Origin of the sequence: Pedobacter sp. Hv1 (assembly GCF_001412215.1) — a bacterium.
Classification (GTDB): domain Bacteria; phylum Bacteroidota; class Bacteroidia; order Sphingobacteriales; family Sphingobacteriaceae; genus Pedobacter.
On sequence record NZ_LLWP01000005.1, the window covers coordinates 1 to 230,686 of the forward strand.

Sequence of the window (230,686 nt, forward strand, 5' to 3'; positions counted from 1 at the left end):
GAAGTTTTTTTCTGCTTTCCTGTAAATCGCTGATGTTCAGCTAATCTATCCTTTTTGCCCCTTTTCAATATCCTAAACTCACTTTCCGACTGCCCCCATACTTCCTCCGAAGCGGGATGCAAAGGTAGCAATCATTCCCACAATCACAAACACTAACCACCTTTTTTATACAACATAATCCATAACTCTATGATCATCAATAAGAAAAAGTTTAAAGCACTGTTATTAATAGTTGCAAATAGGAACTTTTAACCCAGATTAGAGAGCTATCGATAAACATTTTGGACCTTTTGATATCCTACTCTTATATATATGTATACACTCCTCACATCGTGTTATTATGTATTAACCCTAGAAACATCAAAATCAGGCTTTCTCGTTTCAAACCACTACATATATATAAGGCAACTAATAATTATTAAAATGGTGATCAAGCTATGCCTTACACTTATTATATATACAAGAGATCTCGTTAATGATAAAAACCGTATGAACTCTCATACCCTATAATTGAAGGCTGAGTATTACGAAATACTTTTAAAATAGCATTTATAAAACCAGAGTGCATCAACAGTAGACTTACAGCTATTAATTATTCAACTTAGATATGGAACAGGTATACTATATATAATAGGTGAGTGATTGAAGATAATAGTCTATCAAACAATTGACCTTGGCTATTTTTATATGAAATGACCAAATGGTTTGACTTCATCTCATTTATATTGCATCCAGACCTTTAGATCAATTGAGACTTCCATTAAATCGGTTATATTTAAAACCATAAATTTGTACATACATGCCATCAAAATAAAACGTGAAATAGAACTATTGCCTAATTTATGTTAAAAATTGTTAAGTGTTTGATAGGGCGAAAGGCTTTATCTAGCTTAGCGCTAATTATTTTTAATTGACGTTATCGTATTATTACCTTATCTTTGCACAATGTTTAAAATTAAACACCTACTCATTTTAAGTTTTACCGTCGTTCTACTGGGCTTGGCTGGTTGTAAGAGCCGTTTTGAAAAATTGCGTTTAAGCAACGATTCGGGCAAAAAGTATCAAGAAGCCATCAGACTTTATAATAAAAAGGACTATAGTAAAGCATTGGTTTTATTTGAAGGCTTGGCACAACGCTATAGAGGTTTAGAGGATGCAGAAGATTTGAACTACTATTATGCTTTTACTCTTTACCGTTTAAAAGATTATACTACGGCTAGATATAAGTTTAAGGAATTTGCAGATACTTACCCTAACAGTAAAAATGCAGAAGAATGTAGATATTATGGTGCTTACTGTTATTATTTAGATTCTCCTAAATCTTCATTAGACCAGGAAAACACTTATAAAGCAATTGATGCATTGCAATTGTTCATTAACTTTTACCCTAAAAGTGAAAGGGCTGTACAAGCGGCACAATACATTGCCAACTTGCGTGATAAGCTAGAAACTAAAGCTTTTGACAATGCAAAATTGTATTACACCTTGGGTGGATATGATGTGAGTTATTATAAATCTGCAGTAGTTGCATTAAAGAATGCACAAATTGAGTTTCCAGATATCAAGTATGCAGAGGAAATGGATTTGTTGATCGTTAAGTCTCAATATATGTATGCTAAAAACAGTTATACATACAGACAAGAAGATCGTTTTAACGAAGCCATTGTATATTACAACGAATTTACAGAAGCACATCCAAACAGCAAATTGGCTAAAGATGCCAAACAGCTAAAAGATGATAGTGAGAGTGGAATTAAAGCTGCACAAAAGCTAATGGCAGAAGAAGCAGCTTATATTGCTAAATTCAATGCGCTAAATAAAAAGAGCGAAAAACAAAAAGATAGTACTAAAAAAGAAGAGATTAAAACCCCAATAAAATAATGAATACACCAAAACCCGCCATACCAAATACAACGGTAACGAGAAATGTACATGATTTAGATCAATCTACTGGTAACATTTATGAGTCTTTAGTGATAATTTCAAAAAGGGCAAATCAGATTTCTAACAATATGAAAGAAGAGCTTCATGGCAAATTAGCCGAGTTCGCTTCATCTAACGATAACTTGGAAGAGATTTTTGAGAACAGAGAGCAAATTGAAATCAGCAAGCATTACGAGCGTATGCCTAAGCCTAGCTTAATTGCCATTGATGAGTTTTTGAATGATAAAGTTTATCACAGAAATCCATCAAAAGAGCAAAAATAAGCGAAAGCTTTGCTTAACTTGCACCTTGTAATTATACAAAGGTAAATGCTTAGCAAAAAAAACATTATTCTTGGCGTTTGCGGCAGTATTGCGGCATATAAATCGGCCTTATTGGTAAGATCATTGATCAAGGCTGGCGCAAACGTTAAGGTTATTCTAACCGCTGATGCCAGTAATTTCATTACGCCCTTAACATTAGCCACCCTTTCTAAAAATCCTGTTTATACCCAATATTTCGAAGCCGAAACCGGCGTTTGGAGTAACCATGTAGAACTTGGTCTATGGGCCGATTACATGATCATTGCCCCTGCCTCTGCAAATACAATTGGCAAAATGGCAAATGGCCTTTGTGACAACCTGCTTACCGCGGTTTATCTTTCGGCCAAATGCCCTGTATTTTTTGCGCCTGCAATGGACTTGGATATGTGGAAACACGAAAGTACCCAAGAGAACATTGAACGCTTAAAGAGTTTTGGCAATACAATTATTGCCCCAAACAAAGGGGAACTGGCCAGTGGTTTATTTGGCGAAGGCCGTATGGCTGAACCCGATGAGATTGTTGCTTTTCTAACGCAAGAATTAAAAAAAGGCCTTCCCCTACTGGGTAAAAAAGTATTGGTTACTGCCGGCCCTACCTATGAGGCAATTGATCCGGTTCGTTTTATTGGCAACCACTCTTCTGGTAAAATGGGTTTTGCTATAGCCGAAGAATTTGTTGCCTTAGGTGCTGAAGTAACCTTAATTACTGGTCCTACTGCCGAAAAAACTACGGCTGATTTATTACGTATTGATGTGATCAGTGCCAATGACATGCTAGTGGCCTGTACCGAAAAATTTGCAAATAGCGATATTACGGTAATGAGTGCAGCAGTTGCTGATTATACGCCAGTTGAAGTTGCCGACCAGAAAATTAAAAAGAAGGCCGAAGACTTCAGTATTCAACTCAAAAAAACCACCGATATCTTAGCGAGCTTAGGCAAGGTTAAAAAAGAAGGACAGCTATTAATTGGCTTTGCATTGGAAACCGAGCAGGAAGAAACTTATGCCAAGGAGAAACTCCTGAAAAAAAACCTAGACCTTATTGTATTAAATTCATTAAATGATAAAGGAGCAGGCTTTAAAACAGATACCAATAAAATAACTATATTTAACAGTGCTTTTGCAAAAACAAGTTTTGAAACTAAATCTAAAACAGCTGTAGCTAAAGATATTTGCGCAGAAATAATCAAGCTTTTGAATTGATGCACACACTGGTTAAAAAATAAGATCTATACTTCAATGAAAAAAATTACAGGCCTTCTCTTCTTATTGGTATGCAGCTATTTTGTAAATGCGCAAGAATTAAATGCTCGTGTACAAATCTTAGCGCCAAATATTTCAAATATCAACAAGAAAAACCTAGAGGTATTACAAGGTACCGTTAGAGATTTCCTGAATAACAACAAGTGGACTAACGAAACTTATTTACCGCAAGAACGGATTGAATGCAATTTTGTAATTACCGTTACCGGTTGGGATGGTAGTTCTGTATATAGTGCCGAGGCGCAGATCCAATCTAGCAGACCAGTTTATGGCAGCTCTTATTACAGCACTTTACTTAACATTAGCGACAAAGACTTCAACTTTAATTACAATGATGGTCAATCTTTAGATTTTTCTGACCAGAACTTCATTACAAACCTTAGTTCTTTACTCGGCTATTATGCGTATACCATTATTGGCTTAGATAAAGACAGCTTTAGCAAATTAGGTGGAACTCCATTTTATGCCAGGGCGCAAAATGTTTTAAATGTTGCTCAAACTGCTGGTAATAAAGGCTGGAAAGCATTTGATGGTTTACGCAACCGCTATTGGTTAAATGAAAATCTGCTCAACAACAGCTTTAAAGAACTAAGGGTTTTTATTTACGATTACCATTTGAATGGACTTGACTTATTGCAAGACAATGTGACCAATGGCACTAAAAAGATCATTGCCATGTTGCCTGCGCTACAGCAAATGGATAAACAAAAGTTAGGGTCTATCTTTCCGAATGTTTATTTCGCCAGCAAAGCAGAAGAAATTACCAATGTATTGGCTGCCGCCACCGACCCACAGGATAGAATTAAAGCTTATAACCTCTTAAGCGAGATTGATCCGGCCAATATCAACAAATACGAAGGGCTGAAGAAAAAATAGCTGTTATGTTTTAAGCTAAAGGCATAAGGCCCAAAGCTGAAAGCATTAGATATAAAGCTTAAAGCGTAAGGCATAAAGCTATATGTGTTGGAGCCTCTGAGCACTAAAAAACCACTTTTTTTTTATTTTTTGTTAAATATTTGTTAAAATATTTTGATTATACGAATAGATTCGTACATTTGAATACGAAAAAATTCGTAGTGTAACAAAATGAGCAATCCCAACATCAAACCAACAGAAGGCGAAATGGAAATTTTACAGGTGCTTTGGCAACAAGGCCATTGTACTGTTCGCGAGGTTCATGAAGCTTTGAACAAAAAAGATGCAGGCTATACCACAACACTTAAATTAATGCAGATTATGCATGAGAAAGGATTAGTTGACCGTGATACCAGTGCCAAAACGCATATTTACAGAGCATTAATTAACCAAGAAAAAACCCAACAACAGTTGGTCAATAAAATGATCGACAATGTATTTAATGGTTCTGCGGCCAGATTGGTAATGCAGGCCTTAGGCAATAAAAGTGCGAGCAAAGAAGAGATTGATTTAATTAAGGAATATTTAAACAAACTTGAAAAAAAATAAGCAATGGAAGCCATGGTAAACAATTTGATTAAAGCTATTGGATGGAGCATTCTTCATTCATTGTGGCAAGGTGCAATCATTTATGCAATTTTATTTATTGTATTAATGGCCTGGCCAAAAATGAGTGCCAGGTTAAAACATAATCTTGCATTTGGCTCATTGTTTTTAATATTTACCAGCTTCTGCTTTACTTTTTTATCGGTTTTCAAAATACCAGTCTCCTCGACTTCAGCATCAACATTGATCATCAATAAGGAAGCTTTTTTAGAATTAGCTAACCTAGGTAACAGTATTAACTTTAAAACAGAAGCGTATTTTCCATTGGTTGTTTCTATTTATAGTGTGGGTATTATGATCCAATTGATCATCCTGTTATCAGGCTATTTGAAGCTAAAGAAATTAAAAAGTGCCAGTATTATTGCTGTTCCGGCAGAATGGAAAGCAATTTTTGAATTGACAGTTTCTCAACTAAAGATTAACAAAACAGTTAAATTTTACCTTTCGCCAAAAGTTAACGTGCCTTTAGTGATCGGTTTCTTTAAACCTGTAGTGTTATTCCCAATTGCCTTAGCTACGCAATTGGACTCCAAACAAGTTGAAGCAATCTTGATACACGAATTATCACACATTCGTCGCAACGATTATTTAATCAACCTTGTTAAAACGTGTATAGAAACATTATTGTTCTTCAATCCATTTGTATGGCTAACCACCAAGTTTATACATATAGAAAGAGAACATGCCTGCGATGACTTGGTGGTTAATTTCACAGGTACACCTGTTACCTATGCACACGCGCTATTAAAATTAGAATTATTAAAAGACAAACAATCACCAGTACTGTCTCTAGCAGCTACAGGTAACAATCAACATTTGTACCAACGCATTAAAAGAATCACAGATATGAAAACGAATTATATCAATGCTAAGCAGCAATTCTTTATCTTAAGCTTAGCTATTGCCACTGTTATTTCATTGGCATGGATGAACCCAGAAAAAAAACCAGTTGTTAAGCCTAAAAAAGCAAGTTCTTTAGCTACCGTTAAGCCGCTTGCCAACGAAACAAAAGGGCTTGATGAGCATTTGCTTGCTAAAGCAGATACCGATAGCACCAAGAGGAAGAAACAATATATCAGTAGAAGTAATGGTAAAGAAATTATCTATCATTCTATAGATGAAATGCCAGATAGCTTAAGAAAACATTTCTTAGCAATGGAAAAGAAATTCAATTCTCCAGAATGGAAAAACAAAATGGCTAGAATTGAAAAAAACAGCCAAGAATTAGAAAAGAGATTCAACTCTCCAGAATGGAAAGATAAAATGGCCAAAATTGAAAAAAACAGCCAAGAATTGGAAAGAAAATTCAACTCTCCAGAGTGGAAAGACAAAATGGCTGCTATTGAAAAAAACAGCGTAGAGCTAGAAAAGAAATTCAATTCTCCGGAGTGGAAAGACAAGATGGCTAGTATTGAGAAAAACAGTGCAGAGCTTGAACGAAAATTCAACTCTCCTGAATGGAAAGATAAGATGGCCAAAGCTGAATTCAATAGCAAAGAGCTAGAGAAAAGATTCAATTCTCCGGAGTGGAAAGCCAAAATGGCTAAAATTGAAAAAAACAGCCAAGAATTAGAAAAGAGATTCAACTCTCCAGAGTGGAAAGATAAAATGGCCAAAATTGAATTCAACAGCAAAGAGCTAGAGAAAAAATTCAATTCTCCAGAGTGGAAAGACAAAATGGCTGCTATTGAAAAAAATGGCCGAGAACTGGAAAGGAAATTCAACTCTGCTGAATGGAAAGATAAAATGGAAAGAATCGAATTCAATAGCAAAGAATTAGAAAGAAAATTCAATTCTAAAGAGTGGAAAGACAAAGTTGAAGAAATGAAAAAACTTCAAGATTCTCCTGAATACAAAGAACTCAGAAAGAAATATGAAGATGATATAGAAGAGTTAAAAAAGAAAAAAGGCATTAAAAGCGATAAATCTTTCTTGCTCTATAACGGAAACAAAGAAATGTTAAAAGCTTTTGTACCATCGAATACTCCCTTAAAAGTTTTTAAAACTAATGGTGAGGAAATTCACGGTATTAATCTTCTGAATAAATCTGAAGCTGCAAATGCACTATACCAAAACCTAAATGGCCCTGGTGTATTGATGAATAAATAATAAACCACACAGATAAACAATTAAGGGTAAGACTTCATTTTCTTACCCTTTTTTATTCCTTCTAAACTCACATCCTAAATAGCATTGCCTATAAATCTTCATTGATTATTGATAGGTGTTTGTTCCTGCCTATTTCAAAAATGCTGCAATTTTCAATGCAGAGCGAAAACCCTATTCACGAAGTCTATTTCTTAAACCAAACAACCTAATGATAAAAAAAATAATTTTGCTCAACCTTATGCTGATGGCAACTTTAATTGGTAAAGCCTATGCACAAAAGGATTATACATTTAGCGCCAAAGATTTTGAAAATGAAATTTTAAAATACAAACCCGAAAAAAGAGAAAATGTAACCAAAGAGAAGTTTGACTATGGTGTAATGATCTTGAATGAAACTGCTAAAAGCGTAAAAAATAACCCGCTCAATTTTAACCTCGCAGATTATTTTAACGTTTTAACAGCCTTTACCAACTTAAAAGAAAGCAATGCGAACATCCAATTGGCATTTGAAAAATTTAAAAATGCCCCAGGTAGTTGTGAATATTTTATCGCGTTTGAAAAAAATATCAATAATAATAGTGCTTATGAAGCTATCAGAGATCGGTTCAATGCACAACTGGCACTCTGTAAATCTGGAACAATGACAATGTTATTTGATTTGGAAGACTACGCCAGAAAAAACAGATTGGATTTGAATTTGGTAAAGCTCATCAGAGCGATTGAATTAGCCGACCAAAAATTTAGAACCACAGATCAGGCTAAACAAAAATCGCTTGATCTTAAAAATCAACAACAAATCGACTCGCTCTATGGCAGTTACCATACGTATATCGGCAAAACGTTAGTAGGCGAAAAACTAGCAGGAACCATGTTTTTGGTCATCCAGCATTCTAATTTGAGCATGATGGAAAAATATTTACCGATTGTGCACAAAGCAGTTCAACAAGAAGAAATTCCATTGAGTACTTTAAAAATGTTGATCGACAGGGTATATGGATTAAAGTATGGCTACCAAATCTTTGGCAGTCAGAGTGGCTTCGGTTTCAGTACTGCCGATGAAAAAACAAGTCAGGAAGTTAAAAAGAAATACGGAATTGATTGATATCTTTAAAACCAACAAATTAGTTTATCCAAACAATATTTACATGATCAGGAATACCTTAATTCTACTCCTCCTCTTAATTACTTCGAAAAGTTTTGCTCAAAATAGGGTCTTTTCCAATTCATTTTACTTTTTAAGTGAACTACCCATTGAAAAAAATGTGGGCAAGAAGTTTCGCTATATGGTAGACTTAAAAGCTGTACCTAATGATTCTGTAAGCAATGTCTATATTCAATCCCTACAGATTGGAAAAGACAATTACGATTTTATCCAATCAAATGTTTACAAGAAAAAAAGACCAGATACCTTATGGCACACCGCTAGTATTGAATCCAGCATCAATGCCAAAACAAAAAAAATATGGCTATATGTAATTCAAGAAGGTAATGGGAGTTTTTATATAGACAATATGAAACTTGAAGTGCAAGAAGCTGATGGTTCTTGGTCTCCCCTACCGGTTAAGAATGGAAATTTTGAAATGAATGACAAAAATCCGTTTAAAGATTTTATTAAAACTAAACAGCTCCCATCGGGCACAACCGCAACGCTCATTCAAACTGCTACAACAAATGGAAAAGTCCTTTTGCTTAAAGCTACTGAAGGAAAAGTCTCTTGGCAAACCCTATATGGAAGTAATGCTAAAACAGGCCGTTTTTGTACTTTAAATGGGGTTAAGCTTTATTACGAGACCTATGGAAGTGGAGAACCATTGTTATTATTACATGGTAATGGGCAATCTATTTCGGCCTTTGCTAAACAAATTCCGGCATTAGCAGAAAAGTACAAAGTTATTGCAGTAGACACCAGAGCACAGGGCAAAAGCACAGATCACACTACAGAAAAATTCAGCTACGATCTGTTTGCAGATGATATGAAAATATTGTTAGACTCGCTTCATTTAAAAAATGTAAATGTATTGGGTTGGAGCGATGGTGGAAATACCGCCCTGATCATGTCTATCAAATATCCTGAATATGTAAACAAGGTAATGGTGATGGGTGCAAATCTCAATCCAACTATAGCCGCTGTTGAAGAAAGTATTTTAAAACAGACCAGTCGCGACATCAAAAAATTGGAAAAAGATAACAGTGCAGCCACAAAAACAATGGTAAAATTACTAACGATGGTTTTAACCGAGCCAAATATCAATGTTAGCGATCTGGATAAAATCAGCTCAAAAGTACTGGTAATGGCTGGCGAAAAGGACCTGATCAAAGAAGCCCACACGCAATTGATTGCTAAACACATTAAAGGGGCCAAACTTGTAATTTTCAAAGGGGCTACACATTTCATTCCACAAGAAAATCCCTCAGCATTTAATGAAGCCATCCTTCAGTTTTTGCAGGAATAGTAATAAAAATTGATTTGACCAGTAGTATAGAGGACTATCGGTTCTTTCAATTAAAAGCACATTGTTTCTTGAAATCGATGTGCTTTTATGTTAATTTAGCATCTGGATATGCTACAAAAACTTTCTATACGCAACTATGCTTTAATTGATAGCCTGGACATTGAATTTGACCAAGGTTTGAATATCATTACTGGTGAAACTGGTGCAGGAAAATCTATTATTTTAGGGGCGCTTTCGCTCATCCTTGGCCAAAGGGCAGAGAGCAAGTACTTTTTTAACCAAGATAAAAAATGTGTAATAGAAGGCACTTTTTTATTGGCCGACGAACAGTTAAAAACTGCTTTTGAAGCCAATGACCTAGATTTTTATAAGGAAAGTATTTTACGCAGAGAAATTTCGATGGATGGCAAATCTCGATCGTTTGTAAATGATACGCCAGTAAATCTGGCCAGTTTAAAACTCATTGGAGAGCAGTTAATTGATATCCATTCGCAACATGCTACCAGAGAAATCAACGATGCCGATTTTCAATTGCTCATTGTAGATTCTTTAGCTGATCATGGTCAGCTGCTTACTGATTATAGAACAGGTTTTAAACAATTGAAACAAGACCAGCAACAACTCAAAGAATTGACAAACAAAGCCAATGAGGCCCGTAGCAAACAAGATTATGAGCAGTTTTTATTTAACGAATTAGAACAGGCTTCATTAAAGGCAGGCGAACAAGAAGAATTAGAACAGGAGCTAGAAAAATTGACCCATGCCGAAACCATCAAGAGGAATCTACTTGTAGCAACGGGTTTATTAGAAGAAAATGAAACTTCTGCTCTTGCGATGCTCAAAGAAGCCGGCATTCAACTCCAAGGTATTGAAAAATTTGATCCTGCAGTTGCAGCACTCCATATAAGATTGCGTTCCAGCATTATCGAAATTAAAGATATTGCACAAGAAATAATTTCAATAGAAGAAGGCACCTTACACCATGCAGAACGTTTATCATTTATAGAAGAACGTTTGGCTATTTTTTATAACCTCCAACAAAAACATCGCGTTGCTACGAATACCGACTTATTGGCCATACAAGAACAGTTAGAAACCAATTTAAATCAGTTACTTTCTTCTGATGAACATATTGAGCAGCTCACAAAAGCAATCAGCTTACTTCAAACCTCATTAACCAAACAGGCTGAAAAATTAAGTTCAAATAGAAAAAAGGCCATTCAATTGGTAGAAACCGAAACGGGTAAAACCCTACAACAAGTTGGAATGTCAAATGCTAAAATTGTTTTAACCCAGCAAGCTTTAACACAACTCCATAAAGATGGTTTAGATGAAATTGGTTTGTTATTTACAGCCAATGCAGGTCAAGCACCTGCACCAGTAAGCAAAGTTGCTTCTGGTGGCGAATTATCTAGATTAATGCTGGCTATTAAGGCTTTATTGGCCAAACATACTTCCTTACCAACTTTGATATTTGATGAGATAGACACTGGAATTTCTGGTGAGACTGCTTTAAAAGTTGGGAAAGTTATTGCCGAATTAGGCAAAAACATGCAGATTTTATCCATTACACACTTGCCACAAATTGCTGCCAAAGGTCATTCTCATTATTTTGTTCATAAAAAGGAGACAAACGACAAAACAACTACTGGTATTCGCAAATTGACCCAAGAAGAGCGGGTCCATGCCATTGCAGAGATGTTAAGCGGAAAAAACCCAGGTGCTTCTGCCCTACAAAATGCAAAAGAATTGTTAGGTTAAGTATGGAAATATTCCTTTTTTTCATCATTACGATATGAAAAAACTATACCCACTTCTCTTATTTACCCTAATACCATTATTTGCACTTTCCCAAAAAAGTAATGATAGCGTGGAAGTTGATATTGACACCATACATGTCCGTGGATTTGTTTATGATAAATTAGGAAAACCTATCAAGGATGTGAAGATATCTACTAATTTGTTAAGTACCATGACCACCGAAAATGGGTATTTTGAACTTAAAGGCATTCAGAAAGGCAGGCCTATAGCATTTGTTAAAGATTCTTTATCAAGCTTTTTATATAGTAACAGTAGTAGATTTATTATTTATAATTTAGTCCCCTTACCTACTCGTTTGCTTATGGCTTATGATCACAAAATGAGTATTGAAGCAAAGCGGATTACCCCTAGAAGACTCATCAAAAAGAAAACAATAGATCACGCCATATTCATTACCTACGAAACGCTTGAGAGTTATCCGGGTGGCATACAAACATTTTACAACTACATTCAAAATAATTTAAGATATCCCGAAAAGGCGATAATTAACAACATTGAGGGAATGGTTGTTATAGAGTTTGATGTTACTACAACTGGAACAATCAATAATATTAAAATTATTAAAGATATTGGATATGGTTGTGCCGATGAAGTAGTAAAAGTATTAAAAACTTCAAAAAAGTGGAACCCTGCTCTAATAAACGCTATACCACTTAAAAGGAAAATCTCAATAGAAATTCCTTTTAAACTGATAGACTAGGAAACCATTAATTGATACTATCCAACGTAGTTGTACTCATTAATTTTCCGTTTTTATTGGATGCTTCAGATTTCACGTACAGTCCTAATTTCGCCGAATACCATTCTGTTATTTTCATGTTGATTGGTATCGAAATGCCAAAAGTTGTGGTTTTAATTTCTGCACTGTAACTGATCTTAAAACAATCGTAAGTACCTGCTGGTGTGGTTACACTTTCTGTGCCTTCTACTTTTCTATTGATAATTTTAAAACCAATATCGGCCATCTTTTGCGAGTCGTTATACATCTGCATGTTAAAATTTCCGTCTGGCAAATCTTGACCTGTTTGCATTTTGGTGGGATAATTCAGGTAAGAGGCATCGGCCTTTGCTGTCATTCCTTTAAATTGTGAGGCATTAGCACTTGGCATAAAATTTCGCATATCAATTTTTAGGCTATTGCCATCACAGATCATTTCTGCATCCGCAGCGCTCACTTCTTTTCCCTTATCGTCAAAAACCTGCGAACTTACCGTTGCTTTATTACCAGATTTGGCCTTTACGCTATAGACCATTTTAGTCATTAATTTACCCTTTGGATTGGTAGAACTATATTTTACTACTTTACCGCTGGTCATGTAAATAAAGTTTTTGCAGTCTTGAGCCAAGGCCGAAGAAAAAAACGCAAAACAAGTAAATAAAATTAAAATAATTTTTTTCATAGGTACTTAGATTAGTTGTCAGTATAAAATGTGTACATAAATATAATATTTAAAAAACTATCTATCAACACTTTATATTAAGCTTAGTTTAAAGTTTGATAAATTCTACTCTTCTGTTATTGGCTTTGCCTGCAGCAGTAGTATTCACATCACTTGGCTGTGTTTCTCCCTTTCCTTCTGCTGTTAAACGGTCTTCATTTACATTAAAATCATTAACTAAAGCTGTTTTAATGGCCATTGCTCTCTGCTCTGATAATTGCAGGTTTTTGGCATTGTCACCATCACTATCTGTATGGCCTACAATTTTTACTTTTAATTGTGGATTTTCGTTTAAAACCGCAGCAATTTCTTTTAACACTCCGGCAGATTGAGGTTGAATTACCGCCGATCCCGAGTCGAACAAAATGCCTCTGGTTACCAATTTACCTTCGGTAAGTAGTTTGTTGCGCATATCGGGTTTGCCTACCGCATAACGCAGATTGCTCACGTACATTTTTGTTGTTTCCGAATCGCCTTCATCTTGCACAAAAGATCCGAAACGCAAGTAATAATTTGGTTCAAGCGCTAATCCCTGCGGAAGGTCAAATACCTTTTTCTCATCGAAATATATTTTAACCCTTTGTTGTTGTCGCATGATAGAAACATGGATGGGTTTTCTAGTATTTAGTTTTGCATACTGTGCAGCCGATTCCATCAAGGTTTCACCTTTTAGGTAACTCCGGGCCATGATCTCTCTACTTCTCGGCGTCACTTCAAAAGATATCCCACTGTTAGACGGCATATAAGCTTTTTCTGATGTGGCCGCTAATTTTGCTGAAGAAAGTATCTCGATATAAAACCTTTGGTACCAATTTGATTCTTGATTAAAAGTAACAATCATATCAAAATCTACAGTACAATTGTCGGGCATCTTAGCTGTATATTGAGGAGAGAAAAATGCATCTGCACCGGTAAGTTGTACCCAATTGAACTCAGAACCATTTACTTTTGCAATTTCTGCACCTCCAGTGCTGTTCCATTTGGCAGGCAGATCGCCCATGGCATCTTGTTTAAAGTCATCAAATGCCAGAATTTTATCACCAGGTACAAAATCAAATTTATTGTAGGTTGAAAAAGAAGGTTCGTCTTGCCCTTTAACCGTAACCTCTCCATCTTTGGTCTTTTTATTTTTATCCTTCTCAGCTGTTTCTGTCGATTTATCTTTTTTCTTGAAGAGACCACCAATTCCTTTTTCTAACTTATCTAAACCTTTATCAATAGTTTCGTCAACCTTTCTATCGGCTTTATTGGTTGCCGCAGTTTTGGCTTTTTCTTTTACATCTATTTTTTGGGCGTAAAGGTTAGCAACACCTATTAAGCAACATAAAACAAAAGTAAGCATTGCAATTTTTTGAGGTTTGGTTATTGTTTTCATGATCCAATTTTTGATAAGTGAATATACCTTGGTTAATAAGTTGACCGAGGTTATTATCGATGAACGTTATTAAATAATCGATAGAAGTTATATTGTAGTGATTACCTACAAGCGCTTATATTCGAAATTTGAGACATTAAAGCCATCACTTTGTTTGATAGGGTAGCCATCTACATTGTACTCATACGTATAACTATAGGATACAGCTCCGCTATTGCCATAGGCTACATTCAAATTATTAACAGCAGAATTAGGAAAGAAAAATTCTTTAGGCATCGTACTTTTATAACTTGGTTTATCATCGTACTTATAGGTAGAAGATCCAGAAAAAGTACCTATTAGATCGCTTGAGGTAGTGGTGTAATATTTAATTTCAATCAGATTCCCCTTTGTGTCATAAGTATGTAGATATCGCCAGCCATTTCCTGTTGAGGCAAAAATATACTGTTCTGTAACTACTCCAGCAGCATAGGTATATAAATAGGTATTGATCAGTGTTGCCGATGCCCCGGTTCCATTATATTCCAATTTCTTGCTGATTGTACCATCAGCATTATAAGAAAAAATAGTTCTATTGAAATTGTTGTTGGTCATTTCTGCCAAACTACCATTACTGTTGTATATAAATGTAAAACTCTGCGCAGGGTTTGCGGCATTCGAAGTTCTGGTATAACTGGTTAATCTATTGTTAGCATCGTAGGTATAATTGAAAACAAGCCCATCGTTATCTACTCTTTTGAGCAAAAGGTTTTTATGGGTAGGTTCTATCTTAACCACTTCTTCTATCGCTTCTTTTTTGCAAGCATTCAGTACAATACTGATGGTAAGCATCGCCAATATTAATTTTTTCATGATTTTTAATTTGATAGGTAAATCGTAGTCTCTTATTGTTTATGCAATTAAAATTTAATTCCCTTAAACTCGTGTTTGATCCTAAACTTGCCTTTAACCACATAATCTTTAATGGCAGGATCATTTTGTTTGTTCTCTCCTCCCCTTACAATTACATTAATGGTTCCGGTTAAAATTCTGGCAACCTCTCCAACTTTTTCGCTCTTGGTAATTACAATCGCATCTGGTATTACAGCTGGTTTTGGGTTTAACAAAAAATCATAACTGTTGAATGTAAAACCCTTTGTAGGATAATTTTGTAGGGATACACTTCCTTGACTGATCTTATCTCCTGCTGTAGCAGAACCGTTTGCAGTAGATGAAGGTTGAGATAAATCGGCTGTAAGTGTCAATACCAGATTTGGTCCGCCATCTTTACCTGCAAAAATTTTAAACTCTCTATCTGTTGCACTGAACTCATTATAAGAGGTTAAGATATCCGTAGTATCTAAACTGATCTCTTTTCCGTCAATACTGTAGTCAAAATATAATCCATTCTTCTCCGCATTTGTATGTTGGTCTTTTGAATTGGCCGAGTCTGTACCACTGTTACAACCAAATAAAATGGATAACGAGAGTAATAAGACTAATGAATAGGTTCTTTTCATGATGAGTGATTGATTGTTTATCAAATAGAAATCTCTTCCAAATAGAGGCTGAATGTTTTTCATAGGTTTTAATTTTATATTGAAATGAAGGTAAAACCTATATTGAAACGTCTCGTTTTTAAATCGATGAACGGCAAAAAATAATCGATGAAGGATAGAAAGTGATTAAAATTCGGGGTTATAGAGATCTGGATAATAAATTACCCTAAACTTACCCCCTGTTAAAACGCTTGTTCTTTTGGGATTGCTTTGGTGTAGTGCATATAAGGTTGAAGAGAAATTTCCCTCTATGACATAAGCCTTTCTATCTGTTTTATCTAGTTTAGTGAGCTGAACCGTATTTTCCTGCACAGGTATATCATACGTAACACTCGACATTTCTTTACCTCCAGTTTTACGTTCTGGGGCATAAAATATCCCACTTTGAACACCTTCATCATTAATAGTAGATGGATAATTGCCAACTTTTAATGCCCCTACATCGTGAAATGAAATTTCTATTCTAGTGCCATCTTTAGCTTCGGCCAAAATAGAGAGTTGATGGCTTAGGGCCTTATAACTTACATTGTACTTTTTAAATGTTTGAGCTGGCACAGATTGCCAAAGTTGATCATCAATTTTGGCCAAGAAATATTCATTTGATTCGATCGCTTTTTCTGTTTGACAAGATCCTAATAAGAGGAGCAGAAAAGCGAAACTCAAAATAAATAAATGTTGCCTTTCTTTTTTACAAATGATATTCATTCCGGTTGTGTTATGCCTAAAACTAGGTTTAAACACAAAAAACTGACAATGCTAATCTATCAAATAGCTTAAATAATCGTCGAATGGAGTGACAACAAGAAATTAACCTAAGAAAACAACTGTCATCTGGGTTCCTTTTTCATCACTTTTAATGTCAAGTGATGCATTAATTTTGCCCAACAGTTCTTTAACAATCAGCAAGCCATAACCAGACGATTTACTTTTAACGTTATTGCCTGTCATCAGTTCGTTTATCTTTTCGATTGAAATAACATCGCCCTGATTTAAAATAGAGAGATAAGGTTTACCCGCTTCATTTATGGCTGCATTTAAATAAATGCTGGTGTTAGGGTAAGCATGGTTAATTGCATTTTGCAATAGGTTTCGCAAAACAATAATGAGTAGATTTTGATCGCTTTGCAAATTGGCTAGGCTTACATTTCCGGTAGCAATTACCAGTTCTTTTGCTTCAGCCTGGTTCTGCATCAACAAAGTTGCCTCTTCAAATAATTGTGCTATTGCTATGGTTTCAATATCCAATTCGAAATGTTCCATCTGACTTTTAGACCATAACAACAAATCTTCCATGGTAGCCAATAAACTGGAAGAAGATTGCATTAATTTTTTTTGATGTTGGCTTTTCTCTTCTTCCGAAATATAGTTGGGATTTGCTTGCTGCAATTTTAAAAATGTAAACAATTGACTAACTGGGCTACGCAGGTCGTGCGAAATGATACTAAACAATTTGGCCTTGGTCTGGTTTGCGCCTGTTAATTGTTCATTTAAGAGATCTAATTGTTTGTTCTTTTGATTGAGTAATAAATTTGCTTTTTGTTTATTTCTAAAGTTTAAATAAATAGATAACAAGGCCACAAATAATAAAAATGCACCTCCAATTAGTAACCATCTGGTGTTACGTTCTTGTTTAAGTTGAAGGTTTTTTGCTTCATTTTCTCTGTTTAAAACCCCTATCTCTCGTTTTTTAGATTCGTTCTGAAATTTAGCCTCCATTTCTGCTAAATTCAATGATATTTTTCTTTGGCTAAGCGAATCTGATAGGACCACATATTTACTAAAATAATCAGCAGAAACTTGCGAATTACCTGATGCCATTTCCAATTGGGTAAGCGCTTTTAACAGATCAGAATATTGTTCTTTGTTGTACAATGCCGCACCATGTTCGGCCATTTTATAATACTTAATGGCTAAAGGTTTGTTATCCATTGCCTTATAGTAATCGCCATAGGCTTGATTAACGCCACAGGTTAAAACTTCATTGTTATCAATTTTCGATTGTTTGTCTGCTTTATCTATATAAGTTTTGGCAAGTTTAAAATCTTTTTCTTTAACCGCCAACAACCCCATTTCTAAACTCGAAGAAACAAGTTCCGACCATCGGCCTGGTTTATCGCCAACCACTTTATGCAAAAGATTATAGTACTTCAAAGCCTCTGTTTTATTATTTAACAAGGCATAACTTCTAATCAACTTGCCATAGGCAGCTACATCAATTACAACAGACGAATTTAAATAAGGCTTAACCTGGTTTAAATATTCTAATGCTTTATTGGGCTGTTTAAGATACAAATAGATTTCAGCTACCATCATTAATTTTGAGCCGTAATCTAATTTGAGCTTTAAAATTTTAGTAGTATCTACAATTGGTTTATGGAGTTCTACGCTTTTCAAGAAATTGCTCAGAGCGATACCATAATAAAACTTTTGCTGCTGATTGTACATGCCCAAGTTAAAATAGATATCTGTTTTACTTTTCAAGGTATCGGTAGTTTCTACTATTTGCTTTAGCCTTTGGGCTGCTGAATCTGCTTTTCCTTGCATCCCTACATAATGGTAGATAGAAATGAGGTTACCCAGCACTTTAGCCCCTTTTGATACCATGTTGCCTTCTTTGGCTGTTTCGTAGGCTAGCTCAAAATATTGCTTGGCCAGTTTAAAATTTTGTTTGTAATAATACCCAGTTCCTACGGCACTACTGAATAAAAATTTGTAGTTGTACTCTTTAGGTTTCACAATCTTTAAGCCTGCTTCTCCTTCTTTAATCAGCAAATCGATGGTCTCGGTTTTACCATTAAAAGAGGCCATAATTGTTTCGCAAGCTTTTCTCTTTTCGGTAAGCATTTGAAGATGTTTGTCCTGTTGCGCAACACACAATGTTGACCACACAGTTAAACAAATTGTAGAAAGCGTTCTGATATATTTCATTACTTAAATGCTTGTTTAGCTTCTTTAAGGTAAGTTTTCCCTATGGGTAAGGTATTTAGTCCTATTACAATTTGTTTAGTACCAAAACTGTCTATTTTATTTGTTGCCACCACATAACTTCTATGTATACGCATAAACTTTCCAACAGGTAGCGATTCTAAGAAATTTGAAAGTGTAGCTAATGTTAAATGTTCTTTTTTGTCGGTCACTATCTTTGTGTAATCGCCATAGGCCTCTAAATAAAGTATTTCATTTGAATTTAAGGTTACCATTTGATGACCTTCTTTAAAGATGATCTTTTCATTTTCAAAAAGAACATCGTAAGCTTCGGCTTTGTCTTTTAATTGGGTAAAATCAAATACTCTTTTAATGGTACTCTCAAAACGCACACTTTCCAATGGTTTTAAAATAAAATCGAACACTTTTAACTGGAAACCTTGCAAAGCATATTCTGGATGAGAAGAAATGATGATGTTAATGGTATCAAGTGCAGTAATCGACTTGATAAAGTCAAGACCGTTTAGCTCAGGCATATCAATATCTAAGAATAAGATATCTGGCCTTTGTATTTTGATGAAATCTAGAGCTTCTATAGGGTTGCTAAAACTACCTAGTACATTCAATTTTTGATGCTCCTTGGCTTCAGCTTCAACAGCCATTCTGTCGAGGTCATCATCATCAATAATCAGGCAAGTCAAAGTGTTTTTCATAGAAACAGATCAGATATAGATACTTAAATATACACAAAAAATAGACTTAAAAGCGAATGATCAAGTTGAACAATATTTCGAGATTTTATTTCAAAATAACTAATATATTAGTTAAATTAGCCGAATGAGGGATAAAATCTGCATACATTTTATAATTTTAATGTGCATCAGCTTTGCTTCATTTGCTCAAAGCACATTGACCATTAATGGTACTGTTAGAGATGAGAAGGGCTTGTTGCCAGGCGCTACCATTTATGTAAGTGGTTATCAAATGGCCACCAGTACAGATCATCTGGGCAAATTTATCTTGCCCAAGCTTGTGCCAGGCAGTTATGACATTCTTGTTCAGATGATAGGTTACAAAGCCTATAAAAAGAGAATTGTGATTTCTGATAAATCTGTAACAATTGACGTAACGTTACAAGAAGATCCCACCTCGCTGAATGAAATTGTAGTAAAGCTAGATCCAAAAAGGGCAGCATATGTTAAACTCTTTTTAGAAGTGTTTATTGGCAAAACACCTAACGCATCGCAATGTAAGCTTTTAAATCCCAATGCACTCATTTTCAATTATGATAAAGAAAATGATATCCTTTCTGGCAGTGCTAACGAATTGCTAACCATAGAGAATAAAGCATTGGGTTATACCATTAAATATATGTTAGAGGGTTTTGAATTTAATAAAAAAGCAAAAGTCTTTTATTTTGATGGTCAAGCCTATTTCCAAGAAATGGAGGGCAGTAAGGCAGGGCAAAGGAGATGGTTAAGGGCTAGAGAAATTGCTTACCATGGCTCTAGAGAACATTTTTTTAGATCGTTGTACAACAATACCATCACCCAAGAAGGTTACATTATTAACAAAATGTACAAAACGCCGCACCCTAAAGATAGCCTTATCAATGCAAATATCAAGCGGCTAACCGAGCAATCACGCAAGGTAACACAAATGTATAGCCCAGGTGTAGACTCTATAGCTTATTGGATTAAACAGCGTAATATATTTCAACCAGAAAATAATTTTGATACGGCTAAAGTAAATGTAGATACATTGGTTAAAGTATATGATAAGGATATGAAAATGATGAGTTTTAAAGATGCCCTTTTTATCATTTACACCCGCGAAAGAGAAACAGATCATTATTTCTCTTCTGGAAACTGGCAAGCCCGACCAGAAGATATGCCCAACTACCAAGTATCCATCATCAACAGACTAGAGCCTCAAATTCTTTTTTATGCCAATGGTACCATTCCTGAGCCAAAAAGTATACTTTACCAAGGTTTTTTTGCCTACGAAAAAATAGCCGATATGTTGCCCATAGATTATGTACCTCAACAAAAACCTAAACCATAACCCTTTCCAAAATTATAAGCCAGATGCTAAAACAACTATTTCTTTTATTATTTATTTCCGTTTCTGCCAGCAGTGCTGCTTTTGCGCAAAACACCTTGACTATTAGTGGTACCATTAAAGATAAAGATGGCGCATTGCCAGGGGCGGTAGTTTATGTGAGTGGTTACAAAATGACTGCGGTAGCAAATAACGATGGCAAATTTGTGTTGTTAAATCTTGCTCCCGGTAATTACGATCTCTTGATCCAAATGGTTGGTTTTGCACCCTATAAAAAGAACATTGTGATCTCCGATAAATCAATAGACATTGACGTATTGTTAAAGGAAAGCACCACCACTTTAAACGAGATTGTGGTTAAGCCAGATCCGAAAAGAGCAGGTTACCTATTACTATTCAAAGAGCTTTTTATTGGGCTTTCTCCCAATGCTAAAACCTGCGAGCTCTTAAATCCAGAAGAACTTATTTTCAATTTTGACAAAGAAAGCAACGTACTTAGCGGCAAAAGTTTGGAGTTTTTAGTGATAGAAAATAAAGCATTGGGCTATCGGGTAAAGTATTTGGTAGATTATTTTGAGTATGCTTTTAAAACCAGAACCTTTTATTACGAAGGTCAACCCTTTTTTGAAGAAATGAAAGGGAGCAATAGCAAACAAAGAAAATGGGCCAAAGCTAGAGAGATTGCCTATAATGGTTCGACCCAACATTTTTTCAAGGCTTTATACGAAAACAGGGTGAAGGAAGAAGGTTTTGTGATTAACAAATTGATTGAGATGCCAAATATGATGAGAAAGCCAGATAGCTTAATCAATGCAAATATCAAAAGACTTACTGCTGGCAATAAAGGTCTGGTTAGGACATTGACTTTTAATGGTTCGGATTCTTTATCTTATTGGATTAGGCAACGTGGGGAACCAAAAGTAGTAAATACCATCAATAGGGCCGATGTATTAGTTGATACATTGGTAAAAACATTTAATAAGGATATCAAAATGATCAATTATCAAGATGCCCTGTATGTGATCTATAAAAACGAATATGAGCCTAATGGTTTTTCTTTTACAGGTCATAGACAATCAAGACCTATGGATATGCCAGAATACCAGATCTCTTTGATCCATAAGTTAGAGCAGAAGGCTTATTTTTATGCCAATGGTGGGATTTTTGATCCGAGAAGCCTTTTATTTCAAGGTTATTGGGCTTATGAAAAAGTTGGCGACATGGTACCTATGGATTATGTGCCTATTGTAAAAGCAAAAAAATAGCTTATCGATTGTGGAAAAGTCAAGTCTAAAATTACTAATATTTTTAGTAATTTTAGTTTATGAGTACCGCTGAAGAAAACCAAGACAATTACCTTAACGGCCGTGGCGCACAATTGAATACAGCCAATAGATTTCTTAAAAATGCTTTAACCAAAGCGCATGTAGAAGGAATAGACGATTGGGAAGAGCCCAATGAAAAGACCAGTTTCATTATAGGCACCTCAAAATCTGTGGTAAACAAGGTTGATAGTCCAGATGTAAGAATGGGCTATTCCCTTAACCCCTATCAGGGCTGCGAGCATGGTTGTATTTATTGTTATGCTCGTAATTCTCACGAGTATTGGGGCTTTAGTGCAGGCTTAGATTTTGAAAGAAAAATCATCGTTAAAAAAGATGCGCCAGAGCTCTTCAAAAAATTTCTCGAAAGAAAATCTTGGAACGCCTATCCTATTTCTTTATCAGGCAATACAGACTGTTACCAACCTGCCGAACGGAAATTTAAACTGACCAGACAGTTATTAGAAATTGCATTGGCCTACAAACAGCCTATTGCCATGATTACTAAAAATGCCTTAATTCTAAGAGATCTAGACATTTTACAGGAAATGGCTAAATTAAAACTGGCCATGGTGTATGTTTCGATAACCAGTTTAGACGAAAAATTACGTTTAAAGCTAGAACCCCGAACAACCACTGCTAAACAGCGATTGAAAATTATTGAAGAACTAAGCAAGGTTAACCTACCAACTGGGGTAATGGCCGCACCAATGATTCCCGGTTTAAACAACCACGAACTGCCTGCAATTTTAAAAGCAAGCGCCAATAACGGTGCTAAAAGTGCGGGTTATACCGTGGTACGGTTAAATGGTGCCATCAATAAAATATTTGAAGACTGGCTTCGTAAAAATTTCCCAGATCGATTTGATAAGGTATGGCACATGATCCAAAGCTGCCACAATGGAAATGTAAACGATAGTAGGTTTGGCACCAGAATGTGTGGAGAAGGTAATTTTGCAGAATTGATTAGAAATACATTTAAGCTACATTGCCGATTAAATGGATTAAATGTTGAAAATATAGAATTGGACACCAGCTTGTTCAAAATTCCAACGGCGCAAACTAGCCTATTCTAAAAAAAAGCCTGACCCCAAAAAGGGGCCAAGCGCTCATTATTAAAAGTAAAAGAAGGAAATATTTGTTAATAGACGCCAATCTCCGCCAGTGCGGCATATTTGTCACCGTCGTGGGCAGATTTTGCAATTATTTTAAAGTATCTGATGGTTTGTTTGGTGGGCAAGTTAAAATATTGCACCGAACTACTGTTAGCCAACACATAGTTACCAGCTGAGCTGAAGTTTTGTCCATCGGTACTTACTAAGATCTCAAAATCTTTAACCGAACGAGATAGAGTATTCCTTTGAGCAAGGGCAATTCCATCTATTGATTTTGCACTTCCCATGTCAATCGTAACCTGATGTGGGTAATTTGCAGCAGTACCGGTCCATTTAGAATGCCAATAGCTATTCAAATCTCCATCAATCAACTTGTCGGCACGACCATCAGTTGCGCCTTCGCCCGAAGTTTCTTCAGAACTAAAAGAGCTTACAGACCAACCTTGTTTGCTTAATTCGTTACGGGTACCAAATTCTAATACTGGAATATTATTGACAAATTTATAGAGGTAACTAAAACTCTTAACCGTACCATTTTCATGAACTAGCCCAATTCTGAGTTCGTATTCGGTATTGCCTTTAAACTCGAGGTCTGCCAATGGTATTTCTATTTTAAATTCATTGGTTCCAAACGGTTTCGATTCCCAGGTTACTGCATTGTAATCTTTATTTACACCTAGGCCTTCGTTATTTACATTTGGATCGTTATAATAGACAATGCTATTTACTTTGTTATTGGTAGCGTATTTACCTGAAATAAGTATACTAGCCTTAGCCGCATCATAATTGGCGCTAATGGTACTGATGCTAGCATTTACCGCTCCATAATAGGTTTTATCGTCTATATTAAATATTTGATTTGCATTTAAAACAGCAGCATCTGTTGCCGTTAAACTCGTTTTAGAAAGACTTAGTGTATAATTACCCGCCCCCATTAAAGCAGTACCTAAGCTTGCTTTTTCGGTCATTTTTACACAGTTATGTGGCAAGTTTAAGCCATGGCCCAATTCATGCATCATCCCACCATACCATTTGGTAAACTTACTTGTACCAATATATTTGGGTTCAAGCCCTTCGTAGTCCATTGCATAACACCATTTACCTGTACCGTAAAATGGACCATCAATTGGTGTTCCATCAGCATTATAGCCATAAGGTGGTAATAAGATTAAACTGTGTACACTCGTTTGGTCTTTAGGATTGGCTGCAAAATAGGCATTAATTTCTGCTGCTATAGCCCCAGAACCGCCCTCTCTTGGGTATTCGCTTTTGGTTTTAGTACCAAAAATGGTTACAATCTTTACCCTATTTTTATCGTTAACCCATAATCCGAAAGTTTTGTCGGTATAACCCAGTCGGGTCATTTCCTCTTTGTAAAACTTTTGCCCCATCAATAAAATTTCACTCAAACGTTTTTTATAACCAGGCACAGTATCCAAATCTTTTGGAACAAAATAAATAATATTCAAATTGTGGGCTCGGTCACTTCCAAAACCATCAGCGGTATTGTAAGCATAAGTTACTTTTGGGGTAGTGGGCGTAGTAGGGGTTGGTGTAGGCGTTGTTTCGGTCTTTTTACAAGCCAATACCATAAGACCGAGCAACATGGTAAGTAGCATTTTATTAATTATATTTTTCATAGGTAGCTATAGGATAGGGAATGACAATTAAAGTTAACTACCCTAACATTAAAATAACATTAGGGCAGTTAATTCTTCTATTTAACAGCGAAAACGTCTATTTCGCCCAAAAAAGTATGGTTTGTACCTACTCTTTGAGGTTCTAAAGCGGTTAGCTTTAAATAGCGGTAACCTTTTGCAGATGATACCGGAAAATTTTGAAGATCGTTAGAAATCGCAAAATTGAATTCGCCTAAACTGGTAAATGTGGTCCCATCATTGCTTCCTTCTAATTTAAATTTTTTCATCCCAACCGCATTAGGTGTAGCAGCATATCTATTGGTTACCCCAACAGAAATCATCTTCACCTCTTTTTTCATATCAATTAGTACCCAGTGCGGATATGGGGTTACTACTGAATAATCGGTATGCCAATAAGTTTTCGAATCATTGTCAATTAATTTATCTGGTGTACCGTTAGGTGCCTCGTCTGCAGAAAAGCTAGAAGCAGAAATGGTCCAATCTTTCTTCGACACTGTTAAAGCGGTAGATTCATCTTTAAAAATAACCGAATCAGCTTTATCACAGCCCATCACAAACATTAACATGCTTGCCATTAGTAAATATTTAATTTTTTTCATCTGTTTAATCTTATTTATTATGGATTTTGCACCAAATTTTTGTTCTTGTCAATTTCGTTTTGAGGAATAAAGGAAACAATCTTACTGTCGCCCGGTTGTACGGTCTGATTGGTAGAAGTTCCTGTACCTGGGTAATTTCTGGTTAATGCCCTATTGTTACGGAACAGATCGTAAGCACGGTGGCCTTCAAAAGAAAGTTCGTACCAACGTTCGTCTAGTACTGCATCTAAAACAGATTTACCACTTGTAGCTAAACCAGCTAGGGTTAATGTTGGAATTCCAGCTCTTGTTCTAATTCTGTTCACATCATCTAAGGCCAATTGCTCCTTACCCGCACCTAATTTGGCATTTGCTTCTGCCCTATTCAAATACATTTCTGCCAAACGAATGTAAACTGGAGAACTCAAGTTCACGATACCTTCTTGCAAGCTGTACTTATTGATGTAGTACATCGGCACATTTGGCGTAATTTTATTGTTCAATTTTACTACCCCATTTTCTGTTAATGGACTGATGAATTTTAACCTAAGGTCTTGTGGATTTGCACTTAAAGCGTCGTACAATTTTTTTGAGGCATAAATTTCGCCCCAACCACTTGCTGCTTGGTTTAAAGGATTGCCACTTGCATCGCCACTAAAATACATCGAACCAATAGAAGAAAAACCACGGTCTTCTGTTTTGATGTGTCTGATACAGAAAATGGTTTCTTTATTCCCATCAGGTACTCCTCTAAAATAGGTAGGATATTCGCCTGATGACAATAAACTATAACGTCCAGAGTTGATTACCTTATCAGCATATTCTACTGCTTTTTCGTTATTTTCCATGTACAAATACACACGAGACAATAAAGCGTAAGCTACTTCTCTAGAAGCAAAAGAATTGGTTTTAGCCTGTGTCATTAAATCAGCAGCTTTTAACAAATCGGCTACAACTGCATCATATACTTCTTTGACATTACTTCTGCTTAAGGTTAATTTTTGATCTTCTGTTAAACCATCTTTCAAAATAGGCACCCCAAGATTGGTAGTTGGATTTTGTGAATAAGGTCTGCCAAAAATACGTACCAGATTGAAGTGAAGCATTCCCCTGATATACAGGTTTTCGCCTTTTAATTGTTTAAGTGGTGTACTGGCATTGTCGTTAATGGCCTCAATTACTCTATTGGCTGCACTAATTGACCGATATGCACTTAACCAAAAATTGGCTGCATGCCCAGAAGTTTTGATCGGGGTATACTTATAGATGTTACTCAAGTCGTCTGATGAGTTCTGACCTTGCGCAATTTCATCAGTTGGATACTCGGTAAAAAAGTACCCACTTCTTACATAAGCTTCAGCTTTAAAAAGAGCATACGTTCCAATAGTAGCAGTTTCGATATCGGCCTCACTTGTGAGTGCAGAGTTTTCATCAATTGCAGTTGATGGATTAAATGTTTTCTTACATGCGATACTACTTATGGCAACTAAACCAGTAAGCAACAACACTTTCAAATATTTTATTTTCATAACAAAAATGTTCTAATTTTTTAAATAAATGGTCGTTTACACAACCGTTTCAGGTATTACAAGGTGATGTTTACGCCAACTAACAGCTTTTTACTAATTGGATATTTAATAGAAGATTCTCCATTACCCAATTCAACCTCCGGATCTGTACCACTAAACTTGGTCAATGTCCATAAGTTGTCACCACTCACAAAAATTCTTGCTTTGCTAATTTTTGCTCTATTTAACCAAGTTGCTGGCAAATTGTAACCTAAGGTTACGTTGCGCAAACGGAGATAACTTCCATCTTCTAAATACCTGGTAGAAGTTGCATTTGAATTGTCTGCTCTACCATGGACAGGCTTAGGGTGTGTGGCTAAATCGCCTGGTTTTTCCCATCTGCTCCAACCTTTGGCCAATTGCATCTGGTTGTAGCTTTCATATAATCCATCACTGTCAAAAAAGAAACGGCTATCATTGTATACATAATTGCCATAAACAAAGTTAAAGAAGGTAGAAAGCGTAAAGTTTTTGTATTCAAAATCGTTGGTTATACCGCCTGTAAATTTCGGCGCTGATGATTTACCTGTATACAATCTGCTTGCTGCATTGTAATTACTGGTATAAGTTAAAAACTCTTTTCCATCTGCATCTTTCACTCTGTTCTCCCATAATGGCGAGCCCGTAGCTGGATCAACTCCAGACCATACCGGCATAAACCATTCGTCCATGTTGTGGCCAACGGCTATTGGTTGTCTAGCGCCGGTACTTACCTCTGTACGACCTTGGTTTACTTCTAATACCTTGTTTCTGTTAAAGGCCATGTTTAAATTGGTTTCCCATTTAAATGCGCCTACAAAGTTTTTGGTCGTTAAATTAAACTCAATCCCTCTGTTTCTTACGTTACCAACATTTTCGTAAACACCACTATAACCAGTTGTTGCAGGTAATGGTCTAAAGAACAATAAAGAGGCTGCTTCTTTATGGTAAGCATCAATACTTAAATCAACTCTTTTAAATAAAGTAATGTCTATCCCAATATTTGCCGATTTTGATTTTTCCCAGGTTAAATCTGGATTTGCTTTTTGACTTGGCGCAGCTCCCGGCAAACCCGCATAACTTGCACCAGAAGAAATAGAATACAAACCTAATGCAGCATAATAACCTATACCATAAGCATTACCTGTAGTACCGTAACTGCTACGTAACTTTAAGAAAGTAATGGCTTTATTGTTTTTTAAGAAATCTTCGTTACTTGCAATCCACGAAGCACCCAATTGGTAAAAATTACCGTTTGGTTTATTGCTGCCAAATCTCGACGAATATTCACTTACATAAGAGGCTACCGCAAAATACTTGTTATTGTAACTGTAATCTACTTGGCCCAAGTATTTACTAAATTGATAGGTATCATTACCACCCGATGGATTGGTTACAATGTCTGTTGCTGTACTAAAAGCATCTCTACCGGCAGGTAAGTTCTTTACGTTAGCATTAAGCGACTCAGAATAGCCCTGCTCAATTTCTCCAACTGCCAATACCGCTAAAGTGTGTTTGCCAAAAGTATTGCTATATCTTAAACGATTTGAAGTTAAGAGTGTATTGTTATAAGAAGTTGATGCATAAGCAGTACCATTGTTAGTTGCTCCAGATTTAGTTCTTTTATCGTTGAAACTATCACTGCGGTAGTTCACCAATCTAGCTCTGTTATAAGAAGATAAGGTTAGATTTTTAACAATATTGTAATCTAAGTTCACATCTGCACTTACGTTAAAGCTTTTAGCCCTAGAAGTGTTGTATTGTAACGTATGTAAAAAGTTATCTCTATCTCGGCCATACCAAGTGCCATATCTGGCATCAACAGGGGTACCATCTGCATTGTAGGCAGGGTCAAATGGCATGTTTACATAGGCATCATATAAAGTTCCGCCAGCATTGTAATCGTCTCTTATAAAAATACCATTTAAAAAGGCGGATACCTTAAACTTGTCGGATAGTTTTTGCGTAAAATTACCACGAAGATTGTATCCAGTTTTATCATTATTGATTAAGGTTCCTTCTTCTTTGTAATAGTTACCAGAAAGGTAAAAGGTTGATTTCTCTGTACCTCCTGAAGCTGATAAGGTATGGGTGTTCACCAAACCTCTTCTGAAAGCCAAATCCCACCAATTGGTATTGTTATTTAAGCGTTCTGGGGTTAAACCCGCATAAAACTTACTTTGATAATCATACAATTGCTGAGAATCCATCAATTTAAAATTACCTGTAGAAGCCTCGCTATAACCAACTGTAGTACTAAAATTTACCACTGCTTTTCCTGCTTTACCTTGTTTGGTAGTAATAATGATTACCCCGTTTGCTGCTCTTGATCCGTACAAACCTGTGGCCGCAGCATCTTTTAAAACCGTAATGGTTTCTACATCTGTAGGATTGTAGTTTCCGCCAATGTTACCATCTACCACAATTAAGGGATCTGTACTGGCATTAATTGAACCCGCACCACGAATAACAATATTAGAGCCACTAGTAGGCGAACCAGAAGCTGTAGATACCACTACCCCCGGTGCTCTTCCTTGCAAAAGGCTACTTACCTCATTTGAAGTTACATCTCTTAATTTATCTCCACTTACTACTGATACTGAACTTGAAAGCTCACTTTGTTTTTTACTCGAATAACCAACAATCACCACTTCGCCCAAATTGGTAGCACTATCTTCTAAAACAACATCAATAGCCGTTTGGTTATTTACAGTTATTTCTTTAGTTAGATAACCTGTAAATGAAAAAACAAGCACATCTGCCTTTTCTACATTAATGCTGTAATTACCATTTGCGTCTGTTAACACACCATTTTTTGTTCCTTTTACTACAACAGAAACTCCCGGAATCGGTAAGCCATCTTTATCTGTAATTTTTCCTTTAATAATGGCTTTCTGTAAACCATTTACAGTTTTACTTAAGGATGCATTTTTGTTAAATGCCATTGATTGGCTGTGGGCCGTAAGCTGTATTGCGGTTGCAAGCAGCAATACCTTACCCACATTGCAATAATGTTTTGCTTTGTTTGGTATCATTCTTTTCATTTAGGTTTAAAGTTTTATTTGGTTATCAATTCTCTGTTTTAGTCACCATTATAAAGCTGTATCAGAAACTTTACATGTGACAGATAATAAATCCAAACTAAATACTTTACAGATGATTACGATAGACAAACACAACGCAAACGTTTGATTTTCAAGATAAGGAGCCTGTTAACTACGGATTAAATTTAAAATATGGCCGAGTTGCTAAAATATGGCCCAGATTAGTCTGAAAAATCGATTAAAAGCAGTCAAAACTTGGTAATAAAACAAAAAATTAATCTTCAATTAATATTTTAGACTTCATAATGGTGGTATTGATAAAAATTCAGAAAATGAAATCAAACGTTTGCATTATAATTTAATGGGGCTAGAAATTATCCTTATTTTAGGCCACAAAAAGACATGAATATTGCCCTCGTAACCTATCAAGATAAAGGTGCTTATGCTTCTCCTACTGTAGCAAATGAAGATGATCAACTGTTAAGTTTTTTAAAAGCCAAAGGACTGGCGATTGAAAAAGTGATCTGGAATGACCCCACTGTAGATTGGGAAACCTATGACTTAGCAATATTAAAATCTCCTTGGGATTATTTTGACCTGGTTGAAGATTTTTACAACTGGTTGGCAAAGCTGAAAAGTAAAAAGATCAAGCTCCTTAATCCAATTGATATTGTAAAATGGAATGCCGACAAGCATTACTTACACGATATTGAAAAGGCAGGCCTAAAAGTAACTCCAAGTATTTTTATCAATCAAGGCACCAAAATTGACCTAGCCTTGTACCTTGGTCAGTTTAACAGCAACAAGATCATTATTAAACCTTGTGTAAGTGGGGGTTCAAAAAATACATTTAAAGTTAGCGCAGCCAATGTAGAGGAAGTGAATGCGAAACTCAATCTCTTATTGGAGCAAGAAGACTTCATTATTCAACCTTTCTTAACCGAAATTGAAGTTGAAGGGGAATGGTCTTTTCTCTTTTTTGGAGGAAAATTTAGCCATGCGTTATTAAAGAAGGCAAAAGCTGGCGATTTTAGGGTACAGCATTCTTTGGGAGGAACCATTCATCCGCAAGAACCACCGCAGCACTTATTGGCTAGTGCACAACAATATGTTGATCAATTTGCACAAGGTTGTTTATATGCTCGTGTAGACGGTGCTGTGGTTGACCAAGAATTTTTATTGATGGAACTAGAATTGATAGAGCCCTTTTTATTTTTAGCAACACTAGAAAACAGCTATCAAAACTACTATGAAGCTTTGTTGTGGCTTCAAAAGAAATTGATTTAACGATTACGAAGTGGTAAGAAAATATTTTAGATTGCCAGATTAATTAGCTTAGAACAGCTCATAAAAAAGCCCGAAGTAAATTTTACTTCGGGCTTTTTTATTATTCGTGAAGCATTTAAGCTCCTTCTTCTTTTTTCTTTTTCTTACCATTGCTTTTGTTTACAACAGTAATTTCTTCTTTCTCTTTATCGTAATCAATTTCTAAAGTATCTCCATCATGGATTTCTCCCTTCAAGATCTCTTCAGCAATTGGATCTTCTAAATATTTCTGGATGGCACGTTTTAACGGACGGGCACCAAAATTACTATCAAACCCTTTTTCGGCAATGAAGTCTTTAGCTACTTCGGTCAGTTTCACTTCATAACCTAGGTTGTGTACACGACCAAATAAAGATTTCAATTCGATATCAATAATTTTGAAGATTTCGTCTTTGCCCAAGCTGTTAAACACCACCACATCATCAACCCTGTTTAAAAACTCAGGAGCAAAAGCACGTTTCAAAGCATTTTCAATTACACCACGGCTGTGCGCATCGTTCTGATTAACTTTTGCCGAGGTAGAGAAACCAACACCTGCACCAAAATCTTTCAATTGGCGTGCACCAATATTAGAAGTCATGATGATGATTGTATTTCTGAAATCTACTTTTCTGCCTAAACTATCAGTCAATTGCCCCTCATCTAATACTTGCAATAAGATATTAAATACATCTGGATGCGCTTTTTCAATCTCATCTAACAAAATTACCGCATAAGGTTTTCTACGTACTTTTTCAGTCAGCTGTCCACCTTCTTCGTATCCTACGTATCCTGGAGGCGCACCAACCAAACGAGAAACCGCAAATTTCTCCATGTACTCACTCATGTCGATTTGAATCAGCGAATCATCACTATCAAACATGAAACGAGCTAATTCTTTGGCCAATTCTGTTTTACCTACCCCTGTTGGGCCTAAGAAAATAAATGAACCAATTGGTTTTTTAGGATCTTTCAATCCAGCTCTGGTACGTTGTATCGCTTTGGTTAATTTTTTAATCGCATCGTCCTGTCCAATAATTTTCTCTGCAACGGTTTCGTACATATTTAATAGCTTAACGCTATCAGTTTGCCCTACACGTTGTAAAGGAATACCAGTCATCATCGAAACTACTTCTGCTACATTATCTTCAGTAACTTCGTAACGTTTGGTTTTGGTTTCAGCTTCCCACTCTGCTTTGGCACGCTCTAATTCTTCTAACAGGTTTTTCTCTGTATCGCGTAATTTAGCGGCCTCTTCATATTTTTGGCTTTTAACCACTTTGTTCTTTTCAATTTTAATATCCTCTATTTTACTTTCAATAGTGATGATATTTTCTGGAACATGGATATTGGTTAAATGCACTCTAGAACCTGCCTCGTCTAAAGCATCAATGGCTTTATCTGGTAAAAAACGATCAGTAATATATCTAGAAGTTAAAGCCACACAAGCATTAATTGCTTCATCGGTATAAGTTACACCGTGGTGTTCTTCGTATTTTTCTTTGATACGATTTAAGATCTCAACCGTTTCATCAGGTGTAGCTGGCTCGATCATTACTTTTTGGAAACGACGGTCTAAAGCTCCATCTTTTTCAATGTACTGACGGTATTCATCTAAAGTAGTAGCTCCAATACATTGAATTTCGCCCCTTGCCAAAGCTGGTTTAAACATGTTCGATGCATCTAAAGAACCCGATGCGCCACCTGCCCCAACAATGGTATGGATTTCGTCAATAAACAGAATTACATCTGTAGATTTTTCCAACTCGTTCATTACAGCTTTCATTCGCTCTTCAAACTGTCCGCGGTATTTGGTACCAGCAACCAGCGAAGCTAAATCTAACGTAACCACACGTTTGTTAAATAAAACCCTCGACACCTTACGTTGTACAATTCTTAAAGCCAAACCTTCGGCAATGGCAGATTTACCAACACCAGGCTCACCAATTAAAATTGGATTGTTCTTTTTTCTACGCGATAAGATTTGAGAAACACGCTCAATCTCTTTCTCACGCCCAACAATTGGATCTAAACGACCTTCTTCTGCTGCACGTGTTAAATCACGACCAAAGTTGTCTAATACCGGAGTTTTAGATTTAATGTCTGATACTTTTTTAGGAGTACTGAAACTTTCTTCTTCCTGAAAATCATCATCACCACCACCCGCAGTACCACCACCTTGTGCTTCGTCTCTAAAACCATTTTTATTTACTTCAACCTCTTGTTTAAAGATTTCGTAAGTAATATTGTATTGTAACAAGATCTGTGAAGCAATATTGTCGTCGTCTCTTAAAATAGACAATAACAAATGCTCAGTACCAATCAAATCGCTTTTAAATATTTTTGCTTCCAGATAGGTAATTTTCAATACCTTTTCTGCTTGTTTAGTTAATGGGATGTTGCCCAAATTAACAGTTACACTTGAAGTACCGCGAACGGCCTCTTCAATTGAACGGCGAAGCTTTGATGTATCAACTCCTAATGATTTTAAAATCTTTATAGCCATGCCATCGCCTTCGCGAATAAGGCCCAACAACAAATGCTCTGCGCCTATATAATCGTGTCCTAACCTCAGGGCCTCTTCCCTGCTGAAAGAAATCACGTCTTTTACCTGTGGAGAAAATTTAGCTTCCATAATATGTGTGTAAACCAGATGACTCTAAACTATAAATTTGTTTTATAAATACGGTCCCCGATTTTTTATATTTTATCAACAATTACGCCATTTTGGTGGATAAGGTTGTTATTTATGATGCTAATAAACAAAAAATAGCTGCTTATCCAAAAATGTTTCTGCTTTTATCATTTACGTAAATGATATATAAATAGGTTTTTAGCTTTATAAAACTCATTTTAAAGCCCATTTAAGTCGAATTGTCTCTCTATTGTAAGCTTTTATAGCTGATCTAAAACTGATAAATTGTCACCTCATTTTTGCATAAAATAGAAGTTTTGACAGCTATTGTAAATGAGCTAAAAGCATTTGACCTACACCTGTTCAATAACTGCCAATCGTTTGTATATTTTCGTTATACATTTAAACTTTTAATTATCAGTTATCTTCATTTTCTGTTAAATGCTTATATTTGATTATGAATAACCTTTACATTGTATTAACTGTTGTATTTATTATTTTGATATTGCTCTATAAGCGCAGAAGAGAAAATAAAGGAATCTTGTTCCCCATTTTATTCATTGTTGTAGCTATTGTTCTATTGTACTTATTTAGAAATACATTGCACATAGGCCAATACTTTATCCTATTTTAAGCAATCTCAGATCTTCGGTTTACAGAAATTAGGTTTTATAACGAATCTTATTAATCTTTATATAAATTAAATGATACGGTTATGCCTAAACTAGATATTGAAAAAAAAATCGCAAAAGAGATTGAAGCCATCAAAGCCGAAATCAGCAAATTAGAAAGCAGACTACAAGAGTGGGAAAAAATTTCTAATGATTACCAGATCAATAAAGTAACCATCGAAAGTATTCTATCGCTCCACGCCGCACCCGATTTAAGTGGAAGTAGTGTTGGAACAAAAAGTGGAATAAAGGTTAAAAGTACAAGCAACAGCAAGAAAAAATAGCTGAACTCCTTCTAAACAATTGTTACTTACAAATTTCTATTGGCTTGCTGAATATGCCTTTCATTATGTGTGATCATAAACTGAAACACATCTCCCAATTTTAAATGGATCAATTTGGCAATTGATACAGGAATTTTGATAGCATTGAGGTCTACTTTAGCTGCCAATTTTAAATAACCAAGTAACGCTTCTTGTTGTAGTATAAATTCTGTCACTACTGCATGTGCATCAACCATCGGAGTTGGAACATGTAAGCGGGCAGCTTTATATTTTTTTGAGCTTTTTGTAGGGTCCATCATATTTGTAAAATAAGACCCGAGCCAACTACTTTTAAATGTGTTTGTAGGTTGGCCTGAAAAATTGCGTAGTCCATGTTCAATCTTTGGCAGGTAATAATTGCCATAAGTATTTAAATGCGCCAGACATTGTACAATGCTCCATCCTCCACTTGCTGAAGGTGCTGCTAAAATAGCCATTGTACTTTGTTGAAATTTGACTTTCGCTTCATCCAAATGGCGTTCAACCATTAACTCCAATCTGGCTAATAACGCACTTTTATCTACAGTTTTCATTTGATATTATTTCAAGCAAAAGTAAGGCTATAGGTAAGTAGTATTGTTGGTATTTACCATGATTTTAAATGACAATGGTGTTGATGAACTTGCTAAAATTTGTGACATCAATACCTATATAATTAGCCAAATACTTGTGTGGAACTAATTGCAGCAAATGTGGACTACGTTTAAGCAATGTTCTAAATTTTTCTTCTGATGAATAACTTTGCAACTCTACCAATCGGGTCAATGTACCACTTAAAGCACCTGCCAATCCATTTCTTACAAATGCAGCAATAGCCAAATTACCATCCATTAATACTTTAAGATCTGCGTAATGTGCCCGCAAAAAAGAAGAAGTGTTTAAGGTTTCATAAGTATATTGCGCAGGTGTTTGTAGCATTAACGAGTCCAATACCCCACCAAAAGATGGCCCATAGGTAAATAAAATAGTGGTTTCGCCCTCATTTAGATTTAAATGATAAATACGTTGCACTCCATTAGCTACAAAGTACAAGTACTTTTCTGTTTGCCCGGTAGCCGTGAGTATCGTTTTGCGTTTGGCATCAAAGGGCTTCCATATTTTTGCAAAGGCATTCCAATCTTCGTTTGATAATGAACCCAGACTATCAACAAGTTGTTTCAATTGGAGGAGTGCTACCATCAGCTTATTTATTGATCGGCTCCAAATTTATAAATTGTATGGGCAAGGCCAAACATGTTAATGCTAAAAGAGATTAAATTTAGTTTTTTACAAAGATGCATTTTGTTACTATCATCCCTTGTTTATCTTTGTAACCGGTTCTTTTAATAAGTAGCAATAAAAATTATGGCAGACGAAAAAATAATCTTTTCAATGGCTGGTGTAAATAAAATTTACCCACCACAAAAACAGGTCCTCAAAAACATTTATTTATCATTCTTTTACGGCGCCAAAATTGGGGTTATCGGATTAAATGGTTCAGGTAAATCATCTTTATTAAAAATTATTGCTGGTTTAGATAAATCTTTTCAGGGCGAAGTTGTTTTTAATGCCGGTTACAGCGTTGGCTATTTGGCGCAAGAACCAATTTTAGATGATAGCAAAACCGTTAGAGAAATTGTAGAAGAAGGTGTAGCAGAAGTTACTGCTATTTTAAAGGAATACGAAGAGATTAACGAAATGTTCGGCTTAGAAGAGAATTATTCTGATGCCGATAAAATGGATAAATTGATGCAGCGCCAAGGCGAACTGCAAGATAAAATTGACGCAGTTAATGCATGGGAACTTGACAATAAACTAGAAAGAGCCATGGACGCTTTGCGTTGTCCAGATCCTGACACTAAAATTGGGGTACTTTCTGGAGGCGAGCGCCGCCGTGTGGCCATGTGCCGTTTGTTATTGCAAGAACCAGATGTTTTATTGTTAGATGAGCCTACCAACCACTTGGATGCTGAAAGTATCGATTGGTTAGAGCAATTTTTACAGAACTATAAAGGAACTGTTATTGCGGTTACCCACGATAGGTATTTCTTAGACAATGTAGCTGGTTGGATTTTAGAACTTGACCGTGGCGAAGGTATTCCATGGAAAGGAAACTACTCTTCGTGGTTAGACCAAAAAGCGAAACGTTTGGCACAAGAAGATAAAACAGAAAGCAAGCGTCAGAAAACTTTAGAACGCGAGTTAGAATGGGTACGTATGGCACCAAAAGCACGTCATGCCAAATCTAAAGCACGTTTAGCCAACTACGATAAATTGGCCTCTGAAGATGGAAAAGAACGCGAAGATAAATTGGAATTGTTTATCCCTGCTGGTCCACGTTTGGGTAATGTGGTAATTGAAGCTACTGATGTAACCAAAGCGTATGGCGATAAAATTCTTTTCGAAAACCTGAACTTCTCTTTACCTCCGGCGGGTATTGTAGGCATTATTGGCCCAAATGGTGCAGGTAAAACAACCCTATTCCGTTTAATTACAGGACAAGAGCAACCAGATGCAGGTACTTTTAGGGTTGGAGAAACTGTTGAATTGGGCTATGTAGATCAGATGCACAATGATTTAGATGCAGAGAAAACGGTTTATGAAAATATTACCGATGGTTTAGACAATATTCAACTGGGCAATAAAGCGGTAAATGGACGTGCCTATGTTTCTAAGTTCAACTTTAACGGTGGCGATCAACAGAAAAAAGTTGGTGTACTTTCTGGAGGAGAAAGAAACCGTGTACACTTAGCCATTACCTTAAAAAAAGGAGCCAATGTATTGTTACTCGATGAGCCTACTAACGATATTGACGTAAATACTTTACGTGCATTAGAAGAAGCCTTAGAAAACTTTGGTGGTTGCGCCGTAGTGATCAGTCACGATAGATGGTTTTTAGATAGAATTTGTACACACATTTTGGCTTTTGAAGGTAACTCTGAGGTTTATTTCTTTGAAGGTAACTATTCAGATTACGAAGAAAACCGTAAGAAAAGATTGGGAGATGTAACTCCACATCGTATTCGCTATAAAAAATTAGGATAATAGAAAGGGCTCCAAATTGGAGCCCTTTTTTGTTTAACCTTTGTTTAAAATATCAGCCAATGCGATATTAATGCTTTGATATTTAAAATCGTAACCTGCCTTCAGGAGTTTTTCAGGAACAACCCACCTACTTTTTAAAATTAACTCTGTTTCTGTCCTTATCATAATTGCTCCAATTTTTAGCAGCCATACAGGAGCAGGTAGGCCAATTTTTACACCAAGCGTTTGCCTTAGGCATTTCATTAACGTTTTGTTATCAATGGGATTTGGAGCAGCACAATTAAAAACTCCGTTTAAGTCTTCATGTAATTGCAAAAACAGAATGATACCGAGCAGATCTTCTATATGTATCCAACTAAACATCTGATCCCCACTTCCCTGTTTGCCTCCCAACCCAAAACATACAAGATTTGTAAAGGGTTTCATTACGCCTCCATTTTTGCCCAATACAATTGCGATTCTCAATGCAACCTGTCTCGTATCCGGGAGCTCGAAGCTAAAGAACTCTTGTTCCCAACTTTTGGCAACATCAACAGAAAAGCCATTTCCAATTTCACCAGTACTTTCTGTCATTGGTTGATCGGTAGCATGCCTGTATATAGTAGCAGTACTTGAATTGATCCAAAGTTTCGGAGGATTTTTACATTTCAAAATTGCGTTACCAAGTAGCTTTGTTGTTTCTGTTCTTGATCTTATAATCTCTTCTTTGTTCTTTTTATTATAACGACAATCAACTGATTTTCCTGCAAGATTGATTAGCAGATCAGCACTTTCAAGACCATTGACCATTTCTTTTTCATTGTTCCAATGAATATGTTCATTCTGCCTAGAGATAATTAGCACTTGATAATTTAGCTTACAAAACTCTTCTGCCAAATACTTGCCAATAAAACCAGTTCCTCCGGCAATAACTACCTTCTTATACATATGATTTATTTTAAATGGTTAAGTTATTTTAATTATTTAAGCCACAATTCTTGGTGGAAATGGAGGTTGTTGTGGCTGGTGTGGTTGACTTGCTTTTCTTTTACCCCTGAAAAAGAAATAGAGGTTGATAAACAGCATCAAGCCAAGGTAAATTGAAAAGCTACCAATCTTATAACTCAACGCTTCTACCAGATTCTGGTAATCATTTGTGTACAGATCGAGTTTTAAGATCATTAACGCAAAGCCAATGTTTAAAAGGTAAAAACCCGTTTCAAACAATTTATTGGTGGCATTGGCAATTTCTTCGCGTCCCTTAAAAATATCCAACATATAAACTTTACTATTTCTAAATAATGTTCTAGATACATAAAATGTTAAAAACAGTGCTACTGGAACATAAACTGCATATCCGATTAAAATTTTTGTAGTTTCCATAATTGAAGTATTAAAATGATTTAATTAATTTTTGAATGCTAGTGGTGAGTATAATGATATTGAGGTAATGCAAAATGGAAAGGATAGAGATAATGATCGAAATCTTGATGGCAATCACTTCTACCAGTTGAAGCAAGGAAGTAATGGTTTCCCAGTCGGCCAATGTCATGGCACAATAGCCGATATTTACTAAATAATACCCAACCAAAAGGCTTTTATTGATCTGCTGGCAAAGTTCCAAGTGATTGGGAATAAGCTCAGCCACAAAGATATTTCCATTCCGATAGCAAATTTTACCTACCACCACAATGATCAAAATAATGATGGTAATGAAAATGCCGTATCCTATCATATTGTAGTTCATAATTTTAATTATTAAACTTTCAGAAAATATTGAAATTTTATATTAATTTTTTTTTAGCTCATCATCTTCAAAATCAACTTCGTTAACCAATTGTCTTTATGTTCGGTTACTTTATCAATCATGTTGTCGGCTCTCAACACAAAATCATATAATTTTTTAGTCTGCTCCACAAAATGTTTGGCTTCGCTAGAATTGGCATCTTCAATGGTCGAAACTTCTTTCAAAACCTTTAAAGCTGGCTTAATTTCTCGTTTGCTTCTTTCTCTCGCAATTTTCACTGCCAGTTCATCTAAATCCTTTTCTGCTGTAAAAAATTCGCGTCTTTCACCCTGCTTATACTCTTTGTAAACAATCCCCCAGTCCATTAGTGCCCGCAAATTCATACTGGCATTTCCCCTCGAAATCTGTAACTCCTGCATAATTTCTTCCATAGAAAGCGGCTCTGCAGCAACCATTAAAGAGGCATGAATTTGCGCCATGGTTTTATTGATCCCCCACTGTGAGCCCAATGCCCCCCAGGTTTGAATAAATTTATTTTTGCCTTCACTGAAATTCATGATCAAATGTAATCAATGTTTTTAAACTTTCAAATATATTTGAAAGTTTATTTTTCTACCCCTATTTATTTCCTTTTTGGCGACATCTTACCTTAAATTAATTTAGTTGTGAACTAAATTAAACTCAATTGGATTTCTATTGTTATATATTTAATCTTACAATCTTATATATTTGCCATTATGAAGAAAATACTTGTTGTAGACGACGATGATGATGTTTTAGAAACCATCCAACTGATCTTAGAAATTGGCGGATACGATGTTGAACCCCTCAACGAAGCCGAATTTATTTTCGAACGGATAGCCGAATTCAATCCAGACTTGATCGTACTGGATGTAGTGTTAGGAAAAATTGATGGCAGGGTCATCTGCAGTCAGATCAAATCTCATGAAGACACCAAACAGGTACCGATTTTGATGATGTCTGGTTTGTACGACCTCAAAGAAGTACAAGATATGGAATGTGCACCTGATGATTTTGTATCAAAGCCATTTAAAATGGATGTACTGCTAGAAAAGATAGAAAAGTTGGTGAGTAAAAAGAGCCCTAATTATAATGTAAATTAAGCTCATAACTCTGTTTACTTTTTCTCTTCTTTTGGTCCACGTTTATAAATCACCAAACCGTTTAAAAAATTACGTAAAATCTGGTCGCCACATTTCTTAAAATTTGGGTGTTCATCATTTCTAAAAATATCGCCCAGTTCACTTTTTGTTACCGTAAAGTTAACCAGTTTACAAATCTCTATAATTTGATCGCTATTTAAGGATAAAGCTACCCTTAGTTTTTTCATGATATCGTTATTGCTCATTTCTTTTAGTATTTAGTATCGGGTAGAAAGTATAGAGTATCAAGTAGTAAGTATCAAGTATCAAGACTGTTTTTGAAAGCGTTATCTTTCTTTCTCTCAACTCCCTAACCATGGTCAATGGACTATAGACTATGGTCCATGGACTATAAACTTTCGAACTTCCCAACTACATTGCCGTTTCTATTTTAACTTTTTTGTTTTTTATTTTTTCGTTGGCCAACGTTCTGATCACTTGTGGTACCAGCTTTCTTTTAATGGCCACATAAGAAGCTTGATCTTTTACTTCTATCAAACCTACGTCGTCTTTTTGTAACCCTCCCTTTTTCAATAAGAGGCCTACAATATCGATTTTATTTACCTTATCTTTTTTGCCGGCACTGATGTACAAAGTTTGCCAAATGCTGTCTTGTGGTAATTTATAAGGTCCTTTTAAGGTTTCTGTTTCGATATCCGATTTTAAGAAAGGATACTTTTCATCATCTGCTAATATCAGGTAGGCTGTGCCTTTTGCATGCATTCTTGCTGTACGCCCATTTCGGTGCAAAAATGCATCTTCTGTATAAGGCAGTTGGTAGTGGATGATGTATTCCACTTCTGGAATGTCTAATCCTCTTGCCGCCAAATCTGTGGTGATTAAAATTTTGATGCTTCCGTTTCTAAACTTTAACAATGCCCTTTCTCTTTCGTCTTGCTCCATTCCACCATGGAAAATGTCATGCGCCAGGTCTTTATCAATTAACAGATCACTAATTCGATCTACCGTTTCTCTATGGTTGCAGAAAATTAAGGTTGTTTTATTACCAATTTTACAGATCAGTTCAAATAACGTATCTAATTTATCTTCGGCTGTGGTTTGTACTTTTTTAAGCTTTAAGTCTGGGGCAATTTGTACATCTTTTAAAAAATCAATGTTCACCTGATTCTTAAGTCCTGTAAAAGCTGGAATTTCTTCCATGGCAGTTGCCGATGTTAAAATTCTTTGTTTCAACGACAACAATTGACCTATGATGTACGACATGTCTTCGGTAAAACCAAATTCTAGCGCTTTATCAAACTCATCCAACACCAAAGTAGTAATAATGGATTCATCAAAGTTCTGATGGCGCAAGTGATAAGCAATTCGGCCAGGGGTACCAATTAAAACCGCTGGTGGTTGTTCTAGGTTGTTTCTTTCGGTTTTAATCGGGTGACCGCCATAACAGCAGTTTACCTTAAAACCTGTACCCATTTGTTTAAAAACCTGCTCTATTTGCAAGGCCAACTCACGCGATGGCACCAATACAAGACATTGCACTCCTTTTTTATCTTTCGATAGGTTATTCAATACCGGAAGTAAAAATGCCAATGTTTTGCCCGAACCAGTTGGAGCCAAAACCAAAATGTCATTTCCTTTTTTTGTTGCAGCAACTGCTGCTTCTTGCATTTGGTTAAGTGCAGTAATTTTTAGGTTATCAAGTACGGGTTGTAGCATCATTGTACAAAGGTAATTATAAGTTGGCAGTTTCTGCTTCACAGTTTCCAGTAATCCATTGATGTAAACGAAAATCTATATGTTACCCAACATTTTCCATCTTCCATTTCCCCTCTTCCATTTATAAATCGTATCTTGTTGATAACCAATAAAATGTTGACAAATAAACAACATAGATTTAAAGCAACTTTAACATTAAGCACCTAATTTTAGGAAACCTGATTACGGGTTGTTAACCTTAACACCAATACGTATGACCTGGAAGAAATTTAGTGGCGAAGTTATTCATTCGTCAATCTTAGAAGAAGTTGAACAAGCAATTATCCGCGAAACCGGAAACGGTTACAAATTAAAAGTATGCATTGGTACCGATTCTCAGGTAAAAGGTGCGCTTACAGATTTTGCAACTGTTATTGTGCTCTTAAGAGAACATCATGGTGGTTTCATGTACATTGCTCAAGACAAAACTGCCCAAAAGATGGGAATTAAAGAAAGAATGCTGGTTGAGGTTCAAAAATCTATTGAAACTGCTTATTCTATCTGCGATTTACTTGACATTTATGACGTAGATTTAGAGGTACATGCAGACATCAATACCAATCCGATGTTTAAATCTAACAAAGCGTTAAATGAGGCAATGGGTTATATTTTAAGCATGGGCTTTATTTTTAAAGCAAAACCAGAAGCCTTCGCCAGCTCTACCTGTGCCGATAAAATGGTACACTAGTTTGTAGTCAATGTAGATTTTGGTGTATATTCGGTCCATAATTGAACTGATGAAAAAGATCGTATTACTACTGGCTGTACTTGCCTATACGCTAACAGCAACTGCCCAAGATATAGATAAGGACAACATTACAAAAGTTGGCGATTCTATTCCAGTATTTAATTTTGAAATTGAAAAAGGCAAAACCGTAAGTATCTCTGCTTATAAAGGCAAATTGATTTTAATTAATCTTTTTGCTACTTGGTGTCCGCCATGCAATGCAGAATTACCAGAAATGCAAAGCAAAATTTGGGATCAATACAAAGACAATAAAAACTTTGCCCTCTTTGTTTTCGGCCGTGAAGAAGGCTGGGATAAATTGATACCATACAAGGCAAAGAAAGGTTTCACCTTCCCTATTTTGCCAGATCTTGATCGAAGCATTTTTAGCAAATTTGCCAAACAGGCCATCCCCAGAAACATTCTAATTGATCAGCATGGTAAAATTATTTACCAGTCTTTAGGTTATGATGAGAATGAATTTAAAGTGCTCTTAGCCATAATAGCAAAAGAATTAAAATAGTTAACGGTTAAGCTACCAGTTTTTACGCACTACTTTTTGTACAGGTATTGGTATTGTAATAGGGGCTTTATTGGCCATGTATTGTTTAAAGCTAACAGCAAATGCTTTGGCAAATGTAGTGGCCAGCAGCTGATATTCTTTCCATTGCGACATGTTCAATTTGCCCGGATCTTTTTCTAATGGTGTTCCGATAGGTGTACTTGGAACAAAATTGCCATAACGATCGCGTTGATAAGGAATAAAGTTAAAATCGCTGATCCAAAAACGGTATTTTTGATCCTTAACTTCCACATAAAAACGATATAAAATTTCGCCAGAAGGATGAGACATCACCAACAAGGTTTTATCCACTACCATTTTTCCTTCGGCAACCCACAAACTATCTCCAATAGCCGAATTAGACTTTAAACTTTTGTTGCCCTTAAAATAATTAAATACCCTCAATTGAAGACTATCTTTAGGTTGATCTTTTAACGCTACAACCTCATAGTAGATCAGTTTCCCTTTTTCATCAAGTGGCAATAAAGCTTCCTCTTGTGCTCTTACCTGCACAACACCCATGGCGAATAAAAAAAGAAAACTGATCAGCTTCATTGTTAAATTAAAAAAAGGCCAGCTTGTACTGACGTCTAGTATGCTTTTAAAAAGTATATACCGCAGCTAAAGAAAATTGAGAGGCCGATTTGGCACCAATTATCCCATTCTTATTGGCAAAACCTTGACTAAAGTCTTTATCACTATCAAAACGGATTTCTGGAATAAAGGTTAACCCACCAGATTTGATATTGCCCGAAAAAGTGAAAGAAGACACACTCGCATTTGCAGCTGTACCCACTCCTTTGTAATTAAAAAATTCGGCACGCAAACCTAGGGCCACAGCAGGTGTAAATGCATATTGCGGATAGAGTGCAACACCAGAATAGCCTCCGTTATCGTTAGATACCGTATAATCTGCCGCATTTAAGCCCAATTTAAATTGACCTGTAATTTGGTATGCAGTGGTCAAATCGAAGATGGTTCCCGTTCCTGCAGCACCAGCAGCACGACCTGAAAGTACATTTAAATAAGCTGTCCAACCTGTAGCCGGAACAATGGTCAATTGCGCTCCGATATGAGACACCCCATTAAAATCTTGATAAACGTTCCAATCGTTAAATAAGCCCGCCATTAAGCTTACTTTATCAGAAAAGGCATAACTGGCTTTGATCCCTGCATTTTGAAAAGGTCCAGAACCAAATAAATAAGAAGTAGAATAGTTAAAGTTAGCCGCTGGCGATATCACTTCGTACCCAATAAAAGTTCCCATATAGCCTGCTGTTACATTGAATTTGTCACTAAAAGCATAATTCACATATAAATTTTGGATATTAAAACTATTAGTGGTTTCATCATAAGCACCCAAAGCATTTGGAATAGATTGCGACTGTCCACGTGGTCCAAAAGACAGTTCGCCCACAAATGATGCCTTCCCAGTAGTTTTCTTTAAAGCAAGATCTATCATGCCTAACGAAACTGAATTTTGTTCATTAGCGAAATAGGTTTTGATATTTCCAGCTTTGTTAAAATCATATTTATAATAGGTATCTACAGAACCCGAGATCTGTAAAGGACTTGGCGTAGTTACTTGTGCAAAAGCGACAGTACCACAACCTAAAACAAGTGCAGAAAGCATGAATTTCTTTTTCATCATTTAAAGTTTGATAGCATTAAAATTAGACCGGTTAATAAGGATAGCAGGCTGTTTAGGCTTCATCTGAAAACCTAAACAGCTTTGCATTATAAGTTTGGTACTTCTTGACCTGCAACAATCAAAGTACCCTGACTGTATTTTTCGTCGTGCTGACTTGCATCTAAACCTTCTTCCTCTTCTTCGGCACTTACACGAATAGGCTGCACCAGATTGATGATCTTGAAAATTGCAAAGGATACTACAAAACTGAATACAATTACAATAAATGCGCCTTTCAATTGTGTAAAGAAAAACTCTGGATTACCATATAATAAACCATCTGCACCAGCTGCATTTACCGTTTTTGTAGCGAATACACCTGTTAGCAACATACCTACAATACCACCAACACCATGGCAAGGAAATACATCTAAAGTATCGTCAAGGCTAGTTTTTTGTTTCCATGAAACGACTAGGTTAGAAACTACCGCAGCAAAAACACCGATAAATATACTGGAAGGAATACTTACAAAACCAGCACCAGGTGTAATGGCTACCAAACCAACTACAGCACCGATACAGAAACCTAAAACCGAAGGTTTTTTACCTCTTGCCACATCAAAAAACATCCACGATAAACCTGCAGCACCTGCAGCAGTATTGGTGGTAATAAAAGCAGAAACTGCTAAAGCATTTGCACCCAAGGCAGAGCCTGCGTTAAAGCCAAACCAACCAAACCATAATAAACCGGTACCAATTAATACATAAGGAATATTGGCCGGCGGAACTTCTTTATGCTCAAGATGTGATTTCCGACGTTTCAACACCAAAGCTCCTGCCAATGCAGCCATCCCAGCAGAAATATGAACCACGGTACCTCCAGCAAAATCAAGAACTCCCATTTTAAACAACATCCCTTCTGGATGCCAGGTCCAATGGGCCAATGGCGAATACACGAAGATGGCAAACAATACAATAAATAAGATATAAGAAGTAAACTTGATTCGCTCGGCTACTGCCCCAACTACCAAACCGGGTGTAATGATGGCAAACATCAATTGGAACACAGCAAATAAAGACAAAGGAATTGTTCCCCAAGCTGGTCCAGAATTTACCCCTTGAAAAAACAGAAAGGTTTTTGGGTTGCCGATTAAACCATGAATTGACTGTCCAAAGGCTAGGCTAAATCCAACAACTGTCCAAAGCACAGTAATTACCCCTGCAGCAACCATACTTTTGATCATCGTTGACAATACATTTTTACGATGAACCATTCCACCATAAAAAAAGGCAAGTCCCGGTGTCATTAAAAATACCAATGCAGCAGCAATTAAAACGAAGGCAATGTCTGGCGCACTGTATTTTCCTTCATCAAAATTTGGAAGCAGAGGAATAAAAAGAGCTAAAATTGCCAGTATCAATAAAACTGCAAAAGGAGCATACTGTTTAAATAAAATTTTACTCATGAATTTTAGTATTTAGCGGTTGATTTTTGATTAATTAACTAAAACTAAATATAAAAATTCAAAATTTTACTAAAAAATGATTAAAAAAGTCAAATATTTTAACTAAAAAATAAAAAATAACTAAAATATCATAAATAAAAACATAATTTTATTTAAAATAAAACAAATCGAAACAATAATTATTAAATAAATAGATTAAATAATTAAAAACTAAACTAATAAGCACAAATAATGATCAAAAAAACATATGAATTTCTTAAAATATTCAAAAAATAACATGAATTAGCAAAAAAAATCATCAAAAACCGAGAAAAAACTTAATTCGTATCTTTATCAACATGAAATCGTATCATTTAACTTTCAAGCAATGCTTTCCCATTTCTTTAGCAGCTGCTTGGGATTTTTTTTCTTCTCCAAACAATTTGGTAAAAATTACCCCAGACGACATGGCCTTTAAGGTTACTTCAGCTTTCGACCCTCAACAACAGATGTATCCAGGTATGATCATTACTTACAAAGTATCACCAATACTGGGCATCAATCTAAACTGGATGACAGAGATTACCCAAGTTGAACACGAAAAATATTTTATTGATGAGCAGCGTTTTGGCCCATTTCAATTTTGGCACCACCAACATCATTTTAAAGCGATACCTAATGGAGTAGAAATGACCGATATTTTAACTTATGGTTTACCAATGGGCATTTTAGGCCAAATGGCACATGGCCTGATGGTTGGCAACAAGATCAAATCCATTTTTGACTTTCGAGAAAAGAAAACAATTGAACTACTTGGCAATTACGCCAATAAGCTTTAGTGAAAAAACAAGGAAGGATCAACAGCCTTTAATTGCCCATTAGGTTGCTTACACTGTAACTGCAAGGTATAACCCCCACCTCCTTCAACAAACAATAACTCGAAAGGATGATAACCTTTTTCTAATGCAATTTCTGCCGATTTCTCTATAGAAAAATGCATCCCATCATTATCGATCAATACTTTATCGCCGATTTTCAATAGACTGCCATCATCAGACCGAAGTGCAAAGGTGTATATACCTGTTGTTGGGGCATAAAAATATCCGACATGACGTGTAGCAAAACTTGGTGCTGTCTCTGTTAATGGAATTTCTACAGCCTTTGTTATTTTTTCTGCCTTCAGATCTTTTTCATTGATTGATTTTGCATTTTTATAATAAACAGGGTAATAATAAAATTTCAACCCACTCTCCAACTTCTTTCCTGTTACAGCCTTTAAATAAGCTTGTTTTTCGTAATCGATGGTATATACATCGCTCTTGTTCCCATTACTGATAAACCCAGCCATTTTCAACTGAACTGGTGCTTTAATCAGTAATTTGCTTGGAAGTATTTTAGCACTTAGACCAGGTATAGTCCCATTTGTGGTATAACGCACCACCATTTCCTTAAACGGCTTTTTAATTGTTAAGTAAGCACTGTCAACAAACACACTTTTTTCGGCAAAACCCTTAATATCTGGCATCCTATAATTGATATTCATTGCACCCATTAGCTGAGTATGCACTTGTAAACGACGATCAAAATCTGGCCAATTTTCTTCATTTTTATTCCAGGCCACTTCTGCTAATGCCAACAACCTAGGAAAGACCATATACTCCAACCTTCTTTCTGAGGGGATATATTCCGTCCAGATATTGGCTTGTACACCCTTCACTTTTTTTCGCTCTGCTGTAGTAAGGTTATAGTTATAAGGATCAAAGCCATATACTTTTTGCAAGCTACCCCCATCCTGTTGCGCATCAAAATAACAGTACTCCCCTGGGGTCATGAGCATTTCTATGCCTTTTTCTGCTGCAATTTTTGGCGCTTTTGGCACCCATGTTCGCCAGTACATCATGGTGGCCGTTGGCGAAACCCCACCATCTAAAATTTCATCCCAACCGATCAGTTTTTTTCCTTTGCTGTTGAAGAATTTTTCCATCCTTCGTACAAAATAGCTTTGTAACTCATCTACGGTTTTCAAGCCTTCTTTCTTCATCAGTTCTTCGCATTGTGGAATGTTTTTCCAACTGCTTTTCTCTACCTCATCTGCACCTAAGTGGATGTATTTACTTGGAAAAAGTGCCGCAATTTCTGAGAATACATTTTCAGCAAACTCATAGGTAGTTTCCTTACAAGGACATAAAGGCTCTGTAAAATCTTTAGCCAAACCACTTTTGCCTTTGGCAGTTAACCAAGGCATGAGATGGGTTGCTGCCATCATATGTCCAGGCATATCAATTTCAGGAATAATTTCTACTCCTTTATTTGTTGCATAGGCAATTAAGCCTCGCATTTCTTCTTGCGTATAAAAACCACCATATTTAAGCTCCCCATCAACCATTTTGAAATGTTTTTGAGGCAATGTATAATCTGGATTGGTTTTGGCCAATTCCATACATACCGTATCTTGGTTGTTCAACTTTCGCCAAGCACCTTTTGAGGTTAATTCAGGATATTTTTTAATCTCTAAACGCCAACCCTGATCGTCTGTCAAATGCAAATGAAACTTATTGAATTTATAATAAGCCATCCTATCAATCATTGTACGCAAGTAAGCTAAATCAAAAAAGTGTCTCGATACATCTAGATGAACCCCTCTCCAGGCAAAACGTGGATGATCTTCAATTGCTACACAGGGTACTGCAATTGTTTTAATCCCTACTTGACCTGTAGCTAAAACCTTAACCCCCATTAACTGTTTTAAAGTAGCAATTGCCCAAAAAGCAGCGGCTGTACTTTTCACCTTAATTTCGATCAAGTTCTTTTTAATGATCAAATGATAACCTTCATCAGCGTTAATAGATGGATCGTATTTTAATACAACTTTGTTTGCAGGCACACTTTGAGCACTGCACTTTAAAGAAAATGCTTTTAACTCATCAACCGCAGGACTAAATTCTTTTCCTCCATTGATCAGTACAATTTTAGTTGAATTGCTCCAAGTGAAGCTACCGGTGCCAGCGATTATTTTTACTGGGCGTGGAATAATGGCATACTTATCCTGTTGCTGTGCAAACGCAAAGATGGGACATAACACTAAAATTATTCTTAATGTTACTTTTCCTAAAATATTCATAAAAACCTTAATTAAGCTATATACGCTGAGCCTTGAATAACACCCCTGCGTTCAATTTCTTTATCGATATAAGTTTGTATAGCAGATTTGTTAAGCCCCCAATTGGGTGCAATCAGTAAATCCCAATCTGAAATACCAAACAAACGTTGAATTACAATATCTGGGCGCAATAAAGGAATCAATTCACAAAGCAAATCTGTGTATTCCTCTAAAGTAAAGAGTTTAAATGGATTTTTCTTGTATTTGGCACCCATAATAGAGCCCTCTACAATGTGTAAATGATGGAATTTCACAAATTTGATCTGTGGAAAACGATTGATCTCGTGAATATAACCATACATCATCTCTCTGGTTTCCCATGGAAAGCCAAAAATGGTATGCACACAAAGATCTAACTTGGTATTGTCTAAAAGTTTTACCGCTTCAACAAATTCTGCATGACTACAGCCTCTGTTAATTTGATCAAGGGTTTCATCGTAGATCGACTCCATCCCCATTTCTAAATCTACATCAAAACGATCGGTATAACTTTCTAACAAAGCCACTTTCTCCGCATCTATACAATCAGGTCTTGTACCTACCGCAAAACCAACCACATCTTCGGTATTGATGGCCAAAGCTTCGTCGTACATCATTTTTAGGTAATGTACCGGTGCGTAAGTATTGGTATTGGGTTGAAAATAAACAATAAATTTATCGGCTTTATAAGAAGTTTTAGCCCTTCTCATTCCTTCTTCGAGCTGCTCCTTAATGGTAGGTAGCTTTCTTGAGGGTTCTGGTGTAAAAGAGTCTACATTACAATAGGTACAACCCCCATAGCCTTTACTGCCATCGCGATTGGGACAGGTAAATCCACCATCTACAATAACTTTAAATACACGTTGTCCATTGTACTTTTCACGTAAATGTATACCGTAGTTCTTATAACCTTTTACTCCCGAATCTAATGCTGTTCCCATCGACTGCAAAAATACAAAATTAGTTTGGAATAGTCTCTTAACCCGCAGCCACAAGATTTAGATGGAGGCAATTAGCACTATCATTTCATTTTAAGCTCTGATCTAGGCATCAATATATCTGTTCATCGATTTTAAAGATACATCTATCGATAATAATCTTACGGCCACTATTTAGTAAGCTAACTTCATCCTACTTATTAAAAACAATATAAAACCTCATTGACATGAAAAGAAATCATCTTTTTAACCCTGTACTTATTTTAGCCATAGGTGCGGCATTATTTTTTACCAGTTGTAAAAAAGAAAAAACTACAGTAGATACGCCTACTCCACCAGTAGTTGCTGATATTAAAATTGAAGCTGGTGGCGGACATAGTTTTCTGTTGAAACCAGATGGCGTACTCTGGGCAGTAGGCTATAATGACTTTGGTCAGTTGGGTACTGGTAATACCGCCAATTCAAATAGCTGGATCAAGGCTGCAGAAAATGTAAAATCAGTTTCTGCAGGCTATCAGCATAGTTTGATCCTTAAAAATGACAATACCGTTTGGTCTGCAGGATTGAATACCTCCGGACAGTTGGGCGATGGCACCAAAGTCAATAAAAGCATTTATACACAAGTAGCCACTGGCGTAAAAGAAGTTTATGCAGGCTATTATTATTCATTTATCCTTAAAACCGACAATACACTTTGGGCCGCAGGCGACAATGCTTTTGGAGAATTAGGAGAAACCCCTGCTGGCGTCTCAAAAAGCACTTTCTTTCAGGTGGCAACAGATATCAAAAGTGTAGCTATTGGTGGGAACCATACCCTTTTCTTAAAAACAGACAACACGGTTTGGGCTGCAGGCGCAAATAATTCCGGACAATTAGGAATTGGGAGTATTGGTGGCGACAGCAACAATAAACTGGTTAAAGTTACCGATAACGCAAAGTCAGTTGCAGCGGGTATCCTACATAGTGTGATCTTAAAAAACGACAATACACTTTGGAGCTGCGGATTAAATGACAGTGGTCAGTTGGGCAATGGCACAACAACATCAAGCGGAACCTTAACTCAAATTGCTACTAATGTAAAATCTGTTGAAGTGGGGATTAGAGGCTATAATATCTTTCTGCTAAAAAATGACAATACATTTTGGGCTTGTGGCTGGAATAATTATGGGCAATTGGCCAATGGAAACAATACTAATCAATCTAATCTGATCAAAATTTCAGACGATGTAATCGATTTTAGCGCTGGCTTTGCCCATGTTCTATTTATGAAGAGCGACAAAACCATTTGGGGATCTGGTGCAGATGATATTGGGCAGATAGGCAATGGCACAGTAGGCGCCCATAAAAACACCTTGGTTAAGGTGGTTATCCCTTAACCACTCATTCAACAAACACATCAACCTTTAAATCTATTTCACATGAAAAAAACAAACATTTTTAAAATCGCATTTATCTTAACAATTGGATTAGCCAGTATTTTTAGTAGTTGCAAAAAGGACGCTGGCCCTGCAGGACCACAAGGTGCACAAGGAGCCCAAGGACCACAAGGTTTACAGGGCACACCGGGTCCAGCTGGTAGTACAGTACTAAGTGGCAATGGCACTCCAACTTCAACTACGGGTGCTAATGGCGATTTTTATCTTGATTTAACCAGCAGTTTATTTTATGGCCCCAAAACTGCGGCTGGCTGGGGTACGGGCTTTGCCATGAAAGGCGCCAATGGCGCAGCAGGCACTAATGGCAATAAGATCATTAACGGAACCACCATACCTGGTGCAACCGACGGCAGTATTGGCGATTATTATTTAAACACCACCAATTATTTACTTTATGGGCCAAAAATAGCAAGTGGCTGGGGTGTTGGCACCTCATTAATTGGCACTGCCAATGTGAAATATTCTGGCTGGGCAACTAGTACAGACCCAATTAATGTGGGCTATGGCAAAACCAGTATAAGGTCTGCCCGTATTAACACAACTGCCATCACACCTGCAATTATAAACTCGGGCGTAGTATTGGTTTATGCTAGAAGAAATTCTGATTTGATTTTACCAGGAGGAACTACTCCGCTACCTTTTAGTTACGATTTGAGCGTTGTAGAAAATATTAAGGCAACAGTAAATTTTAGCTTAGGCACTTCAGTTATTTATATCAATACGACTACTAGCAACAATAGCCTTTATGCTGAAGCTACATTAGAATACAGATATGTTGTCATTCCTGGTGGTGTAGCAATTGCTGCTGCAAAAAACATTAATTTAAATGATTTGCAAGCAGTTGAAAAATACTTCAATATTGAGAAATAAACCAAATGAGTAAATATCATTTTAATCAAAAGGCCAGTCTTCATTTGAAAACTGGCCTTTATCTATTAATTATATAACAGTAGTAAATTTAGTCTTTTGCTGGTTTGGTCATGTAATACACCGGGATACCAATTAACATGATCAATACACCCCAACCACAAGTGGCTGTTTTTGTAATTAACAAGCCAACAGAAATTGCCGAAGCCACAATAATGTACAAGAAAGGTAACACTGGGTAACCAAATGCTTTATAAGGACGTTCTGCATTTGGCATTTTTCTTCTTAAAATAAAAATACCGTAGATAGTTAAAATATAGAAGATCAATACAATGATGATTACAAAATCAAGCAAGTCATTATACCTTCCGGTTAAACAAAGTAGAGATGCCCAAACACCTTGCGCCCATAAAGCCCAAGCGGGTACATCAAACCTATTGAGGTGGCTTGCTTTTTTAAAGAACAACCCATCTTTTGCCATGGTGTAATAAACCCTAGCTCCCGCCATAATCAAACCATTGTTACAAGCAAACGTAGAAATCATGATCATTACCGCAATGATAATGGTACCCGTATTGCCAAAAATATATTGAGCAGCAGCAACTGCAACCCGATCTGATGGTGCACTTGCAATTTCATTCAATGGTAAAACTGCCACATACATTACGTTAGCTAAAATATAGATCACACTTACGATCAATGTTCCTAAAAACAAACTTAAACCTACATTACGTTGAGGATTTTTAATCTCACCAGCAATAAAGGTTACACCATTCCAAGCATCACTACTAAATAATGAGCCCACCATTGCGGCAGCAATACCAGACAATAAGGCGGTACCACTAATGCTCACCCAAGAAGAAGAACCTGTATCGAACATTTTAGAATCCCAAGCATTTGTCCAGTTGGCATTCCAAACTTCAGCTTTTGCCGCAAGGGTTAAACCAAAAATAATCAATCCAAAAAGTGATAATATTTTAATAATAGTTAAGAAAGTCTGCAACATCTTCCCATTTTTCACACCCCTACTATTGATATAGGTTAATAAGATAATGGTCACAATAGAAACAAGCTGTGCTGCATTCAATTGAAATGAGCCTACCTCATACAAGATGTTTTTGTCGCTAACCGGTTCGTAGAGATAGGCAGCAAATTTTGAAAAAGCCACACCTACTGCAGCAATGGTACCTGTTTGAATTACCGCAAAGAAACTCCAACCATATAAAAAGGCAATCAATTTGTTATAGGCTTCTTTTAGGTAAACATATTGCCCGCCTGCTTTTGGAAACATGGCACTCAATTCGCCATAACTTACTGCTGCAACCATGGTAATTATTGCTGTAAGCACCCAAATCAAAATCAACCAGCCAGCAGAACCTACTTGCCTGGTAATATCTGCACTTACAATAAATATCCCCGACCCGATCATTGAGCCTACTACGAGCATTGTGCCATCAAACAGGCCGAGTTCTCTTTTAAAAGAACCTTCTTCTTTTTGGTTTTCCATTTTAGTTTGTGTTGTTTGGTTTTTTTAGTTTTATATTAGGCTAATATATATGAAAAAACTGTAAAAAAAATAGAGACAAACGTTAACACAACCAGATTATTACCTAAAAAGAAAAAATGTTAACAATCATTTTCATAAAAATTTGGTTATTAGCTAAACACACTTATTTTTGCAACCCTTGTATTATTTTTATTTCACAACTAAACAACCAAAAACATAAAATTAAACTATGGATTTTCTACAAGACAATTTAATCTATTCCATCCCTCTATTGGGCCTAATCGGTATTCTGGTTATGGCTGTGAAAAGTGCGTGGGTAAACAAACAAGATGCAGGTGATGCTAATATGCAGCAGCTTGCAGGCTATATTGCCGATGGTGCTATGGCCTTTTTAAAAGCAGAATGGAAAGTACTCAGTATTTTTGCTGTTTTTGCAGCAGCCTTATTGGCCTATTCAGGAACAATTCACGAAATTAATGGTAAAGCAATCCACTCAAGTTGGATCATTTCCATTGCCTTTGTTATTGGCGCCTTTTTCTCAGCACTTGCTGGATATATTGGCATGAAAGCAGCAACAAAAGCAAACGTACGTACTACACAAGCTGCAAGAACCAGCTTAAAACAAGCTTTAAAAGTAAGTTTTACTGGCGGAACAGTAATGGGCCTAGGTGTTGCAGGTTTAGCTGTATTAGGTTTAGGTGGATTATTTATCGTTTTCCTTTCTTATTTTAAGGTAATTGGTGCAGATGGTGCTGTAAGTGTAATTAACATGAAAACAGCTATTGAAGTACTGACCGGATTTTCTTTAGGTGCCGAATCTATTGCTTTATTTGCACGTGTAGGTGGCGGTATCTATACCAAAGCTGCCGATGTTGGTGCAGATTTAGTTGGTAAGGTTGAAGCAGGTATCCCAGAAGATGATGTACGTAACCCTGCAACCATTGCAGATAACGTAGGTGATAACGTGGGTGATGTTGCAGGTATGGGTGCCGATTTATTTGGTTCTTACGTAGCAACAATCTTGGCAACCATGGTTTTAGGTCAAGAAATTAGTGTAACTGATAAATTTGGCGGAATGTCTCCAATCTTATTACCAATGGTGATTTGTGGTTTGGGAATTATCTTCTCTATTATCGGAACATGGTTTGTAACCATTAAAGATGAGAAATCTAATGTGCAAAATGCATTGAACCTAGGTAACTGGTCGTCAATTGTAATTACAGCTATTTCTTCTTTCTTTATTGTGAAATGGATGTTGCCAGAAACGCTAAGCCTTCGTGGTTATGAGTTTTCGAGCATGAATGTATTTTATGCCATTATTGTAGGTTTAGTGGTAGGTACCATTATGAGTATTGTTACCGAATATTATACCGCAATGGGAAAAGGCCCCGTTAATTCAATCATTCAACAATCTTCAACAGGTCATGCTACCAACATCATTGCTGGTTTATCAGTAGGGATGAAATCGACAGTTATTCCAATCTTGGTTTTGGCTGGAGGAATTATGGCTTCTTATTACTTTGCAGGTCTATATGGTGTTGCCATTGCAGCAGCAGGTATGATGGCTACCACAGCCATGCAGTTAGCTATTGATGCTTTTGGTCCTATTGCCGATAATGCAGGTGGTATTGCAGAAATGAGCCAATTACCTCCAGAAGTTCGTGAACGTACAGATAATTTAGATGCTGTAGGAAATACAACTGCGGCTACTGGTAAAGGATTTGCCATTGCCTCTGCAGCCTTAACTTCATTGGCTTTATTTGCAGCATTTGTAGGTATTGCAGGTATTTCTGCTATCGATATCTACAAAGCACCAGTTTTGGCAGGTCTATTTGTAGGTGGAATGATCCCTTTTGTATTTTCTGCACTTTGTATTCAAGCAGTAGGTAAAGCAGCAATGGATATGGTTCAAGAAGTTCGTCGCCAGTTCCGCGAAATTCCTGGAATTATGGAATACAAAGCTAAACCTGAATATGAAAAATGTGTAGCAATCTCTACTAAAGCTTCTATCCGCGAAATGATGTTACCTGGAGCCATCGCGCTAATTACACCTGTAATTGTAGGTTTTGTTTTTGGTCCAGAGGTATTGGGTGGTTTATTAGCTGGTGTTACTGTATCTGGTGTATTAATGGGTATTTTCCAATCTAACGCAGGTGGTGCATGGGACAATGCTAAAAAATCATTCGAAAAAGGTGTAGAAATTAATGGAGAAATGTATTACAAAAAATCAGAACCACACAAAGCTTCTGTAACTGGCGATACTGTCGGTGATCCATTCAAAGATACTTCAGGTCCTTCAATGAATATTTTGATCAAGTTGATGTCTATCGTTTCATTGGTAATTGCACCATATATTGCCATTAGCGCAACTGATATGAAACCTGCAACCGAGGTGATCAAAGAGGTTCGCATTCAAAAAACTGTTGATTCTTTAGGTAATGAAAAGGTCGACACCATCAAAAATGAGATTGACACCGTTATTAAACGTTAGTTAAATCATAAATGTTACTAAATAAAAGGGATTTTGCAAAAAATCCCTTTTTCAATTGTAGATATTTTTTTTAGGTTTGGGGTATTAAAAAATCTACAGATACACTAACCAACTAACTTAATTAATTTATGAATTTAAAAAAGCCTATTGATGTACTTCTTGCCGAATCAGCAGAAAGTGGCGAAGGCACCCTTAAACGCACCTTAAACAACAAAAGTCTTGTTGCTTTAGGGATCGGAGCAATTATTGGCGCCGGTTTATTCTCATTAACTGGTATCGCTGCTGCCGACCACGCTGGACCCGCAGTAACACTATCATTTGTATTAGCCGCTGTAGGTTGTGCTTTTGCTGGATTGTGTTATGCTGAATTTGCATCTATGATCCCAGTAGCAGGTAGTGCTTACACTTATTCTTACGCTACTATGGGCGAGTTTATGGCCTGGATTATTGGATGGGATTTGGTTTTAGAATATGCCCTAGGGGCAGCCACAGTGGGCGTATCCTGGTCTGGATATTTTAATAAATTACTACACGAATTTGGTGTAGAGATGCCACTTTATTTAACAAAATCATTTGCAGAAGTTGATGGTGGAGGTATCAATTTACCTGCCATCGTTATTGTTTCGTTGCTTTCTTTATTGTTGCTACGTGGAACAAAAGAGTCTGCAAACCTTAATAATTTCTTGGTAGTGATCAAAGTGGCTGTTGTTATATTGTTCATCGCTTTAGGATGGAAATTTATCAATCCTGCAAACCACACTCCATATATCCCTGCCAACACAGGTGTTTATGGCGAATTTGGTATTTCTGGTATTGCATCTGGTGCAGCGCTAGTATTCTTTGCATTTATTGGTTTCGATGCCGTTTCTACTGCAGCTCAAGAAGCTAAAAACCCACAAAAAGGGATGCCAATTGGGATCTTAGGATCTTTAGCGGTGTGTACAATATTATATGTTCTATTTGCACATGTAATGACTGGCCTAGTACCTTTCGAAATCTTTAAAGGTGATGCTTCTCCTGCAGCTACAGCATTTAAGGTAACAGGATATGGCTGGTTACAAATGGGATTGATCATCGCTATTTTAGCAGGTTATACCTCAGTAATTCTAGTGATGTTAATGGGACAATCAAGAGTATTCTATACCATGTCTAAAGATGGCTTACTTCCTAAGTTTTTTGGTAGCATCCATGCTAAATACAGAACGCCATGGAAAACCAACTTATTCTTCATGGTATTCGTAAGTTTATTTGCAGGTTTTGTTCCGGTTACAGATTTAGGTCACATGGTGTCTATTGGTACCTTACTTGCCTTCTCATTGGTTTGTATTGGTGTAATGATTTTACGCAAAACAGATCCTAACAGAGATCGTCCTTTTAAAACTCCATTTGTACCATTTGTACCCATTTTAGGTATCATTGTATGTTTTTACTTAATGTATTCTCTACCTATTGAAGCTTGGGTTAGGTTAGCAATTTGGATGGCACTTGGGGTTGCCATCTACTTCTTCTACGGAAAGAAAAACTCGGTACTTGGAAGAAAAAATCAACAACAATAAAAACATAGATTGTTGCAAATAAAATTGACGTTGTTATTAAACGTTAGTTAAATCATAAATGTTACTAAATAAAGGGGGTTTTGAGCAAAAATCCCCTTTATTTTTACATTATTTTTAATTAGGTTTGAACTTGTATATTTTAATAAATTCCAAAACTTATCGAAACATTTAAACTAAACCTTAAACTATGAATTTTAGAAAGTCGATTGACTTACTTACAAAGGAAGCAGAAGAGAGCGGAGAAGGTACACTGAAGAGAACCCTTGGCCCAGTAAATCTGGTAGCTTTGGGTATTGGTGCCATTATTGGTGCTGGTTTATTCTCTATTACAGGCTCTGCGGCAGCAAACAATGCCGGACCTGCTATCACAATTTCATTCATTATCGCAGCTGTTGGTTGTGCTTTTGCTGGCTTATGCTATGCAGAGTTTGCATCCATGATTCCTGTTGCTGGTAGTGCCTATACTTATTCTTATGCCACCATGGGCGAATTTGTTGCCTGGATTATTGGCTGGGATTTGGTATTGGAATACGCAGTTGGTGCGGCCACAGTTTCCATTAGCTGGAGTCGATACCTAGTCAAGTTTCTTCAATACTTCGACATCCACCTCCCTGCCCAAGTAGTAATGTCTCCATTCGACACTGCAACTTTAGCCGATGGAACAATTGTATCGGGTATGTTTAACTTACCTGCTGTATTTATTGTAGTGTTAATGTCGTTGATTTTAATTAAAGGCACTAAAGAATCTGCCGTAATCAACGGTATCATTGTAGCTGTTAAAGTGGTAATTGTAATGATTTTCATCTTCTTGGGATGGAAATATATCAATTCAGAAAACTACACTCCATATATCCCTAACAACACAGGTAAATTTGGCGAGTACGGTATTTCTGGTATCATTAGAGCTGCTGGTATTGTTTTCTTTGCTTACATTGGTTTTGATGCTGTTTCTACTGCTGCGCAGGAAGCAAAAAACCCTAAGAAAGATATGCCAATTGGTATCTTAGTTTCGCTATTTATCTGTACTATTCTATATATCTTATTTGCCCACGTAATGACAGGTGTTGCAAATTATGAATTATTTAAAGGTCAAGATGGTATTGCTCCAGTTGCTGTAGCAATTGATAACATGGGTCTTAAAGATGCTACTACTGGCATTGTAGCTCCTGCTTATCCTTGGTTAAATAAAGCCATTATCTTAGCTATTTTAGGTGGTTATGCTTCTGTAATTTTGGTAATGTTAATGGGCCAATCAAGAGTATTCTTCTCTATGAGTAAAGATGGTTTATTGCCTAAAGTATTCTCAAGCGTACACTCAAAATACAGCACACCAGCAAAAAGCAATTTATTGTTTATGGTGTTTGTAAGTTTATTTGCTGCATTTGTACCTGCACGTGTAGTGGGCGAGATGACCAGTATTGGAACATTATTCGCCTTCATTTTGGTGTGTATTGGTATCATGATCTTAAGAAAACGCATGCCAGACTTGCCTAGAGCATTTAAAGTGCCTTTGGTACCTTTAATCCCAATTTTGGGCGTATTGGTTTGTTTGGGTATGATGGTGTTCTTGCCACTTGATACTTGGGTTCGTTTATTGGTATGGATGATTATCGGTATTAACGTTTATCTATTCTACGGAATTAGAAACAGTTTACTTTCTGATAATGTAAAAGCTACGATGGTAAAAAGCACCAAAACCGTATCATACATTGGTTTGGCATTGGCAGCTTTATTAATTGTGGTTGCCATTTTACACCACCACTTATCTTTAGAAGCAACTGCACTTGATGCAACTGTACAAGCTGATTTTGGCCTATATTATTTCTCATTAGGCTTTGCTGTACTCCACTTGATTATATATGGTTATAAAATTGCTACGGCAAATAATGTTGAACCAAAATAGTTAATTACATATTTTAAGAAGCCGTCAGTTTAGAAACTGGCGGCTTTTTTGTTTACATACAATTCATCTATTATCACATTGAAACTCTTACCTTTGCGGTATCATTTTAAATTACACGCTATGGAATTCAGTTTTAGCCAAATTCTCTCTACTACAATGGTATTATTTGCCATTATTGATATTTTAGGTTCTATACCTATTGTAATTGAATTACGCAAAAAAGCGGGTCATATCCAATCAGAAAAGGCGGCCATTGTAGCTACTGCACTCATGATTATCTTTCTTTTTGCAGGTAAAACACTTTTGGGTGTAATTGGGGTTGATGTGGCTTCTTTTGCCATAGCAGGCTCATTTGTAATTTTCGCCATAGCCATGGAAATGGTTTTAGGGCTTACCTTATTTAGGGATGAAGCGCCAGAAACAGTTTCAATTGTTCCCTTAGCCTTTCCTTTAATTGCGGGTGCTGGCACCATGACCACCTTACTGTCTCTAAAAACAGAATACGCCACACAAAACATCATTGTGGGTATTATTTTAAATATGCTGTTTGTTTATTTTGTATTGAAAAATACAAATCGTTTAGAAAAGCTTTTCGGTAAAACCGGATTGAACATTTTAAGAAAGGCCTTTGGGATTATCTTATTAGCAATTGCCATTAAACTATTCCGCACAAACACAGGCTTGTAAGCTTAGTTTTTAAAAAGCTGTTCTTACTACATTTTTGCTTGCTTTAACTACCTATTAATTAGGATTTGTAACAATTTTTAAGTAAATTGGTCTTATAGTTAGTAAAGCTTTGTTATGAACAATTTTGAGCAATTTACTTTAATTATTGGCGTACTCGCCATTCTCTTCGAAGCCATTAGGCATTTGAAAGAGAAGATTAGGCATTGGCTTCATCATTAGCCCCACTTTGCTTAATTAAACGGGCTACAAACATGCTGTCTGCCTTATCACCGTAACCTTTAATCAATTCCATTTTTTCTAACTTCAAGTCGAAATTTGAGGTCAAATAAGCTACTACATCCTCATTTTCTGCTTTAAATACAGAACAGGTCATATAAATTAATGGTTTATCTTTTTTAAGGTATTTCACTACATTTTGGGCAATGGCCTTTTGCAGTTTGACATAATTCTCTATTTTATGTTTCTCGAAGTAATATAACATTTCAGGCGTACGTCCCCATGTACCAGAACCTGAACATGGTGCATCCAATAAAATGCCATCAAACTCATAATGGTGCAAAATCTGATCATTATTCTGCAAGAGATCAATCACTTTCTGATGGTATTTCTTAATTCCAGCCAACTGGAAACGCTCCTGCAAATTCATCAGGCTATTTTCCCTTACATCGCTTACCAGCAATTCTATATTTGGCTCTAAGTCATGTAACAACAGCGATTTTCCGCCAGATGCAGCACAACAGTCCCACCAATAATCGTATTTGTTCGGTTTAAAATAAGCGCCAGTTTTTTGAGAAGATAGATCTTGTACCTGATACAGCCTAGGATCGTTGATGACTTGCTCCAATTTTGTTCCATTAGGCAAGGCTAAAGTCGTATCTGAGACTTCTTTAACAGTTACATTATTGGCTTGCAATTGATTAATTACCGCTTGGATATGAGTTGATTTTACCCTGATAAATAAATCGGGTTGACTAAAAGAAGCACTGTAAAAATCTGTGGCATTGATACTTTCAGAAAGCGGCGCACTGAACGAAAAAACATCTTCCAATTTAAAAGCTGGAAAAGCTTTCTTAATCAGGTCTATTTTTTCTTGGGCTGGGAGACCAATTTTTTCAACTAGATCTGGTAGGTATTGTGCAACAATCAAGCTTGAAGTATCATTACATAAAAAATCAGCTATAGCCAATCTTTTTAAAGGATCTAATTTAGCAAGTGCCTTTCCTAATCTAAAAAAGCTATAGATGTATCTTGTAGCCCATCTCCGATCAGAAGACCCCATTTGTTTGTGTTGCTTAAAATAACCAACCAAATGCCTATGCAAAGGCAAAACGCCATTGTAACTTGCAAATAATTGTTCAAACGCACGGATCTGGTGTTCTACTCTCATACCTCAGCCTTAAAGGGAATTTAAATTTTTAATTAATCAACTAGATTTAAGGTAAGGTTTTTATACTGCAACAGCATTAAATCTTTGTTAAAATAGCCGTATTTGGGGTCGAATCCAAAATCAAAAGAATTATGCAGCCCCTTGTATTTATCCTTGGTTAAATAATCAAGGTATTTTTCGCCATGTTTAGCTAGCAATTTGCCAAAATAAAAACCAATATCAAAACCTTTGAAAGAGTATTCGCTAGGCTCAAAATTAAACTCCGATCGGTATTTTTTAATAAAGTTAATTACAGCTTGGCTTTTATAGTCAATCCTATAAGAAGTACTTATAATGGTATTAAGATCTTGCAATTGATCTACATTATAGTTTTGTTTCATCCAATTCGGATGTCCGAAAAGACTAATGTCATACCCGCCAGTTTTTAGATTTTTAAGCTTAAATATTTTATCTATGCTAGGGATTACAAAACCTGTTTCCGACGAACAGATCACCAAGGCATACTTTTTACCCTTGATCATTCTGGTTTCAAAGGCATACGTAGAGGTAAACTCTTGCACAATGAAAGCAGGATGATTTTGCTTAAATCGAGCTCTTAAAGGCGCAGCAAATTGCTCATCGGTAGCTTTCCGTGGATTGATCAACACCACAATTGCATTATTGCTTTGGTAGTGTTGGGCAATATAATCGGCTATTTTAATGGCATGTTGATCAATGTTATTAACTACAGAGATCAAATTAGGATTATCGAAATCGCTGGGTTTTGATGCCGCTAAAGGCGACACAATGGTCAAATTGTTTTCAATAGCATAATTGGTCATGTACTTCACACCATCAGGAAAAACCGGACCAATAATTAAGTTACTGTTCTTTAACGCTTCCTTTTTAAATAGCACCGCTAATTGGCTATTCTCATCTTTGCTATCAAATACATTGAGTTTAAAATTCAAGCCAAAACTTGCGGCAGAGTCTATCCCCAATTTTACGCCTTGATAAAAATCGATGGCCATATCTGCACGTTCTAATTGTGCTTTATTGGCCGTATTTAAATTAAGTTGGTTTAATTTAAAAGGAACTAACAAAGAAATTCCTGCTTCGGTAAATCTCTTGGCAGGTTTTTCTTCTTTGGTTTCTTTTTTCACTTCCTTAACAGGTTTATTTACTGGCGGAACCACCTTTGGGCTACAACTAGCAAAAAAACCTATCAAGCAAGCAATTATCCAATATTTATTCCCACTCAATAGTTGCTGGTGGTTTTGAACTGATATCATACACAACTCGGTTAATTCCTTTTACTTTATTGATAATTTCATTAGAAATTTTTGCGAGCACGTTATAAGGTAAATGGCACCAGTCTGCAGTCATTCCATCTACAGATTCTACTGCACGTAAGCAGATTACATTTTCGTAGGTACGCTCATCGCCCATTACCCCTACAGATTGAACTGGAAGGAAAATAGCGCCAGCTTGCCATACTTGATCGTATAAACCAGCTTCTTTTAGGTTATTGATATAAATGGCATCTGCCTCTTGTAAAATGGCTACTTTCTCTGGTGTTACATCGCCCAAAATTCTGATGGCCAAACCTGGACCAGGAAAAGGGTGGCGACCTAAAATAAATCCTTCAATACCTAAAGATTTGCCTACTCTTCTTACTTCATCTTTAAATAAGGTATTTAGTGGTTCTACGATTTTAAGCTTCATAAAATCTGGTAAACCACCAACGTTATGGTGCGACTTAATCGTTGCCGATGGTCCTTTAACAGAAACCGATTCAATAATATCAGGGTAGATGGTACCTTGAGCCAACCACACTACATCTTTAACATCGTGGGCAGCATCATCAAAAACTTCGATAAAAACCCTACCAATGGCTTTACGTTTCAACTCAGGGTCTTTAACGCCTGCTAATTGGCTTAAGAAACGTTCTTTGGCATCAACACCTCTAATGTTTAAGCCCATGTGTTTGTATTGCTCTAAAACGCTTTCAAACTCATCTTTTCTCAACAAACCATTGTCTACAAAAATACAATGTAGGTTTGCACCAATTGCTTTATGCAATAGAATAGCTGCAACGCTCGAATCTACACCACCTGATAGGCCTAAAACCACTTTATCGTTACCTAATTTTTCTTTTAGGGCAGCAATAGTCGTTTCTACAAATGCATCAGCAGTCCAATCTTGAGCACAGTTACAAATGTCTACCAAAAAGTTCTGCAATAATTGCTTACCATCTGTACTGTGTGTTACTTCTGGGTGAAACTGAATGGCATAGGTATTGGTATCTTTAACTTGGTACCCTGCTACTTTAACTTCTGCCGTGCTGGCAATAATTTCAAAGTTGCTTGGCACTTGGGTAATGGTATCTCCGTGGCTCATCCATACTTGAGAATCGATATTGATTCCTTTAAATAATGGATTTGCGTTATTTACAAAGTTCAGGTTTGCTCTACCATACTCTCTAGTTGACGATGCTTGCACATCTCCCCCACTTTGTTGTGCAATAAATTGTGCACCATAACAAACCGCCAATAGTGGATAAGCTTTAAACAAGCCTAAGTCTACATAAGGCGCATCTTCCTGACGAACAGAATAAGGACTACCTGATAAAATAATTCCTTTTACAGTTGAATCTAATTCGGGAATGTGATTAAATGGATGGATTTCGCAGTAAACATTAAGTTCGCGAACGCGACGGGCAATAAGCTGTGTAAACTGCGAACCAAAATCGAGAATGATGATTTTTTCTAGCATGGGCAAAGATAGCTATTTGATATGAGATGTGCAATGAACAAAGTTGAAACTCTGAAGTTCAAAGTCAAGAGTCCGAAGTCGAAGGAGGAAATAGCTTCTGCCATTAATTATTTACAAAAACCATTTCCTACTTACCAATGAACTATTGAACTATTTACTATTCTCTATTTCCTATTCCCCATTTACTATTCACAAATGAACCAATGAACTGACAAGCTATTTCCTATTCCCCATTCCCCATTTCCTACTCGCCACCATGCTGTAAAACCTTCACGCCAAAGCGCACTAAAAAATCTACCCCTTCATCACTTGCCAAACCTTTATAAGCCGCATAAGAATCCTTAAAATAGACTTTTTTAATCCCCGACGACAGAATTAATCTGGCACAGGCAATACAGGGTGAGAGTGTGGTATACAATGTTGAGCCTTCAATTTTAGATCCGTTTTTAATGGCATATAAAATCGCATTCTCTTCTGCATGTAAAGCCAACGAACAGCTTCCCTTACTATCTCTTGCACAGCCCACTTCTGGCCATTCTTCATCGCAATTGTGTGTACCCGCTGGAGGGCCATTGTAACCAATGGAGATGATACGGGTATCTTTTGTCAATACGGCACCAACATGTGCACGTACGCAATGCGAACGACCAGCTAAATCTGAAGCCAGATTCATGAAAATTTTATTAAAAGATGGTTTCATTATTTTTTTAGTCCTGCTTTATAACCTGCCATGGCATAATACAAAATATAAGCATAACATGGCAGCATACATATTAAAAAAGCAAGGTTATTGGCCATACCAAATTGTGATTTCAATTGCGCATAGATTTGTGGCAAAATAGCTCCACCTGCAATACCCATTACCAATAAGGCCGAACCAATTTTAGTAAATCTACCCAGTTTATTAATGGCTAAAGGAAATATAGCCGGCCACATTGGCGCATTGGCCAACCCTAACAAGGCAATAAAAGTTACCGCAGTATAGCCTTCTGTAAAATAAGCCCCTAAAGTAAATACCAGACCCAATATTGCGGCTAGTTTTAAACTTGTTTGCTGACTAATGTATTTAGGAATGGCAAAAATACCTATCACATAACCCACCAACATGGAGATCAACGTGAAAGTGGTAAAATATTTGGTGGTATCTAGGCTCATGCCCATTGCTCTTCCATAATTACCAATTACATCTCCTGCCATTACTTCTACACCAACATATAAGAATAAACAAATAACACCCAATACCAAATGCGGATGACTTAATACTGAAGATTTATGTGCAGTTTCAGCTCCAGATCCTTCATCTTCTTTATCTGTATCAATTTCTGGAAGTGATGATTTTTTTATTAAGAAAGCTAACACCATCAATACCACAGCCATAATTACATAAGGCGTAATTACTTTGCTTGCCAACTCGTCTAACAATTGTATTTTATCTGCTTCTGAGACAGCTACCTTGATCTTTTCTTCAATGGCTGTTGCATTTTTTAATACAATGGCACTTAAGATTAAAGGACTGATGGCACCTGCAATTTTATTACAGATCCCTAGAATACTGATGCGTTGTGCGGCACTTTCTATGGGGCCAATAATTGCCGCATAAGGATTTGAAGCTGTTTGCAATAAAGCTAAGCCTGCACCTTGCACAAATAAACCTGTTAAAAATAAACCAAAAGCACGTTGTTGTGCGGCTGGGATAAAAATTAAAGACCCAAGAGCCATTACAAACAAGCCAAGCGCCATTCCATTTTTAAACCCTGTTTTTTTAAGGATGGCCGATGATGGAATTGCCAAAAAGAAATAAGCCATGTAAAAGGCAAATGTGACTAATAGTGCTTGGGTTTCTTTTAAATCGCAAGCAATTTGAAGGAATGGGATCAGTGTACCATTGAGCCAGGTTACAAATCCGAAAACAAAAAACAGCATGCTAATGATTGCCATTTGGCGAAAAAAGCTGCTTTTTTGGTTAGGTGTTGATTCAGTCATTGAGTTTGGTTTTATTTTCAGTTGCTAAATATGCAAAATAAATATTGTTTGAACCACTACTAAAAAAATGTCTATACACAAAAAAGCCTCCCTTTAAAAAAGGAAGGCTTTTGAAATGTTATTTTAATTAATGACCACCAGATACTTTGGTATCAAAATTAATTCCTTGTTTTCTAAGTATTCCGCTTACTTTCCAAGCATAATAAGCTAGGTAGGCAAAACACAAAATACCTATGATATAACTGTATTGGATGCCTGTAAATTCAGAAACATAACCTTGGATCCAGCTGATGATACCACCACCCATGATCATCATGATCAAGAAACTACTACCTTGACTTGTATTTTTACCTAATCCGCTTACTGCTAAAGTAAAGATACAAGGCCATAATGTACTACAGAACAAACCTACACTTGTAAAGGCATATACACTTACCATTCCAGTGGTAAACATTCCAATCATTAATGCCAAAATACCGATACCAGAGAAGATCAACAACATTCTGGCAGGATTACCTTTACTCATTACATCGGCAATAATTAATACCAAAATGATCAGGGCATAGATATAAAATGGTGCTAAATCATGTTTTGCAATGGCATTTACACCCAAAAAGATGGCAAAAGCTAAATATGGAGCTACCCATCTTAATATTTTTTGTAGGTTAATCTTATCTGTAAATGCTTCAACCGCACCTGTCCATCTACCAATCATCATACTGGCCCAATACAACGAAATATAAGGCGCAACATCTTTAATCGCAAAACCTAGATCTTTTTCCATGTAGGCTGGTAAATTACTTGCAGTAGAAACTTCAACACCCACATACACAAAGATGGCGATCATACCCAATACCAATTGTGGGTATTTTAAAGCTGTCCATGCACTTGATGGCTTATCATCTTCGGCCGATGCCTCAACCAATGCTGGTCGATCTGGTAGCGGAGATAACTTTAAGAAAATGGCAACCAATAAAAAGGCTGCTCCTAAGATTAAATAAGGAATTTTAACACTCTCAATACTAATGCTTCCGGTGCTGCTTGTGCTTGCACCAAAAATGGCAAAACTCACAATCAGCGGGCCAATGGTTGTACCGAAGTTATTGATACCACCAGCTAAGGTTAAACGTTGCGAACCCGTACTGATAGGTCCTAAAGCAATTGCCAATGGGTTTGCTACCGTTTGTTGGAGCGAAAAGCCTAAAGCAACAATAAATAAACCAGACAACATTAATGGAAACGATCCGGAATTAGCTGCTGGATAAAACAATAAAGTACCCACTGCAGAAACTACCAAACCTAAGGCTAATCCATTTTTATAACCAATTTTATTAATTAGATCTTTTCCCATTAATAATGATATGCCCATATAGATTAATGAACCTACAGTATAGGCTACATAAAATGCAATAGATACCAATTGGCTTTCACTTTGAGTTAAATGAAATGCCTCTTTAAATACAGGGATGAGGATGTCATTACTTGCAGCTACGAATCCCCAAAAGAAGAATACCGTAACTAAGGGAATAAACTGCCCCCATTTGGTTTGTGTTTGTTGTTCCATTTTTGGATTTAGAGTTTAAGGTTTAGGCTATTTAATATTTAGTTTGTTAAACATAAATAAAATTTATTGCTTACTAAAGTGTAATTTATACACAATTGAAAAGAATTGTTTTGAATATGTTAACATCATATTATAATTAATGTTGGAATGAATTCTAATCAAAATTCGAAACAAAAAAGCTCAGATTTTAGCTTTAAAAATCGCATATTAGCATAAAATATATGATAGGCTAATGTTTGAAGCGATTTTATTGGGTATGGGCGCTGGGCTAATTTCCTCATTTTTAACTGGTCCTGTTTTTTTTGCAATGATAAAGACCAGTATTGAGAAAGGATTTAAGGCCGGTTTTTCATTAGCAGTTGGCGTCATTATCAGCGATGTTGTTTTAATTGGACTGGTACTTTATGGAAGTCAATTTTTAGTTTATCAAGAAAGTTTTGATAAATATGTAGGCATTATTGGAGGCTTATTTCTCTTTGCCGTGGGCGTCTATTACCTCTACTCGAAAGTGTCTATCAAATACGAAGAGAATGCCATTATCAAAGTGAGCAAAAGAGGCTATCTGCTCAAAGGTTTTCTGATGTGTATTTTAACTCCTTCTACCTTGATGTTTTGGATCATTGTAAGTGGGATCATCTCTGCAAAGCTCAATTCATTGGATGAAAAACTCTTTTGCTTTTTCATTGCCATGGCTACCCAATTAACCATAGACGGATTAAAAAGTTATTATTCTAGCAAATTGCGCTATCGGATTAAAGAAGACGCCCTCAAGAAGCTGAATAAGATTGCAGGCGTAATTATTATTGCTTTCGCCATCTGGTTGATCTATAAAACCTATCACCAATTTTATTAGTCTTTTTTTTCTTAAAATATAAAAGGGGTGAAAACTTAAGTCTTCACCCCTTTGTTATATCCAATAAATATTGTTGGACAGAAAAAACCTACTTAGTAAGCTCTTTGGTTATTTCCTTCTTTCCAGTTTACAAAAGCTTTATTTACTACTTTATTGCCACCTGGGGTTGGGTAGTTTCCAGAGAAATACCAATCGCCTGTATGATCTGGGCAGGCCAAGTGCAGGTTATCTAAAGTTTGATAAATGACCTCAACTTCTGCCTTCGTGCCAGCTGGTGTAATAATTTTTGCAATCTGATCTGAGATTTCTTGTTGTTTAAATGGTTTGTAAATCTCTTTCACATGGTTAACAATTTCTTCTTTTGGCAGTAATAGAGAAGCTTTACATTTTTGGTAAACTTCTTCTATAATGTGCTCCAAGCCTCTTTCTTTTAGCAACTGAACGGCTGCATCAAAAGCCACAAATTGTCCCATTTTAGACATATCGATACCATAACAATCTGGATAACGAATTTGAGGTGCAGAAGAAACGATAATGATTTTTTTAGGATGTAACCTGTCAATAATCTTAATGATACTTTGTTTCAATGTTGTTCCACGAACAATAGAATCATCCACTGCAATTAAGGTATCGGTATGGTTTTTAATTACACCATAAGTGGTATCGTAAACGTGGGCTACCATTTCGCCCCTATCGGCATCTTGTGTAATAAAGGTACGCAGTTTTACATCTTTAATCGCTAGTTTTTCTACTCTAGGCGACATCGAAAGCAATTCGTCCAGTTCTTCATCACTTAACTTTTCCTTACGGTTAAGCAAAGTATCTTTCTGCACTTCACGTACGTGTTGATGCAAACCTTCAACCATTCCATAAAATGAAACTTCGGCAGTATTAGGAATAAATGAAAAAACAGTATTCTTTAAATCTTTATTTACAGCAGATAAAACCTGCGGAATTAATAAGTGACCAAGTTTTTTACGTTCTTTATAAATATCTGCGTCGCTACCTCTAGAAAAATAGATTCGTTCAAAAGAACATGCTCTTTTCTCTGTTGGCTCGCGGTACATTTCTTGAGTTACCGTACCATCTTTTTTAACAATTAAAGCGTGGCCTGGTTCAATCTCTTTAACTTGTTTGATCTGTACGTTGAAAGCAGTTTGGATAGCTGGTCTTTCTGATGCGGCAACTACAATCTCATCATCTGCATAATAAAATGCCGGACGAATGCCTGAAGGATCGCGAAGTACAAATGCATCTCCATTACCTACAATACCAGAAATGGTATAACCACCATCCCAATTTTTTGCAGAACGGCGAAGAATGTTTGCAATGTTTAAGTTGTCAGAAATTTTATGGGTGATATCGACATTATTTAATCCTTCTTTTTTGTAGGTATCAAATAACTCTTGATTTTCATCATCTAAAAAGTGACCAATTTTTTCCAAAACAGTAACCGTATCTGCTTTTTCCTTTGGATGTTGACCAAGCTCGTACAATTGCTCTAACAGCTCATCAACATTAGTCATGTTAAAATTACCCGCAATTACCAAGTTTCTCGTCATCCAGTTATTTTGGCGTAAGAAAGGGTGGCAATTTTCGATGCTATTTTTACCGTGGGTACCATAACGCAAATGCCCTAATAAAACCTCGCCGATAAAGCTTACGTTTTGTTTTAGGAATTCGGTATCTTTCATTAACTCTGGCGTTTCATTCTGAATATCTACAAACTTGTTTTGTACATATCCAAAAATATCTGCAACCGCATTCTGAGCCATAGAACGGTAACGGCTAATGTAGCGGCTACCTGGTTTCATGTCTAATTTAATGGTTGCAATACCTGCACCGTCCTGTCCACGGTTGTGCTGCTTTTCCATCAACAAATACAATTTGTTGAGGCCGTAAAGTGCAGTACCGTATTTTTCTTGGTAATATGACAGAGGTTTTAACAATCGGATAAAGGCTATCCCGCATTCGTGTTTGATCTGATCACTCATTGATTATGATTGAGCCGCAAATTTACCGTTTTATCTCACTACTACCTAACAGAAAATGCAAGTTTTATCATCAAATTACCATAACTTGATAAATGCCTTGTTAATGATGGTTTTAAATAGCTGTAACCACTTAAGTCTAATAGGTTTGCAACAATAGATAGCGCTAGATATCAACTCTAGCGTTGTTACATTTTGGAAGAATTGAGCTCTTGCCCTAAAAATACGGAGGCATGTGCATCAAAAGTAGTCACATCTCCAGAAGTGTAAAAAGCTCTTTTCGAGTTTTTGGCCAACTGTCCTTCCATCTCAGGATGTCTTTTCAGATAATCGACTAAACTATTTGCAACAATATCGCCCTGCGCCAACAACTGGATATTTTTAGGCAGGTATTGTTCAATTTTTGGAATGAGCAATGGATAATGTGTACAAGCCAGTAAAATACAATCTATCTCTGCCGATTGCTGAAGAAGTTCTTGAAGATATTTGTTTACAAAATAATCTGCCCCTTCATTTTCATGCTCTCCATTTTCAATAATAGGCACCCACATTGGACAACTCTGCTGATGCACCTTTACCTCTGGAAAAAAGTGGTTGATTTCTATGGGATAGGAGTTTGAATTTACCGTACCTCTGGTACCCATTACACCTACTTGTTGAGTTTGGGTATAATTGCCAATAATTTCGGCCGTAGGCCTAATTACACCCAACACCCTATGGTTAGGATATTTTTTGGGCAGATCTAATTGCTGAATATTCCTTAATGCTTTAGCAGAGGCCGTATTACAGGCTAAAATAACCAAAGGGCAACCTTTCTCAAACAACCATTCTACACATTCTAAAGTATATTGATAGACGGTTTCAAAAGAATGATCGCCATAAGGAGAACGGGCATTATCGCCTAAATAAATATAATCGTACTGTGGAAGTTTTTCGGTGATAGATTTAAATACCGTTAAACCGCCAAAGCCAGAATCGAAAACACCTATTGAAAATTGATTATTCATTGCAAAAAAAAGCGGAATTAAGTTGAACACTTAATTCCGCAAGATATTAATTATTTATCTAATTATTGTTTAGGCTTAGCAGCACCTGCACCTGGTTTTGCAGCAGGAGCTGGAGTGGTTGCAGAGATACCCAATTTAGTTTTAACCGCAGCAGTAATATCTTCGCCACCATCAAAATAAAGTAAGTTATTGAAACCTTGAGATCCAGAGATATCAAAAACATAAGCCAATCCTTTTTCTTTAGCTACTGCATTCACTGCACCACTTAATTTTTGACCAACTGGAGGAAACAATTCGTTTCTTTTAGCTTCTACAGCTTCGTTACCTTTAGTTTGCGCATCTTGAATTCTTTTTTGAAGATCTTGTAATTCAATTTCTGCTGCTTGCAATTCTTTGCCTACTACATCTTTGTTGGCTTCACTTAATGTTTTTTGTTTGTCTTGCGCTGCTTTGTATTTTGTAGCCAATTCTTGACTCATTTTTTCTAGATCACCTTGCAATTTTTTTGCAAATGTTTCTAGTGCAGTCTGTGCCGTTTTTGCTTCTGGCATAGTTGCATAAATTTCATCGGTATTTAAATGACCGAATTTTTGTTGAGCATTGGCAACATTTGTTATTAGCATTAATCCTGCTGCAACAAAAAATACGTTAATTAACTTTCTCATTTTTCTATTTACTTAATAATTGTTTTATATTTTACTCTCTATTTTGTTTTATTTAACAAGTGTACCAGGTTTATAACCCAATTTAATAATCACATCATTACTAATGTCATAATTGCTACTTGCGTAAATCATCATTGTAGATTCACTACTTTTATCAAACACAAAATCAATGAATTTACCTTTTGCAGTTTCTGCAATAGTTGTTGCTATTTTCTCTTGTATTGGTTTTAACAACTTGGTACGCATTTGGAAAAGTTCTCCTTCTGGTCCAAATTTTAAACGTTGCAATTCTTTTGCTTTTCTTTCTTTTTCAATGATATCGTTTTCTCTACGTTTACGCATATCGTCTGTTAACAATACTTGATCTGCTTGATAAGCTTTATACATTTTATCTATTTCAGAAAAGCTATCATCAATTTGTTTTTGGTATTGTTGAGACATTCCATCTATTTGTGTTAATGATGATTTGTACTCTGGCAAATGCTTTAAGATATATTCTGTATCAACATAAGCAAATTTTTGTGCTGATGCACCTAATCCAATTAAGAGCAAAAAGCTAGCTAATATATATTTTTTCATTGACCTAACATTGTTTTTTAATGCTATAAAGTTAATTAAATCCTCCGAGTTGTTGTGCAATACTAAAGTGGAATTGACCTTTATTGGCATCTGGAATACCTGGTATTTTATCAAATCCGTAACCATAATCAATGCCTAACAAACCAAATATCGGTAAAAATATTTTTGCGCCAATACCTAATGAACGTCTTACGTTAAACGGATTGTAATCGCTAAACTTATTCCAAGTATTACCACCTTCGGCAAATGCAGTTACAAACGCTGTTGCTTGTTGTGAGTTGATTACTGGATATCTTAATTCAAGAACATATTTGGTGAAAATTGGGCTACCAGAAGTTTGCGCATTATTGATATTAGCACCTACCGGAACAACAGAGTTGTTAGAGTAACCACGCATTGCAATCAATTCAGAACCTTGTAAGAAATCAAATCCCTGCATACCATCACCACCTAATTTAAAACGTTCGAAAGCAGATTGACCTACGGCTTTATTATATGAACCTAAGAAACCAAATTGTGCTTGCGCTTTTAATACCAATTTACCCGTTACTGTTTGGAACCACTGCGATTCAAATTTCCACTTATGGTACTCAGTAAACCTATAACGTTGTTTATCTGAAGCTATTGCATAGTTTACATTATTTAGCAATGAGTAAGGTGGTGTTGCCTGTATGGTAAACTTAATGTACGAACCACCAGTTGGGAAAATATTATGGTTTCTTGAGTCTCTTGCAATTTCTTGTGTTAAGTTTAAGTTGTAAGAGGTACCTGTTTTAAATAAATAACCTTGGTAGTTATTTAAGATATACTGGTTCAAGTTAATAGAGTGAACTAATGAGAACCAGTTATCTGGCCATTTTAGTTTTCTACCTAAACTAAATGAAACTCCATTTAAACGAATTTTGTATGCATTTGCATCAGACAATGCCAAACCATTAGATTGCAAAGAGGTAAATGCACTTACACCAAAACTTACAGGTTTTTTACCACCAAACCATGGCTCAGAGAAAGAGAAGCTATATGATTGGTAATATTTACCATTGGTCTGTCCACGTAAGCTTAGTTTTTGTCCATCGCCTTTTGGCAATGGTTTATAAGCATTACCATTAAATATGTTTCTTAACGAGAAGTTATTAAAGGTTAATCCTAATGTACCAATTACACGGCCACCACCAAAACCACCTGATAGCTCAATTTGATCTGAAGGCTTTTCTTCCACATGGTATTCAATATCTACTGTACCATCTGCTGTGTTAGGTTTAGGAATAGGATTTGTTTTCGATTCATCAAAATTTCCTAATTGACCAATTTCACGCACTGTTCTAATCAAATCGGCTTTAGAGAATTTCTCTCCTGGCTTGGTACGTACCTCACGCAATACAACACGATCATTGGTAATGGTGTTACCCACGATACTGATTTTGTTGTTTGTATATTGAGGACCTTCGTAAATACGCATTTCTATATCAACGGTATCGTTTTGGATTTTGGTTTGGATGGGATCAATATTAAATGTCAAATACCCATCATTTAGGTAAAGACTTGATACATCATCTCCATTTGCACTTCCACGTAATTTTGCCTCTAATTTCTCTTCGCTAAAGATCTCTCCTTTTTCTATCCCGAAGATCTTTTTTAAAGTTTGTGTATCATATTTTGCATTCCCAACCCAGGTTACATTACCAAAGTAATATTTAGGGCCTTCGTGCACCTTCAATTTAATGCCAATGGCCTTATCACTATATTGATAAATGCTATCTTTTAATACAGCAGCATCTCTATAGCCCTTTTCTTGCATTTTGGCTACAAGTTTCAGTTTATCTTCTTCGTATTTTTCTTTGCTGAATTTACCACTACCAAAAATTTTATAAAAAGCCTGCTGTTTAGTCTTTTTAAGGTATTTTCTCAGTTTTGAAGATCTGAAGTCTTTGTTTCCTTCAAAGTTGATCTCGTGTACTTTTACACGTTTCCCTTTGTTGATATTCACTTGCAAGATCACGTTGTTCTCGCCGTTAGGATCTGGTTTTGATACGTAATCGATTTTGGTGAAGAAATATCCTTTATCTAAAAGGTATTTTCTAACAATAGCACTAGTAGTATTATATAAGTTGTCGTTTACAATTGTTTTCCCTGCTTTATCAGCTAATTTTTCGTTGAGGTCTGTTTTTTGTGATTTGCTAATACCTGTAATATCAAAAGAAGTTAAACGTGGACGTTCTACCACTTCAATATCAAAAAACACCGTATCACCTACCAATTTTGACACGTTTAATTGTACATCATCAAACAAACCCTGTGCCCAAAGGTTTTTAATTGCACTTGCAGTTACCTCACCTGGTAGGGTTACTCTTTCCCCTTTTGTTAATTTAGATAAAATGATAATTGTTTCTTTATCAAGGTATTTGGTACCGGTTAAAGTTGTTCCACCAATTACATATTCTTTTGGACTAAAATAATCTAGGTCTAAGCCGTTTACTTTTAAGCTTGCTGTAGCAGGCTGCTGACGAATCTGAGCTATTGTTGGCAAGCCAATTAACAGCAGAAATATAAGTTGGTATATTCTTTTCATTTACAATTTAAAAAACGTTGCTAAGTTAATTTAAACACCTGTTAAAAAGTGTTAAAAGTAAAATTAGTTCAGTTGTTCACTAATTTTTCCAAAGCGACGTTCGCGTTTTTGGTAATCTACAATGGCTTCAAAAAGATCTTCTCTTCTAAAGTCTGGCCATAAAGTTTCGGTAAAATACAATTCGGTATAAGCAATTTGCCACAAGAGGAAATTACTTACTCTGTGCTCGCCACTGGTGCGGATCATTAACTCTGGATCTGGCATCTGAGCAGTTGTGAGTTGGGCAGCAAAAGCATCTTCATTAATTTCTTCTAATGTAATTTCTTCTGCTTGTACTTGTTGGGCCAGCCTTTTGGCAGCTTCCAATATTTCCCATTTGGCGCTGTAACTTAAGGCCAATGTTAAGGTGCATTTGGTGTTTTTGCTAGTAATTTCCATCACATTAGCCAAATCATCAATGCATTTTTGAGGTAAAGATTTTAAATCGCCAATGGCGTTTAATCTTACGTTATTCTTGTTCAGTGTTTCTGCTTCTTGGTTAATGGTCGAAATTAACAGTTCCATTAAAGCATTTACTTCTTCAATAGGTCTGTTCCAATTTTCTGTAGAAAAGGCATAAACGGTTAAATATTTTATCCCAATATCTACACAACCTTCTACAATATCTTTTACAGAAAGTACGCCACTCTCGTGACCAAAAACCCGAAATTTACCTTGATTTTTAGCCCATCTGCCATTGCCATCCATAATAATTGCGATGTGCTCTGGTAAGCGTGTAATGTCTATTTGTTCTTTAAATCCCATTAATATTTTAAGCAACGCTTTAAAAAGTAAAGCATTTTTGGCTCACAAAGGTATAAGATATCCCAATACTTACAAACATGTAGGTATCTCTTTTTCTAAAATCGCCTCTTTGTTCTCCTGCATTACGTAATCCTGTAGGGTCTGATAGAAACATACTTTGCGCTCTTTCATTGGGCGGATCTCCATTCCAAGAGTTTTTCGAGGGATAAACTCCGCTCACATCATCTAGGTAGTCTGTAAAAGCTACCCGATAACCAATTTGAGAAAATGCCGTTAAATTGTCTGTTAATTTATATTTTGCCCCTGCACCAAAAGGCATGGTAATGGCATAGTTGCGATAAAGGTTTTCTGGGCCCTCTGTTCTATACAACCTTAAGGTTACATCGCCCCCACCCGTAGTTGCTTTTCTTTTGGGCTCATAAAGGAAACCGCCTATCCCAGCAAAGATATATGGAGAAAACCTGCGTTTGCTGATCGGAGAATAGATATCGAAAAAGTTGAAATTTCCGATAAAGCTGATTTCATTAATTGAGGTATAAAAATTGAGCTGTCTATTGTTTCTAAACTCTGCATTCGATGAAGTTAAATCGTTAGCCTTGATTTGACCATGGGTAAAATGTAAACCAAGCCCCCAATATGGATCGAAGTTAATCCGAGCAAATGCACCAGCAGCAATACCACTAATTTTTATCGGATTGTTTACATTAAGATCACCCATGTATCCTGCACCTCCAAGATCAATGCCTATTTCGGCTCTTTGCGCAAAAGCAGTTGAAAACAGGCAGAAAAATAAAAGAAAGGATAAAACTAGTTTTTTGTATCGCATTTTAATAGTTACGGGTATCTATACCCCAAAGTAATTTATTCCTTAACGTAGTTAAATAACTTTCATTGTTAAGGCGAAGTAGATTAACATTAAAACTGGCTTTATTGATGTTGATTTTAACAGACCGGTCTACCGTTTCCGTTCTCGAATCGCAAGAAACCAAAAATTTGGTGCTTCTTGCCTCAATTTCAAAAGTCAACTTCACATCGTCGGGAACAATAATTGGTCTCACATTTAAATTATGTGGTGCAATTGGTGTAATGACAAAATTTTGTGCGTTGGGCAATATAATTGGTCCTCCGCAACTTAATGAGTAAGCCGTTGAACCTGTTGGAGTGGCAATAATCAATCCATCTGCCCAATAAGAATTGATAAATTCTCCATTCATATAGGCATGAATGATCATCATCGCAGAGTTATCTCTTCTGTGGATAGTGATATCGTTCAAGGCAAAATTCTCATCTCCAAATAAGGAGTTCTGCGATTCGAAGTTTAAAATGCTTCTTTTATCTAAAGAATATTCGCCTTTTACCAAAGCTTCAATTGCTGTTTTAATTTCGGTTTTGTTGATACTGGCCAAAAAGCCTAATCGGCCAAAATTGATCCCTATTACTGGAATTTGAGAATCGCGAATTAAAGATAAAGTATCTAATAGTGTGCCATCGCCTCCCAAACTTAATAACACATCAACTTCGGTTAATAGTTCTTTATGGGTAGAAAATGTGATGACATTTGCAGGCAGCTTCACCTTAGGTTTGATAAAGTTGTAAAACTTTAGATAAACCAAGATCGTAACTTGTTGTTGGGCCAATGCATCGAACACTTCTTGTACAAAAGGCAAAACACTATCATTAAAATCTCTACCGTAGATTGCTATTCTCATGTAGGCTTTATACGTTTAAATAGTTCATGAAAGAATTGAATCGATCTGCTGAACCATCATCGTTTTGTGAATTGTTAAAAACAGCTTTAACTTCGTAGTTGTAACGCTCAAAAGAGGCAATGATACTCGATAGTTCTGTTTTATTGATCTTTAAGGTCACTTCTAATTTTGTAGAATCGGCAAAAGAGCTCACATATGAAGAAAGAATCTGTGCATTATCTGCCTCTACAATCTGGGCCATATGTGCCAACGAATTATTTCTATTGCTAATTTCTAAAACAATAATTCCTCCAGGTTCTTTCAAGGCATACATATCAGCCGTATAGGCCAAAAGATTATGGATAGAAACTACACCTAAGTAATTTTTGTTCATATCTAAAACTGGCACCAACGACAATTGTAATTGGTTAAACAGTCGCACTACATCATATATATGTGCATTTTCGAAAACAAAGGGATTTAAGATTGAAAGGGATAAACCACCAATAGGTGTTTCTTGATCTCTAATTTCAATCAGTTCGTCTTCGGCTACCAGCCCTAAAAACTGAGCTTCGTTTACAATTGGTAAATGGTAAAGTTTAAACTCACTCATCCTATCTAAAGCTTTCTGTACACTATCAGAAGTCTTTAGTGGTGGAATTATATTTGATATGAGTTCGCCTGCTAACATTTATTTTAATAGAATTCTGTTTAAAAATTTATCTAAATATGCATTAAATTCTGTTGGTCTTTCCATCATGGGTGCATGTCCACATTTATCTACCCAATTTAATTCTGAATTAGGCAAAAGCTCATGGAATTCTATAGCAACATCTGGAGGCGTAATTTTATCTTGTTTACCCCAAATTAAAGAAACCGGAATAGTTATTCTAGACAGTTCCTTATTCATATTATGGCGTATGGCCGATTTTGCCAAAGCTAAAATGCGAATTACCCTCGAGCGGTCATTTACAGATTTAAAAACTTCGTCAACAAGTTCTTTAGTTGCTGTTGCCGGATCATAAAATGTAAATTCTACCTTCTCTCTAATGTAATCGTAACTTTCTCTTCTAGGAAACGAACCACCAAAAGCATTTTCGTATAAACCAGAACTGCCTGTTAATACCAATGCCTTTACAAACTCTTGATGTGCTACCGTAAAAACCAAACCTACATGTCCACCCAAAGAGTTTCCAATTAAAACCGCTTGACTCAGTTTTTTGAACTTCATAAAACGGTGCAGGTATTTTGATAAACTTTTAACACCTAAAGTTAAGATAGGCAACTCATAAATTGGCAATATTGGTACTACAACGTGATAACTGGCTTTAAAGTGATCAAGTACTGGTTCCCAATTACTTAACTCGCCCATTAATCCATGAAGTAATATTAACGTCTCGCCTTCGCCCGCCTCTATAAATTTAAACCCCTCTTCTTCAATTACTTCGTATTCCATATATGGTATTAGTTGTATAGTAAGTGCTACTAAGTTAATAGAGTAAAATTAAATTATGGTAAATAATCTAAATATTTTTCTAAAAACCGCATTACTGATGCAATACTAATTTTAGGCCAATTGCGCTTTTACAATTTCCCCTATTAATTTTCCATCAGCTTTGCCTGCTAATTCTTTATTAGCTAAGCCCATTATTTTTCCCATTTCTTTAACACTTGTTGCACCAGATTCGGCAATAATTTTGGCAATAATTTGCTCAATAGCTGCTCTATCCAATTGTTGTGGTAAAAATTGGCTAATTACATCTATTTCCTCTTGCTCTACATTGTATAAATCTTCACGACCTTGCTCTTTATAAATGGTTGCAGACTCTTTGCGTTGTTTAACCAATCTCTGTAGAATTTTAATTTCTGCATCTGCATTGATCTCTTCTGCATGTCCTTTTTCTGTTTTTGCCAATAACAAAGCTGCTTTAATGGCCCTTAAACCTCTTAGTTTGGCCTGATCTTTAGCCAACATGGCTTGTTTTATTTCTTGATCTATTGTAGTTGATATCATTTTCTTCTTGTTTAATCGATTAATTGTTTCAACTGGTTAACTGCATCAGGCAATTTCTCAATTTAAACAGTTAACCTGTTAGTCTCTTTTTACTGTTGTTGCTGTTGCCTGTGCAGTTGGCATAATTAGCATGTCGTTGATATTTACATGGGCTGGTCTACTTACCGCAAACCAAATGGCTTCTGCAATATCTTGTGCAATTAAGGGTTCAAAGCCATCATAAACTTTTTTCGCTCTACCTTCATCACCTTTAAAACGGACGATAGAAAATTCGGTTTCTACCATTCCTGGGTGTATGCCCGTTACTTTTATCCCGTAAGGTAAAAGATCTATACGCATACCTTGGTTTAAAGCCTCTACCGCATGTTTGGTTGCACAATACACATTGCCATTGGCATACACTTCTTTACCAGCAATAGAACCAATGTTAATGATATGACCTTTCTTTTGGGCTACCATCCATCCACTTACTACCTTAGAAACATACAATAGGCCTTTGATGTTTGTATCAATCATGGTATCCCAATCGTCGGTATTGCCTTTATCTATTGGATCTAGTCCTTGACTTAGGCCTGCATTGTTGATCAACACATCCACATTTTTCCATTGGGCAGGCAATGTTTCTAATACATAGTTGATATTCTCTTTGTCTCTAACATCAGCCTGGATCTTTTTAACCTCTACTGCGTATTTGTCGGCCAAATGATGTGCTATTTTTTCTAGCAGGTTTTCTCTTCTACCCAATAAAATCAAATTGTAACCTTGTTGGGCGAAAAGATGTGCGCAAGCCTCGCCAATACCTGAGCTTGCACCTGTAATTAATGCAATTTTAGCCATTTGTTAATTTATTTGATTTAACAAAGGTATAAATTTTTGAACGGGGAACTTACTGGAAAAATAAACTGAAAGTAAAATGTCTGAGCTTTGCTTTTTCAATAGGACTATCAAAGGCATTGCCTTCATGTTTAACGACATCTTTTAGAGAATAAGACAATTTGAATTCGGGCGACATTTTAAACCATTCAAAATAGAGGTCAAAACCAATGCCTGCTTCGTACGAAAGATAGCTCCGGTTGTTGCGCAGGTTTTTTTCCATCTCGTCAGTAACGTTAGCATTGCTATTTTTTTTACTGGAAGCCATATCGATCGAATACTTAAAACCACCTAACATGTATGCCCTGAAATTCATCAAACGATCAGATTTAACTTTTATGCCAATGGGCAATTCTATCATGGTTGCTTTAGTAGTCTTTAACTTTTCGTTAGTTGAAGCATCATTCATTAATGGCTTATTATAGGCATACAACATTTTACGATCGCTAAAAACCAATGTAGGCGTAAAACGCAGATCTAGATTATTGTTAAGTTGGCTATTTACAACAAAACCAATCCCAAAGCCAGGAGACACTGGAGAAGAAACGGCCGTAAGCGAATCTGTAATCTGTCTATAACCAGTAGCACTTGAAGGATCGGCAATAATAAAGGGTTGTCGCCAATTCTGTTTCTTCAAAATTTTATATTCTGCAGCCACATATTGAAAAGTAAAACCAAAGCTCAGTTTATCATCGTCGATACCGCCACCCCAGTTTTGGGCTTTTGTAGCACCAAAAACAAATAATAAACAAATTAGTAAAGTAAGTTTTATCTTCATTTAATACCTGTATAAATGGCACTTATACCAAACGTTAAAGAGTGGTGTTTGGTATTTTTATACCCAACTTTTTCCATTAACTGTGTAAACGCCTGTCCATCTGGAAAAGCAATTACCGATTCGTTTAAATAAGTATAGGCTCTTTTATCTTTTGAGAATAATTTGCCGAAAAATGGGGTAACGTATTTAAAATAGAAATGATAGAGTTGTTTTACAGGGAAAACACGGGGCTTTGAAAATTCGAGAATTACAATTTTACCTCCTGGTTTTAACACTCTCAACATATCTGCCAAACCTTTTTCCAAGTGTTCGTAGTTGCGCACCCCAAAAGCTACTGTAATGGCGTCAAAGGTATGATCTTCAAAATTCAAACCTTCTGAATCACCAAGTTGAACTGAAAAAATATGTCCTAGGTTACGCTCTTTAATTTTTTTTTGAGCCACTTCTAACATCCCCTCAGAAATGTCTACCCCAATAATTTGCGCTGGCTTAAGAATTTTGATCGATTCGAAAGCAAAATCTCCAGTTCCAGTTGCCACATCTAATATCGTTTTGGGTTGGATAGCTGCCAGTTCTTTGATCGCCATTTTACGCCAAATAATATCAATACCAAGGGAAAGAAAGTGATTTAAAAAATCGTAAGTATTCGAAATATTATTGAACATGGTGGTTACCTGTTCTTTTTTAGTTGCGTTACCTGCGTATGGAGTTATTTCTGGATTCATAATTCGTGGTCAAAGATAGAGAAAATGGTTAATTGTTTAATTGCTAAAATGTCTAATTGTTAGCGGTAAGTCTGTTATCTAGTTATTACAATTAAACAGTTAACCTCACATCCCTAAATTTCTTACCTTTGTACCATGATTATAAAATCTGCCACATTTGTTGTAAGCAACACCAAGGTTTCGGCTTTACCAGCACCAGACATGCCAGAATATGCCTTTATTGGCCGTTCTAATGTCGGAAAATCTTCATTAATTAACATGCTGGTTAACCAACAGGGTTTAGCAAAAACATCGCAAAAACCTGGAAAAACCCAACTGATTAACCATTTTTTGGTTAACGAGAAATGGTATATCGTAGATTTACCTGGCTATGGCTATGCAAAGGTTTCAAAAAGCAGTAGAGAGAAATGGGAAAAATTTATCAGGAACTACCTTACCAAAAGAGAGAGCCTACAATGTGTTTTTGTATTGATAGATAGCCGTTTAGAGCCTCAGAAAATTGACCTCGAATTTTGTTCATGGTTGGGCGAATGCCAGATTCCTTTTGCATTGGTTTATACCAAGGCCGATAAACAATCTGGGCCTAAAACCGATCAGAATGTTGCAAAATTTAATAAAGCATTATTGGGCTGGTTTGAAGAAGTACCTCCATTTTTTGTAACCTCTGCAGAAAAAGCACAGGGCAGAGATCAGGTTTTACAATTTATTCATGAAGTAAATGAAGATTTTGTAATGCCAATAGTAGACCCACAATTTTTCAACAAAGATTAATCAATAACACCACAATAGCCTATCAATTGTTTCAAATTCAAGCATGAAAAAATACTTTTCACTCGTTTTATTTGCACATTCTATATTTGCGATGCCATTTGCTTTAATTGGCTTCTTTTTAGGGGTAACCACTACTCAAAATCCATTTAATTGGTATTTACTGGCTTTGGTTATTTTATGTATGGTATTTGCTAGAAATGCAGCTATGGCTTTTAACCGTTACTTAGATAGAAATATCGATGCCAAAAACCCACGTACGGTAATGCGTGATATCCCGGCAGGTAAAGTTTCTGCAAGTGAGGCCCTCACTTTCGTTATTGTTAACTGTATCCTATTTGTGGTAACTACTGCATTTATTAACCATTTATGCCTTTATTTATCGCCAATTGCCTTGTTTGTGGTATTATTTTATAGTTATACCAAAAGGTTTACAGCGTTATGCCACCTGGTGCTTGGATTAGGATTAGCCCTTGCCCCAATTGGTGCTTACATTGCCGTAACCGGCGTTTTTAACATTGTTCCTTTATTTTATTCTTTCGCTGTTCTTTTCTGGGTAAGTGGTTTCGACATTATCTATGCCTTACAAGATGAGGGCTTTGATAGAGCAGAAAAACTACATTCAATTCCTGCTGCACTGGGCATCAAAAATGCGTTGCGCTTATCGGTAGTATTACATATATTTTCGGCACTCTGTGTGATTATGCCTTTATTCTTTACCGAATTTAGTTGGGTATATTATATTGGCATTGCCTTTTTCTGTGCTATGCTTACCTATCAGCACTTATTGGTTAAACCCACAGACATTAGCAAGGTAGATAGGGCCTTTGCCACTACCAATGGATTTGCATCAGTCATATTTGCACTTTGCTTTTTAGTAGATGCTTTTTTAAGAACACATCATTTCTAATCTCATGAATAACTTGATCATCAATAAAAAACCAAGAACATACATTCCACAAGATCTTAAAATAGAGTGGGAAAATCTAGCTCCAATTTTGGATGAGTTGCAAAAAAGAGCGATCAATTCTGCACAAGAACTAGAACAATGGTTAAAAGACAAAAGCGAACTGGAAGCTGCATTGGAAGAAGATTTTGCTTGGCGCTATATTAAAATGAGCTGCGATACGGCAAATGAAGATTTAGTAAAAAGTTTTCAGTACTTCGCAACTGAGATTGAGCCTAAAATTTCGCCTATTGCAAATGAGCTGAACAAGAAATTTAGCGAAAGCCCATTTATTGATCAATTGGATCAAGATAAGTACTTTGTATATATCCGAGCGGTAAAAAAGGCTTTAGAGCTCTATAGAGAAGAAAACATTGAGCTGTTTACCCAATTACAGGTGGCTCAACAAAAGTATCAAGGCATTACAGGTGCCATGAGTGTTAAAATTAATGATCAAGAATTTACATTAGAGCAAGCCGCTAATTTTTTAAAAGACACCAACCGTAGCGTAAGACAAAATGCCTGGGAAACCATTCAGCAACGTCGTTTAGTTGCTAAAGACGATTTAAACATCTTGTTTGATGAATTGGTAGCCATGCGCCATCAAGTTGCGCTCAATGCCGGTTTTGAAAATTACCGTGATTATATGTTTCAGGCCTTGGGACGTTTTGATTACACCCCAAAAGACTGTTACGATTTTGCAGAAGCCATAGAAAAGGAAGTAGTACCTGTATTAAAAGAACAGGCAGAAAAAAGACAAGTTGCCTTGGGTTTAACCACACTTAAACCATGGGATATGGAAGTAAGTACAACTGGCAAACCTGCTTTAAAACCATTTAACAATGGACAAGAACTGATTGACAAAAGCATTGCATGTTTTACGGCCATTAACCCTTCTTTAGGAGAGAAATTGGCCATTATGAAAGCCAATCATCTTTTTGATGTAGAAAGTAGAATGGGTAAAGCTCCAGGTGGTTACAACTATCCTTTGGCAGAAACCGGTGCTCCTTTTATCTTTATGAATTCGGCCAATTCGTTAAGAGATTTAACCACCATGGTTCACGAAGGTGGACATGCTATCCACACTTTTTTAACGGCAGATCTGGCATTAAACGATTTCAAGCACTGCCCTTCTGAAGTTGCAGAATTGGCTTCGATGAGTATGGAATTGATTTCGATGGACAATTGGGATGTGTATTTCGATAATGAAGAAGAATTAAACAGAGCCAAAAAAGAGCAATTGGCCGATGTGCTCAAAACCTTACCTTGGGTAGCGGTAATTGATCAATTTCAACACTGGATCTATACCAATCCGGGGCACAATGCCGCAGATAGAGAAGCTGCCTTTAAACAAATTTATACCCGTTTCGGGGCCGGATTTGCAGACTGGACAGATTTTGAACAACAGTTTGGCAATCTTTGGCAAAAACAACTACACTTGTTCGAAGTTCCGTTTTACTATATTGAATATGCCATTGCTCAATTAGGAGCTATTGCCGTTTGGAAAAACTACAAAGAAAACCCAAGCAAAGCGCTAGATCAATACTTAGCTGCCTTGGCATTAGGTTATACCAAACCTATGAATGAGATTTATGAAACCGCTGGAATTAAATTCGACTTCAGTGCGGCCTATATTAAAGAGTTGGCCGAATTTGTAAAAGACGAATTGAATAAATTGAGTTAAGCTTTCAGTTAAAAGCTTTTTACTATATAGGCAACAAAAGGGAATCTAGCTCATAGATTTCCTTTTGTTGTTTTTCGTTTTAAGGGTTCAGATTTTCTTCAGAATTAGAATCTAATTTTGCACATTCGTGCAACCTAATATTAAGCCTCATGTTTAAAAAACTCTTGGCCACTCGCTTTAAGCTATTGGCAATTGTCTATATATTCATCATTGCTGTTTCTTTTTTAACCAGATTAACACTCTTTATAAATTCGTTTGACCAACTAGACGGTAATATTTTTCAGTTTTTGGGCATATTTCTCATCGGCTTGTTCAATGATACGTTAATGAGTACTTTCTTTTTGATTCCATTTGTACTGTATTTATGGTTAGTCCCTAATCGAATATATACCAAAAAATGGCATCGTTTTTTTCTTTATGGATTGGTACTGTTAACCATTACCTTACTGATATTCAATGCGGTTTCTGAATGGTTTTTCTGGGATGAATTTTCTACCCGTTACAACTTCATTGCTGTAGATTATCTCATTTATACCACCGAAGTGGTGGGCAACATTTGGCAGTCATATCCTATTGTTAAATTATTGATTGGCATTTTTATATTGAGCATCTTCGCTTTGTTGCTTACAAAAAAATACATCAAAGCACCAATAACCAATCCCCTAACTTTTAAATGGAGAACCTTAATTGCATTGCCGCTTTTGCTTTTACCTGTACTTGTTTTTTTATTTGGCAGTAACAAAGCAAAACAGTTTAGCCGCAACCAATATGCTTCAGAACTAGCTGGAAATGGAATGTATGATTTTGGTGCTGCCTTTTTCAATAACCAACTAGATTACGATAAATTTTACAAAACAGAAGCCGTAGCTGATATTTTTAATACCGTTAAAAAAGATTTTGCAGGTGCAGAATTCCAAAGTGATTCGATCGCCTCCATTACCCGAACGATTACTTATCCCGGTCCTCAGAAAAATTACAATCTGGTATTAATTAGTGTAGAGAGCCTAAGTGGCGAATTTCTTACTAGGTTTGGAAATACCCAACACATTACTCCTCATTTAGACAGCCTGGCCAACCAAGGTTTGTTCTTTTCTAATCTGTTTGCTACGGGTACCAGAACAGTTAGGGGACTTGAGGCCTTATCGTTAAGCTTACCACCTACCCCAGGGCAATCTGAAGTAAAAAGACCCAACAACGAGGGCCGCTTTTCATTAGGCAATGTTTTAAAAAGCAAAGGTTATACCACCCAGTACTTATATGGCGGCTATGGTTATTTCGACAACATGAACTACTTTTTTAGCAACAATGGTTACGAGGTGATTGATCGCTCGGCCATAACCGATGAAAAAGATATCCATTACGAGAACATTTGGGGCGTAGCAGACGAGGATCTTTTTACCTTGGCCATTAAAACATTCGATGCAAATTACAAGCTCGACAAACCATTTTTTAGTCAGGTAATGACCACCTCTAACCATCGTCCATTTACCTACCCAGAGGGAAGGATAGATATCCCCTCACATACCAATCGTGCTGGTGCGGTAAAATATACCGATTATGCCATTGGAAAGTTCATTAACGACTGTAAAGACAAACCTTGGTTTAACAACACCATTTTTGTAATTGTGGCCGACCATTGTGCCTCAAGTGCCGGAAAAACCGAGTTACCGATCAAAAACTACCGCATTCCGATGATTATTTATGCACCGTCTATTGTTAAACCAGGTAATTTTAATGGCCTAACTTCTCAAATTGATGTGGTTCCAACTTTGTTGGGCATGCTCAATGTAAGTTACACCTCTAAGTTTTTCGGATTCGATATTTTTAATACTCCAGCAAGTCAACGAAGAGCTTTTATTAGCACCTACCAAAATCTGGGCTATCTCAAAGACAATAAACTGATTATTTTATCTCCTCAACAAAAGGTAGAAGCATTTGCTGTAGACAGTACCAGTTTTGCTACTACCCTTTTAAAATCTGCACCAGTTTTAGAAAAAGAAGCAATTGCCTATTATCAATCGGCCAGCTATTTATTGCGCCACCGACTTTATCAATTTAAAAAGTAAAAATCGTAACAAAACGGAATACGAAACCTGAGTTTTAAACTTATTTTTTTAAGTTTGAGCAAACTAACCAATTTATGTTCGAAAAACTATTTAGAAAAAAGTCCATTAGTAAAATTTTAGAAGATGCGGCAAAGGGATATGGAGAGCACGGAGATTCACTTCATAAAACCCTAGGCGTAAGAGATTTAACCGCTTTTGGTATTGCTGCAATTATAGGTGCTGGTATTTTTAGCACCATTGGTAAAGCCAGCGCAGATGGTGGTCCGGCAGTAATTTTCTTATTCATATTCACAGCAGTTGCCTGTAGTTTTGCTGCTTTTGCCTATGCAGAATTTGCTTCTATGGTACCTGTTTCTGGTAGTGCCTATACTTATTCTTATGTAGCTTTTGGAGAATTGGTGGCTTGGATTATTGGTTGGTCGTTAATTATGGAATATGCCATTGGGAATATTACGGTGGCCATTTCTTGGTCGGATTATTTTACTGGGCTGCTCTCCTCCATTCGAATACCTGCATTAGGCATTGATGGAATACATGTGCCAGATTGGGCAACAATGGATTATTTAACCGCTTTTAATGGCCATAAACATGCCGAAGCCTTATTAAATGCAGGCAAAAGCATGGCTAATTTAGATGATGCAACACGTATTGCCAACAATGCTTGGACAAGTGCTCCACAAATTGGCAATTTCCATATCGTAGCAGATTTACCAGCTTTGGGCATTATTATCTTTATTACCTGGTTAGTTTATCGCGGAATGAAGGAATCAAGAAATGCCAGTAACGCAATGGTAGTGGTTAAACTTGCGGTTATTCTATTGGTTTTAGCAGTTGGTGTGTTTTATATTGATACTAAAAACTGGAATCCTTTTGCGCCAAATGGTGTATCGGGTGTATTAAAAGGAGTATCTGCAGTGTTTTTTGCTTATATCGGTTTCGATGCCATCTCTACCACGGCTGAAGAATGTAAAAACCCACAAAAAGACTTACCAAGAGGTATGATGTGGGCAATTATCATTTGTACCGTTTTATATGTTGCCATTGCATTGGTATTAACAGGAATTGTAAAATCAGATACATTAGCAGTTGGCGATCCACTGGCCTTTGTTTTTGATCAGATTGACCTTAAATTAATGAGTGGAATTATTGCGGTAAGTGCAGTATTTGCAATGGCCAGTGTATTGTTGGTGTTCCAAATGGGGCAACCACGTATCTGGATGAGCATGAGCCGTGATGGTCTTTTACCAAAATCTTTTTCTAAAATACACCCTAAATATAAAACGCCATCTTTTGCAACTATTGTGGTTGGTTTTGTAGTAGCTGTACCTTCCCTATTCATGAACCTTACCATCGTAACAGATTTATGTTCTATTGGTACTTTGTTTGCCTTTGTATTGGTTTGTGCCGGAGTTTTGGTATTGCAAAATAGACCTGGGGTACAAAGAGGAAAGTTCAAAATTCCTTATGTAAACTCTAAATTTATTATTCCAATTATTTTAATAGCTTCAATTGCAGTGGCCTTTACAAGCTTTAAAACGGAGACAATGGCTTTCATTAGCAATGAGACCAAAGTAAATGGACCGGTAACTTTCATTACCTCACTTACAGATCAAGAGCTGGCTACCGTTAAAAATGAGATCAGCGCAAGCCCAGTTGTATTACAAGGCAAACAGATAGATGCTGAAGCTTATTTGAATAGCCTTACACCTGTGCAGTACAATGAATTTATGAGCAAATCTGCCATTCAGTACGATAAAAAATACGAAAGTGGTTGGTCGTTATTTAAGCATAAAATCCCGATGTGGATCTTCTTGTTTATTTGTTTGATCATCACTTATTATTGTATCACCAAAAACCTATCATTGATCCCTGTATTGGGTTTAATCAGTTGTTTGTACATGATGTGCGAGTTGGGTATTTCTAACTGGATTGGCTTTGGAATATGGTTGGTGGTTGGCTTAATCGTTTACTTCGCCTACGGCTTTAAACATAGCAAATTGGGGCAACAGCAATTGAGTTAAAGGTTGCGAGTTATGGGTTACGAGTTGGGGGTTGCAGATTGAGAGTTATCAGTTAAACGAATAAATAATTAACTATCTTACATTTAACCTGCACATTGGGTTCTCAGTTAAGCAATTAAACAATTAACCAGTTAACCTTCTTACATTTAACCAGCATAAGAAAAACTTACCATGCCATGGACAACAATGAGTTTGCGGCAAGTATATTTAATAAGCTTGCAAAAGAATATCAGGATAAGTTTATGGATGTAGCGCTATATGGTGATACATTTGATTTCTTTTGCGACCATGTTGAGGTACAAGATGCCCAGATCTTAGAGATCGCCTGTGGCCCAGGAAATATTACCAAATACTTATTAAGCAAAAGGCCAGAGCTAAAAATTTTAGGTATTGATTTAGCTCCAAACATGATTGCTCTTGCCGAGATTAACAATCCACAAGCTCAATTTCAGGTAATGGATTGTAGAAATATAGCCAGTATCGATCAAAAATTTGATGGTATAATGTGTGGCTTCTGTTTACCTTATCTCTCTAAAGCAGAAACCGTTCAGTTAATTGCCGATGCTTCTAGTTTATTAAAAACCAATGGCTTGCTGTATTTAAGTACAATGGAAGACGATTACAGTACATCGGGCCTTAGAAAAGGTAGTGCAGGCGATGAAGTGTACATGCATTATTACCGGGCTGATGATTTGATCCCTATGCTCCAACAACATTATTTTGAGGTGTTGAATTTAACCCGAAAAGACTTCCCCACAACAGATGGGAGCCAAGTAACTGACTTGATCATTATTGCACAAAAAAAGCCCTTAACTTAAAAGATAAGGGCTTTTGATCAATGCTTTTTAGGTTAAATAGCTAACCTATTCAGCTCAATATCATCTGGAGTAACAAAGATCAATGGTACTTTTTCTACTTCCACATAACTCGAGTCGAGGCCAAAACTGCTTACCTCCGATAAACTTAAACGTTTCAGTACAAAGTAATAATCCATAATGCTCTGTTCGTAAAAACTTAGGTTGGTAAACTTAGAAAGATGTTTTTCTAAAAGTACAAAACGGAAATCGCCTGTAATTTTATGTTTGTTCAATGAAGTATATTGACTGGTAATGTCAACCTCTCCATTTTTAACCAATTCTTCAACTACCTTACGATAAAGCAGATTAACCCTTTGTTCGATTCTAAAACCAAGTTTAAAATCGATCCTGATCAATTTCCCTGGAATTAAGAATTCAACTTTATAATCCATTGTATAAGGTTCGTCCATTACATCTACGTGAACCAACCAATAAACATCGGCACGTTTAGGCTCTTTCTGTATAATGGAATAGATAATCTTTGATTCGATCTCTGTTTTAAAGTTGGCACTTGTTAAATACACCAATTGTGATGAATATTTTGGAACAGACTCATCATTGCTCAGCTCATTTAAAATGGCATAATAGTCTTCTATTTCTACATATTTTACAAAACGGTTTTTGATTTTTCTTGAGTTATACCAAGTCCACATTACACTTAATAAAGCCGAACTGATCAATAACGTTACCCATCCACCATGTATAAATTTGGCCATATTACCTACCAAGAAAGCAAGTTCTATCACACCGTATAAAATCACAAATAAAACAATGAGGTATTTTGGAAACTTCTTCCTCAACATAAATACCGCTACCAATATAGTGGTCATTAAGAAAGTTAAGTTAATGGCCAAACCATAGGCTCCCTCCATGTTGTCTGATTTTTTAAAGATCAGTACAATGATGATACAACCTACCCATAACAGCCAATTGATAGAAGGTACATACAACTGTCCCTTTTGTACACTTGGATAATTGATCCTTACTTTAGGCCATAAGTTTAAACGAACAGCCTCAGATATCAAGGTAAATGAACCAGAAATCATTGCTTGCGATGCAATTACAGCTGCCATTGTAGCCAGTGCAACCATGTATAAAACTAGGCCTTGTGGCACCAATTCAAAGAAAGGATTAACAATATGTGGATCATAATTAGGGTTTTTCAATACCCATACCCCTTGTCCAAGGTAATTGAAAATCAACATCAATTTAACGAAGATCCAACTTACCCTAATATTGTCCTTACCACAATGTCCAAGGTCGCTATAAAGTGCTTCTGCCCCTGTAGTACATAAGAAAACACCCCCTAAAATAACCAATGCACCTGGGTTGGTCACCAACAAGTGGATTGCATAATAAGGATTTAAGGCTTTAAAAATGGTTGGATCGTGCATAATTTGGCCCAAACCAGATACGCCCAATGCAGCAAACCACAAGAACATAATTGGCCCAAATAAACGCCCAACTAAGTTGGTTCCAAATTGCTGTATCACAAACAGCAATGTAATAATGGCCAGTACAATTGGCAATACAGAAACTGTTGGGAATTTTAACTTCAAACCTTCAATAGCAGAAGTTACCGTAATACTCGGGGTAATAATGCCATCGGCCAACAGTGCCGCCCCCCCAATAATGGCCGGAATAACCAACCACTTTGCTTTTTTCCTCACCAAAGAGTAGAGTGAAAATATACCTCCCTCACCTTTGTTATCGGCTCTTAGCGTAATAATTACATACTTGATGGTGGTTTGCAGGGTTAAAGTCCAAATCACACAGGAAAGTGCCCCTAAAACCAGATCTGGGTTGATAAATTGACCCGTTTCTTTTACAGTTTTAAAGATTGCTTTTAAGGTATACAATGGAGAGGTACCGATATCTCCAAAAACAATACCCAAACTTACTAACACACCGCCCGCAGTTAGGGCGTTAACGTTTTTATGATTTGACACTTCTATAAAATTTGGTTGCAAAATTAGTTAAATAATAATTTATTAAAGTCCATTATGATTTTTATCTGAAATTAATCTCAATGAAGTGTAAAATTTCACCAAAAAACGCTGTGTTAAATATTGTTAAATAATGTTTTATAGTATCAAATGTTTGATTTTTTTGTTTTATTATTTATATTTTTGCCAGCATTAAATGGGTTTTAAGTCTAAAATATCGCTCTCATGGAATATCCTATGCATTACTTGTATGGCGGTATTGGTAGGCCCATCGGTTTTTGCCCAACACATTGATACTGCAAAGCTATCCATCAAGCCAAAAGCAAAAGTGGTGAGTAAAGTACCTCAGATTAAAGCAAACATCTCAAACTATAAACCCTCTGCTATCAATTATAATCCATCTGCTTCAACTACCAGCGTTAACAATAGCAAACCAGTTAAAATGTTAACCGTGTTAAAAGTTTACCCAAATCCGGTTAGCGATCAGATCAATATCAATTTACGTTTAGAAAAAGAAGCACAGCTTTCGGTAACCATTACCGATTTGTTAGGCAATACAGTAGTAACCCTAGCAAACGAAAAAAGTGCTGCAGGCGAACTCACTAAAACCTATACCGTTCCTAATAAGCTAAACGCAGGAATGTATTTTCTGAAAATTGTTGCCGGTGGAGCACTTAAGGTTTGGAAGATTTCCGTTCTATAGATTACTTTTTTACTTTTGTTTTATGAAGATAATTGCCATTGGTCGCAACTATGCTGCGCATGCTAAAGAATTGAACAATGCTGTTCCAACTAAACCTATTATATTTTTAAAGCCAGATACTGCTGTTTTAAAAGACAACAAGCCCTTTTATATTCCCGATTTCTCTTCAGATATCCATTACGAATTGGAAGTGGTTTTAAAAGTATGCAAAGAGGGAAAACACATCTCAGAAAAGTTTGCCAGTAATTATTACGATGAAATTGGCTTGGGAATTGACTTTACAGCTAGGGATATTCAGAGCGAACATAAAGAAAAAGGCTTGCCTTGGGAATTGGCCAAAGCTTTTGACCACTCTGCAGCAATCAGCAATTTTTTGCCAAAATCTGAATATGCAGACCTATACCAATTGCAATTCGAACTACAGATCAATAAAGAAATACGTCAGAGTGGACATACTGCTAACCTTTTGTTTTCGTTTGAAAAGATAATTGCTTTTGTTTCTCAATACATTACGCTTAAAAAAGGCGATCTTATTTTTACAGGAACACCAGAAGGTGTGGGTCAGGTAAAACAAGGCGATCAATTAGAAGCATGGCTTGAAGGCAAACAACTACTCAACTTTAACATTAAATAATTAGCATGCCCTGTCTAAAAATCTATCTCAACCACCAGATGGTTAAATCTTTCTATTTTTTATTTTTAATACTTTCCGTAGCTGCAACAGGTAATGCTCAAGAGATTTTCAGTACCAACACTTACCCATTAACAGATTTTAGACCTCCGCTTGATATCGTTCCACCTGCACTTGCAGGCTCGTTCGGAGAGTTAAGGTCAAATCACTTCCATTCTGGCATTGACTTTAGAACCAACCAAACTACAGGTTATCCAGTTTATGCTACTGCAGACGGTTATGTAGCAAGATTACGCGTTCAGAATAGTGGTTTTGGCCTAGCTTTATACATCAACCATCCCAATGGCTATACTTCCGTTTACGGGCATTTATCAAGGTTTAACCCAAAAATTGCCCAACAGGTAAAAAACATCCAATACAAGAACAAATCTTACGAGATAGATGAATTTCCAAATGCAGACCTTATTCCAGTTCGCAAAGGTGATATCATTGCCTATTCTGGCAATACTGGAAGTTCTGGCGGACCGCATCTGCACTTCGAAATAAGAGATACCAAAACTGAAGCTACCATCAACCCTCAATTATTGGGCATTCAGATTCCAGACAATGTCCCTCCTGTAATCTATTCGATGTATGTGTATCGCCTAAATGGCAAACCTTTTAACGAATTTACACCCAAACAATATTTTCAGGTTGTAGGTGGTAATGGCAAATACAACTTAAATAAAGTAACTACCATTCATTTAAACGGTGAAGTTGGTTTTGGAATCATCGCAACAGATAAACATAGTGGAAACTCTGGCTTAAATGGTGTTTACTCAATTGAGCTAGAATTAGATGGCAAAAAGATATTTACCTCTGCCCTAGAAAGATTCAGTTTCGAGAACAGCAAAGCGATCAATTCTCATATCGATTATCCTGCATTTTTAAATTTAAAAAGAAGTATCCAAAAAAGTTTTGTAGATCCGGGTAATCCATTACAGATTTACAGTAGTTTGGTTAACAGTGGGCGCATCAATTTTAATGATGGTAATTTGCACGATGTAAAATACACCGTTACCGACTCTAAAGGCAACAAAAGCACCATGGCATTTAAGGTACTGGCCGATGCAAAGGCTATCATCAATACACCAACCCAAGCTGCTGGCATTGCTTTTCCCTACAATAAAACAAACGAATACAATGCTGAAGATGTAAAAGTAATTCTGCCGAAGGGCACTTTGTACAATGATCTTAACTTCGTGTATAAGAAATTACCTAAACCACAACAAAATGCATTTTCGTCAATCCATCAGATCCAAAACAACCTTACACCATTGCATACCGGATTTGAAATATGGATCAAAGCAGATACTGCTTTAACTAAATATCAAAGTAAGGCACTAATTGTCAATACAAATCGATCATCGCAAGGTGGCTATTTTGAAAATGGGTATGTAAAAGCAAACCCAAGAACTTTTGGAAGTTTCTTTATCGCAATTGATACTATCCCTCCTAACATTATACCCGTTAATATTGCCGATGGTAAAAATATGGCTGGCTTAAGCAAAATGAGTTTTAGAATTAGCGATGGGCTTTCTGGAATTAAAAGTTTTAATGGCTATATTGATGGCAAATGGATTTTAATGGAATTCGATACCAAAACAGCCAGTTTATGGCATAGCTTTGATGAAAGAACTTTACCAGGAAAACATAGTTTTGAATTATTGGTTACCGATATGAAAGACAATGTGAAACGTTATGCGATAGATTTTTATAGATAGTAATAAGTATTAAGTAGAAAGTATCAAGATGTGAGAGGTGAGATATGAGACAAGAGATTTGAGTAACTAGTATCAAGATATGAGTATCAAGTATCAAGACAGGAATTATAAGATATGAGATTTGAGATAAGAGATACCGTTCAGTTAACCAATGACCCATTCCCTACTTACTATTTCCTATTCCCTATTTACTATTTACTACTAACTATTACCCAAATAAACTTTAATACAATTTAACATATGACTACATTACAACAAGGCGATAAAGCCCCAGCATTTACTTCAAAAGACCAAAATGGAAATACCATTTCTTTAGCTCAATTTAAAGGTAAAAAAGTAGTTTTATATTTTTACCCGAAAGACAATACACCTGGCTGTACTGCTGAAGCTTGCGATTTTCGCGACAATTATCAGGGTTTAAAATCAAAAGGAATTGAAGTGCTAGGGGTAAGTGTTGATGATGAAAAATCGCATCAAAAATTTGTAGATAAATTTAGTTTGCCATTTACGCTATTGGCCGATACCGATAAAGCTATTGTAGAAGCTTATGGGGTTTGGGGTGAGAAAAACATGTATGGTAAAAAATATATGGGTACCAACCGTACTACTTTCATTATCGACGAAGAAGGGAACATTGCGCATGTGATCAATAAAGTAGATACCAAAAGTCCTACAGCCCAAGTTTTAGACCTAATTAAGTAAAATACAGTGTAATTAAGCGCCAAATTTTAGCTTGAACATTATTACTTAAAATTTTATAATTACATTACCTTTGTTTAGTTACAACAATCCTATTTTTAATGAAACATACAATTAGTGAATTAGAAGACATTGCCTCACAAGTTAGAAGAGACGTGCTTAGAATGGTACACGCCGTGCAATCAGGTCACCCTGGTGCATCTTTAGGTTGCGCAGACTTTTTTACAGCGTTATACTTCGAAGTATTGAACCACAATCCAAAGTTTACGATGGATGGAGCAGGAGAAGATTTATTTTTCCTTTCAAACGGCCATATCTCTCCAGTTTGGTACAGTGTATTGGCCAGATCTGGTTATTTTGCAGTAAGCGAATTGGCAACTTTCAGAAAACTTGATTCAAGATTACAAGGTCACCCAACTACCCACGAAGGTCTACCAGGTGTACGTGTAGCTTCAGGTTCACTTGGCCAAGGTTTATCTGTTGCCATTGGCGCAGCTTTAACTAAGAAATTGAACGGTGATAAATCTTTGATTTATACCCTACAAGGTGATGGCGAGTTACAAGAAGGTCAAAACTGGGAAGCCTTTATGTTTGCTCCTTTCCACAAGGTTGACAATATCATTGCAAGTATCGATTATAACGGTCAGCAAATTGATGGTCCAACAGAAAAAGTATTATCATTAGAAAACCTACAAGCCAAATTCGAAGCATTCGGATGGCATGTAATCACTTCTGATGGCAATGACATGGCAGAAATAACCAAAGCCTTACACTATGCCAAATCATTAACAGGCAAAGGAAAACCTATTTTAAACTTAATGAGTACACAAATGGGTTATGGTGTTGATTTTATGGTAGGCACCCACAAATGGCATGGATCTGCACCTAGCGACGCTCAATTAGAAGTTGCACTAAGTCAAATTAAAGAAACTGCAGGGGATTATTAAACTCGATTTGAGACACTAGATATTAGATTTGAGAATTAAATAGCTCAATCTCATATCTCTAATCTCACTTCTCATATCTAAACAAGAATGAAAAAATATACATATACAGAAAAGAAAGATACACGTTCAGGTTTCGGAGCTGGCCTACATGAGGCTGGTAAACGCAATGAAAATGTAGTTGCTCTTTGTGCTGATTTAGTAGGTTCACTAAAAATGGATGCCTTTATCAAAGATTTTCCCGACAGATTTGTACAAGTTGGTATTGCTGAGGCAAACATGATGGGAATTGCTGCTGGAATGACAATTGGTGGTAAAATTCCTTTCACTGGAACTTTTGCCAACTTCTCTACAGGAAGGGTTTACGACCAAATCCGTCAATCTATTGCTTATTCTGGCAAAAATGTAAAGATCTGTGCTTCACATGCGGGTTTAACATTAGGAGAAGATGGTGCAACCCACCAAATTTTAGAAGATATCGGCCTAATGAAAATGTTACCTGGTATGGTGGTCATCAATCCTTGCGATTATAACCAAACCAAAGCGGCAACATTGGCCATTATGGATTATGAAGGCCCTGTTTACTTACGTTTTGGCCGTCCGGTTATTCCTGTATTTACACCAGAAGATCAAAAATTTGAAATTGGTAAAGCTTGGATGGTAAATGAAGGTACCGATGTAACCATTGTTGCTACAGGCCATATGGTTTGGAGAGCGATTGAAGCTGGAGAAAAATTGGCAGAATTGGGTATCGATGCTGAGATTATAAATATCCACACCATTAAACCTCTAGACGAAGAAGCTATTCTAAAATCTGTTAAAAAAACTGGTTGCATTGTAACTTGCGAAGAACACAACAAATATGGTGGACTTGGCGAAAGTGTTGCTCGTTTGTTAACCACCGAGTACGTTGCTCCACAAGAATTTGTAGCTGTAAACGATAGTTTCGGCGAAAGTGCTACTCCAGATCAGTTAATGACCAAATACAAATTGGATCCATCTGACATTGTTGCAGCTGCTCAAAAAGTAATGAAAAGAAAGTTATAAAAAGTTATGAAGCAGGTTGAAGATGTAGAAATATTACAAAAATTTAGTGTTGAAAAAACACGAAATGAGGCCTTCAACCTGCTTTTAACTAAATATCAACAAAAAATATATTGGCACATCCGTAGATTGGTGATAGACCACGATGATACGGATGATCTAGTGCAGGAAACTTTTGTAAAGGTTTGGAAAAACCTAGCCAATTTCCGTAGCGACTCTCAACTCTATACTTGGATTTATAGAATTGCTACCAACGAATCCATCACATTTCTAAATAAGAAAAAGCTAAAAAATAACATCTCATTGGATGATGTAAGTGGAGAATTGGCCGAAAGCCTTACCGCTTCTTCTTATTTTGATGGTGATAAAATTCAGAAAAAACTACAAGAGGCCATTTTAACCCTACCAGAAAAACAACGCATTATTTTTAACATGAAATATTTCGACGATATGAAATATGATGAAATTTCGGAGGTTTTGGGCACAAGTGTAGGTGCATTAAAGGCCTCATTTCATATCGCAGTTAAAAAAATTGAAAGTATTTTACTAAATGAAGATTAGGTATTAAACCTTTTACAATAAAATCTATCAATAGTACGTGATGAATATAAAAGATGAAAATATGGAATGGGAAAGGGAAGCACCACATTTAGCGAGCTTACCAAGAACTATGCCTTATAGTGTGCCAGATAAGTATTTCAATGATTTACAAACCCGCATTAACCAATCTGTTTTTGTAGCAGATTTAATGCAAAAAGAAAATCAAGGTTTTACCGTACCTCAAAATTATTTCGAGGATTTAGGTAAACAGATAGAAAGTAGAATTGCAATAGACCAAATCAATACCTTGGTTAAAAATGATGGTTTTAAAACGCCTGCAAACTATTTTGACAAGCTACAAGCCGATATCTTAAGTAAAACAACAGCTACTAAAGCTCCGAAAACAAAAGTATTCCGCTTATGGCAAACCGATTTAATGAAATATGCCTCTGCAGCATGCTTTATTTTATTGGCAGCTTCGGGTCTGTATTTAAATGAACAACATTCATTAAAACAAATTCAAAAAACAGAATTTGCTGATGAACAAATGTTATATGACATAGATGAAAATGTAATTTTTGAACATTTAGAAGAAAATCAAACCGTTACCAACAACAGTTCTGCTTCAGAAACAGAAATGGAAAACTACATTTTAGATAACTTCTCTTCAAACGATTTATCTAATAATTTATAAGAATGATACTGACCATCGGTAGTTACTGGATTACATTAACGATGATTGCTCAATAACCATTAAAAAATAAAAAACTAATGAAAAATCTATTTATTGCACTGTTTATTTTATTACCTGGCTTAACCATAGCACAAGGTCCAAGAATGGGTGGAGAGAAAATGGAGGCTTTAAAAATTGCATTTCTAACTCAAAAGCTTGATCTTTCTGCTGAAGAAGCTAAAATATTCTGGCCAATTTACAACGACTTTACGAGAGAACAATCTGCTTTACGTAAAGACAGGATGCAAAAAATGATCAGCTTTAGAAAAACAAAAGAAATTGACGACTTAACAGATGCAGAAGTGCAAACTTTGATCTATAATGACTTCGATTTTAAACAACAGGATTTAAACATTGAAAAGAAATATTACAGCCGATTGAAATCAAGCAGCTTATCTATTAAAATTGTTGGCAAATTCTATAGAGCGCAAGAAGCCTTTAAAACAGAATTGCTTAAACAATATAGAGGTGGCGGCGGTGGACCGGAAAGACATTAACTAAATAATAATTAATTTTTTTGAAGTCCTGTATGTTCATCACATATGGGACTTTTTGTTTTAAAGGTTAGTTGTTTATCCTATTCAAACGAAGAGAGAAGTACAGTCCACCTGGGGCATTGCCCATTCCTGGAGAAAATTGTGGCATAAAATTAATCGAATAATTTTTCTTCTTTCTTTCAGGAGTGCCATATCTAATCTTCCAACTACTTTTCACAATAGATCTTCCGATAATTGTACCAATAATACCCCCTACAGCCATATCGCTAACCCAATGGTTATGCCCTTTTACATCTGCTAAAAATACAATCGACATCAAACCATAAGGAATCCAATAATTATCATATTCCATCTGAAAAACTTTGGCAATGGCAAAATATGCCGTGGCATGTAAAGACGGAAAAGAAGAACCTTCTATATCAGAAAATAAATACGCATCCCTTTTATTAAAGAAATCAAAGTTATCTGTAGTCCAAGGCTTAACATTTTGAGCTGTAGTATTTAAAGGTCTATTGGGTCTGTTCCTTCCAAAAATTGTTTTTAAAGTCAATTGCGAAATGATAATTGAATGTGTAACAGCTTTAAAGGCATTCAATGCTACATATTGACCTTTTTCATTATTAGTAATCAATGAGCCTAGGTACAATCCAATGATTGGATAAGACATATAAGCATCATTTCCACTTAACCAGTCTGTATTTTTAACTAACGAAATATTTGGCAGGCTGTAATTTACATTGGGTTCAATATGTTCATGTAAAAACTTGGTCGTAATCTTGTCTGTTAAGATTAAGTTCAATATCCCTGCTGTATACCAGCCAGTTTTTGCCCAATCTTGACCTACCTCTTTGCCCATAAAAGCAAAATCGCGAGGCACAGCAAACATGCTATTTTTAAGTACTTTACCAGAGGTTTTAAAAAAACTATCTTTCTTATAGCTTACACTATCTTGGCCATGCGCAAATGTGGCACTTAATAAAAATAAGAGGAGGAAGACGTTTTTCATATCAAGAGCATATCGATTAAAAATAATAAAAATCTCGTAAAGATGCTTATGATTTCTTTATAAAAGAAGTTTAAAATACGCTCAACCATCAAAAGCATTAAACTATTAAAAAGCTTACTTTTGTAACATGTTAACACAACGCCAATTATTTTTAAAACACAACGCCCAAACCTCTACTACTCCGCTTTTATTAGAATTTGTAAAAGCTAAGGGAATATACATGTATGATCAAAGTGGCAAAAAATACATGGATCTAATTGCAGGTATTGGCGTAAGTAACATTGGACATTGCCACCAAGCTGTAGTTAATGCAGTAAAAGAACAGGTAGAAACCTATATGCATTTAATGGTATATGGAGAATTTGTTCAAAGCCCACAGGTAAATTTTGCAACAGCATTGGCAGCTGTATTACCAGCTAGCTTAAACTGTACCTACTTTGTAAATTCTGGAACCGAAGCTGTTGAAGGTGCCATGAAGCTAGCCAAAAGATATACCGGAAGAAAAGGTTTCATCGCCTGTAAAAATGCTTATCACGGTAGTACCCAAGGTGCAGAAAGTTTAATGGAAAGCGATTGTTATTCTTCTGGTTATGGTCCATTTCTGCCCCATGTAAGTTTCATTAACCATAATAACTTAGCAGACTTAGCTCAAATTACAAATGAAACCGCAGCCGTATTTATCGAGCCGATACAAGGTGAGGCTGGCATTAGAGTTGCCGATCAGGTATATATGCAAGCATTAAAAGACAGATGTACAGCAACGGGCACTTTATTGATTTTTGATGAAATCCAATCGGGCTTTGGCAGAACTGGAAAAATGTTTGCCTTTGAACATTATCACATTATCCCAGACGTGCTTCTTTTGGCCAAAGGCATTGGTGGCGGAATGCCAATTGGTGCTTTTATCAGTTCTATTGAAATTATGTCTGTGCTATCGCACAGTCCAATTCTGGGACACATGACAACCTTTGGTGGTCATCCGGTGTGTTGCGCTGCAGGTTTGGCTACTCTACGTACCTTAATAGATGATGGTATTGTGAACGAGGTAGAAGAAAAAGGCCAATTATTCCAAAGCCTTTTAAAACATCCCTCAATTAAAGAAATAAGAGGAAAGGGATTAATGTTAGCTGTAGAATTTAATGATTTTGATACCAACAAGGCCATTATAGATGCCTGCATTGAAGATGGATTAATTAGTGATTGGTTTTTACACTGCAGCAATTCGATGCGTATTGCCCCGCCATTAACCATTACAACAACAGAAATAAAAGAAGCTTGTACAATCATTCTAAAAAATGTTAACTTGGTAACAAGAGCTGAAAACTGATTACCGTAAACCGCTAAAAAAATGAACGTACTCATTGTTGAAGATGAAAAAGGCCTAGCCTTAGAAATGGATGAATTTCTAAGTCGCGAAGGCTATATTGTTGAACATGCTTGGAAAAAGGCATCAGCAGAAGAAAAAATTTTTGTAAACAATTACGATTTCATTCTATTGGATTTAGGTTTACCCGATGGAGACGGTTTCGATGTATTGAAACAACTAAAAAACCAAAAAGATCGTGATGATGCAGTGATTATCTTAACCGCTAGAAGTGCAGTTGATGATCGTATTAAAGGCTTAGATGGTGGCGCCGATGATTATCTAGCAAAACCATTCTCTTTAAACGAACTTTTGGCCAGAATGCATGCCATTACCCGCCGCAAACATAAATTGGAAAAGAATGATGTTAAAATCCACGATTTTGTTTTAGATATCCAGAACCGTACAGTCTCATTTCAGGAGGAAAGAGTTCCCTTAACCAAAAAAGAATTTGAAATCTTCAACTACTTGGTACTTAATAAAAATCGAGTAGTATCTAGAATAAGTTTAACAGAGCATGTTTGGGGCGATATCTTAGAAGTCAATTCCGACTCTAACTTTGTAGATGTGCATGTGAAAAATCTACGAAAAAAATTAACCCAATGCACAAAAACAGATTGGTTTGAAACCGTTCGTAGCATAGGATACAGGATCAATTATTAAGAGATAAATCAGGACAAAGAGAAAAGCTTAATATCTATCAATGAATCTTCAAGCAAAATTTTCTTTATACAATGCCATTACCAAAATAGCCGTAATCTTGGTATTGGGGTTAATTATTTTATTGTCCATCGAAAAAATTTCTTACCATCATTTAGATAACCGACTCACCAAAAAGAGGTTAAAAGTAATTGCCAACTTAAATGACAATGAAATTGACAATCTTTTAAGAGCCCAACATACATTTACCGATTACAATATCTTAAAAGATGAATTTATTGTTCTTACTGCTATTCCAAAAACGAAACAGCTAGATCCATCCATTTCATTTACAACTGAACGAAGAGAAATTGAGGGCGACATAGAGATTTATCGGATTTTGAATGACCAGTTCGAATACAACAACAAACGTTACAAATTAGAGCTGGGCGAAACCATGACCGCCATGGATGCGGTAAAGAATACCATTCGGTTTTACATGCTTGTTGTACTTGTGATTGCCTTATTGGTTACTTTGATTACAGATTATGCCTTTACCCAGTTTATTTTAAGGCCTTTTTATAAAATTATAGATCAGAAACTGAATAAAGTAAACGATCCTATTGCCTATGACTACGAAAATATTCCAACCACTACCACAGATTTTAAGTTCTTAGACAATAGCATCAATGCATTGATGCGAAAAATTTCGAGTCTATTCTCTTTAGAAAAACAATTCATTGCTAATGTTTCGCACGAGCTGCTTACCCCAATTTCCATTTTAAGCGGAAGGTTAGAAAATATTCTTACCGCTGAAAACCTTCCTATTGAACATGAGAATAAAATTTTAGCCTCTTTAAAAACCTTAAATCGGTTAAAAGTCATCATCAATAGTTTGCTTTTAATCTCTAAGGTAGAAAATGAGCAATATCTTAAAAAAGATCAGGTTGCTATTCAGCACGAATTAAGTGATTTATATGAAGACTTGGAAGACCGGATTATCGATAAAAAATTAACCTATACCAATAATGTGAAGGAAGATTTCGTTTTTACGGGAAATCAAGCGTTAATTCATACTCTATTAATCAACATCATTAACAATGCCATTAAATACAATGTGGTTAACGGAACAATCAATATCAGTGATGAATTAAGTGACAATGCCTACATCCTAAAAGTAGAAGATACTGGCATTGGAATGGAAAAAGAGAATATTGCCAATGCTTTTAATCGTTTTGAAAGAGAAGAAAACAATGAAAAAGAGGATAGTTTTGGTTTAGGCTTGGCCATTGTAAACAGTATTGCCAAATTCCATCAGCTTACTATCGATATTAAATCTGAAAAACATAAAGGAACAATGGTAACAATTCACTTTCCATTATAACTTCATAAAATCTTCATAATAAAGGTTCATATTTGAGTAACAAAACATCAGAAGCGATTTCCGTTTTGTTATCTATAAAACTCATCAATAGTTTTTTAGTTTTCCGGTTACCCTTATCTGAACCTTTATGTATTGCAAAATACATGAAGGTTTTTTTATTTCCTTTGGTTCGTGTCAATACAAACTCCAAGCCCTTGGTTCGTGTCGACACGAACCAAAGGGGCTTGAGTCACCCCATTTTCTGTCGTTTGATTAAATAAGACTGTAGGATATGATCAAAACCTGCATTGATATCGGCATCAACCATGTCAATTTTATATTGTGCACAGGTTAAGGCTAGTTTTTGTCGGTAACTCGCCATCTGCTCCAAATAACCATCTTTAACTTTATTGGCATGGGCTTTTAAAACTGCACCTGTTTCCATATCAATAAACTCATAAGGGCGATTGGCAAAATTAAAGTCTACTTCTTTACTCTTATCGGTTACATTAAAAATAACGACTTCATGTTTATTGAATTTTAAATGTTGCAAAGAAGAAAACAAGGCTGATATTTTATCTTCATCATGTACTGTCTGCAACATATCGCTAAATACAATTACCAAAGAGCGTTTGTGGATCAGTTCGGCAATTTGGTGTAGTGCCGAGGCCAAATTGGTAGGCACATTCATTTTAGGTGCATGCAGCACTTGCTCAAGCTGGGCAAATAAATACTTCTGATGTGTATTGGTTGACTTGGCCTGGGTATTTAAACGCAATTGATCTGTAAATAAACTTAAACCAAAAGCATCTCTTTGTTTTTTTAACAAGTAAATCAATGCAGCGGTACTTTGTACAGCAAAAGTGAGCTTATTGTATTCATCGTCTGGAAAATACATTGATGAAGAAGTATCGATTACAAATTGACAGCGCAAATTGGTTTCTTCCTCATACCGTTTGCTAAATAGTTTATCTGTTTTGGCAAATAATTTCCAGTCAATATTCTTTACGCTATCTCCTGTATTGTACAATCGGTGTTCAGCAAACTCTACCGAAAAACCATGAAAAGGACTTTTATGTAAGCCTGTAATAAACCCTTCTACTACTTGTTTAGCCAAAAGCTCCAGATTTGTAGTGAGTTGCAAATTTTCGTATTGGTTAATGGATGCCATAGTGTAAAGCTAATAAAAGATTTTTTATTAATTTTGAGGGTATATTCAAAAACCTATGAAAAAATATGCTCTACTCTTCCTCACATCATTCATCAGTTTGTATGGTGTAGCACAAACCGTTCAAGGCGGTAAAGTAAATACCGAAAGTGCAAAATTGGTAGCTAAGTTAGATACCGCTAAAAAACAAGAAGGTTGGACCGTTAGAGGAACCAACGTGCTCTTGCTTAACCAGGCCGCATTTTCCAATTGGGTTGCTGGCGGTATCAATTCGGTAGCCTTAACAGCCCGTGCAGATTACGAGTTTAATCTTAAAAAAGGCAAAAATTTGTGGGAAAACAGGATTTTAATGGGTTATGGCTTGCGTTCTGAAGAGAAAAGTGATGCCACCAAAGTTGAAGATGTAATTGACCTTACCTCTAAATATGGTTACCAAATTAAACAAAGCAATTGGTTTGCAGCAATGGCCCTCAACCTAAAAACCCAATTTAGCAAAGGATACGATTACAGTAAACCTGCACAAAGTTACATCAGTAATTTTATGGCCCCTGGTTATATTACCTTTGGTTTAGGGGTTGATTATATTCCGAATGACAATTTTCAGATCAGTATTCACCCAATTACCTCTAGATTCACATTTATTGGCGATAAAGCTGTATTCGACCCAGATAAAGATGGTGTTTTAACAGATGCTTACGGGGCTAAACCTGGCGAAACATTTGTTTATCAGCTTGGTGCCTATCTAGGTGGCCGATATAAAGCAAAGTTGATGGAGAACATCTTTCTAGATAACCGTTTTGGAATTTTCACCAATTACCTCAAAGATCCACAAAATATGGTACTGTCTTATTCTGCTATCCTAGACATGAAAGTGAATAAGTTTATTTCTACCCAATTAACTGCCGATCTGTTTTACGACAACAATCAAATTGGCAAACTCCAGTTAAAAGAGACCTTGGGTGTAGGCTTAACTTATAAATTTGGAAAGTACTAACAGACTGATCAGCTACCAGATACCTGCTCAGATTTTCTAGAAATAGGAGACGATTTAATTGATGGTTTACCAAATTGTTAATTAGTGTTATTATACTAGTTTCATTTGTAAATTTTGTTTATGTTAGAGCCTAAACACACACACAAATGAAAAAAACAACTTTAAACATCGCAATGGCGGGGCTAATTGCCTCTACCCTATTTTCCACGGGCTGCGCAACTATCTTTGGTAAATCAAACTATGATATTGCCATTAATAGTAATCCGGCAGGTGCTACTTTATCTATTGTAGATAGAGATGGAAAAGAAGTCTACAAAGGAACCACTCCTGCAACTGTTAACCTGAAATCAAGTGCGGGTTACATGTCTAAAGCAGAGTATCGGCTCAAATTTGATCTTGAAGGTCATGAGCAAAAGATCGTTACGTTAACCAGTAAATTAAATGGTTGGTATTTTGGCAACATTTTACTTGGAGGTTTAATTGGCATGCTGATTATCGATCCTGCAAGTGGGGCAATGTATCAAATGCCAGCAGTTTCGGTTGATGAAACCTTAAACAAAAAAAGTACTGCGCAATTAACCGAATTAAAGATCGTTGACATTAATTCTCTGTCAAAATCTGATGTGTCGAAACTTCAAAAAATCGATTAATATCAATTAAAAAAGAAACCCCAATCTAAATAGATCGGGGTTTCTTTTTCTATACTGTTTGCTAAATAGCTAATTTATTTTTTGGTAATCTTGTACAGGTTACCGCCATCGGTTACTGCGTACAATGCGCCATCTTTACCCTCCACCAAATCTCTAAAGCGTTCGCCTTTATCTGCAAGCAATCTTTCTTCGCCAACTATTTTATTCGCTTTAATCACCAAACGGATAATGTGCGATCCACTTAAAGCCCCAACAAACAAGTTCCCTTTCCATTCGGCAATGTGGTTGCTATTGTAAAAGGCAATACTACCAGGAGAAATACTTGGGTTCCAATAATAGATTGGTTGCTCCATGCCTGCTTTTTGCTGAATACCTTCTCCCACTTTTCGTCCGCTATATTCAGTACCATAGGTAATAATAGGCCAACCGTAGTTTTTACCAGACTTAATGATATTGATTTCATCGCCCCCCTTTGGACCGAATTCTGCTTCCCATAATTCACCAGTTTGAGGATTGATGGCTAAACCATCAGGATTGCGCAATCCATAAGCATAAATTTCTGGTCTGGCATTCGCTTGGTTAGCAAATGGACCATTTGGCACTGCCTTACCAGCTGGTGTAAGGTGCAAGATTTTTCCTAAAGAAGAGTTTAAGTGCTGTGCTTGGATTCTAATATCGTTGCCCGAACGTTCGCCGGTACTTACAAACAAGTTCCCATTTTTATCAAAAACTATCCTCGAACCATATTGAAGTTTTCCTGTATAGGCTGGAGTAGCCCTATAAATGATCACCTGATTTTCGATGCTCGTTTCATTGGCAGCTAATTTACCTTTGGCAATGGCTAATAACACCCCATTGTTTTGAGGTTCGGAGTAGGCCCAATACACCATTCTACTTTTTTCAAAATCTGGTGCAAGAGTTACGTCCAACAAGCCTCCCTGACCAGAATCGTCTACCTTTGGCAAGCCGGTAATTTTCTTAACAAGTGTCCCATTGGCCTGAAGAATAACCATGTCTCCGGCTTTTTGGGTAATCAAAAAGCGACCATCAGGCATCACCGAAATTCCCCATGGGTTTTCTAGCTTCCTATTGATAATAGCAATGTTTAACGGTGTTTTTGTTTTTACAGCACTAATTCGAGTTTGGCCTACAAATGCAGGTTGATAGTCTGCAGATGGCTTTTCTTTTTCTACAGAATTTTGAGCCGGAACCTGGGTACAACTGAGTAATAAACCTGCGGTTAAGAAACTACATACTTGGCGATTGAACAAATTCATAAATGCGTTTAGTTTATTTAAAAGAACAAAAAAATATCTGTAATCAAAAACACAAACTACCCATAATTAGTTTTGAAAAGCCTTATCACAAAGGTTTTACCCTCCAATCCCCTACAAACCACATTTATTTGGTTCTCAACACCTTAAAATATTTCTTTCTACAAACATTAACCAAACGCCGGCTACATGCAACTTTATGAGTTCTTTGTTGTCTCTTCAATTGATTAGTCAAACAAACTGTTAACAGCATGCCATTCGTTTAAAGTAGCGTTTATGGGTTCTACGTTTTTCACTGCAGAGGATTTTGCAGAGGCGTTCATTCCAAAGAAAATCAAAGACTTGATAAACCTACCAACGGATGGCATTTATAGGTATTAACCATAAATGTACTAAGGACATAAAGTAATGAACTGCTCAAAAAAAGGCGTATAGCATGATGCAAAAAACTTTTCTCTTTAGTAGAAGTGCAACGCCTGTATAAATATGAATGCCAGCCCCGCTTTCCGCTGTATCTTTTTTACCTTAACGGCAAAAAAGGATGTCGCTACAATCAGGACTATTTGGCTCAGATAGTAGCTAGAACTGTTGTTTCCCAAACCTGATGGGAGCGGACACGAAGTAAAGCGGACAGCCTGCCTGCGGTAGGCAGGCAGGACTACATTTACCAAAGCACCACAAGTCTTTGCTTTCCAAACACCCTCAAATCTTCTATTCATCCCCCTCTCCTTATCCCTCACAATGAGGGGAACATCAATGGCTTAAAACACAAATCCCCAAAACCGTAACGATTTTGGGGATTTGCTTATATAGAACGGCCATTGTAATGGCCTCTGTTTTTACAATTGTTTATCTAATTTACCAGCTAATACTGATTTTGGAACAGCACCAACTTGTTTGTCAACAACTTCACCGTTTTTAAAGAACAATAAAGCTGGAATGTTACGGATACCAAATTGAGTTGAAATCTGAGGGTTGTTATCTACATTCACTTTACCTACCAACGCTTTTCCTTCATATTCTTTCGAAATCTCGTCTACAACTGGACCAACCATACGACATGGACCACACCACTCTGCCCAAAAATCTACCAACACTGGTTTATCTGATTTTAATACAACTTCCTCGAAGTTTGCATCTGTTATTTCTAAAGCCATAACTTATTTTTAAATTTATATACAAATATAGATATTCAATTCTAATGCCAACTATAACGTAATGCCAATTTGACACTACTATGGTTGAAGATCTAGGGCTTAAGCTGTAAGCTTATTTATACCTTTAATCCTAAACCTTAATTGAGTTTGTAATTTACAACATTTAGTTTTGTTAATTGTTCTAAAAATTGATTATTTGGATTGATCTTTAACGACTTTGAAGGCAGTTCTAGCTTAAGATTCTGCTCCCTATCGTATACTTCGAAATTCAATTTACAATTGTGGCGTTCGCTATTCTCTTTATTCTCTTGTAAAATCGAGTCAATTTTCTCCATCAGCTCGTCATTGATCTCTTCTATTGGGAGCTGAATAGTAATACATTTCGTCAGTTTATCCCGTAATTCTGACAGTAGGTCTATCGAAGTTACCTTAAACTCCCAATCACCTTCTTTTTTAAAACGTTCTCCAACCCTACCTCTAATCTGTAAGAAATAACCTTCCGTTAAAAACTGTTTAAATTTCAAGAAATCATCTCCAAACAAGGCTATTTCACAAGTATCATCATAATCTTCAAAAATAAAAGTCCCAAATGGCTTTCCTGTTTTGGTAATCCGTTGCGAGGCCATTACCACCAAACCTCCAACTACCAAGTCTCTATTTTTGATGGTTTCAAATTCTCCCAAAACTTCTTCGTTGGTATCTCCACTACGTATTTTGTTTACCACACTCAGGTGTTTAACCGCATGTTGACAGAAGTTGGTCAGCTCAAAACGATAATCATCTAAGGGGTGCCCCGACAAGAAAATACCAATCGCATCCTTTTCGTATTTTAAACGGTCAATCAATCCCCATTCTGGAGAAACAGGAAAAGTTGGCTCTAAAATCAGGTCTGCCTTTGAACCTCCAAACAACGAAGATTGAGAAGAATTCTGGTTATTCTGAAAATCATTGGCATACTTAATTAACTTTTCGATGCCATTCATTTTATCATTGGCACCAATATAGAAATATTGGGCACGATGAAAACCATAAGCATCAAAGGCACCACTATATACAAAGCTCTCGTAAGCTTTTTTGTTAACGATACGGGTATTCGATCGTTTTGCAAATTCGAAAACACTAGTATATGGGCCATTTTCTATACGTTCTTCGATAATACTCTCTACCGCTTTTTCTCCTACTCCTTTTACTGCCGACATTCCAAACCGAACCTCGCCTTTGGCATTTACAGAGAATTTTAGTTCAGATTCATTCACATCTGGTCCCAATACCGGAACACCCATTTGCCTACATTCTTCCATAAAGAAGGCAACTTGTTTAATATCGCTCATGTTATTGGAAAGTACCGCAGCCATGTATTCTGCAGGGTAATTTGCCTTTAAATAAGCAGTTTGATAAGCAATCCAAGCGTAACAGGTAGAGTGCGATTTATTGAAGGCATATTCGGCAAAAGCTTCCCAATCTTTCCAGATCTTTTCTAAAATGGCAGCATCGTGTCCTTTCTCTGCAGCCTGTTTAATAAACTTAGGCTTCATTTTATCCAATACATCACGCTGTTTTTTACCCATTGCCTTACGCAAAACATCGGCCTCACCTTTGGTAAAGTCAGCTAATTTTTGCGACAAAAGCATTACCTGCTCTTGGTAAACCGTAATTCCGTAGGTTTCTTTCAGTAGCTCCTCACAAGCTTCCAAATCATATTTAATTTCCTCTTCCCCATTTTTTCTACGTACAAAACTCGGAATATAGGCAATCGGACCTGGACGATACAGTGCGTTCATCGCAATTAAATCGCCAAAAACCGTTGGTTTAAGCTCTTTCATGTACTTTTGCATACCCGCACTCTCGTACTGGAAAATGCCGACCGTTTCGCCTCGTTGAAAGAGTTCATATGTTTTTTCATCATCGATTGGAAAAGCATCAGGATCCAAATCAATATTGTGTCTTTTCTTAACCAGTTTTACGGTATCCTTAATCAGGGTCAAAGTTTTTAACCCCAAGAAGTCCATCTTTAGCAAGCCTGCACTTTCTACAACAGAGTTGTCGAACTGGGTTACATAGAGGTCTGAATCTTTTGCAGTAGCCACAGGTACAAAATTGGTAATGTCATCTGGTGTAATAATTACCCCACAAGCGTGGATACCTGTATTTCGCAATGAGCCTTCTAAAACAATAGCTTGTTCAATGGTTTCTGCACTTAGGTTTTTTGCATTTGAAAGTGCTTTTAGCTCAACAATTCTTTCGTATTCATCTGGGCGAAGTGCGGCTTTTAAAGCTTTTTCTTCCAAATTAAAGATCTTGGCCAGCTTCATATTGGGAATAAGCTTGGCTATTTTATCCGCTTCAAAAAGGGGTAGATCTAAAACTCTGGCTGTATCTCGAATAGATGATTTAGCCGCCATGGTACCATAAGTAATAATTTGTGCTACCTGACTGGAGCCATATTTATTAATTACATAGTCCATTACACGTCCACGACCCTCATCATCAAAGTCAATATCAATATCGGGCATGGATACACGATCTGGGTTCAAGAAACGCTCAAAAAGGAGATCGTATTTTAAAGGATCGATATTGGTAATCCATAAACAATAAGCCACTACAGAACCTGCTGCAGAACCACGACCAGGCCCCACAGAAACATCCCTACGTCTGGCTTCAGCAATAAAATCTTGCACAATTAAGAAATAACCGGGATAACCTGTCTTCTCAATCGTAGCCAATTCAAAATCTAAACGCTCGGTAATTACGTCGGTGAGCTCTCCGTATCTTTTCTTGGCACCTTCGTAAGTTAAATGTCTTAAAAATTTATTCTCTCCACGTTTACCACCATCTTGGTCGTCTTCTGCCACCAAAAATTCGTCTGGAATACCAAATTTAGGCAGTAATACTTCACGAGCCAGCTCATAGGCTTCAATCTTATCTGCAATCTCTTGTGTACTCAAAATGGCTTCGGGTACATCTGCAAAAAGCGATTTCATTTCATCGCCAGATTTGAAATAATATTCTTGATTGGGCAAACCATAACGGTAACCGCGTCCACGTCCAATTGGCGTAGCCTGTTTTTCTCCGTCTTTTACACACAATAAAATATCGTGCGCATTGGCGTCCTTTTTATTAATATAATAGGTGTTGTTGGTAGCTACCAATTTAACACCATGTTTATGGGCCAAGGTAATTAAATCCGCATTTACGCGGTCTTCATTTTCTTGACTATGGCGCATCACCTCTACATAAAAATCCTCACCAAATTGCGCTAACCACCAAACCAAAGCTTCTTCTGCCTGTTTCTCTCCCAAATTTAAGAGCTTGCTCGCCACCTCACCATAAAGGTTTCCAGATAGTACAATAATATCGCTCTTGTATTGTTCAATTACATTCTTGTCAATTCTAGGCACATAATAAAAGCCTTTGGTATAGGCTATAGACGACATTTTGGCCAGGTTATGGTAGCCTTTTTTATTCTTTGCCAATAAAACTACTTGGTAACCATCATCTTTTCGGGTTTTGTCGGTATGGTTTTCGCAAACAAAAAATTCAACACCAACAATTGGCTTCACCACTTGTGCCGTTGGCGCTTGGCCTTTTTCTATGGCTTCTGCATTTTTAGCCTTTGCATCTTTGTTGTGCTTAATGGCCTGACTTACAAAATGAAAAGCCCCCATCATGTTGGCGTGATCGGTAATGGCAACTGCTGGCATTTGATGGGCCGCAGCTGCTTTGATCAAATCTGGTACACTAATGGTAGATTGTAGTACCGAAAACTGACTATGGTTGTGCAAGTGGATAAAATTTGCATTGGCCAGTTCTTCCTTATTTCCTGCTAAGGTCTGCTTAGAAATGCCTCCTGTTTCAGCACCTCGCTGACGTTTTCTAATTTCGTCTGATGCAGCTTTAAGGTTAACGTGTTGTAAACCTATGCCACTAATTGGATTTTGATTGGCCTCTCTAAATCGAAGGTAATAATCGGTATCAACCAATAATTCTTCTTTTTTGAAGACCTCTTTTTTAATCAGCTCTAAAAAGCAACGTGTAGTTGCTTCCACATCTGCCGTAGCATTGTGCGCCTCAGCAAATGGCACCCCAAAAAGATATTGGTGCAGTTCGGTCAGGTTTGGCAGTTTGAAACGACCACCCCTACCACCTGGAATTTTCAATAGATCGGCAGTTACCTCTGTACAAGTATCCAAAACTGGCATACTGGCCATTGGGCTTTCTACACCCATGCGATAAAATTCGCAACCCATAATGTTCACATCAAAACCTACGTTCTGACCCACCACAAATTTAGCTTTGCTAAGTGCAATGTTAAATTTTTCTAAAGCCTCTGCAAGTTCAACTCCTTGTTCTGCCGCTAAATCTGTAGAAATACCATGAATTCGCTCTGCATCATAAGGAATGTTAAAACCCTCAGGTTTAACCAAATAATCCTGATGTTCTATCAAATTACCCATCTCATCATGCAACTGCCAAGCAATTTGGATACAACGCGGCCAATTATCCGTATCTGTAATGGGCGCATTAAAATTACGGGGCAAACCAGTGGTTTCAGTATCAAAAATCAGGTACATAGTTGGAATTGTGGTGGAGATCAAAAATACAGAAATTAACACGCTAACTTGTCAGCAAATTATCAACATCTATGTAAAAAGGTATAAGGTTGAAGGCGGAAGGTGTAGGGTTGAAAACGGAAAGCAAAAAGCTAGAGGAGGTATAAGGTTGAAGGCGAAAGGTGTAGGGTTTAATGTGCAAAGCTAAAGACTCAAAGCGGAAAGCTACAATCAGCAAGTTACTAAGCTCCTTCTTCTTGATACTCACATCTCAAGTCTCATATCTCAAATCTTGATACTCCTATCTTGATACTTATTACAAAGCTGAAAGCTAAAGGCTCAAAACGGCAAGAAGCAAACTGTTAAGTCGCCCCATCTTGATACTTGATACTTATATCTTGCTACTCACATCTCATATCTAGAAACTCACATCTTGATACTTGATACTCCTATCTTGATACTTGTTACTCACATCTCCAGTCTCACATCTCATATCTTAATACTTCCATCTTGATACTTTATACTTATGTCTTGATACTCGTTGCAAATAGATTAACCATTTCACTGTAATAAAGTTTTAAAAATTGGACAAACCATTTTGTTAAAAAGAAGCAAATCTATACCTTAGGCAAGAAGAAATTAAATGGAGTTAAAAGCTGAATTATTTAATAGTTGGGACCCTAAAAAGGACATTGTTGAATTCATCAATACCCATCAAATTAAAAAAGAAAATATATTAATCATTACCCAAGGCGCTGGTAGTTATACATTGTTCTACTACGCTTAATAAAAAATAAAATTCCAAATAAAATTGATATGAAGATAACTGTTGTAGGAGCTGGTGCAGTTGGTGCCACATGTGCAGATAACATTGCAAGAAAAGAACTAGCTGAAGAGTTAGTATTGTTAGACATTAAAGAAGGTTTTGCAGAAGGTAAGGCCATAGACATGATGCAAACTGCTACCTTATTAGGTTTCGATACCAAAATCAAAGGCGTAACCAACGATTATAGCCAAACTGCTGGTTCTGCTGTTGCTGTAATTACCTCTGGTTTGCCACGTAAACCAGGGATGACCCGTGAAGAACTGATCGGGATCAATGCTGGTATTGTAAAAGGAGTTGCAGAAAACATTTTAAAGTTTTCTCCAGATGCCATTATTGTAGTGATCAGTAATCCAATGGATACGATGACCTATTTGGCATTAAAATCATTAGGTCTACCTAAAAACCGCATTATTGGTATGGGCGGAACATTAGATAGTTCTCGTTTCAAATATTATTTAAGTGTAGCATTAAACTGCAATTCGAACGATCTACAAGGTTTTGTAATTGGTGGCCACGGAGATACTACAATGATTCCATTAACCCGTTATGCAACTTACCAAAGTTTACCTGTTAGCGAATTGTTAGATGAAGCTACTTTAGCAAAAGTTGCTGCTGATACTATGGTTGGTGGTGCAACATTAACTGGTCTATTGGGTACATCTGCTTGGTATGCACCTGGTGCAGCTGGAGCGGCATTGGTAGAAGCAATTGTACGCGACGAGAAAAAACTATTTACTTGTTGTGTAGCTCTAGATGGCGAATATGGTCAAAAAGATATCTGTTTAGGTGTGCCTGTAATTATCGGTCGCAATGGCTGGGAAAAAATCATCGATTACAAATTAAACGATGAAGAACAAGCTGCATTTAACAAAAGTGCTGATGCCGTACGTAACATGAACAACGTATTAGCAGAAATGAATTTGATTTAATTGATTTTATTGGTAACTGTTCGAATTGATGAACTGCTTAGGCGCTGCCGCATTGTTAAACAATTAACCGAATTAACAGTTAACCAATTAACCTGATATATGAGAACAATTACTGTTCCTTTAACTTTAATTAATTTACAAGACGACGGTTTCCATCTTTTGGTGGAAATTGTCGTTTTTGGTGAAAAATTATTTGCCGTAGTAGACACAGGTGCTTCAAGATCTGTTTTTGATAAGGCTTTGATGGAGAAACACATCCAAGAACTTTCCATGAGCGAAGAAACACAAGCGGCCACTATTTTTAGTACAACAGAAACCCTACATGGCATTATCCCTCAACTTAAAATTGGAGGTTTACGCTTAAAAGGTTACCATGCTGTAGCTTTAGATCTACAAAGTGTAACTGATACCTATTTACAATTGGGACATCCAGCAATTGCAGGGATTATTGGTGGAGATATTTTAATGCAGTTCCATGCCAAAATAGACTACCAAAAAAGATTATTAAGATTTTATAAGTAAATTGGACCATGAAAGCTAAAAGCAGCTCTTTTTTGAAAACATATTCCAAACTCTTGTTTCTTGTACTCTTATTGAGTTCTTCTTTTACTTTCGCTCAAAACCAAAACATTAAAATTATTGACAAACCCATTGTCTTCGATTCTACAAGAATAAAACTCTCTTTACAATACCTTAAAGAAAGGCATCAAATTCCAGCAAAAACAATAACAATTGAGCCAGTAATGATTGTTTTACACTGGACAGGGGCCAAAACATTCTCTTCTACATTTAATGCGTTTAACCATGCTACCTTAGATGGAGATCGTAAAGCCATTGCTGGAGCAAGTAATTTAAATGTATCGTCTCAATTTTTAATAGACAGAGATGGCACCATCTATAGACTAATGCCTGAAAACAATTTTGCCCGCCATGTAATTGGCCTAAATTATTGCGCCATTGGTGTAGAAAATGTTGGAAGTGATGATTTCCCACTTACCGAGGCACAACTCTTGGCAAATGAGCAATTGGTGAGATACCTTGCTGCCAAATACAAAATCCAATACTTAATCGGACATTACGAGTACACTGCTTTTAAGCAAACTCCATTATGGAAAGAAGCAGATCCTAACTATCAAACTGGGAAAACTGATCCGGGAGCAGATTTTATGCAAAAGATAAGAGTGAACTTAAAAGATCTATCCTTAAAAGGTGCGCCAGCAAAAAACAAATAAAAACCCTCAATAAAGATTGTTAACTAATTCTACAAAATATTAATTTACAATCGCTTACAACAGAAGACAGTATTTAGAATCTTCCAAACACCCCACATTCTTTCGTTCAAAAAGCAAAATTGAGAAATTTTGGGGATTTTAATCCGCAATTGTCTCAGTTAAAATAATTTTCTTCTAGAGAAAAAACATATAATCTTTTAAGAAATTTTATTAACTTATTGATTTTCAATAAAATACAAATCGACTTATTTTACCTTGTGATCTTGGATAGCATTTTGCCTTGCTTTAGTCGTAACAAATTAAAAAATTATGAAAAAGTTAGCATTCATCCTAGCCATCACTTTATGTTATACTTTAACTAAAGCACAAACTGAAAAAACGACTGTAGATCCTAAATCGGAAAACCTTAATAAGTTTTCGGCTTCAGCATCTTCAATGATCGCAAAAAATACAGAGAAGACAAAACCTGCAATTGAAACACCGAAATTTACAAATTTCAGAACTAACAATACAGAAACCATAGTAGCCGCATCTGAAGGGTTGACTTTAATCGGTATCAATAATAAGTTCGGTTATAAAGATAAAAAAGGGAAAACCATCGTTCCATTAAAGTATGATTTTCTTGACAGCTTCGCACAAGGAAGAGCTAAAGTTAGCCTAAACAACAAATCTGGTTTTGTTGACATGAGCGGAAATGAAGCTATTCCATTAGTTTATGATGCTGCAAGCTCTTTTAAAGATGGTTTAGCCATTGTTACAATAAATAACAAAAAAGGTTTTATCGATCGCGATGGAAAACTGATCATCCCAATGATGTACGATGATGTAATGTATTTTTCTGAAGGTAAAGCTTCTGTAAAATTGGGAGATAAATGGGGCTTTATCGATATGACCGGAAGAACTGTTATTCCATTTAAATACGAATGGCCTTCTATTTTCAAAGATGGTTTTACCAGAGTTAAATTAAATGACAAATGGGGATTAATTGATAAAAACGGTAATGTTATTGCACCAATGATGTACGATTGGGTAAATGATTTTGCTGATGGTAGAGCAATGGCTTCTCTTAACGGAAAAGTGGTATACATTAATCAAAACGGGGAAATCTACTAAAGACATCTCCAAATATAAATAACCAAAAGCCCCAATGCTTCAAAGAGTATTGGGGCTTTTAACTTAAAAGTAAAATCGATTAATCCCTTCAAATGGATTTTCGATAAAAGAAATAGTCATATCAAACGGTCGTAGACTTTATTTCTCAAACATCTCTTAATTAAGCACTTAAAGTAGTTCACAATCGATATAAATCGACAAAAAACACACACGTAACAAACTGATTCACAGTAAAATAATCAAATATTAATTTTTCTATAAAAAAGATTGGACAAGAGTTTGACTTAGACAAATCAAACTTAACAACCGTAAAATCTAACGATATGAAAAAAGTATTATTAACCTTAGCTGTGATCTGTAGTTTGAATATCTCGTTTATACATGCGAAAGAGACCAATAGACAAACCTTCAAATCTGTTTATGGAGTAGATGATGAATTGACATTGATTAGCCTGAATAATAAGTATGGCTTTAAAAATAAAAAAGGCAAAGTAGTAATTGCCCCAAAATATGATTATGCCGAAGATTTCAACCAAGGAAGAGCTGTTGTAGGCTTAAACAACAAATTTGGTTATATCAACCAAAGAGGTGATATCGTGGTGCCTTTAGTTTATGATGGTGCCTGGGCTTTTAATAATGGATTAGCTTTAGTAGAAATCAATACAAAAAAAGGTTTCGTCAACCAAGATGGTAAACTCATTATTCCGATAATATATGATGATGCCATGTTCTTCTCTGACGAAAGAGCATCTATAAAATTGGGAAACAAATGGGGCTTTATGGACACCAATGGGAAATTGGTTATTCCATTTACCTACGATTGGCCATCTGTTTTTAAAAACAACATTACAAGAGTGATGCTAAACAATAAATGGGGGATAATTAACAAAAGCGGTAATATCCTAACCCCAATTATGTACGATTCGATTGACGATTTTACAAATGGTAGGGCCAAAGCTTCACTTAACGACAAAGTTGTATACATTAACCAGAATGGCGAAATCTATTAGATATTATTATCAAAACAACCTGTAAAATTGTTTAACTCTAACAGATAAACTATTGAAGATCATCTCCAAAGTGAAATTTATAGCATAAAATAACATTTTTAAATAAAGATGTTTTTACTAACTTTAAGTAAACCAAACAAACTTAAATATGAAATTGCTGAAAATTTTAGGAGGAATTATCTTCGTATTGATTTTAATTTTCTTCGTTGGCGGGCTTTTGCTGCCTAAAACCTACTCTGTTAATAGAAGCGCAGTAATTAATGCGCCAGACAGTGTAATTTATAAAAACATTGCAGATTTTAATGAATTTCTCAAATGGAATCCATGGGCTAAAATGGAACCAACTGCAAAAACTACCATTAGTGGCCCAGTTGCCCAACCTGAACATTTATACCAATGGGAAGGAAAAGAAACAGGTAGTGGCCAAATGAAAATTACAGGTGTTGAAGCCAACAAATCTGTTAACATCGAGCTTAAATTTATTAAACCGTTTGAAAGTCTTGCCAATACCAATTTTGAGATTGCTAAAGACGGTAATGGTAACAAAGTAACTTGGACTATGAGTGGAGAAAGCAAAGGCACGATGGATAAATGGATGGGACTTTTTATGGACGGAATGATAGGAAAAGATTTTGAGGCCGGACTGAAGTTCTTGAAGGAGAAATCTGAAAAAGGGAATTAAGTTTCGTTTCAATATCAATTTTAATAGAAAAGGGGTGTTTAAATTTGTATTTAAACACCCCTTTTTATATCATGAGCAGATTAATAGCAACTATCAAATAGCTAATACGGTAATTCGTTCTGTATACAATTTCATAAAAGCCCTGATGTAAATACTGATCACAAAAAAAAGTGCCAATAGTATGATGTGCTGCGTATTTACAGCAATACTGGTATTTTCTTTCGTTATTACCACATTAAAAAGAATGTTGATGAAGCCTATTGGCAAAAATAATAAACCGAATATCAACTCACTCTTGATCGAATCTTTTTTTGTTTTGCGATGAATGATATACCTATAGATAATACAGAACACACCTGCCAATACAATCAAAACACAAATGGCTAAATAGATCGTTTTAAATAATACAGACAAATTGGTGTTGTTTACATACAATACATAACACAACAACAATAAAATGAGGTTTGGAAGTATATGCCTAAGTTTAAAAGTATACAACATCTCTAAACCCATCAATTTGAGATATCTCCTTTTAATCTGTTTCTGATAAATATTCTCCTGTTTTCTGATTGCCGCAGTACCGCCAAAATCAACTTCAATTATTTGTTGTACCAAATTGAGGTGATAAGCTCCGGGGAGTTCTACAAGTGTATTGAGTACATGGTCATATACCTCATTATAGGTTTCGATATACTTACCTATCGTAAAAATATATGCTCCTATTTCTTCTTTTTCTATTGAACTTAATTCCATAAGAATATTATTGTACTGTTAAAATTTTAATTTTTTGTTGATAGAACCTCATAAAAGCTCTTACATATACACTACAAAAAAAGAACAGAGATAAGGTGATGATCAATTTACTACTGTCACTTATTGTAAAAAAACTAGTTTTACCAATAAAATTGAGCAAAAAGAAATTCATAATAACGAAACCAAACGAGCAGGAATAGCCTATATAATTATCTAAAATTGAATATTTTAACCATCTAAACTTGTTCAATAATATTTTCAGAAACCCAAATAAAGCAACGCCAGCAACACAAATAATACTCGCTAAAAACATAGGCATCATATTAAACTCCTCATCCTTAGCACCACTATAGATCAACAAACAAAGACCTAATAAGCATAGATTATTGAGCATTTCTGGCCATTTGAAAGTATGAAGCATTTCCAATCGAAAATAGGTGTTATATTTTTTCCCTAGCTCCTTTTGATAAATTTTCTCTTGGCTTAAAATTTCAGAAAAGCCACCAAACTCATCATTAATAATAGCAATGACCTTATTTATGTGATAAGGTCCAACATTATCTTTTAAGGAATTTAAAATGTGATCGTAAAGTTCATTATATGTCTCCCTATACTTTGGTACTGTTATGATGTAATCCTTAATCTCGGCCTTTTGCTCTTCTGTTAATTCCATTACAATGACGGCTTTAAGTTTAACAATAGCTGCAACTGTGCAATGAACTCTTTGGCTTCCTGCAATTTATTCACCACCTCCTTTTCCCCATTTTTAGATAAGGCATAATATTTACGTACACGATTTTCAACAACTTCAGTACTCGTCTCTAATAAACCTTCGGCCTCCAATTTATGCAGAGCGGGGTATAAAGCCCCTTCCTTTAAAATGAGCTGTCCTTGCGTAACTGCTTTTACCTTCTGCGTAATTTCATAACCATACATCCGATCATTCTCTGCCAGTAGGTTAAGAATAATGGTCTGTAATGTTCCTTTAAATAGTTCGTTATTTACTGCCATGAAACAAATATAAATATTTTTATATACATAAGAAAATTATATATATAAATTTTATAATTATTTAAGCAGATCTAATGCTTAGCACTCTTATGTCCAATTTGTGTTAAAAAAACAGCACAATAGGTAGCTTTTAAGTGTTAAGATTTTGATTTATATTAATTTTTAGAATATTTGTTAACGATGAATTTATTAATTGTTGAGGACGAGCCAAGTATTGTCTCTATCATTTCAAGAGGATTAGCAGCTGAAGGCTTTGAGATTAGTGTGGCGCCCGATGGCCTTATCGGTGCAGAAATGGCCAAAAACAATCATTTCGATTTAATTATATTAGACATTATGCTTCCGGGCCTCAATGGAATTGCCCTGTGCAAGCTCATTAAAAAGGAGAAACCAAATCTCCCTATCATTATGCTTACTGCGCTTGGCACTACAGAAAATGTGGTAAATGGACTTGATAATGGTGCTGACGATTACATGATCAAACCATTTAAATTTGCAGAGCTTTTTGCACGGATCAGGATGTTGATGAGAAGGTACCAAGATACAAGCCAAAATGATGAGCTCATTCAAATTTCAGATCTGCAGGTTAACCTATCTGCAAAGACCGTTAAACGCAACAATGAAGCCATTAATTTAACAGCTACAGAATATCGCTTATTAGAATTCATGGCCAAAAACAAATATAAAATCCTTTCTAGGATTGACATTTTGGAAAATGTTTGGGACATCGATTTTAACCTGGGAACCAATGTAGTAGACGTTTATGTCAACTACCTCCGCAAAAAAATAGATAAGGATAATCAGCACAAGCTGATACATACCGTAATTGGGCTGGGTTATGTACTCAAAGAAATATAAATGGAAATCGCTAAAAAAATCACCTTCCTATTTGCCATATTATCGGCCATTATCATTTCTTTATTAAGTGGTTTTGTATGGTATTTCTCTAACGAATTTGCTTTTGAAGATTTTTACAAACGGCTAGAAGCCAGGGTAAATATTACTGCACAGATTAAAACCTCAACAAGCAAAAGTATTCTAGAAAAAGTACGTAACCAGTATTTAGAACGACTTCCAGACGAAAAAGAATATATTCTTGAAAGAGACCATAAACAAACAAATAATCCTCAAATAAGTACGCCCTTGCCTTCCAGTTTTTATGAAAAAATTAATGAAGGCAAGATGGCTCGTTACCGAAAAGAGAACCATTTTTATGCAGGCAAATATTTTGGGAATAAAGAACAAGGTTACATCGTGATCATTTCAGCCAATGACCCTTTTGGTTTCCGAGAGTTAAAAGATCTACAGAAAATATTAATTGCGGGTTTCTTCCTATCTATACTACTTTCTTTTATTGTAGGATGGAAATTCTCAAATTACATGCTCAACCCGTTAAGGAACATTATTAAAAGTGTAAAGAAGATAAAGGCAGAGAATTTACACTTAAGGTTAGATGTTAAAGGTGGTGGTGACGAGATGTCCATATTGTCGCAAACCTTTAACAATATGTTGAATAGGTTAGAAACCGCATTCGAAACCCAAAATAACTTCATCAGTAATGCTTCGCACGAGTTAAGAACTCCTTTAACGATCATTAGCGGAGAAGTAGAACTAGCGCTACGTCATGTCGACGATAAAAAAAGTCAAGAGCTAGCTTTAAACAAAATTAAGGATGAAGCCGAAAGACTCGAACATATCTTAACCAGTTTGTTGGGTTTGGCACAATCTGGTTTCAATGGTAAAAATCAACCTTGGGAGGAAGTTAGGATGGACGAGCTACTTTGGGACATCAAGGCTGCTGTTAACCAAGTCCATACCGAGAGCATCATCGAAATAGATTTTAGCAAACTGCCACCAGATGAAGAATTGTTGACTCTAAAAGCCAATAAAAACCTCATCAAATTGGCCATAACCAATATTGTAAGCAATGCCTGTAAATATTCAAATTACAAGCCAGTTTTAATTACCATAGAAAACAAGCTCAATATGCTTTCCATAACGGTAAAAGATCAAGGTATTGGTATTCCGCAAGATGATGTACAACATATTTTTGAGCCTTTTTACAGAGCTTCTAATACCAGCGAATTTAAAGGTTATGGAGTTGGTCTACCTTTATCGCTCAACATCATCAGGTTACACCGTGGTAGCATTGCCATCAGCTCACAAGAGAAAATAGGCACAGAAATTAAGGTGTTATTACCCACTAAACAAGATTTTTTAAAATTCTAATCCCATTCTAATCTCGCTCTTATTTGGTTCCAATACGCTCATGCTAAACTTGTAGAATAATTATTCAAAATCATTAAACAAGAAATCATGAAAACAGTATTAATTCCAACAGATTTCAACGCAGGAAGTCTAACGATCATCGACACTTTGGTACTTACCAACAAACCTGAGACTATCAGTATTATTTTTTTACATGCTTTCAAATTATCGGATTCCATTACTGATATGTTAATGTTGAGCCGCAGGAGTAGAGATTATGAGAATATCAGTCAAGAATTTTATGATCAAATAGCTCATTACAAAGAAAAGTACCCTAACGACATCCAATTTATAGGCATTGAATATTTTTATGGCAGTACCGTAGTGGCCTTTAAAAACTTCTTAGAGAGAATAGCGCCGAGCTTTATTGCTTACCCAAAAAACTACAATTTCCACCCTATCAACAAGTACAGCATCAACCCTATTCACTTAACCAATCGTTGTGGTTACAATGTGATAGAACTGGACGCAGAAGAATTTGCCAATGCAGAAAAGTTATTCGAAACAAGAATACCTGAAAAAGCCACCAAAATCTTAAGTACTTAATTTTTAAATCTAAAACTTTATCTCATGCTGCTACGAAATAACATCCCACTAAGCTATATTTTTGGAAAGATAAAGAAAGAATTGATATTCGTTATCCTTTACTCAATAGGTATCGTTGTCCTTTACCAAAATTTTCACGTCACCCGAATCTCCATTCCAATTGCAGTGCCAGCCTTATTAGGCACAATTATTTCATTGTTACTCGCCTTTAGATCTAATCAGGCGTATGATCGATGGTGGGAGGCCCGAATTATATGGGGTGCAATTGTGAATGATTCCAGAACCATTTCTAGACAAATATTGTCATTTGTTGAGAACCCTTATGACCTTGATGAAATTGAACAATTCAAAAAGCGATTTATTAAAAGACAAATTGCTTGGTGCAATGCCTTAAGCTTATCGTTAAGAGGTTTCAACACTCATAAAGGAATTGAAAAGCATTTAGACAAAAACGAGCTTAACAGCATTAAAAATCAAAGAAATGTAACTGTTGCCTTGTTAGAACTACATGCCATGGACCTTAAAAAGGCCCTAGCCGAGGGCTGGATCAACAAGTACCAACAAATTCAGATGGATCAATCCATCACGGCACTTTGTAACCATATGGGAGGTTCTCAACGGATTAAAAACACCATATTTCCGGTTACCTATAGCAAATACATTAACATGTCTATTCAACTATTCATCTTATTGCTACCATTTGGGCTGATTGAATATTTCGGTTACATGGAAGTACCTGTGGTGATTGCCATCTCCACATTTTTTCTATTGGTAGAAAAAATGGCTATCCATTTACAAGATCCATTTGAGAACAAACCTACCGATACGCCCACTACAACCATTTGTAGAAATATTGAAAAGGATCTCTATCAAATGTTGGACGACCACAAGCTTTACGAGGATATGCCACAACTAGAAAAAGCGGGCATTGGTTCTTACTACATTTTATAAGGCACCACCATTACAGCAAAAAGCCCTTTCTGTTTGAAATAGAAAGGGCTTTATTTATAAAATACCTTAAGAGATTGAAAGGTTAAGCATCAATCTTTGCATATTTTGCATTACGTTCAATAAACTCTCTACGTGGAGCAACTTCATCGCCCATTAACATAGAGAAAGTATGGTCGCACTCTGCTGCATTTTCTATTGTTGCTTTTAATAAGGTACGTGTTGCCGGATTTAAGGTAGTTTCCCATAATTGCTCAGCGTTCATCTCTCCCAAACCTTTATAGCGTTGAATATGTACACTTTCTTCTTTACCAGCACCTTTTAAACGTTGTACCGCAGCATCACGTTGTTGGTCGTTCCAGCAATATTCAAAGTCTTTTCCTTTTTTAACTTGATAAAGTGGTGGCGCAGCGATGTAAACATAACCTGCCTCAATTAATGCCTTCATGTAGCGGAAGAAGAAAGTGAGGATCAACGTGGTAATGTGCGATCCGTCAATGTCCGCATCCGTCATGATTACAATTTTATGGTAACGGAGTTTAGTTAAATTCAATGCTTTATCATCTTCAGGCGTTCCTATACTTACACCTAAAGCGGTAAACATATTTTTAATCTCGTCGTTCTCGTAAATTTTATGCTCCATTGCTTTTTCTACGTTAAGGATTTTTCCCTTAAGTGGAAGAATAGCTTGATAATTACGGTCGCGACCTTGTTTAGCGGTACCACCCGCCGAGTCGCCCTCTACCAGGTACAACTCACATTTTTCTGGATCGCTATCAGAGCAATCGGCTAGTTTTCCTGGCAAACCAGAACCACCCATTACACTTTTGCGCTGTACCATCTCGCGAGCTTTACGAGCAGCAGCTCTAGCTGTAGCAGCCAAAATAACCTTGTTTACGATCATTTTAGCTTCTTTTGGATATTCTTCTAAGTAAATACCTAAAGCTTCTCCTACGGCCACATCTACCGCACCCATTACCTCAGAGTTACCCAACTTGGTTTTGGTCTGACCTTCAAATTGAGGTTCTTGTACTTTTACCGAAACCACAGCAGTTAAACCTTCTCTAAAGTCATCACCCGTAATCTCGAATTTTACATTTTTAAGCAAGCCCGATTTCTCTGCATATGCTTTTAAGGTACGGGTTAAACCACGTCTGAAACCTGCAATATGCGTACCACCCTCGTGCGTATTGATGTTGTTTACGTAAGAGTGCACATTCTCAGAATAGCTATCATTGTACTGCATCGCCAATTCAACTGGGATACCGTTTTTAATTCCTTCTACGTAAATTGGCTCAGGAATTAAAGAAGGACGAGTGCCATCTAAAAACTGAACAAATTCTTTTAAGCCACCTTCAGATTTGAATACTTCAGACAAGAAAGTACCATCATCATTTACCTCACGTTCGTCTGTTAAGGTCAAACTAATTCCTTTATTCAAAAATGACAACTCACGTAAACGAGAAGCCAAAGTATCATAACGGTATTCTGTAGTTTGTGTAAAAATGGTTGGATCTGGACTAAAAGTTACAATTGTACCTCTTTTCTCCGTAGTTCCGATTTCTTTTACATCGTATAATGGTTTACCAATATTATATTCTTGTACCCAAATTTTACCTTCACGGTGTACCTCTGCTCTTAAATGTGTTGATAATGCGTTAACGCAACTTACCCCTACACCGTGCAAACCACCAGAAACTTTATAAGTGTCTTTATCAAATTTACCGCCCGCATGCAAAACCGTCATTACGATTTCTAAAGCCGACTTGTTTTCTTTTGTATTGATACCAGTAGGGATACCACGACCATTATCTTCAACCCTTACTGAATTGTCTTTAAGAATATTTACATAAATGGTGTCTGCGTGACCTGCTAATGCCTCATCAATTGAGTTATCTACAACCTCGTAAACCAGGTGGTGCAAACCTTTCACACCGGTATCGCCGATGTACATAGAAGGACGTTTACGAACCGCCTCTAAACCCTCTAAAACCTGTATGTTATCTGCCGAATAATTTGACTTTAAATCTTTTTCTTCGCTCATAATTTTGTTTAATACTTAAAGAATCAAAAATAACCATTTTTTGGCTAATTAAGGCAGATGTGGATAACTATTTGAGTGTTAAAATTGTTCAAAATCTGATTAAAAAACAGGACTTTTTAGGATAGTCCGTTTTGATTTTTATATTTGTTAAAATTTATAGATTGATAATGAAAGTAACAACATTAAAAGTAAGCAGTTTAGCTACTGCAATAGCAATAGTTTCTGTACTAACTGCTTGTGGAAATAAGGATAACAAAGCTGATGCAACAGCAACTAAAACAGCTACATCGGCAGTTGCTGGAGATGAGAAGATTGTTTATGTAAATTCAGACTCATTGTTAACCAAATACGAGTATTTCAAAGAGCTTAAATCCAAAATGGAAACCAAAGGCAAAGCTGCCGAAGGTGATCTAGCTGCTAAGACCCAAGCTTTCCAACGTGAAGTGCAACAATACCAACAACAACAAAATACTTTGCCTGCCGACCAAAGAGCGGCCACAGAGCAAAGATTAGCACGTAAACAACAAGAACTACAAGCTTACCAACAAAATGCTGGTGCAGCGCTTCAAAATGAGCAAGCTAAAGAGCAAGAAGTATTGTACAACAAAGTGGCAGATTACTTAAAAGGATATGCCAAAACCAAAGGTTATAAAATGGTATTAACTTATTCAAAAGGCAATAGCGCTATTTTATTTGCTGATGAAAGCTTAGATGTAACCAGTGCTGTAATTACTGGCCTAAACGAAGATTATAAAAAGAACAAAAAATAACAGCTGATCTCATTTAGTTTTTAAAATCATAAAAAAGCTCCGAGCAATCGGGGCATTTTTTTTGTACACGATATTTGATGGAACAAACGAAACAACACGAAAAATTTATGCGGATAGCCATCCGTCTTTCCGAGCAGAATGTGAACAAAAACCAAGGTGGTCCGTTTGGGGCAGTTGTAGTGAAAGATGGAAAAGTAATTGCCAAAAGTGCGAATAAGGTAACCGCCACCAACGACCCTACCGCACATGCCGAAGTTGCTGCAATTAGATTGGCCTGCAAAAAACTAAAAACCTTTGATTTGAGCGGCGCCATTGTTTACACCAGTTGTGAGCCATGCCCAATGTGTTTAGGTGCCATTTATTGGGCTAAAATAGCAGCCATTTATTATGGAAATACAAGACATGATGCAGCCACTGCAGACTTTGATGACAACTTGCTTTATGACGAACTGAATAAGCCCTTAGAGAAAAGGAAATTGCCCATTCAACAATTATTGAGAGACGAAGCATTACAAGCTTTTAAACTCTGGGAAAAATCGCCACTGAAAACAGATGATTAAACAAAAAGCCCCATCTTCTACTAGAAAATGGGGCTTTTCAATATTATAATTTCATTATTTACTCGATTCTTTTCCTGCCTTTGCCAATGCAATCATGATATCCAGTTCTTTAACAGTGCCTTCGGCAGTACCACCAAAACCTACTTTTTTAAAGCGGATATTTCCATTTCCATCTAGAATAAATTTAGTAGGAATTCCCTCTACTTTATATTGCTCAATCACATCAAATTTACTAGGGTCTTGTTTATTTTTGGTATCTAAAAGTACGTTAAAGGTGTATGGCGTACCTCCAATAAAATCTTTAACCACTTTCTCTCTATTCTCTTCGGTTTGCCAAGTGTTCACAAACAGGAATACTACATTCGGATCTGATTTATATTTATCAACTGCTTTTTGCATCCCTGGAAAAGAGGCAATACAAGGACCGCACCAGGTAGCCCAATAATCAACAATCACCACTTTACCTTTCAGCTGATCAAGCGAAACCGTTTCGCCTTTAAGATTGGCCAAGCTAAATTTAGGTGCAGGCATATCGATCATTTCTTTTACAAATTTGGCTCTTTCTGCTGCAATAGCCTCACGCTCCAAAGCATCATAATAGGTTTCAAAAGGTGTTGTTCCTTTGTAAGCCGCTTTAAGATCTGATTTCATTTGGTCAGTACCTTTACCATCTTTTATAAATTTTTCGGCATAGGTAACCACTTTCTCATTTAATCCATTTTTAGCCAAAAAATTCACATATCGGTCATTCATTTCTGGATTGGTAAACCCATTCATGGTTACCGCTTTTTCTTGATATTTAAGTGCCTCTGCATAATTATTTAAATGAGCCAACAACAAAGCATAAGTATCTGCATACATGGCATAAGAACCATCTAAACTCTTCACATATTCTTCTTGCGTATCGAAATAACCTGGTTTAGGATCATTTTTAGCTGCTTCTATCAATTCCAACGATTTTTTAGAAATTTTTGCAGAAAACTCGAGATTTTCTTTCTTCTCGGCATTTGCCCAAGCATAACTATTATATGCCCCGGCAAGTGTATTTTTATCTTGAATTTTATCTGTATAAAACTCAAATTTTTGATTGTTTTTAGCTGTTCCATAAGCAGAAGCTAAATTGGAGTAGAAGCTAGAAATTTTGGCCATATCTGCTTTTTTCTTTGCATCGAGTTTAAAGTCTTTAACCAATGCATTGAACTTTTCTTCCTTTTTAACCGCATCATTTTCACGGAAAACTCCATTAGCTCTATCCGAATAAGCATAATTTCCAACTGGAAAATCTTTTAAAATGATAGCTTTCACAGAATCTGCTTGACTTTTTTTCTTCAGCTTGGTATATAAACCCATTATGGTAACCAGATCTGTTTCACTTTTAGCTTTTGAGGTATTCAGTTTTTTCATAAAAGCATTGATCATCCCTAGCCCCTTTTCTTTATCAACATCGTATTGGGCGCCCAAATAAGCCGCTTCATTGGTCGCTTTTAATTTAGGATCCATCTTAAAAGCCATTTCATATTCTTGTACTGCTTTTTCCGAGTTCCTTTTCCAACCCATGTAACCTACACTAATGGTCTGATAATAATCGGCCAATACCAAATGTGTTTTAGCATCTGCTACCCCATTTTTATAAAATGCTGTAAAATATCCATTCGGATTTTTATCTCGGGTATCTCCTGCAGTAAAGCTCAACATCACCAATGAAATACTGTCTGCCGTAGGCATGGTACCTTTATAAATTGCACCTTCCTTCTTTAACTCTACTTTGGTAGACTTAAATTGTTTTCCCATCAGCATAATAGCCTGACATTTTACATCAGCTAATTTCGCTAGTTCGCCACCAGTTGGATCATACTCAAAAGAAAGTGGCTGACCCGGCGCTGGGGTATTTGAAGTAAACTTTACAGTTTGTGCAGCCGCACTCAACATAGCTGTGAATGCTGCCGTAAGTAACAATAATTTCTTCATAGTCAATAGTTTTTAATTTAAAATTAACTAAATATATAGTTTTATAATAATGATTCCAAATTTTTCCTAACAATTCTGATGTTCAGTTGTCTAACTAATTAAAAGAATGATTTTGATCTTTTTACGAACATAAATTGATGAGCACTTACGAAGAAAAAATAGGTTACGAACTACAGTTTTGGAAAATGGAATTGATGAAAAAGCCATCCATATTAGGGAACCTTGCTACAAAAATGCAGACCAAGATCAATAGTTATATTCCTGTTAAAGTACACAAGGCCATTACAACAACCATTAAACAAATGGTAAAGGCAGTTCTATTTGGCTCTACTTATACCACTTCGGCCGTGCCTAACCCACAGTTAAGCTTATTGCATAGAGAAGCTCTTGTTAAAGCCAAAATAGATACCTACAGCAAAACTGGAGCCGCAGAAGGTGGCATTACCGGGGCAGGTGGTTTTTTAATGAGTATGGCCGATTTTCCGGTACTAATTGGCATCAAAATTAAAATGCTTTTCGAAATTGCGGCTTTGTACGGATACAACATTAAAGACTACAGAGAAAGATTATACATTCTTCATGTTTTTCAACTGGCATTTTCGAGCAAAGTTGGCACTCAAAATGTATTTAAACAAATGCAAAACTGGGATGAAAAATTAATTGTATTACCAGAAAGTGCCGATCAGTTTGATTGGCAGACTTTTCAGCAAGAGTATAGAGATTATATAGATTTAGCCAAAATGGCCCAATTGCTTCCTGTTGTGGGTGCGGCAGTGGGTGCAGTAGCCAATTATCAACTGATTAAAAAATTGGGCAAAACAGCAATGATGGCCTATCGGATGAGGATATTGAAAGATAAGCAGTTAGCCTAATCCTCTTTATAAAATGGCAGGCTCTGTTCTATTTGTGTCGAGAACTGTCGTAGTATTGCCAAAGCACATTGATAATTTTCCAAGTGCCATTCAACTTTACCAAATGCAGATAATCAATCCATTCATCTGCAAACAACTTAATGGAAGCTGTTCTGTCTGAAACATCAAGAAACTTCACTTCTTTTTTAGGAACAGCAGGGAACTTATCTTTTTTCTTGTTATAACTTTCAGCTAAAAGAATCATCGATTCTGCTGATGTTTCTCTCACATAGTCTTTGTTGGTTTCTTTATCTTTCCAAAAGGTTCGTTTAACCAGTCTTGGGTGTAAAGCCCGTTCCATTTGTGCAGCGTTTGGGGTATGTTGCGACTCAATGTAATCTAAAACTGCTTGTTTAATTGCTAAACTATCTTGTTTGGTTTGGCCAATACATGTGGTACCTACCATGAGTAAAAAGATAAAAACGAGACTGTATTTCATAAACATTGGTATTTCTTTTATTAATAGACTAAAAACTTCGAACTATAGACTGCAGACTCCCGACTTCAGACTTTGGACTTCTCACTACAGACTAACCTTCTCCTTCTTCAAAAAGACCTCCCAGTAGATCGTCGGTTTCGCGTCTGTCTTTTTTGGTTGGCCTGCCCGTACCTCTATCGCGTTTCAAACTTGGGGCATGAAAAACAGATTTAAAGGCATAGGTTTCTTCCTCTGGTGTAAGATCTTTATACTTGGTTACCGCAATTTTAGCTTCTACCCTGTTGTACAAAAGTTCTACTACCTCAATTATTTTTTTCTCAATTCCCTTAGATACCTGATAAACTTCACCAACTTTAACAATAGCCGATGGTTTTAAATTTTGGCCATCTAATTTTACCCTACCCGCTTTGCATGCATCTGTAGCCAAACTTCTGGTCTTAAACAATCTTATTGCCCAGAGATATTTATCAATCCTTAATTTCTCTTTCTCAGTCATAAAAAGCAAAAATACATAACAAAGCGCTAGGTGTAGCATTTTTCACTTAAGAATCGTTTTAGCTTAAATGCAACTAGAACATCATTGTTTGATAGGGGTACAATTTAAAAACACAAAATTGATTGGGTTATACCTCAAAAAAACCAGTATAAACTGATAAAAAATAAATTATTCTACGAAAACAATGCGCAATACATAAAATTGATTTATTTTGTAAAAAATTTGAAACACTATGATTGGCGAATTAAAAAAATTAATAGAAGCTGCTTGGGAAGATAGGTCTTTATTGTCGTATAATAACTATTGTGAAGCCATTGAAGAAGTAATTTTAAGATTAGATAAAGGTGAGTTGCGTGTAGCTGAGCCTATATTAAATAGCTGGGGAATTAACGAATGGATTAAAAAAGCAGTTATTCTATATTTTCCGATTAAAGAAATGAAAGAAATTAAGGTTGGTCCATTTGTTTTCCATGATAAAATGGAATTAAAAACCAACTATAAAGAAGCTGGTGTACGTGTGGTACCACATGGTATTGCTCGTTATGGCGCCTATTTAGCTAAAGGTGTAATTATGATGCCTTCTTATGTAAATATTGGTGCTTATGTAGACGAAGGTACTATGGTAGACACTTGGGCAACCGTAGGTTCTTGTGCACAAATAGGTAAACGTGTACACCTAAGTGGAGGTGTTGGCATTGGTGGCGTTTTAGAGCCAGTTCAAGCTGCCCCAGTAATTATTGAAGACGATTGCTTTATTGGTTCAAGAGCAATTGTAGTTGAAGGTGTACGTGTAGAAAAAGAAGCGGTTTTAGGTGCTAACGTGGTTTTAACAGCATCAACAAAAATTATTGATGTAACTGGCGAAAAACCTGTTGAATATAAAGGATTTGTTCCTTCACGTTCGGTGGTTATCCCGGGTTCTTACACTAAGAAATTCCCAGCTGGAGAATTTCAAGTACCATGTGCTTTAATTATAGGTAAACGTAAAGAATCTACAGATAAAAAGACTTCTCTAAATGATGCATTGAGAGAAAATAACGTAGCTGTATAAGCTAAGCCAAAAGGTGAAAAAAGAAAGTAAAAAGCTAAATCTAAAATTTGAAAGTTCTGAGTTTGTTAAGCCAAGCTCTGGACTTTCGGCTTTGGACTTTCGGTTCAGGATTGGATATGATGGCAAACGGGCAGCCAACAACCTAACTGGCCTGGGCAATTATAGCCGATCATTAGTCGAACATTTAGCCCTACAATTCCCAGATCATCAATATTTTATCTATAGTCCTAAGATCAAAGAATCTATCCGCAACCTTTCTTTGTTTGCCAAAAAAAATATCAACTTGGTTTTACCTCGAAAAGGCACCAGCCGATTATTTTGGAGGAGCTTAGGAATCAAAAAACAACTATTATCAGATAAAATTGATCTTTTTCATGGCTTAAGCCACGAAATTCCAATCGGACTACAAAAAACCAAGATCAAAAGTATTGTAACCATACACGACCTGATTTTTCTGATCAAACCTCAATACTATAAATTAGTAGATCGACGTATTTATCAATTAAAAAGCAAATATGCTTGTAAAAATGCGGATCAAATTATTGCCATTAGCGAACAAACTAAACGAGATATCATCTCTCAATACCACATCGACCCAGCAAAAATTGAAGTAATTTATCAAAGCTGCGACGATAGTTTCAAAACACTTTTATCTTCAGCCGATCAGGAAAAAGTAAGGGCTAAATACCAACTTCCAGCAAAGTATATTTTAAATTTAGGTACCATTGAACCTAGAAAAAATCTGCTCTTATTGATCAAGGCTTTACCAAAAGTTGATTCGACCTATCCATTGGTTGTAATTGGTAAAGAAACTGCTTATGCAGATCTAGTAAAAAAAGAAATCGAAAGCTTAGGCTTACAAAATAGGGTGCATTTTTTAAAAAATATACCTTTTACAGATTTACCCGCTATCTATCAGATGGCAAGTATTTTTGTCTACCCTTCTACTTACGAAGGATTTGGAATACCAATTATAGAAGCCCTATATAGCCATGTACCTGTAATTGCAGCTACAGGTTCTTGTTTAGAAGAGGCTGGAGGGCCAAACAGTATTTATGTTTCGCCCAACAATAGCGAAGAATTAACCAATGCCATAAACAAAGTACTCAACAATGAAGAATTACAACAAACGATGAAACAAAAAGGAATTCAATATGTTCAACGTTTTAATGATGATGTAGTTAGTCAGCAATTAATGAACTGTTACAAAAAGACATTGAGCGTATGAAAAGTTGTGTAGTTGTTTTTCCTTTGTATAAAGCTCCTGATGAAACTGAACTGGCATTCTTAGAAAATGGTTTAAAGCGAACCACAGGCTATAAGCAAGTTATCGTTGCACCAGAGGGCTTAATTGTTGACGAAACTTTTGGTTTATTGCAACAACTGGAAGTGAAACGTTTTGCCAGATGTTACTTTGAAGACATTAAAGGCTACAATCAATTGTTATTGTCGAAAGCTTTTTATACCGCTTTTGCTTTGTTTGATTTTATGCTCATTCACCAAGCCGATGTCTATCTTTTTAAGGATGAACTAGGTTTTTGGTGCGAAAAAAAATACGATTATATTGGTGCGCCTTGGTTTAAACCAGATAAGCTAAATAAAGGAATGTTCGCTAATTTTTGGGAACAGATTAAATTATCTTGCAAACCCAATAAGGTATATGCACAACGGTACAATAAAGTTGGAAATGGCGGTTTATCTTTACGAAAGATCGGTTCTGCCTTAATGGTTTTAGACCAAGTTGACCAAGCATTATTAGATAAATATTTACAAACTCAGGGAGATGGTTACAATGAAGATGTTTTTTGGTCATTAGAAGCGCCAAAGATCATGAACAATTATCGGATCCCCGATTGGCAAAAAGCAATGCAATTTGCAGTAGAGTTCCATCCAGCTATCGCTTTCGACTATTTAAAGGAAGAATTACCTTTTGGCTGTCATGCTCCGTTGAAACACAATCCAGAATTTTGGAAAAAATATATCCCTAAATTGAATTCAGATGCTTAGAGAAGAAGTTAATAACGCCCTAACCGTATTAAAGAATGGAGGTGTGATCCTCTACCCTACAGATACAGTTTGGGGTTTAGGTTGCGATGCGACCAATGAATTAGCCGTTGCCAAAGTAAATGAAATTAAAGGTAGAAGTGCCGATAAAAGCCTGATCATTCTTTTAGATAACGAGAACAAACTACAAAGTTATGTAAACGAAATTCCTGAGGTTGCCTACGAATTGATTGAATACGCAGAAAACCCAATGACCATTGTTTTTTCTAACGCAAAGAACTTGGCCAAAAATATGATCAATGCCGATGGCACTATTGGTATCCGTGTGGTTAAACATGAGTTTTGCGAACAATTGCTACAACGCTTTAGGAAACCAATTGTATCTACTTCTGCAAATTTAAGCGGCCAACCCACTCCAAAATTTTTCGATGAGATTAGTGAAGATATCAAGGCTGCAGTTGATTATGTTGTAGATTTTGAACAAGAGAACCGTACGCCTAAAAAACCATCAACTATTATTAAATTAGGTCCATCCGGACAATTTGAGTTTATACGTAAGTAATTTTACTATTTTTGCATAAATTTTTAAACCAGTTCGTCACTTTGAGTTGAGCTCAAGGTCTTCACTGCTAAAAAGATGCTGGAATAAATTCAGCCTGACGACTCCTTACTTATGCTACAACATCTACAAAACCCCGTATTTAAAGTGTTGGCTACTATTGCCAACCAGACCCAAACAGAGGCTTATGTAATTGGTGGTTTTGTACGCGATTTATTTTTAAATCGTCCGTCAAAAGATATAGACATTGTGATATTGGGCAATGGTATTGAGTTTGCAGAACAGGCAGGCAGACAATTGAAGACAAAGGTTGCAGTTTTTAAGAACTTTGGCACCGCAATGCTGAAGTACAATGATTTGGAGATTGAGTTTGTTGGCGCTAGAAAAGAATCTTATCGATCTGATTCTCGCAAACCAATTGTAGAAAATGGCACACTGGAAGATGATCAGCTGAGAAGAGATTTTACCATTAATGCCCTGGCCATATCACTCAATAAAGACAATTATGGCAGCTTAATTGATCCATTTAATGGATTAGCTGATCTTGAACGAAAACTCATCCGTACGCCTTTAGATCCGGCAATTACTTTCTCTGATGATCCGCTACGCATGATGCGAGCCATTCGCTTTGCAACACAGTTAAATTTCGATATTGATGAAGCAGCTTTAGCGGCAATTAAAAATCAAAAAGAACGAATCAGTATCGTTTCTAAAGAGCGGATTACCGATGAATTGAATAAAATTATTCTTGCAAAAACGCCATCCATTGGCTTCAATCATCTTTTTGACACCGGGCTTTTGCAGCTAATTTTCCCACAGATGGCGGCATTATATGGCGTTGAGATTATTAATGGTAAAGGACATAAAGATAATTTTTACCACACTTTACAGGTATTAGACAATATTTGCGAAACTACAGATGATCTTTGGTTACGTTGGGCTGCCATTTTGCACGATATTGCCAAACCGCCAACCAAACGCTTTGAAGAAGGACATGGTTGGACTTTCCATGGTCATGAAGATAAAGGAGCCAGAATGGTTCCCCAAATTTTTGCACAACTGAAACTTCCCTTAAATGAGAAAATGAAATTTGTTCAAAAATTGGTACAACTTCATTTACGTCCCATTGTGCTAGCACAAGAAAAAGTAACCGATTCGGCTGTTAGAAGACTGCTCTTTGAAGCCGGGGAGGAAATTGAAAGCTTAATGTTGTTGTGCAATGCAGATATCACCACTAAAAACGAATACAAGGTTAAAAAATACCGAAACAATTTTGAGTTAGTGAAGCAAAAACTCAAAGATGTTGAAGAACGAGATCAATTGCGCAATTGGCAACCACCAATTTCTGGAAACGATATTATGGAAACCTTCGGTTTAAGTGCAGGTAGAGAAGTTGGTATTTTAAAAAATGCCATCAGAGAAGCAATTTTGGAAGGTGAGATCATTAATAGTTATGACGAAGCATTCCATTTTATGCTCAAAAAGGCCAAAGAACTTGGCTTAAATCAAGTGATCAAATAACAAATCGCCTAAATACCAATTAAAATAAAGGCCCGACAAATGTCAAGGCCTTAATTTTAGGATGCTTAATTTCTTACAATGAGGTCTGGGAAAAAGAGCAGAATATTTTCTGATAGCCTACCATCAATTGATTTCAGCCTACCTTTCAATTCAGGATAAAAGTCACCAGTGTAATAACTAATGTTTGTATTTCCAATAGATTTAACTTTCCCTTTAATTTCTGGATAAAAATCGCCTGTATAATAGCTAACCTCTGTATTACCAATGGCTTTGATCTTTCCTTTAATCTCAGGGTAAAAATCACCAGTGTAATAACTGATGTCTGTACGACCAATAGATTTAATCTTCCCTTTAATTTCTGGATAAAAATCGCCTGTATAATAACTAACGTCTGTACTACCAATTGATTTGATCATACCTTTGATTTCTGGGTAAAAATTACCTGTGTAATAAGTAATCTCTGTACTGCCAATAGATTTGATCTTTCCTTTAATTTCTGGATAAAAATTGCCGGTATAATAGCCAATTTCTGTATGGCCGATAGATTTGATTTTCCCTTTAATTTCAGGGTAAAAATCACTCGTATAATAAGTGATTTCTGTACTGCCAATTGCATTGATTTTTCCGTTCAATTCTGGAAGAATACCACTGTAATATGCAATCTTATTTACATCAGCAGAGTTGAGATTTCCGATGAGTTCGGAAAAAACGCTATTGTTATACGCTATTTGAGTACTCCCTTTTGAGGTTTGTGCACTCGCCGATAAAAAACAGCTGGTAAGGAGCATTACTATAATACCTCTTACATAAGGCCTAAGCATAGGTCTTTCTTTCAATTGTAGAATTTTCATTTGTGTGTGTTTGTGTGTAGTCAATAGTAAATATTATTGATCAAAAAAACAAGGAAAACAACAGTAATGACGCACAAACTATAAGTGATGAAAACTATTTACATTAATGAAGCTATTTTAGGCGAGTTAACCATATTAAGGTAGAAGTATAGGCTTGAAATTATTTTTTATTTCTTAATTTTACAGGCTGAAACAGATAATGCAATGGCAATTTATAGATTTAAAATTTCTTTTGAAGATTTTGACGACGTAGTAAGAGAAATCGACATTAAGACCACCCAAACCTTCGAAGATTTACATAGGGCAATACACCGCTCAACAGGTTATAATGCTGATAAATCATCATCATTTTATGTAAGCACCGACAATTGGATTAAAGGTGATGAAATTGCTATTTTGCCTAACCAACGGAAAATTGACAACGGTGTAACATTAATGGAGAAGGCTAAACTGAGCAACTTTATTGAAGATCCACATCAAAAATTCTATTACATCTACAATTTTGAACGTCCTTTTGATTTTCATGTAGAGTTGGTTAAAATCATCTTAGAAAACGATCCAAATATAGAATATCCCTTCTTGGTGAGAAGTACAGGTGAGGCTCCAAAAATCATCGAAAAAAATAATGCTGGAGGTTTTGCCGTAACTAGCAGTGCAGCTTCGAGCGATTTCGATTTCTTAAACGAAATGGATTTTGTACCTGAAGATACTGAAGAATTAGAAGCCATGGGTGGTAGAGGCATCAATGCAGAAGAGGTTGATGAAGAAAGCGAAGAAGAGGAAGAAAAAGATGAGTTTGCAGACGGTGGCGATTTCGAAGACGAAGAATACGGCAGCGGAAAAGAAGAAGATTATTAATTGATGGAAGAAGTAAGAGCTGAAATGGAAGATGGAAATACTGAAATTCAACAATCTTACAATCCTAAAACCCTAGCTAAAACTTTAATTGTAGTAGTTGGGCCAACAGCAATAGGTAAAACTGCGCTAGCCATATCGTTAGCTCAGTTTTATCAAACTGAAATTATCTCAGCAGATTCTCGGCAATTTTTTAAAGAAATGCATATTGGCACCGCTAAACCTTCTGTCGAAGAATTAGCAGCAGCACCACATCATTTTATAGATTCGCATAGTGTAAAAACTTTATTTAGCACTGGCGATTTTGAGGTTCAAGCGCTCCAGCTAATGGAAACTCTGTTTAAAAACCACGACCGATTGATTATGGTTGGTGGCTCTGGCCTATACATTGATGCCATTTGTAAAGGCTTAGATGACTTGCCAGAAATCGACTTGAATATTCGTGAACAACTGAACCAACAATTTGCTACCGAAGGCATTGAACCGATAAAAAAGCAATTGGAAGAACTAGATCCGGCCTATTATGCCAAAGTAGATCAAGCTAATCCACAACGAATGATCAGGGGCTTGGAGGTTGTGCTTTCTACAGGTAAAAAATTAAGTTCCTTTTTAACAGCAAGTAAAAAAGAAAGGCCATTTAACATCATTAAGATAGGCTTAAATACAGATCGGGCCTTACTTTACGAACGCATTAACCATCGAGTAGATTTAATGATGGAGGCAGGTTTATTGTCCGAAGTAGAAAGCCTACTACCCTACAAGCAATACAACGCTTTAAATACGGTTGGTTATTCAGAACTGTTCAACTATCTCGATGGCAAATCGGATCTAGAATCGGCAGTTGTCCTAATCAAACAAAACACCCGCAGGTTTGCTAAACGTCAATTGACCTGGTTTAGACGAGATGAAGACACTGCTTGGTTTGAACCAAATGAAACTAATGAGATCATTAGCTATATACAAAATAAGTTAAAAGCATAAGCGATCAAACTTCAACTTATTACTTTTAACTTATCACTTTCAACTCCTACGCTTGCGCAGTTGGCCCACCAAAGTTCATCGGAAAGCCAGAAGGCTCCTCTTGAGTTTTGATTCTTCCATTGGCAGCTTCAAATTTTTCTAAATTATCTACCATGGCATTTAACAATCTCTTGGCATGCTCTGGTGTTAAAATAATTCTTGATTTTACTTTAGCTTTTGGAATACCCGGCATTACCCTGATAAAGTCTAATACAAATTCAGTGTTTGAGTGCGTAATGATCGCTAAGTTTGAGAATATACCTTCAGCTACCTCTTCAGATAACTCTATATTTAATTGATTTTCGTTCTGTTGTTCTTCCATGATGCTCAAAAATATAAAAAGCATTGTTAAAAATTACATCTATTTCATTATTGCTTCAAAAAATCTATTGCTTCAATATAGTGCACAAAAAATTCTCACCTATTTTTAGAAAATCAGTGTCAGGTGCTTTTATGAATGCTAGTCGGGCGCTACATTACAATCTTTTTGTACGTTTCGATTACACTACCGATTGAAATCGATACATATCAGCGTTATACAAAAAGATTGCAACGAAAAACGGGACTAAACTAACCTAAGTACTACTGCAAATGCTTTTCAAAGTTTTGAAATATCAATATAAATTGCGACTGTTATCAAACAAAAAATCCCCAGCGAATTAACGCTAGAATTTCCTTTATCTTTTGTTTTTGAATTGATAAAACTTCACCCAATCTATTTCCATTTCTACAGGCAATTGATCGTCTTTTATTTTCCCCACCCAGCTGCCTCCCAACTGCATATCAATAAGTAGGTAATGTTTTGCCTCATTGAAAGGAAATTGGCCTAAGGCCTTGGTAGCAATCTTTGGATAAGTAAAAGTTTTTTTGTTGTTCACAAAAAACACCAAACTATCAGGATATTTTTCAAGCGCATAAGTGTTAAAATCATTAGGGTTAATTTTTGCTGTTGCACCAGACTTTGGATTATCTTTTATCTTAAGAGAAAGTGTATAATATGTATGGATAGTTTGATAGGCGATGGTATCGAAATTTAGTCGTTCCATAATATCAATTTCACCACCATTGGGCCATTGGCTATTTTCGGCCAACATCCAAAAAGCAGGCCATGCACCTGTGGCACCGTTTAATTTGGCTCTAATTTCTAATCGTCCAAAGCCAAAAGACACTTTATCTTTGGTGTAAATACCTCCAGTTAAATACCGTGAGGTATCCTTCGAAAAATCCCGGTTTCTAATTCCACGTAAAATCATTTTACCGTTCTTCAAAGCATAACAGTTGTCATCGTTACTCATGTGCCTGTTCCAATCGCTTCCTCCCCTAGGTATTTTGCTCCATTTATTGGTATCTAAACTATGCTCTTGATTGAAGTTTTCTTCCCAAAATACTTGTTGATGATAGTTTTTCGTTACTGAGCAAGAATAAAACAGACCAATCAATAAGCTAAAGAAAATGTACCATTTCATATTTATTTATTTAGTAATGATTGTACGCTTTGTAAAGTTTCATCGGCTGTAACAGTAGCTAAGGATTTGATATTGAATTTTTCAAGCGCATTATTCAATTCGGCAAGTTTTTCTACCTTTTTATCTTTAAGGTATAATAATCTCAACTGTCTGATTTTTTCAAAATCCTGTGCCCCTTCTATCAACTTCTCAAATCGAACAGAGCTTAATGGGCCTGGGTAGATTTGATATGTATCTCCGGCAGGCCAAGCGGTAAAACGTGTATCTGTTAAAGGATTTTTTGTCCAGCTGTTATAGGCCCAGCGCAAATAACCATCCATATTTTTGTTTGCGGTGTACCAGCCCATCCATACCTGCTCTGCTGGCGAAGAAAAGCTAAATGCATTTGGATATGGTTCAGTACAGCAAGTATACCATGTACTAATCTTACCTTGTTTATTCCGTTTTTCTAAATCATTTGCTGGAAATTCCCACCTAGAGGCGATACAATAATTGTCAATATCATTTTCTATTTCTGGATGATAATCTCCTGCTAAAGCTATTTTCCAATTTTGATCTACCGATTTCAATAGTTTGATCACTGATTTCATTGCCTCCATGGGCCTTTCGTCCATGGCAATATAGGTTTTGCTAAACCAGCCTTTTTGTTTCAAATGCTTTGTAAAATCTGTAAGCATTGTTGTCCAAAAAGCGTTATATGTTGGCGTGCCAATGGCATCAGTAAAAACAACCTCCTTTTGTAATTTTTCATCAAAATAAGTGAAAGCAATTTTCCAAGGCACCATACTATAGCAGTTGATGCGTTGATCAATTCCACAACTCATTACAAACGACACATACTTATCGAATAAACTGTAATCGTATGCCCAATTTCCATCCTTTTTCTTCGTCCACTTCACCAAGCTCGGATAATCATCATACGTTTGGTGGCCCCAAGGCTCATTTACTATACTTGTGGTAATGGTTTTCTGACCAGCGTTGGCCAACATCTGATAATAGCTTTTCATCAATGCAAAATGTTCATTGCTCCATAAAGGCACCTTATGCACCCTTGCAATTGATGCTGGATGTTGCCATAAATCTAAATCGTAATGCCATTTACTAGGTGCAGGCAAAGTCTTATTTAACACCTCTATAACGATGGGTAAAGTAGTTTCACTATCGCCCAAAATTTTGATTGTACCTTTATACTTGCCAGGCTTGGTATTTTCTGGCACTTTAATACTTAGCCAAATCGGCTGTGTAGTATTTTGCTGTATTTTTATTGCTGTCGTTTTAGTGTCTATCAAATCAGCTACATAAGAAGAATCGAAATCTTTTGCTTTGCGATAACCACATCCGTTTCTAAATTCATCTGTAATTACATAGTTGATAAAACCTGTAGTTACATTTTCTTTTTTTAACAAATTGCCTTGTTCATCTTTCAAGTCACTAGTCTGTATTCGGATTGAAGCTAAGTTATCCCTTGTCCATGCTAATAATTGCGTATGTATTTTTTCACCTTTCCATGCTTTGGTAGTCCAAGTTTTTTGGGGGCTCACTTTTGGGGGCAATTCTTTAGCAAAATGAACATTGGCAGATGCAAAGCTTACATTTAATTTGGCAGGTACGGCAATCCATGCATTCGGATCATCTAATTTGGGTTTCTTTTGTAAAGCTAAACTTACGTCTTGCGCTTTTAAATTCAGCGTGATACAAACGCAAATGATAAAAAGTAGATATTTCATACTCCAAGTTAATCACTTCCACATCAAGTACTCTAGCTAAATTTTACGCAAGCGTTTGTGTTAATGTAACGAGTTTGATACCATAAAATCAATAAAGATTACGGTAATAGTTAATAGCGAAAAGTGTAAGTAGAAATCTGCTCCATACGTGCGTTATAATGTTGTACAGTTGTTGGTCGATTATACAAAACTCAAATCATCTGACTTAATAATTATAGATAAACTCATTATAATAGCCTTTATCTCCTTTTAAAAATTCAGGATAATAATACCTTTTCATGGTTAGTGGTTTACCATCTTGGTCATAACTATAAGTATACACATATTTTTCAGTTCCAGTTACACTACCAGAAGGATTATAATCGTTGTATGTTAATGAAGTAATGTTGTGTTTCGAAAGTGAAAACCATGTCCACATTGGCATATCATCTTCTAAATATGCTAATGGTAACTTTTTCAAAGGATTGATTTTGTCATCACAAGTTACTAAAACTTCTAACCATTTTTTCCCTAACTGATTTTTAAGCGTGATTTTATTTAGTCTACCTTGAATATCATACTCATATTCAGAACTGAAACCATCGGCTGTACTTGAAATTAATCGATTATATTGGTCATAGGCATAAGTAATATTTGGTCTATTCCCATATGCATTTGTATGAGTGATTTGGTTTTTTGCATTAATTGTATAATCAATACTAATAGGTGTGCCTAATGGCGAATTTGTGATTTGTGCATTAGAAAGTATTTGATTAGCAGTATAGCTAAGTTGATAATTCATTTTTATCATTACTGTTCCTGTTTGATAAGAAATAATAGCATTATAAAGCACTTTTTGTGGGGTGAGTGGATCTGAAAATTCAAAAAGTGGGATTTTTTTTCCTTGATAGGTCTCGGTAATTCCTCTAAATGTTTCTAACACTGGTTCTGGATCTTTCTTTTTACATGCACCAAGCACCATAACCACTAAAAAACAGGCAAAAATTAGGTTTTTCATTGAGCGAAAATATAAAAACAATCAGATCTTTTGGCAAAAAAAATCCCCTGACGAAAATCAGGGGATTTAATTTTAAGCTATGATTAATTATGCTTCAACTTCTTCTTGTTTAGAAGCTAATAATTTATCGTATTCTTCTTGAGAACCTACAATGATACGCTCGTAGCCACGTACACCGGTACCTGAAGGAATCAAGTGACCAACAATTACGTTTTCTTTCAAGCCCAACATATGGTCACGTTTACCTGCAATTGCTGCTTCATTCAGTACTTTAGTAGTTTCCTGGAATGATGCTGCAGAGATAAATGATTTAGTTCCCAATGATGCACGTGTAATACCTTGTAGAATTGAACTCGCTGTTGCAGGTTGTGCGTCGCGAACTTCAATTTGTTTCAAGTCTTTACGTTTCAATTGAGAATTTTCGTCTCTTAATTTACGTAAAGAAAGAATCTGACCAGGTTTTACGGTATCTGAATCGCCTGCCTCTACAACAACTTTTTTGTCATAAATTTCGTCGTTCTCTACCATAAAGTCCCAACGATCTACAGAGTCGTTTTCTAAGAAACGTGTATCTCCTGGATCCTCGATATGAACTTTCTGCATCATCTGGTGTACAATTACTTCAAAGTGTTTATCGTTGATTTTCACCCCTTGTAAACGGTAAACCTCTTGGATACCATTTACTAAGTATTCTTGTACAGCCGCAGGGCCTTTAATCGCTAAAATATCAGCTGGAGAAATTGATCCATCAGATAATGGCATACCTGCTTTCACAAAGTCGTTATCTTGTACCAAAATGTGTTTAGACAATGGAACTAGATATTTTTTAACTTCTCCGTCTTTAGATTCGATAGTCATTTCGCGGTTACCACGTTTAACACCACCTAAAGTTACCACACCATCAATTTCAGTTACTACAGCTGGGTTAGATGGGTTACGTGCTTCGAACAACTCAGTTACACGTGGTAAACCACCCGTAATATCTCGAGTTTTACCTGTTGCACGAGGTATTTTAACTAAGATCTGACCAGTTTGAACTGATTCACCTTCCTCAATGGCAATGTGTGCCCCTACCGGAATGTTATAGTTTCTGATCAACTCGCCTTTTTTATCAACTACCTGAATAGCAGGGTTTTTAGTTTTATCACGTGTATCGATAATTACTTTTTCGCGGTGACCAGTTTGCTCATCTGATTCTTCACGGAAAGTAACACCTTCTACAATGGCATCAAACTGGATTTTACCTGCAAATTCTGAGATAATAACCGCGTTGTATGGATCCCACGAACAGATTTTATCACCTTTACTAACTTTATCACCTTCTTTCACATATAAGAATGCACCGTAAGGGATGTTGTTAGTTACGATAATTTTACCAGTACCTGGTTCAGTAATTTTAAACTCGCCTGAACGACCTAATACAATTTCCACTATACCGTCTTCGGTACTAGTAGGTACTGTACGTAAGTTTTCAAATTCAATAACACCATCAAATTTAGCATTGATCTGAGATTCTGCCGCAATGTTAGATGCTGTACCACCCACGTGGAAAGTACGTAATGTTAACTGCGTACCCGGCTCACCGATAGACTGTGCAGCAATTACACCTACAGCCTCACCTCTTTGAACACGTTTACCAGATGCCAAGTTACGTCCATAACAAAGTGAACAAACACCTCTCTTATTTTCGCAAGTTAATACCGAACGAATTTCAACACCTTCTAATGGAGATTCTTCAATTGCTTTAGCAATCTCTTCATTGATGTCTTCGCCAGCAGCAACTAATAATTTGCCATCTAATGGGTTAAATACATCGTGTAGTGAAATACGACCTAAAATTCTGTCATATAACGGTTCAACGATATCTTCATTATCTTTTAAAGCAGTAGTGTACATACCTCTTAAAGTACCACAATCTACAGCATTAACGATCATATCTTGTGCTACATCATGTAAACGACGTGTCAAGTAACCAGCATCAGCAGTTTTTAACGCCGTATCCGCCAAACCTTTACGTGCACCGTGGGTAGAGATAAAGTATTCTAATACCGATAATCCTTCTTTAAAGTTAGATAAGATCGGGTTTTCGATAATCTCACCACCAGAACCTGATTTCTGAGGTTTCGCCATCAAGCCCCTCATCCCTGCCAACTGACGAATTTGCTCTTTCGAACCACGGGCTCCAGAGTCAAGCATCATGTAAACAGAGTTGAAACCTTGGTTATCGCTAGACAACTGGTTCATTACAAACGTAGTTAAACGGTTGTTGATACGTGTCCAGATATCGATAATTTGGTTGTAACGCTCGTTGTTGGTAATGAAACCCATGTTATAGTTGTTTCTTACCTCTTCAACTTCAGCAGCAGCTTGTTCTAATAAAGTATGTTTCTCTACAGGAATATTAACATCTTGTAAGTTAAATGATAATCCTCCTTGGAATGCCATTTTAAATCCAAGTTCTTTGATGTCATCTAAGAATCTTGCAGAACGAGCCATACCAGTCATTTTCACTACTTCACCAATAATATCTCTTAAAGATTTTTTGGTTAATAGTTCATTGATATAACCTACTTCTTCTGGTACCATTTGGTTAAATAGTACTCTACCTACAGTAGTTTCTGTTAATTTGTTTACAATTGTTCCGTCTTCTTGTTTTACGTTAACTTTTACTTTAATAAAAGCATGTAAATCAATTTTCTTCTCATTGTAAGCAATAATTACTTCTTCTGGAGAATAGAATGAAGCATCTTGTCCTTTAACTACACGACTTGCATCAGTTCTACGGCCTTTAGTAATGTAATAAAGACCCAAAACCATATCCTGAGAAGGTACTGTAATTGGTGTGCCGTTTGCAGGGTTTAGAATGTTGTGTGCTGCAAGCATTAATACTTGAGCTTCCAAAATTGCTGCATGACCTAACGGTAAATGCACCGCCATCTGGTCACCATCAAAATCCGCGTTAAATGCGGTACAAACTAATGGGTGTAATTGAATTGCTTTACCTTCTACCAATTTAGGTTGGAAAGATTGGATACCCAACCTGTGCAACGTAGGCGCACGGTTTAGCAATACAGGGTGTCCTTTCAATACATTTTCAAGGATATCCCATACTAAAGGATCTTTTCTATCTACAATTTTTTTAGCAGATTTAACTGTTTTCACAATTCCTCTTTCTATCATCTTGCGAATGATAAATGGTTTGAATAGCTCGGCAGCCATATCTTTTGGTAAACCACATTCGTGTAATTTAAGGTTTGGACCTACAACAATTACCGAACGAGCAGAATAATCCACACGTTTACCTAATAAGTTTTGACGGAAACGACCTTGTTTACCTTTCAAGATATCTGAAAGTGATTTTAAGGCACGGTTACCTTCAGTTTTAACAGCATTTACCTTACGTGAGTTATCGAACAACGAATCTACAGCTTCCTGTAACATACGTTTCTCGTTACGTAAAATAACTTCTGGTGCTTTAATCTCGATCAAACGTTTTAAACGGTTGTTACGGATAATTACACGACGATATAAATCGTTCAAATCTGAAGTCGCAAAACGACCACCTTCTAAAGGTACTAATGGACGTAATTCTGGTGGAATAACTGGAACAATCTTGATGATCATCCACTCTGGGTTATTCTCGATACGTGTTTTAGCACCACGGAAGGCTTCTACAACTTGAAGACGTTTTAAAGCCTCATTTTTACGTTGTTGAGAAGTTTCGTTTGCAGCTTGGTGACGTAAATTATATGATAAAGTATCTAAATCAATACGTTTCAATAAATCTTCTAAAGCTTCGGCACCCATTTTGGCAACGAATTTATTAGGATCTTTATCGTCTAAATATTGATTTTCTTTAGGTAATTTATCTAAAATATCTAAATACTCTTCTTCGGTCAAGAAATCCATATACTGGATACCTTGTTCTGCCATTAAACCAGCTTGGATTACTACATAACGCTCGTAGTAAATGATCAAGTCTAGTCTTTTGGTAGGTAAACCTAAAAGATATCCGATTTTGTTAGGCAATGAACGGAAATACCAGATATGCGCTACAGGAACCACCAAGTTGATGTGTCCCATACGCTCTCTACGTACTTTTTTCTCAGTTACCTCAACACCACAACGGTCGCAAACAATCCCTTTGTAACGGATACGTTTGTATTTACCGCAATGACATTCGTAATCTTTTACCGGACCAAAAATACGCTCGCAGAACAAACCATCACGTTCAGGTTTGTAAGTACGATAATTGATAGTCTCAGGTTTTAACACCTCACCACTTGAACGCTCTAAGATATTCTCAGGCGATGCCAAGCTAATGGTAATCGAGGTGAAATTGCTTTTTAATTTATTATCCTTTTTGTAAGACATATTCTTTCTTTAAAGTTGTGAGTTACGAGTTGCGAGTTATGGGCCTGGTCTTATAACCTACAACCCGTAACCCGTAACAAATAACTAGTCTAACGTAATATCCAAACCTAAACCGCGTAGCTCATGTACCAATACATTAAATGATTCTGGTACACCTGGAGTTGGTAGGTTTTCGCCTTTAACAATGGCTTCGTAAGTTTTGGCTCTTCCAATAACATCATCAGATTTAACTGTTAAGATCTCTTGTAGGATATTAGCTGCACCAAATGCCTCTAATGCCCAAACCTCCATCTCACCAAAACGCTGACCACCGAATTGTGCTTTACCACCCAATGGTTGTTGTGTAATTAATGAGTATGGTCCGATAGAACGAGCGTGCATCTTATCATCAACCATGTGACCTAATTTCAGCATGTAAATAATACCTACTGTAGTCGGTTGATCAAATTTCTCACCCGTTAAACCATTGTGTAAGTAAGTTCTACCAGAAGCTGGCACACCTGCTTTAGCGATCCACTCTTCTACCTCATCATGCTTAGCACCATCAAAAATCGGAGTTGCAAATTTCACACCCAATTCTTTACCGGCCCATGCCAATACGGTTTCGTAGATCTGACCCAAGTTCATACGTGAAGGTACACCCAGTGGGTTCAACACGATATCAACTGGTGTTCCATCTTCTAAGAAAGGCATATCTTCATCACGTACGATACGGGCAACAATACCCTTATTACCGTGACGACCCGCCATCTTATCACCTACTTTTAATTTACGTTTCTTAGCTACATAAACTTTTGCCATTTGAACAATTCCTGATGGCAACTCATCACCAACACTAATTGCAAATTTATCGCGTTTATAAGCACCTAATTCTTCGTTTACACGGATACCATAGTTATGTAACAACAACTTGATTTGATCGTTTTTATCGTCATCAGTTGTCCATTTGTATGGGTTAATATGTGCATACTCTAGGTCTGCCAATATTTTCTGAGTAAACTTAGCACCTTTAGCGATCAACATTTCCTTGTAAACATTGAATACACCTTGTGATGTTTTACCGTTTACAATCTGGAACAATTTATCAACTAATTCGTTTTTAAGGTTCTCTGTAGCTACATTATATCTCTTATCTAATTTCTCAATTGCTGATTTTTCTTCTGCTTTAGTCGTTTTCTTAGCTCTTGAGAATAATTTAGTATCGATTACCACACCTTTAATTGAAGGTGGAGTTTTTAATGAAGCATCTTTAACATCACCTGCTTTATCACCGAAAATTGCACGAAGTAATTTCTCTTCTGGTGAAGGATCAGACTCTCCTTTTGGTGTAATTTTACCAATTAGAATATCGCCTTCTTTTACTTCAGCACCAATACGGATGATACCATTTTCATCCAAATCTTTAGTAGCTTCTTCAGAAACGTTAGGGATATCTGGTGTCAATTCCTCTTCTCCACGTTTCGTATCACGTACTTCCAATTCAAACTCTTCAATGTGTAAAGAGGTAAAGATATCATCTCTAACAATACGTTCGTTAATTACAATCGCATCCTCAAAGTTATATCCTTGCCAAGGCATGAAAGCAACTTTTAAGTTTCTTCCCAATGCCAATTCACCATTTTCAGTTGCATAACCTTCGCACAATACTTGACCTTTGCTTACTTTTTCGCCTTTTTTAACAATTGGCTTCAAGTTGATACAAGTGTTCTGGTTGGTTTTTTTGAACTTGGTTAATTTGTATGTTTTGCTATCACCTTCAAATGAAACTAAACGATCTCCATCGTTACGTACATATTTAATGGTAATTTCGTTAGCATCTACATATTCTACAACACCATCACCTTCTGCGTTGATCAAAGTTCTTGAGTCACGAGCAACGCGACCTTCCAAACCTGTACCTACAATTGGTGCTTCAGGACGTAACAATGGTACGGCCTGACGTTGCATGTTCGATCCCATCAACGCCCTGTTCGCATCATCATGCTCTAAGAAAGGAATCAAAGAAGCAGCGATTGATGTAATCTGGTTAGGCGCAATATCCATCAAGTCTAATTTCTCAGGCTCGATAATCGGGAAGTCACCCTCGTAACGTGCTTTAACACGTGGAGTGGTAAAGTTACCTTTATCATCGTAGGCAGCATTTGCTTGAGCGATAGTTTTACCATCCTCATCCTCTGCTGATAGATAAATTACGTCTTTATCCATGGCTACAATACCATTTTCAACAATTTTATATGGAGTTTCGATGAAACCTAAATTGTTGATCTTAGCATGTACACAAAGTGACGAAATCAAACCGATGTTTGGTCCCTCTGGAGTTTCAATAGTACACAAACGACCGTAGTGCGTATAGTGAACGTCACGAACCTCGAAACCAGCACGCTCACGTGATAAACCACCTGGGCCTAAGGCTGACAAACGACGTTTGTGTGTAATCTCTGCCAAAGGATTGGTTTGATCCATGAACTGCGACAATTGGTTGGTACCAAAGAACGAGTTAATTACCGACGATAATGTACGGGCATTAATCAAATCTGTTGGTGTAAATACCTCATTATCGCGAATGTTCATACGCTCACGGATAGTTCTAGCCATACGGGCTAAACCTACACCGAATTGTGCGTACAATTGCTCACCTACCGTACGTACACGACGGTTTGACAAGTGATCAATATCATCCACTTCTTCTTTAGAGTTGATCAATTTGATCAAGTATTTAACAATAGCAATAATATCTGCTTTAGTTAAAACCTTCACATGATCAGGTGTATCCATTTTTAACTTACGGTTGATACGGTATCTACCCACATCACCTAAGTCATAACGTTTATCTGAGAAGAATAAACGCTCAATGATACCTCTTGCAGTTTCCTCATCAGGTGGTTCTGCGTTACGCAAAGCACGATAGATGTTTTCAACAGCCTCTTTTTCAGAGTTTGAGGTATCTTTTTGTAAAGTATTGTATATAATGGTATAATCAGCTTGCGATGCACCATCATCTTTAGATAAGATAATAGTTTTAACACCAGCATCGATGATCATATCGATATGGTCGTCTTCTAGAACGGTATCCCTATCTAAGATAACTTCGTTACGATCTATAGAAACAACTTCACCTGTATCTTCGTCTACAAAATCTTCAACCCATTTTCTTAAAACTCTTGCAGCCAGTTTACGTCCGATATATTTTTTTAAACCAGATTTGCTAACTTTTACTTCATCAGCAAGATCAAATAATTCTAAGATGTCTTTATCAGAATCGTAACCGATTGCACGCAATAAGGTGGTTACCGGGAATTTTTTCTTACGGTCGATGTAAGCATACATTACGTTATTAACGTCTGTAGCAAACTCAATCCAAGAACCTTTGAAAGGAATCACACGAGCAGAGTACAGTTTAGTTCCATTGGTGTGACGGCTTTGGCCGAAGAACACACCTGGAGATCTGTGCAATTGAGAAACAATTACACGTTCTGCACCGTTGATCACGAAAGTACCTTTTGGAGTCATATATGGTATGGTTCCTAAGTATACATCCTGAATGATGGTTTCAAAATCCTCGTGTTCTGCATCGTTACAAGAAAGTTTCAACTTTGCTTTTAACGGAACACTGTAAGTTAACCCACGATCAATACATTCTGGAATGTCGTAACGTGGTGGGTCAATAAAATAATCTAAAAATTCTAAAACAAATATGTTTCTAGAATCAGTGATTGGAAAGTTTTCAGCGAATACTTTAAATAGACCTTCTGTGTGACGGTTATCTGAAGTAGTTTCGATCTGGAAAAATTCTCTAAATGATTGCAACTGCACATCCAAAAAATCTGGATAATCTATGATATGCTTACTACGTGCAAAATTTACTCTTTGGTCGACTTTATTTGCCAAGGGACTAAATTTAATTTAGTTTAAGAATAAACTATTAGTTTGGTTTGCCTTCAAACAGATCACCAACCAAACAAGATGAAATGTTTATAAACAGGAATAGACTCCGACTTTGCAGTCGGAGTCTTTTCTTAAAGGTTCGTTAAAATTAAGTGATTACTTAATCTCAACTACAGCTCCAGCTTCTTCTAATTGTTTTTTCAAAGCTTCTGCTTCGTCTTTAGCAACACCAGATTTCAATTCTTTCGGTGCACCGTCAACTAAGTCTTTAGCTTCTTTCAAACCTAAACCAGTTAAGTCTTTTACCAATTTAACAACTGCTAATTTCTGACCACCAGCTTCTTTCAAGATTACATCAAAAGTAGATTTCTCTTCAGCTGCAGGAGCAGCATCACCAGCAGGTGCAGCAACAGCAACTGCCGCAGCAGCTGGTTCAATACCATACTCGTCTTTTAAGATTTGAGCTAATTCATTAACTTCTTTAACTGTTAAGTTTACCAATTGCTCAGCAAACGCTTTTAAATCTGCCATTTTATTAAGATTTTAAAAATTTACGTAAAAATAATTTTGTTTAATTGCGAACTTAGGGTGTTCGTTAACCTCTTTCTTGTAGTGTTTTAACAATACCTGCAATTTTTCCACCGCCAGACTGTAATGCCGAAATAACATTTTTAGCTGGTGATTGTAATAGACCAACGATTTCACCAATAAGTTCTTCTCTTGATTTAAGACTTACTAATGAATCTAGGTGGTTATCACCAACAAATATTGCTGAATCGATATAAGCTGCTTTTAGTTGAGGCTTATCTTCGCCTTTTCCTTTTCTAAGGCTTTTGATCAGCTTAGCTGGACCATTACCTACTTTAGAAAATAATAAAGCTGATTGACCTTTTAATGCTGCGAAGATCTCAGATGAGTCGCCTTCTAATCCATCGATCGCAATTTTGATCAATGTATTTTTAGCAACTTTCATTTCGATACCGCTTTCGAAACATTTGCGACGGATGTTATTTACTTTCTCAACAGATAAGCCTGAGGTATCAGCAATATAAAAATTGCCATACTCTTGCATTTTCTCTTGTAGAGCTAAAACTACTTCTTGTTTTTCTTCTCTGTTCATAATTAGATCCCCGCTACTGATTTAGTTTCGATTGCAATTCCAGGACTCATTGTAGAAGACACGTGAATGCTTTTAAAATAAGTTCCTTTTGCAGCAGAAGGTTTTAATTTTGAAATCGTTTGAAGAACTTCTAACGCATTTTCATATATTTTCTCTGCTGAGAATGATACTTTTCCTATTGAAGCATGGATGATACCAGTTTTGTCAACTTTAAAATCAATCTTACCGCCTTTTACGTCAGTTACAGCTTTACCAACTTCGTTGGTTACTGTACCTGATTTTGGGTTTGGCATAAGGTTACGTGGACCTAAAACTCGGCCCAACTTACCTACTTTTGCCATACAAGCAGGAGTAGTGATAATAATGTCAACATCTGTCCAACCACCTTCAATCTTAGCCACATATTCGTCTAAACCCACGAAATCTGCTCCTGCAGCTTTAGCCTCTTCTTCCTTATCAGGAGTACAAAGTACTAAAACACGTACAGTTTTACCTGTACCATGAGGTAAAGTAGCAATACCACGTACCATTTGATTGGCTTTACGTGGATCTACACCTAAACTTACATCGATATCAACCGATGCATCAAATTTAGTTGTAGTAATCTCTTTTACCAAAGCAGCCGCATCCTGTAAAGAATACGATTTACCGATTTCTAGTTTAGCGTGTGCCAGTTTTTGATTTTTTGTTAATTTCGCCACTGTTGTAAACTGTTTTTTGTTAATTAATTTGTCCAGGGTGCATCACCGCTAACGGTAATTCCCATACTGCGTGCTGTACCTGCTACCATTTTCATAGCAGATTCGATAGTGAAAGCATTTAAATCAGTCATCTTATCTTCAGCAATTGACTTAACTTGATCCCAAGTCACCGAACCAACTTTCTTACGGTTGGGCTCAGCAGAACCACTCGTTAATTTAGTAGCTTCCAATAATTGGATAGCAACTGGAGGGGTTTTGATGATGAATTCGAAAGACTTGTCCACATATACAGTAATCACAACTGGTAATACTTTACCTGGCTTATCTTGGGTACGAGCATTGAATTGTTTACAAAACTCCATGATATTAACACCTTTAGCACCTAATGCAGGTCCTACTGGTGGTGATGGGTTTGCAGCTCCGCCTTTGATTTGTAATTTAACAAGTGCACCGACTTCTTTTGCCATTTTCTGATTTGTTAATTGTAATACTCAATGTTAAATATTGGAAGCATGTAACATTTAAGATTTTTATATAGTAGTATCGAGTAGTGAGTATCAAGTATCAAGCTTATTTATCTCAAGGTTTCCCTCTTGATACTTGCTACTTGCTACTTGTATCTTGCTACTATTACTCTTTTTCTACTTGCATATAGTTAAGCTCTAATGGTGTTTTACGACCAAAGATTTTAACCATTACTTTTAGTTTTTTCTTTTCTTCGTTAACTTCTTCAATTACGCCAGTAAAACCGTTGAAAGGGCCATCCATTACTTTAACGTTCTCGCCTACATAATAAGCGATGTTCATTGTTTCACCTTGTTGGCTCATTTCATCAACCTTACCTAAAATACGGTTAACTTCTGCTTGGCGCATAGGAATAGGATTTCCAGCCTTATCGCCTAAAAATCCAATTACACTATTGATACCTTTAATAATATGTTCTAACTCACCATCTAAAATTGCCTCAATTAAAACATATCCAGGGTAAAAGTTACGTTCTTTCGCAATTTTCTTCCCTTCTTTCATTTGGTAGTATTTCTCCATTGGGATCAATACTTGAGGTACTAAATGAGAAAAACCTAAACGGCTAATTTCAGAATCAATATACTGTTTTACTTTCTTTTCTTTACCACTTACTGCTCTAACCACATACCACTTTAACTGATCGTTCATCTAGTAATATTAATTTTAAAGTGATTTATAAAAAGTTTCTAATACATAGGTAGCCCCTTTATCCATTGCAAATACTACTACTGCAATAATTAATGAAGCCACTAGAACCAGTACTGCCGAATTTTGCAATTCGCCCCAAGTAGGCCAAGTAACCTTTTGGGTCATTTCTTCGTACGATTCTTTAATAAATTGAACTACACTAGCCATATTTATAAAATTTTGAATGCTTGAATTTTGAAGTTTTGAATGGTTTTATTCACCTATTCAACATTCTATTATCAATCATTAGTTTTGCACGGGAACAAGGATTCGAACCCTGATCAAAGGTTTTGGAGACCTCTATTCTACCATTGAACTATTCCCGTGTTTGTTAGAAAACAAAGTACCTAAGAATAATCCTAAGTACTTTGTTTCTTTTATCCTTATCCTAATAAATAGGAGTTGGAATTATTTTACAATTTCAGTTACCTGACCAGCACCTACTGTTCTACCACCCTCACGGATAGCGAAACGTAGACCTTTTTCCATTGCGATAGCGTTGATCAATTTTACGTTGATAGTTACGTTATCACCTGGCATTACCATTTCAGTTCCTTCAGCTAGTGAAATCTCACCAGTTACGTCTGTGGTACGGAAATAGAATTGTGGACGGTATTTGTTAAAGAATGGAGTGTGACGTCCACCTTCTGCTTTTGACAATACATAGATCTCAGCTTTGAAATCAGTGTGAGGAGTTACTGAACCTGGTTTACAGATTACCATACCACGACGGATATCAGTTTTCTCAATACCACGTAACAATAAACCTACGTTATCACCAGCCTCACCATAATCAAGAATCTTACGGAACATCTCAACACCAGTTACTGTAGATTTTAAGTTCTCAGCACCCATACCTAAGATCTCAACTGGATCTCCAGAGTTGATTTGACCACGCTCGATACGACCAGTTGCTACAGTACCACGACCAGTGATCGAGAATACATCTTCAACAGGCATTAAGAATGGAAGATCAGTCAAACGTGGAGGAATTGGAATATAGCTATCAACAGCTTCCATTAATTCCATAATTTTTCCAACCCATTTTGGATCGCCGTTCAAGCCACCAAGAGCTGAACCTTGAATTACAGGGATATCATCACCAGGGAATTCATAGAAAGATAATAATTCACGAACTTCCATCTCTACTAATTCTAGTAACTCAGGATCATCCACCATATCCACTTTGTTCATGAAAACAACTAATGAAGGTACACCTACCTGACGAGCCAATAGAATGTGCTCGCGAGTTTGTGGCATTGGACCATCTGTAGCTGCAACAACGATAATAGCACCGTCCATTTGAGCAGCACCAGTAACCATGTTTTTCACGTAATCCGCGTGACCTGGACAGTCAACGTGTGCATAGTGACGGTTAGCTGTTGAATACTCAACGTGAGCTGTGTTAATTGTGATACCTCTTTCTTTTTCCTCTGGAGCAGAGTCAATCGAATCAAATGAACGCGCCTCAGATAAACCAGCATCAGATAACACTTTAGTGATAGCTGCTGTTAAGGTTGTTTTACCGTGGTCAACGTGACCGATAGTGCCGATGTTTAAGTGCGGCTTGCTGCGGTCAAACTTTTCTTTTGCCATGTTTTTATACTTATTAGTAGGTTAACTTTTTTTTATTTATTTATTGTTTTGATACAATTTCAATACAAAAAACCTTGTTCATTCTGTATAAACAACAGATTTAACAAAGTATTTATTCTTTATTCTTTTTGAGCCAACTATGGGAATTGAACCCATGACCTCTTCCTTACCAAGGAAGTGCTCTACCGCTGAGCTAAGTCGGCTTTTAACTTTTAGCTCATTAGTCCATTTGTCATTTGTTCATTAGCTTACCTATAGAACAGTGAACCAACTCACTAATGAATTCCCAAGAGCGGAAGACGAGGTTCGAACTCGCGACCTATAGCTTGGAAGGCTATCGCTCTACCAACTGAGCTACTTCCGCTTTTTCAATTTCTAGCGCTCGTTTTCAGTTTTAGTTGACTTAACTTAAAACTATCGACTGCTAACTGCCAATTGAGTGGTGGGGAGAGAAGGATTCGAACCTTCGAAGTCTCGCGACAACAGAGTTACAGTCTGTCCCATTTGGCCACTCTGGTATCTCCCCGCTTCTAACTTCGTCAACTTATTACTAAGTTTAAAAATTAAAAGAGCCTCCTATCGGAATCGAACCAATGACCTACTGATTACAAGTCAGTTGCTCTACCAGCTGAGCTAAGGAGGCTTATATCATACATCCCTTTAAATTGGGGCGTATTTTATAATAATTTAATCTTTCATAGAACATCCATTTCTTTCTGGGCCAACGCCCCTTCCGAAATGGAATGCAAATCTACAAAAATTAATCTTTGAAAAAAATTTATTTTAAAAAAAATTTAGCGGGTTGTATCCCGCTAAATTTTATTGAATTGTATCTTAAAAATATCACCCTAATAATCAGACACTTCATCTGCATTTAAGATGGCTTTATGCTCGCTTAATTTTGCACGAGTTTTATCTTTATGTTTAGTAATTTGCTTTTTTAGTGATTCTATAGCCAAATCTGTCGCCTCTTCGAACGATTTACATTGCTCTTTGGCAAAAAGTGTGATGCCTGGCACCATTAATTTAATCTCTGATATCTTATTTTCTTCATCTTCAACATTTTCTAACTTCAAATAAACCTCTCCCCCTATGATCTGATCGAAAAACTGATCTAATTTATCTACTTTCTTCTGAATGAAATCTAATAATTTCTTGTCCGCATTGAAATGGATCGACTGTACTCTAATTTTCATTTTTCCTCCTTTTTTATGCCTTTGGATGGGCTTGTTTATATATTGATTTTAAGCGTTCTACTGAATTATGGGTATAAACCTGTGTGGCTGCTAAACTAGCATGCCCCAATAATTCTTTTATTGCATTGAGGTCTGCCCCACGATTTAACAGACTGCTCGCAAAAGAATGCCTTAACACGTGTGGGCTCTTTTTATCTTGTGTTGATATTAATGTCAAATAACTATTTACAATCCGATACACTAATTTCGGATAAGCAGGTGCTCCTGTATTGGTAACGATTAAGGTAGTGCTTTTGTTATTAAATTTTTGCATCGATTTTAACAACTGGTATGCCTTAAGTTGGTCTACCAACACTTGATGAACAGGTATGATACGCTGTTTGTTTCTCTTACCCAGAACTTTAATGGTCGATTCGTAAAAATTAATAGCCGTATCATCTAACTGTAATAATTCTGCTAAACGAATTCCTGTTCCAAAAAGCAGCTCTAAAACTATTTTATCTCTTTGCGAAGAAAAGCTATCATCAAAATTTCCATCATTGTCTAACAACAGATCCATTTTGGTTTCTTCAACAAATACAGGCAAACGTTTCGGAACTTTTGGCGCTTTAATTAGCAACATTGGATTAGCCGCAATCTCTTTTTCTCTGAGCAGATATTTATAAAAGCTGCGTAAAGTAGAGATTTTTCTGCCAATGGCATTTTCTGAAATTTGCTGATCTAACAAGTGTACCATGAAACTGCGCACATGGGTAGCTTTGACATCGATAGGGCTTAGCTCAAAATCTTTTTGCAGAAACGCCTCATATTGCAATAAATCTGTACGATAAGATTGAATGGTATGGGGCGAGTAGCGCTTTTCGTGTTGCAAATAGATTAAGAAACTGCTAATCATAAGCCGTTTTGGTTAGGTGGTTTGTGAATATACAAAAAATAGCAAATCCAATTAATTTTTTGACAAAAAAAACGTCCCGATGATTATCGAGACGTTTTAATCTATTTAAACAATCTAGAACTATAAAGTTCCTTCTTGATTCATGTTCTGAATGTAAACAGCGTGTTTAATTTCTGTACGACGAGCTACGGATTTTTTCTCGTATGCTTGGCGGCTACGTAATTCTCTTAATACACCAGTTTTTTCAAATTTTTTCTTGAAACGTTTTAGCGCTTTATCTAATGATTCGCCGTCTTTAATATTAATAATGATCATAACGTTGAAATACCTCCTCTCGTTGTTTTTTAAATCCCTTGTTTTACTTGGGGTTGCAAATGTAGGTAAAATATTGAAAGAGAGAAAGTTTTTTCTAAAATTATAGCGAAATAATCTCCATTCATTTAAATAAACATCAATTTGAACCTTAAAATACACCGAAGTAGATAATTTACGCCACAAAAGATAATTGCTTATTTTTCTTTTAGTACTTTTAAATACCTTAATCAATATGTTATGACAACAGGAAAGAAAATAACAGTAATTGCAAGTGTACTCATTATCCTAGCTTTAGGAGTGTTCACTTATTATAGATATTACTTTGTATTTGGCGAAGGCGTTAAAGCAGGCGACCTTAATTATATTGTTAAAAAAGGTTATCTCTTTAAAACCTACGAAGGGAAGTTGATTCAATCGGGCATCAGATCTAAACAAACCGGAACCGTGCAGTCTAATGAATTTGAGTTTTCAGTTTCTGACGAGGCCGTGGCCAAGAAAATGATGGAGAATAGTGGCAAAACTTTTGAACTCCATTATAAGGAATATAAAGGCACTTTACCTTGGCGTGGATTTAGTGTATATGTAGTAGACAGCATTGTGAGTATGCGTGAATTGCCTTAATGCAAAAAAAAGCAACCCTAGCAAATGCTAAAGGCTGCTCCCACTATTATATAACCTAAAAAAGACTAATTTACGGTACTTAAAAAAGCATCAATTGTGGCCTGATCTGCCGCTGTAACCGCAACATTGACATGTAAATCATTCGATACGGTAAAACTGCTATGGCCAAAATAAATGGTGTCGTCCATGCCAACAGAAATGATGACCAATTTTCCGGATAGACCAATGGGCATTGAATTGAGGTAAGAACGATGTTTATTAACGGCCAGTACAAATGGCAATCCTATTACACTATTAAGGTTATCAAATATCAAATAAGCTTTTTGATCTTTAATACTCGGCGTAACCCCAGTATATACCGGACTAGCAGTAATGGTTGTTTTAGGATTAGGGTTGCTATAAAAATAATCACAATTGATCCATCCAAAATTTGGCAACGAGAATTCATAATAACTAGGTGAAGTTGTTACTCTAAATTTATCATTAGTGATCCAAGTACTATCGGATACTGTTGTGCCAGCAAAAACAAATAGGTCCATTGGTTGTGTACTTAAGGTAGTAGGCACTTTCACCACAACATTGCTGGCTGGATTTAATTTTAGCAACTGGCCATTTTGCAAAGCTAAAACCTGTAACTCGCCTCCAGAGATCAAGATCTGACCATTCGATTCTGTAGTTTTTCCTGACAGCAAAATATCTCTTTTGCTCAATACTTCTTTTAAAGTTAATTTGATACTGCCCGTTACCGGATTACCACTGGCATCTAAAAATGCATTGGCAGGAAAATCTATTTTGATCCCTTTTGCTCCTGTAATGCCAAATGCGGTTCCGGCAACTCCATTAAATTTTTGTGTTGGAACTGAGAATTTGGCATTGAAATCTGATAGGTTTAATTTTGAGGGATTCTCTACGCCATCTTTTTTACAGGCGGTTAAACAAACAATAAATATAGCTGCGATTAAAGTTAAATTTTTCATGGTTATCTTCCTTTTTAATGATGCTTACTCTGTTTAGGCTTTTCTGCTTTCGCCATCTTTTATAGTAGCATATCAATGAAGTTCAATTTTTGTTACCCCCTATTGAAAAAATAAAAACCTGAAAAACAAAAAGCCGCAGCAAAATGCTACGGCCTTTTATATGATGTATTAGAAAAACACTGAAATCAATTCAGCTTTATTGTATTTATTTTAAGATCTCTCTTGCAATTACAATTTTCTGGATTTCTGAAGTTCCTTCGCCAATGGTACATAATTTACTATCACGATAGTATTTCTCAACCTGGAAATCTTTGGTATATCCATAGCCTCCAAAAATCTGAACAGCTTCGGTTGCACATCTTACGGCAACTTCTGAGGCATAATATTTGGCCATGGCCGATTCTTTGGTCATTGGTAAGTGGCGGTTTTTCAGATCAGCAGCTTGACGGATCAATAACTCTGCAGCTTCTATTTCTGTAGCCATGTCTGCCAATTTGAAACTGATACCTTGGAAACTCGCAATTGGCACCCCAAATTGATGACGTTCTTTGGCATAATCAACAGCGGCTAAATAAGCTCCTTTTGCAATACCTAAAGATAAAGCTGCAATGGAAATTCTACCCCCATCTAAAACTTTCATTGCCTGTTTAAAACCATCGCCCTCTTTACCTAAAAGATTTTCTTTAGGTACGCGGCAGTTGTCAAAAATCATTTCAGTTGTTTCTGAGGCACGCATTCCTAGTTTGTTCTCTTTTTTTCCGGCAGAAAAGCCTGGTGTTCCACGCTCTACTACAATTGCCGAAATGCCTTTAGAACTTCCTGCTTCTCCGGTACGCACCATCACAACAGCTACATCTCCAGATTTACCATGGGTAATCCAGTTTTTGGCCCCATTAATTACATATTCATCGCCATCTAACACGGCTGTGGTACTCATGCGCAATGCATCAGACCCGGTATTGGCTTCGGTTAAACCCCAAGCACCAATCCATTCTGCGGTAGCCAACTTAGGCAACCATTTTAGTTTTTGTTCTTCGTTACCAAAGGCCAAGATATGACCTGTACATAATGAGTTATGGGCAGCTACCGATAAACCGATAGAACCACATACTTTGGCTACCTCTACAATTACGTCTACATATTCTTGATATCCAAAACCAGAACCACCGTAAGCTTCAGGAACCAATACGCCCATTAAACCGAGTTCGCCTAATTGTTTAAAAATTTCTACTGGAAAATGTTGGGCTTCATCCCACTCCATTACGTTTTGACGAATGTTTTTTTCTGCAAAATCGCTTACCATTTTCCTAATCATTTCCTGATTTTCTACTACTTCAAAGCTAAAGCCTGTATTCATATATGGGTAGTGTTTAAAAAAAGAAACTGCTTAAACTCTTGGCTATATTTAGCGTTTGGTTTTAAACAGTTTCTTTAGATTTATATTTGGTTGTGGACAATGATAAGCAAATATTACAACAGATTTAGCATATTAAAATTGCGTTAAAAGTAGAATGTTTTGGTATTCGGTTCAATAACCTATTGCATTAAATAGTGACCCGAGAAATTTGTCGGAAATATTTTTTTTATTTTTTTGAAAAAAAATGAGCTGACCTATCCAATTATAGTCACTCAGGTTAGTATCGACACTAAACTGAATAATTAAAGATGGATTTAAAAGGCAGCTAAAGAAAACGTATGTTGACTAAAATTGCTCAATCTTTCGCGTCCATTTAAAAAATCAAGGCTAATTAGAAAAGAATAAGCAGTCACTTTTGCATCGAGCTGCTCAACAAGTTTGGAGGCCGCCACTACAGTTCCGCCGGTAGCGAGCAAATCATCATGGATCAATACATTTTGCCCAGGTGCAAAAGCATCCTCATGTACTTCTAATGTTGCACTTCCGTATTCTAGATCGTATGATTGTTGGATGGTTTTATAAGGAAGTTTACCTGCCTTGCGAATGGGCACAAAAGGTACATCTAAAGCCAGCGCTAAGGCCAGACCAAACAAAAAACCCCTACTCTCTATTCCGGCAACAACATCTATTTTAACATCGGCCAGTTGATCCTTTAATGCAGCGGTAATTTCCTTGCACAATTGTGGATCTTTTAGAACAGGTGTAATGTCTTTAAATACAATCCCTGGTTTCGGAAAATCAATTACATCTCTTAGGGTTTGTTTAATTTTTGCTTCAATCATTTTAGAAAGTTAGATACGGTGCTAGTTGTTTAATTATTTGTGCGTCCAAGATAATAACTTTCTTCAGATCATCCATGTTATTATAGCTACCGTGTTGTTTTCTATATTGAATAATGGCATTGATCTGTTTGTATTTGAGGTAAGGATGATTTTTCAGGTCATCAAACGTGGCGGTATTGATATTGATCTTAATGATATTTGCCGGATTGATTTTAACCTGGTCTTTGATTTCGTTAAACTTTACACTATCCAGTCCATACACCTCCATAAGCTGTTCCTTTTTATAAAAGCCACCCAGCTTATCGCGATATTTCACAATCCTTCTTGCAAAAGCTGGCCCGATACCTTTGATTTCGTCTAATTGAAGGGTATCTGCACTATTGACTTCTACAATTACCAGTTCTTTTTTTGCTGGAATAGAAGCGGGTGGATAGTTTTGCTTTTGATGGGCTAGCCCAATATTTTCAATAGAGACATAAGGGGCAAGCTCTTTATATTTTTTAGCAGAGATGGTATACATTTTCTGTAGGTCTTCAGTTTTGTAGAACTTACCAGCTTTGTTTCTATAATTAATAATAGCTTGTGCCTGTTTTAAAGAAAGGCCCAGTTTTTGCCAAGTTATTGCATCAATTTGATTGGGATCGAACTTAAATAACGATGCACTAACTACCGATTCGCTATCTTCTATTGCTGTACGTATTTTGGTGTAGTTGTCTTGAGCCTCCTGCTGGTTTACAAAAACCAACTTTTGCAAGACATTTTTTTCACTAATTGATATATTTTCAGACTTTATAAAAAAAGAAGTGTAAGCATAAGGCAAAACACTTACAGCCAATAAAATAGCCATTAAGGCCAATAAACCGTTGTACTCTCGCTTTGTAAAGCCAAAGTAGTTATTTAACCAATTTTTCATAGATAGCATAGGTACTATAAATATAAATCTTATTTTTGAGATTGCTTTACAATTTAAAATCTGCCATTAGATGAAGATCATAACAACAAAAGAATTTGCCAAAGCAACCAAGATAGACAAACTAGGCGTTCCAGGTCTTGCTGCTTTATTGATGGAGGTAATGAAACTGAACGATATCAATAAAGTATTTTCTCAAAACGAACATTTTGCTGGTTTAGAGTTCGTCGACAAAATTTTAGAGACCATTGGGGTAACCATTGATTTTGATGAAGACGACTTAAAAAACATCCCTAAAACTGGTGGTTTCATTGCTATTGCCAATCATCCGTATGGTGGTGTAGAAGGCTTGGCATTGGTAAAGCTATTGTGTACGGTTAGGCCAGAAGCTAAGGTGATGGTTAACTTTATCCTTAAAAAAATACCGAACCTGAGCGAATTTTTCGTTGCCGTAAATCCTTTTGAAAACGTTCAACACTCTTCAAGCATCAGTGGTTTAAAAGCAACTTTTGATCTGCTAAAAAGCGGAACTCCACTTGGTATATTCCCAGCTGGAGAGGTTTCTACCTTTAATTTAGAAAGCCAAGAAGTAACCGACAGACTTTGGCACCCGGTAGTGGGCAAATTAATTGCCAAAGCTAAGGTGCCAGTTGTGCCTATTTATTTTCATGGCAATAATGGCGTATTATTTAACATCTTGAGTTTTCTACATCCAACTTTAAGAACTGCAAAACTGCCTTCAGAGTTTTTAAATAAACAAGGATTAAACATCAAAGTACGTATTGGCAAGCCAATTAAAATTGAAGATGTTTCTTATAAAAACAATACCAATACCCTACTTGATTTTTTAAGGGCCCGAACCTATGCCTTAGGTACAAGTTTAGAAGAAGAAAAAAAACTCTTTAATCCGATTAGTCTTTTTAAACGAAAGAAAAAGCCTGAACAGATTGTGGCCGAAACAGATCGCAATCTAATTGTAAAGGAAGTTGAAAAGTTGGACAGCTTTAGGGTTTGGGAAGAAAAAAACTACCATGTTTACATTACACCAACGGCAAGTATCCCTAACATATTAAGAGAAATTGGCCGTTTACGCGAAATTACATTTAGGGAGGTTGGCGAAGGCACCAACAAAAAAATAGACTTAGACAATTACGATATCTATTACAACCACTTGTTTATTTGGGATACTGACCAGCAAAATATCGTTGGTGCTTATCGAATTGGCAAAGGCGATGAAATTTTGAACATGTTAGGTCGTAGGGGTTTTTACTTATCTGAGCTATTTAAGATCAAAGAACCTTTTTATCCTATTTTACGTCAAGGGATAGAATTGGGTAGATCTTGGATCAGAAAAGAATACCAACAAAAACCATTGCCTTTGTTCTTATTATGGAAGGGGATTTTGAAATATCTTGTAGAAAATCCAAAATACAGGTACATGTTTGGGCCAGTAAGTATCAGCAACAATTTTTCTAAATTCTCGAAATCGCTGATTGTAGATTACATTACGAAAAACCATTTCGATTATGAACTGGCACATTATGTAAAACCTAAAAACAAATTTAAGGCCGACTTAACCCCTATTGATACGGATTTATTGATAGAGAATAGCGAATCGCTAAAGGATTTAGATGGATTAATTGGAGATATTGAGAACTCCCATATTAAAATCCCAGTATTATTGAGACAGTACATGAACCTGAATGCAAAAATTATCTGTTTCAATATAGACCCTAAGTTTTCAGATTGCCTAGATGGATTTTTGGTAGTAGACTTACATCAAATTCCGGCCGAGGTGCTAGAGAAAATTGGTAAAAACTTTTAATGTTAAAATTCAATATAAAAACAAAAGCCCTGACATCCATCGGGGCTTTTTGTTATCAACTAACCTAAACTTTATATTAAATATTAACCAGATATTTAACGTTACAAAAGTAAGCTAGCCATGTTAAGCCTTTGTAAAATAGTTATTATTTAAACATTATTTAATATGAATAAGTTTAAACCACCTAAAAATTTGGAGTAAAATATTGCTTAACGTATACGGTATGTTTAACTGTTGGGTTGTTAACACCCTCCATTAATATCGTTGCTTCTATTAACCATTTACTTTGGTTTGCTGGTTTTTCTGGTGTTAGGTTTTTACCTTTTACCGATCCTCCAACAGGCTTAAGCGCAACATAATCGCAACTCAAACAAACCTGATAATATTTTACCTTGCCATTTTGGATATCCTTATCATTCAAAGTAAATTGTTGAGTATCCATCGGCGCCTTTATAAACAAGCTAACCTGCGAAGCCCCAATCGTATTCTCTACCAAAAACAAACGATAATCACCTGGTATTACAACAATGGGCGATTTGTCAAGATCTGACTTTTCAGTAAACAGATATTTACAAGAGGCTCCTTTTTCACAGCTGGTCAAATCTTTCTCATCGATATTCAACTCTTTTTCTTTGCTACAGGATAAACCCAAGATTAGGATGATGCCAAGCATGAACAGATTTAGTTTTTTTAACATAGTTTCCGCTTTTATCATTGAAACGTATAAATTCTAATAAACGCAACACTAAGCATGTTAATTTTACGTATATTTAATATGAAATTATTGTTAAGGAATTGAAAAAGCAAATTGGGTTGATGGTTTATAGGGCACTGATCATTTTTGGATTGGTGTTTTGTGGTGCCCAAGTAAATGCACAAAACTATAGTTTCGAATTTTATGAGGGTACTTTCAACTTTGAAGCCGACTCTACCATCAACATTGGTTTTAACGAAGAGTTGAGCAACCAATCTATCCAGAAATTCTACCAACAGATCAATACGGGGCATTATCAAGGGTTGATCAGCTCATTAACTACCTATAAAGAAAAATATAAATTAAATGACTGGCTGTATTATCAGTTGATCAGAAAAACTGCTCAACAATTGAGTCCTAAGGCCGATAATTATAACCGTTATACTTTGTACAAATGGTTTTTAATGACCAAATCTGGCTTTGATGCCAAATTGGCTATCGGTAACAATCAGATCATTTTCTATGTACGCAATGATGAAGATATCTCTGATATTCCCTTTTTCATGATTGACAACAAAAAGTACATGTGCCTTAATTACCATGATTACGGAAAGTTATTTAAGGGAGATGGCGTTTATAAACCCGTAAATCTTACTATACCTGAAGCCACGAATGATTTTAGTTATAAGGTAACCAGAATGCCTGATTTTAAACCTGAGGCTTATGAAGAAAAACAAATTGCATTTAACTACAAGCATAAGGCCTATCACTTTAAAGTAAAAGTAAATAAAGAAGTCTCTACCATTTTTGAGAATTACCCTGGAGTAGATTTTGCTACCTATTTCAATATTCCTTTAAGTCATGAAACCTATCAATCACTCATCCCCATTCTTAAAGCCAATTTAAAGGGGATGAATGAAAAGAAAGGAGTTGATTATTTAATGCGTTTTACCAGGTATGCTTTTTTGTTTGAAACAGATGAAGACAATTTTGGCAAAGAAAAACGCCTATCGCCAGAACAGACCTTACTTAATCAATATAGCGATTGCGATGATCGGGCTGCTTTGTTCTTCTATTTGGTAAAGGAAATCTATAATTTACCAATGATTGCCCTGCTTTATCCTACCCACATTACCATGGCGGTTCAATTTGACAAGCCAGTTGGCAGCAATTCTATTATATACAATGGCAAAGCTTATACTGTTTGTGAGCCTACCCCGCAATTAAAAAACTTAAAGGTTGGAGAGCTTTCTGCCAGTTTAAAAAATAAACCATACGAAGTGGTTTACCATTATGAGCCGCCGTTAAACAAATAATTAAAAGCGGCCGCCTATGCCTATCTTAGTTTTATCTTGAATTGAGATATAAACCATAATAGGTCCTAGCAAAGCATCTTGAGTAGTTCCAAACCTCACACTAACTGATTCTGGGTTTTCGGCACTTGGTCTTAGTACTGGTGCAGTTTCCCAGTTTGTATTTACGGTAGCTTTTTGTGTTGCGTTTAGGTAGTTCCAGGCAATGGTTCGATATTCTTGATCAGTAATTTCTGTCTTATCCTTTTTACAGGCAGTCATAGACATTAAAAATAAACTGAGTACCATTACCATTTTGCCAGAAAATTTTAAAAGATTGTTTTGAGTTTGCATAGTTTTTTTTATTAGTTTATAATGAATACGGCAACCATGTGCAATTCGCTACAGCCTCTATATTAAGTTTATGTTAAGCTTTTTAACAAAAAATAAGCCCGCAATGCTTTAGACACGACGGGCTCATTTTAAATATTTAAATTTCTTATTTTACAGCTCCTGGAGTTGTATAAGTTAATACCTGAGGATCAACACTAGCCCAACCAGCAGCCCAATCTGTTGTACCAAAAGCACCTCTGTAAGCTACTTTCTCGAAGAAAGTACCAGAAACTTTAGCATCAGTAAATACTGCACCAGTTGCAGCAGCAGAACCAGCTGCTACTGTAAAGTTAGCTGTACCTAATGTTGCACCAGCTCCAAAATCTTTTGGATATAGATAAGCATTGGTAAATAATCCACCTGCAAAGCTTGTTTGAGCAAAAGTATTGTTTGCACGTAAACCAGTTTCGATAGTTGCTAAAGCAGCTGCATTACTTACACTTACTTCTGTAGTTTTAGTACCATAGATCAAGTTGTTAGCTAATACCAATGAACCTGAAGTATAGTTTGTTGAAGTTGCACCAGCAGTAGCAACTTTAGTGTCGTCAATATAAATTCCAACTGGGAAACCAGAGATTACCGAGTTTAAGATACTGATTGAAGAGTTGCGACGAATTTGTGCACCATTTTGATAGTTAGCGTTTAATGAACCACCAGCTGCTCTAATTGGACCTAAAATGGTAACATTAGAAAATACAGCAGAAGTTTTTGGTGTTAAGTTAGAACCATTTCCATCGTTATCAGATTCGAAACCATTTGATCCAGATTGATCTGCAACTGTAGACACACGCTGAGCTAATGCAAATTGAACATTACCTGAATAACCAAAGTCAGTATCAAAATCATCGTCCCAAGTACCAATAGCTAATAAGTGTTTTGCATTTACTGTACCACCAAACCATTCAAAAGCATCATCACCTGAACGATAAACTTGGATATAATCTAATGTAGTACCGTTACCAACGCCACCCATTGTTAATCCATTGATCTCATTATCTACAGAGAATGCAATACCAGCATATTCGATACGTACATATTTTAAAGTACCTGAATTATCAGCAGGATCAGTACCACCATAATAGATATAAGCTTTATCTTCACCACCTTTTGGATCTTTCAAGCCACCTTCGATTTTTACATCAGTACCTTGGTTTACTGGAGCTTTACCTAATAAGATTACACCACCCCAATCTCCTTGGCTACGTGCACCTGCAGGTAATGCAGAAGTAAATACAATTGGTTTATCAACTGTTCCTGTTGCGTTGATTTTAGCGCCACGAGTAACAATTAATGTGGCTTGAGTAGCTTTATCTCCTTTGATAATTGTTCCTGGCTCGATAGTTAATGTTGCACCATTACTTACATAAACAAAACCTTTTAATAAGTATATTTTGCTTGCAGACCAAGTTGTGTTAGTAGTGATCTCTCCAGTTACCTCTACTGTATTTGCAGCAGCTGGATCAACAGGTTCATCAACGATCGTGTTTTTTTTACATGAGGTCGCAAATAAGACAACCGATAATGCCAATAATAAAATCTTGTTTTTCATTTCCTTTTTGAAATTTTCTTTTATGAATTAATTAATACAAATAGATTACTTTAAGTTATCTTAATAGTTAAGCATACATTAACAATGTGTTAAGGTGTTAACTAAAATGAGTAAGTAAATGATAATGAAACGTTTGTGCCCGGCTTGAATGACATAATGGTTTCGTCACCACCATTGGCATCGTACTTTTTATTTTTATTGTAATCGAAATAAACTGTATTTCTTTCACTCAAAATATCACCAACATTCAATTTAAACTCTCCTTTGGTTTTCATCACTTTATAACCTGCCTGGAAATCGATTACATTTCTTGGTGCTTCCCAAGTACTAGGGAAGTTGATACCACTGGCCTGAATAATCCTTCTTCCAATTCTGTTGTAAAGTAAATTGAAATTCAATTTATTGGCCAAGGTACTATGTTGTAAACCTGCATTAACTACATAAGGAGATTGACCAACCATTGGGCGGGTTTTGTCTATATAGTTTTGATCGTCTGGGTTTTTAACTTCAGATTTGATCAATGAGAAGTTGACATAAGCTGTAGTGTTTTTAAGGAATGGTGTCTCATCAATAAAACTTAAGTTTTTACGTGCTTCTAACTCTACTCCATAAGTAGTGGCCTTAGCTGTATTGAAATAAGAAATATCTGGTGTAGAGATTACATCGTAACGATATGACTCGATAGCATTGGTAAAGTGTTTATAGAATAGCGATACCGAGAAAATTTCACCTGCATTTGGATAAGTTTCAAATCTTAAGTCGGCATTATCTATTGCTGTTCTCTTTAAGTTAGAATTACCTCCTTGGTTTGCCAACAACTCATAATCATAAAATGAAAATGGTGCCAACTCTCTAAACTCTGGTCTTGCTAATGTACGGTAATAAGAAACTCTTAAATTGCTTTTTGGTGTTAAGCTATACGTATAGTTTACAGATGGTAAAACATCTAACTGGGTATCATCTACCAATTGTTTGGTAGTATTCAATTTCACGTTGTAATTTTCTACCCTCACACCATATACTACTCTTGATTTTTTTCCAATTTTTTGATCTAACATTGCATAACCATAATTGGTAAGTGAAGTAGCGTTGTAATTATCAGCTGGAGTACCGATCTCACTTAATTTATAAACTCCAGATTGGATTAATGAAGGAGAAAAAATCTGATCTACAGGTAAAGCTCTGATTCTGGCTTGTTGATCTGCGTCATTGCTATTCAACTCCATACCTAAAAATCTAGCTAAGAACGTACGCTCTCTGTATTGAGAACCTAAACCGATTTTTAAATTTGTAGTGCTTTTGAATAATTGGAATGGGGTACTATAATTTACATCACCAGAATAGATATTCTCATTTAGGTCTGTAAATAACCTTGTATTTTCTTTTCCTAGTGAGGTAATATTTGCCTGATAAGGAACATTTGGATCATTTTGAGCAGCAATTGCTTTTGCGTAATTGATTTTTAACTGGTTAGGCTGATTGTTTAGAATGTTACTGAAAGCAACAGTCCATTTCAATTTACTATTTCCTTCTCCAATTTGATGATCACCTTCTAATGTACTCTTAAGCAATGATTTTTGCATTACATCATATGCATAGAATTTATTTACTGTAGTAGAACCCAAGTTAATACCTGTACGTTCCATATAATTATCATCATAACTACGGTTATAGATATTTTTAAAGCTGATCTTGTTTTTACCAAAACTATAGGCAAAGTTAGCTAGGGCGCCTAAATTGGTAGAAAAACGATATTGATTATCGCGATAATTATATACGTAGAATGAACGATTTACATCTTCATTAATCGTTTGTGAGTTGCGATAGGTTAAAGAAAACAAAGCACCTAAACGGTTATTGTTCTCAAAATGTTTAACCCTACCAATGTTAAACTGATAATTCTGGCCAGGTAAAGCCGGTGCATTTTTGATGCTCAGGCTATTTGGCAACGATTTTAGTGCTGCAATATTCTTGGCAGGTGTTAAGCCAGCAACGATCTTAGCTCTTGTAGGGAAATTATCAGCCAGTTGTTTAGAACCATCATCAAAGCCTAAATAGTTTAGCGCATTTTTACTTGTTGCTAAAAAATCTTTAAAGGTCGATTGGCTATTGTAACTATAACCTAAGCCAAAAGACAAAAAGTTTTGATCTGGGATATCTTTTGTAGTGATCTGAACTGCTCCACCTGCAAAATCTGCTGGTAGATCTGGAGTAGCCGTTTTACTGATTGTAATTTTATCTACCAAGTTCGAAGGCACAATATCAAATGAGAATGCTTTACGGTTTGGCTCTGTACTTGGTAAGGTAGAGTTGTCTAATGAAGCAGAGTTGTAACGATCGCTCAATCCCCTAACTACCACAAACTTGTTATCTTGAATGGTTGCACCACTTACACGTCTTAACGCTTCTGAAGTATTTTTATCTGGAGATTTCTTAATCTGGTCACTTGAAATCCCATCTGATATAACAGCACTGTTTTTCTGTTGTGCATATAATGAATTAACAGATTCTTGTTTAAAACTTGCGGTTACCACAATTTGATTCAACGTTTGAGAGGTTTCCTCCATTACGATATTCAATGTAGTTGTTGCGTTTGCTTTGACTTCTACATCAGTAATGCGTTTGGTTGAATAAGTAATATAAGTAATCTCTAAGGTATATTTTCCATCGGCTAAACCAGTAAGGATATATTTACCATCAACATCAGTACCTACAGCTTTTGTAGTACCTACAATTTTAACAGCAGCACCAATTAGTGTTTCTCCTGTTTTTTTGTCTGCTACTGTTCCTGAGATTTTTCCAGTTCCCTGAGCGAAAACTGCAGCACCTATTGCTACAAATAGTAATGTAATAAATGCCTTTTTAAGAGTTAGTTGTGATTTCAATTTGCTTGAATATTTGTTTCAGCAAAGCTATTACCACAATGTTAGCCGTATGTTAGCTGTAAATTACCATTCGTTTACCCGTAGGTTAACAAATTGTTAAATGGCCAGAGTTTCAGTATTTCAAGCCTATTTTTTTACAGATAAAATGCAATAACCAAATCGGACCGATTAACAAAAACTTAACATCATCTAAAAATGAGGGCTTTTTACCTTCAATTTTATGTCCGATGAATTGGCCAACCCAGGCCACTACAAAAATAACCAGACAAGACAACCAAACTGCTGGCCCACCATCTGCAGCCCATCTTTCTAACAGAATGATAAAATAAGACATGAGACCAATTACCCAAAGCATTAAAAATGAGAGCACTGGCGAAAGTGTATAATAGTAATAGACAGAAAAAGCGATGAGAAATGAAGCCCAATTTAAAAAAGTAGCATATTGACCCAAAAAGGCCAAATGCGGAAATGGAATAGCCCAAACCATACCCAACAGGCTAAAAACAATTAATGGCACACAGATCCAATGGATAAGCTCATTGGTATGGTTTTGATGACTTTCTGCATATTTATCAAAATAAACATCTACAGGGCGTTTGGCTGTTTTTTCCATTTTACAAGTTTTATTTCCAATTGTCAACGAGGTATCCTTCGACAAGCTCAGGATGACAATATTGGGATAGATTTATATAAAAATAAAAAAAGCGACAGAAAAACCTGTCGCTTTTATAAAATATTTAATAGCTGTCAGTCTGAGCTTGTCGAAGACTTTTACAAAAACCTACTTCGATAAACTCAGGATGACATGCCTTATTATTTAGCAAAGGCAACTGATCTGGTTTCTCTAATTACCGTTACCTTGATCTGACCTGGGTAGGTCATTTCAGTTTGGATACGGTTAGAAATATCGGCTGCTAATAACTCTGCCTGTTGGTCGGTTACTCTTTCACTTTCTACTACCACCCTTAATTCTCTACCTGCTTGTATAGCGAAAGTTTTCTCTACGCCTGGGTAAGACAACGCCAATTCTTCTAATTCTTTTAAACGTTTGATGTAACTTTCTACTACCTCACGTCTTGCACCAGGTCTTGCTCCAGAAATAGAGTCACAAGCCTGAACAATTGGAGAGATCATTGAAGTCATTTCAATTTCGTCATGGTGGGCACCAATGGCATTGCAAACTTCTGGATGCTCTTTATATTTTTCGGCCAATTGCATCCCTAAAATTGCGTGTGGCAATTCTGGATTATCATCAGGCACTTTACCTATATCGTGTAACAAACCTGCACGTTTGGCCATTTTTGCATTTAAACCTAACTCTGCTGCCATGGTAGCACAGAAATTAGCTACCTCGCGAGAGTGGTGCAATAAGTTTTGTCCGTAGGAAGAACGGTAACGCATACGTCCAACCATTCTGATCAATTCTGGGTGTAAACCATGAATACCCAAATCGATAACCGTACGTTCGCCTATTTCTACAATTTCATCCTCAATCTGTTTCTTGGTTTTAGCCACTACTTCTTCAATACGAGCAGGGTGAATACGACCATCTGTTACCAAACGGTGTAAAGCTAACCGGGCAATTTCTCTTCTTACCGGATCGAAACCAGATAGAATAATTGCCTCAGGAGTATCATCAACAATGATCTCAATACCAGTTGCTGCTTCTAAAGCACGGATATTTCTTCCCTCTCTACCGATTACACGACCTTTAATCTCGTCGTTATCAATATGGAAAATGGATACTGAGTTTTCAATAGCCGCTTCTGCAGCAGTACGTTGGATAGTTTGGATTACTACCTTTTTAGCTTCTTTGCTGGCAGTTAATTTCGCTTCATCAACAATATCTTTCACCTGCATCATGGCTTGAGAACGTGCTTCAGACTTCATGTTCTCTACCAATTGGTTTTTGGCTTCTTCTGCACTTAAACCTGCAATAGTTTCCAATTGTTGAACGTGTTGTTTCTTCAATACATCTACTTCTTCTTGCTTTTTAACAGCTAAAGTAGTCTGTTTCTCTAAATTATTGCGATGGTTATCTAATTCTTGTTCCTTACGGTTCATGTTCTCCAACTTCTGGTTAAGCGATTGTTCTTTTTGCTTAATGCCATTTTCGCGTTGGTTTACTTCGTTATTTCTAGAGTTTACTTGCTGCTCGTGTTCTGCTTTCATTTGCAAGAACTTCTCTTTTGCTTCTAATAATCTATCCTTTTTTAAGATTTCGGCATTGCTTTCTGCATCCCTCAATATCTTTTTCGCTTTATTCTGTGCGGCAACTTCCTGCTGTTTTAACAGATTACGCAGCAGGTACCTCCCCACTACAATCCCAGCAACCAAGCTGACCAATATACACCCTATTATTCCTATTATGTCCATTTCAAATTATATAAAAAAACCGTCACTAAATTATTATGTTTCCTGCGCACTGTTTAAAATATAAGCACCATATAGAGACCTTATATTAATTACAGAAATATTGAAACATAAAAATTTAGCCACGGCCAAATTTTGTTAGCTGTTAAGCTTAAAAACATTTAGAACAGTATTTATCTATTGTTTTTAAACCTGTATAAAGAACGTTTTTATTTTGCGAAAAACCCGTTTAATAAACTATCTAATTCCTCCACCTTCTCAGCAACTGCAGAATCTTGGTTTTGCACTTTATGCTCGGTTCTTAAAACCGCTGTTGCATAGTGCAGCACCGCCATTGAAAGCAAATCCTGTTTATCTCTAACCGCATAATTTTCTTGGTAGTCTTTTATACGCTCATTAATAATTTTAGCCGCCCGTCTTACAATTTCTTCTTCCTCAACATTTACCTTTAAAGGGTAAATACGGTCAGAAATAGTTATTTTAATCGAGATTTCTCCCATTTTTGTAGCTTTGTTTCAATTTTTTATATTACTTATTTTTTAAGTAACACTACGCACTTATCTATTTCACGCACAAATTCGTTAATTTTTTGCTTTATATCAAGTGTCTTTTCACTTGTACCCTCAATACTCTTTGCCAATTTCAACACCCTTAACTTCTCGTCGAGGTCTGTATGTTTAATTTTTGCAGCTTCTAAGGCTGCTTTTGTATGTTGGTTTTCTAATTTTAATAAGTCATTTTCTTCTTGTAAAGCATTACATAGCTCAATTAACCGAGCCGTTTTTTGTAATACATTATTTAATTGATCGGCAACCGAAGACATTTTTAAACTTTAAATTATAAAACAACCATTAAAATTCTGTCGTTACTTACCTTGATCTGTCTCTATATAAACCTATTGAGGCAAATTGAGAACGACATCTTTTAATTTATTTTCTTATTTCTGCTTTCGCAGTTTGGGCTAAGTTAGTGATAATCTTTTGCATAATTGCATCGATCTGTTTATCAGTTAACGTTTGCTCCTCATCTTGTAAAGTAAAATTCAGTGCATAAGATTTTTTACCCTCAGGCAATTTATCTCCTTGGTAAACATCAAAAACCTGTACCTGCTTGATCAGTTTTTTCTCTGTTTTAAAAGCGATAGTTTTCAGTTCATCGAAGGTAACCTGCTCATCTACCAACATAGACAAATCTCTTCTTACTGCCGGATATTTAGGCACTTCTTTGTTTACTATTTTGTTTTTGCGAACAGCATCTAACAACAATGCCCAATCAAAATCAGCATAAAATACCTCTTTATCTACACCCGTCTGCTTTCTATCTGCTGCTGTAGCTGCCCCAAAAGAAACTAGGGTTTGAGCACCTCTAAAATATTTCAGGCCATAAGCAAAGTTCTCGTCTTTAATTTCTTCAGACTGATAATTGTTTAATCCTAAACGGCCAATTACGGCATCAACAGCTGCTTTTAGGTTATAAAATGTACTTGGTGTAGTTACATGGTTCCATTGTTCAGCTTGTTTGGCCCCACTAATTAAAACCAATAAACGTGGACGTTCTACATACGTACCCTCAATTAAATGATAGGTTTTACCAAATTCGTAAAATTTAAGGTCTGCATTTTTACGGTTCTGGTTATAGGCTACACTTTCTAAAGCTGGTTGTAAAAGATTCTGACGCATTACATTTAAATCCGAGCTTAATGGATTTAGAATCTGCACTGCTTCTTCTGGGTTTTTAGAGAAAGCCGAACGTGTTAATGAGTTGCACCAAATTTCTAAGAAACCATTTGCAGTAAGCATATCGGCAATTAGATTTTGTACGTTCTCTTTATTTGGCTTTGCTGTATAGGCTAAAGATGCATTTACTTTAGTAGGGATGACGATATTGTTGTAACCATAAATTCTTAAAACCTCTTCTGTAACATCACATTCGCGGGTTACATCAACCTTATAAGCTGGCACCTTTAAACTTAAACCTTCGGCTGTCTCGGCATCAATGGTAATGCCCAAGGCCAAAATAATGGCTTTGATCTCTTCTGCCGGAATAGCTTGGCCAATTAACTTTACAATATTGACATAACTTACTTCTACAGCAAAAGGATTGGTCTTAACTGGATAAATATCAGATACAGTTGATGAAATCTCTCCACCAGCTACTTCTTTGATCAACAAGGCCGCACGTTTTAGCGCAAAAACAGTAATTTCTGGATCTGTACCACGTTCAAATCTAAATGATGCATCTGTTTTCAGGTTATATCTTTTAGAAGTTTTACGAACTGATACCGAATTGAAATAAGCACTCTCTAAAAAGATATTTGTAGTTTGCTCACTCACTCCCGATGTTTTACCACCAAAAACACCAGCAATACACATCGGCTCTTCGGCATTGCAAATCATCAGATCATCTGCAGAAAGTTTACGCTCTACATCATCTAAGGTTACAAATGGAGTACCTTCGGCACATTTTTTTACAATTACCTGTTTGCCTTTAATTTGATCGGCATCAAATGCATGTAAAGGTTGGCCCAATTCATGTAACACGTAATTGGTTACATCTACAATATTATTGATCGGGCGGATGCCGATTACTTTTAATTTATCTTTTAACCAATCTGGCGAAGCTTTTACCGTTACTCCACTAATGCTTACACTGCTGTAACGTGGGCAAGCCGCAGTATCTTCAACTTTAACTTCAATGTTTAAACTTTCATTTTCGGTTTTAAAAGCGGATACATCTGGCAACTGGTAGCTACTGCGTAAATAAGCAGCCAAATCTCTGGCTACACCTAAATGCGATGCTGCATCTGCCCTATTTGGGGTCAAGCCAATTTCAAACACAAAATCATCTTCCATTTTGAAATAAGATTTTGCGGCTATCCCGATTTTGGTATCTTCTGGCAGCACCATAATCCCGGCATGCGAAGCGCCCAAACCAATTTCATCTTCTGCACAAATCATCCCTTCAGAAACTTCTCCCCTAATTTTTGATTTATTGATTTTAAAAGGCTCACCTTCATTCGGAAAAACAGTTGTACCTACAGTTGCCACCACTACTTTCTGACCTGCGGCAACATTTGGTGCACCACACACAATCTGCAAAAGTTCTCCTGTACCCACATCTACCTTGGTTACACGTAAGCGATCTGCATTGGGATGCTGTGCACATTCTGCTACATAACCGATCACTAATCCTTCTAAACCACCAACTATGGGCTGTACGGTTTCCAAGCTTTCTACTTCTAAACCAATATCGGTTAAGATCAAGGAAATTTCTTGTGGAGTTTTATCGGTTTGTATGAATTGTTTAAGCCAGCTGTATGATATTTTCATTTTTGGAGTATCAAGTATCAAGTACCATCTATCAAAACTAACTTCTTGATACACGCACTTGAAAATTTAAAAGGCAAAGATATTATTTAATGCGGAAAGCAGAAAGCTAAAAAGCCAATGAAAAACAATAAAAACGTTATTGGTCTTTAGTTTATTGCCTAAAAGAATAGCTTTGCAAAAATTGGCAAATGGTCTGAATAATACCTTTGATCTTTACTATCCGTGAGCACAGCAAATTTCTGAACTTTAAAGGCCTTGTTCACAAAGATATAATCTATTTTATCTTTCAATGGACTATCCCACTTAAATGCATTAAATGTTCCTGTTGGCCCATAAGGCGGTTCTATAGAAATTTCTTTAGAATCGGTTAAAAACGATTTAATGGTAGCTATGGCTTCAGTTTCTGGTGTAACATTTAAATCGCCAGTAAAAACTACTGGTAAGGTTGGGGCAATCTGTTGAATTTTTTGTTTGATCAATTTAGCCGATTCAATTCTGGCCTGCACCCCAATATGATCGTAATGGGTATTGAAAACAATAAATTCTTTTTTATTTGATTTATCGTACAGTTTTACCCAAGAGCAGATTCTATTTAAAGCAGCATCCCAGCCTTTGCTCGGCACATCGGGCGTTAGTGATAACCAGAAAGTACCTCCATCTTTTTTGACAAAACGATTTTTGTTAAAGTAAATGGCCGAAAACTCTCCTTTGCGCTTGCCATCATCCCTGCCTACCCCCACCACATCGAAATCTGTGTTGGCTAATAGATCGTCAAATTGCTCAGGCAAGGCTTCTTGCACACATAAAATGTCTGCATCGTAAAACCTAACCAACGCTTTTACATTGTCTTTTCTATTTGGCCAAGCATTTATCCCATCTGATGCCACATTTAATCTGATATTGTATGAAATAACGTTGATAGGTTGGTTTTTCTGTGCATTTGCTATCGAAACAATAGACAAATTCATTAATAATAGTACAAGGATTCGCTTCATCATTGCACTAAATTACGAATTGAATGTTAATTTATGAATAAGTAATCATTGCTATCCTTTAAATACAATCAGGTTTACACCCAGCCTTCATCTGCAAAACTCACAAAATAATGATCGGTGATAATAAGGTGATCTACCACTGGTATTTCGAGCAACAAGCCTGCCTCCATCATCTTTTTGGTGATACTGATATCTGATAGACTTGGCTTTAAATTACCTGATGGATGGTTGTGCGCTAAAATAATGGAAGCTGCATTCTGCTCAATAGCAACTTTAAAAATGATTTTTGGATCTACAACCGTGGCCGACTGCCCACCTTTGCTAATAAACTGTTTGCAGATGACCAAATTGGCTCTATTGAGCAATAAAACCCAAAACTCTTCATGTGCCAAATCTGCCAACTCTGGATGAAGAACCAGATAGGCATCTCTTGAAGAGGTAATTTTTTCTAGTCTTTGCTCTTCTTTGTCTTTTCTACGTCTACCCAATTCTAAAGCGGCAACAATAGCAATTGATTTGGCTTCACCAATACCTTTAAATCTTGAAAGCTCTTTTACGGTAAGCTTGGCTACTTTGGCCAAATCATTCTGGCAATGTTTTAGAATACGCTTGCTTAAATCTACTGCTGTTTCTGTTTTATTACCCGAACCTATTAAAACAGCTATTAGCTCTGCGTCTGTTAATTGTCTTCGGCCTTGTAAAAGGAGTTTTTCTCTAGGTCTATCTGCCTCTGCCCAGGCCTTAATGCCTAATTTTTGTACATATTGATCCATCCAATGCTTAAATTTTTAATTTCAATACCAATTGGGATGGATTTTATACTTAAAGATAACTTTTATTATTGACCTTTCTAAAAAAAGCGCACAAAAAAAGCGGCATAACCCAAGGCTATACCGCTTTTTATATCGTTAAAAAAGCGAACTATTTTAAACCGTTAACGAATTTCGTTAATTTTGATTTGTTGTTAGCAGCTTTATTTTTGTGAATTACGTTCTTTTTAGCTAAACGATCTAACATAGAAATTACTTTAGGTAATAACTCAGCACCAGTTTTTTTATCTTCAGCAGCACGTAATCTTTTAATAAAGGTACGTGTAGTTTTTGCTTGATATCTGTTACGTAGACGTTTTGTCGCGTTTGCTCTAATTCTTTTTAAAGACGATTTATGATTTGCCATTCTTGTTTAGCCTTTTATCTTCTATGTTTACTATTTTTCGGACTGCAAATATAGAGTTTATGTTTTTAAAATGCAAAATGCTTTTGAAATATTTTTTATTAATCTGTTATTTTATAAAACTTCACTTCTTTACAGACCCCAAAAATAGGTATAATTTCTGTGTTAAATAATGTTCTGCTACCGCTTACTCAAAAAAAACAGGAAAACACTTCTATTAAAAAGGTAAAATGCTATTTTTGAAAAAAACATCGAATTTTGAAAAAACGTATCGCAATTTTTGCTTCTGGGTCGGGATCTAATGCCCAAAAATTAATGGAGCATTTTAAACGCAACACGGAAGTTGAAGTTGCCTTAGTTTTAACTAACAATCCTGATGCTTATGTGCTGCAGCGTGCTGATAGTTTTGAAATCCCATCTCATATTTTTGACAAGCATGAGTTTTACAAAACAGACAATATTATAGATCTTTTAAAAAATCTTGATATTGACCTCATTGTATTGGCTGGCTTCTTATGGTTAATTCCAAAAAACCTTATCCATGAATATCCTGGAAGGATCATCAATATCCACCCTGCAATTTTACCCAAATTTGGCGGCAAAGGCATGTATGGCGATTTTGTACACCAGGCTGTAATTGAAGCTAAGGAACAAGAAGGGGGCATAACTATCCATTATGTAAATGAGAATTACGATGAGGGTGAATATATCTACCAAGCAAAATACCGTATTGATAAGGGCGACAACCTTGAAATGATTAAATTTAAGGGACAACAACTGGAGCACCTGCACTACCCGCGAATAGTGGAAAGCATTATTAAGAAGATTAAGAAGTAGCTTAAAGCGGAAAGCTGGTGATGAGGTGTAAGGTAAAAGGTGTAGGGCGTAAGGCTTATAACCCATAACCTGTAATACATAACCTACAACTGATAACATATTAAAGAATGTCAGTCTGAGCCTGTCGAAGACAAATGAGCACATTAAATACTGAAAGCCTAAAACGAACAACTCATAATAAATAACTCACAACCTAGAAAGCAAAAAAGCATGGCCAAAATTATCAGGTCGCTCTGTACTTTTTACCACAATTTCTTTTTGGTTGGCTTCATCTTAAGCTTTTGTTGTGGGTATGCTTATCAGTTCTATGGTTGCAACTATAAAACCTTACCTTTTTTATTTTGGTTTAAGGTAATTACTATGGCCATTATCTGGTATGCAGTAACAACAAACAAGCGGAAGGAGTTCTTCTACTATCAGAATCTGGGCATCTCCAAAACATTGTTATGGATGGTAACGCTGGGCATAGATTTCATTTTATTTGTTTCCATGTTAATTTTAGCCTTTAAAATGCAATGAAACATCAATTAGAAGCCGATGGTATTGAGCTCTTTTTTGGTGCTCGAAAAATCCTGGGAAACATTTATATTAAATGTGAAACAGGTGCTATTACTGGGCTCTTGGCTAGAAATGGAGAAGGCAAAACCTCTTTAATGAATATTATATATGGTAGTTTAAAAGCAAATAGCAGTTCGGTGCGTTTTGATGGCATCACCATTGCCAAAGCTTACAAAAGACCCGAACTTCTCACCTACCTACCTCAATTCAATTTTATACCAGCTTCATTGAGCTTAAAAAGGATCTTTAATGATTTTGAGATTTCCTATCCAGACTTTGTAGCTTTTTTCCCTGAATTTAAGGACAGCGAAAACATGAAGATTAAAAAACTATCTGGTGGACAGCGTCGATTGGTAGAGGTTTATGTGATCATTAAATCTAATGCCCAATTTGTAATGCTCGATGAACCTTTTTCTCATGTAATGCCACTACACATCGAAAAGCTAAAAGCTTTATTACATACTGAAAAACAACACAAAGGTTTTTTAATTACCGACCACATGTATCGTCAGATTATAGATGCAAGCGACCAGTTATACTTACTAACCGAAGGAAAGATACATTTAACCAGTACTACCGAAGATATTGAAAGACTGGGTTATGCCCGTTTTTAGCCCATTTTCTGGTTCGTGTGTGCACGAACCAGAAAAACACAAATCAGGAACGTTATTTTATTTAAAAAAGGGTCCAAAAAAACCATCGACTTTTCTTAGCTTTGCGGCTTAAAATTACACCCCCAATGAGTGAGTCAATCAAGATCAAAAACGCTTTAATTTCAGTTTATTACAAAGATGGTTTAGCACCTCTAGTCCAATATTTAGCCCAACAAGGTGTAACCTTATTTTCTACGGGCGGTACAGAGCAATTTATTAAGGATTTAAACTTACCTGTAACAGCTGTTGAAGATTTAACTGGCTACCCTTCTATTTTGGGCGGACGTGTAAAAACATTACACCCTAAAGTATTTGGTGGAATTTTAAACCGTAGAGGTTTAGCAGGCGATCAGGAGCAGATTGCGCAATACGAAATCCCTGAAATTGATTTGGTAATTGTTGATTTGTATCCTTTTGAAGAAACGGTAAAAAGTGGTGGAACAGCTGAAGAGATTATCGAGAAAATAGATATTGGTGGCATTTCATTAATCCGTGCCGCAGCAAAAAACTTTAACGACGTAGTCATTATTGCTTCGAAAGCCGACTATGGCACTTTATTACAAGAATTACAAGAACAAGATGGTGCCACAACTTTAGCACAACGTAAATCGTATGCTAAAAAAGCATTCCACACCTCTTCTCATTATGATACAGCGATCTTCAATTATTTCAATACAGAAGAACCGCTTAATGTATTTAAACAGAGCGTAAATCAGTCGCAAACTTTGCGTTATGGCGAAAACCCACACCAACAAGGAACATTTTATGGCAATTTAGATGAAATGTTTACCAAATTGAACGGTAAAGAATTGAGTTATAACAATTTGGTTGATGTTGACGCTGCTGTAAGTTTGATTGACGAATTTACTGAACCAACATTTGCCATTTTAAAACATACCAATGCTTGTGGTGTAGCCTCGAGAGCTACTGTTTTAGCAGCATGGACAGCTGCTTTAGCTTGCGACCCAGTTTCGGCATTTGGCGGAGTATTGATAACCAACCAAGAGGTTGATTTGGCAACGGCAACTGAGATCAACAATTTATTTTTCGAGGTTTTAATTGCACCTTCTTATCAGCCAGAAGCTGTAGAATTATTTAAGGCTAAGAAAAACAGGGTGATTTTACAAAGAAACGAAGTTGAATTGAGCAGTAAACAATTCAAAACTTTATTAAACGGCGTAATTGAGCAAGATAAAGACTTGAGCTTGGAAGGTGCAGACCAAATGACAGTTGTTACTGAAAAAGCACCTAGTGAGGCCTCGATTAAGGATTTGATCTTTGCCAATAAGATTGTAAAACACACCAAATCGAACACCATTGTTTTTGTAAAAGACAATGTGCTATTGGCAAGTGGTGTTGGTCAAACCTCGAGGGTTGATGCCTTGAAACAAGCAGTAATTAAAGCAGATTCATTTGGTTTCAGCTTAATTGATGCAGTAATGGCTTCTGATGCGTTTTTCCCTTTCCCAGACTGCGTTGAATTGGCAGCTGAAGCAGGCATTATTGCCGTTTTGCAACCAGGTGGCTCAATTAAAGACCAAGATTCTATTGCCATGGCCAACCAAAAAGGGATAGCGATGGTAACGACTGGGGTTAGGCATTTTAAACATTAATTAAAGGAGTCCGAAGTCGGAAGTCTGGAGTCTGAAGTCCTGAGTTCAAAGTTTGGAGTTGGGAAAGGGCTTGCTGATTGGCCAAGTACTACTGCCTTTAAACAATAAACCTGATAGCAGTGGAGCCCAATTTTTAATTGGCGAAACGGATAGCAGGGCTAAAAAGACCGATGCGCACAGGATATTGATTTTCAAATGATTTTGAACAAAATAAATACCTTGTACCGCAGATTTTTTTAATTTTAAATATAATAAAAACACTATTTTTACATTTGAATAGTATACATTAACTAGCATAAAATAATTACGAGATATAAATGGGTTTATTTAATTGGTTTACACAAGAGGTAGCTATTGATTTAGGTACCGCAAACACCCTCATCATACATAACGATAAAGTAGTAGTTGACGAACCTTCGATTGTTGCATTTGACAGACAGACCAACAAAATTATTGCAATTGGCCGTCAGGCGATGCAAATGGAAGGTAAAACACACGATAATATTAGAACGGTTAGACCTTTAAAAGATGGTGTAATTGCAGATTTTAACGCTGCTGAAGCCATGATTAAAGGGATGATTCGCATGTTAAACGGCGGTAAAGGATGGATGTTCCCTTCTTTAAGAATGGTAATCTGTATTCCTTCGGGCATTACTGAGGTAGAAAAAAGAGCGGTTAGAGATAGTGCCGAAATTGCTGGTGCAAAAGAAGTTTACTTGATACACGAGCCTATGGCAGCTGCTGTAGGTATTGGAATTGATGTGGAAGAGCCAATGGGCAACATGATTATCGATATTGGTGGTGGTACCACTGAGATTGCTGTAATTGCCTTATCTGGTATTGTTTGCGATCAATCGATCCGTGTTGCGGGAGATAACTTCGACTCTGATATTGTGAATTATATCCGTCGCCAACACAACATTATGATTGGCGACCGTACAGCAGAAAAGATTAAAATTGAGGTTGGCGCTGCTTTGCCTGAGCTTTCAGATCCACCTGCGGATTTTGCAGTACAAGGAAGAGATTTAATGACTGGTGTGCCTAAACAAATTACTGTATCTTATACTGAAATTGCGCACTGCTTGGATAAATCGATCTCTAAAATTGAAGAAGCAATTTTAAAAGCTTTAGAGATTACACCACCAGAGCTTTCGGCAGATATTTACCAAACTGGCATTTATTTAACAGGTGGTGGTGCATTGTTACGCGGTTTAGATAAACGTGTGGCCGCCAAAACAAAGTTGCCTGTACATGTGGCCGAAGATCCACTTCGTGCGGTTGTACGTGGTACAGGTATCGCTTTGAAAAACATTGGTAATTTTAAATTTTTAATGCAATAAATAGAGTTGCGGGTTATGAGTTAAAGGTTAAAAGTCTAAACTCATAACCCATAACTCACAACTCATAACCAAGATGCGTAACCTTTGGATTTTCGTCAGCAGATATAACGCATTTTTCTTTTTCATTATTTTCTTTACTGTTGGCATTATCTTAACGATTAAGAACAATGCCTATCAGCATAGCATTACCTTAAACTCTACCAATGCCATTGTAGGCAGCGCCTATGAGCGTTTAAATGTGGCCAAGCGGTATTTAAATCTTGGTCAGGTTAATGATAGCCTAGCCCTGGAAAATGCAAAACTGAGAACGGAGTTAATTGCCCTCAAAAATGTAGACAGCAGTAAAACAGCTGTAATTAAAGATACTGTATACCACCAGCAGTATACCTTGGTTTCGGCTAAGGTGATTAAGAACTCTATTAATTTGGCTAATAACATCATTACCATTAATAGAGGTACCAATGCAGGTATTGAAAAAGACATGGCAGTTATTTCGCCACAAAGAGGAATAATTGGATTTGTACTACATGTTTCGCCACAGTTTGCTACCATTAGAACTTTACTAAATAAAGAAACACTGATTAGTGTAACCATTAAAAAAAACAATGCATTTGGTTCTTTGGTATGGGGCGATGGCAATTTTGATGTGAGTAAAGCTTTTGTTAAAGAAATTCCAAACCACTTTAAGCTGAATGTTGGCGATACCATTATTACTTCTGGGGCTGGTGGTTTTCCGAAAGGGATTGAAGTTGGCAGAATTAGCAAACCTCGATCAAATGCCGGAGACGGATCAATAGAGATTAAGCTTTTTAATGATTTTAGTACTTTACAATATGTTTATGTCATTAAAAATCGTTTGGCACAGGAACAAAAAACTTTAGAAACCCAATTACCAAATGAACAGTAAAGTTATACTTCTCAATATCTTTAGGTGGGTGATCCTTTTGTTTGTGCAGATATTCTTGTTGCGTAACCTGATTTTCTATAACCTCTCTACGCCTTTTATATACGTACTGTTTTTGCTGGTACTTCCTTTTAGAATTCCCAACATATTGTTATTTATTATCGCTTTTGGTACTGGTTTAACCATTGATACTTTTTATGATACCATTGGCGTACATACCACAGCTTGTGTAGCTTTGGCTTTTGTAAGGATTTTATTTATTTCGGTAAGTTTAAATCGGGATTCTATTGACGAGCCTGAACCTTCGTTAGGCAATATGGGGATCAAATGGTTTTCCATTTATGCCCTGTTGTGCATCTTTGTACATCATATTTTTGTGTTCTTTTTAGAGGCTTTTAAACTCAATGAGTTTTATTATACTTTAACCAGAAGCTTGTTAAGCGTTGTTTTTACCTTATTTGTTGTTTTGTTGGTAGAGTTCATCTTCCACAATAGAAAATCGAGCTAATGGATCAACTGTTTAATCGAAAATATATTATTCAAGGAATATTTGTTCTACTTGCCTTAATTCTTTTGGGCAAGCTTTTCTATATACAGATTGTTAGTGATAAATATTTTTTGAATGCCAATAGCAACGTACTGCGTAGGCAATACATTTATCCTGCTAGAGGTGTTATTTTTGACCGGAACAACAAGGTTCTGGCACAAAATCAGCCTACATACGATCTACTTGTGATCCCTAACGATGTAAAGCCATTTGATACTTTATCACTTTGCCAGATTATTGGGATTGACATGGATCAGTTTAGAGAAAAGTTTCGCAAAGCAGTTGTACAATCGAGATATCAGGAAACTATTTTCCAAAAGCTCTTATCTGTACAAACCTATGCCATGTTACAAGAGCGGATGTACAATTACAGAGGCTTTAGTGTACGAAAAAGAACCATTAGGTATTACCCAGATAGTATAGCCAGTCATTTTTTGGGCTATATGCAAGAGGTTAACCCTAAAGACATTGAAAAATATCAAGGTTATTATAAATCTGCAGATTATATTGGCAAAAGTGGTATAGAAAAGGCGTATGAATTAGAGTTGAGAGGTACGAAGGGTGTAACCTACATGCTCTACAATGCCCGTAACGTAGCGCAAGGGAGTTATAACAATGGCAAATTAGATTCAGCCGCTATTTCTGGCGAACAGCTAGTTTCTACAATTGACAGTAGGATACAAAGATTGGGCGAACAGCTTTTGGCCAATAAGGTGGGGAGTGTGGTTGCCATAGAACCTAGTACTGGAGAAGTTCTGGCCTTTGTAAGCAGTCCTGGATACGACCCTAATAAATTAGTAGGTAATAGCTTCAGTACTAATTACAGTGGCATTCGTGCAAATCCCTATAAAGCATTTAATGTTAGACCCATTCAAGGACAATATTCTCCAGGTTCTGCATTTAAACCCTTAGATGCATTGATTGCCTTGAGTGAAGGCGTAGTTGACCCAAACACCACATTTTTCTGCCCTGGTTATTACAAAGCTGGTAACCGAACATTCAAATGCGAGCATACAGATGGGCCAACTGCCTTACGTAGGGGGATTGCCCGCTCTTGTAATACTTATTTCTACAATATTTTTGAAAAACTGATGACCAAAAATGGGCGTTCGTTGGCTAAACAACAAAGCACCTATAATGACTGGCAAAATAAAGTAAGAAAATTTGGGATTGGGGATACTTTAGGTATTGATCTACCTGGTGAAAAGGCCAGAAAACTTTTCAGGCCTGAAGATTACGACAAACAACATAAAGGCAAATACTGGGGTAATACCACGATCATGTCTATTGCCATTGGTCAAGGAGAAATTAACACCACACCATTACAAATGGCCAATATTATGGCCATTATTGCCAACCAAGGTTATTACATTAAACCCCATGTGGTTAAAGCAATTGGAAATGGCAAAGCTATAGATCCAAAATATAAAGAAAAACATTATGCAGGTATCGACAAAAGATACTTTGCCCCTGTAATAGATGGAATGCAAGATGCTGTAAACTCTTCTATAGGCACAGCAAGAGAATCTAGATTACCGAATGGGCTCATTATGTGTGGAAAAACTGGGACCGTAGAAAATACCCATGGCAAAAGCCACTCTGTATTTATAGGCTTTGCCCCCAGAGAAAATCCAAAAATTGCCATCGCCGTAATTATTGAAAATGCAGGTTATGGGGGCACTTACGCTGCTCCGATTGCCAGTTTCATTACAGAAAAGTATTTAACAGATACTTTATCGGGCAGAAGAATTAATGGAAGTACGGCACAAATGTTTATGGCCGATAACTTATTACCAGCATTACAGGATAAGAAACCAAAAACGATAAAAAAGACAGATAGTTTAGTACTTGATAGCCTTAAGAAAAAATTGCCAACGAAAACAAAAATAGCCCAAAACCAATTTAATAAAACAGCCATTAAACCGAAGAACAATGCAACCACAACAAAGCAGTAGATTCTTTTTTAATGTAGATTGGGTAACTATATTGATCTATGTTGCCCTGTGCGTGATTGGTTTTTTAAATATCTACTCGGTACAGTTTAAACCAGACACTGCACAAGGTTTTAGTTTTACAGCCGAGTATGGCAAACAATTGATATTTGTGGTTACTGGGCTAGTATTGGGCCTATCTATCCTCTTATTTGATGCCAAATTTTTTAGTGTATTTGCCCCCGTAATCTATGGCATTACCATCGTTTTACTGTTGGCGGTATTGGTAGTAGGGAGAAATGTGGGTGGCAACCAAGCATGGATACCTCTTGGTTCTTTTAGGCTACAGCCTTCAGAGTTTGCCAAGTTTGGTACAGCCTTATTGCTAGCGAGGTATATCAGCTCTTTTAATGTCAAACTAAATTCGGTACGTCCAGTACTGATCTGTATAGCAATCATCGTTCTACCTATGGGATTGATTATCTTACAGCCAGATGCCGGCTCAATGCTTGTTTTCCTCTCTTTCATGTTCCCCTTGTATAGAGAAGGTTTACCGGGTAATTTGTTAATTATCTTTTGGGGTGCTGTTTTGCTCTTTATCCTCAATTTATTTCTATCTCCATTTATATTGATTTTTTCTATTCTCGTAATTGGAGGACTATTTGCCTATAACAACAGAAAACGCTTACAGAAAATGATCAATATTGGCATTATTACCTTAATTGCCATTTGTTATTTATTTGTAGCTAAGTATGCTTTTAACAATATACTATTACCACACCAACGCACACGGATTGAATTGATTTTAGGGCTAACTAGTGATAATAAGGGTGCTGGATGGAACGTGATCCAATCTAAAATAGCCATTGGTTCTGGTCAGGTTACAGGAAGAGGTTTTTTACAGGGTACACAGGCTAAATATGGTTATTTACCTGCAAAAAGTACAGATTTTATCTTTTCAACTGTTGGAGAGGAATGGGGTTTTGTAGGTTGTTTTGTTGTGATTTGCTTGTATGTATTCTTACTCTTAAGAATTGTTAACATGGCCGAGCGACAGCGTTCGTCTTTCTCTAGGGTTTATGGTTATTGCATTGCCTGCATTATCTTCTTCCACTTGTTTATCAATATCGGGATGGCCATCGGTATCATGCCAGTTATCGGGATTCCATTGCCTTTTATCAGTTATGGTGGGTCTTCTTTATGGAGTTTTACCATCTTGCTGTTTATCTTCCTTAAACTAGATTCGAATAGAATGGGATTTATTTAGCTCTTGGTTCATTGGTCATTAGTTCATTAGTAAAAAGTAATTAGTACAAAGTATAAAGACCAAGCATAGTGTCCTAATTTTGTGAGCATAATCACATTTTGTGAACCATCGGTTGTAGGTTATGTGTTCCAGGTTGTGGGTTTGGGCTTTTCACCTTACGCTTATTAGTAAAAAGTAATTAGTACAAAGTATAAAGACCGAGCATAATCACATTTTGTGAAGCTTTAGGGAATAATGATTGTTCTTTTTGAATCCTGAGCTTTATGCCTTCAGCTTTAAGCTTCCTACCCCCTTACACCCTACACCTTTTATCTTAAACCCCATGCCCAGCTTTAAGCCTTCGGCTTTCCGCTCCTTACGCCTTAAACCTCTGGTTCAGCAGCTCGTAAAACTTGTCTACTGTGGTTTGTTTTTCTGCCCAATTGTTTTTAAGTGCATAGTTATTTTTAAAGAAATTGTCTGCAGCTTCAAAATTTGGCAGTTTATTGGCAATATCAATTGCTTCTGCATAGGCCAAGTTGTACCCATTAAATAAATCTTTAATGTAGAGTAATTTGTCGTTCAGATTGATTGCCTGTTTCAGATCAGCAATAGCGGGTTTAGCAGAGTTGATATTGTTATTTGGTGTTTTACCCGCCAATAGGTCATTTAGTGTTGGCTTATAGTTTGGATCTTCAACAGCTTCGGTCTGTTTAACAATTGGTGTTGGTACAGGAGCTACCTCAAGATCAAGTTCTTCTTTTGCTATCGGAAATACTTCTTCTTCCTTTTTATATACCAAAAATGGCTCTGGGCCTATCTCATCATCTTCTTCTGTTTCTTGGATTTCGACAATTGGTTCTATATTGATTTTCCTTTTCTCTGCAATGATCCGTTCTTCTTCGTCACTTAATGGCCTGTTAAAAAGTTCATCGACACTTTTCTCTTCGAAATCGAATTTTTCGTGTTCTGCATGGTCATTTAAAATGAACTCGAAAGTAGATGGAGATTGGTCTATTTTAAAGATTTCTTCTTCTATCTCTGCCAAAGGTGGCTCTGCTTGGGGTATAATTTCTGCTTTTGGGCTTTGATCAGCTATTTCTTCCACAAAAGTAACTGTTTCAATTTGTTGCTCTTCTTGCATCTCATCGTTTGCAAAAGAGGGTGATGAAATGAGTTCTTCTTCTTGAAAATTAATTTGCTCATTTATTGCTTCTTCTTCTGCCTCTGGTAAGGCCAAAGGGGCTTGCTGATTGTTGCTAATTTTCTTGATAATTTGAACATGATCTGCTAAGAAGTTGGCATTTGCATGAAAAAGCTCCAACTCTAACTCACTGAGCTGTTGAGGATTTTGAGCTAAAAATTGATATTGTTCATTCAATTCGTTTAATATCAATCCTATTTTCTTAAAAAGATCTTCTTGTTTCATCATAATGGCTTAACGAAATAATTAGGGATTTATGTTAATAAATGACAATCAAAAGTACTATAAAATTCTATTATATTTGGCTAAAAATACCTTTACAAATGTTATTCAGCGAGCAAAACTTTAGAAGGGGAGAATTTTGTGGAAGCATAGAAGTAATTTGCGGATCCATGTTCTCTGGCAAAACAGAAGAATTAATAAGAAGATTGAAACGAGCTCAGATTGCGAAGTTAAATGTAGAGATATTTAAACCTAGAACAGACACGCGTTATGATGAAACCGCAGTAGTTTCGCATGATTTAAATTCTATCCAATCTACTCCGGTAGAAAGCTCATCGGCCATTTTATTGTTAGGTGCCAACACTCAAGTTGTTGGGATTGATGAAGCACAGTTTTTTGACGAAGACTTACCTGAAGTTTGCAACAAATTAGCTTTAAAAGGAATTAGGGTAATTATTGCAGGTTTAGACATGGATTTTTTGGGTAAACCATTTGGCCCAATGCCTGCCTTATTGGCCATTGCAGAGCATGTAACTAAAGTAAATGCGGTGTGCATGCAATGTGGAAGTCCTGCTGTTTACTCTTACCGTACTGTTGCCAACGAAAATAAAATTCTACTGGGCGAAAAAGACAGTTATGAGCCTCGTTGTAGAGCTTGTTACAATGCACTTGGGTAGGTGTTGGTAGAAAATTTAAAGTAAAAAGTGTAAAGTAGAAAGTTTAAAGTCTAGAGTCTTAAGTCCAGGGTCTGGAGAAAAGAAGTTAAAAGACTATAGTCCATGGTCTTGAGTAGAAAAGTTAATAGGTCTAAATACTAACTACTATATACTAATTACTAAAAACTACTTAATCACCAACATCTTCAACGTTTTTTGATAGGTACCTGCTCTCAGTTTATAAAAATAGACTCCTGCTGCCAAGGTTTGTAAATTAACTGGAACACTATAGCGCCCTGCATTTAAAGTTTCATTGATCAATGTTTGGACTACTTTACCTGTTACATTAGTGATGACTAAGGTGGTGGCTGATTTTTCGGCAATATCAAACGGAATTGTAGTTAAATCTTTCCCAGGATTAGGATAATTCTGTTTCAGGTTAAAAGTTAATGAGATAGGATCAACAGGAACTTCTGGATCTGTAATTCCTGTTGTATATTTTGTTAAAGCAGCTTGGCCAGCATTTAGTAATTCTGTTAAATTATCACCACCAATAAAAGCATAAGCTACTTTAATAGAGCCATTAACAGGAATAGTATATGGACCTGTACCAACGGTATACATAATGTCGTAACCATTATTGGTATCATGTCCCAAACCTATGGCCTTTACTCCAGAAGATAAAGTCTGATATTTTTCTGCTATGGTAAATTTACTATCGGATAAGGGGTTGCCTGCCACTTGGTAAGACATGGGATAATAAGCTGCAGGAGCCACATTTGTTAACAGCTTAACACCCACATAAGGGTAACTTGCATTCTTTTTGGCATAGGCATAGGCCGTTTTTGTACCTGCATCGTATTGTGTGGCATTAGAAGAAGCCTCATCTAAATCCCAATCGGTAAATAGACCCGGGTAAATACCTTGCAATACTGCATTGCTTGTGTTAAAAATTTCGTACTCTACAATGATGTATTTATCATCTGGCTGTGTTGAATAGGCTAACAATCTTGATTTCACTTTTAACCCTATTGGGGCAGTACTCCCAGCATCTGTAAAAGTAGCAGTTCCCTCAAAAGCGGCAGTGGTACTGCTTACTTGTTGAGCACTTAGCTGTTTCACAAAATCCTCATTAGAATTGCCATCGTTTCTGGCATTATTGGCAACTTGTGTGGTCGATTTACCAATCATTAAGGCCGCTTCGTATAGCATGTTTTCATCTTTATACACAAAGCCTAAGCCACCTAAAGCATCACTCTTGCTATAACCTACTCTCCCATTTGAGGTTAAGGTAGAACTCACTTTATTTACCGTTACATTTAAATAATCTAAAGCAACTGTTAAACTATAATATTCTACATCTGTATAAGTGCCTCCATTGCCAGAATAGGTCAATTTAAAAACTACCTCTTGATTTTGAGGGGTATTGGCCAAAACTTTAACTCTAATTGGCCCCAGATTGGTCTTCGTTTCTAAAGTACCCATGGTACCCACAGCTAAATTGGGATCTAAAATCTGTACATAAGGACTTGTTGAAGTAATGTTTACATTTAACCCGCTGATGGTGGCCAAAAAGCTCTTCAGGTCTAACTTAAGCGTAAGCTCATTGCCTGCAGCTCTATTGCCATTAGATTGATCGGCAACTGCAATTTGTTGGTATCGTACGGATGAAGTGGTCTTGGTTAAAGCATTCAAAACATTTAACCTACCGCGCCCGAGTTTTCCTACATAAGCAGCATTTAAATTATCTATCGGATCTGAAGTGGTTCTCAGTACCTCTCCTATCTGCAAACCGTTGTAGCTTGGATATTTTGCCTTTACCAAGGCCGCAGCACTTGCTACCATTGGTGCAGCCATAGAAGTTCCACTTTTAAAGCCATATTTACTACCATTTAAAGTATTGTAAATGGAGCTTCCCGGAGCAGAAATATCTACCATGTAACCGTAGTTAGAAAAGCTCGATTTGATATCTGATGTAGTTACCGAGGCCACAGAAAACACACCTTTATAGGCAGATGGGTAATCTGGAAGATCAGTATCGTCGTTACCTGCAGCGGCAATTACCAAACATCCTTTTGCTACCGCATAATCGATCATCTCTTGTCCAAACTGGCCACCACCTGGGCCGCCCCATGAACAATTGATGATACTTGCCCCATGGTCTGCTGCATATTTAATACCCTCGTAACCTTTGTAAATTGAACGTCCATTATTATCGGCACCTGTTTTTACAATCAATAATTTGGCATTAAACGCAATGCTGGCCACACCTTTGGCATTGTTTGATACTGCACTTGCAATGCCACTTACATGCACACCATGGTCTGTTGTATCACTTGTTACATCTGGATTGTTATCTGGGATCATGGTTGCCGCAGAATTACCCACAAAATCCCATCCATAATAATTATCTATGTAACCATCGTCATCTATTCCGTTGATAGGATCTGCAGTGTTGATGTAAATATTGTCGGCCAAATCTTCGTGCTGGAGGTCAGATCCTGAATCGACAATACCAATGACCACATTTGATGCATTTTTCAAGACATCCCAGGCTTGTGGAGCCATTACCTTATTCAGGTAAGATTGATTGCCATATAATGCATCATTAGGCACAAATGAAGTTCGATACACATAACTAGGTTCGGCATATAAAATTTGATCGTCCTTTAATAGCGCATTAATTACGTTTACAATATTTGCGCCTCCTTCATATCTGGCCACGTAAATCTCGCTCAAATCTGGCAATGCTTTGGCACCAATAGCTTGTACAGCTTGGGTTTGGCGAGCACTAGGAAATAGTTTTGATAAGCTATTGATAATTACGCCATCTATCTGCAGTTGTTTTTTTGCTTCGCCACCAATGTTATTTACTTGTTGAGTGCCTCCATTCTTAAACTTGATGATGAGCGTATTTGGCAGATAATCTTTTGCAGTAATCCCTTTGGGCAAAGCAAATTTGCCTCCTTTATGAGAAACCTTTGGGTCATCTTGTTTAAAGGCAAGCAAGATGAATAACAAGAAAAGAACCAGGTAGAGTTTTTTCATGTAGAGCGCTTACAATTGATTACGAATATATTGAGAATCAAGTGCTAATGCAAGGTTTATATAGAAGTAAATGATTAGTCGTGTTTAGCCCCATAAATTGTCGCTTTTACCCCAATGTAAAAATCAAAATTATGCTCAACTTTAGGTTATCAATTTGATGGAAATAATTTCATTGAATGGCTCATCATTTAACAAGAAAAATTATGACAAAAGAAATTTGGATCAACCTACCTGTAAAGGATATCAACAAAGCTGTAACATTCTTTACTCAAATGGGATTTACCTTAAATGAAAGAAATCCCGTAACCGAAACCATGGCTTCTTTTTTTATTGGTGAAAAGAAATTGGTGCTGATGTTATTTAGAGACGATGTGCTGAGTGGTTTTAGTGGAAGCAACATTGCAGACACCAACCTAGGCAACGAAGTTTTATTTTCTTTAGATGCCGAAAGCAGACAGGAAGTTGATGAAATGCTTTTAAATGCCGAAAATGCGGGAGGCACCATTTATGCCAAAGGTGGCGAAAAGGATGGCTGGATGTATGGTGGTGGTTTTATTGATTTAGATGGACACAGATGGAGTTTATTACACATGGATTTTAGTAAAATGCCTAATTAATTAGATCAATATGGAACAGTTCACATTCAAAACAGCAATTAATGCCTCGAGAGAAAGAGTTTGGGGAATCCTTTTTGGTAAAACTACCTACCCCATTTGGGCAGCGATTTTTAGCGAAGGCTCTGATGCAGAAACCGATTGGAAAAAGGGCAGCAGAGCATTATTCTTAGATAGTTCATCTGGAAAAGGTATGGTTTCCAAAATTGAAGAAAGTATACCTTACAGTTATCTTGGTATTATCCACCTGGGGATGTATGACAATGGTGTTGAAGACTTTGATAGCGAAGAAGTAAAAAAATGGTCTGGCGCTACAGAAAACTACATTTTAACAAATAAAAATGGTGAAACTGAATTAACCATTGACATGAGCATTACAGCCGAATTTAAAGATTATTTTGAGCAAACTTGGCCAAAAGCATTGGCAAAAATAAAGGAGTTGGCAGAACAACCTTAAGTAATACTTCCTGTTGTGGTTTAAGTTTTATTGGCCATATCATTAGCTGTTGTTATTTAATAACCTTACCAAATGTTTTAGGTAACAACAGCGCTTAGTTGCTGAAAGAAAATTAATTTCGCACTCTATCTTTATTTGGAATAAATCCAAATAAATTGCATCTTTGCGTTACAAAACATTATTGTAGCAAATGGAGCAGACTATAAGTTTACCAACTATCAATTTTACCGAGGTTTTTAGCACCAAAAATGGTGCTATTTATCAATCAGACAGTGAAAACTGTTGGTATATTGATTTTGCTGGCAAATTGGCCCGTTTTGATTACCGCAACTTGTTGAAACTAAAAAAAGCAGTGTATCAAATCGATATCGAAAATTTGCTTTTAAATAGCGACAAGTCTGCAGATGTAGAAATCATCTTCATTTGCGCTTGCGACCATTGTTATGTTTTATCGCTACTACAGATCATTAAATTAAAAGATCTGCTCCAAGGCACCTTCGCTATGCTAGAGCTTAATCACATCATATTTGATCGTTTACATCGCATTGTGAGCTAGTTAGCTAGAATTAGAATCTTTCCATATTGTTAATAAATTCTTTGCTAACCTAATATAGCAGTAATTTTGTTACTAATTACTTGTATTCAAATAGATAGCAATCATGAAAGATATTATCCGTGTAAAGTGTTTACTTTCGTCAGACGTAGAAACACTAATCAACCAGCAAATTAAAAAAGAAGCCCATTCGTCAGCAATTTATTTATCAATGGCCTCATGGTGCAGCAGAAATGGTTATGATTTCTCTTCAGATTATTTCTTTAAGCAAGCAGAAGAAGAAAGACAACACCAACTTAAATTTTATAAATATGTGTTAGATATGGGCGGAACAGCAATTTCTCCTGAAACTACTAACATCAAGATCGAATACAATTCTTTCCGTGAGGTTTTTGAAGATGCATTAGATCAAGAGATCAGCGTTACCCAATCTATCAAAAACATTGCGGCCCGTTGCCATAAAGAACAAGATTATGTAACGCTTGAGTTTTTAAACTGGTTCTTTAGAGAGCAAAGAGAAGAAGAATTTAAAGCACGTAGAGCCCTAGAATTGTTTGATGTAATTGGCGAAGAAGGTACTGGAAGATGGCAGATCGACAAACATGTTGGCCAAATCAACTATAACAGCGAAGCGTAGTTTTAAGCGTTTTTAAAATATAAAAGGTACGTATTGCACACAATATGTACCTTTTTTTGTTTATATTGACAGTAAAGAAATACCATGTCGAAAAAAGACAAAAAGAAAAAGAAAGACAAGCACAAGGTTAAGGATAAGAAGAAAAAGGAGTGCTGCGAAAAATTCCTTCGGGGGAAGAGGTGCAGAAACTGCCCTTTTGGCTAAGCTATGTAGCTCGTTTTTGAGTGTTGAATCTTTTACCATCAATTATTTTCTTTCCATTTAGTTGCTTCATTTCAATATAAGTTTACATTTTTGCTAAAATTTATCTACAACAACACATTATACTTTGAAGCAAGAACAAGAAAAACCAGAAGCACAAAAACTTCAGAGAGGTTTACAAAATAGGCACATCCAGTTAATTGCGCTTGGTGGCGCTATAGGTACAGGATTATTTTTAGGCATTGGTCCTGCTGCTGTATTGGCCGGTCCGTCTGTAATTTTAGGTTATGCCCTTGCAGGTATCATCGCCTTTTTTATCATGCGCCAATTGGGCGAGATGGTAGTGGAAGAACCTGTTTCTGGTAGTTTTAGTCATTTTGCCTATAAATACTGGGGACCATTTGCTGGTTTCTCTTCAGGCTGGAACTATTGGGTATTGTATATTCTGGTGAGCATGTCTGAATTAACCGCTATTGGTATCTATGTACACTTTTGGTGGCCAGAAATTCCTTTATGGACATCTAGTTTATTCTTTTTTATAGCCATTAATGCCTTAAATCTTACTTCGGTAAAAGTATATGGCGAAGCAGAGTTCTGGTTTTCGATTATCAAAGTAGTAGCCATTATTGCCATGATCATTTTTGGGGTCTACTTGTTGTTTAGTGGTTCTGGAGGCGAACAGGCGAGCATTCAAAACCTTTGGAATGACGGAGGCTTCTTTCCTAAAGGCTTATTCAGCACCGATGCAAAAGGTAGTTTTCAAGGTTTATTTGCGGCCATTGCTTTAATTATGTTTTCATTTGGCGGTTTAGAGCTGATAGGTATTACTGCTGCAGAGGCAGAAAACCCTGAAAAAACAATCCCAAAAGCTACTAACCAGGTTATTTATCGGATCTTGATTTTCTATGTGGGTGCTTTGATTATCCTTTTCGCGCTTTCTCCATGGAAAAACATCACTACAGACAGTAGTCCTTTTGTAATGGTTTTTGAGAGCTTAAAAGGCTTTCAGTTTAACCTGTTCGGCAACACCATTTATTTTACCAGTATCATTGCCAACGTATTGAATTTAATTGTACTTACGGCAGCTTTATCGGTATACAACAGTTGTGTGTATAGCAATAGCCGCATGTTGTATGGTTTGGCCCAACAGGGCAATGCTCCTGCTTTTTTATCCAAACTGAACAAAAGCCATGTGCCTGTTAAAGCCATTTTGGCATCAGGCCTGTTTGCGGCCATTTGTATCATAATCAACAAACTGATCCCCGAAAAGGCTTTAGAGATCCTCATGTCGTTGGTGGTTTCTTCTTTAATTATCAATTGGCTAATGATCAGTTTTACCCACTTAAAATTTAAAAAAGCGAAGCTGGCAGCAGGGGTTCAAACCAAATTCCCTTCGTTTATCTACCCTTTGTCTAACTACATCTGTTTGGTATTTCTCATTGGTATTTTAGTGATTATGTGGATTACAGGCTTGAAAATGTCTGTTGAGTTGATTCCTGCTTGGTTATTGCTTTTGTATATCTGTTTTCTTTTGGTGAAAAGGAATAAGCGAAAACAGGTTGAGTTATAAGCTGGTTATTTAACCATCCCCGAAAGGGTCAATTGTAAGGTGAGCTTATCTATCTATCCCCTTTTCTTCATTCATTCTACCATAGATAAATCTTAACCTAACTAAAAAGCCCCAGATTACTCTGGGGCTTTAATTTGTTTAATGCAAAACTATTAGTAATTGAATAAGTATTTACTATTTGAGCTTTACGAAGTATAACTTATTTCCATCAACCTTGTTTGTAAATGGAAGTGTTTTGGTCATAAAGCCACTATTGCCATTATCAACCACACCAAAATCATCATCGTTAGAAATGACTAAGATATTTCCTGGCAATAAGGCTAAACCTTCTGCTTTATCATGTGGGTACATTGTTGGCAGATCTTTTAATAAATCCAACACCAAAGTTTTAGTTACTGGAGTAATTCCTGCTCCCTGCAAACCTGTTAAGTTATTGAGTTCTTCAACAGTCTTATCACCATATAGCTTACCTGTCGCTCCATTTGCTGCATCAGAAATATCTGTGGCATTGCTCAGATCAATTTTAAATACCTTTTTAAAAGCTGCAGGGTTAGTAGGCGCACCTCCATAAAGTCCATCGCGTTCAATGGTTAAAAACGTAGTACTATTTACAGCAACAATATCACTTACTCCAGTTAATGTAATGTTATCCATTAGATACACATATTGTTTAGTAGCGCCCGAAGCAATATCAAAAGTTAAAATCCTTAGTACTGTTGAATTGGCCACCAAAGTTTTTGAAGGGTTGTACATGGGCGATTGCATAATGCCCACCAAGGTTTTCCCATCTGGTGTAATGGCTAAGCCCTCCATACCACGGTTAGCCCTGCGATTGGCAAATACAGCTGGTATTTTACGCCCACCAGTTCCGGTTCCAAAAGGATTAATGCGTTCAATTGTTTTTCCGTTTGCATCAAAATGAACGATATGTGGTCCATATTCATCACTTACCCAAAATGAACCATCGGCAGCTCTTACCAAACCTTCAGAGTCTATCCCATCAGCACTTGGTGCAATCAAACTTCCATTAAGGTCATAAGCAGTCTCCCCAGAGGCACCCATCCCAATAGGATTTGGCAGGCCATTCAGTTTTGCTCCGGCCTGGTTTTTCAGTTCGATAACCTGCTCTAGAACCAATTTTCCATCTTTTAACCTAAACTTTCCAATTTGTGGATCGAAATCTGGTTTACCAATAATGATCGAGTTGGCAATCTGCCCAGCCACATTAGAACCACGATCTGTTAACATATAAAATACGTTAGGATCATTAGCATCAACAGCTATGCCTGAGCCAAAACCACCATTGTATACTTTTACCCCACTTGTAGTGGTAAATAAAACGGGTGGATCAACAACTTCTGCCATTGCAGGATAAACAATAGGCAAAGTTTCTACAGGGTTCTTTTTACAAGCTGCAAACATCAAGGCAGCGATTGAAACTCCGGTAAGTAATTTTCTTTTCATATGATTTGAATGAGATTATCTTACAAGAATAAACCACTAGTGTAAATCTATCGTTAACACAAAAACAACAATAACATAGCCCCTAAACAAAGAAGGAACGCCAAATGACATTCCTTCTTTGTGATCTGAAACCAACTAGGTTAATGTTCAAAAAACTCCTCAGTGTAGCTGCCCATCATTCAGAAAATCCATATTCGGCATGCCAATTGGTGCACCTGGCGGAACTGCAATTGATGGAGGTGCCTGAAACTTACCAGGATCTGCCTTAAATGCATCCATTTGTACCAATGCAAACAACATGTTGGCCTTTAAATTTGGTTCGGCACCAGGTAGTTTTGCAGTGATAAAACCTTTTAACTCTTCTAGTTTCAATAAAGCTTGCCCTCTTACAATTTTAGAAGCATTACTACTTGCTGCCAATTGTAAAAGATACCTCATCACCTCGTTGTTTACCATGATTTGCAATTCGCCTTTGTAGCCTTCTGGCAAGGGTGCTTTCCACGTTTTTTCTAATAATTTATCTACTACAGCCATAAAGCCAGGCTGGCGACTGTCTCTCGCTTTATACTCAATCAAGCGTGCTGCACGCTCTGCATCTAACAAATAAGATAAAGTTGTACTCACTGCCGATTCTGCTGCTGCAATGGGGTCGAAAGTAGGGCCAGTATTGCCACTAAAGGTTTCTATGGATGATGGGTAACCCGAAGGACGTGGTGGAATTTTTGAGATCAACCCATCAGGCAATGCCAATGCTTCGGGTGTAATGGTTCCCATTAACGATTCAAAAGCACTCCATTGTGTGGCTGGATCTACCATTTTGGTTGGCACTTGTCCGTCATTTTTTACCGCATGCGTAAAGTACAATCCACCAACAAATTTGGCTACTGCCTCTATCTGGTAACGGTGCAATAGGTAAATGGGCACCAATACTTCTTCTAAAGTTGCCATTGGCGCACCTTGCGGAATTGCTTTCTCTGAAAATTCGTCCAATACTTTTCTGCGCACCTTCATGATATTGGCCATCTGTGCAATTGGGTCTTTGCCTACCTCCCACTGGTTCGAGTTTGGATGTACATTACCCCCAATATCTGGAATATATTCAAACCCTTGTTTAAGAGTCTCGTTCATAATCTTGTCCAACTCTGCATTTTCATCGGCTCCTTTTTTAAATTCACTATAGGCCCAAATCACAGAACGTTTATCCCAACTGCCAATTTCTTCCGTATAAGAATCAGAAATATCTATGGTACCATCTGCTTTCATTGAAAATTTCGGGAAAGGGTAATCCATTACCGAAGCACGGTCTTTTGGACTTGCAGCAAAGTTGTGATTGAAACCTAAGGTATGGCCAATTTCGTGGGCCGAGAGTTGTCTAATTCTTTTCAAGGCCAACTCTTCTATTTCTTTTGGCAATTTCTTTCCATCAATATAAGGTTGCAGCAAGCCAATAGTGATCAAGTAATCTTGTCTGTGACGATCTGAACCTAAAGTTACTACCCCTTTGATAATTTCGCCAGTTCGTGGATCGATGTATGAGGCTCCAAAAGAAAAGGCACGTGCCGGATTGCCTGATCTGGTAATCCAATTCACAATATTGTAGCGAATATCCATCGGGTCTGCTCCTTCTGGAAGTTCTTTTACTTGGAAAGCATTTTTAAAACCAGCTGCCTCGAATGCAGCATTCCACCAAGCGCCACCATCTAGCAAAGCTTTTTTGATGGGTTCTGGTACCCCACGAGATAAGTAATAAACAATAGGTTTGATTGGCTCACTCATGGCCGAGTTTGGATCTTTTTTGATCAAACGATGTCTTCTGATTGTTCTTTTCGTGATCGATTCTGACATCGGCGCAGAAAAATCCATATAACTGAATTGACCTGATGCAGAGCGTGGGTCGAATTTGCGCATTTGAAAACCTTCTTCTGGCAAAGCAATAAAAGATTGGTGCATGTTTACCGTAACTGCCGACGGGTCTGGGGCAATACCTCCACCACCACTTCCTACAAAAGTGATCATTGCCTCAAACTCGGTATTTAAGGGAAAGTTTTTGGTATTAGGTAGGTACACTACAGAACGTGTTTCGTCTAAGCGATAACCTCCACCTGCTGCACCTGCATTTCTCGAACCAGTTGAACCCAATCTGGAGCCAATTCCCTGACTATCGCGAACAATAAATGAGGTAAGATCGATCAAGTATTTATCATTTTCTGCAGCCACCGGAACAAACCCAAAAACTACTGATTTTGCAAAGTTGCTTTCTACTGCATTAATTTCGTCTTTGTTTTTAGAATCGGCTCTATAATTCATTACAGGTTGGATCAAAAGAATCTTAGTGCCTTCTTTTACAAACTTGAGCATAGCTGAAGAAGCCTGTCCGCGTTCAGGTCCTCCATTGCCCACACCAGTGGATAAAGAACTGAAGTATAAAAAATCCTGACCCAGTTTATCAACCTCTAACAAGATTTTGCCTGTTTTCTCATCATAATAGAAATTAAAATAGCCTTCAAACTTTTTTAATCCCTGCGTAGCTGAGGTAATGGTAGCGGTTGGTTTAACCTCCGTTCGATTTGGAGGGACGGATGATGGATTTTGTGCGTAGGATAATTGCCCCAAGGCCAATAACCCTATCACTAATTTGGTGGATAGTTTCATTACATAAAATGTTTGAGATGATTGATTTGTTGATTAAATAAATATATCAATATCTCTTAATTTTATTCGCATTTATTGCCTTCTACAACTAATCCTTTACAAAGGAAAACTGTCTAATCTATTAGTATATTTTCAATTTTAACCCTTCTAGCAAAGAAAACGGGTATTTTTTGAGGTCGATGGGTTTAACTGAAGAGCGATCATTTACATTCAATAGCTTTTCTTTTCCAACAATGTTTCCTTTAAAAGAATTTCCCTTCCATGTAACCGCTGCATATTGTGTTGGGCTTTTACTCAATACCGCTGTTGCACCATGTTGATATTGGATGATATTATTTTCAAAAACAACATGTTTAGGCACCCCATGTTCAATATCAACCAGCTCCATTTTTACTGAGTCTTTGGTGCTATTTAAAAAAACATTTCCCGAAACCAATGTACTATCTGTTACCAAGGCAAAATTGAATAAGCGTTTGCGTTTATTCCCATCGTTGATACTCAAATTATTTCTAATGATGCTATTCGTAGTCATTCTACTTTTTGCATTAATGGCATCAGAAATCACCAGCATAAAACCACCTTCATTGTCATGACTATAATTATTTTGGATAATGGTGTGGTTACAGTTCCCATCAATATCAAATGATTGTCCATCGTTAGACCAGTCTTGGTTTTTAGTATAGGCCACTTCATTATATTGAATAACGGTATTGTCACTACTGTGTGGCCATATGCCAACCGCATTATCTTTGGCTCTTGTTCTGACATGGAAGAGTTGATTGTGCTCTACTAAAGCTCCATCAAAAGCCTTTATCACTATTCCATCTCCGCCAATATCTTCAAGCTTGCAGTTTCTAATGATCAAGTTTTTATTGGGAAACCAATTGTCGCGAAAGCCAAAAGTACCATTGCCCCTTATCCCGTTCCGGTCTACTCTTTCTAATCTACAATGTTCGATCAACAGGTTCTCGATACGGCTGGGTTTTGGCCCTTGGCAGTCCCAGAAAATACCATGTCCTTCTTTACTGCCTTTTTTATTGTCTCCATTGATATCGTGTATATACAAATTAGAAAGCTGGATATTTGAAATCGTTCCGATATCTTCAGCCAAGATTCGTACGCCAGTTGGTCCTGTTTTTTGTTCTTTTACCTCTGGATCATGGTTAGAGAGGTCTAAATATTTGACGGAAATGTTACTCAGGTTATGAAGAAGTACCACGTCTCTAAACTTCCCTTCGGCAGCAATTTGAGGCAATGCCCCTTTGCCATAAGCGCTAAACACAATGGCTTGTGTTTTTGTACCCGAACCCTTAGGTACAAGTTGCCCTTTCCACTTTCCACCTCTTTTAAATAATACCTGATCTCCAGGCTGAAACACCTGAGCATTTACCTTGGCTAAAGTTTTCCAAGCCTGTTTTGAGCTTTTACCCAAATAATTGTCATTCCCATTTACGTTGTCTATAAAATATTGGACTGGTTTAACCACTCCATTTGCCAGCAAAGATATAGACATGCTCAGGTGGGCAACCATCAATAGCAAACCATAACGTACTAATCTTATCATTTTAAGGGCGCAATTGTTTTTCATAATTAAAGAGATTTAAAGATAGAAAGAGATGGCTAAAATCAAAAAAGTGCCAGATTGCGCTAAAGCTTTTCAAATGGTATAGGCCTATATCAACCCAATAACACATTGACTGAAAATCCATTACGCTATTGATTAAGCTAAACTAGCAGCTGCACTTGTGGCTCATAACCACTCTTTATGGCATTTACAATTGACTTAGGTGTTAATACGCTAACTTTTTTTGATAGTGATATGTGTTGGCCTGCTGCATATCCTTCAGGTGCCCATGGATAAATCATTTCATTGACAAAAAGATAAGCCTGCCCATCCATCTCAATAAAAACACCATCTGGTAAATCTTTCAAAATAGCTTCAAATGTGACTTTTTGTTCATTTTTAGCAATCCGTTCTTGGTGCATTACTTCATCTATTTTTCCGATAAGTGTTCGATGATCAAATCCAAAGTCAGGATTACCCATCAGCCAAGCTTTTTTAAAAAGAAGTGCGGCTTCACGCCTGCATTCAAAACAGGGCCTGTGTCCGGCTGCCAAAGCCGTAGCTTCATCTAAAAAGAATAATTCTGTCCATAAATTTGGCGCCATTATTTTTCTCTGCCTTCCTTTAAATGCCAACAGGCAAATGATCCAAGCTTTGTGTTTAAATGGTCGTAAAATAGTTTTACCTGTGCCATGTAATTGTCCACGGTTGCCTAACCATTTGCCACGGGCTTTGGTAGTTATCATATGGCCAAAAGGATTGACACGATTTTGGAGCATGAGGCTTTCTATTGAGTTTATGGTTGGCCTAAGTTATTCAAAAGCTTTAGCAATAAAAAAAGCTAGAATCAAAAAAGCTCCAGATTTCTCTGAAGCTTTTCAAGTGGTATGGGCCGGGATCGAACCGGCGACACATGGATTTTCAGTCCATTGCTCTACCGACTGAGCTACCGTACCTACTTCCCGTTTGGGATTGCAAATGTAGTGTCTTTTTTTGAAAGCTAAAACATTTTTTAATATTTCTTTTCTAAAAACATAAACAAAACCATATACATGCTATAAATCAACGATTTAGAAGCTTAAAAAAATCAACATTATTCATATCGATTCTAAATTTTTAATTTTATGCATGCATAGTAATCTATTTTAGGATTAAAACTTTTAACTTAGCCATACCAAGTATCACAATATAGATTATGGCCTCACAAATTATCTTTATTATTTTAACCCTAACAGGCGTTGCACTATTTGCTTATAATGCTCGAAAAGTAATTCGAAATATTAAAATAGGCAAAGCTGCAAACCGCAACGATCAACCTGGAAAAAGACTGATGACCATGCTCAAAGTTGCTTTTGGGCAAACCAAAATGGCGGTTAGACCCATCCCCTTCTTATTGCACCTAGTGGTTTATTTAGGTTTTGTGATCATCAACTTAGAGGTGTTAGAGATCATGATTGATGGTATTTTTGGCACACACCGTGTTTTTGCCGGTTTAGGTGGTCTTTATAATTTTCTGATTGGCTCTTTTGAGCTGTTGGCACTTGGCGTTTGGTTGGCCTGTGCTATTTTTCTAATCAGAAGAAATATTTTAAAACTGAAACGCTTTAGCGGAGTAGAGATGAAAAGCTGGCCAAAATCTGATGCCAATTACATCCTCATTACCGAAATATTATTAATGTCGGCATTTTTATTGATGAACGCAGCCGATGGCAAATTACAGGCCCTAAACGAGGGCCATTACATTAGTGCAGGTGCTTTTCCAGTAAGTGTTTACCTACAGGGTTTATTGCCAAGTGCAGCTAGCAGCTTGATCATGATTGAAAGATTTTGCTGGTGGTTCCACATTGTTGGAATTTTTGCCTTCTTAAATTACTTGCCTTATTCTAAGCATTTCCATATCATGTTTGCTTTTCCAAATACCTATTTCTCTAATTTGGAGCCAAAAGGCGAGTTTACCAATATGGCAAGTGTAACCAATGAGGTAAAAGCCATGCTCGATCCTTCTTTTGTTCCGGCAGAAACTGCTCCGGGTAAATTTGGTGCTAAAGATGTAAACGACCTGAGTTGGATCAATTTGATGAACGCCTATACGTGTACAGAATGTGGCCGTTGTACTTCGTCTTGTCCGGCCAACATGACGGGCAAATTATTGTCGCCACGCAAAATTATGATGGATACCCGTGACCGTTTAGAGGAAGTAGGCAAAAATATAGACAAACACGGAGCAGATCACCAAGATGGAAAATCTTTATTAGACGATTACATTACGCGTGAAGAGATTTGGGCCTGTACCAGCTGTAATGCCTGTACAGAAGCTTGCCCAATTAACATTGATCCATTGGCCATTATTGTAGAACTGCGTAGATTTGCCGTAATGGAAGAATCGGTTGCCCCTGCCAGCATCAATGCCATGTTGGGTAATGTAGAAAACAACGGAGCACCTTGGAAATATTCTCCGGCCGATAGATTAAATTGGGCGCAGGAAGGATAGTTTGCAGTTAACAGTTGGCAGTTTTCAATTGGATAAAGGAGCAAAGTATAAGAAATAGAGAGGATGAATATTTAGCAACAGGTCTTGATACTTGATACTAAATACTTGATACTAAAAAAGAGAAAAAATGAATATTTAGCAACAGGCCTTGATACTAAATACTTGATACTAAAAAAAAGATTAATAATTAGCATGCAAGTTTTGATACTTGACACTAAATACTTGATACTATAAATATGGAATTCAAAGTACCAACAATGGCCGAATTATTGGCCATGGGCGAAGAGCCTGAAATATTATTCTGGGTAGGTTGTGCTGGAAGCTATGATGAAAGAGCACAAAAGATTACAAGAGATATCTGCAAGATCTTGCATCATGTAGGAATTAAATATGCCGTGTTGGGTACCGAAGAAAGCTGTACCGGAGATCCGGCAAAAAGGGCAGGAAATGAGTTTTTGTTCCAGATGCAGGCTATGACCAATATTGAGGTATTAAATGGATACAATGTTAAAAAAATTGTAACAGGTTGTCCGCATTGCTTCAATACCATTAAAAATGAATATCCTGGTTTGGGTGGCACTTATGAGGTCATCCACCATACGCAATTGATCCAAGACCTAATTAACGAAGGCAAATTAAAGGCCGAAGGTGGCGAAAGTTTCAAGGGGCGCAAAATCACTTTCCACGATCCTTGTTACCTTGGCCGTGGCAATGGCGTTTATGAAGCTCCTCGTAAAGCTTTAGAAGTATTAGATGCCCAACTGGTAGAAATGAAACGTTGCAAAAGCAATGGCCTTTGCTGTGGCGCTGGTGGTGCCCAAATGTTTAAAGAACCAGAAAAAGGCAATAAAGACGTGAACATTGAACGTATTGAAGAAGCTTTATCTACCGAACCACAGGTAATTGCTGCTGGCTGTCCTTTCTGTATGACTATGTTGAGCGATGGTGTAAAATTAAAAGACAAAGAGCTAGAGGTTAAAGTTTTGGATATTGCAGAGATTACTGCTAGAGCGAATGGGCTGTAGTCTTCAGTCCATAGTCTAGAGTCGATAGTCTAGAGTCCATAGTCTAGATGTTTTTTTCGAAAGCCTTTTCATTTTTTAACAAGCTGCCAAAAGCTTATTGCTTGGTTAACTAAACCTGATGGGAGTGAACACGCTCCCGATGAATCGGGAGTAGTAAAACGGACAGCAGGGCTATCGTAGCCAAGTGTACTGAAACGTTGATTTACAAAATCTTATCCAACGGCAACATTTACCTTAGCCATGATGTCGTTGTACGCACCGTCCCAAAGTTGGATACGCTGTTGCAAAGAGGCGATGGTTTGTTCTTGGGCTTCTTTCCAAGATTGCTCATCATCTCCACAAAGTTTAGCCGTCATTTCTAAGGCCAAATGGCTATGATGATCGCCATCCACTTCAATGTGTCTTTCTAAATAATATTTAAAAATAGAAATGCTTTCTGGAAAGTTTTGGTGGATATCATTTACAATAGAAATGAACATTCCTGGAATAAGGTCTTCTCTACCGAAGGTAAAAACGGCCGATTGGAGATGGCTTTTGTTACTGTTGATCACCTGAAAGGTAAAATCAACAAATTCGCGAGCAGCAGTTGGCACCTCTGCAAGCTGAAATGCAGTATTGAAATTACCTGTTTCCTTTAAAGTAGCAATGAATTTTTCAATTGATGTGGTATCAGCTCCACATTGTAACATGGCATCTAAGTAAAGTTCAAAATGGCTTTTTCGCACACCGTAACTATCCACATCAGATTCCTCGCCAGCAACAATTTCATTAATTAAATATCTGGTATCTGCAGATCCCGTAGGGAACCAGGGCACACTTGTACAAGTTAAATTTTGTTGTAAAGACTTTAGCAACGACATGAAATCCCATACGGCATAAATATGGTATTGCATAAAAATTTTAAGGTCTTCTATTTCCTTAATTGCCCCATATACTTTATGATTGATAATTTGCGCTCTTAAAGGCGCTATTGCTTTTTGGATTTGCTCTAATTGTGCACTCATCTGCTGATCTTTTTACCTTAGTTTTTAAGATTTAAACTAGGCTGCAAAGATAGACCTTTTGCTATAAAAAGCTTATTTGTTTGCCGATAAGGTTGAACTGTTGACATTTCTCAAACTTTCGGCCAAGGCGTTCAATTGTTCTACATCGATATTTTTTAAAGGAATAACCATATAAGTGGTGGTAGAGTCGATCTCTCCTTTACGGTCATTACGTACTTGAACAATTACATCGTCATTTTTGGTACGCAGGTAAAGTTCACCTCTTTCTGCATTGCCATAATAATCTAGGGTTTTAAAACGTGATAGATTGAATGCATAATACTCCACTTTCCCATTGTTGTATACTTTGCGGTACCTGCAAAAGCCGGTGTTGGTAACATTCAGTTCAAATCGCTTTAGTTCTTTGCCTTGGGCTTCGCTATCGTGATACTTATTGAGCAGGTTTTGTATCACTACGGTATCATCTTCTGGCAAATCAAAACCAGAAAACACAATGAAGGTGAGCAAAGCAGAAAAGAAAACACACTTTTTTAAGTTCAATGTAAACTTTTTCATCAGCGAATATATTTAACGAACGTAATTTAAATAAAATGGTAAATTTGATCATGATTTTTTCTCCACAATCTAAAGTTTGGATTTACCAAAGTAGTCGTCAGTTTACCCTAAGCGAAGCTGAAGAAATACAAGGCAAATTAAATGCTTTTACAGCACAATGGAAAGCTCATGGCCATCAGCTCAATGCCAAAGCTGAACTGCCCTACCGTTTTTTCATTGTTTTAATTGTTGATCAAGATGCTGCATCAGCTACTGGTTGCTCCATAGATGCATCAGTTAGGGTAATCAAAGACATTGAAAACACCTATGGCGTAGATCTATTTAACAGGTTTAACATGGCCTATAAAATAGATGGTGAAGTTTTCGTGAATAGCAAGGAAGACTTTGAAACATTGATCACCATCAAAAAAATTACTCCAGAAACGATCGTATTTAACAACCTGGTACAAACCTTAGCAGAGTACGAACAGAAGTGGGAAATAGCCATTGCAGATAGCTGGCACAGTTCTATTTTTGCGGAGCAACTGAACGCTTAATCCTACTCTATTAAACATTAAGGGATTTTTTTTGTTATATTTAGTAACATCAAAAATCTATCTATGGCTCGTTGGCTCAAAATTTCTCTAAAAGTATTAGCCGGTTTGGTAACGCTTATCATTTTGGTATGGCTTGGTGCGGCTTATTATATCAACCATAACAATCAAAAAATATTAGCTACCATCTTAAAACAGCTTAACCAGAATGTAAATGGAAAAGTGGAGGTTAACAGCATGGAAACAACGCTATTAAGAGGTTTCCCTGGTGTTTCTGTTTCGTTAAAAAAAGTACAGCTTAGAGATAGCTTATGGGCAACACACAAACACGATCTTTTAAATGCAGCTGATATTGAAGTGTCTTTAAATATCTTTTCGTTGATTGCCGGAGACATCAAAATCAATAAAATTGGGATTAATAATGCCTCGATTTATGTTTATACCGACAGTACTGGCTACAGCAACACCAGCATGTTCAAGACTAATAACGAAACAAAAGTAAAGGACAAGAAAGAGCAAAAGGCTTTTCAGATCAAGCGTGTAGACTTTAACAATGTGAACCTAACGGTAGATAATCAGAAACGTTTTAAGCTTTTTCATTTCTTGGTAGATGAACTGAAAGGCAAAATTGATTATCCAGATTCAGGATGGAATGGAAACCTGAACCTTAAAACAGCCATTAAAAGTTTTGCATTTAATACCAGAAAAGGTAGTTTTTTAAAAGACAAAACACTTGAAGGTACTTTAATTGCCCATTACAACAATGAAACGAAGGTGGTGACCATCGATCAGGAAAAATTAAAGATTGGTGGCGATGATTTTTATATTGGCGCTAAAATAGATCTGGCGAAAAACGAATCGGCTTTTGCCATTGACGTAAGGGCTGATCAAATTTTGTATAAGAATATTTCCATGTTATTGGCCCCAAACATTTCTTCCAAATTGTTAAAGTTTGCCATTGATGAACCCATTGGGGTTGTTGGACATATTATAGACGATGGCCATAAAAACGGCACCGATCCGTTGATTGATGTGCGTATGACGGTAAAAAACAACACTGTTACCTTTCCATCAGGCCAATTGACCAAATGTAATTTTACAGGAACTTTTACCAATAGGGATACTGTGGGCAAAGCCATAGGCGATGAAAACTCTGCCATTCGTTTTTATGCCTTAACAGGCGATTATTACAATGCCCCATTGAAGGTTGATACTTTTGCCATTACCAATCTGGCTAAGCCCTTGGCCGCAGGTTTTGTAACCTCCCAATTTCCTTTAGAAAAATTAAACAGTTCTATTGGCGGAGAAACCTTTAATTTTAAAAATGGCACCGCCGATGTAAGGCTGTACTGCAAAACGGATATTGATAATTTCAAATTCACCAAACCTATTCTATCTGGAAATGTAGTAATCAAAAATGCGGACATCACCTATGTGCCACGAAACATGAAACTGGTAAACAGTTCCTTAACGCTCAATTTTAACCAAAAGGATTTAAACATCACCAATAGCAGGTTTCAACTGGGCAAAAGTATCGTGAACATGAATTGTTCGATCCAGAATTTTCTAAATTTCTATTATACCGACCCTGAAAAGATCTTGGTTGACCTTAAACTGAATAGCCCCCAGTTATCATTAAGTGAATTTATGTCTTTTTTAGGCCCCAGAAAATCTGTAAAACGAAAACCGCAAACCAAAAACTCCATAAAAGAAGTATCTGATCAGCTCAATGCCGTATTAGAAGCTTCAAAAATGAATATCCAACTCACCGTTAACAAAGCCATTTACAATCGTTTTGTAGCTACCAATCTAAACGCCAGTATTTCTTTAATGGGAAACGGTGTTTATTTCAATAAGATTAATGTAAACCACGCAGGTGGAAGTTTGAACCTGACTGGAAACATCAAACAATCTGGAGCCATCAATAAATTTGTGATCAATTCTGTAGTTAGCAGGGTAAGTGTAAAGGATTTCTTTTATGCTTTTGAAAATTTTGGCCAGAATTCTATTACCAACCAAAATTTGAAGGGTTATTTATCGGCCAAGGTCAATGCTTCGGGTAGCATTACAGAAAAGGGAGATATTGTAAAGCGGTCTATGTATGGCCAGGTGATTTTTAATTTGAGCGATGCTGCCTTAATTGGCTTCGAGCCGATAGAAAAGGTTGGAAAGTTTGCTTTCCCAAATCGGAATCTTTCTAATATTGTAATTGAAAAATTAGATGGCACATTGACGTTAAATGGCGACAAGATCAATATTAGTCCGATGCAGGTCAATTCTAGTGTGTTAAACTTTAATGTAAAAGGAGTTTATGGCCTCAGCAATGGCACCAATATCGCGATGGATATTCCGTTAAGAAATCCTAAGAAGGATGAAAACATTACCGATAAAGAAGAAAAGAAATTGGCTAGAATGAAAGGTATTGTTTTACACCTTAAAGCTGTAGAAGAAGGCGGAAAATTAAAAATTAGATGGAATAAGGACCATGATTAAAGAAGTTGAAGGTTAAAAGTTCAAGGTTCAAAGTTCAAAGTTCAAAGTTGTGGGTTTTATACTTTGCACTTTAAACTTTTAACTCTAGAAGTCAAGCGGGCCCAACCTCTGCATATTCCTCATGATCAAATACTGACGGTGTCTGATATAACCTGTTGGTTTTTTAGGTGTCCAGCGTAAGGGATTAGGGAAACAGGCCGCAATTAATGCTGCTTCACTTCTGGATAGTTTAGTACAAGATTTATGATAATAGGCTTGAGCAGCCGCTTCAGCACCATAAATGCCATCACCCATCTCTATTACGTTTAAATAAACTTCCAGAATGCGTTCTTTACTCCAGAGCAATTCAATCAACAAGGTAAAATAGGCTTCAAATGCTTTTCTAATGTAAGATCTTCCTGGCCATAAAAACACATTTTTGGCCGTTTGTTGAGAGATGGTACTTCCTCCCTTTACTTTTTTTCCTTTGGCGTTACTTGCATAAGCTTTTTCAATGGCCTTAATGTCAAAACCCATATGCTGTAAAAACAGTTGATCTTCTGCAGATACTGCTGCTCTTTTCATGTTATCAGAAATGTCTTCAAACTTTACCCATTTCTTCTCTATTTTGCCAGGTTTATCAGCAGCTTTACGCTCCCAATTTCGTTGGATCATTAATAAAGTAACTGGCGGATTGATAAAACGATAGGCCAAAACCCAAATTACCGTAACTAAGAAAAACCATAACAACACCTTACCTGCAATGAAGCCAATCCGTTTAAATAGAGGCTGTTTTGTTTGGTTGGTAGGTTTTGTTTTTCTTTTTGCCATGAGCACAAAGGTAAAGAAATTGAATAAAGTATTTAATCGATTGACTTTTTTATTAAAGTCGAGAAATGCTTTATCGACTTTATGACTGCAGATTTAAAATTGGCCAGGCCTCCGTTAGTCGGGATGTGCCATCTCGACTTTATGAACTACAAATTTAAAATCGGCCAGACCTATAGCCCACCATGGCCACGGTACAATTTTAATGGGCCGTCTAGTTTAACTTTGAGCACGGTTACATATTCATCCTGTACATTTGCAGGCACTGGGATATACACCAAACCCGGCACGGCGCTCCACGAAATTTTGCCCACAATTTTAGGATTTAAAACAGCTCCATTACCTACCACTGTAATCTTTTCTATTTTGTTCTGTAGGCCACGAATAGCAACCTGACCTGATACTTTACTGGGCAAAAACAAATACACCGTTGTAGAATCTTTCGATAAGGTTGAAGGTCCGTAGAAATGTCCCTGTGGCAAACCAGCAACAGTACTAAACACCGCTTCGCCATGCTTTTTATTCCATTTGCCCAATTCTTTTAAAATATGCACCTGCTCTTCTTGCATGGTTCCATCTGCCTTAGGGCCAATATCCAGCAATAAATTTCCTCCATTGGCAATCGCATCAACAAAAATGCTGATCACCTCGTAAGGTGTTTTCCAATTGTTATCGTTTAAATGGTAGCCCCAATTGTCGTTGGTGGTCATACAAAGTTCCCACCAGTTAAAAGCAGGCTTGCTTACCGGGAAATTCTGTTCTGGTGTTTCATAATCGCCATAACCTTGTAAACGACCATTAATAATAGTTTTTGGATTGTTTTTCAGTAAAATCTGTCTTACCTTTTGCGATTCCCATTCTTCAGCACTATGCTCCCAATCGCCATCAAACCACCATAAATCGGGGTTGTAATTTTGTGATAGCTCTTTCAACTGATTTTGAAAAAAAGAACGATAGCGGTTCCAACGAGCATAATCATCTTCAATTTTATAACGAACACTGTCTTTTAAGAACCCTGGATAATCTGGATGGCTCCAATCCAAGATAGAAAAGTAAGCCCCGCATTTGATCCCATTTTTCCGCAAAGCATCAAAAAAGGGTTTAATCAGGTCTCGCTTCGCTGGTGTATTATTCACCACATCATAATGTTTTTCTTTGGTATCCCATAAGGCAACTCCATCATGGTGTTTGGTAGTAATTACACTATATTGAGCGCCACTTTCCTTAATCAAGTCGGCCCAAGCCTGCGGATCGTAGTTCTTGGCTGTAAAACCACTCAGCTGTTTCATGTAATCAGCATAGCTAATCTTCTTGTTGTAAAAACTCCAGCTTTCGTCTACACCCCCAACAGAATAAATGCCCCAATGGATAAAAATACCCAATTTGGCATCGGCAAACCACTGCATTTTCTTTTCAATATCTGCAGGTTTGATTTTGGGTTGTGCCCAACTTGCAAAAGGCACCAAGCATAACATGAAGATGAATTTTTTCATAAGGTTATTGTTATTTATTTTACTTGTAGATTTCCTTTCAGTCTGAGATCTCTTGAAGAAGCACCCACCATGATCCTGAAATCGCCTGGTTCTACCACGGTTTGCATTTCCTTATTTAGCATGCTCAATAGCTCTGGTGTAATGTTAAAAGTTACTTGTTTACTTTCGCCCGCTTTCAAACGAACACGTTGAAAGCCCTTCAATTCCATTACAGGTCTGGCTACAGAAGATAACAGATCGCGAATATACAACTGCACCACTTCATCTCCATCTCTGCTTCCAGTATTTTTTAAGGTAAAGGAAAGTGTAGTGCTATCGGTTTTGGCTATCTGATTTTTACTCAAAGAGAAATTACTATAGTCGAAACTGGTATAACTGAGCCCGTAACCAAAAGGGAAGAGCGGCACACCAGAAAGGTTATTGTAATCATTTCCCCTACCAGTTGGTTTATGGTTGTACACCAAGGGCAATTGCGCTTCGTGCTGAGGAAAAGTAATGGGCAAACGTCCTGCTGGATTATAATCGCCAAATAGAACCGAAGCAACGGCATGTCCACCTTCTTCTCCAGGGTACCAAGCACAAGCAATGGCCTTCACCTGATCGGCCCAGGCATTCATTGTTACCGCACTACCCCCAACTAAAATTACGCTTACCGGTTTACCAGTAGCCGCCAAAGCTTTGATCAGTTCTTCTTGATGGCCTGGCAAAGAAAGCAGAGCCCGGTCGCTAAATTCGCCTTCGTTGATCCCCACCACAGCAATGGCCATATCTGCCGTTTTTGCCAAAGCAACGGCTTCTTGTATTTTTGTTTTCCAATCTCTCTTAACGTTCACATTCCAAACCAATTTGATGGTTGCATCGCCATTGGCTTCAAAAAACTCCACTCTTACAGCATATTGTCTTCCTTTTTCAAAATTATACTCTGTCAGCTCGCTATGATAAGATTGTTTGTTCCAACGGTTTACTATCAATTTATCATTAATGTACAATCGATAACCATCATTGCCTTCCAAACCGATCTTAAAACGACCAGTTGCTGGAGCAGTTAAGTTCCCTGTCCAACGTACGGCATAAAAATCTGAAGCTAATTCTGGCGATGGTGAAAATAAGGTCCAATGAAAATCAACCTGTGCATCTACCCTGCTCATGGCTGGTTTGCCTTTCATGTTGAGGTCACTAAAATAATCCGCTTTTAGGCCTTGCTTTCCATCTGTAGTTTTGAGGTAATTGCTTGAAACAACAACATAATCAACAGCAGTACGATCGGCTCCAAGGGCATATACAACTTTGGCTTGTTGGCCAGCTCGCTGTTTAATCCCTTCTAAAATGCTAATTTTAGCTGTGCCAGGACCACTGTAACCACCCATACGGGCTTCGTTGGCATCGGCTCCAAAAACAGCAATGGTTTTTGCTTTGGCCGTAATAGGCAAAGCTTGATTTTCGTTCTTCAACAATACAAAAGAAGCCTTAGCCGATTCCAGTGCCATTTTCTTGCTCTCTTTGCGCAGTTCATCACCCTTAAAATCTTCGTTGATGTAAGGTTTTTCAAAAAGCCCCAGTTCAAATTTGGCCCTGAGTACCCTACTTACTGCATCATTGAGTCGTGCTGTATCAATTTTATTTTCTAAAAAAGCTGGGATGAACAATTTATAGTGATCAAAATCGGTCTGAAAAATCACATCCAAACCGTTATTGATGGCATGTTCTCCACTTGCCGCATAATCTTTGGCCGTGTAGTGCAAAACCACTTCTCCACCTACTGCATTGGCATCAGAAATGACAAAGCCCTTAAAGCCCCATTCCTTTTTCAGTTTATCCATTAACAACCAATGGTTAGCAGAGGCAGCCGTGCCATCTAAAGAGTTATAGGCCGTCATGATAGAACGTGCACCTGCCTTTTGGATAGCTGCTTTAAAAGGCGGCAAATAGATTTCATCTAATAAACGCTCATTGGCATGAATGGGATAGCTATCTCTTCCCCCATCGCCAACATTGGCTATGAAATGTTTGGGTGTAGTAATTACTCCCATCTGCTCAAATGAACGCATAAAGGCCACACCCATGGCCGACGAAAGAAAGGGATCTTCTCCATAGGTTTCTTCTGTTCGGCCCCAGCGTACATCGGCAGCTATATTTACCACAGGCGACAAAATCTGACGAATACCTCGTTGCTTGGTTTCTTTGGCAATTTGAGTGGCTACTTGCTGCATCAGCGTGGTATCCCAAGTGGCCGCCAAACCAATAGCTTGCGGAAAAGCTGTTGCACCATCTCTTACCAAACCGTGCAAAGCCTCATCAAAGGCTATAATAGGGATGCCTAACCTACTCTGTTCTACAAAATATTTTTGGATGCTGTTGATTTTTTTGGCTACCAGTTGCGCATTCTCTTTGGTATTGTAACTGAGCAATTGCCCCGCAGCATCGCCCTTGGCGCCCGCACTTACCTGAAAACCAAAAATGCCATTTTTATATTGATCTGGCTTCGCATTATCCAGATCGCCCGGAATCATAAATAACTGCCAGAACTTTTCTTCAAGTGTCATTCTAGAAAGGAGGTCGCTTACCCGCTGTTCAATTGGAAGGTTTTTGTTTTTATAAGGTAGTGTTTGTGCAACCGATTGCATTACACAATATAACAAGCAAAAAAGAATAAATATGCGTTTCATAGGTTAATAGAGGGCATAAACAGAAAATAGCTTGAACCCCTGTTAATTTGGTTTGAGTTGGCTAAATATACATTATCTTCTTTAAAATCTTTTAAAATGATTTAATTCTTCCTTAGGTCTCAACAGCTCTAAATACCTGAGTTCAAAAAGCTATGATACGGATTCCAGTCTATTCAATGATGGTCTTTTTATCAAACCCAATGGCAAAGCCCATTTAATTCTAATGATTTTCATATTTTTGAATAGCGTACAATCATTTTATGCTTTTAAAGGAGATGTTTAACATTAAGCAACAGCTATTCAATAAAGACAATCTTAAAAAAGGTTTATTGGTATTGGTAGCCTTTGCAGTTGTTTTTACCATTTTTCAAGATTTCCTACATTCTAATTTCAACAAGTATAACTTTCACTTTTCCGAATCGCTTTTGTTCAAGTCTTTTTGGCTGCTGTTTCTCCCAATTTTACTATTGCAATTTAAGTTTCTAGCCATTTACCTCCATCAATTGCAAAAGAGAAAAGCTGTAGTTATTTTTTTGGCTGTTGCATTGCCTACCCTACTGCATATCATCTTATTTCCAATTATAGTTTGGGGTTTATCGGGTTTATTTTTTGACCATAGTTACCGCATTCAAGACACTTTGGGCTATACCTTAGCCGAAGACCTTTATAAATATGTTTTTGTATATGGTTTAGCAGCTTTAGTTTTCATATACAGACAAAGCCAACACCAAACAACAACACTCCCAACTGTGTTTCTTCAAAAAATAGTGATCAATACCGGAAGGAATTATGTAACCGTTCCGGTAGCAGCAATTTTGTTTATTGATACCTCAGCTCCTTACATTGCCATCCACACGCTGCAAAAGACTTACCTCCACACAGAAACTCTAAAATCTATCAGCGAAAAATTAGACCCTCAACAGTTTATCAGGGTTCATAAGTCAACCTTAGTCAATATCAGCGAAGTGCTTTCCTATAAATCGCGTTTAAATGGCGATTACGATTTGACCTTAAGCAACGAAGAAATGGTAAGGCTAAGCAGAAACTATGCACCTGCATTTAAAAAACTCATCCACTTGACCCAATAGTTCCACAGGATAACCTATTGGGTTTGCATCATCAGCGAATAGCTTGGATTTTTGGACAAAAACAAATCCATATGAGCATATTCAAACCTATTTATTACCTGATGGTAATTTCAATCTTAGCTATTTTCAGTTCTTGCAATGGGCAAACCCTACAACCTGCAACACAAACCAACACTAAACTGGTAGGTGGTTTTTGCGATGGCTGTGAACTTTTGTACGTTGGTTTACCTCAACAGGTCAACAGCGTTGACACCAGTGCCGGGTGGAAAGAAAAAGGACAGAAACTATTGGTTACAGGCATAGCCTACCAATTAGATGGCCAAACCCCTGCACCCAACACCATTATCTATTATTGGCAAACAGACAACGATGGATATTATTCGCCAAGACCTAACCTAGATAAAAAGGCTTTAAAACACGGACATATAAGAGGATGGGTGAAGACTGATAAAGATGGTAAATATGCAATCTATACCATACGACCAGCAACCTATCCAGACCGATCAGAGCCTGCACATATCCACATCGCTATTAAAGAACCACAACTCAATGAATATTATATCGACGAGCTAGTTTTTGATGACGATCCATTGTTAATTCCTAAGCGTAAGAAAACCCCATTTGAGAACCGTGGAGGTAGTGGGATCTTAAGAATTCTACTATCTGGAGACCTTCAGATTGCTGAACATAATATTATCTTAGGTCTGAACATTCCAAATTATCCAAAAACCAATACATCGGCAAAAAAATCTGGGCTTGAGGTGGGTGAAGATAATCCTTCATTTACACCATTTCATACTTGGGGGCCAGATAAAGGGACCAGAACTTGTCCGGTATGTAAATATGGCCGTTACCATGGCTTAGTCTATTTTGTAGGTAATCAACCGAATTGGGAAGAGATTAAAAAGTGGTTAACTTTTTTTGAACAGGAAAGTGCTGCCCGCAGCAAATATCTAAAGGCCTATTTTGTATATGGAAATGAAAATGGCTATCAAAAAGAGCAGCGGCAAAAAGAATTAGCGCAGATTGGGAAAGAATTGGGATTAAAATATATGGCCCTAACCTTTGTGCCATCCATGCAAGATAAAGAAAGTGAAGTCAATTTAAACAAGATCAATCCAAGGGTAGAAAACACGATCATCCTTTATAGGCACCGATCCATTATTGCAAAATTTATAGACCTTAAACCAGAAGAGAAAAATTTTAAGCATTTAACCGACCTCTTAAACAAGACCAAGAGTTCATTCTTCGACCTGCCAGAACCTGTTTACCATTGACATTGCATAGATAACCCTTTATCTTGTCTCATTTACGTCCCAAAAATTGAAATTGCAATGTGTAAGTTTGTATAGCTACCAAATCTCAAATTGTATGGCTTCGATAAAAACATTAAAAATCTGCCCAAAGGGACATCGTTTCTATAAATCGAGCGACTGCCCCTCCTGTCCGATTTGTGAAAATGAACAAAGACCAGAAACAGGATTTTTATCTTTATTGAGTGCTCCTGCAAGAAGGGCATTGGTTAATGCTGGTATCACCTCATTAAACCAACTTACAACATATACACCCAAACAGGTTTTAGCGTTTCACGGAGTTGGGCCAAGCACCATCCCGATCCTTAGGGAAGCTTTAGCACAACAAAATCTGGATTTTAAAGCATAAAAAATGGCTAAACCAACAGCACAAGAACAGGTTAATGCGCATATTGATCAACTTGACCCTCAAATTAAGGATACGATTGCTTATTTGAGAACTTTTATTTTGGGCATTGACCCTGAAATTGGCGAGCAGATTAAATGGAATAGTCTGAGTTTTTACTATACTGGAGAGATGAAACCTTTTGATCCCAAAACCTATCAAAGAGACCTTTTGGTGTGTAATCTGCATAAAGGTAGGATTATGCTGGTTTTCCCAACTGGTGCTCGAGTTGAGGATAGTTCTGGGCTACTGGAAGGCAAATATACCGATGGAAGGAGAATGGTAACCTTTAAAGACTTAGATGATGTGAAGGCCAAAGAAAATGACCTAAGGTCTGTAATCAAAAAGTGGTTGGATCTGATTGAGAAATAAGTTTCTTCCATTGATGTAATTCTGAGTGCAACGAAGAATCTTTATTGGAGAATGTATTTTGTTTATAGACCCTTCGACAGGCTCAGGGTGACAATCTATCTAGGTTGGTTGGTTGGGATTTTATAAGTTGGTCGGGATTTACAATCTCGACCACAAAACTATAAGCATAAAAAAACCGTTCTTGAAATTCAAGAACGGTTTTTAATATCTGTGTAGATTAATTATTCAGCTACTACTTCGAAAGCAACTTTCACTTTCACTTCTTTGTGCAAGTTTAAGTTAGCTACATATTCACCAACCATTTTAGGTTCAGTTTCGAAAGTAATACGACGACGGTCTACATCAAAGCCTTTAGCTTTTAATGCGTCAGCAATCATAATAGTGTTTACAGCACCAAAAATCTTACCTGTTTCGCCAGCTTTAGCACCAATGCTCAATTTAACATCAGTTAAACGCTCAGCAATACCTTCAGCATCTTTCTTAATTTTATCTTGTTTAAAAGCAGCTTGCTTTAAGTTTTCTGCCAATACTTTTTTAGCAGATGGTGTAGCCAATTGTCCAAAACCTTGAGGAATTAGATAATTACGACCGTAACCTGGTTTTACTGTAACGATATCATCTTTTTCACCTAGTGATTTGATATCTTGCTTTAAAATAATTTCCATTCTCTGCGCTTATTTTAATTGGTCAGTAACGAAAGGTAACAAACCGATGTGACGTGCACGTTTAACCGCTTGAGCCACTTTACGTTGAAATTTCAATGAAGTACCAGTTAAACGGCGAGGTAAAATTTTACCTTGATCATTGATGAATTTTAACAAGAAGTTTGCGTCTTTATAATCGATATATTTAATACCATTTTTTCTAAAACGGCAATATTTTTTTCTGTTATCGTCCACTTTTGGAGCGGTAACATATTGTATTTGATCTTTTGCCATTATGCTCCAGCCTCCTCTTTCTTAGGTTTTTTGTTAAAAGCACCACTGCGTTTTTTCTCGCTATAAGCGATCGCATGACGATCTAATCTTACAGTTAAGAAACGTAAAACACGCTCGTCGCGTTTCAATTCTAGCTCTAACTTGTTAATTAATTCCCCATCAGATTTGTATTCTGTAAGGTGGAAAAATCCGCTTGCTTTTTTTTCAATCGGATACGCTAATTTTCTCAAACCCCAATTATCTTCAGCGATAATTTCGGCTCCGCTATCAGTGATAATGCCTTTGAATTTAGCTAAAGCCTCTTTCGCAACATCTTCTGATAACAACGGGGTAAGAACGATAACAGTTTCGTACTGATTCATCTTTGTTATTTAATGTTATTTAAAATTTAATTTCCGTCCTATAAAACGGGATGCAAATGTAGCAATATAAATCTAAAAATCAAACCTTTAATTCTAAATTATATCAAAATTCCATAACTAAAGTACCATGACCACTATAGACACTCCCAACAAATTTAACTCGATGACATTAAATAGTTTTGATTGAATATGCGCTCCGTTGCGCAAAGTCTATCTAAAACATTAACACATTAACAGCTAGATTAACTAAAATGTAATTATTTATTCTTAAAATTAATTTTATTGTTACTTTTATAGCGCTCTCGGATATGAAATTAATAACCACCATATTAACAAGCATTATTTGTTTGTTATTCTTAGCTGTACATGCACAACCTGTAGCAGGTAATGGCTGTATGACAACCACTTCTCCAAATCGGGTTTACCAACAAGCACTTGCTAATTATAATGGTTTACCAACGTATAAAGGATATAGTGCACAATATTCCGAATGGACCCCACAAGCAGACATGTCTACCTACCCTTGTTTTACTTGGAACCAAACTTCTTCTAACGGTTGTTACATCAAAACAGGTTCTGGTAATAGCAGCTCTAAATACAAACTGGGCAATTATGGCAATTTTACAGGTTCTGCGGCTACAAGCTGTCCAATAGACGATTATATTTTTCCTTTTGCCATGCTCATGGCTACCCTCGCTTACTTCCATATTAAAAGAAAACCGTTTCAATCTTTTCTGGAATAGCACAATTTAAATGTTGATTGACAAAGGGTAGATTTCAATCCACCAACCTAACTTTTCAACATTCAAAAATTTCAATATTTAAGCTCAACAAAAATTCCTATTTTCGTTGCGATGGAAAATTTTATCGTTTCGGCACGTAAATACCGTCCAGCTACCTTTGAAACCGTAGTTGGACAGCAGCACATTACGGGTACTTTAAAAAATGCCATCAAAAATAACCAATTGGCACAAGCATTTTTGTTTTGCGGTCCACGTGGCGTAGGTAAAACCACCTGTGCTCGTATCTTGGCCAAAACGATCAACTGTACCAATCTTACCCCAGAGCAAGAGGCTTGTGGCACCTGCGAATCTTGTGTTTCTTTTCAAACAGGACACTCTTTCAATTTCCACGAACTTGATGCAGCTTCGAACAACTCTGTTGACGACATTAGAAGTTTAATTGAGCAGGTTAGGATACCACCACAAGCAGGCAAATACAAAATCTATATCATAGATGAGGTGCACATGCTTTCGGCAAATGCATTTAATGCTTTTCTTAAAACATTAGAAGAACCACCTTCTTATGCGATTTTTATTTTAGCCACAACTGAGAAACATAAAATTCTGCCAACTATTTTATCACGTTGTCAGATTTTTGATTTCAACCGCATACAGGTAGAAGACATTGCCAGCCATTTGAATAAAATTGCCGTTCGCGAAAACATCTCAGTAGATAGCGATGGACTCCATATTATTGCCCAAAAAGCAGATGGAGGTTTGAGAGATGCGCTTTCTATGTTCGACCAGATTGTAAGTTACACCAACAAAAACCTAACCTACAAATCGGTAATTGACAACCTGAACATTTTAGATTACGATTACTATTTTAAGCTAACGGATTATTTAAGCAGCGGAGATGTAAGCCAAACCTTATTGTTATTTAATGAAATTTTAAATAATGGTTTTGATGGCAATAACTTTATCAATGGTTTAGCCAGCCACTTTAGAAACCTATTGGTTGGTAAAGATGCCCAAACTGTACAACTGCTTGAAGTTAGCGAGAATATCAAACAAAAATACCTGGCACAAAGTAGGTCAGCAGATCTAGGCTTTATTTTAACTGCATTAAATCTGGCCAATCAATGCGACCTGATCTATAAAAATAGTAAAAACCAACGTTTACAAGTAGAGTTATCGCTCATTAAGATGTGTCACATCCCATCGGTAATCCAACTTGCACAACAACCCCATACAGCAACTGACACAGATCAGGATAAAAAAAAAACTTTAGTTAAATCTGAGCAGAAGGGAAGTCAAGAAGACCAAAAGTCGGGAAGTCCAGAAGTTAAAAGTGTTGAAACTGCTTCTATAGCTGATCTTCAAAGCTTTGTTGAAAAGGAAGACCTACAAGATTTGCCCAACCATTTAGCCATTCCCTTACCAACTGTTGTCCCGCCAATTGAAGCCAGGCCCAAACCTAGCCAACCAACAAGTGGTTCTATCAAAATACAACCTTTAAATACTGGAAACATTTCTTCTTTAATTCCATCATTAACAGATTTGGAACGTGTTGCACATGGTGAAGAAGAAAAGAAAGGCCCACAATATATTTCAGGTAACGAAAAACAACAGTTTACAGAAGAACAGTTTTTGGCCTTATGGAACACTTATACCCAAAAGGCAAGAGAAGATGACAAGATCCATCTTTATACTTTAATGAACAATGATCCGATTTTAAATGGGACAGAAATTACGGTATTGGTAGAAAACTTGGCTTTAGAAAGCACTTTACAGAATGAAAAAGTTGAATTACTGAATTTTCTTCGTGCGGAATTGAAGAACTTTGACCTGCAGATTGTATCTAAAAGAGCCGAAAACACCCAGAAAAAACGCATCTATACTAATAAGGATAAATACACTTATATGGTAGAGAAAAACCCACAATTAGAAGATTTCCGTAAACGTTTTAACCTAGATATTCACCCCTAGTCAGTTCGCAGTTTTCAATTTTCAGTTAGCAGTTCATCATTACCTAACAGCATTAGGTGCATCATTTTTCGGATAGCCTTCTTCATCCAAATCATCTCTATCATCTTCTTCGGTACGGGCCAATATTTCGTCTTCAGGACTTAGGGTTACACTTTCGCCAGTATGGTCTATATGCATAGCTGAATCTTCCAATGCATTTTCTGCTTGTTCATGCACATCATATTCATCCCCAACATAAGGATTGGCCTCATCATAGGTAGAAATACTGTCTTCGCCATTTGGCGCTGATGTATCATAAGGCAGAGGGTGGTCGTAATCTTTTTCCGGACCTTTCACATCAAATTCATAACTGTTCTTCTCCTTGTCAAAAGCCAATTCGTTAAAATCTTTCGTCTCTCCCAAATCGCTTGGATGGAGTTTATCTGTTGCTCTTTTAAAATCGTTGTTTGAATTTGTGTCCATAATATTTCGATTTATTGTATAAAGATAACGAAACAAATGACGCAATTGTTTTGGAATTAATAATTCATTTCGAGCCCCATAATCAAAATAAAAAGTCGCAACAAGACCTTACGACTAACCAACTTAAAACTGGTTTGCTCTTAATACTGGCTAATACAGTACCATCATTCTCATTTTACGTTCCTGTTTTTCAATTTTCAGGCCAAGTGCCGTGATAGATTTTAGCACTTGTTCTTGGGTACGCATTTCTAAAGAAGTTTTGATATCAAACTTACCTTTTATATTGGTTTCATCTACTACCGGAAGATAAAGTTCATTACTCAAATAATCATTAGCAAAATCTACGATGGTAACTGCAGTCCCATCATAACCTCTTCCACTAAAACTATAACTTGTTTCTTTGGTTGACAATGGCAATTTAAAACCATTATCTGTTAATACATATACCTGAATAGTTTTGTACTCAATTCTGGCTTTAACAGGCAAAACAGCATTTAATCTTTGTTGTAAAATAACATTGAGGCTATCCTTTTCTTCTGGCCTAACTAAAAGATCTACACAATATAGGTTATTCCTATCTTCATAATTGTCTATTTTTTTCTCATCAACCTCATAGATAATTTGATGATTTGACACGATATTATAAGCTTCTTTATACAAAGAAGTTATTCCAGTATTGATAAAACTACGCCGTCTTTTGGCATATAAACTTTTCCCACCATACGCTTTTCCCATCGATCGTTGACCAATCATATAACTGCGAATGGTAAAGTTAGCAGCAAGTGTAGAGTCTACAGCAAAAATATCTGCCAATTCATTTATAGGTTTTTCTTTCACATTGGCATTAGAAACAATTTTTTCTCCTTTATACAAACTATCTAACAAACCTTGCGTAATTGAATGTGTTTTCATTATTGCTACTATTTTTTTATCAGCATTTACAATAGCGCATTGACCTACGGAAGCCAAATTAAATAAGGTATGAAATAAATAGTTGGTATCAGTGGCTAGCCAAATGGTTGTGGGTTTGTTTTTAAGATATTTCTGTAGTTTTAATGGTTCGTCATCAGATATTGCTATTACTTGTATTTTATCGGCGTTGACTTTTTGCAGTTTGGTAAGCATATCCATTTCTGGTATGCATGGACTACACCATGTTCCCCAAAAATTTAAAATATAAAATTTTTTATCTTTACTATCGTTCAGGTTCACACTTTTAACAGGCGCATTCATAAGCTGACGAATTGCAATGTTTGGGAACTGATCTCCGGCCTTAAGTAACATACCTTGGCCAAAAGCAAAAAAAGGAAATAGAAAGCACAAATAAGCAAGTATCTTTTTCATTGGTTTTTTGTTTAATTTTTTCGATATAAATTTGGCTATTCTTTGAGCAAAAGATAGTTAACGTTAGGTTATTGAATGTTATATTATGTTAACAGAAAAATAGTAAGGAGCTTTATAGTTAGATTTGAATATGCGGCAAAAACATCAATTACTCTCTGCGCTTTGCTTTATTGCTATACTTATCCTTTTAGGGCTACAAGGTTACTGGATTAGTAAGTACTATAACATTACAAAGCAAAATTTTGAAAAAGAAGTAAATCTAGCCTTTGAAGATGCATTAAAAAAAGAATTTAGCATTCGGGCCGATAGTGTTCAACAAATCTTAAAAAGAAAACTATTAGACACCACTTTATTTACGATCACAAGCCGCTACAAAAAGGAAGACAAAACTGTAATTTACCATATTCGTGAAACAAAAAACCTAAAAGATAGTTTCTCCAGTTCTTTCTCGTCTTCTGATTTGAATGTTTTAATCAACAAGGAAAATAAAAAACAGATAATGAATCTTATTGTCGAAAAATTTTCTGAATTGCTTAGGACTGAAGATTTAGATAATCATATTGTTTATTATCGAACGCAAGAATTAGGGAAATTTATGGTAAAAACAACCAACGAAATTGATTTTGATACCACTAGACTTCGTCCAATTGTTAATCGATACCTAGCTGCCAGAAATATTTTTGTAAACTATAGTTTTTACACAAAAGATAAAGACAGTACAACCAATAAAAGCACTTTTAATCAAGCTTTACTAAAAAAGTATCCAATTATTACTCGTTCATTACCAACTTATAAACACAAAGCTGGTCAAAACTATGTTCGTTTAATGTTTAAAGATCCCTTCTCTTACATATTGTCTAATATGTGGTTAATTCTTTTGAGCTCTATATTTTTGGTTCTCTTAATTGCATTCTGCCTTTATTATTTACTTAAAAGCCTTAGAAAAGAGAAAAAACTATCAATGATCAAAAATGATTTCATTAGCAACATTACACACGAATTTAAAACACCTATTGCAACAACCATGCTAGCCGTTGAAGCTTTAAACGAACAAAGCGTACGACAAGATGAAGATAAGGCAACCCGTTATTTAAAACATGCCAAGAATGAATTAGAGCGCATTAGTGAGCTCACCGATAAAATACTAAAAATCTCTTTATATGACACAGGAAATGATGAAGTTAAAAAAGAGAGCATTCAGATTGAAGGAATAATTAAGGAAATTATTGACCTATACACCCTTTCTGAAAAAGATGTAAAAATTACTTTCAAAAACAACACAGAAATAACACATATACTAGCAGACAAATTGCAATTTCAGCACGCAATAGCTAACATTATAGACAATGCAATTAAATATGGCCGAGATGATATTGAAATCGATATTGACTTCTTGTT

Annotated in this window: 205 protein-coding genes and 6 tRNA genes (1 of these 211 cut by a window edge); 97 read left to right on the forward strand and 114 right to left on the reverse strand. The window is 36.6% G+C overall.

The window, feature by feature from the left end; all coding sequences use genetic code 11:
* Positions 1–945 precede the first annotated feature (945 nt).
* The 10 genes from AQF98_RS11575 (at position 946) to AQF98_RS11620 (ending at position 12,113) form a co-directional block, all read left to right on the forward strand.
* Positions 946–1,881, forward strand: a complete 936-nt coding sequence (locus tag AQF98_RS11575) for an outer membrane protein assembly factor BamD (RefSeq protein WP_055132127.1) — start codon at positions 946–948, stop codon at positions 1,879–1,881.
* The gene (locus AQF98_RS11580; RefSeq protein WP_055132128.1) at positions 1,881–2,207 is read left to right on the forward strand and encodes a DNA-directed RNA polymerase subunit omega; all 327 of its coding nucleotides are present in this window, start codon (positions 1,881–1,883) and stop codon (positions 2,205–2,207) included. The genes AQF98_RS11575 and AQF98_RS11580 overlap by 1 nt, the downstream gene beginning before the upstream one ends.
* 45 nt (positions 2,208–2,252) lie before the next feature.
* Positions 2,253–3,449: a bifunctional phosphopantothenoylcysteine decarboxylase/phosphopantothenate--cysteine ligase CoaBC gene (gene coaBC / locus AQF98_RS11585; protein WP_055132129.1), complete on the forward strand. Its 1,197-nt coding sequence runs from the start codon at positions 2,253–2,255 to the stop codon at positions 3,447–3,449.
* A gap of 36 nt (positions 3,450–3,485) precedes the next feature.
* Complete coding sequence (locus AQF98_RS11590) at positions 3,486–4,385, forward strand: DUF4835 family protein (RefSeq protein WP_055132130.1); 900 nt, start codon at positions 3,486–3,488, stop codon at positions 4,383–4,385.
* Between the two features lie 210 nt (positions 4,386–4,595).
* Positions 4,596–4,973 (forward strand): BlaI/MecI/CopY family transcriptional regulator, encoded by a 378-nt coding sequence (locus AQF98_RS11595; RefSeq protein ID WP_055132131.1) that lies wholly within the window; start codon positions 4,596–4,598, stop codon positions 4,971–4,973.
* A gap of 12 nt (positions 4,974–4,985) precedes the next feature.
* On the forward strand, positions 4,986–7,139 hold the full coding sequence (locus AQF98_RS11600) for a M56 family metallopeptidase (RefSeq protein WP_235524219.1): 2,154 nt from the start codon (positions 4,986–4,988) through the stop codon (positions 7,137–7,139).
* A gap of 244 nt (positions 7,140–7,383) precedes the next feature.
* The gene (locus tag AQF98_RS11605) at positions 7,384–8,241 is read left to right on the forward strand and encodes a DUF6624 domain-containing protein (protein ID WP_152969702.1); all 858 of its coding nucleotides are present in this window, start codon (positions 7,384–7,386) and stop codon (positions 8,239–8,241) included.
* Entirely contained in the window at positions 8,195–9,592 is a 1,398-nt protein-coding gene (locus tag AQF98_RS11610; protein ID WP_055132134.1) for an alpha/beta fold hydrolase, read from the forward strand. The genes AQF98_RS11605 and AQF98_RS11610 overlap by 47 nt, the downstream gene beginning before the upstream one ends.
* Positions 9,593–9,700: 108 nt before the next feature.
* Complete coding sequence (gene recN / locus AQF98_RS11615; protein ID WP_055132135.1) at positions 9,701–11,353, forward strand: DNA repair protein RecN; 1,653 nt, start codon at positions 9,701–9,703, stop codon at positions 11,351–11,353.
* A gap of 34 nt (positions 11,354–11,387) precedes the next feature.
* The gene (locus tag AQF98_RS11620) at positions 11,388–12,113 is read left to right on the forward strand and encodes a TonB family protein (protein WP_055132136.1); all 726 of its coding nucleotides are present in this window, start codon (positions 11,388–11,390) and stop codon (positions 12,111–12,113) included.
* 7 nt (positions 12,114–12,120) lie between these two features.
* Here the strand turns inward: AQF98_RS11620 and AQF98_RS11625 are convergent, their stop codons facing one another.
* From AQF98_RS11625 to AQF98_RS11655, 7 genes are all read right to left on the reverse strand, one after another.
* Positions 12,121–12,813: a hypothetical protein gene (locus AQF98_RS11625; RefSeq protein WP_055132137.1), complete on the reverse strand. Its 693-nt coding sequence runs from the start codon at positions 12,811–12,813 to the stop codon at positions 12,121–12,123.
* A gap of 88 nt (positions 12,814–12,901) precedes the next feature.
* Complete coding sequence (locus AQF98_RS11630) at positions 12,902–14,227, reverse strand: OmpA family protein (protein WP_055132138.1); 1,326 nt, start codon at positions 14,225–14,227, stop codon at positions 12,902–12,904.
* Between the two features lie 105 nt (positions 14,228–14,332).
* Complete coding sequence (locus AQF98_RS11635; protein ID WP_055132139.1) at positions 14,333–15,079, reverse strand: RHS repeat protein; 747 nt, start codon at positions 15,077–15,079, stop codon at positions 14,333–14,335.
* A gap of 47 nt (positions 15,080–15,126) precedes the next feature.
* Positions 15,127–15,789, reverse strand: a complete 663-nt coding sequence (locus AQF98_RS11640) for a hypothetical protein (protein ID WP_055132140.1) — start codon at positions 15,787–15,789, stop codon at positions 15,127–15,129.
* Between the two features lie 102 nt (positions 15,790–15,891).
* A complete protein-coding gene (locus AQF98_RS11645; RefSeq protein WP_055132141.1) occupies positions 15,892–16,470 on the reverse strand; it encodes a GW dipeptide domain-containing protein in 579 nt (192 codons plus the stop codon).
* Between the two features lie 102 nt (positions 16,471–16,572).
* The gene (locus AQF98_RS11650) at positions 16,573–18,693 is read right to left on the reverse strand and encodes an ATP-binding protein (RefSeq protein WP_055132142.1); all 2,121 of its coding nucleotides are present in this window, start codon (positions 18,691–18,693) and stop codon (positions 16,573–16,575) included.
* Positions 18,693–19,403 (reverse strand): LytTR family DNA-binding domain-containing protein, encoded by a 711-nt coding sequence (locus AQF98_RS11655; RefSeq protein ID WP_055132143.1) that lies wholly within the window; start codon positions 19,401–19,403, stop codon positions 18,693–18,695. Before AQF98_RS11655 ends, AQF98_RS11650 begins: the two co-directional genes overlap by 1 nt.
* A 160-nt stretch (positions 19,404–19,563) precedes the next feature.
* Here AQF98_RS11655 and AQF98_RS11660 point away from each other — a divergent pair, with 160 nt between their 5' ends.
* Genes AQF98_RS11660 through AQF98_RS11670 form a run of 3 tightly spaced genes read left to right on the forward strand, consistent with a single transcriptional unit; the run spans position 19,564 to position 23,149 of the window.
* Positions 19,564–20,754 carry a carboxypeptidase-like regulatory domain-containing protein gene (locus AQF98_RS11660; protein ID WP_055132144.1) on the forward strand — a complete coding sequence of 397 codons (1,191 nt, stop codon included), beginning with the start codon at positions 19,564–19,566 and terminating at the stop codon, positions 20,752–20,754.
* Positions 20,755–20,777: 23 nt separating this feature from the next.
* On the forward strand, positions 20,778–22,016 hold the full coding sequence (locus AQF98_RS11665) for a carboxypeptidase-like regulatory domain-containing protein (protein ID WP_055132145.1): 1,239 nt from the start codon (positions 20,778–20,780) through the stop codon (positions 22,014–22,016).
* 59 nt (positions 22,017–22,075) lie between these two features.
* A complete protein-coding gene (locus AQF98_RS11670; RefSeq protein ID WP_055132146.1) occupies positions 22,076–23,149 on the forward strand; it encodes a PA0069 family radical SAM protein in 1,074 nt (357 codons plus the stop codon).
* A gap of 65 nt (positions 23,150–23,214) precedes the next feature.
* Here the strand turns inward: AQF98_RS11670 and AQF98_RS11675 are convergent, their stop codons facing one another.
* From AQF98_RS11675 to AQF98_RS11690, 4 genes are all read right to left on the reverse strand, one after another.
* Positions 23,215–24,828 (reverse strand): discoidin domain-containing protein, encoded by a 1,614-nt coding sequence (locus tag AQF98_RS11675; RefSeq protein ID WP_055132147.1) that lies wholly within the window; start codon positions 24,826–24,828, stop codon positions 23,215–23,217.
* A gap of 77 nt (positions 24,829–24,905) precedes the next feature.
* Positions 24,906–25,448 (reverse strand): discoidin domain-containing protein, encoded by a 543-nt coding sequence (locus tag AQF98_RS11680; protein ID WP_055132148.1) that lies wholly within the window; start codon positions 25,446–25,448, stop codon positions 24,906–24,908.
* Positions 25,449–25,465: 17 nt separating this feature from the next.
* Entirely contained in the window at positions 25,466–26,956 is a 1,491-nt protein-coding gene (locus AQF98_RS11685; protein WP_055132149.1) for a RagB/SusD family nutrient uptake outer membrane protein, read from the reverse strand.
* Positions 26,957–27,012: 56 nt separating this feature from the next.
* Positions 27,013–30,018 (reverse strand): TonB-dependent receptor, encoded by a 3,006-nt coding sequence (locus AQF98_RS11690; protein ID WP_055132150.1) that lies wholly within the window; start codon positions 30,016–30,018, stop codon positions 27,013–27,015.
* A gap of 402 nt (positions 30,019–30,420) precedes the next feature.
* On the opposite strand from AQF98_RS11690, the gene AQF98_RS11695 reads away from it, so the two are divergent.
* Complete coding sequence (locus tag AQF98_RS11695; RefSeq protein ID WP_055132151.1) at positions 30,421–31,305, forward strand: RimK family alpha-L-glutamate ligase; 885 nt, start codon at positions 30,421–30,423, stop codon at positions 31,303–31,305.
* A gap of 115 nt (positions 31,306–31,420) precedes the next feature.
* Here AQF98_RS11695 and AQF98_RS11700 read toward each other — a convergent pair whose 3' ends face one another.
* On the reverse strand, positions 31,421–33,958 hold the full coding sequence (locus AQF98_RS11700) for an ATP-dependent Clp protease ATP-binding subunit (protein WP_055132152.1): 2,538 nt from the start codon (positions 33,956–33,958) through the stop codon (positions 31,421–31,423).
* A gap of 715 nt (positions 33,959–34,673) precedes the next feature.
* Between AQF98_RS11700 and AQF98_RS11705 the strand changes: the two genes are divergently transcribed.
* Positions 34,674–34,913, forward strand: coding sequence for a hypothetical protein (locus AQF98_RS11705; RefSeq protein ID WP_055132153.1), 240 nt, complete (start codon positions 34,674–34,676; stop codon positions 34,911–34,913).
* A gap of 26 nt (positions 34,914–34,939) precedes the next feature.
* On the opposite strand, the gene AQF98_RS11710 is transcribed toward AQF98_RS11705, so the two are convergent.
* Both AQF98_RS11710 and AQF98_RS11715 read right to left on the reverse strand, forming a co-directional pair.
* A complete protein-coding gene (locus AQF98_RS11710; protein WP_055132154.1) occupies positions 34,940–35,485 on the reverse strand; it encodes a DinB family protein in 546 nt (181 codons plus the stop codon).
* 64 nt (positions 35,486–35,549) lie between these two features.
* Complete coding sequence (locus tag AQF98_RS11715) at positions 35,550–36,131, reverse strand: Crp/Fnr family transcriptional regulator (RefSeq protein ID WP_055132155.1); 582 nt, start codon at positions 36,129–36,131, stop codon at positions 35,550–35,552.
* Positions 36,132–36,296: 165 nt separating this feature from the next.
* On the opposite strand from AQF98_RS11715, the gene ettA reads away from it, so the two are divergent.
* Entirely contained in the window at positions 36,297–37,976 is a 1,680-nt protein-coding gene (ettA, locus tag AQF98_RS11720) for an energy-dependent translational throttle protein EttA (RefSeq protein ID WP_055132156.1), read from the forward strand.
* Positions 37,977–38,009: 33 nt separating this feature from the next.
* Here ettA and AQF98_RS11725 read toward each other — a convergent pair whose 3' ends face one another.
* From AQF98_RS11725 to AQF98_RS11740, 4 genes are read right to left on the reverse strand one after another with little or no spacing between them, the layout of a single operon-like run.
* A complete protein-coding gene (locus tag AQF98_RS11725; RefSeq protein WP_055132157.1) occupies positions 38,010–38,903 on the reverse strand; it encodes a TIGR01777 family oxidoreductase in 894 nt (297 codons plus the stop codon).
* A gap of 36 nt (positions 38,904–38,939) precedes the next feature.
* A complete protein-coding gene (locus AQF98_RS11730) occupies positions 38,940–39,338 on the reverse strand; it encodes a hypothetical protein (RefSeq protein WP_055132158.1) in 399 nt (132 codons plus the stop codon).
* 10 nt (positions 39,339–39,348) lie between these two features.
* Entirely contained in the window at positions 39,349–39,702 is a 354-nt protein-coding gene (locus AQF98_RS11735; protein WP_055132159.1) for a hypothetical protein, read from the reverse strand.
* A 53-nt stretch (positions 39,703–39,755) separates the two neighbouring features.
* Positions 39,756–40,259, reverse strand: coding sequence for a GbsR/MarR family transcriptional regulator (locus tag AQF98_RS11740; protein ID WP_055132160.1), 504 nt, complete (start codon positions 40,257–40,259; stop codon positions 39,756–39,758).
* Between the two features lie 180 nt (positions 40,260–40,439).
* On the opposite strand from AQF98_RS11740, the gene AQF98_RS11745 reads away from it, so the two are divergent.
* Positions 40,440–40,826 (forward strand): PleD family two-component system response regulator, encoded by a 387-nt coding sequence (locus AQF98_RS11745; RefSeq protein WP_055132161.1) that lies wholly within the window; start codon positions 40,440–40,442, stop codon positions 40,824–40,826.
* Between the two features lie 14 nt (positions 40,827–40,840).
* On the opposite strand, the gene AQF98_RS11750 is transcribed toward AQF98_RS11745, so the two are convergent.
* Positions 40,841–41,071 carry a DUF1456 family protein gene (locus tag AQF98_RS11750; protein WP_055132162.1) on the reverse strand — a complete coding sequence of 77 codons (231 nt, stop codon included), beginning with the start codon at positions 41,069–41,071 and terminating at the stop codon, positions 40,841–40,843.
* A 166-nt stretch (positions 41,072–41,237) separates the two neighbouring features.
* Entirely contained in the window at positions 41,238–42,545 is a 1,308-nt protein-coding gene (locus AQF98_RS11755; RefSeq protein ID WP_055132163.1) for a DEAD/DEAH box helicase, read from the reverse strand.
* Between the two features lie 250 nt (positions 42,546–42,795).
* Here AQF98_RS11755 and AQF98_RS11760 point away from each other — a divergent pair, with 250 nt between their 5' ends.
* Positions 42,796–43,269, forward strand: coding sequence for a ribonuclease H-like YkuK family protein (locus tag AQF98_RS11760; protein ID WP_055132164.1), 474 nt, complete (start codon positions 42,796–42,798; stop codon positions 43,267–43,269).
* 49 nt (positions 43,270–43,318) lie between these two features.
* Positions 43,319–43,831, forward strand: a complete 513-nt coding sequence (locus tag AQF98_RS11765; protein ID WP_055132165.1) for a TlpA disulfide reductase family protein — start codon at positions 43,319–43,321, stop codon at positions 43,829–43,831.
* A gap of 12 nt (positions 43,832–43,843) precedes the next feature.
* Here AQF98_RS11765 and AQF98_RS11770 read toward each other — a convergent pair whose 3' ends face one another.
* From AQF98_RS11770 to AQF98_RS11780, 3 genes are all read right to left on the reverse strand, one after another.
* Positions 43,844–44,425, reverse strand: a complete 582-nt coding sequence (locus tag AQF98_RS11770) for a DUF4468 domain-containing protein (RefSeq protein WP_235524220.1) — start codon at positions 44,423–44,425, stop codon at positions 43,844–43,846.
* A gap of 46 nt (positions 44,426–44,471) precedes the next feature.
* Positions 44,472–45,518 carry an outer membrane beta-barrel protein gene (locus AQF98_RS11775; protein ID WP_055132540.1) on the reverse strand — a complete coding sequence of 349 codons (1,047 nt, stop codon included), beginning with the start codon at positions 45,516–45,518 and terminating at the stop codon, positions 44,472–44,474.
* A gap of 89 nt (positions 45,519–45,607) precedes the next feature.
* Positions 45,608–46,966 (reverse strand): ammonium transporter, encoded by a 1,359-nt coding sequence (locus tag AQF98_RS11780; RefSeq protein ID WP_055132166.1) that lies wholly within the window; start codon positions 46,964–46,966, stop codon positions 45,608–45,610.
* A 338-nt stretch (positions 46,967–47,304) separates the two neighbouring features.
* Here AQF98_RS11780 and AQF98_RS11785 point away from each other — a divergent pair, with 338 nt between their 5' ends.
* Complete coding sequence (locus AQF98_RS11785) at positions 47,305–47,784, forward strand: SRPBCC family protein (RefSeq protein WP_055132167.1); 480 nt, start codon at positions 47,305–47,307, stop codon at positions 47,782–47,784.
* On the opposite strand, the gene AQF98_RS11790 is transcribed toward AQF98_RS11785, so the two are convergent.
* Both AQF98_RS11790 and AQF98_RS11795 read right to left on the reverse strand, forming a co-directional pair.
* Positions 47,781–50,066, reverse strand: coding sequence for a family 20 glycosylhydrolase (locus tag AQF98_RS11790; RefSeq protein ID WP_055132168.1), 2,286 nt, complete (start codon positions 50,064–50,066; stop codon positions 47,781–47,783). The genes AQF98_RS11785 and AQF98_RS11790 overlap by 4 nt on opposite strands.
* Positions 50,067–50,077: 11 nt before the next feature.
* Positions 50,078–51,025: a TIGR01212 family radical SAM protein gene (locus tag AQF98_RS11795; protein ID WP_055132169.1), complete on the reverse strand. Its 948-nt coding sequence runs from the start codon at positions 51,023–51,025 to the stop codon at positions 50,078–50,080.
* 224 nt (positions 51,026–51,249) lie between these two features.
* Between AQF98_RS11795 and AQF98_RS11800 the strand changes: the two genes are divergently transcribed.
* The gene (locus tag AQF98_RS11800) at positions 51,250–52,398 is read left to right on the forward strand and encodes an RCC1 domain-containing protein (protein WP_055132170.1); all 1,149 of its coding nucleotides are present in this window, start codon (positions 51,250–51,252) and stop codon (positions 52,396–52,398) included.
* Between the two features lie 42 nt (positions 52,399–52,440).
* Positions 52,441–53,328, forward strand: coding sequence for a collagen-like protein (locus AQF98_RS11805; RefSeq protein ID WP_055132171.1), 888 nt, complete (start codon positions 52,441–52,443; stop codon positions 53,326–53,328).
* 88 nt (positions 53,329–53,416) lie between these two features.
* Here the strand turns inward: AQF98_RS11805 and AQF98_RS11810 are convergent, their stop codons facing one another.
* On the reverse strand, positions 53,417–54,832 hold the full coding sequence (locus AQF98_RS11810) for an APC family permease (protein ID WP_055132172.1): 1,416 nt from the start codon (positions 54,830–54,832) through the stop codon (positions 53,417–53,419).
* Between the two features lie 229 nt (positions 54,833–55,061).
* Here AQF98_RS11810 and AQF98_RS11815 point away from each other — a divergent pair, with 229 nt between their 5' ends.
* The 4 genes from AQF98_RS11815 (at position 55,062) to AQF98_RS11830 (ending at position 61,469) form a co-directional block, all read left to right on the forward strand.
* On the forward strand, positions 55,062–57,323 hold the full coding sequence (locus AQF98_RS11815) for a sodium-translocating pyrophosphatase (RefSeq protein WP_055132173.1): 2,262 nt from the start codon (positions 55,062–55,064) through the stop codon (positions 57,321–57,323).
* A 128-nt stretch (positions 57,324–57,451) separates the two neighbouring features.
* Positions 57,452–58,879: an amino acid permease gene (locus AQF98_RS11820; protein WP_055132174.1), complete on the forward strand. Its 1,428-nt coding sequence runs from the start codon at positions 57,452–57,454 to the stop codon at positions 58,877–58,879.
* Positions 58,880–59,066: 187 nt separating this feature from the next.
* On the forward strand, positions 59,067–60,782 hold the full coding sequence (locus AQF98_RS11825; protein WP_055132175.1) for an amino acid permease: 1,716 nt from the start codon (positions 59,067–59,069) through the stop codon (positions 60,780–60,782).
* 120 nt (positions 60,783–60,902) lie between these two features.
* On the forward strand, positions 60,903–61,469 hold the full coding sequence (locus AQF98_RS11830) for a MarC family protein (RefSeq protein ID WP_055132176.1): 567 nt from the start codon (positions 60,903–60,905) through the stop codon (positions 61,467–61,469).
* A gap of 196 nt (positions 61,470–61,665) precedes the next feature.
* Here AQF98_RS11830 and AQF98_RS11835 read toward each other — a convergent pair whose 3' ends face one another.
* The 6 genes from AQF98_RS11835 to AQF98_RS11860 form a co-directional block, all read right to left on the reverse strand.
* Positions 61,666–62,856 (reverse strand): RNA methyltransferase, encoded by a 1,191-nt coding sequence (locus AQF98_RS11835; protein WP_055132177.1) that lies wholly within the window; start codon positions 62,854–62,856, stop codon positions 61,666–61,668.
* A gap of 32 nt (positions 62,857–62,888) precedes the next feature.
* A complete protein-coding gene (locus tag AQF98_RS11840; RefSeq protein WP_055132178.1) occupies positions 62,889–64,127 on the reverse strand; it encodes an ABC transporter substrate-binding protein in 1,239 nt (412 codons plus the stop codon).
* Positions 64,084–65,610, reverse strand: a complete 1,527-nt coding sequence (gene guaA, locus AQF98_RS11845; protein WP_055132179.1) for a glutamine-hydrolyzing GMP synthase — start codon at positions 65,608–65,610, stop codon at positions 64,084–64,086. The genes AQF98_RS11840 and guaA overlap by 44 nt, the downstream gene beginning before the upstream one ends.
* Before the next feature lie 244 nt (positions 65,611–65,854).
* Positions 65,855–66,310, reverse strand: a complete 456-nt coding sequence (locus AQF98_RS11850) for a dCMP deaminase family protein (protein ID WP_235524221.1) — start codon at positions 66,308–66,310, stop codon at positions 65,855–65,857.
* On the reverse strand, positions 66,310–67,593 hold the full coding sequence (locus AQF98_RS11855; protein WP_055132180.1) for a sugar MFS transporter: 1,284 nt from the start codon (positions 67,591–67,593) through the stop codon (positions 66,310–66,312). Before AQF98_RS11855 ends, AQF98_RS11850 begins: the two co-directional genes overlap by 1 nt.
* Before the next feature lie 127 nt (positions 67,594–67,720).
* Positions 67,721–69,157 carry an MFS transporter gene (locus tag AQF98_RS11860; protein ID WP_055132181.1) on the reverse strand — a complete coding sequence of 479 codons (1,437 nt, stop codon included), beginning with the start codon at positions 69,155–69,157 and terminating at the stop codon, positions 67,721–67,723.
* Between the two features lie 232 nt (positions 69,158–69,389).
* On the opposite strand from AQF98_RS11860, the gene AQF98_RS11865 reads away from it, so the two are divergent.
* Positions 69,390–70,010, forward strand: a complete 621-nt coding sequence (locus AQF98_RS11865; RefSeq protein ID WP_055132182.1) for a LysE family translocator — start codon at positions 69,390–69,392, stop codon at positions 70,008–70,010.
* Positions 70,011–70,102: 92 nt separating this feature from the next.
* Here AQF98_RS11865 and AQF98_RS11870 read toward each other — a convergent pair whose 3' ends face one another.
* The 14 genes from AQF98_RS11870 to ubiE form a co-directional block, all read right to left on the reverse strand.
* Positions 70,103–72,004 carry a class II glutamine amidotransferase gene (locus AQF98_RS11870; protein WP_055132183.1) on the reverse strand — a complete coding sequence of 634 codons (1,902 nt, stop codon included), beginning with the start codon at positions 72,002–72,004 and terminating at the stop codon, positions 70,103–70,105.
* A 185-nt stretch (positions 72,005–72,189) separates the two neighbouring features.
* Positions 72,190–73,008, reverse strand: a complete 819-nt coding sequence (murI, locus tag AQF98_RS11875; protein ID WP_055132184.1) for a glutamate racemase — start codon at positions 73,006–73,008, stop codon at positions 72,190–72,192.
* Positions 73,009–73,070: 62 nt separating this feature from the next.
* The gene (locus AQF98_RS11880) at positions 73,071–73,673 is read right to left on the reverse strand and encodes an OmpH family outer membrane protein (protein ID WP_055132185.1); all 603 of its coding nucleotides are present in this window, start codon (positions 73,671–73,673) and stop codon (positions 73,071–73,073) included.
* Positions 73,674–73,721: 48 nt separating this feature from the next.
* Entirely contained in the window at positions 73,722–74,252 is a 531-nt protein-coding gene (locus AQF98_RS11885) for an OmpH family outer membrane protein (protein WP_055132186.1), read from the reverse strand.
* A gap of 31 nt (positions 74,253–74,283) precedes the next feature.
* The gene (gene bamA, locus AQF98_RS11890) at positions 74,284–76,821 is read right to left on the reverse strand and encodes an outer membrane protein assembly factor BamA (protein WP_055132187.1); all 2,538 of its coding nucleotides are present in this window, start codon (positions 76,819–76,821) and stop codon (positions 74,284–74,286) included.
* Positions 76,822–76,884: 63 nt separating this feature from the next.
* Positions 76,885–77,625 (reverse strand): isoprenyl transferase, encoded by a 741-nt coding sequence (locus tag AQF98_RS11895; RefSeq protein ID WP_055132188.1) that lies wholly within the window; start codon positions 77,623–77,625, stop codon positions 76,885–76,887.
* 19 nt (positions 77,626–77,644) lie between these two features.
* Positions 77,645–78,451 (reverse strand): DUF6089 family protein, encoded by an 807-nt coding sequence (locus AQF98_RS11900; protein WP_055132189.1) that lies wholly within the window; start codon positions 78,449–78,451, stop codon positions 77,645–77,647.
* Position 78,452: 1 nt separating this feature from the next.
* The gene (locus AQF98_RS11905; protein WP_055132190.1) at positions 78,453–79,334 is read right to left on the reverse strand and encodes an NAD kinase; all 882 of its coding nucleotides are present in this window, start codon (positions 79,332–79,334) and stop codon (positions 78,453–78,455) included.
* 7 nt (positions 79,335–79,341) lie between these two features.
* Entirely contained in the window at positions 79,342–80,004 is a 663-nt protein-coding gene (locus AQF98_RS11910; RefSeq protein WP_055132191.1) for a CBS domain-containing protein, read from the reverse strand.
* Positions 80,005–80,769, reverse strand: coding sequence for an alpha/beta fold hydrolase (locus tag AQF98_RS11915; protein WP_055132192.1), 765 nt, complete (start codon positions 80,767–80,769; stop codon positions 80,005–80,007).
* A gap of 111 nt (positions 80,770–80,880) precedes the next feature.
* Positions 80,881–81,327, reverse strand: coding sequence for a GatB/YqeY domain-containing protein (locus tag AQF98_RS11920; protein ID WP_055132193.1), 447 nt, complete (start codon positions 81,325–81,327; stop codon positions 80,881–80,883).
* A gap of 78 nt (positions 81,328–81,405) precedes the next feature.
* Complete coding sequence (locus AQF98_RS11925) at positions 81,406–82,164, reverse strand: SDR family NAD(P)-dependent oxidoreductase (RefSeq protein WP_055132194.1); 759 nt, start codon at positions 82,162–82,164, stop codon at positions 81,406–81,408.
* A 49-nt stretch (positions 82,165–82,213) separates the two neighbouring features.
* Entirely contained in the window at positions 82,214–82,978 is a 765-nt protein-coding gene (locus tag AQF98_RS11930) for an outer membrane beta-barrel protein (RefSeq protein WP_055132195.1), read from the reverse strand.
* Positions 82,975–83,703 (reverse strand): bifunctional demethylmenaquinone methyltransferase/2-methoxy-6-polyprenyl-1,4-benzoquinol methylase UbiE, encoded by a 729-nt coding sequence (gene ubiE, locus AQF98_RS11935; RefSeq protein WP_055132196.1) that lies wholly within the window; start codon positions 83,701–83,703, stop codon positions 82,975–82,977. The genes AQF98_RS11930 and ubiE overlap by 4 nt, the downstream gene beginning before the upstream one ends.
* Positions 83,704–83,838: 135 nt before the next feature.
* On the opposite strand from ubiE, the gene yihA reads away from it, so the two are divergent.
* From yihA to AQF98_RS11965, 6 genes are all read left to right on the forward strand, one after another.
* Positions 83,839–84,474 (forward strand): ribosome biogenesis GTP-binding protein YihA/YsxC, encoded by a 636-nt coding sequence (gene yihA, locus AQF98_RS11940; protein ID WP_055132197.1) that lies wholly within the window; start codon positions 83,839–83,841, stop codon positions 84,472–84,474.
* Between the two features lie 43 nt (positions 84,475–84,517).
* Positions 84,518–85,381, forward strand: coding sequence for a UbiA-like polyprenyltransferase (locus AQF98_RS11945; RefSeq protein WP_055132198.1), 864 nt, complete (start codon positions 84,518–84,520; stop codon positions 85,379–85,381).
* Positions 85,382–85,385: 4 nt separating this feature from the next.
* The gene (locus AQF98_RS11950) at positions 85,386–87,101 is read left to right on the forward strand and encodes a M3 family oligoendopeptidase (protein WP_055132199.1); all 1,716 of its coding nucleotides are present in this window, start codon (positions 85,386–85,388) and stop codon (positions 87,099–87,101) included.
* A 149-nt stretch (positions 87,102–87,250) separates the two neighbouring features.
* On the forward strand, positions 87,251–89,167 hold the full coding sequence (locus AQF98_RS11955; RefSeq protein ID WP_055132200.1) for an LTA synthase family protein: 1,917 nt from the start codon (positions 87,251–87,253) through the stop codon (positions 89,165–89,167).
* A 74-nt stretch (positions 89,168–89,241) separates the two neighbouring features.
* Positions 89,242–91,188 (forward strand): amino acid permease, encoded by a 1,947-nt coding sequence (locus AQF98_RS11960; protein WP_055132201.1) that lies wholly within the window; start codon positions 89,242–89,244, stop codon positions 91,186–91,188.
* Positions 91,189–91,364: 176 nt separating this feature from the next.
* Complete coding sequence (locus AQF98_RS11965; RefSeq protein WP_055132202.1) at positions 91,365–92,006, forward strand: trans-aconitate 2-methyltransferase; 642 nt, start codon at positions 91,365–91,367, stop codon at positions 92,004–92,006.
* A 32-nt stretch (positions 92,007–92,038) separates the two neighbouring features.
* Here the strand turns inward: AQF98_RS11965 and AQF98_RS11970 are convergent, their stop codons facing one another.
* Positions 92,039–93,994: a KUP/HAK/KT family potassium transporter gene (locus AQF98_RS11970; RefSeq protein WP_055132203.1), complete on the reverse strand. Its 1,956-nt coding sequence runs from the start codon at positions 93,992–93,994 to the stop codon at positions 92,039–92,041.
* Between the two features lie 193 nt (positions 93,995–94,187).
* Between AQF98_RS11970 and AQF98_RS11975 the strand changes: the two genes are divergently transcribed.
* The 9 genes from AQF98_RS11975 to AQF98_RS12015 all read left to right on the forward strand — a co-directional run bounded on the left by AQF98_RS11975 (position 94,188) and on the right by AQF98_RS12015 (position 101,545).
* Positions 94,188–94,694, forward strand: a complete 507-nt coding sequence (locus AQF98_RS11975) for a T9SS type A sorting domain-containing protein (protein WP_235524222.1) — start codon at positions 94,188–94,190, stop codon at positions 94,692–94,694.
* A 22-nt stretch (positions 94,695–94,716) separates the two neighbouring features.
* Positions 94,717–95,328, forward strand: a complete 612-nt coding sequence (locus AQF98_RS11980) for a fumarylacetoacetate hydrolase family protein (protein ID WP_055132205.1) — start codon at positions 94,717–94,719, stop codon at positions 95,326–95,328.
* A 5-nt stretch (positions 95,329–95,333) separates the two neighbouring features.
* Positions 95,334–97,088, forward strand: a complete 1,755-nt coding sequence (locus AQF98_RS11985; RefSeq protein WP_235524223.1) for a M23 family metallopeptidase — start codon at positions 95,334–95,336, stop codon at positions 97,086–97,088.
* A gap of 240 nt (positions 97,089–97,328) precedes the next feature.
* Positions 97,329–97,790, forward strand: coding sequence for a thioredoxin-dependent thiol peroxidase (gene bcp, locus AQF98_RS11990; protein WP_055132206.1), 462 nt, complete (start codon positions 97,329–97,331; stop codon positions 97,788–97,790).
* Positions 97,791–97,888: 98 nt separating this feature from the next.
* Positions 97,889–98,734 carry a transketolase gene (locus tag AQF98_RS11995; protein ID WP_055132207.1) on the forward strand — a complete coding sequence of 282 codons (846 nt, stop codon included), beginning with the start codon at positions 97,889–97,891 and terminating at the stop codon, positions 98,732–98,734.
* An 87-nt stretch (positions 98,735–98,821) separates the two neighbouring features.
* Positions 98,822–99,778, forward strand: a complete 957-nt coding sequence (locus AQF98_RS12000) for a transketolase family protein (protein WP_055132208.1) — start codon at positions 98,822–98,824, stop codon at positions 99,776–99,778.
* 6 nt (positions 99,779–99,784) lie between these two features.
* Positions 99,785–100,336 carry an RNA polymerase sigma factor gene (locus AQF98_RS12005; RefSeq protein ID WP_055132209.1) on the forward strand — a complete coding sequence of 184 codons (552 nt, stop codon included), beginning with the start codon at positions 99,785–99,787 and terminating at the stop codon, positions 100,334–100,336.
* 40 nt (positions 100,337–100,376) lie between these two features.
* Positions 100,377–101,009 carry a hypothetical protein gene (locus AQF98_RS12010; RefSeq protein WP_055132210.1) on the forward strand — a complete coding sequence of 211 codons (633 nt, stop codon included), beginning with the start codon at positions 100,377–100,379 and terminating at the stop codon, positions 101,007–101,009.
* Positions 101,010–101,086: 77 nt separating this feature from the next.
* Positions 101,087–101,545 (forward strand): hypothetical protein, encoded by a 459-nt coding sequence (locus AQF98_RS12015; protein WP_055132211.1) that lies wholly within the window; start codon positions 101,087–101,089, stop codon positions 101,543–101,545.
* 67 nt (positions 101,546–101,612) lie between these two features.
* Here the strand turns inward: AQF98_RS12015 and AQF98_RS12020 are convergent, their stop codons facing one another.
* Positions 101,613–102,551: a phosphatase PAP2 family protein gene (locus AQF98_RS12020; RefSeq protein WP_055132212.1), complete on the reverse strand. Its 939-nt coding sequence runs from the start codon at positions 102,549–102,551 to the stop codon at positions 101,613–101,615.
* A gap of 127 nt (positions 102,552–102,678) precedes the next feature.
* Here AQF98_RS12020 and AQF98_RS12025 point away from each other — a divergent pair, with 127 nt between their 5' ends.
* Genes AQF98_RS12025 through AQF98_RS12035 form a run of 3 tightly spaced genes read left to right on the forward strand, consistent with a single transcriptional unit; the run spans position 102,679 to position 105,937 of the window.
* Entirely contained in the window at positions 102,679–103,878 is a 1,200-nt protein-coding gene (locus tag AQF98_RS12025) for an aspartate aminotransferase family protein (RefSeq protein ID WP_055132213.1), read from the forward strand.
* A 21-nt stretch (positions 103,879–103,899) separates the two neighbouring features.
* Positions 103,900–104,577, forward strand: a complete 678-nt coding sequence (locus AQF98_RS12030; RefSeq protein WP_055132214.1) for a response regulator transcription factor — start codon at positions 103,900–103,902, stop codon at positions 104,575–104,577.
* 40 nt (positions 104,578–104,617) lie between these two features.
* Positions 104,618–105,937 carry a HAMP domain-containing sensor histidine kinase gene (locus tag AQF98_RS12035; RefSeq protein ID WP_055132215.1) on the forward strand — a complete coding sequence of 440 codons (1,320 nt, stop codon included), beginning with the start codon at positions 104,618–104,620 and terminating at the stop codon, positions 105,935–105,937.
* A 229-nt stretch (positions 105,938–106,166) separates the two neighbouring features.
* Here the strand turns inward: AQF98_RS12035 and AQF98_RS12040 are convergent, their stop codons facing one another.
* Positions 106,167–107,087 carry a DUF58 domain-containing protein gene (locus AQF98_RS12040; protein WP_055132216.1) on the reverse strand — a complete coding sequence of 307 codons (921 nt, stop codon included), beginning with the start codon at positions 107,085–107,087 and terminating at the stop codon, positions 106,167–106,169.
* Positions 107,088–107,142: 55 nt separating this feature from the next.
* On the opposite strand from AQF98_RS12040, the gene AQF98_RS12045 reads away from it, so the two are divergent.
* Together AQF98_RS12045 and AQF98_RS12050 are read left to right on the forward strand one after the other, a co-directional pair.
* Positions 107,143–108,078 carry a DUF3078 domain-containing protein gene (locus AQF98_RS12045; protein ID WP_055132217.1) on the forward strand — a complete coding sequence of 312 codons (936 nt, stop codon included), beginning with the start codon at positions 107,143–107,145 and terminating at the stop codon, positions 108,076–108,078.
* A 146-nt stretch (positions 108,079–108,224) separates the two neighbouring features.
* Positions 108,225–108,728, forward strand: coding sequence for a hypothetical protein (locus AQF98_RS12050; RefSeq protein ID WP_055132218.1), 504 nt, complete (start codon positions 108,225–108,227; stop codon positions 108,726–108,728).
* A 74-nt stretch (positions 108,729–108,802) separates the two neighbouring features.
* On the opposite strand, the gene AQF98_RS12055 is transcribed toward AQF98_RS12050, so the two are convergent.
* From AQF98_RS12055 to dnaE, 3 genes are all read right to left on the reverse strand, one after another.
* The gene (locus AQF98_RS12055) at positions 108,803–110,005 is read right to left on the reverse strand and encodes a PQQ-dependent sugar dehydrogenase (protein ID WP_055132219.1); all 1,203 of its coding nucleotides are present in this window, start codon (positions 110,003–110,005) and stop codon (positions 108,803–108,805) included.
* 836 nt (positions 110,006–110,841) lie between these two features.
* Positions 110,842–111,159 (reverse strand): thioredoxin, encoded by a 318-nt coding sequence (trxA, locus tag AQF98_RS12065; protein WP_055132221.1) that lies wholly within the window; start codon positions 111,157–111,159, stop codon positions 110,842–110,844.
* Between the two features lie 137 nt (positions 111,160–111,296).
* Positions 111,297–115,730, reverse strand: coding sequence for a DNA polymerase III subunit alpha (gene dnaE / locus AQF98_RS12070; protein ID WP_055132222.1), 4,434 nt, complete (start codon positions 115,728–115,730; stop codon positions 111,297–111,299).
* A 622-nt stretch (positions 115,731–116,352) separates the two neighbouring features.
* On the opposite strand from dnaE, the gene AQF98_RS22160 reads away from it, so the two are divergent.
* The 7 genes from AQF98_RS22160 to AQF98_RS12100 all read left to right on the forward strand — a co-directional run bounded on the left by AQF98_RS22160 (position 116,353) and on the right by AQF98_RS12100 (position 121,501).
* Complete coding sequence (locus tag AQF98_RS22160) at positions 116,353–116,496, forward strand: hypothetical protein (protein WP_161805867.1); 144 nt, start codon at positions 116,353–116,355, stop codon at positions 116,494–116,496.
* Between the two features lie 29 nt (positions 116,497–116,525).
* Complete coding sequence (mdh, locus tag AQF98_RS12075; protein WP_055132223.1) at positions 116,526–117,464, forward strand: malate dehydrogenase; 939 nt, start codon at positions 116,526–116,528, stop codon at positions 117,462–117,464.
* A 99-nt stretch (positions 117,465–117,563) separates the two neighbouring features.
* Complete coding sequence (locus tag AQF98_RS12080; RefSeq protein WP_055132224.1) at positions 117,564–117,986, forward strand: retropepsin-like aspartic protease; 423 nt, start codon at positions 117,564–117,566, stop codon at positions 117,984–117,986.
* Positions 117,987–118,018: 32 nt separating this feature from the next.
* Positions 118,019–118,696, forward strand: a complete 678-nt coding sequence (locus AQF98_RS12085) for a peptidoglycan recognition family protein (RefSeq protein ID WP_235524224.1) — start codon at positions 118,019–118,021, stop codon at positions 118,694–118,696.
* Positions 118,697–119,005: 309 nt separating this feature from the next.
* A complete protein-coding gene (locus AQF98_RS12090) occupies positions 119,006–119,809 on the forward strand; it encodes a WG repeat-containing protein (RefSeq protein WP_055132226.1) in 804 nt (267 codons plus the stop codon).
* A 323-nt stretch (positions 119,810–120,132) separates the two neighbouring features.
* A complete protein-coding gene (locus tag AQF98_RS12095) occupies positions 120,133–120,819 on the forward strand; it encodes a WG repeat-containing protein (RefSeq protein ID WP_055132227.1) in 687 nt (228 codons plus the stop codon).
* A gap of 148 nt (positions 120,820–120,967) precedes the next feature.
* Positions 120,968–121,501 (forward strand): SRPBCC family protein, encoded by a 534-nt coding sequence (locus AQF98_RS12100; protein ID WP_055132228.1) that lies wholly within the window; start codon positions 120,968–120,970, stop codon positions 121,499–121,501.
* A 93-nt stretch (positions 121,502–121,594) separates the two neighbouring features.
* Here the strand turns inward: AQF98_RS12100 and AQF98_RS12105 are convergent, their stop codons facing one another.
* The 3 genes from AQF98_RS12105 to AQF98_RS12115 are packed head-to-tail and all read right to left on the reverse strand — an operon-like array spanning position 121,595 to position 123,265.
* Positions 121,595–122,254, reverse strand: a complete 660-nt coding sequence (locus tag AQF98_RS12105; RefSeq protein ID WP_055132229.1) for a hypothetical protein — start codon at positions 122,252–122,254, stop codon at positions 121,595–121,597.
* Between the two features lie 7 nt (positions 122,255–122,261).
* Entirely contained in the window at positions 122,262–122,927 is a 666-nt protein-coding gene (locus AQF98_RS12110; protein ID WP_055132230.1) for a hypothetical protein, read from the reverse strand.
* Positions 122,927–123,265 (reverse strand): PadR family transcriptional regulator, encoded by a 339-nt coding sequence (locus tag AQF98_RS12115; RefSeq protein WP_055132231.1) that lies wholly within the window; start codon positions 123,263–123,265, stop codon positions 122,927–122,929. Before AQF98_RS12115 ends, AQF98_RS12110 begins: the two co-directional genes overlap by 1 nt.
* A 180-nt stretch (positions 123,266–123,445) precedes the next feature.
* Here AQF98_RS12115 and AQF98_RS12120 point away from each other — a divergent pair, with 180 nt between their 5' ends.
* From AQF98_RS12120 to AQF98_RS12135, 4 genes are all read left to right on the forward strand, one after another.
* Complete coding sequence (locus AQF98_RS12120) at positions 123,446–124,123, forward strand: response regulator transcription factor (protein ID WP_055132232.1); 678 nt, start codon at positions 123,446–123,448, stop codon at positions 124,121–124,123.
* Positions 124,124–125,494 (forward strand): HAMP domain-containing sensor histidine kinase, encoded by a 1,371-nt coding sequence (locus AQF98_RS12125; protein WP_055132233.1) that lies wholly within the window; start codon positions 124,124–124,126, stop codon positions 125,492–125,494.
* Positions 125,495–125,581: 87 nt separating this feature from the next.
* Entirely contained in the window at positions 125,582–126,079 is a 498-nt protein-coding gene (locus AQF98_RS12130) for a hypothetical protein (protein WP_055132234.1), read from the forward strand.
* 24 nt (positions 126,080–126,103) lie between these two features.
* On the forward strand, positions 126,104–127,030 hold the full coding sequence (locus AQF98_RS12135) for a bestrophin family protein (RefSeq protein ID WP_055132235.1): 927 nt from the start codon (positions 126,104–126,106) through the stop codon (positions 127,028–127,030).
* 82 nt (positions 127,031–127,112) lie between these two features.
* Here the strand turns inward: AQF98_RS12135 and gyrB are convergent, their stop codons facing one another.
* Positions 127,113–129,071, reverse strand: a complete 1,959-nt coding sequence (gyrB, locus tag AQF98_RS12140; RefSeq protein WP_055132236.1) for a DNA topoisomerase (ATP-hydrolyzing) subunit B — start codon at positions 129,069–129,071, stop codon at positions 127,113–127,115.
* Between the two features lie 167 nt (positions 129,072–129,238).
* On the opposite strand from gyrB, the gene AQF98_RS12145 reads away from it, so the two are divergent.
* Positions 129,239–129,841: an OmpH family outer membrane protein gene (locus tag AQF98_RS12145; RefSeq protein ID WP_055132237.1), complete on the forward strand. Its 603-nt coding sequence runs from the start codon at positions 129,239–129,241 to the stop codon at positions 129,839–129,841.
* Between the two features lie 77 nt (positions 129,842–129,918).
* Positions 129,919–130,401 (forward strand): nucleoside deaminase, encoded by a 483-nt coding sequence (locus AQF98_RS12150; protein WP_055132238.1) that lies wholly within the window; start codon positions 129,919–129,921, stop codon positions 130,399–130,401.
* Positions 130,402–130,455: 54 nt separating this feature from the next.
* Here the strand turns inward: AQF98_RS12150 and AQF98_RS12155 are convergent, their stop codons facing one another.
* Positions 130,456–132,369, reverse strand: coding sequence for a TlpA disulfide reductase family protein (locus AQF98_RS12155; protein WP_055132239.1), 1,914 nt, complete (start codon positions 132,367–132,369; stop codon positions 130,456–130,458).
* Positions 132,370–132,506: 137 nt separating this feature from the next.
* Between AQF98_RS12155 and AQF98_RS12160 the strand changes: the two genes are divergently transcribed.
* On the forward strand, positions 132,507–133,241 hold the full coding sequence (locus AQF98_RS12160) for an EcsC family protein (protein WP_055132240.1): 735 nt from the start codon (positions 132,507–132,509) through the stop codon (positions 133,239–133,241).
* A 28-nt stretch (positions 133,242–133,269) separates the two neighbouring features.
* Here the strand turns inward: AQF98_RS12160 and AQF98_RS12165 are convergent, their stop codons facing one another.
* Together AQF98_RS12165 and AQF98_RS12170 are read right to left on the reverse strand one after the other, a co-directional pair.
* Positions 133,270–133,719: a nuclear transport factor 2 family protein gene (locus AQF98_RS12165; RefSeq protein WP_055132543.1), complete on the reverse strand. Its 450-nt coding sequence runs from the start codon at positions 133,717–133,719 to the stop codon at positions 133,270–133,272.
* Positions 133,720–133,810: 91 nt separating this feature from the next.
* The gene (locus AQF98_RS12170) at positions 133,811–134,215 is read right to left on the reverse strand and encodes an RNA-binding S4 domain-containing protein (RefSeq protein ID WP_055132241.1); all 405 of its coding nucleotides are present in this window, start codon (positions 134,213–134,215) and stop codon (positions 133,811–133,813) included.
* 232 nt (positions 134,216–134,447) lie between these two features.
* Here AQF98_RS12170 and AQF98_RS12175 point away from each other — a divergent pair, with 232 nt between their 5' ends.
* From AQF98_RS12175 to AQF98_RS12195, 5 genes are all read left to right on the forward strand, one after another.
* Positions 134,448–135,266: a 2,3,4,5-tetrahydropyridine-2,6-dicarboxylate N-succinyltransferase gene (locus tag AQF98_RS12175; RefSeq protein WP_055132242.1), complete on the forward strand. Its 819-nt coding sequence runs from the start codon at positions 134,448–134,450 to the stop codon at positions 135,264–135,266.
* Between the two features lie 13 nt (positions 135,267–135,279).
* Positions 135,280–136,494: a glycosyltransferase family 1 protein gene (locus AQF98_RS12180; protein ID WP_082435025.1), complete on the forward strand. Its 1,215-nt coding sequence runs from the start codon at positions 135,280–135,282 to the stop codon at positions 136,492–136,494.
* On the forward strand, positions 136,491–137,273 hold the full coding sequence (locus AQF98_RS12185; protein WP_055132243.1) for a DUF5672 family protein: 783 nt from the start codon (positions 136,491–136,493) through the stop codon (positions 137,271–137,273). The genes AQF98_RS12180 and AQF98_RS12185 overlap by 4 nt, the downstream gene beginning before the upstream one ends.
* Positions 137,266–137,832, forward strand: coding sequence for an L-threonylcarbamoyladenylate synthase (locus AQF98_RS12190; RefSeq protein ID WP_055132244.1), 567 nt, complete (start codon positions 137,266–137,268; stop codon positions 137,830–137,832). Before AQF98_RS12185 ends, AQF98_RS12190 begins: the two co-directional genes overlap by 8 nt.
* A gap of 111 nt (positions 137,833–137,943) precedes the next feature.
* Positions 137,944–139,350 carry a CCA tRNA nucleotidyltransferase gene (locus tag AQF98_RS12195; protein WP_055132245.1) on the forward strand — a complete coding sequence of 469 codons (1,407 nt, stop codon included), beginning with the start codon at positions 137,944–137,946 and terminating at the stop codon, positions 139,348–139,350.
* A gap of 65 nt (positions 139,351–139,415) precedes the next feature.
* Here the strand turns inward: AQF98_RS12195 and AQF98_RS12200 are convergent, their stop codons facing one another.
* The gene (locus tag AQF98_RS12200; RefSeq protein ID WP_055132246.1) at positions 139,416–140,201 is read right to left on the reverse strand and encodes a hypothetical protein; all 786 of its coding nucleotides are present in this window, start codon (positions 140,199–140,201) and stop codon (positions 139,416–139,418) included.
* Between the two features lie 204 nt (positions 140,202–140,405).
* Between AQF98_RS12200 and AQF98_RS12205 the strand changes: the two genes are divergently transcribed.
* Both AQF98_RS12205 and miaA read left to right on the forward strand, forming a co-directional pair.
* On the forward strand, positions 140,406–141,059 hold the full coding sequence (locus AQF98_RS12205; RefSeq protein WP_055132247.1) for a hypothetical protein: 654 nt from the start codon (positions 140,406–140,408) through the stop codon (positions 141,057–141,059).
* A gap of 24 nt (positions 141,060–141,083) precedes the next feature.
* The gene (miaA, locus tag AQF98_RS12210; protein WP_055132545.1) at positions 141,084–142,037 is read left to right on the forward strand and encodes a tRNA (adenosine(37)-N6)-dimethylallyltransferase MiaA; all 954 of its coding nucleotides are present in this window, start codon (positions 141,084–141,086) and stop codon (positions 142,035–142,037) included.
* Positions 142,038–142,083: 46 nt separating this feature from the next.
* Here the strand turns inward: miaA and AQF98_RS12215 are convergent, their stop codons facing one another.
* The 21 genes from AQF98_RS12215 to rpsU form a co-directional block, all read right to left on the reverse strand.
* Positions 142,084–142,398 (reverse strand): DUF3467 domain-containing protein, encoded by a 315-nt coding sequence (locus AQF98_RS12215; RefSeq protein ID WP_055132248.1) that lies wholly within the window; start codon positions 142,396–142,398, stop codon positions 142,084–142,086.
* Between the two features lie 355 nt (positions 142,399–142,753).
* Positions 142,754–143,542: a glycoside hydrolase family 16 protein gene (locus tag AQF98_RS12220; protein WP_055132249.1), complete on the reverse strand. Its 789-nt coding sequence runs from the start codon at positions 143,540–143,542 to the stop codon at positions 142,754–142,756.
* A gap of 2 nt (positions 143,543–143,544) precedes the next feature.
* Complete coding sequence (locus AQF98_RS12225; protein WP_082435027.1) at positions 143,545–145,269, reverse strand: DUF4091 domain-containing protein; 1,725 nt, start codon at positions 145,267–145,269, stop codon at positions 143,545–143,547.
* 205 nt (positions 145,270–145,474) lie between these two features.
* Entirely contained in the window at positions 145,475–146,266 is a 792-nt protein-coding gene (locus AQF98_RS12230; RefSeq protein WP_055132250.1) for an RHS repeat domain-containing protein, read from the reverse strand.
* An 87-nt stretch (positions 146,267–146,353) separates the two neighbouring features.
* Positions 146,354–150,640 carry a DNA-directed RNA polymerase subunit beta' gene (gene rpoC / locus AQF98_RS12235; protein WP_055132251.1) on the reverse strand — a complete coding sequence of 1,429 codons (4,287 nt, stop codon included), beginning with the start codon at positions 150,638–150,640 and terminating at the stop codon, positions 146,354–146,356.
* An 84-nt stretch (positions 150,641–150,724) separates the two neighbouring features.
* A complete protein-coding gene (rpoB, locus tag AQF98_RS12240) occupies positions 150,725–154,528 on the reverse strand; it encodes a DNA-directed RNA polymerase subunit beta (RefSeq protein ID WP_055132252.1) in 3,804 nt (1,267 codons plus the stop codon).
* A gap of 153 nt (positions 154,529–154,681) precedes the next feature.
* Positions 154,682–155,056, reverse strand: a complete 375-nt coding sequence (gene rplL, locus AQF98_RS12245; RefSeq protein ID WP_055132253.1) for a 50S ribosomal protein L7/L12 — start codon at positions 155,054–155,056, stop codon at positions 154,682–154,684.
* A 64-nt stretch (positions 155,057–155,120) separates the two neighbouring features.
* Positions 155,121–155,645 (reverse strand): 50S ribosomal protein L10, encoded by a 525-nt coding sequence (gene rplJ / locus AQF98_RS12250; protein WP_055132254.1) that lies wholly within the window; start codon positions 155,643–155,645, stop codon positions 155,121–155,123.
* A 2-nt stretch (positions 155,646–155,647) separates the two neighbouring features.
* Entirely contained in the window at positions 155,648–156,346 is a 699-nt protein-coding gene (gene rplA, locus AQF98_RS12255; RefSeq protein ID WP_055132255.1) for a 50S ribosomal protein L1, read from the reverse strand.
* 23 nt (positions 156,347–156,369) lie between these two features.
* Complete coding sequence (gene rplK, locus AQF98_RS12260) at positions 156,370–156,813, reverse strand: 50S ribosomal protein L11 (RefSeq protein WP_055132256.1); 444 nt, start codon at positions 156,811–156,813, stop codon at positions 156,370–156,372.
* Positions 156,814–156,976: 163 nt separating this feature from the next.
* Positions 156,977–157,519 carry a transcription termination/antitermination protein NusG gene (gene nusG, locus AQF98_RS12265; protein ID WP_055132257.1) on the reverse strand — a complete coding sequence of 181 codons (543 nt, stop codon included), beginning with the start codon at positions 157,517–157,519 and terminating at the stop codon, positions 156,977–156,979.
* Between the two features lie 15 nt (positions 157,520–157,534).
* Positions 157,535–157,726: a preprotein translocase subunit SecE gene (gene secE / locus AQF98_RS12270; protein ID WP_055132258.1), complete on the reverse strand. Its 192-nt coding sequence runs from the start codon at positions 157,724–157,726 to the stop codon at positions 157,535–157,537.
* An 87-nt stretch (positions 157,727–157,813) separates the two neighbouring features.
* Positions 157,814–157,884: transfer RNA gene (locus AQF98_RS12275), tRNA-Trp, on the reverse strand.
* Between the two features lie 82 nt (positions 157,885–157,966).
* A complete protein-coding gene (tuf, locus tag AQF98_RS12280) occupies positions 157,967–159,154 on the reverse strand; it encodes an elongation factor Tu (RefSeq protein ID WP_055132259.1) in 1,188 nt (395 codons plus the stop codon).
* 131 nt (positions 159,155–159,285) lie between these two features.
* Positions 159,286–159,357: transfer RNA gene (locus AQF98_RS12285), tRNA-Thr, on the reverse strand.
* A gap of 88 nt (positions 159,358–159,445) precedes the next feature.
* Positions 159,446–159,518, reverse strand: a tRNA-Gly gene (locus AQF98_RS12290).
* 76 nt (positions 159,519–159,594) lie between these two features.
* Positions 159,595–159,680, reverse strand: a tRNA-Tyr gene (locus AQF98_RS12295).
* A 44-nt stretch (positions 159,681–159,724) separates the two neighbouring features.
* Positions 159,725–159,797: transfer RNA gene (locus AQF98_RS12300), tRNA-Thr, on the reverse strand.
* A gap of 205 nt (positions 159,798–160,002) precedes the next feature.
* Positions 160,003–160,350 (reverse strand): ribosome hibernation-promoting factor, HPF/YfiA family, encoded by a 348-nt coding sequence (gene hpf, locus AQF98_RS12305; RefSeq protein WP_055132260.1) that lies wholly within the window; start codon positions 160,348–160,350, stop codon positions 160,003–160,005.
* A gap of 13 nt (positions 160,351–160,363) precedes the next feature.
* Positions 160,364–161,245: a tyrosine-type recombinase/integrase gene (locus tag AQF98_RS12310; RefSeq protein WP_055132261.1), complete on the reverse strand. Its 882-nt coding sequence runs from the start codon at positions 161,243–161,245 to the stop codon at positions 160,364–160,366.
* A gap of 120 nt (positions 161,246–161,365) precedes the next feature.
* The gene (rpsU, locus tag AQF98_RS12315; protein ID WP_055132547.1) at positions 161,366–161,560 is read right to left on the reverse strand and encodes a 30S ribosomal protein S21; all 195 of its coding nucleotides are present in this window, start codon (positions 161,558–161,560) and stop codon (positions 161,366–161,368) included.
* Positions 161,561–161,797: 237 nt separating this feature from the next.
* On the opposite strand from rpsU, the gene AQF98_RS12320 reads away from it, so the two are divergent.
* The gene (locus tag AQF98_RS12320; protein WP_055132262.1) at positions 161,798–162,181 is read left to right on the forward strand and encodes a hypothetical protein; all 384 of its coding nucleotides are present in this window, start codon (positions 161,798–161,800) and stop codon (positions 162,179–162,181) included.
* Positions 162,182–162,246: 65 nt separating this feature from the next.
* Here the strand turns inward: AQF98_RS12320 and AQF98_RS12325 are convergent, their stop codons facing one another.
* The 4 genes from AQF98_RS12325 to AQF98_RS12340 all read right to left on the reverse strand — a co-directional run bounded on the left by AQF98_RS12325 (position 162,247) and on the right by AQF98_RS12340 (position 166,270).
* Positions 162,247–163,158: a hypothetical protein gene (locus AQF98_RS12325; RefSeq protein ID WP_055132263.1), complete on the reverse strand. Its 912-nt coding sequence runs from the start codon at positions 163,156–163,158 to the stop codon at positions 162,247–162,249.
* Positions 163,159–163,363: 205 nt separating this feature from the next.
* Positions 163,364–164,515, reverse strand: a complete 1,152-nt coding sequence (locus AQF98_RS12330; RefSeq protein WP_055132264.1) for an acyl-CoA dehydrogenase family protein — start codon at positions 164,513–164,515, stop codon at positions 163,364–163,366.
* Between the two features lie 314 nt (positions 164,516–164,829).
* Positions 164,830–165,357, reverse strand: coding sequence for an adenine phosphoribosyltransferase (locus tag AQF98_RS12335; protein ID WP_055132265.1), 528 nt, complete (start codon positions 165,355–165,357; stop codon positions 164,830–164,832).
* Position 165,358: 1 nt separating this feature from the next.
* Positions 165,359–166,270 (reverse strand): helix-hairpin-helix domain-containing protein, encoded by a 912-nt coding sequence (locus tag AQF98_RS12340; protein ID WP_055132266.1) that lies wholly within the window; start codon positions 166,268–166,270, stop codon positions 165,359–165,361.
* A 70-nt stretch (positions 166,271–166,340) separates the two neighbouring features.
* Here AQF98_RS12340 and AQF98_RS12345 point away from each other — a divergent pair, with 70 nt between their 5' ends.
* A complete protein-coding gene (locus AQF98_RS12345; protein ID WP_055132267.1) occupies positions 166,341–168,092 on the forward strand; it encodes a lysophospholipid acyltransferase family protein in 1,752 nt (583 codons plus the stop codon).
* A gap of 184 nt (positions 168,093–168,276) precedes the next feature.
* Here the strand turns inward: AQF98_RS12345 and AQF98_RS12350 are convergent, their stop codons facing one another.
* The gene (locus AQF98_RS12350; protein ID WP_152969703.1) at positions 168,277–168,789 is read right to left on the reverse strand and encodes a hypothetical protein; all 513 of its coding nucleotides are present in this window, start codon (positions 168,787–168,789) and stop codon (positions 168,277–168,279) included.
* 98 nt (positions 168,790–168,887) lie between these two features.
* Between AQF98_RS12350 and AQF98_RS12355 the strand changes: the two genes are divergently transcribed.
* Entirely contained in the window at positions 168,888–170,102 is a 1,215-nt protein-coding gene (locus AQF98_RS12355; protein WP_369816919.1) for a hypothetical protein, read from the forward strand.
* Here the strand turns inward: AQF98_RS12355 and AQF98_RS12360 are convergent, their stop codons facing one another.
* From AQF98_RS12360 to rpsT, 11 genes are all read right to left on the reverse strand, one after another.
* Positions 170,103–170,432 (reverse strand): hypothetical protein, encoded by a 330-nt coding sequence (locus tag AQF98_RS12360; RefSeq protein ID WP_055132269.1) that lies wholly within the window; start codon positions 170,430–170,432, stop codon positions 170,103–170,105. It lies immediately after the preceding gene.
* Between the two features lie 145 nt (positions 170,433–170,577).
* A complete protein-coding gene (locus AQF98_RS12365) occupies positions 170,578–172,020 on the reverse strand; it encodes a hypothetical protein (RefSeq protein WP_055132270.1) in 1,443 nt (480 codons plus the stop codon).
* A 101-nt stretch (positions 172,021–172,121) separates the two neighbouring features.
* Entirely contained in the window at positions 172,122–174,905 is a 2,784-nt protein-coding gene (locus AQF98_RS12370) for a TonB-dependent receptor (protein WP_235524225.1), read from the reverse strand.
* A gap of 112 nt (positions 174,906–175,017) precedes the next feature.
* Positions 175,018–175,518, reverse strand: a complete 501-nt coding sequence (locus AQF98_RS12375) for a DUF962 domain-containing protein (RefSeq protein ID WP_055132271.1) — start codon at positions 175,516–175,518, stop codon at positions 175,018–175,020.
* Positions 175,519–175,718: 200 nt separating this feature from the next.
* A complete protein-coding gene (gene rny, locus AQF98_RS12380; RefSeq protein WP_055132272.1) occupies positions 175,719–177,281 on the reverse strand; it encodes a ribonuclease Y in 1,563 nt (520 codons plus the stop codon).
* 206 nt (positions 177,282–177,487) lie between these two features.
* A complete protein-coding gene (locus tag AQF98_RS12385; RefSeq protein WP_055132273.1) occupies positions 177,488–177,778 on the reverse strand; it encodes a cell division protein ZapA in 291 nt (96 codons plus the stop codon).
* 32 nt (positions 177,779–177,810) lie between these two features.
* The gene (locus tag AQF98_RS12390) at positions 177,811–178,101 is read right to left on the reverse strand and encodes a hypothetical protein (protein ID WP_055132274.1); all 291 of its coding nucleotides are present in this window, start codon (positions 178,099–178,101) and stop codon (positions 177,811–177,813) included.
* Between the two features lie 106 nt (positions 178,102–178,207).
* A complete protein-coding gene (pheT, locus tag AQF98_RS12395; protein WP_055132275.1) occupies positions 178,208–180,607 on the reverse strand; it encodes a phenylalanine--tRNA ligase subunit beta in 2,400 nt (799 codons plus the stop codon).
* 158 nt (positions 180,608–180,765) lie between these two features.
* Positions 180,766–181,605, reverse strand: a complete 840-nt coding sequence (locus tag AQF98_RS12400) for an endonuclease/exonuclease/phosphatase family protein (protein ID WP_082435031.1) — start codon at positions 181,603–181,605, stop codon at positions 180,766–180,768.
* 71 nt (positions 181,606–181,676) lie between these two features.
* Complete coding sequence (gene radC / locus AQF98_RS12405; protein ID WP_055132276.1) at positions 181,677–182,375, reverse strand: DNA repair protein RadC; 699 nt, start codon at positions 182,373–182,375, stop codon at positions 181,677–181,679.
* Positions 182,376–182,523: 148 nt separating this feature from the next.
* Positions 182,524–182,778, reverse strand: a complete 255-nt coding sequence (rpsT, locus tag AQF98_RS12410; protein ID WP_055132277.1) for a 30S ribosomal protein S20 — start codon at positions 182,776–182,778, stop codon at positions 182,524–182,526.
* A gap of 255 nt (positions 182,779–183,033) precedes the next feature.
* Here rpsT and AQF98_RS12415 point away from each other — a divergent pair, with 255 nt between their 5' ends.
* The 9 genes from AQF98_RS12415 to rodA all read left to right on the forward strand — a co-directional run bounded on the left by AQF98_RS12415 (position 183,034) and on the right by rodA (position 192,425).
* Complete coding sequence (locus AQF98_RS12415) at positions 183,034–183,612, forward strand: phosphoribosylglycinamide formyltransferase (RefSeq protein WP_055132278.1); 579 nt, start codon at positions 183,034–183,036, stop codon at positions 183,610–183,612.
* A gap of 210 nt (positions 183,613–183,822) precedes the next feature.
* Entirely contained in the window at positions 183,823–184,131 is a 309-nt protein-coding gene (locus AQF98_RS12420; protein WP_055132279.1) for a hypothetical protein, read from the forward strand.
* Entirely contained in the window at positions 184,128–184,784 is a 657-nt protein-coding gene (locus AQF98_RS12425) for an ATP-binding cassette domain-containing protein (protein ID WP_055132280.1), read from the forward strand. Before AQF98_RS12420 ends, AQF98_RS12425 begins: the two co-directional genes overlap by 4 nt.
* A 125-nt stretch (positions 184,785–184,909) precedes the next feature.
* A complete protein-coding gene (purH, locus tag AQF98_RS12430) occupies positions 184,910–186,436 on the forward strand; it encodes a bifunctional phosphoribosylaminoimidazolecarboxamide formyltransferase/IMP cyclohydrolase (protein WP_055132281.1) in 1,527 nt (508 codons plus the stop codon).
* A 317-nt stretch (positions 186,437–186,753) separates the two neighbouring features.
* The gene (locus AQF98_RS12435; protein WP_055132282.1) at positions 186,754–187,776 is read left to right on the forward strand and encodes a rod shape-determining protein; all 1,023 of its coding nucleotides are present in this window, start codon (positions 186,754–186,756) and stop codon (positions 187,774–187,776) included.
* 73 nt (positions 187,777–187,849) lie between these two features.
* Positions 187,850–188,683, forward strand: coding sequence for a rod shape-determining protein MreC (mreC, locus tag AQF98_RS12440; protein WP_055132283.1), 834 nt, complete (start codon positions 187,850–187,852; stop codon positions 188,681–188,683).
* Positions 188,673–189,188, forward strand: a complete 516-nt coding sequence (locus AQF98_RS12445) for a hypothetical protein (RefSeq protein WP_055132284.1) — start codon at positions 188,673–188,675, stop codon at positions 189,186–189,188. The genes mreC and AQF98_RS12445 overlap by 11 nt, the downstream gene beginning before the upstream one ends.
* Positions 189,188–191,182, forward strand: coding sequence for a penicillin-binding protein 2 (gene mrdA, locus AQF98_RS12450; RefSeq protein ID WP_082435033.1), 1,995 nt, complete (start codon positions 189,188–189,190; stop codon positions 191,180–191,182). The genes AQF98_RS12445 and mrdA overlap by 1 nt, the downstream gene beginning before the upstream one ends.
* Positions 191,160–192,425 (forward strand): rod shape-determining protein RodA, encoded by a 1,266-nt coding sequence (rodA, locus tag AQF98_RS12455; protein ID WP_055132285.1) that lies wholly within the window; start codon positions 191,160–191,162, stop codon positions 192,423–192,425. Before mrdA ends, rodA begins: the two co-directional genes overlap by 23 nt.
* Positions 192,426–192,780: 355 nt before the next feature.
* Here rodA and AQF98_RS12460 read toward each other — a convergent pair whose 3' ends face one another.
* The gene (locus tag AQF98_RS12460) at positions 192,781–193,836 is read right to left on the reverse strand and encodes a hypothetical protein (protein ID WP_055132286.1); all 1,056 of its coding nucleotides are present in this window, start codon (positions 193,834–193,836) and stop codon (positions 192,781–192,783) included.
* Between the two features lie 95 nt (positions 193,837–193,931).
* Between AQF98_RS12460 and AQF98_RS12465 the strand changes: the two genes are divergently transcribed.
* Positions 193,932–194,507, forward strand: a complete 576-nt coding sequence (locus AQF98_RS12465) for a thymidine kinase (protein WP_055132287.1) — start codon at positions 193,932–193,934, stop codon at positions 194,505–194,507.
* A gap of 165 nt (positions 194,508–194,672) precedes the next feature.
* On the opposite strand, the gene AQF98_RS12470 is transcribed toward AQF98_RS12465, so the two are convergent.
* Positions 194,673–197,534 (reverse strand): S8 family serine peptidase, encoded by a 2,862-nt coding sequence (locus tag AQF98_RS12470; RefSeq protein ID WP_055132288.1) that lies wholly within the window; start codon positions 197,532–197,534, stop codon positions 194,673–194,675.
* A 203-nt stretch (positions 197,535–197,737) separates the two neighbouring features.
* On the opposite strand from AQF98_RS12470, the gene AQF98_RS12475 reads away from it, so the two are divergent.
* The 5 genes from AQF98_RS12475 to AQF98_RS12495 all read left to right on the forward strand — a co-directional run bounded on the left by AQF98_RS12475 (position 197,738) and on the right by AQF98_RS12495 (position 201,566).
* Positions 197,738–198,151, forward strand: a complete 414-nt coding sequence (locus tag AQF98_RS12475; protein ID WP_055132551.1) for a VOC family protein — start codon at positions 197,738–197,740, stop codon at positions 198,149–198,151.
* Between the two features lie 10 nt (positions 198,152–198,161).
* Positions 198,162–198,605, forward strand: a complete 444-nt coding sequence (locus tag AQF98_RS12480) for an SRPBCC domain-containing protein (protein WP_055132289.1) — start codon at positions 198,162–198,164, stop codon at positions 198,603–198,605.
* Between the two features lie 190 nt (positions 198,606–198,795).
* Positions 198,796–199,161 carry a hypothetical protein gene (locus AQF98_RS12485; protein ID WP_055132290.1) on the forward strand — a complete coding sequence of 122 codons (366 nt, stop codon included), beginning with the start codon at positions 198,796–198,798 and terminating at the stop codon, positions 199,159–199,161.
* A 103-nt stretch (positions 199,162–199,264) separates the two neighbouring features.
* Positions 199,265–199,795 (forward strand): ferritin, encoded by a 531-nt coding sequence (locus AQF98_RS12490; protein WP_055132291.1) that lies wholly within the window; start codon positions 199,265–199,267, stop codon positions 199,793–199,795.
* Between the two features lie 328 nt (positions 199,796–200,123).
* Entirely contained in the window at positions 200,124–201,566 is a 1,443-nt protein-coding gene (locus tag AQF98_RS12495; RefSeq protein ID WP_055132292.1) for an amino acid permease, read from the forward strand.
* A gap of 174 nt (positions 201,567–201,740) precedes the next feature.
* On the opposite strand, the gene AQF98_RS12500 is transcribed toward AQF98_RS12495, so the two are convergent.
* The 5 genes from AQF98_RS12500 to AQF98_RS12520 form a co-directional block, all read right to left on the reverse strand.
* A complete protein-coding gene (locus AQF98_RS12500; RefSeq protein ID WP_055132293.1) occupies positions 201,741–203,030 on the reverse strand; it encodes an esterase-like activity of phytase family protein in 1,290 nt (429 codons plus the stop codon).
* Between the two features lie 159 nt (positions 203,031–203,189).
* The gene (locus AQF98_RS12505; RefSeq protein WP_055132294.1) at positions 203,190–205,682 is read right to left on the reverse strand and encodes a zinc-dependent metalloprotease; all 2,493 of its coding nucleotides are present in this window, start codon (positions 205,680–205,682) and stop codon (positions 203,190–203,192) included.
* A gap of 121 nt (positions 205,683–205,803) precedes the next feature.
* Positions 205,804–207,246, reverse strand: coding sequence for a right-handed parallel beta-helix repeat-containing protein (locus tag AQF98_RS12510; protein WP_161805868.1), 1,443 nt, complete (start codon positions 207,244–207,246; stop codon positions 205,804–205,806).
* A 161-nt stretch (positions 207,247–207,407) separates the two neighbouring features.
* Entirely contained in the window at positions 207,408–207,992 is a 585-nt protein-coding gene (locus tag AQF98_RS12515; protein ID WP_200911874.1) for a hypothetical protein, read from the reverse strand.
* Between the two features lie 137 nt (positions 207,993–208,129).
* Positions 208,130–208,202, reverse strand: a tRNA-Phe gene (locus AQF98_RS12520).
* Between the two features lie 239 nt (positions 208,203–208,441).
* On the opposite strand from AQF98_RS12520, the gene AQF98_RS12525 reads away from it, so the two are divergent.
* Together AQF98_RS12525 and AQF98_RS12530 are read left to right on the forward strand one after the other, a co-directional pair.
* Positions 208,442–209,737, forward strand: coding sequence for a (Fe-S)-binding protein (locus tag AQF98_RS12525; protein WP_055132297.1), 1,296 nt, complete (start codon positions 208,442–208,444; stop codon positions 209,735–209,737).
* A gap of 236 nt (positions 209,738–209,973) precedes the next feature.
* The gene (locus AQF98_RS12530; protein ID WP_055132298.1) at positions 209,974–210,762 is read left to right on the forward strand and encodes a (Fe-S)-binding protein; all 789 of its coding nucleotides are present in this window, start codon (positions 209,974–209,976) and stop codon (positions 210,760–210,762) included.
* Between the two features lie 212 nt (positions 210,763–210,974).
* Here the strand turns inward: AQF98_RS12530 and AQF98_RS12535 are convergent, their stop codons facing one another.
* Positions 210,975–211,766, reverse strand: coding sequence for a DUF3050 domain-containing protein (locus AQF98_RS12535; protein WP_055132299.1), 792 nt, complete (start codon positions 211,764–211,766; stop codon positions 210,975–210,977).
* A gap of 72 nt (positions 211,767–211,838) precedes the next feature.
* Positions 211,839–212,321 carry a hypothetical protein gene (locus AQF98_RS12540; RefSeq protein ID WP_055132300.1) on the reverse strand — a complete coding sequence of 161 codons (483 nt, stop codon included), beginning with the start codon at positions 212,319–212,321 and terminating at the stop codon, positions 211,839–211,841.
* A gap of 35 nt (positions 212,322–212,356) precedes the next feature.
* Between AQF98_RS12540 and AQF98_RS12545 the strand changes: the two genes are divergently transcribed.
* A complete protein-coding gene (locus AQF98_RS12545) occupies positions 212,357–212,857 on the forward strand; it encodes an ABC transporter ATPase (RefSeq protein ID WP_235524226.1) in 501 nt (166 codons plus the stop codon).
* Positions 212,858–212,920: 63 nt separating this feature from the next.
* On the forward strand, positions 212,921–215,347 hold the full coding sequence (locus AQF98_RS12550; RefSeq protein WP_055132301.1) for an AsmA family protein: 2,427 nt from the start codon (positions 212,921–212,923) through the stop codon (positions 215,345–215,347).
* Between the two features lie 84 nt (positions 215,348–215,431).
* Here the strand turns inward: AQF98_RS12550 and mtgA are convergent, their stop codons facing one another.
* The 3 genes from mtgA to AQF98_RS12565 all read right to left on the reverse strand — a co-directional run bounded on the left by mtgA (position 215,432) and on the right by AQF98_RS12565 (position 220,313).
* Positions 215,432–216,157 carry a monofunctional biosynthetic peptidoglycan transglycosylase gene (gene mtgA, locus AQF98_RS12555; protein WP_055132302.1) on the reverse strand — a complete coding sequence of 242 codons (726 nt, stop codon included), beginning with the start codon at positions 216,155–216,157 and terminating at the stop codon, positions 215,432–215,434.
* Positions 216,158–216,327: 170 nt separating this feature from the next.
* Positions 216,328–217,647, reverse strand: a complete 1,320-nt coding sequence (locus AQF98_RS12560) for an alpha-L-fucosidase (RefSeq protein WP_055132303.1) — start codon at positions 217,645–217,647, stop codon at positions 216,328–216,330.
* Between the two features lie 14 nt (positions 217,648–217,661).
* Positions 217,662–220,313 carry a glycoside hydrolase family 3 N-terminal domain-containing protein gene (locus AQF98_RS12565; protein WP_055132304.1) on the reverse strand — a complete coding sequence of 884 codons (2,652 nt, stop codon included), beginning with the start codon at positions 220,311–220,313 and terminating at the stop codon, positions 217,662–217,664.
* Positions 220,314–220,588: 275 nt separating this feature from the next.
* On the opposite strand from AQF98_RS12565, the gene AQF98_RS12570 reads away from it, so the two are divergent.
* The 4 genes from AQF98_RS12570 to AQF98_RS12585 all read left to right on the forward strand — a co-directional run bounded on the left by AQF98_RS12570 (position 220,589) and on the right by AQF98_RS12585 (position 223,471).
* Positions 220,589–221,401: a LytTR family DNA-binding domain-containing protein gene (locus tag AQF98_RS12570; protein ID WP_161805869.1), complete on the forward strand. Its 813-nt coding sequence runs from the start codon at positions 220,589–220,591 to the stop codon at positions 221,399–221,401.
* 71 nt (positions 221,402–221,472) lie between these two features.
* Positions 221,473–222,678, forward strand: a complete 1,206-nt coding sequence (locus AQF98_RS12575) for an intradiol ring-cleavage dioxygenase (protein ID WP_055132306.1) — start codon at positions 221,473–221,475, stop codon at positions 222,676–222,678.
* 94 nt (positions 222,679–222,772) lie between these two features.
* Positions 222,773–223,063 carry an RNA polymerase alpha subunit C-terminal domain-containing protein gene (locus tag AQF98_RS12580; protein ID WP_055132307.1) on the forward strand — a complete coding sequence of 97 codons (291 nt, stop codon included), beginning with the start codon at positions 222,773–222,775 and terminating at the stop codon, positions 223,061–223,063.
* A gap of 3 nt (positions 223,064–223,066) precedes the next feature.
* A complete protein-coding gene (locus AQF98_RS12585) occupies positions 223,067–223,471 on the forward strand; it encodes a DUF1801 domain-containing protein (RefSeq protein WP_055132308.1) in 405 nt (134 codons plus the stop codon).
* Positions 223,472–223,692: 221 nt separating this feature from the next.
* On the opposite strand, the gene rplI is transcribed toward AQF98_RS12585, so the two are convergent.
* From rplI to rpsF, 3 genes are read right to left on the reverse strand one after another with little or no spacing between them, the layout of a single operon-like run.
* Positions 223,693–224,136, reverse strand: a complete 444-nt coding sequence (rplI, locus tag AQF98_RS12590; protein WP_055132309.1) for a 50S ribosomal protein L9 — start codon at positions 224,134–224,136, stop codon at positions 223,693–223,695.
* 9 nt (positions 224,137–224,145) lie between these two features.
* Positions 224,146–224,409: a 30S ribosomal protein S18 gene (gene rpsR / locus AQF98_RS12595; protein ID WP_055132310.1), complete on the reverse strand. Its 264-nt coding sequence runs from the start codon at positions 224,407–224,409 to the stop codon at positions 224,146–224,148.
* A complete protein-coding gene (gene rpsF, locus AQF98_RS12600) occupies positions 224,409–224,771 on the reverse strand; it encodes a 30S ribosomal protein S6 (protein ID WP_055132311.1) in 363 nt (120 codons plus the stop codon). Before rpsF ends, rpsR begins: the two co-directional genes overlap by 1 nt.
* Positions 224,772–225,079: 308 nt before the next feature.
* Between rpsF and AQF98_RS12605 the strand changes: the two genes are divergently transcribed.
* Together AQF98_RS12605 and AQF98_RS12610 are read left to right on the forward strand one after the other, a co-directional pair.
* Complete coding sequence (locus AQF98_RS12605; RefSeq protein WP_055132312.1) at positions 225,080–225,514, forward strand: hypothetical protein; 435 nt, start codon at positions 225,080–225,082, stop codon at positions 225,512–225,514.
* A gap of 111 nt (positions 225,515–225,625) precedes the next feature.
* Positions 225,626–227,482 carry a DNA polymerase III subunit gamma/tau gene (locus AQF98_RS12610; protein ID WP_055132313.1) on the forward strand — a complete coding sequence of 619 codons (1,857 nt, stop codon included), beginning with the start codon at positions 225,626–225,628 and terminating at the stop codon, positions 227,480–227,482.
* 39 nt (positions 227,483–227,521) lie between these two features.
* On the opposite strand, the gene AQF98_RS12615 is transcribed toward AQF98_RS12610, so the two are convergent.
* Positions 227,522–227,944 (reverse strand): hypothetical protein, encoded by a 423-nt coding sequence (locus tag AQF98_RS12615; RefSeq protein WP_055132314.1) that lies wholly within the window; start codon positions 227,942–227,944, stop codon positions 227,522–227,524.
* 150 nt (positions 227,945–228,094) lie between these two features.
* The gene (locus AQF98_RS12620; RefSeq protein ID WP_055132315.1) at positions 228,095–229,288 is read right to left on the reverse strand and encodes a redoxin family protein; all 1,194 of its coding nucleotides are present in this window, start codon (positions 229,286–229,288) and stop codon (positions 228,095–228,097) included.
* 130 nt (positions 229,289–229,418) lie between these two features.
* Here AQF98_RS12620 and AQF98_RS12625 point away from each other — a divergent pair, with 130 nt between their 5' ends.
* Positions 229,419–230,686: the 5' portion of a cell wall metabolism sensor histidine kinase WalK gene (locus tag AQF98_RS12625; protein ID WP_055132316.1), read on the forward strand. 235 nt of this gene lie beyond the right edge of the window; only the first 1,268 of its 1,503 coding nucleotides appear in the window; the start codon lies at positions 229,419–229,421; its stop codon lies off the right edge, out of view.

Bases quoted from the DNA above. Each gene is read 5' to 3' on its own strand.
- AQF98_RS11575 (WP_055132127.1), top strand. From the start codon at position 946: ATGTTTAAAATTAAACACCTACTCATTTTAAGTTTTACCGTCGTTCTA.
- AQF98_RS11580 (WP_055132128.1), top strand. From the start codon at position 1,881: ATGAATACACCAAAACCCGCCATACCAAATACAACGGTAACGAGAAAT.
- coaBC (WP_055132129.1), top strand. From the start codon at position 2,253: ATGCTTAGCAAAAAAAACATTATTCTTGGCGTTTGCGGCAGTATTGCG.
- AQF98_RS11590 (WP_055132130.1), top strand. From the start codon at position 3,486: ATGAAAAAAATTACAGGCCTTCTCTTCTTATTGGTATGCAGCTATTTT.
- AQF98_RS11595 (WP_055132131.1), top strand. From the start codon at position 4,596: ATGAGCAATCCCAACATCAAACCAACAGAAGGCGAAATGGAAATTTTA.
- AQF98_RS11600 (WP_235524219.1), top strand. From the start codon at position 4,986: ATGGTAAACAATTTGATTAAAGCTATTGGATGGAGCATTCTTCATTCA.
- AQF98_RS11605 (WP_152969702.1), top strand. From the start codon at position 7,384: ATGGCAACTTTAATTGGTAAAGCCTATGCACAAAAGGATTATACATTT.
- AQF98_RS11610 (WP_055132134.1), top strand. From the start codon at position 8,195: ATGAAAAAACAAGTCAGGAAGTTAAAAAGAAATACGGAATTGATTGAT.
- recN (WP_055132135.1), top strand. From the start codon at position 9,701: ATGCTACAAAAACTTTCTATACGCAACTATGCTTTAATTGATAGCCTG.
- AQF98_RS11620 (WP_055132136.1), top strand. From the start codon at position 11,388: ATGAAAAAACTATACCCACTTCTCTTATTTACCCTAATACCATTATTT.
- AQF98_RS11625 (WP_055132137.1), bottom strand. From the start codon at position 12,813: ATGAAAAAAATTATTTTAATTTTATTTACTTGTTTTGCGTTTTTTTCT.
- AQF98_RS11630 (WP_055132138.1), bottom strand. From the start codon at position 14,227: ATGAAAACAATAACCAAACCTCAAAAAATTGCAATGCTTACTTTTGTT.
- AQF98_RS11635 (WP_055132139.1), bottom strand. From the start codon at position 15,079: ATGAAAAAATTAATATTGGCGATGCTTACCATCAGTATTGTACTGAAT.
- AQF98_RS11640 (WP_055132140.1), bottom strand. From the start codon at position 15,789: ATGAAAAACATTCAGCCTCTATTTGGAAGAGATTTCTATTTGATAAAC.
- AQF98_RS11645 (WP_055132141.1), bottom strand. From the start codon at position 16,470: ATGAATATCATTTGTAAAAAAGAAAGGCAACATTTATTTATTTTGAGT.
- AQF98_RS11650 (WP_055132142.1), bottom strand. From the start codon at position 18,693: ATGAAATATATCAGAACGCTTTCTACAATTTGTTTAACTGTGTGGTCA.
- AQF98_RS11655 (WP_055132143.1), bottom strand. From the start codon at position 19,403: ATGAAAAACACTTTGACTTGCCTGATTATTGATGATGATGACCTCGAC.
- AQF98_RS11660 (WP_055132144.1), top strand. From the start codon at position 19,564: ATGTGCATCAGCTTTGCTTCATTTGCTCAAAGCACATTGACCATTAAT.
- AQF98_RS11665 (WP_055132145.1), top strand. From the start codon at position 20,778: ATGCTAAAACAACTATTTCTTTTATTATTTATTTCCGTTTCTGCCAGC.
- AQF98_RS11670 (WP_055132146.1), top strand. From the start codon at position 22,076: ATGAGTACCGCTGAAGAAAACCAAGACAATTACCTTAACGGCCGTGGC.
- AQF98_RS11675 (WP_055132147.1), bottom strand. From the start codon at position 24,828: ATGAAAAATATAATTAATAAAATGCTACTTACCATGTTGCTCGGTCTT.
- AQF98_RS11680 (WP_055132148.1), bottom strand. From the start codon at position 25,448: ATGAAAAAAATTAAATATTTACTAATGGCAAGCATGTTAATGTTTGTG.
- AQF98_RS11685 (WP_055132149.1), bottom strand. From the start codon at position 26,956: ATGAAAATAAAATATTTGAAAGTGTTGTTGCTTACTGGTTTAGTTGCC.
- AQF98_RS11690 (WP_055132150.1), bottom strand. From the start codon at position 30,018: ATGAAAAGAATGATACCAAACAAAGCAAAACATTATTGCAATGTGGGT.
- AQF98_RS11695 (WP_055132151.1), top strand. From the start codon at position 30,421: ATGAATATTGCCCTCGTAACCTATCAAGATAAAGGTGCTTATGCTTCT.
- AQF98_RS11700 (WP_055132152.1), bottom strand. From the start codon at position 33,958: ATGGAAGCTAAATTTTCTCCACAGGTAAAAGACGTGATTTCTTTCAGC.
- AQF98_RS11705 (WP_055132153.1), top strand. From the start codon at position 34,674: ATGCCTAAACTAGATATTGAAAAAAAAATCGCAAAAGAGATTGAAGCC.
- AQF98_RS11710 (WP_055132154.1), bottom strand. From the start codon at position 35,485: ATGAAAACTGTAGATAAAAGTGCGTTATTAGCCAGATTGGAGTTAATG.
- AQF98_RS11715 (WP_055132155.1), bottom strand. From the start codon at position 36,131: ATGGTAGCACTCCTCCAATTGAAACAACTTGTTGATAGTCTGGGTTCA.
- ettA (WP_055132156.1), top strand. From the start codon at position 36,297: ATGGCAGACGAAAAAATAATCTTTTCAATGGCTGGTGTAAATAAAATT.
- AQF98_RS11725 (WP_055132157.1), bottom strand. From the start codon at position 38,903: ATGTATAAGAAGGTAGTTATTGCCGGAGGAACTGGTTTTATTGGCAAG.
- AQF98_RS11730 (WP_055132158.1), bottom strand. From the start codon at position 39,338: ATGGAAACTACAAAAATTTTAATCGGATATGCAGTTTATGTTCCAGTA.
- AQF98_RS11735 (WP_055132159.1), bottom strand. From the start codon at position 39,702: ATGAACTACAATATGATAGGATACGGCATTTTCATTACCATCATTATT.
- AQF98_RS11740 (WP_055132160.1), bottom strand. From the start codon at position 40,259: ATGAATTTCAGTGAAGGCAAAAATAAATTTATTCAAACCTGGGGGGCA.
- AQF98_RS11745 (WP_055132161.1), top strand. From the start codon at position 40,440: ATGAAGAAAATACTTGTTGTAGACGACGATGATGATGTTTTAGAAACC.
- AQF98_RS11750 (WP_055132162.1), bottom strand. From the start codon at position 41,071: ATGAGCAATAACGATATCATGAAAAAACTAAGGGTAGCTTTATCCTTA.
- AQF98_RS11755 (WP_055132163.1), bottom strand. From the start codon at position 42,545: ATGATGCTACAACCCGTACTTGATAACCTAAAAATTACTGCACTTAAC.
- AQF98_RS11760 (WP_055132164.1), top strand. From the start codon at position 42,796: ATGACCTGGAAGAAATTTAGTGGCGAAGTTATTCATTCGTCAATCTTA.
- AQF98_RS11765 (WP_055132165.1), top strand. From the start codon at position 43,319: ATGAAAAAGATCGTATTACTACTGGCTGTACTTGCCTATACGCTAACA.
- AQF98_RS11770 (WP_235524220.1), bottom strand. From the start codon at position 44,425: ATGAAGCTGATCAGTTTTCTTTTTTTATTCGCCATGGGTGTTGTGCAG.
- AQF98_RS11775 (WP_055132540.1), bottom strand. From the start codon at position 45,518: ATGAAAAAGAAATTCATGCTTTCTGCACTTGTTTTAGGTTGTGGTACT.
- AQF98_RS11780 (WP_055132166.1), bottom strand. From the start codon at position 46,966: ATGAGTAAAATTTTATTTAAACAGTATGCTCCTTTTGCAGTTTTATTG.
- AQF98_RS11785 (WP_055132167.1), top strand. From the start codon at position 47,305: ATGAAATCGTATCATTTAACTTTCAAGCAATGCTTTCCCATTTCTTTA.
- AQF98_RS11790 (WP_055132168.1), bottom strand. From the start codon at position 50,066: ATGAATATTTTAGGAAAAGTAACATTAAGAATAATTTTAGTGTTATGT.
- AQF98_RS11795 (WP_055132169.1), bottom strand. From the start codon at position 51,025: ATGGGAACAGCATTAGATTCGGGAGTAAAAGGTTATAAGAACTACGGT.
- AQF98_RS11800 (WP_055132170.1), top strand. From the start codon at position 51,250: ATGAAAAGAAATCATCTTTTTAACCCTGTACTTATTTTAGCCATAGGT.
- AQF98_RS11805 (WP_055132171.1), top strand. From the start codon at position 52,441: ATGAAAAAAACAAACATTTTTAAAATCGCATTTATCTTAACAATTGGA.
- AQF98_RS11810 (WP_055132172.1), bottom strand. From the start codon at position 54,832: ATGGAAAACCAAAAAGAAGAAGGTTCTTTTAAAAGAGAACTCGGCCTG.
- AQF98_RS11815 (WP_055132173.1), top strand. From the start codon at position 55,062: ATGGATTTTCTACAAGACAATTTAATCTATTCCATCCCTCTATTGGGC.
- AQF98_RS11820 (WP_055132174.1), top strand. From the start codon at position 57,452: ATGAATTTAAAAAAGCCTATTGATGTACTTCTTGCCGAATCAGCAGAA.
- AQF98_RS11825 (WP_055132175.1), top strand. From the start codon at position 59,067: ATGAATTTTAGAAAGTCGATTGACTTACTTACAAAGGAAGCAGAAGAG.
- AQF98_RS11830 (WP_055132176.1), top strand. From the start codon at position 60,903: ATGGAATTCAGTTTTAGCCAAATTCTCTCTACTACAATGGTATTATTT.
- AQF98_RS11835 (WP_055132177.1), bottom strand. From the start codon at position 62,856: ATGAGAGTAGAACACCAGATCCGTGCGTTTGAACAATTATTTGCAAGT.
- AQF98_RS11840 (WP_055132178.1), bottom strand. From the start codon at position 64,127: ATGATATCAGTTCAAAACCACCAGCAACTATTGAGTGGGAATAAATAT.
- guaA (WP_055132179.1), bottom strand. From the start codon at position 65,610: ATGCTAGAAAAAATCATCATTCTCGATTTTGGTTCGCAGTTTACACAG.
- AQF98_RS11850 (WP_235524221.1), bottom strand. From the start codon at position 66,310: ATGAAACCATCTTTTAATAAAATTTTCATGAATCTGGCTTCAGATTTA.
- AQF98_RS11855 (WP_055132180.1), bottom strand. From the start codon at position 67,593: ATGACTGAATCAACACCTAACCAAAAAAGCAGCTTTTTTCGCCAAATG.
- AQF98_RS11860 (WP_055132181.1), bottom strand. From the start codon at position 69,157: ATGGAACAACAAACACAAACCAAATGGGGGCAGTTTATTCCCTTAGTT.
- AQF98_RS11865 (WP_055132182.1), top strand. From the start codon at position 69,390: ATGTTTGAAGCGATTTTATTGGGTATGGGCGCTGGGCTAATTTCCTCA.
- AQF98_RS11870 (WP_055132183.1), bottom strand. From the start codon at position 72,004: ATGAGTGATCAGATCAAACACGAATGCGGGATAGCCTTTATCCGATTG.
- murI (WP_055132184.1), bottom strand. From the start codon at position 73,008: ATGAATAATCAATTTTCAATAGGTGTTTTCGATTCTGGCTTTGGCGGT.
- AQF98_RS11880 (WP_055132185.1), bottom strand. From the start codon at position 73,673: ATGAGAAAGTTAATTAACGTATTTTTTGTTGCAGCAGGATTAATGCTA.
- AQF98_RS11885 (WP_055132186.1), bottom strand. From the start codon at position 74,252: ATGAAAAAATATATATTAGCTAGCTTTTTGCTCTTAATTGGATTAGGT.
- bamA (WP_055132187.1), bottom strand. From the start codon at position 76,821: ATGAAAAGAATATACCAACTTATATTTCTGCTGTTAATTGGCTTGCCA.
- AQF98_RS11895 (WP_055132188.1), bottom strand. From the start codon at position 77,625: ATGGGATTTAAAGAACAAATAGACATTACACGCTTACCAGAGCACATC.
- AQF98_RS11900 (WP_055132189.1), bottom strand. From the start codon at position 78,451: ATGCGATACAAAAAACTAGTTTTATCCTTTCTTTTATTTTTCTGCCTG.
- AQF98_RS11905 (WP_055132190.1), bottom strand. From the start codon at position 79,334: ATGAGAATAGCAATCTACGGTAGAGATTTTAATGATAGTGTTTTGCCT.
- AQF98_RS11910 (WP_055132191.1), bottom strand. From the start codon at position 80,004: ATGTTAGCAGGCGAACTCATATCAAATATAATTCCACCACTAAAGACT.
- AQF98_RS11915 (WP_055132192.1), bottom strand. From the start codon at position 80,769: ATGGAATACGAAGTAATTGAAGAAGAGGGGTTTAAATTTATAGAGGCG.
- AQF98_RS11920 (WP_055132193.1), bottom strand. From the start codon at position 81,327: ATGATATCAACTACAATAGATCAAGAAATAAAACAAGCCATGTTGGCT.
- AQF98_RS11925 (WP_055132194.1), bottom strand. From the start codon at position 82,164: ATGGCTAAAATTGCATTAATTACAGGTGCAAGCTCAGGTATTGGCGAG.
- AQF98_RS11930 (WP_055132195.1), bottom strand. From the start codon at position 82,978: ATGAAGATAAAACTTACTTTACTAATTTGTTTATTATTTGTTTTTGGT.
- ubiE (WP_055132196.1), bottom strand. From the start codon at position 83,703: ATGAATCCAGAAATAACTCCATACGCAGGTAACGCAACTAAAAAAGAA.
- yihA (WP_055132197.1), top strand. From the start codon at position 83,839: ATGATTATAAAATCTGCCACATTTGTTGTAAGCAACACCAAGGTTTCG.
- AQF98_RS11945 (WP_055132198.1), top strand. From the start codon at position 84,518: ATGAAAAAATACTTTTCACTCGTTTTATTTGCACATTCTATATTTGCG.
- AQF98_RS11950 (WP_055132199.1), top strand. From the start codon at position 85,386: ATGAATAACTTGATCATCAATAAAAAACCAAGAACATACATTCCACAA.
- AQF98_RS11955 (WP_055132200.1), top strand. From the start codon at position 87,251: ATGTTTAAAAAACTCTTGGCCACTCGCTTTAAGCTATTGGCAATTGTC.
- AQF98_RS11960 (WP_055132201.1), top strand. From the start codon at position 89,242: ATGTTCGAAAAACTATTTAGAAAAAAGTCCATTAGTAAAATTTTAGAA.
- AQF98_RS11965 (WP_055132202.1), top strand. From the start codon at position 91,365: ATGGACAACAATGAGTTTGCGGCAAGTATATTTAATAAGCTTGCAAAA.
- AQF98_RS11975 (WP_235524222.1), top strand. From the start codon at position 94,188: ATGGGTTTTAAGTCTAAAATATCGCTCTCATGGAATATCCTATGCATT.
- AQF98_RS11980 (WP_055132205.1), top strand. From the start codon at position 94,717: ATGAAGATAATTGCCATTGGTCGCAACTATGCTGCGCATGCTAAAGAA.
- AQF98_RS11985 (WP_235524223.1), top strand. From the start codon at position 95,334: ATGCCCTGTCTAAAAATCTATCTCAACCACCAGATGGTTAAATCTTTC.
- bcp (WP_055132206.1), top strand. From the start codon at position 97,329: ATGACTACATTACAACAAGGCGATAAAGCCCCAGCATTTACTTCAAAA.
- AQF98_RS11995 (WP_055132207.1), top strand. From the start codon at position 97,889: ATGAAACATACAATTAGTGAATTAGAAGACATTGCCTCACAAGTTAGA.
- AQF98_RS12000 (WP_055132208.1), top strand. From the start codon at position 98,822: ATGAAAAAATATACATATACAGAAAAGAAAGATACACGTTCAGGTTTC.
- AQF98_RS12005 (WP_055132209.1), top strand. From the start codon at position 99,785: ATGAAGCAGGTTGAAGATGTAGAAATATTACAAAAATTTAGTGTTGAA.
- AQF98_RS12010 (WP_055132210.1), top strand. From the start codon at position 100,377: ATGAATATAAAAGATGAAAATATGGAATGGGAAAGGGAAGCACCACAT.
- AQF98_RS12015 (WP_055132211.1), top strand. From the start codon at position 101,087: ATGAAAAATCTATTTATTGCACTGTTTATTTTATTACCTGGCTTAACC.
- AQF98_RS12020 (WP_055132212.1), bottom strand. From the start codon at position 102,551: ATGAAAAACGTCTTCCTCCTCTTATTTTTATTAAGTGCCACATTTGCG.
- AQF98_RS12025 (WP_055132213.1), top strand. From the start codon at position 102,679: ATGTTAACACAACGCCAATTATTTTTAAAACACAACGCCCAAACCTCT.
- AQF98_RS12030 (WP_055132214.1), top strand. From the start codon at position 103,900: ATGAACGTACTCATTGTTGAAGATGAAAAAGGCCTAGCCTTAGAAATG.
- AQF98_RS12035 (WP_055132215.1), top strand. From the start codon at position 104,618: ATGAATCTTCAAGCAAAATTTTCTTTATACAATGCCATTACCAAAATA.
- AQF98_RS12040 (WP_055132216.1), bottom strand. From the start codon at position 107,087: ATGGCATCCATTAACCAATACGAAAATTTGCAACTCACTACAAATCTG.
- AQF98_RS12045 (WP_055132217.1), top strand. From the start codon at position 107,143: ATGAAAAAATATGCTCTACTCTTCCTCACATCATTCATCAGTTTGTAT.
- AQF98_RS12050 (WP_055132218.1), top strand. From the start codon at position 108,225: ATGAAAAAAACAACTTTAAACATCGCAATGGCGGGGCTAATTGCCTCT.
- AQF98_RS12055 (WP_055132219.1), bottom strand. From the start codon at position 110,005: ATGAATTTGTTCAATCGCCAAGTATGTAGTTTCTTAACCGCAGGTTTA.
- trxA (WP_055132221.1), bottom strand. From the start codon at position 111,159: ATGGCTTTAGAAATAACAGATGCAAACTTCGAGGAAGTTGTATTAAAA.
- dnaE (WP_055132222.1), bottom strand. From the start codon at position 115,730: ATGTACCTGATTTTTGATACTGAAACCACTGGTTTGCCCCGTAATTTT.
- AQF98_RS22160 (WP_161805867.1), top strand. From the start codon at position 116,353: ATGGAGTTAAAAGCTGAATTATTTAATAGTTGGGACCCTAAAAAGGAC.
- mdh (WP_055132223.1), top strand. From the start codon at position 116,526: ATGAAGATAACTGTTGTAGGAGCTGGTGCAGTTGGTGCCACATGTGCA.
- AQF98_RS12080 (WP_055132224.1), top strand. From the start codon at position 117,564: ATGAGAACAATTACTGTTCCTTTAACTTTAATTAATTTACAAGACGAC.
- AQF98_RS12090 (WP_055132226.1), top strand. From the start codon at position 119,006: ATGAAAAAGTTAGCATTCATCCTAGCCATCACTTTATGTTATACTTTA.
- AQF98_RS12095 (WP_055132227.1), top strand. From the start codon at position 120,133: ATGAAAAAAGTATTATTAACCTTAGCTGTGATCTGTAGTTTGAATATC.
- AQF98_RS12100 (WP_055132228.1), top strand. From the start codon at position 120,968: ATGAAATTGCTGAAAATTTTAGGAGGAATTATCTTCGTATTGATTTTA.
- AQF98_RS12105 (WP_055132229.1), bottom strand. From the start codon at position 122,254: ATGGAATTAAGTTCAATAGAAAAAGAAGAAATAGGAGCATATATTTTT.
- AQF98_RS12110 (WP_055132230.1), bottom strand. From the start codon at position 122,927: ATGGAATTAACAGAAGAGCAAAAGGCCGAGATTAAGGATTACATCATA.
- AQF98_RS12115 (WP_055132231.1), bottom strand. From the start codon at position 123,265: ATGGCAGTAAATAACGAACTATTTAAAGGAACATTACAGACCATTATT.
- AQF98_RS12120 (WP_055132232.1), top strand. From the start codon at position 123,446: ATGAATTTATTAATTGTTGAGGACGAGCCAAGTATTGTCTCTATCATT.
- AQF98_RS12125 (WP_055132233.1), top strand. From the start codon at position 124,124: ATGGAAATCGCTAAAAAAATCACCTTCCTATTTGCCATATTATCGGCC.
- AQF98_RS12130 (WP_055132234.1), top strand. From the start codon at position 125,582: ATGAAAACAGTATTAATTCCAACAGATTTCAACGCAGGAAGTCTAACG.
- AQF98_RS12135 (WP_055132235.1), top strand. From the start codon at position 126,104: ATGCTGCTACGAAATAACATCCCACTAAGCTATATTTTTGGAAAGATA.
- gyrB (WP_055132236.1), bottom strand. From the start codon at position 129,071: ATGAGCGAAGAAAAAGATTTAAAGTCAAATTATTCGGCAGATAACATA.
- AQF98_RS12145 (WP_055132237.1), top strand. From the start codon at position 129,239: ATGAAAGTAACAACATTAAAAGTAAGCAGTTTAGCTACTGCAATAGCA.
- AQF98_RS12150 (WP_055132238.1), top strand. From the start codon at position 129,919: ATGGAACAAACGAAACAACACGAAAAATTTATGCGGATAGCCATCCGT.
- AQF98_RS12155 (WP_055132239.1), bottom strand. From the start codon at position 132,369: ATGAAGAAATTATTGTTACTTACGGCAGCATTCACAGCTATGTTGAGT.
- AQF98_RS12160 (WP_055132240.1), top strand. From the start codon at position 132,507: ATGAGCACTTACGAAGAAAAAATAGGTTACGAACTACAGTTTTGGAAA.
- AQF98_RS12165 (WP_055132543.1), bottom strand. From the start codon at position 133,719: ATGAAATACAGTCTCGTTTTTATCTTTTTACTCATGGTAGGTACCACA.
- AQF98_RS12170 (WP_055132241.1), bottom strand. From the start codon at position 134,215: ATGACTGAGAAAGAGAAATTAAGGATTGATAAATATCTCTGGGCAATA.
- AQF98_RS12175 (WP_055132242.1), top strand. From the start codon at position 134,448: ATGATTGGCGAATTAAAAAAATTAATAGAAGCTGCTTGGGAAGATAGG.
- AQF98_RS12185 (WP_055132243.1), top strand. From the start codon at position 136,491: ATGAAAAGTTGTGTAGTTGTTTTTCCTTTGTATAAAGCTCCTGATGAA.
- AQF98_RS12190 (WP_055132244.1), top strand. From the start codon at position 137,266: ATGCTTAGAGAAGAAGTTAATAACGCCCTAACCGTATTAAAGAATGGA.
- AQF98_RS12195 (WP_055132245.1), top strand. From the start codon at position 137,944: ATGCTACAACATCTACAAAACCCCGTATTTAAAGTGTTGGCTACTATT.
- AQF98_RS12200 (WP_055132246.1), bottom strand. From the start codon at position 140,201: ATGAAAATTCTACAATTGAAAGAAAGACCTATGCTTAGGCCTTATGTA.
- AQF98_RS12205 (WP_055132247.1), top strand. From the start codon at position 140,406: ATGGCAATTTATAGATTTAAAATTTCTTTTGAAGATTTTGACGACGTA.
- miaA (WP_055132545.1), top strand. From the start codon at position 141,084: ATGGAAGATGGAAATACTGAAATTCAACAATCTTACAATCCTAAAACC.
- AQF98_RS12215 (WP_055132248.1), bottom strand. From the start codon at position 142,398: ATGGAAGAACAACAGAACGAAAATCAATTAAATATAGAGTTATCTGAA.
- AQF98_RS12220 (WP_055132249.1), bottom strand. From the start codon at position 143,542: ATGAAATGGTACATTTTCTTTAGCTTATTGATTGGTCTGTTTTATTCT.
- AQF98_RS12225 (WP_082435027.1), bottom strand. From the start codon at position 145,269: ATGAAATATCTACTTTTTATCATTTGCGTTTGTATCACGCTGAATTTA.
- AQF98_RS12230 (WP_055132250.1), bottom strand. From the start codon at position 146,266: ATGAAAAACCTAATTTTTGCCTGTTTTTTAGTGGTTATGGTGCTTGGT.
- rpoC (WP_055132251.1), bottom strand. From the start codon at position 150,640: ATGTCTTACAAAAAGGATAATAAATTAAAAAGCAATTTCACCTCGATT.
- rplL (WP_055132253.1), bottom strand. From the start codon at position 155,056: ATGGCAGATTTAAAAGCGTTTGCTGAGCAATTGGTAAACTTAACAGTT.
- rplJ (WP_055132254.1), bottom strand. From the start codon at position 155,645: ATGAACAGAGAAGAAAAACAAGAAGTAGTTTTAGCTCTACAAGAGAAA.
- rplK (WP_055132256.1), bottom strand. From the start codon at position 156,813: ATGGCAAAAGAAGTCGGTGCACTTGTTAAATTACAAATCAAAGGCGGA.
- nusG (WP_055132257.1), bottom strand. From the start codon at position 157,519: ATGAACGATCAGTTAAAGTGGTATGTGGTTAGAGCAGTAAGTGGTAAA.
- secE (WP_055132258.1), bottom strand. From the start codon at position 157,726: ATGGCTAGTGTAGTTCAATTTATTAAAGAATCGTACGAAGAAATGACC.
- tuf (WP_055132259.1), bottom strand. From the start codon at position 159,154: ATGGCAAAAGAAAAGTTTGACCGCAGCAAGCCGCACTTAAACATCGGC.
- hpf (WP_055132260.1), bottom strand. From the start codon at position 160,350: ATGAAAATTAGAGTACAGTCGATCCATTTCAATGCGGACAAGAAATTA.
- AQF98_RS12310 (WP_055132261.1), bottom strand. From the start codon at position 161,245: ATGATTAGCAGTTTCTTAATCTATTTGCAACACGAAAAGCGCTACTCG.
- rpsU (WP_055132547.1), bottom strand. From the start codon at position 161,560: ATGATCATTATTAATATTAAAGACGGCGAATCATTAGATAAAGCGCTA.
- AQF98_RS12320 (WP_055132262.1), top strand. From the start codon at position 161,798: ATGACAACAGGAAAGAAAATAACAGTAATTGCAAGTGTACTCATTATC.
- AQF98_RS12325 (WP_055132263.1), bottom strand. From the start codon at position 163,158: ATGAAAAATTTAACTTTAATCGCAGCTATATTTATTGTTTGTTTAACC.
- AQF98_RS12330 (WP_055132264.1), bottom strand. From the start codon at position 164,515: ATGAATACAGGCTTTAGCTTTGAAGTAGTAGAAAATCAGGAAATGATT.
- AQF98_RS12335 (WP_055132265.1), bottom strand. From the start codon at position 165,357: ATGATTGAAGCAAAAATTAAACAAACCCTAAGAGATGTAATTGATTTT.
- AQF98_RS12340 (WP_055132266.1), bottom strand. From the start codon at position 166,270: ATGAAAAATTGGTTAAATAACTACTTTGGCTTTACAAAGCGAGAGTAC.
- AQF98_RS12345 (WP_055132267.1), top strand. From the start codon at position 166,341: ATGAAGATCATAACAACAAAAGAATTTGCCAAAGCAACCAAGATAGAC.
- AQF98_RS12350 (WP_152969703.1), bottom strand. From the start codon at position 168,789: ATGTTAAAAAAACTAAATCTGTTCATGCTTGGCATCATCCTAATCTTG.
- AQF98_RS12360 (WP_055132269.1), bottom strand. From the start codon at position 170,432: ATGCAAACTCAAAACAATCTTTTAAAATTTTCTGGCAAAATGGTAATG.
- AQF98_RS12365 (WP_055132270.1), bottom strand. From the start codon at position 172,020: ATGAAAAACAAGATTTTATTATTGGCATTATCGGTTGTCTTATTTGCG.
- AQF98_RS12375 (WP_055132271.1), bottom strand. From the start codon at position 175,518: ATGGAAAAAACAGCCAAACGCCCTGTAGATGTTTATTTTGATAAATAT.
- rny (WP_055132272.1), bottom strand. From the start codon at position 177,281: ATGGACATAATAGGAATAATAGGGTGTATATTGGTCAGCTTGGTTGCT.
- AQF98_RS12385 (WP_055132273.1), bottom strand. From the start codon at position 177,778: ATGGGAGAAATCTCGATTAAAATAACTATTTCTGACCGTATTTACCCT.
- AQF98_RS12390 (WP_055132274.1), bottom strand. From the start codon at position 178,101: ATGTCTTCGGTTGCCGATCAATTAAATAATGTATTACAAAAAACGGCT.
- pheT (WP_055132275.1), bottom strand. From the start codon at position 180,607: ATGAAAATATCATACAGCTGGCTTAAACAATTCATACAAACCGATAAA.
- AQF98_RS12400 (WP_082435031.1), bottom strand. From the start codon at position 181,605: ATGATGAAGCGAATCCTTGTACTATTATTAATGAATTTGTCTATTGTT.
- radC (WP_055132276.1), bottom strand. From the start codon at position 182,375: ATGGATCAATATGTACAAAAATTAGGCATTAAGGCCTGGGCAGAGGCA.
- rpsT (WP_055132277.1), bottom strand. From the start codon at position 182,778: ATGGCAAATCATAAATCGTCTTTAAAAAGAATTAGAGCAAACGCGACA.
- AQF98_RS12420 (WP_055132279.1), top strand. From the start codon at position 183,823: ATGGCCAAAATTATCAGGTCGCTCTGTACTTTTTACCACAATTTCTTT.
- AQF98_RS12425 (WP_055132280.1), top strand. From the start codon at position 184,128: ATGAAACATCAATTAGAAGCCGATGGTATTGAGCTCTTTTTTGGTGCT.
- purH (WP_055132281.1), top strand. From the start codon at position 184,910: ATGAGTGAGTCAATCAAGATCAAAAACGCTTTAATTTCAGTTTATTAC.
- AQF98_RS12435 (WP_055132282.1), top strand. From the start codon at position 186,754: ATGGGTTTATTTAATTGGTTTACACAAGAGGTAGCTATTGATTTAGGT.
- mreC (WP_055132283.1), top strand. From the start codon at position 187,850: ATGCGTAACCTTTGGATTTTCGTCAGCAGATATAACGCATTTTTCTTT.
- AQF98_RS12445 (WP_055132284.1), top strand. From the start codon at position 188,673: ATGAACAGTAAAGTTATACTTCTCAATATCTTTAGGTGGGTGATCCTT.
- mrdA (WP_082435033.1), top strand. From the start codon at position 189,188: ATGGATCAACTGTTTAATCGAAAATATATTATTCAAGGAATATTTGTT.
- rodA (WP_055132285.1), top strand. From the start codon at position 191,160: ATGCAACCACAACAAAGCAGTAGATTCTTTTTTAATGTAGATTGGGTA.
- AQF98_RS12460 (WP_055132286.1), bottom strand. From the start codon at position 193,836: ATGATGAAACAAGAAGATCTTTTTAAGAAAATAGGATTGATATTAAAC.
- AQF98_RS12465 (WP_055132287.1), top strand. From the start codon at position 193,932: ATGTTATTCAGCGAGCAAAACTTTAGAAGGGGAGAATTTTGTGGAAGC.
- AQF98_RS12470 (WP_055132288.1), bottom strand. From the start codon at position 197,534: ATGAAAAAACTCTACCTGGTTCTTTTCTTGTTATTCATCTTGCTTGCC.
- AQF98_RS12475 (WP_055132551.1), top strand. From the start codon at position 197,738: ATGACAAAAGAAATTTGGATCAACCTACCTGTAAAGGATATCAACAAA.
- AQF98_RS12480 (WP_055132289.1), top strand. From the start codon at position 198,162: ATGGAACAGTTCACATTCAAAACAGCAATTAATGCCTCGAGAGAAAGA.
- AQF98_RS12485 (WP_055132290.1), top strand. From the start codon at position 198,796: ATGGAGCAGACTATAAGTTTACCAACTATCAATTTTACCGAGGTTTTT.
- AQF98_RS12490 (WP_055132291.1), top strand. From the start codon at position 199,265: ATGAAAGATATTATCCGTGTAAAGTGTTTACTTTCGTCAGACGTAGAA.
- AQF98_RS12500 (WP_055132293.1), bottom strand. From the start codon at position 203,030: ATGAAAAGAAAATTACTTACCGGAGTTTCAATCGCTGCCTTGATGTTT.
- AQF98_RS12505 (WP_055132294.1), bottom strand. From the start codon at position 205,682: ATGAAACTATCCACCAAATTAGTGATAGGGTTATTGGCCTTGGGGCAA.
- AQF98_RS12510 (WP_161805868.1), bottom strand. From the start codon at position 207,246: ATGATAAGATTAGTACGTTATGGTTTGCTATTGATGGTTGCCCACCTG.
- AQF98_RS12515 (WP_200911874.1), bottom strand. From the start codon at position 207,992: ATGATAACTACCAAAGCCCGTGGCAAATGGTTAGGCAACCGTGGACAA.
- AQF98_RS12525 (WP_055132297.1), top strand. From the start codon at position 208,442: ATGGCCTCACAAATTATCTTTATTATTTTAACCCTAACAGGCGTTGCA.
- AQF98_RS12530 (WP_055132298.1), top strand. From the start codon at position 209,974: ATGGAATTCAAAGTACCAACAATGGCCGAATTATTGGCCATGGGCGAA.
- AQF98_RS12535 (WP_055132299.1), bottom strand. From the start codon at position 211,766: ATGAGTGCACAATTAGAGCAAATCCAAAAAGCAATAGCGCCTTTAAGA.
- AQF98_RS12540 (WP_055132300.1), bottom strand. From the start codon at position 212,321: ATGAAAAAGTTTACATTGAACTTAAAAAAGTGTGTTTTCTTTTCTGCT.
- AQF98_RS12545 (WP_235524226.1), top strand. From the start codon at position 212,357: ATGGTAAATTTGATCATGATTTTTTCTCCACAATCTAAAGTTTGGATT.
- AQF98_RS12550 (WP_055132301.1), top strand. From the start codon at position 212,921: ATGGCTCGTTGGCTCAAAATTTCTCTAAAAGTATTAGCCGGTTTGGTA.
- mtgA (WP_055132302.1), bottom strand. From the start codon at position 216,157: ATGGCAAAAAGAAAAACAAAACCTACCAACCAAACAAAACAGCCTCTA.
- AQF98_RS12560 (WP_055132303.1), bottom strand. From the start codon at position 217,647: ATGAAAAAATTCATCTTCATGTTATGCTTGGTGCCTTTTGCAAGTTGG.
- AQF98_RS12565 (WP_055132304.1), bottom strand. From the start codon at position 220,313: ATGAAACGCATATTTATTCTTTTTTGCTTGTTATATTGTGTAATGCAA.
- AQF98_RS12570 (WP_161805869.1), top strand. From the start codon at position 220,589: ATGTTTAACATTAAGCAACAGCTATTCAATAAAGACAATCTTAAAAAA.
- AQF98_RS12575 (WP_055132306.1), top strand. From the start codon at position 221,473: ATGAGCATATTCAAACCTATTTATTACCTGATGGTAATTTCAATCTTA.
- AQF98_RS12580 (WP_055132307.1), top strand. From the start codon at position 222,773: ATGGCTTCGATAAAAACATTAAAAATCTGCCCAAAGGGACATCGTTTC.
- AQF98_RS12585 (WP_055132308.1), top strand. From the start codon at position 223,067: ATGGCTAAACCAACAGCACAAGAACAGGTTAATGCGCATATTGATCAA.
- rplI (WP_055132309.1), bottom strand. From the start codon at position 224,136: ATGGAAATTATTTTAAAGCAAGATATCAAATCACTAGGTGAAAAAGAT.
- rpsR (WP_055132310.1), bottom strand. From the start codon at position 224,409: ATGGCAAAAGATCAAATACAATATGTTACCGCTCCAAAAGTGGACGAT.
- rpsF (WP_055132311.1), bottom strand. From the start codon at position 224,771: ATGAATCAGTACGAAACTGTTATCGTTCTTACCCCGTTGTTATCAGAA.
- AQF98_RS12605 (WP_055132312.1), top strand. From the start codon at position 225,080: ATGAAATTAATAACCACCATATTAACAAGCATTATTTGTTTGTTATTC.
- AQF98_RS12610 (WP_055132313.1), top strand. From the start codon at position 225,626: ATGGAAAATTTTATCGTTTCGGCACGTAAATACCGTCCAGCTACCTTT.
- AQF98_RS12615 (WP_055132314.1), bottom strand. From the start codon at position 227,944: ATGGACACAAATTCAAACAACGATTTTAAAAGAGCAACAGATAAACTC.
- AQF98_RS12620 (WP_055132315.1), bottom strand. From the start codon at position 229,288: ATGAAAAAGATACTTGCTTATTTGTGCTTTCTATTTCCTTTTTTTGCT.